The following is a 230686-nucleotide window of genomic DNA, read 5'->3' on the forward strand; positions in this document are numbered from 1 at the left end:
GTTGTCCACGCCGAAACGATTGAATACCGCCCACGCTCCGTCGTTGCGTCCATTGCGCCGGCGGGCGACCGCGTGATCGATCTCCACGTCTGTGCCGTTGTTGCCGGCCATCAGCACCGGGTCGAATGGCATCGCTCCCCGGGCACGTGGGGCGCCCGGCGAAGCAACCGGAGTGTCGCTCGACCCGCGACCGCCCCATGGCGTCGCGGACTGCTCAGATGGATTGCGGGGGGAGGCCTTCGAGATGTCGGCTCCGTCGGTAGCCACTCGATTGCCGATGACGGACGGCGGCGGATCACCATTCGTGATGGGGTGATGCTTCAGCGGGGCGTCTCGACTCGGCGTGGCATCCTCAGCGCGTAGTGGCTTGTCGATGATCGCGTGTACGAGCTCGCTATCGTCAGGAAGCGGGCCCGCCCCTTCCAAGATCGCGAGCAGCCTTTTGCAAGCTACGCCATCGTGGAGCTCTCCCGGCACGAAAGGTGAACGCCTGCCGTTCATTTGCCGATATCGATCCCGGGCATACTCGAGATTCGCCAGGATCACCGGGGGAACCGTCCTGCCCAGCTGAGCGAGCCCACCCTTCAACAGCCGGTACTGCATGCTGCCGGCCCTAATCGTCTCCGTCCAGTCTGCCGCGGAACCGTAGAGGTCCTCGTCGAAGTCCGGTATGGCGCTGGGTGGTACCCCGGCCTTTTCCAGCGCCCAATAGAGCAGAACTCTGGTCAACCGGCCGTGAAAATCGCCACGCTCGCTTTCGGTGAGCGGCCGCGACAGCACACCCCAGTGCTTGTTCTTCGCGATGTGGAATTTTCCGGTGTCGTCCGGTTGAATCCGCGACCCGAGTCTGCGATGCAACTCCAGAATGAAGTCCACAGTCAACTCGTCATCGAGATGTTTCTGTGCGTACTTCCTGGCATCCAGCCAGCTCAACCACTCTGTCTGCCCGAATAGCAGTTCGGGCCGAACCTGTTCCGCCGCAATAGCGGTGCGCCAGAAGATGCCCTCCTGATACAGCGCGATCTCCAGCATGCGCTCGGCATCGGTTTCAATGCCGAGCGCATGCTCGAGATCGCGTATCTCATTATCGATTGCCGTGACAGGGTCGGCAGGTTCGGGCGCGATCAGCTCCGGATTCGGTTGCGCCGGCGTGGGCGGCACACTCGTTGCCGCGCGCCTGCGACCCATCGGCGGCCTGAGCAGCGCGGCCTGATCCCCGGGTAGCACCTCGGAGATCGTCTGCAGGGCACGCGACTGCAGGGCTTTCGTTGCCCCGATGGTCCTGCCCAATGTCTCGGCTGTTGCTTCGGCCGAAAGCCCTTGTACGAATCGGTAATACAGTGTTGCCCGCTGTGTTTCCGGGAGGGTCCCGATACTGTCGGCCATCGCATTCTGATTGTCTCGGACCGCCTTCCGGATCGGCGCGAGCAGCCAGTCGGCGTTCGCCAGGGCATCAACGATTTCGGCTGTTTTCTCCACGGGTAGAGCGGTTCCAGGATTGTTGTCACGTCGCCTTCGGCGACGCTTTACGGCCTGCTCGGCGTGGCGCTCACCGAACGGTGTGGCGGCCGGAAGTGTTGGCCGGGGTCCGGGCTTTCGGGAGCTCGTCGGCGAACCATCCGGTTCATGTTCCGGCACAATTGGATTCGCAGTGTTTGAGGCGGGTGGGGGCGTGGACAGTCCGCGGTCGGGTGCGGGCAAGTCTTCGGTTGCTGCGGAATTGGTTTCGAATGGCGTCGGCGTTGGCTCGGGCGGTGATGGTGGGGAGGCTGCGTCGGAACCGGAATCGTCGTTGTCCGGAGCGGCGCTCGGGATGCCGAGGTCTGATGGGCCACCGTGCGGCTGATGCAGTTCGAACCAGGTGGATTTGCCGGTGCCGTTGTCCTGCACGATGGTTCCGTGGTCGGCCGACAGCATGTCTACTAACGGGCCGCCGCGGCCGCATTCGGCGTCCCAGTCGGGCATGTCGGTGCTTTCCGGGACGACTGAGCTCTTGTCGGTGACCGTGAACCGGACCTGACGGACGTCGTCGGTATCCGTCACGGTGAGAATGACCGCGACCTCGTGCTTGGTCCACCGCAGCGAATTCGCCACCGTCTCCGAGACCAGCAGTTCCGCGGTGTCGACCAGATCCTCGGTGAGCCAGGGGAACTTCTGCGGCAGCGACCGCACCCATGCGCGGGCACGTCCGGCGGGGCGGACTCGCGGTCCTTCCTCACCTACGACCCCGGTATCTTCGCCGTCTTGGCGGACGATGAACAGTTCGCGGATAGGTGGCGTAGACGAGCTGCTGCGCTTACGAGGTTTCGGTGCAGCGGCGGGTGTCGGCGGCCCGGATGTGGGCGTTGGCGGCGGTTCGGCCGCGGGTTGCGGCGGTGGCTGTCCTTTGCCGGGACGCTTTTTGGGCTTCGGCTGTGGCGGCGTTGTCGGTACCGGCGCAGGTGATTCCGGTGGCGTCTCCTGTTTGCGTTTGCGTTTTTTGGGGTCGTTGGCCGAAGCCGAGGCCATCGGGACCGGGCGCGCCGGGACCACTGGTTGCGGCAATGGCCCGGCGAGGGTGGTGGCGGGGGTGCCGCCGCGGGTGGGTTGGACGGTGGGGTCGGGGATGTACTGGGTGCTGTCGTGGTTTTGGGGGGTGGCGGTGGGATCGGTTGGGGCGCCGGGGGTTTGGGGGTTGGGTGTGGTGGCGTAGTGGGAGGGGGGATTGAGTTCGGTGGGGCGGTCGGCGGGTGTGGCGGGTAGGTGTGGTGCGGGTGTGTTGTTGTGGCGGGGCAGCGGTGGTTCGGAGTCGTGGACGCGGGGTTTTTGCTCGTCCTGGTCGTTTTCGGCGGGTGCGCCGGGGACGGCGGTGTCGGGGATCGGGACCTGTGGGCGGTCGGTCAGTGGTATGGCGGGTCCGGTGTCGGGAAGAGCCGGGGTGGTGGGGTGCAGGACGATCGGGATTGCGTTGGGGGGTGGGCCGTCCGGTGGGTCGGGTTGGCCGGGGATTTTGTAGGTGGTGCCTGGTGGTTTGGTGTATTCGTCGACTTCTTTGTTCGGAAACTCGTCCACCTGTGGTTGGGCGGGGACGTAGCTGGGCATCGGGGGTGTGACGATGGTGCCGATGCGGTCGGGGAATTCCTCGGGATCGCTGGTGGTTTGGTCGTTGTCGGTGGGCTGCCCACCGGACATCGCCGGCGGGGGTGCCGACAGTCCTGTGACGGAATCGGGATTCGATGGCCCATGCCCGCTCAGTGCCGCTGCGCCAGCCAATGGTGCCAATGGGATCGCTTGGGATGCAGAGTTGTTCGCAGCCGCGCCTGGGGACGGTGTGGCGGCCTGTGGCTGTTGTGGCGAGTTGGCCTGTGCGCCTTGTGGTGTGGCGTGGGGTTGCGGTGGATTGGCTTGCGCGGCCTGCGGTTGGGGTGCGTTGGGTTGCGCGGCCTGTGGGTTGGCGTGGGGTTGTTGGGGTGGGTTGGCTTGTGGTGCGGCCTGCGATGCGTTGGCCGCAGGTGTGGGAGCGGGTGTTGCTGGTGTGCCGCCGGGACCAGCCGACGCGCCCACCGGTGTGGTTGGGCTCTTCGTCTCCGCCGAGCTGGCCGACGGCGTCGAACCGGGCCCGCTGCCCGGCACCGGTTCGACCGGTGTGGCGCTAGCGACGTGCGGCGTCGCCGCAGGGGAGGTACCGGCCGGTGTGGCGGGCTCGTTGGCAACCGGCTCGTAGTCGAAGTCGAGGTGGAGGATGCTGGCTTCGTCGGGGCTGGGCGGCAGTTCGCCGGGCCCGTGTCCCGCTGTGTTCGAGTGTGGACCCGGTCCGCCGCCAGTCGGTGAACCCCCATGTGCGACAGGTGGTCCCGCCGTAACTCCAGGTCCGTTGCCGGTGCCGCCCAAATCTTTAGCGGTGCCGAAGTGGGTGTTGTTCTCGGCATGGGTGTTGGCACTCATCGTCATCGTCATCACCGATCCCGGCGTGGCGCTGGGCTGGCCTTCGGCGGCGACGATATTTCCGGCGAGACCCATCTGGGGAGAATCGGGTCGGCTGCTCTGGAATTGGGCGGTGCCGAGACCGGTCGGCGACGAGCTTCCCGGTGTGGCCATGGGATCGGCCGGAGCGGCTTCGAAGCCTCCCTCGTTGAGGAGTTTCAGGGCGTCGTCCCAGGGGCTCCAGCCGTGGCCGGGTGCGGGTGACGTTCCGGGGGACGTCGGCGACGCGGGCGGGGCCTGCGGCGTGCCCGGCGACTGTGGGGGATCCGAAGGCGGCGGGGCGCCGCCCTCATCGAGTTTGCGAAAGGCCTCGGCGTATGACTCGTCGAACTTGTCGATCTCGTCCTTGTTGATCTCGTCGATGGTGTCCTTGGGCGGTCGGTGTGTGTGACCGTCACGGATGGTGTGCTGGTCGCCCTCTTCGGGTGCCGTTCGGCTCGGGAGTCCGTCGCGCGAGCTGTCGTCGCGCGGCCCGTCGATCTCGGGGCTGGTTTTCTCGTGTGATCGGGGTGTGTCGGCATTGCTGTGGGGCCAGGCCCAGTCGGGCGCTTCTCGGACCGGGAGGCCGTCCGGCGAGGCATCAGAGCGGGACCGGCCGGTCTCGGTAAAGGTTTCCTCGCGTGGCCGGATCGGTGCCCCCATGGCTCGGGTGGCACGCATCGCCGCTCCGAAACCGCCGACAGCGCCACTGGAGGCACCCATCATTATCATCTGGGCAAGATTGAGTTTGGCGTGGGTGATCGCGGACATGGTCACCGCACCGGCGGCCCCGCCCGCTGCGCCGCCGGTAGCGCTGGCGAGCACGACTGCCACGGCGCGTCCCGTCGAGCGTCCCGCTTGTGTCGCGGCGTTGGCCCCGATGCGGGTGAGTGCGGGCAGCACCGCACGGGTAGCCAGGGAGCCGACCAGGCCACCGGCGCCACCGGCGGCCGCGGCCACCCATACCTGGCCCCAATCAATGCTGGTGCGGCGTCCGGGTTTGCCATGGCCCTGGATGATTTGGGCGTATTGCGCACCGGCCACGACACCGCCCATGGAGACCGAGCCCATGATGGTCGCGCGAATGGCGAGCGCCATGTGGGGGAATCGCTCCATGAAGGCAGCCGCGCGTTGGAATAGGAACGCGAGGGTATCGCGACGGGCGGTGGTGGCGGCGACCTCGGCGGCGACGCGGTCGCTGGCGGCCTTCATCGGTACGGTGGTGTCGATGAGCAGGTTGGCGAGTAGGACTGCGCCGATCCCGATGACGATGTACTGCTCGAGTTCGATCGAATTAGCGGAGTCGTAGAGCAGGGTGGCCATGCCGTCGGCGAATTCGATTTGATTGCGCGTGTTGGCGATCTCGGTCTTCAGCTGTTTCTGGATCGCGTCGGCGGCCTCGCCCTGGATTGCCGCGGATACGTCGTCGGCGAGTCGTTCGAGGTGCTGCAGTGTGACTTTGAGACGTTCGGCCGAGCGTGCCCAGGCGTCGGCCGCGGCGCGGATATCTTTGGGACTACCGACCGGAAAGTGGCCGATTACCCAGCGTGTCAGCCAGTCCGGGAAGTGGGGTGGGATAGTGACACTCACCGGGGCGTCGACCGCCCTCTCGCGCCCTCCACCAACAACCGGTACAGCACCCGCGCGGGACCGCACGCGTCATCGTCACGCAACTCCACCTCGGCGAATGCCGCGATCAACGCCGCGCGCGGCTGGAACCGACCGTCGACGATGCTGTTGCCGCCCAATTGGTCCCGCCACCGCCGGTAGCCGCCGATGATGCGGGCCAGCGTGTCCCTGGCGTCCCACCGGCCGTTGATGCGCCGATATTCGGTGATCAGGGACCGCTGTGCCAGCCGCCGGACGGACGGACCCGCCTGATTCTCCATGATCCGGCCGAGGTCGCCGACGATCGTCGAGTACATCGGTCGCTCCTCGGATCCGGCTACAGAGTTCCCGGATTGTATTGCCGCATAGACCTTTTCGCTGAACTGCGCCGGATTCGCCACCAGGGCGCGGTCGAGCAGGATGAGCGACCCGGTGCTCGCTGATTCCGACCCATCATCGCCTCGATCCCGGCTCACCTCGGAGATCCGGTCGCCGAGTTCGGTGATCTCGATCCCGCCGAGATCGATGAACGGGTATTTGCCGAGAATGTCGTCGATGGCCGCGGCCAGTTGGGCGACCATCTCCTGTCCGATGCCCGAGGTATCGAAGCCGACGATCCGCAGTTCGTACCGATCGGCGAGCTCCTGGGCCGCGGCCAGTGCCGCCGCATCGGTCGGCACTCGAACGAGCTCCGTGCGACCGGCTGCGGGCGCCGGGGCGGAAATACCTGTCCGGGCGGGAGGGCGCTCGACCCGTTCTTCGGCGGCGGAGTATTGAGCGGATTTCGAGCCCACGGCGTACCGGGCTTCGACCACGGTGTGTCCGCGGTCTTGTTCGCCGCGGTCCACAGACGGTCGGGTTTGCCGGACCAGGGCGTGGCAGCAGCCGCGGGTGGGGACGAATTTCCGGCGATCGGCGGCGGGACGGAGTCAGGCACGTCCTGTGGTAGTTGCGGATCGCGCAGCCCGGGGCTGTCCAGCCGATCCAGATCGGCGTATTCCGGTTGATCGGGCGCATGGAGATAACCATTCGGCTGGTCGGCCGGATATTGCGCTTGATAAGGGAAATTGGGAGTCCCGGTCGGATCGGGTGGCGTTGGGCCGATGTCCTGCGGCACGGCTCCTCGGGCCAGTGCGGACGGAATCGGCTCGGGTTGTTGCGATTCCGGTTGTTTCCCAGGTTGGCCGACCGGCTGATCGCCACCGAAAACGACCTGCCCCGGGCTATCGAACCGCGTCAGGTCCGCGTCGGGGAGCGAACGGCCGAGATCCTGATCCTGGACATCGAATACGTCGGCGGTGCCGCCGACATTTTGTCCCAACCTGTGCATCCGGTCGACCAGGCGCTCGAATCCGGCGACTCCCTCGGTCGCTTCCGGCTCGTAACTGTCACCGAAGATCCGCCCGGGCTCGTCATTGCCCCAGCACTCGCCTTTGTCGGCCAGCGTGGACTTCAGCTGTTTCAGCCGATCCCGCGCGGCGTCGGCGATGGACAGCAGGTCCGGAGCCAGTGCCCGCATCCGGTCCAGATCGACGTGCAACGACTGCCCCATAGCAGGCAATCCCCCTCATCATCGGCCGAGAGTGTCAGAATTCTTGTGGACAGAACGGTGAAGTGCTAATTTTCGGCTATCTGTCTCCCAAGGCATTCGCGGCAAGAACCGAGCCAGTGTCCGATGCGTACCTCGGGCGGCACAACCGCAGCGTCATCTCCTGCCCGATTCCGATAGTCGCCGACACGGAAGCGTAGGTTTCGTATCGAGGCCGCCGCCACACGAACGAGAAGGGCCCCGCATCTCGACGGTGCGGAGCCTCTGCAAGTCACGTTGAATCAGATAGCGCGGACGTCCTGGGCCTGCGGACCCTTCTGACCCCGGCCTACCTCGAACTCCACGCGCTGGCCCAGCAGGCGAGTACTCCTGCATCGGCGACAGGCGGACCTCGATGCATTCGGCCCGCGCGCTACGGACGCGCATGGCCTCGGTGGGGAAGCCCTACGACGAAGCCGTCGAGTGCCTCGAGGGCGATCGGGGTCTCCCCTGGTGCTGGAACCTATCCCTCGACCGTTGCTGTCGTGCTGTGCCACAGCGACTTACGGTTTGGGCACCCGAATCTTGCGGTTGCGGGCACGAGAACCCCCGGCGTCAAACGCTCCCCCTGGCGATCGGTACAGACTGCTGAGCGTCGTCGGAAGCCTGTCTGGGAGATGCTCTACGACGGAGTCATTAATTCAGCTGCCCACCTCTGGGGAGTCCGATTCGCATCTGTGCTCGGATCCGGCGGCCCCGAGCGCGCTGCCCAGACCGGCAGCACCACCTGCTAGGCCACCATCCACTTGGCGCTGATTAGCCGCCGGAACAACTGCGCGGCCGAGGTTTACGTTGAAAATTTCCAGTAGTCGCTGCCGTACATTCGAATACCGGGTCACTCGGGCGAGCCCGTGCGCGGTCGACCTCGCGCCGTCCGAGATCGGGATGACCAAACCGTTCTTCGACTGCCTGCTGCTGGCGGTCGGGGTGCAGCTCGGCGATCGGGTAATCACTGCCGCAGCGGTGGAAATCGTCAAAAGCATTGTGGCGCAAACCGGTTCGGCCTACATCGTGATCGATGGGTTCGCACACTGGGCCGAGGTCACCGAACAGCTCGGGTCGGCACCGGAATTCGACGTGCTGGCCGGACTCGCCGACGCGCTGGACGTGTTGGCGGAGCTGACCGAACGGCTGGAGGAACGCGGCGAGTTGGTCCATCTGATGCCGTTCGGCTGGAACAACGTCCAGCGCGTCGAGTTGTTCGATGGGCAGTGGCCCAGGCAGATCACCGATATCCAGCTCGACAGTTCCCCGGCCTGGTCGTCGTTGCGTCGGCCGGACCGGCGCCTCACGCCACGGGTGCGAATGCCATGCGGGCGCAACTGACGGTTGACGTGTCGGTGGGTGTTCGGTCAGTCTGCGACGGCGTCGGCGGGCTCGGTGGCCGTGGAACCGGTACCGCGCGTTGCGGATTCGAACAGCAGGGCCTCGACGATACCCGTAACCGTACATTCAGGCGCGCAAACCGTAAGTCTCAACCGCACGGCACGACGGGGTAGCCGAGGCGGGGATAACATGTTGTCAGGCCAGAGCCTGGAGGCAATCGAGTTGACGTCGGGTTTCCGTATAGGTGGGCCGACCAGATGCGTCTGCACGGCAGTGACCTCCGTCGGGTGTGGTGTTTACGACGACGTCCGGGAGTTGCTGGAGTCGGCGACATTCCGCCGGTCGGCAACAGCGGAGTTCAGGGTTCGTCGGACAGTCTTGCGCATGCCGCCAGGACTCCACACCGGGATGCGGTTTTGGCGATGGCCAACTCGCTCGCCCCGGTCACGCGCCGAACGAACTGCTGTTCAGCGGGGCAGTCATCACCGTTTGATCCAGGATGAGGGTGTCACATGAGATACGACCGGTTGGTCGTCAACGATGCGCAGGAATGGGCCGAACTCACCAACGGCTTTGTGCCGATGGGGCATCGGATACAGCACCTCGGCGAGTGGACCTCCACCCTGACCGTGCAGCAGAGTACGGTGTACAGCCTGCTGCGCTGGGACGAACCCGACGGGCGGGTTGGCTATCGCACCCCAGGTCATGTCCGGCGTGAAGCTGCTGACGGGTTCTACTGGCTGGTGCTCCCCCAGCACACCTCCTTCGTCGTGGGCCGAGAAGAGGGCGTCATCACAGCACCCCGGGGTCACGCCATGTTGTTTGGTCTCGACCAGGTGTGCTGGATGCGGCCCGGTCCCCGCGCGCTGGCCCTGCAGCTACCGCGCACCGAGATCGACCACGCAATCTCGGTGGACGGCTCGCGGTGCACCCCATTGGATATGGATTCCGGTCTGGGCCGGGTCACCCGGACCTTGATCCACAACGTGCATGCCGAGCAGGCGGACTTCAGCGACCGTGAGTTCAATGCGGTGTGTGATCGAATCAGCGAGCTGCTGTGCATGCTCGCACTGGGCGACACGAGCCCACAGCGCGGGCATCTCGACGAGACGGTGGAGGCCGTGCGACGGTACGTGCGCGACTCCGTTGGGGTCGCGGATGTGCGGCTACCCGCGGTCGCACACGCACTCGGCTGGTCACCGCGGCAACTACGGGTCGCTCTGCACCAGGCGGGCACCACCTATCGCGATGTGCGCCGAGACGAAGCACTGCGCGTGGCCCGGGACTTGCTGGAAAGTGAAGGGGCCCAGGGCATGACGATCACCGAAATCGCCGAACGCACTGGTTTCACGCCGAACTGGTTCTCTGCGGCATTCAAGGCCCGCTACGGCGAGGCACCGCGCGAGTTCCGGCAGCGGCGTCTTGCCGGGTCGTCCGACGACCCGCCACGGCTGCGGTCAGGTGCCGCAGATGAGGTTGCGCTCGACGCGACGGGGTAGTCGTCGCAGTCGGTCTGCCTGCTCCCGTCGCTTCGCGAACGCGAAAACGTAAATCGCCACCGTGAGCTGGAACGGCGGGGCTCCGGCAGGCGAGGTCGGCGCTGCCAGCGTCTTTCATGGACCGAGGCTGTATCCCCCGGAGATGATGAGTTTCCTTGCGCCGCTGCCGCTGCCGCTGCCGCTGCCGCTGCCGCTGCCGCTGCCGCTGCCGGTGTCGTTGTACGGTCCGACAGATCTCCGACGGACGGCGAGTGCGGGCGCTCGAACGAATTGTGACGGACGTAGCGGATCCGGGTCACCAGCCACCTTGGAAGAGAACGACCTCTCGGCGCCGTGCCGGAGAGATCGACATACGAGTGAAATGGGAATCTCCTTGAGCGCACAAGAACCCTTGTCTCATGCACCGGCCTGCCCGGTGGCTCACGGTTCACCGCTGAACTCGGAGGGGCCGCCAGTGCCGTTGCACTCACCGGAATTCGCTGTCGATCCGCATCGGGCATACCGTGAGATGCGCCAGCGGTTCGGTTCGCTGGTGGCGGTGGAACTGGCGCCGGGGGTGCCTGCCACGTTGGTGATCGGCTACCGGGCCGCATTGCGCATTCTCAACGATCCCGATCATTTTCGGGCCGACCCGCGACACTGGCAGCGAAATGTTCCCGCTGACTGCCCGGTATTGCCGATCATGGAGTGGCGGCCCACCGGAAGCCGCAGTGCGGGAATGGATTTCGCGCGATATCGGCAAGCCACCACCGCGAGTATCGACGGCATCGACCTGTACGGTCTACACGCCGTCGTGCAGCAGATCGCGGTCACGCTGATCGACGGCTTCCAACCCGACGGGACAGCAGATCTGTTGAGCCAGTACGCATTTCCGCTGACATTCCAGGTCTGCTGCGCCCTGGTCGGCTGCCCGGACGAGATCGGGCAGCGGGTTGCCGCGGGCATGGCCGCGATGTTCGAGGGCACTGACGCCGACAAGGGCAACCAGATGGTGTACGACGCTATGCGCGAACTCGTGGCACTGAAGCGGTCCGAGCCGGGCAATGACATCGCATCACTGCTGCTGCAACACCCTGCCGACCTCGATGAGGAGGAACTGGTCCACCAACTGGTTACCTTCTACGGTGCGGGAATCGAGTTGCAGCTCAACTTGATCGTCAACACGTTGCTGCTGATCATCACCGACGATCGATTCGGCGACAGCGTGCTCGGCGGCAGCCTGTCGACGCGCGACGCACTCGACGAGGTGCTGTTCAACGACCCACCCCTGGCGAATTACTGCATCACTTACCCCAGACAGCCGATCCTGATCGACGACTTCTGGCTACCCGCCCACCAGCCCGTCGTGATCAGCATGGCCGCGTGCAACAACGACCCCTCGATCCGAACCGAAGACCGCACAGGAAACCGTTCACATCTGGCATTCGGGATCGGCCAGCACGCCTGCCCCGCCCGATCACTGGCATATATGGTCGCCCAGGACGCCATCGATCAACTCCTTGACAGGCTGCCGAACATTCGTCCGGCACTCCCCGGCGTCGAACCCGCCTGGCGCCCAGGGCCGTTCCACCGGGCATTGGCCACGCTGCCGGTGACGTTCCGCGACGCGGGCGCCCCAGCATGAGCTTCGGGGAGAGAGTTCAGCAATCCGCCCAGGGACGTGCGTCGCCTCGCGTTCCGCATGCGCGAACACGGTGTCAAGCCCGAGCTCGAGATCTGTGACACCGGCCATCTCGACGCTTGCCTGCGGTTGCGTGATGAGGGGCAGGTGTTGTTCGCCGTCGGAGAGGTGGAATGCGACGAAGCTGCAGTTGTGGGTCGCCGCGTGCATCTACTGGGGTTGGCCCACCGACCGTGCAGCGTTCGCCGAGTACTGGGACACCGGGCTCGCCAAGGCCGACATCGACCCCACCATCCGCACCTACTTCGATGCCCTGATCGATCTGCGGACGATGCCGCTACCCGTGCGCTGACATTCGCTCGCCCGCACCGCTTCTTCGTCGCTGGCGCACTGCCACGCCCCTGCGAGGTCAAATGCAGATGCCCTGGATCGCGCGTGATCGACGCCGATACGACCTTGTCCTACGCCTGCTGGGTTTCGCACTGTCACAGTCGCCCAAACAGATTCGCATGTTCCCCTCAATCTCTATATCTGGGACCTACGCCGCCGGATGCGCAGCGGAACACCACTGTTGTAGATTCCACGCTCTGATTCGGGTCTTCACCGATGGCGGCCGGAACGAGTTGGGTGTGGCTCTCCTGCCGAGGCCGCCCGACGCCAGGGACGCATCGATCCCGTCGCCCGCCACCAGTTGACCAGCAGAAAACCACAGGTCGCCCCCGTTCCCATGTTCGACACGCGCCGCCGAGGGCACGAACCTACGGCAAAACGGACCAGAATCGTTACGCCACCGCTATTTGCCGATGACCAGCAGTTTTCGGTGTTGCAGCAGGTTGGCGTACTGGTCGATACCCCCTCCTTATGCCCCAAAAACCGGGTCCGGGCATCGCCTGGAAACTCTGTCCTGGCCGTACATCGCCACCTGCGGGTTTGCTCCGTTCGGCGGTGGTCGATATGACCGATGACACATTATCTCCGCTGATCCCTTCCTTCTCCTCCATCGGGCTCGTCGGCGGAGATGCCTCCGGAATCGGTGCCGTTCTGCCGATGGCGACCGTGAAGCAACCACCAGCGCACACCGCGGTGTACAGCGTGCGGCCGGTCGACACCAACGGGCGCGTGGTCGACAAAGCCGTTCTGCGAGCGCTGGATTGGCACCCTGGTGACCTGCTGTCCTGGCGGATCGCTGTGGGGCTGATACCGAACGGCCGCAAGGGCAGAGGATGCCTGAGCAGAGTTGAAAGCGTTCAGTTGCCGCACTGGACAAGGTCACAACTCTTGACCTCGGATGGGTGATCATCGATGTCGCCATCAACTCAGTTGGCGTGGCGATTGGCTACTGGACTGGAGGTCGGGCTCGCCAGACGACACAGCCAGCGCGCGGCCGAGAATCCATTTCCGCGGTGTGCCTACCGCCATCCGTTGGGTTCCATGCGCATAACCGGCTGGGCATCGAGCATTCGGCGCAGCGCAGCATCGAGGGGCCAAGGAAACAGCAGGTCGTGGCCGAGCCGATTGTCCACCGCAGACACCGCTCCCCGCAGCATTGACGTGGTACCGACCCGGTCGACGATCGATTCGAACAACGGGGGCGGCGTCGCCAGGTAATACAGTGGCCGCAGCATTGTCCCCGCCGCTACTCGGCGAGTGGCCCCTCGCCGCAACGGCGCGCTCAATCCGGCGGCATAGAGCAGACCGTCGGGTGTTATCAGCAAACGCTCCGAGGTAACAGCGACGTTGCCGGTGGATTCGCCGCTGCCCCATTCCATCGCCGCAAGTCGGCCGTGCATCACACGCCATCGGGCGTCGTCGGACAGCACCCTTTCGACGTCGTCTCGACACAACCACGGATACGGCCCGGCGCCGGAATCGAAGCATTGCCGCAGAGCCTCGTCGATGAAATCGAACAGTCGCTGGTTCATCACATGCTCCTCGATCGCGCGACATCCGGACAAGCTGCGTGTCGTCCGGCATAACTTCGTACTAGAACATCGCCTCGGCGGAGTGGTCGAGATCCATCATCGCGGCCTCGATATCGAGACTGGTTGGTGGTCGAACGACGGTTCCGCCGCACTCCGGTCCACTGCACCGTGAACCCCTGCGGCTCGGGGCGCGGGGCGCGATTCTTCCTTCTTCGGCCAGATCAGCGGGACCCACGTGGTACGTCCGGATAGCTTCGGCTTCTCCGTCGACGCTCGTCACTTCGAACGCGAAGATGGCAACGCGTTCTCTCTTGGCCGGACGCCCGAACGGCCAGGGATTGTCGTACTGTTCCCCCGACGGATTCCCGATCGTCTTCGCGATTATCGTTGTCGGCTCACCCATGATTCTCGTTCCTCACTTTCTGCGGCTTCCGAAGCGTGGGGCCCGTCGCGGATCGAAAAAAGCTGGTCAGCTCGACCATGACCGCATAGTCCACCCTATCGCCGGGGCGCTGGGCTGCCGCCCTTCCGGTGGAGATCTGTGTAATCCGTCAGTCCGAAGCGTGCAACGAGTTCACCGTTGTCGGCATCGAGGGTGATGGTGGCACCGTCGTCGATGTCGCCGGACAACAGCGCCCGCCCAATGCGTGTCTCGACTTCGTGAGAGATGAAGCGCCGCAACAGCCGCGCGTCGTACACCGGGTCGTATCCCTCCTTTTGGGAGTCCGCATCCCTCGCGCTTCGCGCCGGGATCGCAAATACCACCAGGCCAATCCAGGAGCCGTCTGTGGTTTGCCCCCGCGCATAGACCAGGCCGGACACCACCTGTGCAGTCGAGTCCGGACGATTTGACGCGCATCGTCACCGCATCACGACGGAATGCACCCTGCGGCGGGATCGCGATGCCCAAATTCACGTTCACCGGCATTGGCGGGTCGATGACGCGCTTCAGCGGCGGGGTGAAATCATCGTCCCACGATTCGAACACATGTGCGACAATCTCATACCGGTCGTTTGCTTGGGAAAGGCTGGACATGGTGAGTATCGGGGATCATGTGTTGCTGGTGGCGGGCGGCGTCTCGGTGTTCACGGTGATCGAGATCGATGGCGACCACGCGATCGTCGAGTCGACCCAAGTCGACTCACCAGGCCGCTACCTGTTCCGCGTACCGGTGGCTGAACTCGTTGCGGCCGTTAGCGACTCGGGTGGTGGTGACTAGTGGCCCGATTCCGCCTGGAAGAAGACCTCCCGATCCCCGGGCACGCCGTCCTGTCCACCCGGCTGGGCTCGGAGGATCTGGACGAACTCATCGAAACTGCGCGGCTGTGGGCGTTGCGGGCCACCAGTTCCAAACAACTGCGACTCTATGACCGGTCCGTCGAGCTGCTGGCGGTCGAGGGCTGCGGGGTAGCACTGGTCAACGCGGTCGACGAGTGGGTATCGACCGGCAGCCGTTGTGCGAGTGCGGGGAGATGCTGCACGCCACACAGATCGCGGGACGGCCCAGCTGGTACTGCGTGAGCTGCAACTTCCGGGCACAAGCTGCCTGAACCGAAATATCCGGTGGCCAAACGGATGCGAACTCGTGGGTCACTTATCGTCGGAGCGGGGTGTCGGCCACGGCGGGGGAACGTCGAAGTTGAACTTCGGCGACGACGAAGGCGCTGCGGGGATAGAGCGGCCCGGGGATGGTGTCAGTTCGACCGAGGCTTGTGGCTCGGCGGGCTCGCATGCCGGGGCGCCGACGCGGGCGAGTTCGTCGTCATCGGGATCGGTATCCCAGAGGCGGCCGACGGTGCGGCGTACGATCCAGGTCGGTGACCTGCTGAACTCGCGGCGACGTTGCACCGCGGCGCGGGTCTGCTCGGCCGCGGGCCGGTTCGGGTGCAGCGACACATGCAGTATGGCACCGGACTCGTCGGCGACCGTCAGCACATACGATCTGCCCGGTGACCCCGGCAGCGCGAGCGGTGTTGATTGCATTCGTGACCATCGAGGCGGCGCCTTTGCCGGACCCGGTTTTCCCGACGCGCAACCGCATCCCGGCTACGATTGGGGCGGCGAGGTCGGCGCAGATCGTGGTGACCAACGGTGAAAGCCCTTTGCGGAGAACCTGTTTGCCCGCGATCTTCGTATGACCATAGGCCGCGCCTTGTTTCTGGTGACCATAGACCGGGCGCAACAACGAGTCGATATCGACGAAGCACCGCACATCCGCGCCGGGCAGCAGATCCACACGCCCCGCCAGGGCGCACAGGTGTTCGCTCAGTACACCGACACGAGGCTATCGTCATCGAACATCGCCGAACCCTCGGCGAACCTGTGGAACAATCGCACTGAAAGTATCTTCCCGAACTGGTCTTGATTGTTGCCTGAAGAACACCAATCATCCCAGTTCAGACGACATTTTCTCCATTTCAACAGACCCTTATCCGCCGATTACGTCGGTAGGGTCGAGGACTGGGGCGGTTCCCTCCGGTGACGGTAGGTTGTGAAGCCGTGCTGGCCGCCGGTTTCCCGGTCGGTCGTTCTTCTTCCCGTCCGTGGTCACCAGCGTGACCCGTGTCCAGTCCCCGCCCATCGAACCGTGCGTGCGGTTCTCCCTAGATGTCGTTGCCGGGTGCGCGACCTGTTCGATCCATCAGTCTTGGGTGGCAGCAGGTGCGCGTTGCGCTGCATGTGTACGTGCTGCCGACAACCGAATTCGTGGCCGCGCGACAAATCCAGCTGGGCCCCATCGGCTTATGTACCGTGTTGCTATTCCTTGCGGTGCACGAAGTTCCGGACAACGGAACTTTCACCGGGGGACCTGATCAGCGAGCATCCGCTCGTATAGGCGCGTGCAGCGGGCTAAGGCAGCGGCTGCGCGCGCCGAGAAGTCGACGCGCCGGGTCAGATATTCGTGCCGGGGATGACGCAGCGTCCATCCTGGCCGATAGTCCCGACGACCATGCCGTCGGTCAGCGTGCAGAAGCTGCCGATGGCGACGCAGTCTGGGTGGGTGTTGATGACCATGTTGGGGCCGCACGGTGTACCGGGCGCATCGAGGTCACCGGCGGCGGCCTCTGCGACCGATGCGCCGCATTAGCGCGCTGCCGAATGCGGCTGCGCCTGCCGGGTCGATTCTCGTGGCCGGTTTCGTCCCGCCAGGCCGATACGCAGGCGGGTGGACCAGTGGCAGCGTGTAGGACAGACCGGTGAGACCACACGGAGCGAAACAGGTCGAAAAGGACGCTCGCCGACCAGCGGACCTCCGAGCGGACCCGGCTACGCCCCCGGCGGCTACTGCCGGCCGTTGAGTATTTGGTGACGATCGGAACTCATGTGTCGAGTGGAAAATTCCGGGGGCGCCTGTCGCGCGTACTTCGCATTGCTGTCCTCTCCGCGGCGGTGATCGCACCGCTGGTCGCGTGCAGTTCGGGGTCGAATCCAGCGGGTTCGAATACCACGACACCCGCTCCGCGGGTCACGATTCACGGGGACGCCAACGACCCCGTCAACAAGATCGTCATTCAGGCTATTGCCGATCTGCAGCGGTATTGGTCGCAGCAGTTTCCGAAGCTGTACGGGTCCCCCTACACCCCGGTCACCGGGGGCTTCTATGCGGTGGCCCCATCGTCGGGCGAATTGCCGCCCTGTGCCGAAACGGTGGCGGACATCACGGGCAACGCATTCTATTGTGGCGCACAGGATGTGGTGGCCTGGGATGTCGAAGGGCTGCTGCCGACCCTGCGAAAGAAGTTCGGCGACTTCGTCATACCGATCGTGCTTGCCCACGAATGGGGCCACGCGATCCAAACGCGGGCGAACTTCCAGGGCCTCACGGTCACCAAGGAAATCCAAGCGGACTGCTTCGCCGGGGCATGGGCCGCCGATATCGGCGCGGGCCACAGCTCGTTCAAGGCCGGGACCAACGATCTCGACGCCGCCCTTGCTGGATTCCTGACGCTGCGCGACGAGCCCGGCACGGACAAGACCAATCCCGCCGCGCACGGCAGCGGTTTCGACCGGGTCAACTCCTTCCAAACCGGATTCGACGGTGGCCCCGAAACCTGCCGCGACTACAAAGACGGTTCCCCGCCGGTGATCGAACTGCCCTTCCGATCGCTGCAAGAGCTGGCAACAGGCGGCAACGTGCCCTACGACCAGGTCCTCAACCTGGTGCCCGCGGACCTGGAAGACTTTTGGGCGCAGACATTTCCGGCGCTGACCCACAAGCCGTGGACACCGGTGGACGTCGTCGGTTTCGACCCGGGGGAACCACCGACCTGCGGCGGCTCCCCGCCCAGTGATTACGTCCTGTTCTATTGCGCCCCAGAGGATTACATCGGCTACGACGCCGCAAACCTCCCGCGTTTCTACTACCAGGGTGGCGACTTCGGCGTGGCGACACTCTTTGCCAACGAGTACGGCCAGGCCGTGAACGCCCGAGACGGTGACCACTCCGACGACAAAACCGCAGCACTGCGCGGCGACTGTTTCGCCGGCGCATGGAGCGCAAGCGTCCTCCTGGAAAACCGGCCGACCAGCAAAATCCGCATGTCCCCTGGAGATCTCGATAAAGCCGTCGCCGCGCTATTGGTCTTCCGCGGCTTCGGTGACAAGAACCCTGACGCGCCGGGCTTCACGCGCGTCGATGCCTACCGAGCCGGACTGCTCAACGGCCCCGACGCCTGCACGAAACCCATGCCGGCCAAATAGGCTTCCGAATTCCTAGCGGATGGTCGATCGATGACCTCGGCTTCGCAACGATGATCCGCCGTCCCGGCTACGGCGACCACCTCGCCGCCACCACCGACCCAGGCATCCACGAGCGCCGATCGGCCGTCCTCGCTCCCCCGGTTTCGCCGACGCCATCGCCTGGCCGGCCCCAACCCAGGAGCCCGAAGGTGCCCCACTGGCACGTCACCTTCACCGTCGTCGATTGCGACGAAATAGCCACTGCCGCAACGAGACCCAGCGCGGCAGTGGTGTCGGTGGGTTGCTTGCCGAGTGCATGGGCTACGGCTTCGTCCATCCCATCGCTCGGCCGCGCCGGGAGGCCATATCGAACCCGGTGTGCCCCCAAGTCAGCGCGCGCCGACCGATCACATTCGTCGTGATAGTGCGATGAGCCCGGGACGAAACTCGCAACGCTACCCACGAACCGTGATAGTTCCGCCGCGGCTCCCATCAGAACGGCCGCGCGCTCGGCGTCACAGGCCCGCAGTGCCGAGCCGCAGCCCCACCGGAGGGTTGCAGGTCGGCCCCGATCCCACTGCTCGACGGCGTGGTCGAACGCCGCGACAACACCGTCGCGATCCATAGCTGATCGCCTATCGCCCCTGTTCCGGCAGGACAAATCGGTTTCCGTTTTTCGCCTTGTCGGACCGTTTCATGCCCTTGGCGCGGTCGGCAGGATTGGCGGTGTCGAATATCCGGCGGCCGGCCGGTCGCGCCGATCCGAAGGAATTGATATGGCCACTGCTGTAGGAATCGATCTGGGAACTACGAATTCTGTCATCGCGAGCTGGCAGAGCGGGGAGCCGGTGGTGATCGCCAATGCCGAGGGCGCGCGCACCACACCATCGGTGGTTGCCTTCACCGAAAGCGGTGAGCGACTTGTCGGTCAGCTTGCCCGCAGACAGTCGATTTTGAATCCGAAGGGCACGATCTATTCGGCGAAGCGATTCATCGGCCGCCACTTCGACGAAATATCGGAGGAAGCCAAGGCGGTGAGCTTCGACGTCGTCGAGGGCGAGGGCGGCGTTGCCCGATTCGATGTGCGAGGCAAGAAGTATGCGCCCGAGGAGATCAGCGCGCTGGTGCTGCGCAAGCTGGTCGATGACGCGAGCAAATATCTCGGGGAGCGGGTCAAAGAAGCGGTGATCACCGTGCCCGCCTACTTCAACGACGCACAGCGCAATGCCACCAAGGACGCGGGCCGGATCGCGGGACTCGACGTCCTGCGCATCATCAACGAGCCGACCGCCGCCGCATTGGCGTACGGATTGGACAAGCAGACCCACGAGACGGTGCTCGTATTCGATCTCGGCGGTGGCACTTTCGATGTCAGTCTGCTCGACGTCGGTGACGGTGTGGTCGAGGTCCGCTCCACCGCGGGCGATTCCCATTTGGGCGGCGACGACTTCGACCGGCGCATCGTCGACTATCTCGCCGACGAATTCCAGCGCGAAGAGCACATCGACCTACGTGCCGATCCGCAAGCGCTGCAACGACTTTTCGAGGCGGCAGAGAAGGCCAAGGTCGAGCTGTCCTCGGTGACACAGACACAGGTGAATCTGCCCTTCGTCACCGCCGACGCGAACGGACCCAAGCACCTCACCACAACGATCATGCGCTCGAAGTTCGAGGACCTGACCGCGGATCTGGTGCAGCGCTGCCTCGGCCCGGTGGAGCAGGCCATGAAGGACGCCAAGGTCACCGCCAATGACATCGACGAGGTGATCCTGGTCGGCGGTTCCACCCGCATCCCGGCGGTACAGGCGCTGGTGCGCAGGCTGACCGGCGGCAAGGATCCGAACATGAGCGTCAACCCGGACGAGGTCGTCGCGCTCGGCGCGGCCGTCCAGGCCGGCGTGCTCAAGGGCGAGGTCTCCGATGTGCTGCTGCTCGACGTAACGCCGCTGTCGCTCGGTGTGGAGACCCAGGGCGGCGTGATGACGAAGATCATCGAGCGCAATACCACCATCCCGGCCCGGCGCAGCGAGGTGTTCTCCACCGCGGAGGACAACCAGCCCGCGGTCGATGTGGTGGTGCTCCAGGGCGAACGCGAGCGCGCCTCCGACAACCGCGTGCTCGGCCGGTTCCGACTGGAGGACATCCGGCCGGCACCACGCGGCCAGGCGCACGTCGAGGTCACCTTCGACATCGACGCCAACGGCATCCTCAATGTCACCGCACGCGACAAGGACACCGGTAAAGAGCAGAGCATCACGATCAGCGAGCAGTCCAATTTGGACCAGAGCGAGGTCGACCGGATGCTCGCCGAGGCCGAGCAGCACCGCCGCGAAGACGAGGAACTGCGCAAGGCCGTCGATGCCCGCAACGCTCTGGATTCGGCCGCGTACCAGGTGGAACGGCGCCTGGCCGAACTCGGTGACAGCGCGCCGCCACACGAGAGGGCACGCGCCGAGATGCTGATCGCCGACGCCAGACAGGCCGTCAAAGAAGAAGCGCCGCTGGATCGGGTGCAGTCGCTCACTTCGGAACTGCAGCAATTGCAGTACGGGTTGCAGCCCGCGCAATCCGGCAGCGGCGACGGACCGTCAAGCTACGCGGGCGCGGGTGCAGGCGCGGGCTCACCCGGTGACGACGACGTGATCGATGCCGAGTTCGACCGGAGCTGAGGATTTCCGATGGATACCTCCGCAGACCAGTCGACCACCGACACCCCCGATCCGGACGCGGCGCCCGAAGAACCCGCAGCCCAGATCGCCCAGTTGGAAGACCGCTGGCGCCGCGCCGCCGCCGATCTGGACAACCTACGCAAGCGCTACGCCAGGGATCTCGATCGAGAGCGCGCGGCCGAACGATCGAAGGTGGCGGGCGCCTGGCTACCGATGCTGGACAACTTGGAACTGGCGCTGGCGCACGCGAACGGCGATGCGGACCCACTGGTCGCGGGCGTTCGCGCGATCCGGGACCAGGCGGTGCAGGTACTCGAACAGCTCGGTTACCCGAGGCATTCGGAGGTGGGGGTGCCGTTCTCCCCGGAAATGCACGAGGTGGTCAGCGTGGTCGACCGGTCCGATTTCCCGCCGGGAACCGTGGTCGAGGTGCTGCGCCCCGGATACGGCGAGAACGGACGGCAGCTGCGTCCGGCGGCCGTGATCGTCAGCAGACGCGAGGAGTGAGCGTCGATGGCGCGCGATTACTACGAGGTCCTCGGGGTTCCCCGCGATGCCGACAAGGACCAGATTCAGCAGGCATATCGCAAGTTGGCGCGGCGATATCACCCGGATGTGAATTCCGATCCGGCGGCGGAGGATCGGTTCAAGGAGGTCAGCGAGGCGTACGAGGTCCTGTCCGATCCGTCGACGAGGAGTCGCTACGACCGCTTCGGTGAGGACTTCCGGCGAGTGCCGGAGGACTACGACGAACGGGTCGGCGCGGCCACCGGTGGTTTCGGTGGCGGCAGCGGTGGTTTCGGTGGCGGGACCCGCGTGCACTTCGGTCGCGGTTTCGACGGCAACGTCGACTTCGGCGACATATTCGGCGATATCTTCGGTGGCCGTGGCGGCGGATACGGACCGATTCCGGGTGCCGATCAGGAGGCGGTCCTGGAGCTGACCGTCGAGGAGGCCTACCGCGGCGGCAAGCGCAAGCTCGGGCTCGACGGGCGCAGCTACGACGTTGATATCCCGGCCGGGGTGATCGACGGCCAGCGGATCCGGCTGGCCGGGCAGGGCGGCAGGGGCAGTGGCGACGCGCCTGCCGGGGATCTCTACCTGGTCGTGCACATCAAGGCGCATCCGCGCTTCCGGTTGGTCGGCCGCGACATCTACGTCGACCTGCCCGTGTCCCCGTGGGAGGCGGTGCTCGGCGCCACCGTCGCGGTCCCGACTCCGAGCGGCGAGGCGAAAGTCAAAGTGGTGCCGGGCTCCTCGACCGGGCGCAAGCTGCGATTGCGTGGCGCGGGCATGCCCAATGCCCGCGGCGCCAACGGCAACCTGTACGCCGAGGTCAAGGTCATAGTGCCGTCGAAACCGACCGCGCGGGAACGGGAGCTGTTCGAGCAGTTGGCCGCCGAATCGACCTTCGATCCGAGGAGACAGCAATGAGCGCGCCCACACCGCAATACGTGATCGTGCGGCAACCGGGGCTGCGGCTCGACGATTTCGCACAGCGGTCCGGTCTGCATCCGGACATGGTGCGCAAATTGGTCGCGCTCGGAGTGCTCGACGGTGCCCGCGAAGGTACCGAACTTCGCTTCGAACCGTCCGCGGTGGCCGTTGTCGCCCGAATCCAGCGCTTGCGGTCCGGGCTCGGATTGAACTATGCGGCAATCGGGTTGGTGCTCGATCTGCTGGACCGAATCGAAGAACTCGAAGCCGATCCTCGTCGAAGGAGGACGTCCCGATGGACACCAGCAAGTTGACGGAGAAGTCTCGGGAAGCCTTGAGCGAAGCGCAGAACGCGGCGACGCGATTGGGCCACAGCGAGGTCGACGGCGAACATCTGCTGCTCGCCTTGATCGACCAGCAGGACGGGCTGGTGCCCCGGCTGCTCGACCAGGCGAGCGCGGACCTCGACGCGTTGCGCGCCGACCTGAATCGCGAGTTGGCCCGCCGGCCGAAGGTCAGCGGGCCGGGCGCCGCGCCGGGGCAGGTGATGGTCACCCGGCGATTGGCGGCGCTGCTCGAATCGGCCGAACGAGAAGCCAAGCGGCTCAAGGACTCCTATGTTTCGGTGGAGCACCTGGTCATGGCGCTGACCGACGAGGGATCGGGTACTGTGGCGGGCCGGATCCTCGCGGGTCAGGGCATCACCCGAGAGTCGTTCCTGCAGGCACTCACCGCGGTTCGTGGTAATCAGCGGGTGACCTCGGCGACCCCGGAGGGCGCTTACGAGGCACTGGAGAAATACGGCCGCGACCTCGTCGCCGAAGCCAGCGCGGGCAAGCTGGACCCGGTCATCGGCCGGGACGCCGAGATCCGCAGGGTGACACAGATTTTGAGCAGGAAGACCAAGAACAATCCGGTATTGATCGGTGATCCCGGCGTCGGCAAGACCGCGATCGTGGAGGGCCTGGCCCAGCGCATCGTCCGTGGCGATGTGCCAGAAGGCCTGCGCGACAAGACGATCTTCTCCCTCGATATGGGTTCGCTGGTGGCGGGGGCGAAATATCGAGGCGAGTTCGAGGAGCGTCTGCAAGCCGTGCTGTCGGAGGTGAAGGCGGCCGAGGGCCGCATACTGCTCTTCGTCGACGAGCTACATACCGTGGTCGGCGCGGGATCGGTCGGCGGTGAAGGATCCCTCGACGCGGGCAATATGCTCAAGCCGATGCTCGCCCGCGGCGAGCTGCACATGATCGGCGCCACCACCCTGGACGAGTACCGCAAGCACGTCGAATCCGATGCGGCACTGGAACGTCGGTTCCAGACTGTGCTGGTGGACGAGCCCAGCATGGAGGACGCGGTGTCCATCCTGCGCGGCCTGCGCGAACGCCTCGAGGTCTTCCACGGCGTGAAGATCCAGGACGGCGCGCTGGTGGCGGCCGTGACCCTGTCGCATCGCTACATCACCGACCGCTTCCTGCCGGACAAAGCCATCGACCTGGTCGACGAGGCGTGTGCTCGGCTGCGCACCGAAATCGACTCGATGCCAGCGGAACTCGATGAACTCACCAGGAAGGTGACCCGGCTGGAGATCGAAGAGGCGGCACTGTCCAAGGAGACGGACGCAGCAAGCAAGGCTCGTCTCGAGGAGCTCCGAAAGGAACTTGCCGATCTGCGGGCCGAGGCCGACTCGAGGCACGCCCAATGGGAGGCCGAACGGCAGGCGATCCGGCGGGTGCAGGAATTGCGTGGACAACTCGAGCAGCTGCGCCACGAAGCCGAAGAGGCCGAACGCAATTACGACCTCAATCGCGCGGCCGAGTTGCGCTACGGCGAGATCACCAAGCTGGAACGCAATCTGCAAGCGGCAGAGGAACAATTGCGAACCAAGCAGGGCAAGCAGCCGCTGCTGCAAGAGGTCGTCACCGAGGACGAGATCGCCGAAATCGTCGCCGCGTGGACCGGAATCCCGGTAGCCCGGCTAAAAGAGGGCGAGCGGGAGAAGTTGCTACGGCTCGATGAAATCCTGCACGAGCGGGTGGTCGGGCAGGAGGAGGCGGTGCAACTTGTCGCGGACGCGGTGATCCGGGCCCGGTCGGGAATCCGCGATCCACGCAGGCCGATCGGATCGTTCATCTTCCTCGGACCCACCGGCGTCGGCAAGACGGAACTCGCGAAGACCTTGGCCGCGGCGCTTTTCGACAGCGAAGACAATATGGTGCGCCTGGACATGAGCGAGTACCAGGAGCGGCATACGGTCAGCAGGTTGATCGGTGCGCCTCCCGGCTACGTCGGTTATGACGAGGGCGGACAGCTCACCGAGGCGGTGCGCCGCAAGCCGTACTCGGTGGTGCTGTTCGACGAGATCGAGAAGGCGCACGCCGACGTGTTCAATACTCTGTTGCAGGTGCTCGACGACGGTCGGATCACCGATTCGCAAGGCCGACAGGTCGATTTCCGCAACACCGTGATCATCATGACCTCGAATATCGGCTCCCACCATCTACTCGATGGTGTCACCGCCCACGGCGAAATCAAGCCGGACGCACGGGATCGCGTGCTCGCCGAGCTGCGGGGACACTTCCGCCCCGAGTTTCTCAACCGCGTCGACGACATCGTGCTGTTCACGCCGCTGACGCTGCCGCAGATCGAGCACATCGTCGAGCTGCAACTCGAAGAACTCCGACATCGCCTGGCGGAACGGCAGATCAGGCTCGATATCACCCCGGAGGCGCGCAGGCTCATCGCCCAGCACGGATTCGATCCGGTCTACGGTGCGCGGCCGTTGCGTCGCTACATCGCGCACGAAGTCGAGACGAAGATCGGCCGGGCGCTCATGCGCGGCGATATCGGTCAGGGCGGCGCCGTCACTGTCACCGTGGACGGTGCCGATCTCGCGGTCGCGTACACCGCGCCCGCGATCGCGGCATGAAAACGAGGTACGACCATGGAAACCGCGAAGATCAAATGCCCCAACTGTGGGAGGTTCAACCGGGTTCCGGCCGCGGCGGAGGGCACACCGCGCTGCGGTAACTGCCACAAACCGCTGCCATGGATCGTCGCGGCGGGGGACGACGACTTCACCGAGGTGACCGAAAAGTCCTCGGTGCCAGTCCTTGTCGACCTGTGGGCAACCTGGTGTCGGCCCTGTCTGATGGTCAGCCCGGCGCTCGAACAGCTCGCGACCGAACGTGCCGGTCGGCTGAAGCTGGTCAAGGTCGACGTCGATGCCGCACCCCGCACCGCCGAGCGGTTCGTCGTGCGGGCCGTGCCAACCTTGCTCGTGCTCGACCACGGCGAGGTGCTGGCCCGGCAGGCGGGCGCCGCTCCGGTACCGGAACTGCGGAGGTGGCTGGACCAGGGCCTCTCCGATCGAGCGGATAAGGGGGTGACCGCATGACCTCCATCTATACCGATCCCCACGTCGCGGCGATCCAGCCGGTGGCGCCGCGGACACCGCAGGGCTGCGAAGAGTGTCTTCAGCTCGGCACGCCATGGCTGCATCTGCGGCTGTGCCTGACCTGCGGGCACGTCGGCTGCTGTGACTCGTCCCCGATGCGGCACGCGCGAGGGCACGCTACCGGGACCGGCCACCCCATCGTCGAATCGATGGAACCCGGCGAGAATTGGCGCTGGTGCTACGTCCACCAGAACTTCGTCTGATGAACGTCGAAACCCCGGACGATGTCGGCGCGTTTCCGCGATTGTCGGACGCGCAGGTGGCGACGCTCGCCGTCGGCGGCGCCCGGCGAGCGGTGCGCGCCGGTGAGACGTTGGTTCGCGCCGGCGCGCCGAGCGACGAGTTCTTCGTGATCCTGTCCGGCACCGTCGCGATCGTCGACGACGACGCGGGGGAACGCCGGGTGCTGCGCATCCACGGGCCCGGCCGATTCCTCGGCGAGCTGGGCCTGCTGGAAGGTCAGGTCGCGTTCTACACCGCGGAGATGATCGAAGACGGCGAGGTGCTGGTCGTCCCGGTCCAGCGGATACGCGCGCTGGTCGAACACGATCCGGTGCTCAGCGACCTCATTCTGCGCGCGTATCTGATCCGCCGCTGCCGGCTGCTCGGTATCGTCTCCGGATTCCGAATCATCGGTTCCTGCTACTCGCCCGACACCCGGCGGCTACGCGAGTTCGCGATGCGAAACCGATTGCCGCACACCTGGATCGACCTCGAGCGCGACAGTCGAGCCGAACAACTCCTGCGTGATCTCGGGGTCGCACCCGAGGACACTCCGGTCGTCATCTGGCGTGGCGAGCGGGTGCTGCGCAATCCGACGAATGCCGAATTGGGGCGCCTCATCGGCCTACCGGTTCCGGACACGCTGCGCGAGGTGTGCGACCTCATCGTGGTGGGTGCTGGCCCGGCCGGCCTGGCCGCCTCGGTGTACGGCGCCTCGGACGGGCTCGACACCTCGATGCTGGAGGCGATTGCGGCGGGTGGGCAGGCGGGCACCTCTTCGCGCATCGAGAACTACCTGGGCTTTCCCGCGGGCATCTCCGGCACCGAGCTGGCCGAGCGAGCGGTCATCCAGGCCGGAAAGTTCGGTGCTCGATTGCTGGTGTCCGCGGAGGTAGTCGGGCTGGAAGCCGAGGATGGACACCATCTGCTGCGGCTGGCCGGTGGCGGCGCGCTGCTCGGCCGCACCGTCGTCCTGGCCACCGGCGCCCGCTATCGCAGACTCGCCGTGACCGGAATCGAGCGCTTCGAAGGCACCGGCGTGTACTACGCCGCGACCCATCAGGAGGCGTCGATGTGCGGTGTGAACCCGGTGGCGATCGTCGGCGGCGGTAACTCCGCAGGGCAGGCAACGGTGTTTCTCGCCGGTCACGTCGAGCACGTGCACCTGCTCATCCGGGATGGCGATCTCGGCAAGAGTATGTCCCGGTATCTGGTCGAGCAGATCGAGCAGCACCCGAGTGTAACGGTGCACCGCGACACCGAGGTGCGCGAGGTAGCCGGTGTCAGCGAACTCGAAGCAATCGTGGTCGAGAACAATCGCACCGGGGAGAGGGAGAAGCTCGCGGTGGGCGCCCTGTTCGTTTTCATCGGGGCCGTACCGTGCACCGTCTGGTTGGCGGACACCGTCGCGCTAGACGCGCACGGCTTCGTCCGGACCGGCCCGGACGCGGTGTACCCAGCCGAGGATCAGCGCGATTCCGGCCGTCGACCGCTACCGCTCGAAACAAGCAGGCCCGGCGTCTTCGCGGTGGGCGATGTCCGTAGTGGCTCGGTCAAACGAGTCGCGTCCGCCGTCGGTGAAGGCGCGATGGCGGTGCGCCATATTCACGAGTACTTCGAGAGGAGCTGACCGAAATGCCGGTAATGGGCGTTGTTAAATTTCAGCGTTTCTTCCGTGCCGCGGCGGGGCTGCAGGTGGACCGCAATGATCTCAAGCGCTACACCGAATTCATCGACGACAAGATCTATGACCTGTTCGTCGTTGCCAAGGCGTCGGCGAAGGCGAACTCGCGCGATGTGATCGAATCGTGGGACCTGCCGATCACCGCGGGACTGCAGCAGAGCATCCATCGGTTCGAGAAGCTGGATGAGGAGGTCGAGCTGCAACCGCTGCTCGACCAACTCGCCGCGCGCCCGCCGCTCGACCTCGCCCTCTCGGACGACACCGAGCGTCGGCTGCCGCTGATTGCCGGTGGTCTGAGCGTGGCGCTCGCGCAGACGTTCGTCGCCATCGCACCGAAGGTCAAGAATCCGGGAACCGCCGAATGGTCCGTGGTATTCGAGATATTTCATCTGCTGCTTTGACCCAGCAACGGCATATTCGTCATAGGCTGCAAACGCCGGATTGATCGGTGTACCGTCAATGATCAACGCCCGCAGAATTAATCCGCACCTGGATGTTGTCATTCGAAGTGGATCGGTGTGCGTGGCGGCGAGTGGATCGGCCGAAAATTTCGGGGTGGGCGCGGCCGAGCACGCCGCAGCAGCGCCGGGCCCGACCTCGAAACCTGCTGCCACGGGCCAGACCCCCGCCATGAATCAGCAATTGTTGAGTTATCCAATCGCCGACGGCCCGGCGCGCGCACAACTGGCGTCGCTGCACGGGCTGTGCGCGCTGTCGGCGGCGCTGTCGAGCAAGCACGAAGAAGTCGAAATACTTCGAATGGCCGGTGCGGCTGTCCCGTCCCTCGGCTCGTGTCGCACGCGGGCGAGCTATCACCGGGTGGACGGCGAATTCGTGCCGTACCCGCAGACGCGACCCGCACAGCCCGGCCTGGACGCGCAGGTCAGTGACCAGGGCGGCGAGGGCAGCGTGAACCTGGCCGACGAGAAGTGGGGGTGGGCGTTCGTCCTGCGAAGTTCGTCCGGAGCGGTTGGTTCACTCATTGTCGGTTCCGACCGCGCACCGCGGCCAGACGAGATATTCCTGCTGGAAGTGCTGGCGCAGCTCACCGGTGCGGCGCTGGCCAATGCGACCACGCACGAACGTGCTTCCGCCCACGCGATCGAGCTCACCCAGATCAACGAGCGCTTGGCCGCCACGGTGCGACGCCTCGAACGGCAGACGCGGGTGCACGAGGTGCTCGCCGGAGCCGCCGCGTACGGACAGGGCGAACAGGGTATCGCCGACGCCCTCGCTCAGCTGACCGATTTGCCCGTCGCGGTCGAGGACCCCTTCGGCAATCTGCGGGCCTGGTCTGGACCCGGCCGACCGGAACCCTATCCCAAAGCCGCACCGGAGCAGCGTGATCAACTGCTGCATCGTCTCGCGACCCACAATGCGCCGCTGCGGGTCCAAGATCGGGTGATCATGCTGGTGAAACCACGTACCGAGGTCCTCGGCACGCTCGCACTGATCGACCCGGACCATCGCGTGGTCGAGGCTCAGCTGTTCGCACTGGTGTACGGCAGCACCATGCTCGCCCTCGAACTCGCACATCAACGCAATCTCGCCGAGATCGAACTGCGGCTACGTCGCGAGCTCGTCGACGATCTCGCCTCCGGCACCGACAATGACAGCGCCTACGCCCGCGCAGAAGCATTGGGACACGACCTGCGCGGACCGCACTACGTCGTCCTGGTGCACAGCGCGGGCCGCGCCGACGATACGATCGCAGAGGCCGCGAGCCACGCCGCGTCGGCCCTGAGTCTGCAATACATCCTGGGCCGCCACGGCGGCACGGTCGTGCTGATCACCGACCGCAGACCGGATCCGGGCGCCTTCCACCACGCAATCCGCGAACGCGTCGACGCGACGCCGATAACCATCGGGATCAGCGGCCGGTGCGAGCAGCCGAGCGATTTCGCGCGATCGTTCGCCGACGCACTCCGTGCCGTCCATATCCGGCTGCGGTCGCGGATACCGGATGGCGCGACGGCATTCGAAGAACTCGGCTTCTATCGTCTGGTCGACGCGGCGCACGCCGACGGTCAGGTCGACGGCTTCATGCGCGAATGGCTCGGTGCCCTCCTGGATTACGACGCCACCCGGAACTCGGACCTCGTGTACACCCTGGCCCAGTATCTCGAATGCGGCGGCAACTATAACGATTCCGCCGCCGTGTTACACATCCATCGCAGCACCCTGCGCTATCGCCTCGGCCGCATCCGCGAACTCACCGGCTTCGACTTACGTGATGTGAATATCCGATTCAATCTCCAAGCAGCAACGCGCGCGTGGCAATTCCTGTCCGCCGTCCCTGATCCGTGACGTTGTTGCGAACGCCAGCCCGTGCGAGGTTGTCAGCAGTTCGGCCTGCTCCCCCGAAGCCGAGATACGTATCGACTGATGGACACTGTGGGCCCGGGGAACGATTTCCCGGCGAACTCGACACCAAGTGTGCTGAGAACACTCGATTACCGAATCTGCTGCGGCTGACCGTGAAACAGGCATGTGCCCGCGACGGCTGCGGAGCGACGCTGTCCGCACCGTCCAATGCCTGGCCCAAGGTCCGCACGAGATCGTCGATGGCGGCTGGATTCAGTTGCCGCATTGGATGCGGCGTGATCGCTGGCGGAAATAGTTCCGCTCCGACGCGGGTTAGTTTCCATGGAAACCAAATTGTGGGTCGGTGATCAGGCCGGCACCGATCTTGGAGAGGGCACCTCATGAGCACCATCGACTTGACTCCCACCGTCGACATCCGCCGCGCCGAGGACCGGTTCAAGTCCGACTTCGGCTGGCTGGATTCCAAGCACTCGTTCTCGTTCGGCCACCATCTCGACCAGGCCAACACTCATCATGGGCTGCTGCTGGTCAACAACGACGACATCGTCGATCCCGGTACGGGGTTCGACACCCATCCACACCGCGACATGGAGATCGTCACGTGGGTGCTGGAGGGCTCGCTGGTCCACCAGGACTCCACCGGCCACAACGGCGTGATCTACCCCGGCCTGGCGCAGCGCATGAGCGCCGGCACCGGCATCCTGCACTCGGAGAAGAACGACTCGTGGCGGCTCAGCGGCGACGTCCACCAGGACCCGGTGCACTTCGTGCAGATGTGGGTGGTGCCCGACGAGGCCGGTATCACCCCCGGTTATGAGCAGCTGGAGATCGAGGCGGAACTGCTGTCCGGTGGTCTGCTGCCGGTCGCATCGGGTATGCGCAAACATGACGGCCACGCCGCGATCCGGATCCGGAACTCGCATGCGGCCCTGTACGTCGCGCGGCTCGCCCCGGGACAGTCGGTGCCCCTGCCCGACGCGCCGTTCCTGCACCTGTTCGTGGCCCGCGGCGCGGTGACACTGGAGGGTGCCGGCCCGTTGCATACCGGCGACGCGGTGCGCTTCACCGCTACCGGCGGCCAGCAGGTCACCGCGAGCGAGCCCGCCGAGATCCTGGTCTGGGAAATGCACGCCAGCGTCCAGTTCTGACCTTCGGTGCCCATCCACCGTCAGGCGCGGGGATGTGACTTTCTCGGAGTCAACATCCGCCGCTACCACGGCCGGGTCCCGCTGATCAAACCCAGCGAAGACGACCGCTGCCGCCGAGCGGGCTCGTTGCGCGCGTTGGATCGGCACGCGCAGCCACTGCTGCCCCGACGATCCCCGCAGTGTTCTGCAACGCGGCGGCCACCACCGGCGTGCGGTTCTTCAGCAACGGAATCCATTTGTCGCCCTTGCGGCTGACCCCGCCACCGGCGATGAACAGGTCGGGCGAGATCGCGTTTTCGATGGCGACCAGCACCTTCGTCACCTCCGGGGCCCACCGTTTGTAGCTCCAGGCGTGCCTTTCCTTGACCGACGCGGCGCCCCGACGCTCGGCCTCCATTCCGCCGACCTCGATGTGACCGAATTCAGTGTTGGGCAACAGCACCCCGTTGTGGATTACCGCCGAACCGATGCCGGTGCCGAACGTCAGCAGCACAATGACGCCGTCCTTGTCCTTGCCGGCACCGAACTGGACTTCGGCCAATCCCGCCGCGTCGGCGTCATTGAGCAGGGTCACCGGCTGTCCGCCGAGTTCGGCGCTGATCACCTCTTGGGCGTTCACTCCGATCCACGACTTGTCGAGGTGCGCGGCGGTACGGGCGACGCCGCCGCTGACCACACCCGGATAGGTGACGCCAAGCGGCGCGTCCCACTGGAAATGCTTCACCACCTCGTGGATCGTGTCGGCGAGAGCCTCCGGAGTGGCCGGCCGCGGGGTCGGGAGTTTGAAGCGGTCGCCGATCAGCTGCCCGGTGCCGAGATCGACGACGCCGCCCTTCACGCCGCTACCGCCCACGTCGATGCCGAAGCCCCAGCAATGCGGCCTGGCCTGGCTCGGCTTTTCGGTGACCGAAGCGGTGGTATCGGTCATGGACACTCCCGAGTACGTGGCGGCGGCCCGAGGTCGGCTCGCTCCACAGATTCCGGGCGGATCGTTGCCATGGGATTCATCGAGTCCCCCTGGTCACGAATCGGATATCGAGGCAGAGATTTCGGGAGGCTGCCCGTTATTCCAACAAAAAGGGCGCAAAGGGTTCATCCACAACGGCACTGCCCGCTTCGGGCACCCCGCTGAACGGACACGGCGCATGTCAGGGACATACCCCAATATTGATGTTGCACATAACATCAGGCATCTATTCTCTCCCCCGCACCGGTATTCCCGCTACCTGCAAAAGCGACCGGTCCCCTGGCAGTTCGGCAGCGCATGTCAACACTGCAATACCCACGGAACTGCGGGTGAAGCGTTCGCGGTTACAGGACGCAGGTGCCACGAGCGCCAGCGCCGACATGTGAGCCCACATCTCGCCAGCCGACAGCGAGAACATCAAGTTCTACCGAGCCCATCGAGGTCGACATCAACTCCGAACTGCCATCAGATGTGTCGACGGTTCAGTTCCTCACAGGACGCGGCTTACCTCACCGGAACGACCGTCGATATCAACGGAGACAGCCACATGCATTGACCGGCGGATTTCGAAATCTACCGGCTGCCAGCCCGACCCGTCCCGATCCCCGACTACGCCGATCTCCGGCCGGCCCGCCAGCAACGCAACATCATTCTCACCGACGCCGAAAGACTGGCTCGGCACTTGCCGCGGATCGAACATGGCAAAGCCCGCGACGCCGAACACACGCACGGTACAGATCGCGCTGATGAAAGGCGGTCACGCCGCTATTGCGGACGCTTTCCGCCAGCACAACGAGCGCGAACAGGCGTGAGCCAACGCTCTCACCAAACCCGAACAGACGATCTTCATCGGCTTGCTCGAGAAGCTCATGCACGGCATGACCGAGGTCGCGGACAAACGCCACAGCTGACGTGCCTCCCGAACGCCCACATGGCTTGCCTCACTCCACCTTTCGGAGTGCCAACACACTGCCCTCGGCATCGGCGGACAGGTAGAGGGTGCCGTCCGGACCGGCCGCGATTCCGGCGAAGGGGCCTTCCGGCCCGAAGAACGGCGGTATCCCCCGCAGGGGTTTCGGGATGACGCCGGGCGGGGCGCCGACCGGCAGCTCACGGGCGATGACATCGCGGGCCTCAGTGGCGAGATCGATGGTGATCAGTACCTTGGCCCCGACGTCGACAACATAGAGCTGTCCGTCGCGGATCAGGATGCCCTGCGGCTTGTCGAGGCCCTCCACCACCGTGTCGACACCGGAGTCGGTGATCGAGACAACCCGTCCGGCACCCGATTCGGAGGCGTAGCAGATTCCGTCCTGACCGAATGCCACTCCGACCGGTTCCCGCAGGCCCGAGGCCAGCACCTCGACGTGGCCGGACCGGACCGAAAGCACTCTGCCCGTGCCGAATTCGGCGGTCGCGATGAGCCCGCCCGGTGCGAGCGCCACGCCGTAGAGTTGGTCGAAGCCCTGCGCCATGATTTCGCTGTAGCCATTCGCGGGGCGGTACCGAGCGACCGCGCCATTGGCGGTGGTAACGATGAATTCGCCGCCGCCGACGGCACTCACACCGCGCAGGTGGCCAGGAAAGCCGGGCAGGGAGAGCATCCCCTGTATGCGCGGCTCGCCCCCCGGGCGGAGGGCGTAGAAGTAGGTCCAGTCGGCGATATAGAGGTCGCCGTTCTCGTCCACGGCCAGGTCCAGCGGCCAGTTCAAACCACCGGGCAAGGTCGTTCTGGTCTGTCCGCCGTCGAGGATCTCGGTGATCTCCCCGGTGAAACTCGAAACGAACAGCCGGTCGCCCACGAAAGTACAGTTGTCGAGGCCCGGTGGCAGAGCGGCCAATACGGTGCGCGCACCGGTGCGGGGATCGATCCGCAATACCTCGCCGGAGTACACCTGGGTGGAGACGATGAAGCCCTGGGAATCGAACTTCACGGAATCCGGAACGCCCAGGTCACCCGCGACCCGCTCCGGCTCGCCGCCCTCGGGATCAATCCGCCAGATGTCGTTGGTTCCCATGACCGGGTAATACAGCAGACCGTCTGGGCCGACCTCCATAGCGTTGGGCATGCCGAGGTTGTCGAGCAGCACGCGCGGCGCGCCGCCGGACAGATCGAGTTCCATCAGGCGGCCGCCGATACGACATTCGTTCACGAACAGGCGCCCCCGGTGCACGGTGATGCCGTTCACGGCGGGGAGATCGTCGCGCAATATCCGGGTGCGGCCGTCGGAGCCACGCGCGCTCACACGGCCTTCCATCGGCTCGGTGGCGAAGAGGTCACCCCGCGGGCCGAAGGCGACATCATCGGGCCCGATGATGTCGCCGCCCATGGCGCTGATGGTCTCGAGCCCGCCGGTCTCGATATCGAGGGCGCTGATCTGGCTGCCGGTCACCTGCGCCACATAGATGCGGCCGTCCGGTCCGGTGCGCAGACCGTTCGCACCGAACAGTCGGCTCGGTGGCGTCAGCCGTTCCAGCCGCCAGCCGTCGGCGAGGCTCGGTGTCGCGGTGCCGGTGTAGCGCGTTTCGTGAAACACGTTGGGCTCCCACTACTTCAACATGCTCCCGGCATCAACTGTCATGGGAAGACCGGTCACATAGCGGGCTTCGTCCGAGGCCAGGAACAGCACCGCATTGCTGATATCCAGGGGTTCGACCCAGCCCACCGGGAGTATGTGCATCTGCTGGGCGACCGGGGCGAGATCGTCGGGGCCGGGGTTCTCCAGGTCTGGCCGGAACAGTCGCAGCGTGCCCTCGTTCATGAACATGGGGGTGTTGACATTGGTCGGGTGCACCGTGTTGACGCGGATGGAATACTTCCCCAACTCGACGGCGAATGTCCGCATCAAGCCGACCACGCCGTGTTTGGCGGCGACATAGTGGCCGATGTTCTGGTGTGCCTTGAGCCCGCCGACCGAGCTGGTCAGGATTATCGACCCACCGCGTCCGCCCGACAACAGATGGGGCACACCGGCTTTCACCGTCTTCCAGACTCCGGACAGGTTGATGTCGATCACCGCGTCCCAGTCCGGCTCCGCAGTCTCGTGCAATGTCGCGCCACCGATGCCGATACCCGCGTTGGCCACGATGACATCCAGCCGACCGAGCTGCTCCACGCCGCTGTCCACAACGGCCCGCAGCGCGTCGAAATCCCGGACGTCGACCTCCGCCGTAATGATGCGGCGGCCAAGACCTTTCACCAGATCCGCGGTCTCGGCCAGGTCATCCGGGGTGGACGCCGGAATGCCAGTGCTCCCTCCGACCGGTTTGCATACGTCGATCGCGATGATATCGGCGCCCTCCTGCGCCAACCGCACCGCATGACTGCGTCCCTGCCCGCGCGCCGCACCAGTGATGAAGGCGACCTTGCCTTCTACCCGCCCGATCATGAAAAACCTCGTTCGTCGCAGATCCATCGGCCGGCAGTTTGCCAACCGAATTTCGAGAGTTTCACTCCCGATGACGAGAGTATCATTCTACGTTATACGAGAGTTGCATTCTCCAATGACTGCTGCCCCTTCTCTTGCCACGAAAGGCTGACCAGCACATGACCGACTTGGCGTCCGTCGACTACTTCTCCGATCCGGCCATCGCCCAGGACCCGTACGAGTACCTGGACCATCTGCGCAGTCGGAATCCGGTATTCCGGGAACCCCACCACGGGGTCGTCGTCGTCACCGGACATCAGGAGGCCATCGAGGTCTTCCGCAACTCGGATGACTTCTCGGCCTGCGTCTCTGTCAGCGGGCCGTTCCCGCCGCTGCCGTTCCACCCCGAGGGCGACGACATCAGCGCCCAGATCGAGGCACATCGGCCACGGTTCCGGATCTCCGAGCACATGGTGACCATGGACCCGCCCGCTCACACGCGCACGCGAGCGCTATTGGCCCGGCTCCTGACGCCCAAAAGGCTGAAGGAGAACGAGGATTTCATGTGGGAACAGGCCGACCGGCAGCTCGACGAATTCCTCGCCAACGGGCGCTGCGAATTCCTGGGCGAGTACGCCAAGCCGTTCGCCACGTTGGTCATCGCCGACCTGCTCGGGGTACCTGACGGGGACCGTGATCAGTTCCGAGCCAGGCTGGCGGGTCAGACAACTCCGGGCAGTATCGAGGGCTCGATGTATCAGGAATCATCGGGCACCAATCCGCTGGAGTGGCTGGACGACACCTTCGGCGCGTACATCACCGATCGCCGTGCGAACCCTCGCAACGACATCCTCAGCATCCTGGCATCGACACCGTATCCGGACGGTTCCGAACCGTCGGTGATCGAACTCGTCCGGCCGGCGACATTCCTGTTCGCGGCCGGGCAGGAGACGGTCACCAAACTGCTCAGCGCGGCAGTGAAGGTACTCGCCGAGCAGCCGGAGTACCAGCGGATGCTGCGCGAGGACCGTAGCCTGATTGCCGGATTCGTGGAGGAATCACTGCGCACCGAGAGCCCGACCAAGGTCGACTTCCGGCTCACCCGCCAAAACGCCACCGTCGGCGGCGTCGATATCCCCGCCGGGACGGTGGTGATGCTGTGCATCGGCGCGGCCAATCGTGATCCCCGCAAGTTCGACGATCCGGACCAGTTCCAGCTCGATCGTCGAAATGCCCGCGAGCACATAGCGTTCGGCCGCGGTATCCACACCTGCGCGGGCGCGCCCCTGGCCCGGATGGAAGGGCAGGTCACGTTGAACCGACTCCTGGACCGGGTCACCGATATCGCGATCGACGAGACCGCCCACGGGCCCGCCGGCAATCGCGACTACCGCTACGAACCGACCTTCCTGCTACGCGGGCTGCGAGAACTCAATGTCACCTTCGCCGCCTAGACTCACCCTTCCCAAAACGAGAGTCTCGTTCTACTCTAATCGAGAATTCAATTCCACCACTAGCGAGAATAGTGTTCCGCAATCGGCCATACAGGAGGTGATCAGTGGACTCCGAAGCGTTCACCGGCGTGCGGGTTGTCGAGCTGGCGCAGTGGGTGTTCGTGCCTGTGGCGGGTGCGCTGCTGGCCGACTGGGGTGCGGACGTCATCCGGGTCGAACGTCCCGACGGCGATCCGTACCGCCAGTTGGCCACACAGGGCATAGGCAGCGATAGCGCGGGGGTGAATCTCTCTGTGGCCCTCGCCAATCGGGGCAAGCGATCGATCTCGATCGACCTACGCTCCGAGCGCGGCCGCGAGCTGCTCAACGAGATACTGGCCACGGCGGACGTCTTCCTGACCAACTTCCGGCCCGGCGCGCTGCGCCGGCTCGGGCTCGACCCCGACACGCTGACTCGACGCCATCCCCGGCTCGTCTACGCCCGGGGCCATGGCTTCGGCAGCCGCGGTCCCGGCGCGGACAAGGCCGGTTACGACTCCTCGGCCTTCTGGGCCCACGGCGGCGTGGCTCATATGCTGACCCCACCGGAGCGGGACTACCCGATCAGCCAGCGCGGCGCGATGGGCGACCGAAACGGGGCCATGGCCTTGGCCTTCGGCGTCGCGGCGGCACTGTTGCGGCAGCAGCGGACCGGCTCGGGTACGGTCGTCGACGTTTCATTGCTGGCCACCGCCATGTGGATGCTGTCCTCCGATGTGCTCTCCGCGCTGGCCGGAAATCCGCCGCAGGCAGTATCCGGCCGCGGCGGTTCGGTCAACCCCCTGGTGGGTGCCTACCGAACCAAGGACGGTCGGCACATTCAACTGGTCTTCCTGGAGTCGGACCGGTACTGGGCACGACTCTGCCGCCTGATCGGACGCGACGACCTCGCGGGCGATCCCCGCTTCGTGGATCTGGCAGCCCGCGCCAACCATCGCGACGCGTGTGTGGCCGAACTCGAAACGGAGTTCGCCCGCCGAACTTTCGACGAATGGAAGCAGTTGCTGTCGGGACTGGACGCGCCGTGGGCGCCGGTGCAGGCCGTGACGGAACTGCTCGACGACCCACAGGTGCTGGCCAATGGCTACCTCGGCGAGGTCGACCTGGACAACGGGCAGTCCTATCCACTGCCCACCGGCCCGGTGCAATTCGACGAACGTCCGCCCACCCTGCGGCGAGCACCCGAGCACGGCGAGCACACCGAGCAGTTCCTGGTCGAATTGGGTTACTCGTGGGATCGGATCACCCGCCTCAAGGAGGCAGGGGTTATCCCGTGACGGCCGCGCGCCCGGTGCCGGTCCCCGACGCCCTCACCGCCGACTACTGGTCGGCGGCCGCGCGGCACGTGCTCGCCCTGGCCCGATGCACCCGGTGTGATCGGTTCGCGCTGCCGCCCGGGGAAACCTGCCGTCGGTGTGGCACCTCCACACCAGAGTTCCGGTACGAACCGGTGAGCGGACGCGGCACTGTCCGATCGTGGACGGTGATCCGAAAAGCGTCGCTACTCGGATTCGCCGACCAGGTGCCATATCTGCTCGTCGATGTCGAACTCGTCGAGGAGCGCGGACTCCGCATGATCGGACGCCTGCTGAACGGTCCGAAAACAGTTGTGCGCATAGGTGATCCAGTACAGGTCGCCTTCGAGGACCTCCCCGACGACCTGGCTGTCCCGGCGTTCGAGCTGTCCTGCGACGAGCCGCGCACAGCCACTGAGCATGTTGGCGCGGTGGCGCCCCGTCATCCCAGCGCACCTGTGACCGGGATCCATACAAGCAGTGCGCCAGCGCATGTGGTGGATTCCGGCCGAAAGCACGCCGAAATGACGAGTAGCGAGCGTCATCGCGCCTCGAATCTCGGTAGCGCGGGAACCACCGAGGTGGTCCCGTGACCAGGCGATTCCCCGCGGGCGGCCACATCGCCGTGGTCGGGTTCGCGCACAGTATGGTGCAGCGTCGATTCGACCGCCCGCTCGGCGCGGTAGCCGTCGATGTCGCACGGACGGCGATCGCCGACGCCGGACTCACACCGGAGGCGATCGACGGATTCGTCACCTCCGCCATGTTTCCGACCGCGGGCGCACACGCTGTGCGTGACGGAACCAGTACCGTGACCGCCAACTGGCTGGCCGACCGGATCGGCACCGACCCGCGATACGTGGCGAGCTTCCAGGGCGTCGGCCAGATACCGGGTTCAGTTGCGTTGGCTGTCAATGCCATAGCCGCCGGTGCCGCGGATTATGTTGTGCTGCACCGGGCCCTGCACAATCCGGCCGGGGGCTATCACGACAATCCTTTGTCAGTGGTCACCGGGCCGCAGCAGTGGACCGTGCCGCAGGGCTACGGCGGACCCTTGCCGATGATCGCGTTGCCCTACAACGAATATCTGCGACGATACGACGCGGATCCGGACGCGATGGCGGCCGTAGTGGTCGAGGCACGCAAGAACGGGGCCGCGATTCCGTGGTCGTATTGGCACGGCCGACCGCTGACCACTGCGGACTATCTGGCGGCACCGATGGTCAGCGACCCGATGCGCCGCCTGGACTGCGATATCCCCGTCGACGGCGTGGCCGCCTTTGTCCTCACCTCCGCCGAGCGCGCCCGCGACCTGCCACACCGCCCGGTCTATATCGCCGGATACGCGAGCAGCGGTGTGAACCCGCCACGGTTGCCGTCGCACTGGCCACTCGACGACATCATGGCTGGTGGTGCCGACACCGTACGGCGACTGTGGGCGGCCGCCGGTGTGGGACCCGGCGAGGTGGACCTGCCGCAGTTGTACGACGGGTTCTCCCCATTCGTCTACTTCTGGCTGGAGGCCCTGGGTTTGTGCCCCGTCGGCGAGGCGCACCGCTTCGTCGCCGACGGCGGCATCGACAGCGACTCCCCGGCCGGTCTTCCGGTGCTCTCCGGCGGCGGTGCTCTCGGCAACGGCCGCATGCATGGCATTCCGCAGATGCTCGAGTGCTATCTGCAGCTGTCCGGGCGCGCAGGCCCCCGCCAGCGCGCCGCCACAGTCGCTCTCGCCTGTCATTCCGCACCGCACTACGGCGGCGCCGTGGTTTACGCCAGCGAGCCGTTATGACCTGTACCGCAAGGGAAATGGAGATCAGTACATGGCGTTGATCCTCGCCGAACGGCGCTCGTACGTCGCCGGCTCCTGGGTGACCGGTGACGATATTGTCGCCGTGGAGAACCCCGCCGACGAAACACTCGTCACCGAGATCGCCGCCACTCCACCGACCGAGATCGAACGCGCGATCCTCGAGGGCCGCCGGAGTTTCGACAGCGGAGTCTGGGCCGATGCCCCAGCGACCGACCGCGCACGGCGGCTGCATGCGTTTCTCGGTCATGTCGAGAAGGCTCGGGCGGAGCTGGTGGCGACCATGGTGGCCGAGGCGGGCCAACCCCTCGCTTTCGCCGAGCAGTCGCAGTTCCTTTCCGGAATTGCCTTGGCCCGTAATACGATCGACCTGTACCTGTCGATGCGGCACGAGCAACCCAGCCCGGTCCCGGTCGACGAGCTCACGCAGCACCGGGTGGCGTTGAGCATCCTCTGCCACGAGCCGGTCGGTGTGGTCACCGCGATCACGCCCTACAACGCGGCATTCGTCCTGGCGCTCCAGAAGATCATGCCCGCCCTGATATCCGGCAATTCGGTGATCCTGCGGCCGAGCCCGTTGACACCGATCTCGTCGCTCATATTCGGATCCGCCGCCGAGGCGGCGGGCCTGCCGCCTGGCGTATTCAGTGTCGTCGTGGAATCCGGATGGGCCGGTGCGCAATTGCTGACCACCCATCCGGCGGTCGATATGGTCTCGTTCACCGGGTCGACCGCGGTCGGGGCCCGGATCAGTGCACAGGCCGCGCCGACCATCAAGCGGGTGGCATTGGAACTCGGCGGCAAATCGGCACAGATCTATCTCCCCGACGCGATCTCGAAGGCCGCCGCGGGCGCTACAGCGGTGGTCGCCAGGATGGCGGGCCAGGCTTGTGTCGCCGCCACCCGAATGCTGGTGCCGCGCGACCACAAGGACGAAGTGCTCGAGGCTGTTTCGCGCGCCTACGTGAACGTGACGGTCGGAGCGCCGACCGACCCGGCCACCGCAATGGGCCCGCTCATCAGCGCCGCGCAGCGGGAACGCTGTGAGCGGCTGATCGAACAGGCCGTGGGCGCGGGCGCCACCGTCGGTTACGGCGGCGGACGGCCCGCGGGACTCGACCGCGGCTACTACGTCGAACCGACCGTGCTCGACGTACCGGACAACACCAATCCCGCCGCGCGGGAAGAGATCTTCGGCCCAGTACTGGCGGTGCTGGGTTACCGCGATCTCGACCACGCCGTCGAGATCGCCAATGACACCGACTACGGCCTGTCCGGGCAGGTCTACAGCGCCGATGCCGCCGCCGCGACCGCGATCGCGCGGCGGCTGCGCACGGGAGCGGTGAACGTCAACACGGCGCTGTTCAGCGCCTACGCCCCCAGCGGGGGCTACAGGCACAGCGGCCTCGGCCGTGAACGCGGTCCGGACGGCATCCGGGCATTTCAAGAGGTCAAACACCTGGTCATCGGAGAACTCCGGTGACTGAATCCCGACCCGAAGGAGTAATCGTGTCCTCCAACCTGAATCTCGATTGGCTGATCTCGGTCGATGATCACATCCTCGAGCCACACAATCTGTGGCTGGAGCGGGTGCCGCGCGCAGATCGCGAACGCGCACCACACATAGAGGTCGGTGCCGACGGCATGGATTGCTGGGTATACGACGGCAAACGTTTCCCCAGCTCCGGACTGAGCGCTGTCGCCGGAAAGTCGAAGGAGGAGTTCAGTCCGAAACCGCTGACCTACAGCGAGATGCGGCCCGGTTGCTACGATGCGAAGGCCCGTATCGAGGATATGGACCGCGCGGGAATTCTTGCCTCCCTGTGCTTCCCGACGGTAACCCGATTCTGCGGCCAGCTCTTCTCTGAAGCCAGCGATCGCGAGTTCGGCTTCGTCTGCCTGCAGGCATACAACGACTGGATGATCGAGGAATGGTGCGCCGCCGCACCGGGCCGGTACATCCCGCTGGTGCTCATTCCGCTGTGGGATCCGAGACTTGCCGCCCGCGAACTGGAACGCTGCGCCGCCAAGGGCGCGACCACCTTCGCCTTCTCGGAAAACCCGGCACCACTGGGCCTTCCGACGATCCACGACGCCGGCGGGTACTGGGATCCGGTGATGGCGGCGGCCAATGATCTGGAGATGGTGGTGTCCATGCATGTCGGCTCGTCGTCGACCGTGCCTCAGATCTCCCCCGACGCACCGTTTCTCGCGAATCTCGCCTGGGGTGCAACCCGCACCTCGGGGGCCATGCTGTCGTGGCTGTTCAGCGGCATGTTCCAGCGTTATCCGAAACTCAAGATCGCGCTTTCGGAAGGTGAGATCGGCTGGATGCCGTACTTCCTCGAACGCGCCGAACAAGTCCTCGACAAGCAGCGACACTGGGTCAAGAAGGGCATGCGGTTCGGCGATCACGCGGCGAGCGGCAATATCGATCTCGATACCCTCGATATCCGCGGCACTTTCCGCGACCATATCTTCGGCTGCTTCATCGAGGACAGCCACGGAATCGCGAGCATCGATGTGCTCGGGGAGGACAACATCATGTGCGAAACCGATTACCCGCACTCCGATTCTACCTGGCCCAACTGCATTCAGACCGTGAAGGGCCTCATCGGTCACTTGCCGCCGGAAGCCCAGTACAAGATTCTGCGCGGCAATGCCGAACGGCTGTACCGCTTCACTCCGGCCGAACCACCGGTTCCGGCGGCAGTCTGATCCGACGGTCTGGATTCGGGCCGGTCGGCGATCGGCACCAGCCTGACCGGGGCACCGAGCACAGGCCCGGTCGCCGGTCGGGCCGACGCCGATTGCGGGATGTCACAACCAGTTTGCGGGCTTGCGGGCCGACAACGGGTGTCAGGCACGAGTCCACCGCGGTTTACCGTCGTCGTATTCGCCCCCCGATGCGAGAGGACAACTGCTGTGCCCACACAGAATCCCCCTGCCCCCGATTCCCCCGACGCCCCGGTCGCGCCGCTCTGGGCCGACCGGGCGGCGGATCGCTCGCGCTCGGTGCAGCGGTCCAAGGCCCGCAGCCGGGAGCAAGCGCAGTCGATCGTCGCTGCCGCCCGCCGATTGTTGCAGACCGAGGGCGCCACGCTGACGACACAGGAGCTGTCCAAGGAAGCGGGCATCGCCTTACAAACCTTCTACCGGCATTTCACCGGTAAGGATCAGCTGCTGCTGGCCGTATTCGAAGATGTCGTCAGCGAACGGGCGGTCGAGGTGGAGGCCGCCGCGCGGGAGCTGCCCGACCCCGTGGCACGGTTGCGCTTCTATCTCTTCGAGATACTGCGCTCGCTGCGTGGCGATGGCGGCGGCCTTGTCGGGGCGCGCTTCATCACCGCCGAGCATTGGCGGCTGTACCAGCTCTTTCCAGTGGAGATAGCCCAGGCCAACCGGCCCTTCGTCGATCTCGTGGAGCACGAACTGCGGGCCGCCGCATCGGCCGGTCTGCTGCGTCCCGCCGATCCGTCCACCGATGCCTGGCTGGCGCTGCAACTGGTCACGGCCGTGTTCCACCACTATGCGTTCGCATCGGCCCCCACCAGCGTCGACGATATCGCCGAACAGGTGTGGGCCTTCTGCCTGACCGCTTTCGGCGGTCCCCCTATCGAAAGGTAACCGGACAGCAATGGAGCATGCGCCCCTGTTTTCCAAAGGCCGCGATCTGGACGCTACGGTCGCCGCCCTGCGGCCCTGGCTGGCCGATCGGCTCGGCATCGCCTCGGTCGATATCGATCAGCCCGATTACCCTCGCGGCGCGGGCTTTTCGAACGAGACACTGCTGGTCACGGCCCACACCGGACAGGGCGTCGAAGAACTTGTCGTGCGAATCGCACCGGCCCTCGAACATCAGGTGTTCTTCGAACCGAAATTCCACATGCAGTACGACCTGCTCAGGGCCCTGGACGGGCATCCCGAAGTGCGGGTGCCTCGGGCACTGTGGTTCGAGGGCGACACCGCCATCCTCGGGCGGCCGTTCTATGTCATGCGGCGCATGCACGGCCGAGTACCGGTGAGCATGCCGCCGTACAACTCCTCCGGCTGGCTCGCCGAGGCAACCCCAGCTCAGCGAAGGACGTTATGGGAGAGCGCGATGCGCCAGCTGACCGCGATCCACCGGCTGCCCGTGGCGACCGTATCGTTCTTCGACCGGCCCGAGCACGGTGTGGCCGGTATCGCACAGCACCTGTCGTATTGGAACAGCTACGCGGACTGGGCCTTCGGCGACGAGATTCCAGAGGTCGTGCGAACGCTGATGAATTGGCTGGGCGAGCATCGGCCCCCACTGTCCCGGCCCGGAGTGTCCTGGGGTGATGCCCGCATTGGAAATATGATGTTCGACAACGATTTCCAAGTCGTCGGGGTGATGGATTGGGAGCAGGCGTCGCTGGCCGGTCCGGTGGTCGACCTTGCGTGGTGGCTGCTGTTCGACGAATCGCTGTCGGTCGGGCAGGGAGTGCCTCGGCTCGACGGGCTCGGTACCCGCGCGGAGACCATCGCGCTGTGGCAGGAGCAGACCGGCCACTCGATCGACCACCTGCACTGGCACGAGGTTTTCGCTCGGGTCAAGGCCGGACTGCTCAGCCTGCGCAGCCGCCGCACCATGCGACTGCCGACCGACTCGGGCGCTCGCCACTTCGGTTATCTGCACCAGGCGTGCGACCTCGCGGGAATCACTGTCGCGCAGGATGTTCGATGACTACGATGAACAATCCCGCACCCGCCGACGAAGCGGTCGTGTTGTCGCCCGAATGGCTCACCGCGACACTGGGTCGACGCCATTCGAGCGCCGTCGCGACGCGCGCGCAGGTCGTCGAACGACTCGAGACCGTCGCTACCAAACTCCGGTTCCGCGTCGAGTATGCACAGCACACCGACGCGCCTGCCGCCTTGTGCGCAAAGGGCTATTTCAACCCGGCGCGCCGACGCACGACCCGCGCCGAGGGCGATTTCTATCGCCTTGCCGCACAGGATCTTCCGGTCCGCACACCGCCGTGCGTATATGCTGCGGTCGACGATGACACCGGCCACGCGCTGATTCTCATGCACGATCTCGTCGCCGCAGGGGCCCAGTTCCTCGATCCGACCACCACCTACGGCGCCGATCGCGCCGCCGACACACTCGATCAGCTCGCTGCGCTGCACGCGGCCACCTGGGAAGGGAAGCGTCCTGCGCTGCAAGAGCTCTTCCCCCCTCGTCTGCTTCGACTGTCGGGTCATCTGAGCCCCGATCAGCTCCAGGGTTTGCTCGACGACGGTCGGGCGCAGGGGATCTCAGAGCCGGTCCGCCGCGCCGACCGCCTCATCGCGGCCATGGCGGCCATGGACCGGCTCCGCGCCGCCGCGCCCACCTGCCTGGTGCACGGCGACCTGCACACCGGCAATATCTACGAGCAGGCCGACGGCCGACCGGGTCTCATCGACTGGCAGGTGGTCCAACACGGGGTGTGGGCCCTCGATGTCGCCTATCATCTGGCGACGGTGCTGGACCCCGACGAACTCGCCCGCCATGAACGCGCGCTGCTCGACCACTATCTCGACCGACTGGCCACCCATGGCGTCACCCCGCCGGATCGGGACCAGGCTTGGTCACTGTATCGGTCGTATCTGCCGTACGGGTTGTTCATGTGGGCGATCACCCGTGCGGTCGACCGGCCGGTCATCGAACACCTCACCGAGCGACTGGGCCACGCGGTCGAACGGCACCGCAGCCTCGATTTGCTCGCTACCTGAGAACGTCGAGACATATTCTCCGACAACCTTTTCCGATACTCAATGCTGGTGGGTGCCGCCGTACGGCGGCACCCACCAGTCGTATGTCGATTACCCCGTGGAGTTCACACCACCGGTGGCCGGCTTCCGGCCGTGTCGCATGAGCACCGCGATGACCAAGGCGATCACAGTGGTCACGAGGACGAACCAGAAGCTCTGGGTATAGCCGTTGTCGGCGAACACCTGCGGTACCGCCCCTGTCGACGAATCGCCTGCGACGTCGATATGCGCGACCACTGGACTGTTGTTCAGCGCCGCCGTGCTGATCGCCATGGCGACGCCGGTACCCAGGGCCAAGGTGACGCCGAGCATCCCGGAGCTGATGCCCTGCTGTTCCGGCGGGACGGCCTCCACGATGAGATTGGGCAGCGCTGCCCAGAGGAATCCGAAAGCGACCCCCGCCACCACGTAGAGCACCAGGTAGGTCACCCAACTGTAGTCCGCGACAACGAATCCGAGGCCGGACATCGACAGCAGAGCGAGGGCGATGATCGCCGGGATACGGGCACCCACCCGCCGGGTCAGCAGCCCTGCGAATGGGCCTACGAACATACCGATCAGGCTGGCCCAGATGCCGATGTGGAGTGCGTACTCCAGCAGGCTGAAGCCGTTCCCGTAGCTGTAGCCCGGATCGAAGGTGATATCGATCGCCGCCGCGGACAGATTCGCACCGCTCGCCTGGGCCTGCCCGACCACACCGTCGACCATGGTCTGGCGCAGGCCGTCCTCATTCGGGGATTGGGTCATGTACCCGAGTGCCATCGGCTGCACGGCGGTGATGCCGATGCTGAAGATCGCCATCAGCAATACGAGTCCGAGCTTCGGATCGAGGATCAGCTTCATATCGATAATCGGTCGCTTGACACGTGATTCGACGATGAAGAAGAGCATCAGCAGAACGAGGCCGGCAATCAGCCAGGCCACGCCGGTCGGCGAAACCCAGCCCCAATCCTGACCGTTGTCCAGGTAGAGCAAGGTCAGCACCGCGCCAGCGGCCAGCAGTATCACACCATAAGGATCGACCCTTTCCGGCCACCGGACCGGGGATTCCGGAACCACGACCAGCAGTAGCGGCGTCAGCACGAGCACGAACACCGCCATGAACCAGAACAGGGCCCGCCAGCCGAAACTGTCGGCGAGGAGGCCACCCACCAGTGGACCCACGACGCCGGTGAAACCTACACCGGTGCCGATCAGGGCGAGACCGATGGGAACATACTTGCGCGGCAACAGGTCTCGCACCAATCCGAAGGCAATGACCTGGGTGGCGAGCGCGAACGCCGACAGCCCCCGCCCGATCAGGAAGACGGTCCAATTGCTGGTGAGCGCGCAGATCACGCTGCCGATGAGGAACAGCGTTCCGCACAGCAGCATGATCTTCTTCTTGCCCCAGATATCACTGGCCTTGCCCAGCAATGGATTCGCGGCGACGCCGACCAACCCGAGAATAATGAGCGCCCAGGTGATATTCCCGCCGACGGTGTCGAAGGTCGTGGTCATCGGCTGCAAGGCCGCGACCACCATGGTGTACTGCAGCGGACCGACCTCGGTGTACAGGATGATGACAGCCAGCACGGCGGCGATCCGCAGCCGGGATGCGCCGTCCATCCGGCCGGTTTCGGATTTGCCGGTCTCGTCCGGCGCGGGTGTGGATTCGATGGTGGACATGAGACTCCAGGAGATGAGTGACTGTAATGTGGGCTGAATCGGCGAATTCACGAGTCCCGCAGGCGCTGGCGCACGAGGAACTTCCGTACCTTGCCGCTGGCGGTGCGAGGGAAGTCGGCGACGATGTGGATCTGCTCCGGCCATTTCTGTTTGGCCAATCCCGCCTCGGCGAAGTGAGCGCGCAGGTCCTCGAGAGTCGGGGCGACCGCGCCGGAACGCAGTCGAAGCACGGCGGCGACCTGTTCGCCGAGCCGATCGTCGGGGGCGGCCACAGCGGCGGCCTCGGCGACGCCGGGCATGGTGATGAGGATGTCCTCGACCTCGAGGGCGCTAATGTTCTCGCCGCCGCGAATGATCAGGTCGGCGGTTCGGTCGGTAATGGTGAGGTAGCCTTCGGCGTCGAGCGTGCCGACGTCGCCGGTGTGGTACCAGCCGTCGGCGTCGAATTTGGCCGACGTCAGGTCGTCGTCGGTGTAACCGAGGCACAGATCCGGTCCGCGACTGAGGATTTCACCGTCATCGGTGATGCGGATCTCCACGCCCGGCTCCGCATCGCCATCGGTGTACAGCCGCTTGCTCTCCGGAACGAAATACTCGGACGCGGTCATGGACGGGTGCTCCGTACTACCGTAAGAACGCGCGACCTTGATATCGAGCGCGGCGAGCCGCTCGGCGACGGCAGCCGGCACGGGTGCGCCGCCCAGACCGGCGTACCTCAGCAGCCGCAAGTGTGCGGGCGTGAACTTCTCGTGGTCGATCAGGCTGGTCATGTAGTAGGGGACGCCCCCGGTGACACTGATGCCGCGGGTTGCCATCAGGTCGAGGATCAGGTCGGGATTCCACACATCCACCAAATCGACCGGCTTGCCGTCCAACACCGGAACGAGAAAAGCATTGAGCATGCCGATGAAATGACCGACCGGGGCGACCGTCACCTGCGGGTAGAAGTCGGCCGGACGACGCGCCGCGAGCTGGCGGGCTTCGCAGCCGAGGGTCTGGTGGCTGTGCACGACACCTTTGGGCGCGCTGGTGGTGCCCGAGGTGAACGCGATCAACGCAGGACCTGCCGGATCCACCGCCGCGACCCCCGCGAGCGGGTTGTCGGCGAGTAACGCGTCGAAATCGGTGCCCGGATCGTGCCCGTCCACCACGCCGACGATCGGAACCTCCGCGACCACCGCGGGGTCGTACTCGAGCTGGCCGAATCGCTGGGCTGTGATGAACACCTGGGGCCGCACATGGTCGAGGATGTAGCCGACTTCCTTGCGGCCGTAGATGTGCACGATGGGAACCACCACCGCGCCGAGAAACTCCGCGGCCCAGAACGCGGCCGCCGCCTCCATCCAGTTGGGTAGTTGGAAAACGACCATGTCGCGGGGGCCGACCCCACGGGCGCGCAACCCGGCCGCCAACCGCCGAGCGATCAATTCGACCTCGCCGAAAGTTCCCGACCACGGCCGAACCTGCGAATACACCTCGAATCGGGTGTCCGGCGCGGCAGTCAGTCCGCCGGCCAGTAGTTCCCCGATGCCGTGGCGGGTCCACCATCCCGCCCGTTCGTATCGTTCGACCAGATCGGGAGGGACCGTACGCATAGTGAAGCTCCAATTGCCCAAGACGTGGAATCGACGGATTCGCTCCGCCGCACCGTCGGGACATTCGGGATCGCCAGGCCCGGTGCCGGGCCCCACCCGACGGCGAGAGTCTGACTCTCCCACAGAGTAGAACCTCATTCTCGTCTTTGAATGCTGAATTCACGGATTGCTGCGGACTTATTCGACTCAGCGTCATACGGATGCGGGGATTTTGACGTCGCGGCCGCGCGCGCCATGTACCTGCTCGGCGAAGCCGCCGGGCCGGAATCCGGCGAGCAGTTCGCCGCCGACGGAGAGGACTCGTTCGTTCGTGCCGATCAGGCCGAAGCCGGATCGCCCGGCTGTTCAGGGTCGGCGTTTCTGCGCGAAGCGCCTCCGCCACTTACCCACCGCCTGGGCCGTGATACCCAAGTCGGCTGCCGCATCCTGATTGGATTTTCCTGCTGCACAACCCAATACGATCTGGCAGTTCACACCTCGGTCAAGAATTATCTTGACTGCTCTCCTCCACTACCCAGGCTGCGATCTGAGCGCGCGAGGTGAATCCGAGTTTGGCCAGGATGTGTTCGACGTGGCCTTCGGCGGTGCGTTGGGAGACCACCAATTTGGCGGCGATCTGTTTGTTGCTCAGTCCCTGGGCAATGAGCTCGGCGACCTGCCGTTCACGCTTGGTCAATCTCTCACCTGGGCCCACGGCGGACGCCGTCTCGGTGAGTTGCTTCCCGAGCGCGTAGGCTATTGCAGCATCCATACTCATCGACTGGCCTTGCCGGAAGGCCGCGTCGAACCCACGAGCGCCCAGGGCGTGGCGCGTCATCCGCTCACAGGCGTCGTGCAAGCGCAACATGTTCGGGAAATCAGTCTTCACCCCGCTTCCCGGCGGCGGCAGCGCCTGCGCGGCTCCCAGCAGAACCGCCGCGCGCTCGGCCTCATTGTGGGCGCCGACAATCCAGGCCAGCGCATCGAGACTCGTAGCGGTGGCGAGTGGGCTGTTCAGCTGCCAGCTGAGTCGTAGTGCTTCTTCGAGCAGTTCTTGTGCACGGCCGCGATCGCCTTGGCGCCACACGGCAACGCCAATTCCCCGCAGCGCAACCGAACGATTGAGTAGTTCGCCGCACGCTTCGGTGATGGAGAGTACCTGTTGGTAATACTCGATTCCCTCTGTTGGGTCGCCGTACGCTTCGTGCGCCAAACCAAGCAAGATCAGCGCACTGATGTATGAAGGTCCTTTCCTATTCGAGCTCAGTAGCTCGACGGCACGTTTGCCGACGGAGGATACGCGCGCAGGTTCACCGCGGAGAAGCGCGAGCATACTGTCGGCGTGGGCGATCCGCGCCTGGACCGCGGGAGTGGTTGACTGTTCGGCAAGCGCTCGTCCCTGCTCGAGGAGGTCGGTCGCCGACTGGAAATCGCCCTGGGCCGCGGCCAGCTGGCTGGCGGCACCGAGCGCCTTGACGCGGTCGGGTATCGATCGGGCGCTGGGACGGGCCAGGACGCGATCGAGCCAGGACCGACCCTCGCCGAGCATGCCGCGGAAGAACCAGAACTCGAATAGTGCCGCAGCAGTGCGTAGCCCCGCATCTGCAGCTTCCGCGGTGTCCTCGGACAGACAGGATTCGAGTGCCTCTCGTAGGTTGGGTAGCTCACGCGCGAGCCGGGCGATCCATTCGCGCTGCCGGTGGCTGATCCATTCGGCTTCCGCGCGCAGCACTAGTTGCTGATACCAGTCACGGTGACGTCGGCGCAGGTTCTGGTGTTCGCCGGATTCCTGCAGCTTTTCACGGCCGTAGCCGCGTAATGTTTCGAGCATCCGGAAACGCACAACCGTATGCGATTCCTCCCGGATCACGATCGATTTGTCCACCAATGCCGACAACACATCGAGCGGACCAGGCGGCGCCAGATCGGGGCCGCATACCTGCTCGGCCGCCTCGAGCTCGAAGCTGCCGGCGAACACCGACAGCCGTGCCCACAACTGCTGTTCGGCGGGCGTACACAACTGGTAGCTCCAGTCGATGCACCACCGCAGTGCTTGCTGCCGAGTCGGCGCGGTGCGACTGCCGTGGGTGAGCAGCGAATACCGGTCATCGAGCCGCTGCAGGATCTGCTGCGGTGACATCGTGCGCATCCTGGCCGCAGCGAGTTCGATTGCCAGCGGCAAACCATCCAATTGGACGCAGATCCGGGCTACGGCGGTCTTGTTGTCCTCATCGAGCTCGAAGCCCGGCACCGCCGCGGCGGCGCGGTCGGCAAACAACGCCACAGCATCGAAACGGGGCATCCCACGTAAGGCGGGTTCACGGTCCGGGTCCGGGACCGTCAGCGGCGCCACCCGCAGCACCGCCTCCCCGCCGATATCCAGCGGTTCGCGGCTGGTGGCCAGGATGCGCAATTCAGGGCAGGTCCGCAGCAACGTCTCCGTTAGTTCGGCCACGGCTGTGATCACCTGCTCACAGTTGTCCAAGACCAGCAGCGTTTTGCGTGAGCTCAGAAATTCGATCAGAACATCGACCAACGGGCGGGCCGACCCGTCTCGCACACCCACGGTCGCAGCCACCACATCGACCAGTAGTGAAGCGTCGGACACGTCGGCCAGCTCCACAAGCCACACCCCGCCCTCGAAATCGTGTCGCATCTGTGTCACAACTCGCAACCCCAGCCGCGTCTTGCCAACGCCCCCGACACCAGTCAACGTGACCAGCCGCGCCGCCGACAACAGATTCTTCACCTCCGACACCTCGCTGCGCCGGTCGAAGAATCTGGTCAGCTCGAGCAGCAAATTGCCGCTCCCCGCACCAACCGCCGCCGACGAACGTGGTCCCCGCCCCACAGGGGTCTGGTCTCGATGCTCGAGAACCGGCGCGGCCTGCAGCGCCATCTCGTCAACCGCAATTCCAAGGCGTTGCTGCGCCTGCCGAATAGTCTCGCCCAGAGCCGCCGCCGAGGGGCGCTGGCCGGGAGCCCGGCTCATCACCGTTTCCACCACCGCCGACACGTCATCGGGGATGCCACTGTCCCGCAAGTCCGGCACCGTCTGGCTAGTGACCCGTAAGAACTGTGCCACCACGTTCTCACCACTACGACGTTCGAATGCGGCATGCCCAGTCAGCGCACAGAACAGGGTGGCGCCGAGTCCATAGACATCCGCGGCCGGTAAGGGCGTTTCTCCTTCGAGCACTTCCGGTGCGGCGAACGCCGGCGACCCGGTCAACGTGCCTGCGGAGGTCTGGAACCCGCCGGCGATGTGAGCGATACCAAAATCGGACAACGCCGGCTCTCCATAGTCGGTGAGCAGGATATTGCCCGGCTTCACGTCCCGATGCACGATACCCAGCCGATGTGCCCTGGCCAGGGCACCGGCGATCTTCACCCCGATCCTCAACACATCCTCCACCGGAAGCGGACCATGCCTGCTGATCCACGCATCCAGGGAACCAAGCGGATAGTAAGGCATCACCAGATAGGGGCGCCCACTGGCAGTGGCACCGGCCTGCAGCACGGTGACAATGTTCGGATGTCCGGTCAACCGGCCCATCGCCCGCTGCTCCCGAAGGAATCGTGCCTGATTGTCTTCGTCCAGTTCCGCGGTCAACACCTTCACCGCCACCGTCCGGTCCAAGCCCGGTTGCCAGCAGCGATACACCACCCCGAAACCACCGTGGCCGATCTCGACGGCGTCCTCGAAACCGGCCGCCGCCAACTCCGCTGTGACAGGCGTAACCACCTCACGACGCGTGCGCAGTGGATCCTCGGTCATCGCGCGCGTACACGCCGACTACGATGTCTCCGGACACCAGGCAACATGGCATACCTTTCGCCTACCTTCAGCGTATCGCCGCAGAAGCACGGCGGAATATCGAATCGTATGCAAGGCATCGAAATGCGCTTCAGCGCGAGCTATTTTGGCGCATGCCGGACAGGCGCCACGGCAGGTCATGCGGCGACTCGGTGACTACTGTTCCGGCAACAGCAGATCAGCGAGCTCGATGAGCAGCGCCTTTGCCCGCGCGGCGGTTGCCGGGGCCCCAAGGGCAGCCACCAAGGTGTCGTCCATCAGCGGCGTGGTCCGGCGAGCGATCGCCTTGAACAGGACGTCGGTCGGATAGACGAGGGTGCGCCGTCGGGGCCCTCGGCACCGTCGCGGGTCAGCTGCTGGTCACCGCCCCGGTCGAGATCGGTGCCGCGATCTAGGTCTGCGAGCCGTTCCTCGTCCGCGCCGGCAGCGTTACCTCGCTCTCGAGCGGCGACCCGACGGGCGCCCGCTCGACCCGGGCGCCGCTTCCATCTGGGCAACTGGGCCACCACTTGGCGGCGAACACTGCTCCGGAGGGCTGGCGGCAGCCCTATGGCGCGATGGTCAACTACCGCTACCAGCCGGAGACGCTGGAGCGTCAGCATGAGGACTTCGTCCGACTCCGCACCGTGGCGCTCGGGAGGCCACTGCGGGATGTCCTGGCGGCGTCCAGCATTCGTGACACGTCCACATTTACGAAACCGGATCTCTCACAATCCCTTTGAGCGCAACCGCGCTGGTATTCGTGCTGGGCATCGGCCTGGTCCGCACCGCGCCCGAAACCCGACGCGTGACACTGCCCGACTGAGATGGAGCAACCTGTGGTCGGCCTCCTCTCCGGTGATCGTCACGACGTGGTAGATGTGTGCGAGAATTTAATTCTCGAATTAGAGAGCATCGTATGTCAATGTGGGCATACGATCGGGAGCGCAGCCAATCCAGTTGTGCAGTGAGTGAGGTTTCAATGGCATCGACCACCTATCGAGTCGTCCAGTGGACGACGGGCAATATCGGCAAGAGTTCCGTGCGGGCCCTGACCGCACATCCGAACCTCGAGCTCGTCGGCTGCTTCGCCTGGTCCCCGGACAAGGCGGGCCACGACGTCGGCGAACTATCGGGAGGACAGCCGCTGGGCGTGCGGGCAACCGGCGACGTCGACGCACTACTCGCACTGAAGCCCGACTGCGTGGTCTACAACCCCATGTGGCCCAACATCGACGAACTGGCGCGGATCCTGTCCTCCGGCGCGAACGTCGTCTCCTCGGCAGCCTTCATCACCGGGCACAACCTGCCGGATGCCGACCGCGAACGCATCGAGCAGGCGTGCCGGCTCGGCGGTTCGACCATGTTCGGCTCGGGCGTGAGCCCCGGTTACGCCGAGCTGCTGGCGATTGTCGCGGCCAACGCCTGCGACCGGGTCGATCGGATCACCATCGCCGAATCCTCCGACACAACCTTCTACGACTCACCCGACACCGAGAAGCCGGTCGGCTTCGGCAGGCCGATCGATGATCCCGACCTGCCCCGAGCCACTGAGCAGGGCACTGCGGTTTTCGCCGAAGCCGTCCGACTCGTCGCCGACGCACTCGGTGTCGAGCTCGACGAGATCCGATGCGTCTGCGACTACGCTCAGACAACCGAAGATCTCGATCTCGGCTCCTGGACCATCGAAAAAGGTTGCGTCGCAGGTGTGTACATCAGCTGGCAGGGCCGTGTCGGCGATGCGACGGTCGTCGAACTCACCTTCCGCTGGCGCAAAGGGCAAACCCTCGAACCGGACTGGAAGCTCGATGGCGAAGGCTGGAAGATCACCATCGACGGCCGCCCCACAGTGAACATGACCGTCGGATTCGCCCCGCCCCTCGATTTCGGGGCCACCACCATCGCCGACTACATGGTTCTCGGGCACATCATGACCGCGATGCCACCCATCCACGCCATCCCCGCCGTTGTCAGCGCACCACCAGGCATTACTACCTACAACGATCTCGCCTTGACACTCCCGCGCGGCATCCTGCGGAGGAATTGAGCCGTGGGAGCGCTCTTCCGGCGGCTGTCGGAGATCTTCTGCGCGGCATCCGAGGCGCTGGGCGACCTCGATGTCCTAATGCATCCCGCTGGCCTTTGACACCCGGGCGTTCCCGAGCAAATCGGTTCCGACGATCTTCGGCTAGCGATGGATGCGAACTTCACGTCGAACCGAGCGGAACACCGCGCGATGCATGAAACCGGCAGGCGCATCACCGATTTCGGTTCAATCGAGGTGGGACATCTGGACCTGGGCCACGGCATACGCCCTCGGGCAACAGCCCACCGAAACGACACATGCGTCCGGCCCATCTGCGAAATTGACCAAGCGGGAATGCCAGGTCGCCGACCTCGTCGCCCAAGGACTCAGCAACAAGCAGATCGCCGCCAAACTCGTGATCTCGCAACGCACCGCCCAAGGCCACGTCGAACACATCCTCACCAAACTCGGATTCACCTCCCGTGCCCAGATCGCAGCCTGGACAGTCGAAGAGACCAAACACGCGAGTCCGTGAAGCGTGGGAGCAAAGTGATCCAAATCCCCCAACGGAGTGTCCGCTGATTGATCGACCTTCCGCGCCTTGTTACCGGTCAGCTCCAATACCTGCGCGGACGGTCCGATGAAGTGATGTCCTCGGCGGCACAGGCCGTGGCCAAGTCCGGATTCTCGGAAAGAAACCCGTACCCCCGGGTAGACCGCGTCGGCCCCGGCGCTCTTGGCAGCGTTGATGATCTCCACGATCGACAGGTACGCGCGCACCGGATGCCCGGGCGTCCCGATCTGGTAGGCCTCGTCGGACTTCAACCGATGCACCGAGTTGCGGTCTTCGTACGGGAAGACGGCAACCGTGCCGATGCCGAGTTCGTAGGCGGCGCGGAAGGCGCGAATGGCGATCTCGCCGCGGTTGGCGACCAAGACTTTGGAGAACATGTAAGCGCTGTGATTCCTCGCGAAGTGGATGGCGAAATACCTTCGGGTGCTACCCCGCAGTGGGTGCGTCGACCCGCAGTAGTCGTGTCCGGAGAATCTCCGCGATCCGCGCCGGCTCTTCGACAGCCGAGAAATGCCCGCAGCCTTCGATGGTGATCAACTCCGCGTCGGGAATCGCCTCCGCGAGTTCGACACTGTGCTCGAGCGGCGTCACGCCATCGGCCGTACCGCAGACCACCACCGTCGGAGTATCGATCCACGACAGTTCTGGCCGACGGTCGTGCCGGTCCAGAGCGGCGCGCTGTTGGTCGCGGAACGCGGCGGCCCCGAGATCACCAGCCATGGCGGCGGCGAGCGCGACCACATCGTCTCGCCCCGGCGGCGCCACAGCGCCCGCCAATCGTTCGACCGCGATGTCGTAACGACCGGCCTCCGCCAACTCGATCATGTCCTCCCCGCTGGCCCGCCGTTCGGGCGAGGCCGCGCGTGCCGAGGTGTTGACCAGCGCCAGCCCCGCGAGGCGACCGGTCCGCCGCAGCGCGATGTCGAGGGCGACATAGCCGCCCATGGACAGTCCCGCCAGATAGAACCGATCCGGTGCCTGCGCGAGCACATTGTCGGCGATCGACTCGACGGAGTCTCCGGCATGCGCCACCACGGTCGACTCGACAATATCCCCGAGCCGCTCGACGACCGGTTCCCACAACCGGGAATCCGCGCCGAGCGCGGGCAGCAGGACCAACGGGTACGGGAGCATTCTTAAATCCCTTCTCGCGACGTCGCTCGCCTCGCGGCGGCAACTGGTGAAATCAGGACGCGGCGCCGTCGACGCTCAGCACGGAACCCGAGGTGAACCCGGCATCCTCGGAAACCAAATACCCGACAGCTGCGGCGATTTCGTCCGTCGTGCCGGTGCGCCCGACCGGAATCGCCGCCTCGGTGGCGGCTCGGGCCTCGGCGGGCAACGCGTCGAACGTCGCCCGGACCCGGCCTTCCTCGGGCAGGATCAGCCCCGGGGAAATCGCGTTCACGGTGATGCCGCTACCGCCGAGGTCTTTGGCGAGCTGCTTGGTGAAGCCATTGACGGCGGCCTTCGAGGCGGCGTACGGCAGGAGCGCACCCACCGTCCCCGATGGACCCGCGAGGCCGTTCGCCACGGCCGAGGAGAAGTTGACGATGCGGCCGAAGCCCTTGCGCCGCATGATCGGAACGGCGTACTTAGCGCACAGGAACGCGCTCGTCAGATTATTGCCGATGACGGTGTTCCAGACATCCGGCGGCAAGTCCTCGATCTCGCGCACCGCGACGGTTCCGCTGCCTCCCGCAGTATTCACCAGCACATCGATCCTGCCGAACTCGGAGTCGATCTCCTGGAACACTCGCTCGACGTCCTCCGGCCGGGACAGATCGACGGCGGCGGCGAAAACGCGGGCTTCACGGAACCGGGTCTCGATACTCTTCTTCGCGCGCTGTAGGGCGTCCTCCTGCATGTCCAGGAGCGCGACCGCGAACCGGTCCCGGGCGAGGTGCGATGCGATGGCTGCGCCCAAACCCTGGGCTCCCCCGGTGACGACCGCGGTTCTTTCGTTCACAATACTGTCGGTCATCCCAGTGGCCCCCAGAAGGTTTCGCCCGCATAGGTATCGGGCAACGCGGGCAGGGTCTCGGGCCAGACACCGGGCTCAACCCGGCGGCGCTGATCCGCTGGCCTGGGCTTGCCGTCCCAACCGATCTGTTCCATGTAGTAGTACAGCTGCATCACGTGCCCCTCGGGGTCGACCGCGTGAATGACGTAATCGATACCGGGGTGAATCTCGGGCGGCAGGTCCAGCAAGGTAACGCCGCGCTCGAGCAGGTAGGTCCGCGCCGCGCGCAACTGTTCGTAGGAGCCGATCTGCACGCCGAAGGAGAGCAGCGTGGTGTTCTCGCTGAGACCCAGGGCCGCACGGAGTTCCAGTGGGAACAGGCCGATGCTGTGATGTTCGGTGTTCGCTCGCAGAAAGACGACGCGATGGCCGAGGACGGTGGTCTCCTCACTCGGCACGAGGCCGAGTGTTTCGGTGTAGTAGCGCTCGGTCGCCTCGACGTCCTCGACGAAGATGCTGACCGGTCCGATGCGAACGGCCTTGAACGGCCGCGACAGCAGCACCCCACCCACATCATGGGTCTTCGGGAGCTCGTCGACCCACCGGTGACCGGAGTTCAAGTCGATGCCCTTGACCGCGGCCACCGCCATCTCGGTGCTCTCGGAACTGGTCGGCAGCGGTGGGTGCCCATTCCCCCAGGGCCACATCGCTTCTGGTTTGCTCAACCCGTCCCAGCCCACCTGCTCGATGCCGTACTCGAGCTCGTTGATGTGCCCGGTGGGCTCGGGAAAGTAGGTGTGCCAATTGGATCCGGGGTCGCGGCCGTACCGGCTGATCTTGGTTCCGGTCGACTCGAGCCACACTCGGGCGTCGACCACCTCCCGCAGACTGCCGACCTGCCAGGTGATCTGGTTGATGGTGATGTCGGAACGCGGCGTGGACGCGGTCTGGTCGATCCACGGACGCGGCATCAACACGAAGGTGTGATGGTCGCTGTTGTGGCGAAGGAAATAGATGTTCGTGTCCGGAACACCGTCCATCCACTCCCCTGGCTCGACGATTTTCAGGTCGATCTTGTCGGAGACGGAGAATCCGAGCACATCTCGATAGAAGGCGAGCGCGCGGCCGGTGTCATCCACGCTGATGCCGAAATGATTGAGTCGGCGGATCTTGAACGGGCGATCGTAGAGAACCCCGCCGACCGGGAATTGCCCTGTTGCCATGACTTCCTTCATTCGGTGGGCGCGACGATCTTGTTGCGGATGGATCCGATAAGGCTGGAGGAGATCTCCACGACGTCACCCGGCTTCACGAAGAGCGTGTCCGGGAGCGTTCCATCGGGCAGTTGCTTGCTGGAATCGACGGCCGTGCCCTTCGGAGTACCGCTACTGATCAGATCGCCGGGCCACAAAGTCGTGTCGGCGGACAGGTATTCGCCCAATGCGGCGAAGCTGTGCACCATGGAGCTGGTGTTGCCGTACTGTCTGACCTCGCCGTTGACACGGCATTCGAGCGGGATGTTCTGCGGGTCGATGTCCTCGTCCACGACGATCCAGGGCCCGACGGTCGCCGAGGTGTCGAAGTTCTTCGAATACAGGAAGTCCGGGCCGAAGGAGACGTTGTCGCGCACGGACCAGTCGTTGTGCAAGGTGTAACCCCAGATGTATGAACGGAATTCACCGCCGGGGATGTCACGGCCACGTTTGCCGATCACGGCCGCTACTTCGGCCTCGTAGTCCAGCCGCTGGGTTCGCCTCGGATAGCGTAGGGGCTGCCCGTCGGCGGACACCGCCCGCGAGTCCTTCAGGAAGAACTTCGGACCGCCCGACGTGAGCCGCTGGAGCGTCTCGGCCTGATCCTCGGAGCTGGAATTCTGTGCGGCGCTGTCCATGTGGTCGGCGAAGTTGGCCAGCGCGGCGAAGATCCGCGACCTGCCCTCCACTGGTGCGTGCAGGATGACTTCATCCGTCTCGTAGCGAAGTCGCTCTCCCGCCACCCCGCGATCGTCGTACGCCTTGGAGAACAGATGCTCCAGAGCGTTTCTCGCGCCGTCGAGAGCCCGGTCGCCTTCCTCGATGAAGTCGTTCAGCGAAGCCGGGACCTCCGCCGCGGCACGGGCATGTGGCCGCGCGGTATCGGACGACTCGGCCAAATACTTTGCGTACGCACCGTTGATATCGACGATGGATCCTTCATGGACGACACCGACCCTGCGAGCAGGTCCAAAGACTGCAATCTTCATTATTCTCCTCACGAATTCTCTTCAGCAGCGTCGAAGAACTTCGGGTTTACCGGATTGAGGCTGTAGATCGCGAGGCGATGAATTTTTCCCTCGCGAACCGTGAAGAAGTCGCCGAGCTTCATAGGCTTCCCGTCGGCGTTCAGATCGATCTCGACGGCGACCCGTTCGCCGTCGACCACCAGGGGTCCGGGGCTGGGGTTCATGGCGCCGGGCCGGAGACCGCCCTCGTACATCCTCGTAATCGCTTCCGCGCCCCGAAGCGTGCCCGCCGCATTGTGCAATTCCGCGTCCGGCGCGAAAAGCGCTCCGACGGCACTCGGGTCACCGGCCGCGACGGCGTCGAAATAGGCACGCACCACGGCAACGGGATCACTCATATTCATATCCTTTCCGGCATTCACACTGATCAGGCCGACAGGTATTTCTTCGATGCGTATACAGCCTTGTATTCGAGGTACGCGTCGATTCCCTCCGGCCCGAGCTCACGGCCGACGCCCGAGGACTTCATGCCGCCGAACGGCGCGCCCAGGTCGAGCTCGTAATAATTGAGGCCGATCGTGCCGGTGCGCACCCGCCCGGCGATTTCGAGCGCGCGATCCTCCTCCGCGCTCCACACCGAACCCGCGAGCCCATAGTCGCTGTCGTTGGCGATCCGCACCGCCTCCTCATCGGTGTCGAACGGCAGGAGTGCGATCACCGGACCGAAAACCTCGTCACGAGCTAGCAAATCGTTGTTGTCCACATCGGCGAATACGGTCGGCTCGACGAACCAGCCCCGATCGAGACCGGTCGGACGGCCACCGCCCGTGACCAGCCGGGCATCCGATTTCTTCGCGATGTCGATGTAGCCCAGAACCCGGTCCAACTGTGCGCTGGTCGCCATCGGCCCCAAGGTCACAGCCGGATCGAGCGGATTTCCGATGTTCATGGCGGACGCATAACCGGCCACCGCGTCGATGACCGCGTCGTACCTCGAACGGGCCACGAGAATCCGCGACTGCGTCGTGCACGTCTGGCTGTTGTTGAGGAACGAAGCGCCACCGAGACCCGCGAGCAAGGTGTCGATGTCCCCATCGTCGAGGAAGATCGCCGCGGACTTCCCGCCCAGTTCCAGGGTGTGGCGCCGGAGCAACCGCCCGCACTCGGCACCAATGATCCTTCCGGCCGCGGTGGAGCCCGTGAACGCGATCTTGTCGACCAGGGGATGCGAGACGAGCGCCGCTCCCGAATCACGGTCACCGGCAACGATATTCAGCACCCCCGCGGGCAGCCCGGCCTCGAGCCCCGCTTCCGCCAGTACATACGCATCCAGCGCCGTCTCCGGCGACGGCTTCAACACCACCGTGCACCCCGCGGCAAGCGCGGGCGCCACCTTGAACATCGCCAACGCCTGCGGAAAATTCCACGGCGTAATCGCCCCCACCACACCAACCGGCTCCCGCCGCAGGATCGTCGACCCCTTCGGACTCGGCCGCACCTCCTCCAGTGGAAGCTTCTCGACCACCTCCGCATAGATCCGCAGCAGCACGGCCGGCAGGCCACCGTTCACCTGCTGCGAGAACTGAATGGGCATACCGTTCTCACGCGTCACCAAGGTGGAGGTGTGATCGGCGCGCCGCTCCAGCGCAGCGGCGAACCGCCGCATCGCCGTCGCACGCTCGGCCGCCGACGTGCGGCCCCAGGGCCCGTGATCGAGAGCGGTGCGAGCAGCCCGGACCGCGGCGTCGATATCGTCCTCGCCACCCAGCGCGGCGATACCGAGCCCCTCCCCGGTCGCCGCCTCGACCACGCGGTAGGTGCGGCTGCTCCGAGGCTCGGCCCACTCCCCGTCGATGAAGAACCGCGTGCGGTCGAGGTCGGTGTGTCGCTCGACAATGAGGGACATGTGGTCCTCCTGGATTTGTCATCAGAGGCGATGTGGTGAATTTGCGTGGCGCGGCGAATTCCGTCGTAGCAAGCATGCGTATCGCATCAATGACACGTAAAGGCCAGGAATTTCAGTCAGACCATGCATCGCATGCATGATCTGCCATTTCATGACGACAGCCGAGGCCGAGTGCGCAAGCGCGGCGGGATAAAGGAATTCAGGCACCGAGCACGCTTCTTATGCGGTCAGCGCATCGTCGACCTGAACTTCTTGACCTTTACACGCCCCATGGCGAATCCGCATTCTGACTTCCACCCACTGCATGATCTCGATCACGGCATCGTGGGTCGGCAACACCCAAATGAGCGGACCCGGATGTGACCTCATGATCTACGAGCACACCGAACTCCGTGTCCGGCCCGGCGACGGGCCACGGCTCACAACGGATTTCGCCAGAGTCCAGCACCTGCTGCAGTCGCCGGGATGCATTTCCGCCGAACTGATCGGCAATGTCGATCACCCCGATACCTACCTGCTTCAGGTCGGCTGGGAACGACTCGAGGACCACACCGAGACATTCCCCGCCACACCCCAATCGGACGTGATCGCGAACGCGATTGCGGCCCATTGCGCACCGCCTCGGATCGTTCATTACGCGAGCCCGGACCAAAATCGACAGGAGAAACTCAATGAGTCGGATTGTTATCAGCGGAGCCTCGGGCGACCTGGGGCGGAGGGTCACCGCTCTGCTCTCGAACGCGAACCCACGCCACGAGTTGACGCTCGTGACCCGCACCCCGGACAAGCTCGTACAGCGCGAGACGGAAGGGATCCACGTCCGACGCGGCGACTACCAGGAACCTGATTTACTGGACGCCGCCTACCGCGGCGGAGACGTCCTGTTCTTGATCAGTGGGCTCAACCTCGGACGGCGAGTTCCCGAGCATCTCAATGCCATCAACGCGGCACAGCGGGCGGGCATCCGCCACATTGTGTACACCTCGGTGGGCGGCGTGCACCCCACCAATCCGGCGCTGTCGGCGAAGGACCACTGTCAAACCGAGATCGACCTCCGCGACTCCGGCATCGCACACACCATTCTGCGCAGTTCCCTCTACTCCGAAATCGTCAGCCAAATACTGGTCGCGCCCGCCGCGCAAGCCGGAGTGATGGCCCAGGCCACCGGAGATGGATACCTGGCGCCGGTGGCGAAAAGCGATGTGGCCACCTGCGCTGCCGCATGCCTAGTGGAACCCCGCCGGCATGCGGGAGCCGTGTATGAAATCACCGGACCGGAGCTGTTCAATTTCGAGAATATCGCGCGACTCGGCTCGGAGGTCTTCGGCGTTCCGATCAAATACGAGCGAGTGACGTCCGACGAGCGTCTGGCGTTCTTCGACTCCGTCGGCATTCCCCGTACCTATGACCCGAGCATGCCGCCCAGCCCCGACGGGCACATGTGGGCCAGCGACGAACTGGTTTCCGCCGAAGTCGCGGTGGCCGAGGGATACCAGGCCTTGCTGTCGCACCACGTGAAGCTGATCACCGGCCGTGAGGCCGAATCGCTGCGCACCGTGATGGAGCGCGTGAAGACCCGGCGCTACGACGAGATCGGCGCGGTCTCGTAGCGAGCACGCGCAGTCACGCAAACCGAGCTTGTCGGCCGACCAGGAGAGTTCCATTGCACAAGATCATCTTTCACCACGTCGGAGGCGATACCGACATCGTCGAGACCCAGGCCGGTGTCAGCGTGATGCACGCGGCCGTACGCAACGGCGTCACCGGCATAGTCGGTGAGTGTGGCGGGCAGGCGATGTGCGCGACCTGCCATGTCCTCGTGCGCGAGCCCTACGTGGACAGACTGCCGCCCATCGGCGAGGACGAGGAGGAGATGCTCCAGTGCACCGCCAGCCCGCGCGATGGTCAGCGCAGCCGCCTGGGGTGCCAACTGCTGCTCGGCACCGATCTCGAGGAGGTGGAGGTCGATGTCCCGGAATCCCAGGTCTGATCCTGCCGTTCAGCGTGTGGTCGTCATCGGCGCCGGACACGCCGGAGTCGAGGTCGCCGACGCGCTGCGAGCGGGTGGCCACACCGGACCTTTGACAGTTGTGGGCGACGAGCCTGGGCACCCCTACCATCGCCCACCGCTGTCGAAGGAATTCCTCTCACCCTCGGAGGGACCAACGGCGATGCCGTTGCGGACGCCGAAATACTTCGCCGCCCGCCGGATCGATGTGCGCACCGGTGTCACCGCGACCGAACTGGACCGCCTATCGCGGACCGTGCGGCTCTCTGCTGGCGGTGAATTACCTTACGACACAGTCGTTCTCGCCACAAGGGCTGCCAATCGCACGATCACCGTCCCCGGAGCGAACCTGGCCGGTATTCACGCGCTGCGTACGCTCACCGAAGCCGAGATACTGCACTCCGCACTGAGCCGGGGCCGGTCGATCCTGATCGTCGGCGCCGGATTCATCGGCCTAGAGGTCGCGGCGGCAGCCCGCAAGCACGGGCTCGCGGTCACCGTACTCGAATCCGGGGACCGCCCGATGCGACGAGCGTTGTCCCCGGCAATGGCGAACCACCTCGCTGCCGCACACCGCGAGGCCGGCGTCGATATCCGGCTCGGCGAGGCGGTCGCGCGATTCATCGGCACCGACGATCACGTGGTCGGCGCGGTCGGTACCACCGGTGAGCGGTACCACGCCGATATCGTCCTGGTCGGCATCGGAGTCGTGCCCCGGGACGAACTCGCGGCCGACGCCGCCCTTCCCGTGTCTGACGGGATCGTCGTCGACGAGAACCTGCGCACCGCCGATTCCGCGATCTACGCCATCGGAGACTGCGCCAACCATCCGAATGTCTACGCCGGTGTCCGAATGCGGGTGGAGTCAATCCAAAATGCCACCGATCAAGCCCGCCACGTGGCCTCGGCGATACTCGGCGACACCGATGGCTACACCGAGCTGCCCTGGTTCTGGAGCCACCAGGGTGAGCTGAAGTTGCAGATCGCCGGGGTGCGCCGGCCCGACGACGCACACGTCGTCATCGGCGATCCCGGCACCGGCCGGTTCTCGGTCTGCGGCTACCGGCAAGGCCGTCTCGCCGCGGTCGAATCACTCAATCGCCCCGCCGACCACGTCGCGCGCGCCGCCTGCTCGCGGCCGGCCGCTGGGTGTTCCGCGGGCTCACCGCGCTGCCGGTGGCCTGGAACTGACATTGCCGCGGCCCGCTGGTTCGCCCGACCGGAGAAATCCATGACGACCGGTTTGGCGCTGGAGCACAATGGCCGGGGTGAGCAAGCAAGTATCTCGGGCTCGAGCACTGGCGCCACCACCGGCCGAATTGTTCGGGCGCCAGCGCGAGCTGGCGAGCGCACGTGAATTGTTTTCCGCTACCCGCCTCGTGACACTCACCGGACCCGGTGGCGTGGGCAAGACCACGTTGTCCGCGGCGTTGTCCGCCACACTCGACCGGGCATTCCGGGACGGCACCTGGTTCGTCGAGCTTGGCGCGCAACGCAGTTCGGACACCATCGCCGAGGCCGTGGTGACCCAGCTCGGGCTCAGCGCCCTGGCCACCATGGATGCCGAAGAACAGCTCTGCCGGCACGTAGCCGATCGCTCGATGCTGTTGATACTGGACAATTGCGAGCATGTCCTGCCCGGATGCCGGCGACTGCTGTCCGCGCTCCTCGCCGCGTCCGCCGAGCTACGGGTATTGACAACCAGCCGAGAGCCACTGGGAATCAGGGGCGAACGTGTGATCGCCGTCCGCCCGCTGGCGATCCCCCCGAGCCATCGCGACGTTACCGCGGACGAACTACGCGAGTATCCGGCCGCGGCCATGCTGGAAGCCCGAGCCAAGGCCGTCAACGATCAATTCGAGATCACCGAGCGCACCACGGCGGCGGTCGCGAGGCTGTGCGCCACTCTGGACGGAATGCCGCTGGCCATCGAACTCGCCGCCGTGCGGCTGCGGTCGCTGTCGGTGCAGGAGCTGCTGGCCCACATCGACGACCGATTCGCGCTGCTGACCTCCGGCGACCCCACCGCGGCACCGCACCACCGGTCCCTGGACGCGCTGGTGCGGTGGAGCTATGACCTGTGCTCCCCGACCGAACAGCTGCTCTGGGAGAGAATGGCCGTGTTCAGCGGCAGCGCCGATCTCCCCGCGATCCAGGCGGTGTGCGGACTCCCGCCACTGGAAGGAACCAAACTTCTCGACGCGCTCGACGGCTTGGTGTCCAAGTCGATCGTCCTCACCGAGACGGCACAGGGTGGTATGCGTTACCGGTTCCTGGAAACGCTGCGCGAGTTCGCTCGGGAGCAAGCCCGGGACAGCGAAGACTGCGGCCGCGCCCGCCGTGCCCACACGGAGTACTACCGAACCTGGGCGACCCGAGCCGCCGAGAACTTCTTCGGCCCGGGCCAACCCGAAATCGTCCGGCGGTGGGAGTCCGATATCACCAACCTCGAGCTGGCCTTCGATGATCTCCTGCGGGCGGCCCCGGGCTCCCATGGCGCGCTGGAGCTCGCCGCGGACCTCCGCTTCTCGTGGATGAGCGGCCATCTCCGCGCAGGTCGACGCTGGTTGGAGCGAGCCCTCGCAGCCGACACGACCGCCTGCGCCGAGCGCGGCAACGCGCTGTGGGCAGCGGGGTGGTTCGAGGCACTGCACGGCGAAACGCGCACTGCCCGAGACTTTCTCGACGAGGCCGACACGATCGCCCGGGAGATCGGCGATCCGCGCATGGCCGCACGTGCCGCCACGTGGACCGGCCTGACCGCCATGATCGCCGGGGATTTCGAGGCCTGCCGCTCAGCTCTCGAGGCGGCCTACATCGGGCACCGGGAGCATGCGGATGCCGAGGGTCTGCTGATGACCTTGTTCCTGCTCGGATTGATCAGGAGCATGTCCGGCGATCATGAGGGAGCCACAGCCGCCGGCCGGGAAGCCGTAGAGCGAAGCGAACGCCTGGGCGATACGTGGGGCCGCTCCTACTCACTGTGGATGCTGGGATTCGACGCGTGGACGCGTCAGGACCTCGATGTCGCGGAGGAGTACGCCAAGCGGAGCCTCACCCTGCGATGGGACTACCACGACAATTTCGGCAGTGCGGTCGTCCTCTATCTGATGGCCGGAATCGCGCTGGACAACGGCGATCCCAAGAAGGCAGCGAAGCTGTTGGGCGTCGTCGCGGAACTGCTCGCCATTGTCGATACCGAGGTTCCGGGCATGCTGGGCTCGCGCTACCAGGAGGTCAAATCCGCCACTCGGGATCGGCTCGGGGAGGACCTGTTCGCCCGCCATCACGACACCGGGCGGCGACTGGACCGCGGCCAGCGGATCCGACTTGCGCTGGGGTCGACTGCCACCGTCCCACCGGATCAGGAGGATGCGGTAGCCCCTGCCGACCTGCTGACGCCGCGCGAAAAGGAGGTGGCGACGCTGCTGGCGGAGGGTCTCAGCAACCGTGCCATTGCCGCCAAGCTGGTGCTCTCCCCGCGCACGGTGGAGGCCCACGTCGAGCACATTCTGACCAAGCTCAGCGTCAACTCGCGCACTGAAGCCGCTCTGTGGGCGGCCACCGCCCTCGGCGGAAAGGCGTGACGCACATCCACGATCCGGTGGCCCACATCACAGGCCACGTAGCTCCCCAGATACGTAGCGCATAGGTGTTCCTCCGCATGTGACGGAGCGCACTCGCGGGGGAATGTGGAGTTCCCATCCCGAGGATCCAGGTGCGAGGGATGGCTCCAACGATCGACTGGGACTCCAGCGCTGGAACCGGATAGGTGCGCCAGTGTCGGCGTCCCTTCCCGAGGGAGGTTGACCATGCAATTGCGCGAGCTCCAGTGGTTCACAACGCTGGCCGAGACCGAACACATCACGGAGGCCTCGATCCGGCTGAACATCAGCCAGCCGACACTGTCCCGGGCGTTGGCACGGCTCGAACGCAAGCTCGGAGTGCAGCTTTTCGATCGCCACCAGAACCGGCTGCGGCTGAACAAATACGGCGAGCTCTTCCAAGCCCACGCGTTACGAGCACTGAACGAGATCGACCGTGGGGAACAGCGGATCGCCGCTTTGGTCGATCCGGATCGAGGCTCGGTGTCGCTCGGGTTCGCGCATTCCTTCGGCGGCTGGCTGATACCCGACCTGCTCAATCGGTACCGCGGGGTCGCGTCCAGCACGTCCTTCGAATTGCACGGCGGCGCTTGCGATTCCGTGGTCGACAGCGTGCGGCAGGGACGAATCGACATCGGCTTCGTGGCTCCCGAGCCGGCTGCGGACGATCTCGAGTGGGTACCGCTCGGGCGTGAGGCGCTGTGTCTGGGGGTTCCCGCGGGCCATGTGTTCGAAGGCCGCGATCACGTCGCGATGGCCGATGTGGCGGACGAGCCGATGATCGCACTGAAGGCCGGGTACGGCCTGCGGCAGGTCACCGACCGGCTGTGCCGGGAGGCGGGGTTCAGCCCCCGGATCGAAATCGAGGTCACCGAACTCTCCACACTGCACGCCCTGGTCGCGGCCGGAATGGGCGTCGCCGTCGTGCCTGCCGCCCACTCGGGACACGCGGCCGCGATCGGTACCGTCGCGCTCAGCGACCCGACCGCCTTCCGATGTTATGGAGCGGTCGTCCGCCGGAATGGTCCGAGCGGCCAGGCCGCACGGCGCTTCCTGAAATTCGTCGCCGGTGTGTCGCCGTTGCCGGCCCGATCCAATCGCTCGCCGTCCGAAGGCGATCCGAAACGTGTGCTGCGGACCGCGATACCTGCCGCCTGGCCGGTGTCGGCGTAGTACCGACGAACAGCACGATCACACCGTACGGGCCGCAATCCGATGCACTACGCGCATCACCTACCCCCTATTGTGGACGCTCACGGTCGGCGATGGCGTACGTCGACGCACTTCCCGCCGACCCACGGGTCTCGGTAGTGGCGGGCGACCGCGACCAGCGGTTGAATCTCGATGACCTCCTCCACGAGCCGCGTACCGACACCGCGATCTTCTGCTGCGGCCCGGAGCGACTGCTCGAAGCGGTCGAAGAAGCCGGCCGGCACTGGCCGCCCGGAGCGCTGCACACGGAACGATTCAAGGCACGTGTCGTGGATCAGCCTGCCCGCGAATTCGACGTGGTCCTGCAAAGGTCGGGTATGGAGTTGCACGTACCGGCCGAGGAAAGCCTGCTCGACATCGTCGAAAAGGCCGGTATCCCAGTACCGTCCTCGTGCCGGACCGGCACCTGCGGCACGTGTGAAACACCAGTCCTGGACGGACAGCCGGAACATCGCGACGTGGTGCTGTCCCCCGAAGAGCAGGCTGTCGGAGACTGCATGATGGTGTGCGTTTCGCGCGCCCGCACCGATCGGCTCGTGCTGGACCTGTAAAGGGCCCGCAAGCGACCGTCAGCCCTGGCCACGACGTGGCCAGGGCTGACGGTCGCGAGTGCGGCCAGGGCGAAAACTCAGTGGATGCCCTTCCAAGCATTGTGGAGGAGTTCGATCAATTCCTCCCGCGTGAACGATCGGGGGTTCGAGTACGGGTTACTCACGACCTCGTCAGCGACGCGAGTCAGGTCACTCTCGTTCACACCCAGCTCGAGGAGAGTTCGCGGTGCTCCGAGGTCGGCGGTCAATGCCAGGAGGCCGGTAACCGCGTTGTCGGTGCGTAGTGCGCGGGCGAGGGCAGCGGCGGCCGTGCGAGCCGACGGGAGGTTGAATGCCGTGACGTACGGGAGCATTACCGCATGGGTTTCGGCGTGTGGAAGATCCAGCAATCCGCCGAGGACATGGCACAGCTTGTGGTGCAGGCCCATGGTCGTCGCCCCGAGGCAGGCTCCGGACAGCCACGCGCCCTGCAATGCTGTCGCCCGTGCCCGCGGGTCGTTCGGGGCAGCCGATAACGCCGGTAGCGCGTCGGCGAGGTCGCGGATGCCCTGTTCGGCCATGGCGGCGATCACCGGCGAGCCGTCGGGGGCGTAGAGCGCCTCGACCGCGTGGGCAATCGCGTTGATTCCGCTTGTACCGGACACCGGAACGGGCAGTGTCATCGTCAGATCGGGGTCGTAGATGACGCTGCTCGGAAGGACTTTGCGGTCGCGACCGGTTGTCTTCTTGTCGCCCTTCGTGATTCCCCAGATGGGGGTCATCTCCGAGCCCGCGTAGGTCGTGGGTACCGCCACGATGCCGAGGTCGCTGCCGAGCGCGAGCGCCTTGGCCAAACCGATCGTCGATCCGCCTCCGACCGCGACACAGCCGTCGATCGCGAGTTCGGACGCCACCGACTCCGCCGCCTCGACCGTCTCGACCGGGACGTGCATCCGTGCCGAATCGAACACTCCCACAGCGGATTTCCCGATCAGGCCGGCGGCTCTGTCGGCGAGGTCGCGCTGCTGCGGGGTCGACAGGACGAGCACGCGCCGCAACCCTAATCGGTCCGTTTCGGCCGCGAGCTGCTCGATGCTCCCGGACCCGAATACCACCCGCATGGGCAGCGCGTCATACGTGAAGGTGCCTGTCATTGCGGTCCGCCCTCTCGGCCAAGTCGAATATCGAAGTGCGCATGGCGGAAAGGTCCGGTCATGCCGTAGTGCTCGAACCCCGCGGTATCGTCGATTTCGGTGAAATCGACAATGAGGCTGTTCTTCACCGCGAACACCGCATCACTGTCGATATACGCGCTGTCCGCGACGAACAGGTGTGTCGTCACCGGCCGGTAGCCCGCCGCTTCGGCGAGTACATGAATGTGCGCGGGACGGAATGGATGGCGTCCGGACGCACCGAGCAGATCGCCCACCGGGCCGTCCGTGGGAATCGGATAGTGACTGGGCACTACCGTTCGGAACCAGAAGCGCCCCTGCTCATCGGTCGTGAACAGACCGCGCCCGTTGCCCGGCGGCTGCTTCTCGGGCTCTTGCACGTCGTAGAAGCCGTCCACGCTGCATTGCCAGATGTCGATGGTGGTGCCCGCCAATGGCCGGCCGGCGTCGTCCACTACCGCCCCGGTAACCAAGCAGGGCGTCGAACCGCCCATCAAGTCGATCGAGTCGCCGAGTTCGCGACGTGGCGACTCGGTCATGTGAAAGGGGCCGAGAACGGTGCCCTCGGTGCCGTGCTCGTCACCATTGATCGTCTCGACCAACATCGATACGCCGAACACATCGGAGAGGAGAACGAATTCCTGCCTGGTGTCATCGCAGGTGTGACCGACAGCCGTGAGAAAGTCGATGGCCTGCTGCCACTCGGTCTGCGTCGGCCGTAACTCACGAACCAGGGCATGGAGGTGACGCGTCGTCACCTGCAATATCTCTTTCAGCCTCAGGTCGGACGTACCCTCGAAGCTTGCAACGACGGCATCCAACGCGGTCGTCTCATTGAAATCCACAGCGGTTTTCCTTTCGCGGTCGCCTCTTCAACGCACATCTCGCAAGATCGCCCGCGCCCGCGCGGCGACAGGCGCGTCGACCATCTGCCCCTCGATTCGGACCGCCTTGCCTCCGGCCTCGGACTCGACCACCCGCCGAGCCCAGCGGACTGCCGCCGCGTCGGGCCGAAACGCCGCATGGGTGCCCACCACCTGACGGGGATGCACCAGCAGCTTTCCCGTCATGCCGAGCTCCTTCGCACACCTGAGATCCTCGTCCAGGGCCGCGGCATCGTCCAGAGCGGCGGTCACACCGTCGATCGGTCCCGGAAGCCGCGCGGCCCGCGATGCGAGCACGAGCGCGGACCGGGGGTGGAGCATGGCCGTCCGGCCGGTGTCGCACCCCAGGTCGAGCGCATAGTCCAAGTGCCCGAACGCAATTCGCGAAACCCCAGGGGCGGTGGCTAGAGACGGTGCACGGACCATCCCCAGCGCCGACTCGACCAACGCGATCACGGGTACCCCGACCCGCTCGGCGACGGCCGACAGTTCATCGGGGCTTTCGGCTTTGGGGACCATCACGGCGATCAGGCCGGGCAGGCCCTTCAGTGCCGCCACCTCGTCCCAAAAGTGTTGACCCGCTGGGGAAGCCACTCGCACACATGCCGGTGCACCGCGGGACAGCCAGTCGACTACCGCACTTCGGGCGCTGTCCTTGTGCTCGTCCGCGACAGCGTCCTCCAGATCGAGCACGACGACGTCGGTCCCGGACCGAATCGCCTTGTCGAAACGCTCCGGACGATCACCGGGTACGAAGAGAAACGATCTGGCGACCCGAATGGTTTCCTCCCGATTCATGGGTTCTCCGCCTTTCTCGGTTCGGTGGCCGGTGCTCAGTTCGGTAATTCGGCTGCCGCTGAGGCGATTCCGAACTCGGCGAGTACGGCTTCAGTGTGCTCACCGACCCCTGGCACGGGGCCCATCACCGGCTTCGTTCCGACAAATGTCGCCGGTGGAACGAGTGCCCGCAGCGAACCGACGGGTGACTCGTAGTCGAACCACCGTCCCCTCGCCTCGAGTTGCGGGTGCTCCGCCAGGTCGTGCATATCCCGCAGGATCGCGTTCGCGATGCCTGCCGCCTCGAGCCGCTTCGCGACCGTTTCGGCGCTCCATGCCGAGAATGCGCGCTCGATCTCCTCTTGCAACTCTCGACTGTGGCTCACCCGCAACGAGTTTCGAAGGAACCGGGGATCCGCCGCTATGGCGGGGTCGTCCAGGATCTCCGCGCAGAACGTCGCCCATTCGCGCTCGTTCTGCAGTCCGAGGAACACCTGATTTCCGTCTCCGCACCGGAACGGCCCATACGGCGCGATCGACGCGTGCCGCGCGCCCGTCCGCTGCGGCGCCGTACCGCCATACATCGCGTAGTTCAGCGGATAGCCCATCCACTCCGATAGCGCCTCGAGCATCGAGATCTCGATGGTGGCGCCCTCACCCGTGCGATCACGCTGGATCAGCGCCGTGAGAACGCCGGAGTAGGCGAACATTCCGGAGGCGATGTCGGCGATGGATATCCCGACCTTCGCCGGCTCGTCCGGGGTACCGGTAATGGAAACCAGGCCCGCCTCGCACTGCACGAGCAGGTCGTAGGCCTTCTTCGCCGAATACGGTCCGCCGGGACCATAGCCGGAGATCGAGACATGAATGAGTTCCGGCTTGACCCTTCGCAATTCGTCGCTGCCCAGCCCGAGTCGTTCCGCCGCGCCGGGAGCGAGGTTCTGGACGAACACGTCCGCGTTGCGAACCAGGGATTGGATGCTGTCCCTGCCGTACTCGGACTTCAGATCGAGGCAGACCGATTCCTTCGAGCGGTTGAGCCAGACGAAATGGCTGGCCATGCCGCGCACCGTCTCGTCGTAGCCGCGGGCGAAGTCGCCGACGTCGGGACGCTCGACCTTGATCACCCGCGCGCCGAGATCCGCCAGCTGGCGGGTGGCGAACGGGGCGGCCACGGCCTGCTCGAGCGATACGACGGTGAGTCCGTCGAGAGGGTTCATAGGAATTCCTTCGTTCGATACGAAACCAGCCACACTCAGTGCGCGATCAGGGAGGGTGTTTCCAGGGTTTTCGTGAAGTAGAGGCGTTCCGCGGCGAACTCTCGGTCGCGGGACATCTTCCGGAACACGTCCAGGTCACGATCGAGTTGGGCCGGATCGGTGGAATGGAACAGCAGCCGCTTGTTGGCGCTGGCACGTGGACTCGCGACATCGACGAACGCGTGGCGGCGTTCGTCGGAGTAGACGTTGAGGATGCCGTCGTCGGCGCGGCCGGAGACGACCGCGCCCAGGGCTTCGTTCAACAGGTACGCGTCGAACAGGCCCATGGTCAGCCCGAGCCCGCCGGTGGGATTGGTCGCATGTGCTGCGTCACCGGCGAGCAGTACCCTGCCCGCACGGTAGGCCACCGCGCTGCGCTGATGCATCCGGTACGGCGAGATCGCCTCGAGTTCGGCTGCGGCAGCGATCTTTTCGCCGAACACTGTGGTGAGGAACTCGGGCAGGCGCTCGGCCGCCGACTCGGCGGGCAGGGCGTCGTCCTCCATGTAGGTGTAGCGCCAGAGGCCGTGCGCACCGGACTCGTCGATCTTGGCGATAATCGCGCCGAAGACGTCGTCGACATAGAACGTCGACTGCGCCCAGCCCGAAAGATCCTCGGCGAAGCGCACATTGGTGGCGACGAACCGCTCCGGCCAGGTCATCCCCTCGAAGCCGAGATCCAGCTCGCTCCGAATCCTGGAGCCCGCGCCGTCGGCGCCGATGAGCCAGGACGCACGGAGTTCCTCTTCGCAGCGCTCGGACCGAACGGTGACCCGGACTTCGGCGTCATCCTGGGTGATCGCGGTGACCTCGTGGTTCCAGCGCACGCGTGCGTTGTCGAAGGTCTCCAGGCGCCGCAGAATCACGCGCGCCAGAGCACCCTGCCCCAGGTGCAGGTTGTAGGGACGTTCCACCTTTCCCTCGAGCGCCTGCAATCCGTACTCGATGATTTCGCCGGTCTTGTGCACTCGATAGGCGTAGTCCTGCTTCAGAAATCCGGCCCCAACGGCGTCGTCGAGGAGATCCAAGCGGGCCAGGCCATCCAGCGCTGCCCAGTGATAGACGATCGCCCGCGGCGCGGCCGAGAGAGTCGACGCTCGCTCGAGCACAGTGACGACGACACCCTGCTGCGCCAAACCCAGCGCATTCAAGAGTCCCACGGGACCTGCGCCTACGACTATCACTTGCTGTTCTTCTCGCATCAATCCTCCACGGTGAAGATCCCGAATGCCCGTCCGTTACCGGCCGAGCCCGGGAAAACTCAGCCGATGCGCACTTCTTCGTGATCCGGCACATCGGGAACGACTTGGCGCAGTGAGGGATTCTCTCGCCTCAGTGCCGCACGAATTTTGACGAACTCGGACCGCCGCTCGAAGGCCAGCACGCCGGTCACCGCCTGGCCGCGCCGGTACAGGAAGAGCGAGCCGTCGGAATTGCGGTTCTCCAGCAATTCTTCGTCGCCCGTCAGATATCCGGCGAATTGAATGCGAATGCCATGCTGGTCGGACCAGAAATACGGCACGTTCGCGCAGACCGCGCCATCGAGTTCCCGAATATAATTCACGGCGTTCATGGCGGCGATACGCCCTTGCTCCGCCGCATTGGTCCAGTGCTCGACACGCATGATCGCGTCGAATCGTGGATTAGGCCACCGGACGGCATCGCCGGCGGCGAAAACACCCTCCGATGCCCGCAGCTGGGAATCGCACAGAATCCCGTTGTCGAGGGCCAGACCCGAGCCCTCCAGCCATCGCGTGGAGGGACGCACCCCGGCACCGACGAGAATGACGTCCGCGCGAACTCGGGTGCCGTCGTCGAGAACCAATTCCCGGCCCTCCGCGATGTGGGCTACATCGGTAACCGCCCTGCCGAGGAACAGCTCGACACCGGCGTCTCGATGCAACGCCGCGTAGGTGTCGGCTACCGGAGCTCCGAACCTGCCGAGGGGCTTCGGGGCCATATCGACGAGCGAGACCGCACGACCCTCCTTGACGAGCGTCGACGCGAATTCACCACCGATGAACCCGGCGCCCACGATCGCCACCGACTTCGAGGTATCGGCGACCGCCGCACGCAGGGCGCGGGCATCCTCGAAACTACGCAGCGGATAAACCTCCGGAAGCCCGGCGAACACAGGCGGTATCACCGGCTCGCAGCCGGTCGCGATGACGAGCGCTCGATACCCCAGTTCGCCCTCGGCGACGCGGACCCGTCGCGCGGCGAGATCGAGACCCAGGGCCGGGGTTTCGAGCAGGAAGTCGACTCCGTGCCGACCGAGCTCGCCGACCGACTGGTAGACCAGGTCGTCCAGTTCGAGCGGATCGCGCAACGCAACTTTGGACAGGGGCGGGCGCTCGTAGGGCAGGTGAGGTTCATCGCTTACGACCGTCACGCTCAGCTCAGGCGCAAGCCGGACGACGGTTTCCGCCGCCCGCAACCCCGCGATGGAACCACCCACTATGACCACATCGGATACCGCTGTCATGCTCTCAGAGCTCCGCCAGCGTGCTCACAGCGCAGACGGCACCGGCGGCACTGCGAGCCTCGGCCCCGTGGATCAACCCTTCAGGGCCGGGCACGACCGTGAAGGTCTGCGGTTTCGTCATGGGTGACACGAACCGGTATCCGAATGTCTTGCCGCGCAGCTCGATTCCCTCGCGCCGCATATGCTCACCCATCATGAGCGCGAGCAAGGGCCCGTGGATGAGCAGCCCGTCGTAACCCTCTTGCGCTGTCCACCCGAGGTCGTAGTGGATCCGGTGCGCGTTGTATGTCAATGCGGAGAACCGGAACAGCGTTCGCTCGTCCACGGCCAGCTCCAGCGTCGGCCCGCTCGGCGGCGCGGGAGCAGCCGGCGCGGGCGGCAGCGTGCCGGATCCGGGCGCGCGGTAGACGATGTCCTGCTCCTCGCGAATCACCAGCTCGCCGCCCTGGAAGATCTCCTGGAGGACCGTGACCAAGGTCAACGGGCCGGTTCGGCCGTCCTTGTCGAGCGAGCTCTTGACCGAGGTCACTTTGGTAGCGGGCTCGCCGATCACCAAGTGGCCGAAGGTCGTCATGCGTCCACCCCCGAACATCCGTCGGCGGTCGGGCCCGGGAGGGGCCGGTATCCCGGTGACCGGATGACCGTCCGGACCGAGCTCACGTTGTGGACCGCGCTCCAGCAGATACGCCCAATGCCACAGCGGCGGCACCGGATCACCGGCGGCACAGGGTATCTCGATGTCGAGCATGGCGGCGAGCGACTCGGTCGGCTCGGCCGCGATCATTTCCGTTCGCTCGATCGTCTCTGACTTCTGATCAGTCACCAAGGCAGTTGTCTCGTCTTTCTGCTCGGAGTGCACTCAGCAGTTCTGAAAGATCGGTAGCGTCTTCCAGGTTCTCGACCGCGTGCACGAGTCGGCGGGGAATTTCGGGGTCGATCGGCGCCAGCAGTGCTTCTGCCTTCGCGACGACCTCCTCGTGGGACATCGGGTTCAGCGCCGAGCCCTTGGCGGTAGTCGGGTTTCCGGCGAACAGGGTGATCGTTTCGCCACTGGTGAACTCCACGTCCAGACGTGGTCCGTCCTCCAGTTCGATGCCGGAGTCGACGTGCATCGAGATCTTCGCGAAGGTCTCCGCCACCAGCGGGTCGTTCATGCGGGGCGGCTCGAACTGGTCCAGTCCGACACTGCCGTTGCACAGTGCGACACTCATCGCGTAGGCGAGGCTGAACTGGGCATCGAAGACGGTCTCTATCGGGTCGACCGACAGCATGTTCACCGCGGTCTCCGAGGCTTTGATCGAAATATGGTGTATATCAGCGGGTTTCACGTCGCTTGTGCGAATCATCGCCAGAACCGTGTCGATCGTGGAGTGGCACCCCCGGCAGCAGGCGTAGGGCTTGATGTACGCGGTGGCCACGTTGTAATCCACGCCCAGGTCGGCGAGCGCCTGCTCGGGGAACCCCTGTCCGTTGTTGTAGGTGGCATACAGGCCACCCCATTCGGCTTCGAAAACCCTACGGGGACCGGTAATTCCGGCCTGGGCGAGGAGCGCCGCGTCGACGCCGGTCTCCCCCGCTTTGCCGGGATGGATGCGTTTGGTCATGGCGCCGTCGTCTTTGAACGCCCACACACCACCGGTGAACGAGCCGGCGATTCCGAGCGCGTCGGCGAAGCGTTCCGTATCCAGGCCAAGGGTTTTCGCCGCGGCCGCGGCCGCGGCGAAACTGCCCATGGTGCCGCTCGAGTGCCAGCCTCGGCCGGTATGCGCGGCGAAACCTCCGATCGCCTGCAACGCTCGGTAGCCGATGTCGTATCCGGCGATCGTCGCCGCGATGAGCGTCCGCCCGTCGCCGCCCGCCGCCTCCGTCACGGCCAGCGCCGCGGGTAGCACCGTCGACCCGGCGTGGCCCGGCCCACCCCCGTCGTCGAAGTCGCGCGCGTGGGCCGCGGTGCCGTTCGCGAGCGCGGCATGAGGCGGCGAAACCCGAAAGGGGGTGCCCCACACCAGGCTTCCGGACTCGGCGCGCACGCCGGTGAGTGCGGTCCGCACCCGCCGGGCCTCATCGGTGTGGGCACCGGCCATCGCCACGGCCAGGGTGTCCAGAATATTCTTCTTGACACCAGCGACGACTTCACCCGGAATATCGTCGAATTGAATTTTCGCCCAATTGGATGCCAGGCGCTCCGTCAAAGACTCGGCATTCATCACCATATTCCCCTTACACCGGATTCAAGTTCACGGTGAGCGCCTTGACGAGCCAGCGGCCGCCACTCTGTCCGATTTCGGTGCCGTCGTCGACCACCAGCGCATCGGGGTGCTGGTCGGCCAGATACCTGACCACTTCTTCCATTTCCACCCTGGCCAAGCTTTGACCGAGGCAGCCGTGACTGCCGGTGCTGAATGTCAGCGGGGAATTGGATTCCCGGTCGAGGCGGAATTCGGTGGGGCGTTCGAAGCGCGCCTGATCGCGGTTCGCGGACCAAACCGCCACATGCACATCAGAGCCTTCCGGAATGATGGTTCCGTTCAGCTCGATATCTTCGGTCGCCACCTTGCTCACGATTCCGGGCCGCGGATACAACCTGATGGCCTCGACCACGGCGGCAGGAATCAGTTCGGGATTCTCGACGAGTCGCCGCCAGGTCTCTCGATCACGCAGCAGTGTCCACACGACCAGGCCGGTTTGATGCGAGGTATTGACCGAGCTCGCCTCGAGCATGGCGGCGGCCTCATTGAGCAGTTCATCCTCCGACAGCTTGCCCGCTTCCTGCTGGCCGATGAGGAAGGACAGCATGTCGTCGCCGAGGGCCTGTTCCCGCTTTCGCGCGATGAGAGCACGCAGATAGGCGAACAGTTCGGCGTAGGCGTTCACGATCACCGGGGTGAGGGACCGGTCCCGATGCAGCAGTGAGAGCGTCCGCTCCGACAGGCTGGCGACCAAGGACTCGTCCGCCGCGGGTGCGCCGGCGAGATAGCAATAGATCCGCGCGGGAATGCGCTGGTCGATCCCGGTGTGGAAATCGACGGGAGCGCTCGTGTCGAGATCCGCGACAATGCCCTCGACGATCTCGCGAACAATTCCGCGGATTTCCTGCACAGTGTGCGGACCCATGAACCGCGCCATCGGCGCGCGCAGTCGAAAGTGACGCGCACCCTCCGCCATGATGACGCTATTGGCACGGAATTCGTGAGCCAGTCCGTCGGTGATTCCGAACTGTTCCATCAGTTCGAGCGCGGCGTTCTTGAAGCGCGTATTGCGCAGGACCGTGGTCGCGAGATCGTAGGTCAGCACTGTGTAACCGGATGGACCGACCGCCAGTGGGCCGTCCGGCAGGGCTCCGCCCTCGTGCGCCTGGGCCTGCGGAGCGAACGGATCGAAGCGGGGCAGTAGTGTTTCCGTCATCGAGAGATCGCTCCCATCGGGCAGCACAGCACGACCTCGTCGAACTCCTCCTGCCGACCGTCCTCGATCCGCGTCTTCAATTGTGCGAGCGAGCCGTCCGCGCCGATCTCGAATACATCGGGCATCAGTGCGGCGCAGGTGCCGTTGGCATCGCAACGGCCGAAATCTACTTTGACATTGATCATCTCGGGGTCCTTCATCTGAGATGCGGCGCAATGCCGAATAATTCGGCTAGCTCCGCTGGGATTTGTCCGAGCCGTCGCTCAAGTCGACGAACCCACCGCGCAGAAAGATCAGCGGCGGTTCGCTGGCACGCAGTTCCAGCGTCTCGACCCGGCCGACTACTTGGTAATGGTCACCGATCAGGTCCACCTTGAATCGCGTGCACTCCAGGGCGACGATTGCCTCGTCGAGCAATGGCACGCCGTTGACCGACTCACTCCAGCCCACGTCGTGGAAGCGGTCGTCACTCGGTCGCGAGAACGTCCGGCACACCTCGCTCTGGTTGTGCCCGAGGATATTGACGCCGAAGCGACTCGCGCCGTACAGGCGAGGCCAGCTCCTGGAGGAGCGGTCGATGAAGAAGGCGATCAGCGGCGGATCCAGCGAGACCGAGGTGAATGAGCCGATCGTCATACCGACAGGCCCGGACCTGGTGGCCGCAGTGACCACGGCCACGCTCGTCGGGACATGGCCGAGAGCGCGCCGGTAGTCGATGGGAGCTGCGGCCGGTTCGGTGTCGACGGCTTTCACGGAAGTATCCATGGCCGTCCCTACAGAACCGTCGTGGGCTCTTCGTTGCCCAGCAGCACCCGACCGTAGGCTTCCCTGCCGATGTCGGCGCTGACGTAGGCATGCCGGGCAGCGATCGAGGAGTCCCGCCAAATTCGGCTCAGCACATTGACTTCGGCGAACGAACCCGAGCCATTGGCGTTCACCAGCTCGTCGATCGCTCGCGTGGCCAGCTCGGCGACCACGCCGGTGTCGTTCCGGATGCGCGCCCGGGTTTCCAGGTCGAGTCGCCGGCGTTCGGCGGCCGCCTGATCGATGTCGAGGCAAATCCGATTCAAGGTCATTTCCGCGAGATGCAAATTCGTAGCTGCCTTAGCCACGGCGATCTGATGGGTGGCCGACAGCTTCGCATGCGGGAAATTCGTGTAGGCCACGGGCTTTTCCGGCAATTTGGCTCGGGTGATTTCCAGCGCGTGCCGAACCATACCGATCTGTGCCGCGACGAGAATGGCCGAGGCGACAGCGGTGAAGCCGATCGATGCCATGTGCTCGTCTTTGTGCGGAGTGAGGTATCGGCCTTCGGCCATTTCTTGGAAGCGCTGTACCCGATGCTCCGGCACGAAATGGTCCTCCACCACAATGGTGTCGCTACCCGAGCCCCGCATTCCGGTGACGAACCAGGTCGGTTCGATGGTGAAGGCCTCGGCGGGAATCAACGCCAGGCCCACCTCCTTGCCACCGTCGAGGGGAATACCCACGGTCGCCCAGTCGGCCGCGAAGGAACCGGATGCGTACGGCCAGCGGCCATTGATGTGATAACCGCCCTCGACCGGCTCCGCCTTACCCGGTGAGAAAATGCCACACGACGTCGCCTTCGGATTCGACCCGAACATGTCCTCCCGGGCCTTTTCGGAGAAGGTCGACGCGAATCCGGTGGCGGAGGCGAGCAATGCGGTAATCCACGCGGTGGAACCGTCGCCTCGCGCGACCTCGGCGACCGCCTCAACGGTCGTCCGCATGCTGGCCCCGTGCCCGCCGAGCCGCCGATCCACGAGCAGATGGAACAGGCCGGCCTCGGTCATCGCCTTGACCACCTCCGGGGCGATTCGCCGAGCCTCGGAGCCCTGCGCGGCGTATTCGCGGATCAATGGGACCAGATTGGTTGCGCGGCCAACCAACTCCGCGTCCGGAGCGCCGATGTCGGACCTGACGGCGGTCAACGACGACTGTGTCATGGTGCCTCTTTCCTGGTGATCATGCGAGAAACTGTCGTGATCGACATCACGGACCAGCTATTTCAGAATGCGGAATCGGCTGGATGGAGTACAAGACCAGGAACTTCGCACACACTATGCGTCCGGCGCATAGTCACATTCGGGCAGCTACCGACCCAAAAAATCGACTCTCGGCCGCAACGTTTTTCGACGTATCATCCCCGGCATGCAATTGCGTGAACTCGAATGGTTCATCACTTTGACAGAAACCGGAAATATGACAACTACGGCCGAACAACTGAACATCAGTCAGCCGACGCTCTCACGGGCTTTGGCCCGGCTCGAACGCAAGCTCGGCGTGAAACTCTTCGACCGTAACCAGAATCGGCTGCGGCTCAATAAGTACGGCGAGATTTTTCGCGCGCACGCGGTCCGCGCTATCAATGAGATCAACCAGGGAGAAGAGAGAATCGCCACCCTCGTCGACCCCGACCGCGGAGTGGTCTCACTCGGGTTCCTGCATTCATTCGGCGGATGGTTGATACCGCGGCTTCTGGATCGCTATCGTGCCCTCGCGCCACGCACATCCTTCGAGCTCTGCGGCGGTGCATCCGACGCCGTGGTCGATGATGTCCGCCATGGGCGAATCGATATCGGCTTCGTCGCTCCCCAACCCACCGCGGACGATCTGCATTGGCTGCCGCTCGGCCACGAGCAACTGGGCCTCGGCGTCCCGCCGGGCCACGCGTTCGAGGGTCGCGGCGATATCGCGGTCGCCGACCTGATGGACGAGCCCATGGTAGCGCTCAAAGTCGGGTACGGCCTGCGTCAGGTGACCGACCGCCTCTGCCGCGAGGCGGGATTCAGCCCCAGAATCGAAACCGAGGTGACCGAGCTGTCCACCCTCCGGGCACTCGTGGCGGCGGGAATGGGCGTAGCCATCATCCCGGCCGCACAGCCGGGGCACCCGCCCACGACTCCTACCATCCCGTTTCGCGACCACGCTGCCTTCCGGCAGTACGGTGCGGTGACCCGCACACATGGTCCGAGTGGGCGCGCCGCCCGGCGGTTCCTGGAGTTCGTCGCGGAGCAATCCAGACGTCAGCAGCCCCCGACGAGTCGATGAATCACCGCAACCGCTCGGACGAGGTGGGGCTCCTCGCGGTCGGCGCGATGGGCGACCGCGAGTTCCACCTTGATGGCGGCCAGCCAGCGGCCGATAGGCGACGCCCTCGAGGGCCAGCGCGGTCACCGCCTCGGGAACTATCGCGGCGCCGAGTCCACCGGCGACCGAGGTGACCAGGGTCGAGGTCTCACCGACCCGAACGGCCGTGCTGGACACCAGCGGCGCGGATCACGGTGCGCCGCATGCCTTCACAGGCGGTCACAGCGCGGGCGCACCGCGGCGGCGACCGCGCCGCCCACCTGGAATGGGATGCGATCGCCGGCGCACGGCTGCAACGTCCGCTACGGACGACGCCCGAGAAGCGGTAATCACAGCTGGCTGGTAACGAGCAGACCGAACTGGACATCCGCATTGAAACGCCGGTGAGCCGTACTGGTTCGCGGTGGACGCGTTCGGCGAAGGCGGAGTGACACCAGTCCCGGTCGTCTCGTAACTCGCTTACGCGGGATTGCGGCCGATGAAGAATTCCCGGAACGGATCCGTGCTCGGTTCCAGACCGGAATCGATCAGGCCCTTGCGCAGCGCGTTCATCTGGTGGTCGTGGATGCGCAGGGTGGGCATACGCAGTGGGCCGCCGTTGTAGCCCTGCAGCCAGCCCTGGAATTTCCACGCCTGACGGTTCAGGATGGATCCGCCGTGCAGTCCGTTGAACAGCGCGGCCTTGGCTTTGCGCGCCGGGTGCAACTGCCAGTAGATCTCAGTGGCGTCGTCGTACTTGCCGTCCCGCAACAGCTGCATGACACGCGGGATCATCGGACCGAAGTACTCGTGGTCGCTGGTGGCCGACAGCTGAATGGGCATGACTTGCGAGAGCGGTATCAGTTCACCCTCGATCGGGTTCGAGATAACGACTTCCTTGCCGAACAGCCGCGTGCATTCGATGACGCTCTGGATGCTCGGGAATCCGCCCTCGGCTTTGATCACCGCGACGTTGGGAATCTCGTCGATCATGCGGCGGATGAGGCGGGTGGGAATATCGGACGGGTGGATCCGGCTGCTGAAGCCCCAGGACACCATCGGGAACAGAATGATGGCGAGGTTCGTCGCATCGGCCACCGCCTTGGTGTAGTCGAAGATCTCCTGCTCGGACTCGGGATAGAAGTTCGGTGGGTAGGACAGCAGCACCAGGTCGGCGCCGACTTCCTCCGCTCGCTTCACCGCCTCGATGTTCTGTTCTAGGTCGTTCCAGCTCGCGTGGTGGACGATGTAGAAGTCGTTACCGCCCTCATCCTTGGCGATCCGCAGGAAATTCACGTATTCCGGCAGCGTGATGCTGACTTCGGAAATACCCAGGCTGCCGATGAAGCCGTGCTCCTTCGCCAGCCGGATGTCGTGGCGAATGCCCTTCTCGTTGATGTCGCGCAGGTCGTTGGTGAACGACGGAATGGTGCAATTGATCGCACCGACAAGCTTTTCCCGAGCCCAGTCCCGGACTTCAGAAAGGTTGTACTCGGCCATGCGGGCCTCCTTGTCGCTGTTTCGATGGATGGAAGGTGATGAAGTGGGTGAGTTCTCGAACGGCCGCGATCAGAGCGCTCCGCTGCCCGCCCATGCCAGGTACTTCATCTCCAGGTATTCGTCGATGCCGTAGATCGATCCCTCCCGGCCGAGGCCGGACTGCTTGATGCCGCCGAAGGGGGCGGTCTCGTTGGAGATCAGGCCGGAGTTGATGCCGACCATGCCGGCCTCGAGGGCCGCCGCCACGCGCCAGATCAGCTCCGCATCGCGACTGAAAAGGTAAGCGGCCAAACCGAATTCGGTGTCGTTCGCCTGCCGTATCACATCGGCCTCGTCGGTGAACGGAATCAGCGGAGTGATCGGGCCGAAGGTCTCCTCGCGGGTGATCTTCATACCGGCGGCGACATCGGCCAGCACGGTCGGCTGATAGAACAGGTCGCCGCGCTCGTGCCTCGCGCCGCCGCACACGACCCGCGCACCGTGCTCGACGGCGTCGGAGACGTGTTCCTCGACCTTGGCGATCGCCGCACGATCGATCATGGGGCCTTGCGCGACACCGGGTTCGAAGCCGTCGCCGACCGTCAGCTCGGCGACTCGCTCGGCCAGCCGCGCGGTGAAACGCTCGTAGATACCCGACTGCACATACACGCGGTTCGCACTGATGCACGCCTGGCCGGTGTTGCGGTACTTCGCCGCGAGCACGCCCGCGACGGCGACCTCGAGGTCTGCGTCGTCGAAGACGACCGCCGGCGCGTTACCGCCCAGCTCCATCGACGCCTTCTTGACAGTCACCGCGCACTGCTCGAGCAGCAGTCGCCCGACCTCCGTCGAACCGGTAAAACTCACCTTTCGGACCAGCGGATTGCCGGTGAGTTCCGGGCCGATCTCGCGCGCATTCCCCAGCACCACGTTGAACACACCGGCGGGCACCCCGGCACGCCGGGCCAGCTCCGCGAGAGCCAGTGCCGTCAGTGGTGTCTGCTCGGCTGGCTTGACCACCATCGTGCAGCCCGCGGCCAGCGACGGCGCCGCCTTGCGGGTGATCATGGCGGCGGGAAAGTTCCACGGCGTGATCGCGACACAGACACCCACGGGTTCTTTGAGCACCAGAACTCGGTTCGCGGGATCCGGCGCCGGGAAGATGTCACCGCGCACCCGCTTGGCCTCTTCGGCGAACCACTCGATGAACGACGCGGCATAGGCGACCTCGCCCCGTGCCTCGGACACCGGCTTGCCTTCTTCGACGACGATCAGCCAGGCCAGGTCCTCGGCATGCTGGGTCACGAGGTCGAACCACCGCCGCAGAATCTGGGCGCGTTCCTTCGCGGACCGGGCCCGCCATCCGGGCAGCGCCCGGTGCGCGGCATCGATGGCACCGGCCACCTGCGCGCGGCTCAGGGACGGAAGCTCGGCCAATTGTTCGCCCGTCGAAGGGTTTTCGACGACAAAGCTGCCGGAGTCGCCCTGTTCGACCCACTCGCCGTCGATATAGGCCGCGCTGCGTGACAGCAGGGCGTCGGCGAGCATCGGCTTATCAGTGAGAGGAATTCCCATGGTGCGTCCCTACTTTCGAACGGGCTGAATCCGGATCGGAAGTTCCGACCCGAGCCCTGCTTTGCGAGCGGCATCCGCGCACATGGCGGCGACGGCCAGGTCCTGCACCGCGGAGCCCACGGACTTGTACACAACGATCTGCTCCGCGGTCGTACGGCCGGGGTGCCGTCCGGACACCAGGTCCGACAGGGCGGCGATCCGGTCGGTCACGTCGATTCCCGCTGCTGCCGCGGCGATGAGGTCGCCGCTGTCGTGCAGCACTTCCTCGAGTACGTCGGCAATGACGACATCGGCGCGCGCGATCACCTCCGGATCGACTTCGCGCTGTTCCCGCACGGTGGAGCCGATGGAGACGACGGTCGTGCCCGGCTTGAGCCACTCACCGAGCAGGATCGGCGACTCGTCATAGGAGCGCGCTGCGCAGATCACCAGATTCGCGCCCGCCACGGCGGCTTGCGGCGACTCGGCCGGAACGATCGAGGTGTCCAGATCCGCCAATTCCTCGGCGAAGCGCGCGCGGCTCTCCGCGCGCGGGCTGAACACGCGTACGGCATCGAACTCGCGTACCGCGGCGAGTGCGCGAACGTGCTTTTTCGCCTCGAAGCCCGAACCTATGACGCCTACGGTCACCGGTCCGGGCACGGCCAGCAGGTCAGCCGCCAGCGCGGATGTGGCCGCGGTGCGGAAGCCGGTGATCGAGTTCCCGTCGAGCAGCGCCACCAGTTCCGCGGACTGCTGATCGAACAGGGAGATGAGATAGGAGAACTGGCGCACGCCGATCGCGCCGGCGATGGTCTTCAAGCCCATCAGCTCGCCGCTGCCCGGCACGCCGCTCATCGTCCGCAGCATCGAGGTGCCGCCGCGTGCGATCGTCCGCTCCGGGAAGCGCGATTCTTCGGATGCCGCCGCGTATGCCTCACGCAGCGCGGCGATCGCCGGTTTCCAGTCGAAGACCGATTGCACCGTGGTGTCATCCAGCAGGAGCGTCAATCGTCTCCCCTTCCTCTCCAAACGGTAGCGATACTAAACGGATCGTATCGGATGCGGATATGATGCACCATAGCGTTGGACATTGGATATTGGATCTGCTGGACAGCCACGAGCCGGCGACAGCACAGGAAGTGGTGAATATGGATTCGATCCATCGACGGGTCGCGGACAAAGTCTGCGATCGACTGCGTGAACGGATCGTCGGTGGCGAACTGGCTCCCGGAGACCGCATCGACCCGACCGAGGTCGCCGAATCCCTCGGCGTCAGCCGCACCCCGGTGCGCGAGGCACTCCTGCAACTAGAGGCGCAAGGGCTGATCGAGCGACTCCCCTACCGGGGCGTGGTGGTGACCGGCATCGATCTGGCCGAGGCGGAGGACATCGCCGCGCTGCGCATCCATCTGGAGACGTTCGCCACCCGCATCGCGGTCCCTCGTCTGCGCCCGGAGAACCTGGACCGCATGCGGGAGGCCAATGAGGAACTGACCCGGGCCATGGCCGGCCCGACTGCCGCGCAGACCTCCTTCGGACGGTTCAACTGCGCGTTTCATCAGGCGCTGTACCAAGCGAGCGGCTCAAAGACGCTGTCGCGCATGACGAGCGACCTGTCCGCGCAGGCCGAGCGCATCCGAATGCACTTCGACCTCCGGCGCGGCAATGCCGTGGCCGAGCACGAACGCATACTCGGCGCGTGTGCGGCAGGCGAAGTCGAGGAGGCGGTGGCGGCCACCCGTGATCACCTGCTCGCGGTCCACCTGCGGGTGATGCCGGACGACTACCGGATTCCGCCGGGTTCGGCCATCGAAGTCGCCCTGCTCGAAACCGGTTGGGAACCAACGGTATCGGCATGACCCGCACGGCTACAGAGTGAGTGCGGCCCACATGCCGATCGCCGCAGCCCTATCGGAGTACTCACGTGGTCCATTGTAAAACGAAACGGTTCGTATAGGATGAGTCATGTGCAAGGCAGCCCGCCAAAGGGATAGGTCGTACTGTCCGTCCGGCCAGGTCCGCGATCGGATCGCCCGGAGCTAGCCTCGCTGCCTAACCATGCGCGTGAACGCATCGATCAATCATCGGAGGAACCGCCAGTTATGACGCAGCAGGTCCGTGGAGTCATCGCCCGTAAGCCGGGCGCACCGGTCGAGTTGACCGACATCATCGTCCCCGATCCTGGGCCGGGCGAGGTTGTAGTCGCCGTCGCCGCGTGCGGCGTGTGCCATACCGACCTCACCTACCGAGAGGGCGGTATCAACGACGAGTTCCCCTTCCTGCTCGGCCACGAAGCGGCGGGCACGGTCGAAAGCGTCGGCGCGGGAGTCGATTCCGTCGAGGTCGGCGATTTTGTCATTCTGAATTGGCGGGCCGTGTGCGGCAGCTGCCGGGCCTGCCGGCGGGGCCGCCCGCAGTACTGTTTCGACACCTTCAACGCCACGCAGAAGATGACGCTGACCGACGGAACCGAACTCACCCCAGCACTCGGTATCGGCGCGTTCGCCGAGAAGACCCTCGTCCATGCCGGCCAGTGCACCAAGGTCGACCCCGCCGCCGATCCGGCGGTCGCGGGCTTGATCGGCTGCGGCGTCATGGCCGGGCTCGGTGCCGCGGTCAACACCGGGAACGTCGGCCGCGGCGACTCGGTGGCGGTGATCGGCTGTGGCGGCGTCGGGGACGCCGCCATCGTCGGTGCCCGGCTGGCCGGAGCGTCCACGATCATCGCCGTCGACCGTGATGAGCGAAAACTAGCGTGGGCCACCGACCTCGGTGCCACTCACACCATCAATGCCGCCACCACCGATACGGTGGCCGCCGTCCAGGAGCTCACCGGCGGGTTCGGCGCCGACGTCGTGATCGATGCCGTGGGCCGTCCCGAAACCTGGCGGCAGGCGTTCTACGCCCGCGATCTCGCCGGCACCGTGGTGCTGGTGGGCGTCCCCACCCCGGATATGCGGCTGGAGATGCCGATGATCGACTTCTTCTCCCGCGGAGGAGCGCTCAAATCCTCCTGGTATGGCGACTGTCTGCCCGACCGGGACTTCCCGATGCTGATCGACCTGTACCGGCAGGGACGCCTGCCCTTGGACAAGTTCGTCACCGAACGCATCACCCTCGACGAGGTGGAGCAGGCATTCCACACCATGCACGAGGGCAAGGTGCTGCGGTCGGTGGTCGTGCTGTGAGTGGCCGGCTCCGCATCGAGCAGGTGGTGACTTCCGGCGTCTTCGAACTCGATGGCGGTTCCTGGGATGTCGACAACAATGTCTGGGTGGTGGGCGATGACGACCAAGTGATCGTCATCGACGCGGCCCATGACGCCAAACCAGTCATGGAGGCCATCGGCGACCGCGATGTCGTCGCCGTCGCATGCACCCACGGGCACAACGACCACGTCACCTTCGCCCCGCAACTCGCCGAAGATGTCTATGCGCCCGTTCTGGTGCACCCCGGAGACGACTCGCTCTGGCAGCTGACACACCCAGGTGAGTCATACTGGCCGCTCACCGACGGACAGCGCATTGCCATAGCGGGGACGGAGCTGCACGTCATCCACGCGCCCGGCCACTCACCGGGGTCGGTGTGCCTGTACATCCCCGAGGCCGACACCCTGTTCTCGGGCGACACCTTGTTCGCGGGCGGACCGGGGGCCACCGGCCGGTCGTTCTCGGATTTCCCCACCATTATCGGTTCCATCCGCGACCGCCTGCTCACGCTCCCGGAGCACACCCGTGTCTACACCGGCCACGGTGACGGCACGACCATCGGCACCGAAGCACCCCACCTGGCGGAGTGGATCGCCCGCGGGTTCTGATCTGCCCAGCGCCCCTTCGCATTTCGAAAGAGAGTGATTCCCCGCCATGCACCGCAACGCGCCGACACGGGACGTCGACGAGTCCGAGCTCTCCGTCACCGCCCCGAAAACCCAGGCGGCGGGCGTGACAGCGGTGACGGTGGCCTTGGACCGTGCAGTCGCGGAGATGGGCGTGCTCCGCACGGCGCGTACCCTGACCCGCGTCAATCAGCGGCACGGCTTCGACTGCCCGGGCTGCGCGTGGCCCGAGCCTGCCGGGCATCGCCGACCGGCCGAGTTCTGCGAGAACGGAGCGAAGGCTGTCGCTGAAGAAGCGACGCTGCGCACCGTCGGACCGGAATTCTTCGCCCGGCATTCGGTGCGGGAGCTTTCGGAGAAGACCGGGTACTGGCTCGGCCAGCAGGGACGTCTGACCCATCCAATGGTCTTGCGGCCCGGCGACACTCACTACTCCCCCATCGACTGGGCGGACGCCTACCGATTGATCGCGGCCAAGTTGCGCGACCTCACCTCTCCTGACGATGCTCTGTTCTACACCTCCGGCCGCACCGCCAACGAGACCGCGTTCCTCTATCAACTGCTCGTGCGTAGCTTCGGCACCAACAACCTGCCGGACTGCTCGAACATGTGCCACGAATCCTCCGGCACCGCGCTGACCGGCTCCATCGGCATCGGCAAGGGTTCGGTGTCGATAGACGACTTCGAAAAAGCCGACCTGATCGTGGTGGCTGGACAGAATCCCGGCACCAACCACCCGCGCATGCTGTCGGCGTTGCAGAAGGCCAAGGCGGCGGGGGCGAAGATCATCGCGATCAATCCCCTGCCCGAGACCGGACTAGTCGGCTTCCGAGATCCACAGACGGTCAAGGGCCTCGCCACCGGCGTCACCATTGCCGATGAATTCCTGCAAATCCGCCTCGGCGGCGATATGGCGCTGTTCCAAGGGCTGGGCAGGTTGCTGTTCGAGGCCGATGACCGCGCGCCTGGCACCGTGGTCGACCGGGAGTTCGTCGACACTCGGACCGCAGGCTTCGCCTCATACGAAAAGCACATGCGCGCAGTCGATCTCGCTCTCGTCGAGGAAGCGACCGGCTTGACTCACCAACAGCTGGAACAGGCTGCCGCACTGTTGGCCGGTTCGAAGGCGACCATTCTGTGCTGGGCCATGGGCCTCACCCAACAGCGTCACGGGGTCGCCACCATCGAGGAGGGCACGAACCTGCTGCTGCTACGCGGCATGATCGGCAAACCGGGCGCGGGTGTGTGCCCGGTCCGCGGGCATTCGAACGTGCAGGGCGACCGCACCATGGGCATCTGGGAGAAGATGCCCGAAACCTTCCTCGCCGCACTGGATTCCGAATTCGGCATCACCAGCCCGCGCCGCCACGGCTATGACGCCGTCGACGCCATTCGCGCCATGCGGGACGGGCGTGCCACGGTGTTCTTCGGCATGGGCGGCAATTTCGTCTCCGCCGCCCCCGACACCGACGCCACCGAGTCCGCGCTGCGCAACTGCGCGCTTACCGTCCACGTCTCGACGAAACTAAATCGCAGCCACGTTGTCCACGGCAGCACCGCACTCATCCTGCCCACCCTCGGCCGCAGCGACCTCGACCTCTCCCCTGCCGGAGTCAAACAGCAAGTGTCGGTGGAGGATTCGATGTCGATGGTGCACCTGTCCACCGGACGGCTGCGGCCGGTCGGCGATCAGCTGCGCAGCGAGGTCGCCATCGTCTGCGAGCTGGCCGAGGAACTGTTCGGCCCGGACCACTCCGTCCCCTGGGCGGAATTCCGGCGCGATTACGACGCCATCCGAGACGCCATCGCCCGCGTAGTGCCCGGCTGCGCCGATTACAACAAGCGGGTGCGCCGCCGCGACGGCTTCCAGTTGCCGCACCCTCCCCGCGACACTCGCGAGTTCCACACACCCACCGGCAAGGCCAATTTCGCGGTCAACGACCTGCACTGGCTGCCCGTCCCCGAAGGCCGCCTTATCCTGCAGACCCTGCGCAGCCACGACCAGTACAACACCACCATCTACGGACTCGACGATCGTTACCGTGGAATCCACAACGGGCGCAGGGTCGTTCTGGTGCATCCCGACGATATCGCCGCCCTCGGTTTCGCCGAAGACGACCTGGTGGATCTGGTATCGGAGTGGACCGACGGCATCGAACGCAGGGTCACCGGCTTCCGGCTGGTCCCCTATTCCACTCCCCGGGGCAATGCCGCCGCCTACTACCCCGAAACCAATCCGCTGGTCCCGCTCGGCCACGTCGCCGAACGGTCCAATACGCCGGTCTCCAAGGCCGTCACGATCCGCCTGGAAGCCAGCGACCAGGTACAGCGATGAGCCGAATCACGACCCGTCGCAAGACGATTCGGATAACGCCCGCCGGGGAAGTCCGTCGCCCCGACACCCTCGCCGTCGAAGAACCCCTCGAACTGCGCATCGGCGGCGAACCGTTGACCGTCACCATGCGCACCCCGGGCAGCGATATCGATCTGGCGTACGGATTCCTGTTCAGCGAGAACATCATCGACTCGGTCGACGATATCGTCTCCGCCCGCTACTGCGCCGGAACCGACGCCTATGACCACAACACCTACAACGTTCTCGATATCCGGCTGCGCACGCCCACACCGCTGCCGAGTCGACGCTTCATCACCAACAGCGCCTGCGGCCTCTGCGGTAAGACCACACTCGACGAGGTCCGGACCCGCACCCGATTCCGGCCGCCCTACGGCGATTTCACGATCGATTCGACAGTCCTGTCCGCCCTACCCGATGAGCTCCGGTTACATCAGACGGCCTTCGCCGTCACCGGCGGGCTGCACGCGGCCGGCCTGTTCACGCGGGACGGCACTGCCCTCGTGGTCCGCGAGGATGTCGGTCGGCACAATGCCGTCGACAAGGTGATCGGCTGGGCTGTGCGCGAAAACCGTATTCCCGCAGCGGATCTCGCCCTCATCGTGAGCAGCAGGGCCTCGTTCGAGCTGGTGCAGAAGGCCGTGATGGCGGGTATTCCCGTGCTGGGCGCGGTCTCGGCCCCCAGCTCTCTGGCGGTGGACCTAGCCGCCGATGCCGGGCTCACCCTCGTCGGCTTCCTGCGCGGCGAGACCATGAACATCTATACCGATGCACAGCGTATCGGCATCGACGAGGCCGTCGCGGCCGTGTGACACCGGGCTCGCGGGGTCAGCGGGCTAGTACCGGGCCGGTGCGCAACACTTCCGGAGCCATCTCCGCGAAAGCTCGCGCACGCCGCGTCATCCGGGCACTGGAATTCATGACCAGCAGAACGTCGACCGGCGCTCCCATCCCTTCGAGATCGACTGAGGCAACCGCACTGCCGTCATAGCTACGCTCGGTCCCGGGCCGGTGCAGCAGCACCGCCCAGCCCATGCCGCGACCCACGAAGGTGCGCACTGTCTCGACGCTTCTGGTCCGGAAACGGATATCCGGCGCATAGCCGGCCTCCGCTATGCGTCCGGTGAAAAACTCCAAGCTGGGAGGCATGTCGATCATCACCATCGGCTCGTCGATCAGCTCGGACAGCGCGACGGTGCGCCGCGTGGCGAATCGATGTCCTGCGGGCAGCACAGCGTAGGGCGGGCAGGAGTACAGCGGCAGCGTCGTGACATCGCTGCCCAAACCGATGTCGTACATGATCGCCAGATCGCACAGGCCGTCCGCCAGCCGCCGCTGCAGACCTTCGACGGTGTCCTCGACGAGATCGATCTCCAATTCCGGATATCGGATGGGCACCTCTTCGAGAATCCTGCCCATCACGAACGGGGTGATCGTCGGGAAGCAGCCGATGGAGAGCTGTCCCGAAATGTCCTGTCCGATGGTGCGCACGGCGCTTTCGAGCTCACCCACATGTCCTAGCACCTGCCGGGCATCGCCGAGCAACTGCCGCCCCGCAGCCGTCAGCGCGGGCGCTTTGGCGGGTCGGCGCACCAGAACCTGGACGCCGAGCGCCTTCTCCAGCTGGCTGATGGCCAGCGACACCGCGGTCTGCGAAACATGGAACTCGGCGGCCGCCGCGCTCAATGTTCCCCGTTCGACGGTGGCCACGAAGTATTCGAGCTGGCGCAACGTGACGTCTAGCGACTTCATAAGGATAACTTAGATCAGACGCCCGATATATGTGCTTTTCATGGGAGATGGCTTGGATCACACTCATGAGGTGCAACACCCTCGATGAGGAGGAATTCGGTGCCGACACCGCAAATCGATCTCGACCTCGACGCCATGATGGTCGACCCCTTTCCCACCTTCGCCACCCTGCGCGAGTCCGAACGCTGGACCTGGTCCGAAACCATGAAAATGTGGCTGGTCAGCCGTTTCGAGGACGTGGTCTTCGTGGACTCGCATCCGGAGATCTTCTCCACCGAGATTCCGGGCGCGCTGCTCACTCGCACCCTCGGGCAGACCATGATCCGCAGTGAAGGAGACCTTCACCGACGCCTCCGTGGCTCCGGTGACGAGCCGCTCAAGCGCCGCTCGATCCAGCGCGCCTGGCCCGAGGTCATCGACGACCTCGCCCGGCAGTACCTCGAGCCACTTCGCGTTCGCGGCCAGGCCGATCTGGCGGCTGATTTCGCCAATGGCTTCACCGGGGCCTGCCTGCGGGAGGTGCTCGGTCTCCTCGACGCCACATCCGAGGACATCCATCGCTGGTCCGACGCCTACATCGGCGGATTCATCAATAACAGCGATGACCCTGAGGTGTGGAAGGTAGTCGAGAACGCGCGAGCCGAGAACACCGAAGCAGTCCGGCTCGCCATCGAACGGGTGCGTCGCGAGCCCGACGCCACGGTGGTCTCGGCCATGGCCCATGCCAGCCCGGAGGACCCGCTGTCCCTCGAGGAGATCGCGGCCAATGTCCAGCTCATGATCGCCGGAGGTTTCAATGACGCCCGCGACGCGATCGCGACCCTGCCATGGCTGCTGATGACCCACCCCGAGACTCGGAAGCGGGTCCGCGAGGACAGTGCGGCATTCGAGCGCGCCATCGACGAATCCGTGCGGTGGCTGACACCGGTAGGCAGTTACCCGCGCCGACTGATCCAAGACTTCTCCAGTTCCGCAGCGGATTTGAAAGCTGGCGATACCGTTCTCGTGCTGGCGATGTCGGCCGACTACGACGAGCGGAAGTTCACCGATCCGGAGACGTTCGATATCGACCGCCCAGCCCTGGAAGATCACCTCGGTTTCTCCGTCGGTGCGCATTTCTGCCTCGGCAGTCACCTGGTGCGCGCGATGATGCGCGCCGCCGTGCCCCGGATCCTCGATCTGCCCGGCATCCGACCCGCCGACGAACCGCAGTTCGTCGGCTGGCAGTTCCGCGGACCGGCATCGGTGCCGGTGCTGTTCGACCAGACGGAGAAGTAATGAGCGACACCATGATTCGAATCAAACTGTGCGACCGCTCGGACGTTCCCGCGAACGGCATCATCCGCGTCACCGATGTGCCGGGGATCGACATCCCCCTCGCGGTAGCCGACTCGGATGGCGAGATCTTCTGTATCGCCGATACCTGCAGCCATCAGACCGCCTCGCTGTCCGACGGCTGGGTCGAGGACGGCTGCGTCGAGTGTCCGCTGCACGAATCACGTTTCGATCTGGCGACCGGGTCGCCCGATGTCCCCCCGGCCCGTACACCGATCGCCACGTTCCCCGTGGTGGTCGAGAATGGCCAAGTCTTCCTCGTGGAGGCGCGATCGTGACCCACATCGCCGTGGTCGGCGCATCGCTGGCGGGCCTGCGGGCCGCCGAAACCCTGCGCGCGGAGGGATTCGACGGTGAGTTGACCATCATCGGGGACGAGCCCCACCTGCCTTACGATCGCCCACCCCTGTCCAAGGACTTCCTGCTCGGCAAGGTCGAGATCGCCGATATCGCGTTGGCGGACAGCGCCTCTCACGAATCCCTCGACGCACGCTGGGTATTGGGACCGGGGGCGACCCGCCTGCGGACGGGGCAGGTGACCATCGGTGACGGGGAAACCTTGGCCACCGATGGAATTGTCATCGCCACCGGAGCCCGTGCCCGGCGAATTCCCAAGGGCGACAGGCTAACCGGAATTCGCGTCCTGCGCACTCTCGACGATGCCATCGCGCTTCGGCAGTCACTCGAGTCCGCGCAGCGGGTTGTGATCGTGGGCGCCGGTTTCATCGGCGCCGAAGTCGCCTCCACGGCGGCCGCTCTCGGCAAACAGGTGACCATTGTGGAAGCCGAGGGACAGCCGTTTCAGGCGCACCTGGGCCGAGTGGCTTCCGATCTGCTCCGTCGGACGATGAACGACCACAACGTCGAGCTTCGCACCCGCCACACAGTCTCCGAATTCGATGGCGCTCAGCGGGTCTCGGCCGTCGTGCTGGATGATGGCACGCGACTATCGGCCGACCTGGTCCTCGTCGGCATCGGCGCGATTCCCAATACGGAGTGGCTCGAGGGATCCGGCGTGCTCTGCGACAACGGCGTGCTGACCGATGCCTGGGGCCGGACGAATGTGGCGGGCATCGTGGCCGCTGGCGACGTGGCGCGATTCCAGCGCGGCGACCGGCAGATTCGAGTGGAGCATTGGACGTCGGCGTCCGGCATGGCGGCCACCGCGGCGCGAGCGTTGCTAGCTCACCTCACGGGTGTAGCGCCGGGTGCCCCACATCTCGACGCACCGTACTTCTGGTCCGAGCAGTTCGGCCACCGGATCCAAATGGTCGGCCGAATCCAGCCGGACCTTCCGGTTGACATCGTCGAGGGGGCGGTCGACAACGGGAGATTCGTGGCAGTGCAACGCAGCGCCGACGCCGTCACCGCGGTGCTGGGCTGGAGCATGCCGCGCGAGTTCACACAGTGGCGACGCCGGAACACTGATTCGCTCCGGGAAGCCGCTCACTGACGACAGTGATATCGAAGTCCGGTACATCCGTGCCGGACTTCGATACCAATACTCACTGTTTGTGGTCCGGCCCAGCGCCCCGTCGAGCGCCCGGGTGCGGATGGATGTTCGACCGGGAGCCGGTCAGATCAGCCGGTCGTCACAGTGACCGGCAGAGATGCCAAGCCGCGCAACACATTGTTGTAGTGACGAACCGGAGCGGCGGCGTGGATGTGGCTGACCTTGTGCAGCAACGCGTTCAGGACCGCCTCGCCCTCAATCGCCGCCAGCGCCTGGCCCGCGCAGCCGTGCAGCCCGTAGCCGAAGCCGAGATGGTCGGTGTTCGCACGGGTGATATCGAATCGATCGGCATCGGCCCATTTGCGCTCGTCCCGATTGGCCGAGCCGTACAGGACCGCCAGGCGCGACCCTGCCGACAGGTCGACGCCCTCGAGGGTCACATCCGTTCGCGCGGTGCGCCCGAATAGTTGCGCCGGAGATTCACAGCGCAACACCTCGCGCAGCGCCTGCGGAACCAGCGTCGGATCGGCGCGCAGCGCCTGCCACTGGTCGGGGTTCTCGGCGAACAACCACACGGCATGGCCGAGCGCGTGCACCGTCGTATCCATACCCGCGGCGACATAGGCCAATACAAGGAAGGGCGCGGCTTCACGTGGGATCCGTCCGGCGTCGGCTGCCTCGTAGACCGCGCGGCCCATACTGCCCTCGGCCAGCGCGTCGCGGGTCACGGTAACCGTCACATATTCGGTCAACGCGTCCAGAGCAGGGAGCGACGCACGGGTGCGGTCGTTATCGGGGCCGAAGGTATTGAAGTTCGCGTCGAGTAGCGGCAGCAGATCCGCACGCCCCTCCCGTGGTAGCCCGATGAGATCACCGACGATGTCGACGGGGAAGCGGTGGGCGAGCTCGGCAACCGCGTCGAATGAGCCCTGATCGACCAGTCGATCGACGAGTTCCTCGCTGATCGACCAGTCGATCGACGAGTTCCTCAGCACGGCGCGCGATTTCGGGTCGCAGGGCGCGCACGGCGCGCGGCGCCAGCCGCTCGGCCAGCACTCCGCGCATCTGATCGTGCCAGGGCGGATCGGCGCGAATGACGCCGCGATCGCTGATGAACTCCTTGGCGGCCTCGTTGAACGCGACATCGGATGAGGAGAACGACTTCCAGTCCCCTAGTACTTCGCGAGCCTGCTCGTATCGAGGTATCGCGTACGCGTCGATCCGGTTCAGATACACAATCGGACCCGCATCGCGCAGCTCGCGGTAGACCTCGTAGGGAGCGGCCATCACCTTATCGGAAAACAGGTCGATATCGGACCGCGGAACAAGAACGGACGTGGGAACGGGCATGTGGAGATCCTTTGGTACGGGCCGACTTCGGCTATGCCTCGAGGTGCAGGGCGGCGACCGGGCACAGCCGTGCCGCGGACTCGGCTTTGCGGACGAACTCCGGCGGTACGACCGCCCGGGTGACGACCACGACGGCGTCGTCGTCCAGGTCGAACACCTCGGGCGCCGCGTCCACACAGAGTCCGTGGCCTTCGCAACGAGCGAGGTCTGCGCTGATCCTCATGTTCTCCTCCTGATCACGGATGCATTAACAGAAACGATCCGTTTCGTTGCATAAGATACGTGGAGCAGATGGAAGAAATGGGCGAATCGCGGAAATTTCCTCCCGTCCACCTGATCAGGGGAAGAGGGCCCCGGCCGAGAACCGTCATCTACAGTGAGTAATGGTGTACTAGACGTACCGTTTCGTACGCGCGATTCCGCCAATCGGGGATCCAGGAAAGGTAGATTCACCCATGACCGTTCGACTGCGCCAATCGGTGTTCGTCCCCCCGCCGCTGTATGTCGTAGCCGACCAACGCGGCTTCCTCGCCGAAGCGGGAGTCGAGGTCGAGACCACGCTCACCCGATCCTCGGACCAGCAGCGCGCCCAACTCGTCGCCGGAGACTGCGACCTGGCCGTGACGGCCATCGACAACCTGATCGTCTGGAATGCCACCGGAGCCTCGATCCGGCTGCTCGCGCAGGTGGAGCGAACCACCCCGCTACATCTGTTGGGGCGCAAGGGTTTCGACACGATCACGGCTCTGCGCGGGGCCGAGCTGGGGGTGGACGCGGTCGACAACGGGTTCGCCATCGTCCTGCGGCACCTACTGCGCTCGCACGGACTCACCTCCGACGACTACACCCTGACCCCGGTGGGTGGGGTGCGCGAGCGCTACGACGCCTTGCTCGCCGGCGAGATCGCGGCAACCCTGCTCGGACCACCTCTGGACGAACTGGCCCGCAGGGAGGGCTTGCCGGTACTACTCGCCATCGGCGACGAACTGCCCGACTATCCAGGGCAAGGACTGGTGGCCGGACCGGCCGGGCTGGCATCCGCCGAGGCGATCAGCGCCTACCTGTCCTGCCTGGACCGGGCTCGGCATTGGCTCGCCACGGCCGAGTCCGCGCATGCGGTCGACATGCTGATCCGGGGCGGGTACACCGAACTTTCGGCCCGCGCGAGCCTGCGGTCCGCACCGGACTCGCTCACACCGGCGGCCGCCGGGCTACGCCGCCTTTACGCGATTCGCGCCGAGTTGGCGATGATGCCCCCCGGCGCACCCGCGGTCGACGAGCTTTTCGAGCCCGCTCCCCTGGCCTCGGCGGTATCCCCGTGACTACGGCCGTCGACGAGGCCGACGAGGGCCGTGTCGTCGACGCGGTGCGCGAACTCCTGGCCACCGACCAAGTATCGCGAACGCTGGGGATCGAGATGGTATCCGCAGGCCAGGGTCGCGCATCGGCACGCATGCCGGTTCGGCCAAACATGGTCAACGGCCACAAGATCCTGCACGGCGGACTGGTTTTCACCCTGGCTGATACCACATTCGCTTGTGCCGCAAATAGTTTCGGTTCCGCCGCGGTGACGGCTGCCGCTGATATCCAGTTCCTTCGCCCGGCATACCTCGGTGACGTCTTGACCGCCGAGGCGATCGTCCGCTCCCGCTCCGGACGGACGATGGTTTGCGATGTGACCGTCCGATGTGCCGACGAAGTGATCGCCGAATTCCGAGCACGCGGCAGCCTGCTCGGCGAACGCCGTCCGGAGTAGCAACCCGAGGACCCGCACGAAATCTCGTCGACCAGAGGGGATTGTGATCCACGCCGCACCGACGTACAGTCGATTCGATACGATACGTTTAGTACACAAGGGAGTGATGGTGTCGTACGACTACGAAGTAGCTGTCATCGGTTGCGGACCGGTAGGGGCAACCGCTCTCGCCCTGCTGGGACGCGCGGGAATCTCCGCGATCGGAATCGAACGCGAGGCCGCCACCTGGCCGCATGCCCGTGCCGTGCATTTCGACGGCGAAACACTGCGAACACTGCAGGCATTGGGCATCGGCGAGCGGGCGTCCGCGATCTGCGAGCCGATGACCGAATTCCGCATGGAGAACGAAGAGGGTGAGATCCTCTTCGAGCTGCCCACCGGTCAATTCGGTACTCAGGCATGGCATGACGATTTGATGTTCCATCAGCCGGATATGGAGGCGCTGCTGCGCGAGGAACTCGAACGGCACCCGAATGTACGACTGGGTTCGGGGCGCACGCTCCTCGATTTCACGCAGGACTCCGACGGTGTGCGATGCCGGGTCGAGAATGCCGACGGTGCGACGGAATTCATTACCGCCCGCTGGATGATCGCGTGTGACGGCGCCCATTCGCCGGTGCGGCGACAACTCGGCGTCGAGACCGAGAAGCTCGGTTCCGACGACCCGTGGCTGGTCGTCGACGGTCTGCTGCACGGCGGCCCGGGCCTCCTCGGCACGATGGCATTCCTCGGACACCATTCCCGGCCCGGACTGTGGGTCCGGTTGCCCGGCGACCGCGTACGAATGGAATTCAAGGTCATGCCCGGCGACGACCCCGCCGAGATCGTGACCCGTTCGGCGATCGAGCGCATCAGCCGGGGCGTTCTGTCGGTCACCAACTTCGAACCCGACCGGATCGCCATCTACACATTCCGGGCTCGCGTCGCGGAGCAGTGGCGCGTCGGGAACGTCTTCCTCGCGGGCGACGCCGCGCACCAGGCGCCGCCGCTGTTCGGTCAAGGTCTCTGCGCCGGTATGCGCGATGTCGCCAATCTGGTGTGGAAGCTGAAAGCGGTAGCCCGCGGCACCGCCGCGCCGGCCCTGCTCGATACCTACCAGAGCGAACGGCTACCGCATGCCCGCTACTGGGTGGAGAAGGCGGCCACCATGGCCCATCTCGTCCAGACGACCGATCCGGCAACGGCCGCGGGTCGCGACGCGCACATCCGCAGCCACCCTCAGGACGTGTATCCGCCCCTCCCGGCGCTCGGACCGGGATTGCATGCGGGTCCTGACGATCCGAACGCAGGACAGCTCTCGAGGCAGCCCATGCTGGCGGACGGGACTCGCCTCGACGACATCGTTGGTGCGCGCTTCCTGCTGGCGACCACTGCCGATCTATTCGCTGGGCTCCCCGAGGACCGGCGAATCGAGGTGGAGGCCAATCCCGAGATTGTCATTCTGACCAATCCTGAACAGGTCCGCGAGCTTCTCACCGCGGTCGACTCGCACGCCGTCGTGGTGAGGCCGGACCGGTATGTGCTCGGCGCCGCCGACACCGCGACGCGACTGGCGGAGTTGCTCACCATGATCCCCGCGCTCACCGCCGCACCGCCGACGCCCGCCGCGCCCGTCGTGGCGTAGAAGCCGGCACCGGCAGATTGAATTTCGAAGGAGGAAGAATGTCGTTCAGTCCGATCACCCATCTGCGCCACGTCGACATCGCCGTGCCCGACTACGACAAACAAGTCGAGTTCTATGCCAAGCACTGGGGTTTGGCCACCACGGGTGACGAGCGCGACGTGAGCTACTTCGCCGCGGAAGGCTCACCCGAGCAGTACATCGTGCGCGTCCGCAAAGCCGCGGAGAAGCGGCTCGACCTGATCTCGCTCGGTGCGGCCGACCGCGCGGCCGTCGATGGGCTCGCCGCCAAACTCGGCAGCGAGGGCGTGCGGCTGATCAACGAGCCCGATGTCCTCCAAACCCCAGGCGGCGGTTACGGTTTCCGCTTCTTCGACCTCGAGGGCCGCACCGTCGAGGTGTCCTCGGACGTGGAGACCCGCAAGCACCGCAAGATCGAGGAGAAGGAAGACATCCCGGTGCGCCTGTCGCACGTGGTGTTCAATTCGCCCGAGCCGGAGAAGATGACGGCCTGGTATGAGAAGCACCTGAACTTCCGGCTGTCCGATACGAACACGCATCCGCGAATGGGCGGGCTGTTCTGGTTCCTGCGCTGTAGCGACCAGCACCACAGCATCGCGATCTCCCGCGGCCCGCATACCGCGCTGAACCATGTCTCGTTCGAATTGCGCGGCTTGGACGAATACCTCTATGGCAGTGGGCGTCTCATGCGCGCCGGAGTCCCCAAGATCTGGGGCCCCGGCCGGCATCGCGCCGGAGACAACACCTTCACGTATTTCCATGACCCCCATGGCAACACCATGGAGTACACCACCGAGCTCGCCACCATCGACGAGGACACCTGGCATCCCAGCATCTTCGATGTCTCCGACCCGGCGACCTCCGATGTGTGGGGAATCGCTGAGACCGCGGACGAGTGGATCAGCAAGCAGATGTTCAACGACCCGGACAAGGGCGTATTCGTTCCACCGCCTATGTGACCGGAGCCCGAACAGGGGCGGGGGCACACGAGTTATCTCGTGTGCCCCCGCCCCTTTCGCATCCCATTCAAGAGCGGCTGCCGCGTCTGGGTCCTCACCTGCATCTGACAAATGTCTCCAAGGCGGGCCCGCCGAGATGTGGTCGATGATCTACCCCGCCGCGTCCCGCGCCTTCGGGCACAGCGATCAGGGCCGCCGACTTCTCTAGCCCGCGACATGCCGAAGCCCCGAGCTCGTATATGCGCGAAACGCATCGAGATCGGGGCCTGAGTGCCGCCGGGGGCCGGGCACTGGTCGATCCCGGCGGCACCAGTCGAAGGGCCCGACCGCAGTTGTACAGCGGTCGGGCCCTTCGCGCGCTCGCCTGCGATCAGCCCTGGGCGCGGGGCTATCGGCAGACGGTGCGCTGCTTTCCGAGGCCGGTGATCTCGGCCTCCATCACGTCACCCGCACGCAGGAACCTGCCATGGTGTGAGCCGTTGCCCGCGGGCGAGCCGGTGATGAGCATGTCGCCCGGTTCGAGCGTGGCGTAGCGGGAGATGTAGGAGATCAGCTGTGCGGGACCGAACAGCATGTCGCTGGTCGAGCCCTTCTGCATCAGGTCACCGTTGAGGTGCAGGGTGATCTCCAGATCGAGGGGGTCCGCGACGAATTTCGCCGGGGTGAGATACGGTCCGGTCGGGTAGAAGGTGGGCGCGTTCTTCGCCCGCATCCAGTCGGTACCCATCATCGGAATATCGGTGCGGGGCACCAGACTTCGCGTGGTCAGGTCATTGCAGATGGTGTACCCGGCGATCGCGTCGACGGCCTCCGCCACACCGACATCGCGAGTCCGACGGCCGATGATGACGCCGAGTTCCAGTTCCCAGTCGTGGTTTTCGCCCACGGCCGGCAGGATCACATCGTCGTAGGCACCGCTGATCGATGACGGCACGCCGACCCATACATAGGGGTCGCCATTGGCGGCCCGCTCATCGGTCTCCCGGGCAGCTTGCTCACGCAGTTCGGCCTCGGTCGCGCCGGGAGTTCCGATGCGGTGGGCAACCGTGATCTGGATGATGTGCTCGCGGTAGTTCGCGCCCGCCGCGAAGATCTGTCCCGGCTGCTGCACCGGCGGGAGCGCACGCAACTCCTCGACCGGTCGACCGTCGCCGGTCACCGCATTCGCGAAGTCCTGCAAGGACCGCAGGGCAGGCTCCCAGTCGCCCAGCAGCGCGGCCGTCGTCGGGTATGGCAGGACAGTGCGCGTGTCGTACACGCGACCGGCCACCACAATGCCCGGATAGGGCGGCTGTTCTCCGTTGGCGAACGTACCGATCTGAAAGCTGACCTCATTGCTCATGCTGTCCTCACAGAGTGTCGTTGGTGTGCGAAGTCCTCGTATTCCCGGAGCAGGCCACTGTCGTCCACGGCACCGAGGTCGACCACATCGGTCAGAGCCGCGCCCTGCAGCATGCGCTTGACGGGAACCTCGAGCTTCTTTCCGGTCCGGGTATGCGGGATGGCGCGCATGAAGACGATGTCGTCCGGGACATGGCGCGGGGACAGCAGCCAACGCAGTGCTTCGCCGATCCGGCTCCGCAGCGCCTCATTGTTCGTGCCGTCGATCGCCGCCACGAACAGCACCATGTCGTAGCCGTCGGCGCCGAGTTCGGCTCCCACGACGAGGGATTCGCGCACCTCGGGGAATTCCTCGACGACCCGGTAGATCTCGGCCGAACCGATTCGGATGCCGCCGCGATTCAACGTAGAGTCCGAACGCCCGTGAATCACCGAACTGCCGTCGACATCGAATTCGATGAAGTCGCCGTGCCGCCAGATTCCGGGGAACATGTCGAAATAGCTTGCGCGGTAACGATGATCGTCTGGATCGTTCCAGAATCGCAGCGGCATGGACGGCATCGGCTTGGTGACCACCAACTCGCCCTGTTCCCCGATGACGGGTCGACCGTCGGCGTCCCACGCCGCGACCGCGACACCGAGTGCCGGGGCCTGCAGCCGAGGCCTTCGGACCGGCAGTTCGGGGACGCCGCCGACGAAGATGGATGCTATGTCGGTGCCACCGCTCATCGACGACAGCCACATATCGTCGAAATGCTCGCCGACCCAGTCGAATCCGGCCTCTGACAGCGGCGATCCGGTCACCTGTAGGGTGCGCAGCCGGGTCTGCGATGGTACGACGTCCGCCTTCAGGCAGGCGTGGATGTAGCCGGCGCTGAGTCCCATGACGTCAACGCGGTGTTCGGCCGCGACCTGCCAGACGCGGCCCAGTTCGGGCTTGACCGGGCTGCCGTCGAGCAGCACCACCGTCGCACCGGCACCGAGACCGGAGACCAGCATGTTCCAGACCACCCACGCTGTGCTGGCGACGTTCATATAGCGATCGCCCGCCCGTACATCGCTGTGGATGCGCAGCATCTTCAAATGCTCCAACAGCACACCGCCGTGACCGTGCACGATGCCCTTGGGGATTCCTGTTGTGCCGGAAGAGAACAGTACCCACAGCGGGTGTTCGAACGGCAGGTCGGTGAATTCGAGTTCGGTGTGCCCGGTGGTGACCAAATCCCAGCTGTGCACCGGGACTTCGAAGTCCGGACGCGTCCCGGGACGGAGATGGTCTACCCAGATGACCCTCTCGAGACCCGGCAGCCGGTTGGTCACCTCGGCCATTTCGACGATCCGCGCGTGTTCGCGCCCACCGTGCCGATAGCCATCGGATGCGATGAGCACCCGCGGTGCCAGCTGGGCGAAGCGGGAGACGATCGCATCGGTGCCGAACTCCGGCGAACACACCGACCAGATCGCCCCGACCGTCGCACAGGCGAGCAGTCCGACTACCGCTTCGGAACGGTTGGGCAATACCGCGGCCACCCGGTCGCCGGGTACAACACCCATGGAACGCAGCGCCGCGGCCAGGGCCGCGACCTGGTTGCGAAGCTCAGAGCTGGATATTGCATGAGACCGGTTGTCGTCGTCCACGACGATCAGCGCGGTCTCCGGTGCCTTGCGCAGCATGTGCTCGGCATAGTTGACGGTGCGGCCGGGAAACCAAGCGCCACCGATCATTTCGTCCGGCGCAACCGGACCGGCGGGCGCGCCACCCAGCCGGACATCCTCGAAATCGGCTATGGCCGACCAGAACCGATCCGGATGTTCGACCGACCAGCGCCACAGATCCAGATACTCGGCATCACGGAGCTCCGGGTGCAGACCGGCGCGGAAACGGGTCACTTCCGCGGCAGCCACACGTTCCGACGAAGGCGACCACACCACATCGCCGGTCACGGCTGCGCCTCGTCGAACAGCGGCAGCGAGCCGAGCAGAATGAACGCCATCCGGCACGGCTTGTCGCTGCGGTTGGACCACGAATGGCTGGTGCCACGCTGGACGACGACATCCCCGGCCTTCATCAGGCACTCGCCCTCGTCGGTCATCAGCCAGATCTCGCCGTCGAGCACGATGCCGTAGTCGAGGGAATCGGTGCGGTGGAACCAGAAGTGCCGGGCGTCCTCCTCAGCCGCGGCGCGGGCGTGCTCCCCGCCGAACTCACTGAACAGCGTCGTCGACGCCTGGTCGCTGTAGGCGGCGTCCGGCGGGAAGGTGGCGATCCGGAAGATGCTGCCGCCGGCCTTGGGGTACATGGGCACCTGCGTGTCGGCGGCGGCCGTGTCCTCATTGCCAGCATTGGAGATGTCGCCGGGTTCGGTCATCCAGGCGACGCTCGCACCGAAGCCCGGAACATCCTCGGAGGCAAAGACATTCGGACAGGCGTCGTCGCTGACGATAATCGATCGGCCGTTCTCATCGTGACCGGTCACGATGCGGCGAACGGGCGAAATCACGGTGTTCTCATTCATTGGGGGTTCCTTCTCAGGCTGTGGTCGCGCCGAAGGGGTACTGACGCGGTTCGGGCCACCACGGCGCGGTCACGGGTTCGGCGCTCAGCCGGTTACGTAGCACCCCGACACCGCTGATCTCGAGTTCGACGACATCGCCGGGTCGCAACTTTTTGTCGATTTCGAGGCCGGAGCCATTGGGCAGCGTGCCCGAACCGATGAGATCGCCCGGCTGCAGGTTGTCGCCGATGGAGACGTAAGCCAGCAGTTCGGCGGGGGTGTAGATCATGCCCTCGGCCTTGGTGCTGGACCACTCCTCACCATTGACGCGGACGGACCCGGTGATGGCGTCGAAGTCACCGATCTCGTCCATGGTGGTGATCCACGGGCCGATGCCGTAGGCGAAGTCCTTGCACTTCTGCGGGCCCATGCCCATCCCCATCTCAGGTCCCTGCACATCGCGCGCGCTGAAGTCGTTGAAGATGGTGAGGCCGAACAGGTTGGCCTGCGCCTCGTCGGGCGTGAGGTTGCTGCCGTAGCCGCCGACGATCAACCCGATTTCGAGCTCGTAGTCGACGAATTCGGAGTAACCCGGGTAAGGCACTTCCTGGTCGTGGCCGTATACGACGCCGGTGGACCCCTTGAAGTAGCCCGGAGTCTTGAACAACTGCGGGTTCGGCAGTCCGCCACCGACCTTCTCGTGGAACTGCTGCATATGCAGCGGGAAGGTCAGGCCGTCGCGGATCACCGGCGGGTCGACCGCAGACTGCCAGTCGACCTCACCGATGGGCAGCGACGCGTCATCGGCGGCCTGCTCCACCGCCCAGTGCGCGGCATCGAGAAACGCCGGACCCGCCGCGATCGCGGCGGACATGCTCGACGGAAAGTACGCCGCCGCGAGCCGCAGTGCCGCCGCCGTGGAGGCCGAGCCGCGCTGACGAGCGATGCGGTACGCCTGGGCCAGATCCACCACGCGATCCCGGTCGGGTTCGACCGCTACGAGCCTGGTTTGGTCGCCGTCCGGCGTCGAACGAGAGATTCGGCCGAGCTTCATTGCTAACCACCCTTCATATCATCCGAAACGTTTCGTATCGTATCGAGATCATAGAACCATGTCTATGTCGTGTTTGACAATGGATTCGCGATAACATCCCTTTTGTGGCTGTACGAAGCGAATCGAGTCGACAGGCGATCCTGGACGCGACGATGGATCTCTTGGTCCGGGATAAGAGACGGGCGACGACCGTCCAGAAGCTGACCATCGAGATGATCGCCAAGCGGGCGAAGGTCAGTAAGGCGACCATCTACCGGTGGTGGCCCAACAAAGCCGCCGTGGTGATAGACGCCTTCATGGAGGATCATCTGCCGCAGGTCCGTATTCCGGAGAATCTGCCGGTGCGCCAGGCGCTCGAAACACATGTGAAATCACTGGTTTCGCGGTACGCCGGACCGCAGGGGCGGTTGATCGCCCAGATCGTCGCCGAGGGGCAATACGACCCGGCTACCCTCGCCGATTTCAAGACCCGGTTCTGGAACGACCGATACGCCGCAGTGGACAAGTTGATACGACGCGGGGTCGACGAAGGTCTGTTCCGTGCCGATCTCGAACCGGGCGATGCGGCCGAGATGATCTACGCGCCGATCTACTTCCACCTTCTGTTCGGCACCGGCCCGCTCGACGATTCCCTCGCCGAGCGGCTCGTCGACCAAGCCATCCGCGGACTCGCGGCGACTGGTACCCCGGACTGACTCGCGGTGCGCGCCGCTCGGGCCATTCGCTAGGACCGCGCCGCTTCCGGCGGTTGGATACGGGCGGTGACCTCACCGAGACTGATCGGCGAACCGGACGGGCCGGTCGCGGATCCACTCAGTGTCACGAGATCGCCGTCTTCCAGGAAGGTACGGGTGCGGCCGTCGGGCAGATGCAAAGGCTCGGTGCCATTCCAGGTGAGCTCGATGAGCGAGCCGCGCTGATTCGCCTCCGGCCCGGACACCGTGCCCGAGGCGAACAGATCACCGGTGCGCAGGCTCGCACCGTTGACCGTCATATGCGAAAGCATCTGTGCCGGAGACCAATACATCTGCGCGTACGGTGGCCGGGATACGGTGTGTCCGTTCAGTACGAACTCGAGTCGCAGATCCAAACCCCAGGGCTCGGGCTCCTCGAGGTACGGCAGCGGTGCCGGATCCTGCTGCGGCGTCGGCACTCGCGCAGCGGCCAGCGCGTCCAGTGGGACGATCCACGGCGAGATCGAGGTGGCGAACGACTTGCCCAGGAACGGCCCCAGCGGCACGTACTCCCAGGCCTGGATATCGCGAGCCGACCAGTCGTTGACCAGGCATACACCGAATACATGGTCGGTGAATTCCTTGGTGGACACCGGTTTTCCGAGCTCGCTCGGGGTGCCGACGACATAGCCGACCTCGACCTCGATATCGAGCCGCGCCGAAGGGCCGAAGACCGGCGAGGGGTCCGCCGGTGCCTTGCGCTGCCCGGACGGGCGGGTCACCGGGGTGCCGGAAGCGATGATCGTGCCTGCCCGGCCGTGGTAGCCGACCGGCAGGTGCTTCCAATTCGGCAGCAGCGCAGCCGAATCCGGGCGGAACATGGTGCCGAGATTGGTGGCATGGTGCTCGCTGGCATAGAAGTCGACGTAATCGGCGACCTCGATCGGCAAGTGCAGGGTGACCTGATCCAGCGGATGCAGAATCTCGGCAGCGCGGACTCGTTGCGTCGGATCGGTGAGTAGGTCGATGATCCGGCGGCGGGTCGCTGTCCAGTAGTCCCGCCCCCTCGCCATGAAGTCGTTCAGCGAGGCCCTCTCGAAAACCTGATCACCCAGAGCCGCCCGGAGATCGAGCACATGATCGCCGATCCGGACTCCGACGCGGGAACCTACATCGGATGGTGAGAAGATCCCGTAGGGCAGGTTGTCGATTCCGAAGCCGGAGCCCTCGGGCACCGGCGCCCAGGTGTTGGTCACTGTGAAATCCCTTCCGTATCAATGAGTCCGAAGGCCTGCGCCTCGGCCACCGGTATGGTTGTGCTGCACGATCCGTAGCTGGTGAGTAGGGCGCGGGTGGCGGCGACGTCTGAAGTGTCCAGGGCGGTGGCCGCTCGGACCAGCGACAGGGCGTCGTCGGTCAGCAGGACGACCTCGACCGCTTCCGCGTCCGCTCCCCCGGTGGCGGCCGCCGCCGCGAGCACCAGATTCAAGAATCCGTGGTGGGTGAATCCGGTCCCCTCATCGGTGTAGCGCACCGCGTGATGCAGGCCGGCGGTGGCTTTCACCGGAACACCCGCTTCGGCGGCGGCGATCAGCGCGTTTGCCAGCGTCTGCGCTGACGGGAACAATTCCGGCCGAATGCCGCCGCACCGGAGCTTCAGTCCAACGCCGAGCCGTGCGAGTTCAGGGGTACAGGCCGCGATGTCGGAGTACGACGCGGGCTCGACGAAAGCCGGTACGCCGGGCGGGAATTCGGCCACCACGCGCCCGAGCGGCACGGTCGCCGCATCCAGTGGGAACTCGATCAGCGCCACGTCGAGCGCGGGGTCGGCCGCTAAGTCCGTCAGCGCTGCGGCCAGCCCAGGCACGCCCGTATCCGCGATGAGGCCGACGCGGATACGTTCGCCGCGCTCGAGCTGAGCGCGGAGTTCGCCGATACGACTCGCCGGGCACAGAAATCGGTGCGTGAGTATCGGATTGGCCGCGCGCCTGTCGGCCCGATGTCGCACAATGGCTTCAGGCATGCTCAACGCGGTCGGCGGGAACAGCCCGGCGTCGTCGACCAGTCCATCCAGCAGCCCGGTCATGATGTCGCCCTCGTCCAACTGCCGGCGTAGACGCCGTCATCGGAGGCCACGCCGCCCTCACCGAGCTGCAAGGGCCGGAAGGTGTCGACCATGACGGCGAGTTCGTCGAAGAACTCCTTGCCGAGGCTGCGCTCGACCGCACCGGGCTGCGGTCCGTGCGCGTGCCCGCCCGGGTGCAGTGATATCGATCCCTGCCCGATTCCGGTGCCCTTGCGCGCCTCGTAGTCGCCGCCGCAGTAGAACATCACCTCATCGGAGTCGACATTGGAGTGGTAGTAGGGCACCGGTACCGACAGCGGGTGGTAGTCAACCTTGCGCGGCACGAAGTTGCAGATGACGAAGTTGTTTCCCTCGAACACCTGGTGCACCGGCGGGGGCTGGTGCACGCGGCCGGTGATCGGCTCGAAGTCGGAGATATTGAAGGTGTACGGGTAAAGGCAACCGTCCCAGCCGACAACGTCGAACGGGTGGTGCGGAACCAGATATCGCGTACCCGCGATCCCATTGGGTCCCCGGTGTTTGACAAGGACTTCGACGTCGGTCTCCTCCGACAGGAGCGGCCCGGCGGGGCCGTGCAGATCTCGTTCGCAGTACGGAGCGTGTTCGAGCAGTTGACCGAAGCGCGACAGATATTGCTTGGGCGGAGCGATATGACCGTTCGCCTCGATTACGTAGGAGCGCAAGGGTTTTCCGGGTTCCGGCAGCCACCGATGCGTGGTCGCCCGGGGCAGGATCACGTAGTCGCCCTTCCGCACTGGCATCGCCCCGAACGCCGTCTCCACTATGCCGGTGCCCGATTCGATGTACACGCACTCGTCGCCGATGGCGTTGCGGTACAACGGCGATACCTGCCCGGCGACGACGTAGGAGATGCGGACGTCGTCATTGCCCAGCACCAACCGACGACCGGTGACCACGTCGACCGAGTTCCACTCGGCACCCGGAAACAACGCAGGCAACAGTAGATGCCGCGGTACGAGTGGGTGATTGGGAGTCAACGAGAGGTCACCAGGTTCCCAGACGGTCGCTTCCCGGATCGCCGAGGGGATGCGCCGGTGGTACAGCAGCGACGAGTCGCTGGAGAAGCCCTCCTCTCCCATCAACTCCTCGTAGTACAGCGCACCATTGGCGGTGCGGAACTGGGTGTGTCGTTTGGGCGGAATCTGCCCCACCTGGCGGTAGTACGCCATGTCGAAACTCCTCGATTTTAGTCAAATTATTGACTATTTTGGCGGCTTCAGGCCACCACGGTGATCTCGGCCGTCGAACCATCGGCCCGCCGAATCGCCCCCGCCAGTTCCTCGACACTCGGGTCGAGCAGTGCCGCGGCAATGTACGCGTCGGGCCGCAACAGCCAGACTTCGCCGGGTTCGGATCGCAATGCGGCAGTGAGTGTCCCGTCACCATCGATGGCCGCGATCTCCAGCACCCGAATCGGTGCGGGGGTGGCGGCCGTCGCGCACCGCGCCAGGGTCTGCACATCCACATCCGGTCCAGCCAATAGCAGCAACCCGTCGCGAGCGAGTTCCCGCAGCCGCCCACGCCCGCCGTCGGGCAGTGCGACCGGCGCGTCGGGCACGATAATGCCCGGAGCGGGCGGCGGCACCGTGCCACGCGGCGGCCGACCGCGGAAGGGCCGGCCTGGATCCGGGGTGGTCAGCGGCGAAGCGACGTACCAGAACGGTTCGGACAGCCGACCTGAATCGACCGCCGCGCAGGCCGTCGAATCCATCGCCGCGCGTTCGAGGGTGTCGCGACGTACCCGACGCCGGCGATCATCACGCGGCACCAGAAAGTTCATGGTGTCGGTAGTGACCTCGATGTTCTCCAGTGCCGCCGCATGCCTTTCGACGTGGTAGCTCTCCAGCAGTTCCGCCGGTGCCCAGCCGTTGAGTACGAAAGCCAGTTTCCACGCGGCGTTCTCGGCATCGGCGACACCGGAGTTGAGCCCGCGCGCACCGAACGGCGACACAAGGTGAGCGCAGTCGCCGGCCAGCAGCACTCGACCCACCCGCATGCGGTCAACGACACGAGAGTGGAAGCGGTACACCGATTTCCATACGACCTCGTAGTCCGCGTCGCCGATGATCCGGCGAATTCGCGCGTTCAACGCGCCACTGGCTTGCTCAGCGTCGATGTCGTAGTCGCCGGGCACCTGCCAGTCGACACGGAACGTCGAGTCGGGGCAGGGATGAATGAGTACCTGCCGCCCCGGGTTCCATTCCGGGTCGAAGTAGAAGCGGCGTTCGGTGGCCCAGTCCGGCAGATCGACCCGGATATCGCAGATCAGGAATCGGTCCTCGAAAGATTCACCACCGAAGGAGACGCCGAGCCCGGCGCGAATATCGTCGCTGCGCGGACCGGCGCAGGCGACGGTGTATGCCGCTTCGACGGTCGCGTCGCCGGTCGCGGTCGAGCAGCGGAGGCGGACGCCGGTCTCGTCCTGCTCTATCTCGGTGACGGTATGACCCCAACGCACCTTGATCAGATCGGACGCCGCGATGGCTTCGTCAAGGATCTGCTCGGTACGGGTCTGCGAAATATTGACGAACGCGGGGAAAGCCGACTTGCCGGAATCCGGCAGGTCATAGGAGAACAGTTCGCGATCATGGTAGAAGGTCCGGGCTGTGGTCCAGGTGACGCCCTCTTCCGCGATTCGGCGTCCGGCGCCGATGGATTCCCACACATCGAGCACGTCGCGCTGCTGGCAGATCGCCTTGGAGCCGATCTCGTCGCGCTGCGGCCGGGCGTCCAGCACGATCACGGGGATGCCCCAGCGGGCCAGCAGCAGGGCGGCCGTCTGACCTACCGGCCCATTGCCGATGACGGCGACCGTCTTATCGGTTGTCACGTCGAATTCCTCAGTTCTGCAGCTGGTTCCAGACTTCACGGTCACGTTCGGCGGTCCAGATGACCGGCCGTTCGATGCCGGACAGCTCGTCCCACACGCGGGAGACGTCGAACGGCAGGCAGTGTTCGAAAATCGGCCAATGCCCATAACGGTCGAACAGTGCGGCGTGGGTGGCTTCGAACGCCTCCTTCATGGTGCCGCCACGCTGGTGCACCGTGCCCACCTCGGTCAGCATGACGTGCAGGAAGTGCCGGGTCTGCTCGATCGCGGCATCGCACGCTTCACGTCCCCGCGCGGTCGCGCCGCGGCCACCGATGAGCTGCTCCGCGCCCAGTGCTTTGACGGCGTCGAGGGTGTCGGTGGCCCATTCACGGTGGAAGGCGTCGCCGGTGTACAGCGCAGCTTCGGCCTCGACCAGGTCACCGGCGAACAGGATCTTGTGCTGGGGCAGCCAGGCCACGATGTCGCCCTCGGTGTGCCCGCGGCCCAGGAACTTCAGCTGTAGTTCGCCGCGGTCGCCGCCGAGGTCGATGGTGACCGATTCGGAGAAGGTCTGGGTGGGCCAGGCCAGTCCGGGAATGGTGTCGGGCTCCTTGAAAAGCCGCGGCATGCGTCCGTATTCGGAATCCCAATCCTGTTGTCCGCGTTCGGCGATGAGCTTGCGTGTGTTGTCATGCGCAATGACCACTTGCGCGTCGTAGGCGCTGGCGCCGAGCGTTCGCACCGCGTGATAGTGCGACAGGATCAGATATTTGACCGGCTTGTCGGTGTGCTCACGCAGCTTGGCCAGCCAATGGCGCGCCGCGACCGGCGTGGCCAGAGCCTCGAAGCAGACGACGAAATCCTCCCCCTCGATCGCGCCGATATTGGGGTCACCCTCGGCGGTCAGCGCGTACACACCGTCGGCGAGCACCTCGAGCGTCTGCACCTTCTCGCCGAGATCCGCCGACGAGGCGAAAGCCTTCGTGGTCATCAGCCCTCCATTAGTCAATGGTTTGATTAATTTGAGTCGAGTGTAGCCCGAACCACACCGATGGCAAGACCTGCTCCCCGTCACACCGCGCACCAGGCAGACGTCATTACCCTGTGCTCATGACCACCGCTCCGGAATCCCCCAGCGACCTCGACTACCTGACCTTCGTCGACTACGCGGTGGACAAGGCCAATCGGGAACTCCCCCAGGTCGACCCGACGGCGATGCGGATGGTGCTGACGCTGCACCGGGTGACCAGCGCGCTGGTCTACGACCTGGAATCCTCGGTGCACCGGCCGCGCGGCTGGAGCTGGCCCGGCTTCCGCATCCTCTTCGTGCTGTGGCTGGCCGGTCCCACCGAGGCCAAGCGCGTGGCCGAACTTTCCGGCAACAGCCGGGCCACGGTGTCGGCACTGGTCAACACCCTGGAACGCGATGGCCTGGTGACCCGGGAAAAGGCCGAGCACGATCGGCGGGCGGTGCAGATCACACTGACCGATCGCGGCCTCGACGCCATCACCGACGCCTTCCGTGAGCACAATCGGCGCGAAAGCGCCTGGGCCGGAACCCTGACCAAACCGGAGCAGACGATCTTCATCGGCCTATTGGAGAAGCTCATGCACGGCATGACCGAGGTGGCCGAGAAGCGCCGCAGCTGAATCGGAGCCACCCTGAATGGTCGGCCGGCTTGCCAGTGCGGATTGCGCGCGACTATTTCCGCCGCCGCACCAGCGCGACTCGGGCCTCATTCATCTGTTCCTCGGTCAGCGCCGGTGTGGTCAGCGGCAGTTCGGGTTCGGTCGCAGTCCGTATTCCGTTGAGCAGGAAGATCAGATATCGCCGCCAGTTGTCCGGATCGACCGGGCCGGTCCACGCCGCGATGGCGTGGACCATCCCGATGACGGCGAGGACGTCGGCCAACTCCACCTCTGGCCGTACCGATCCGGCCGCTTTGCCTCGCCGCAGCAGTGCCTCCACGGCCGGTAGCAGCCTCTCCCGATGCTCCTCGAAAAGGATTGCGCCGTCCTGCAATTCGGTCATAACCGTGGCGAAACCGCGGTTCCCCGCCACCATTTCACAGGTCAGTTCCACGAATCGCGTCAATCCGTACCACGGATTCGGATCGAGGACCGCCGCCTCGGCCGTATCGACGATCTCGTCGAGCTGCGCCACGAACAGTTCGATGACCAACGCACGCTTGTTCGGGTAGCGCCGGTAGACCGTTCCCACCCCGATATCCGCCGCGGCGGCGATGTCGTCGAGAGTGACCTCGAGACCACGTTCGGCGAGCAACTGCGCGGCGGCGTCCAGAATTCTTCGATGATTTCGTACGGCGTCGGCCCGCATGGCCGAGAGCCTACTCGCCGCCATCTACAATATGTCCGACTCCACCGGTGAGGGGTGCCTCCGGCACGAAGCCCTGCCCGACGGCCCGCAGCGACCGGACCAGAACCGTCACACCACAGCTATCCGCCGATGAACAGCAGTTTTCGATGTTGCAGGAGGTTGGCGTACTGGTCGATACCCCCTCCGGACACCAGTGCTAACCCCACAGGGGGTCGCATCAACGATTGCGAGTTGTTGTTGGTGTTGGTGCGCAGCGTCGAAAGCCCTTGTGGCGGAAGCGACTGAGCGGTCCGTAGCGGGAGCGAAGCCTGCCGTGTCGTTAGATATTGAGGGAGAGCCGAGCCGGGCGGTTCACGGTGAAGGCCATGGAAGCGGTGGAGAGCCTGGAGGCGCAGCCGTGAAGGACTCCTCCGCTGCATGAGAGCGCGGAACGTTCAGAAGGTGGCGGCGGGAACTGGGGGAGGCTCTCCCGGGCCGAAACGCACTGCGAATTGTGCGTGGAAAGGCTGATGAACGCGTACTTCGCGGTCACCGGAACCTCTTCGCGAAGAAGGCCGCCGGTCGAGTCCCCTCGGGGAACCGCCCCCTGGGGTGCTGGAAGCACTTGGGCGGACGCCGATTTCGACTCATCGCCCGTTATGTCCAGACCCGCTGAGTTGTCGCCACGTCCGTACCAGTTGGCTGAACTCCTTGACCTGAACGAGCACGTGGTCGCGGGCGGCGTTCTCGGCGTTCTCGGCGTCGCCTGCGGCGATGGCGTCCGCGATCTCACGATGCTCGGCCAAGGAACGTCGCATGCGATCCGGCACCCGCAGCTGCAACCGCCGGTACGGCTGCAGGGCTCGTTTGAGCGAATAGGCCTGCTGCCGTAGATACTCGTTGCCGCAGGAGTCGTAGACGATGCCGTGGAATGCGGCATTGGCGTAGTAGTAGCTGTCGGCGTCGCCGGTCGTCGCATGGTCCTCGCATTCCCGCAAGGTGCGTTCGAGCTCGTCCAGCGACTCTTTCTCGATGCGGCCGGCGGACAGCCGTGCGGCCATACCCTCGAGTTCGGCCATGACTTCGAAGCGTTCGGCCAGCTCGGAGATGCTCAGCTCGGTGACGTACGTGCCCTGCTTGGGGCGGATTTGTACCAGTCCGGAGCGTTCCAGGGCTTGGAGAGCTTCACGGACCGGTGTGCGGGAGCAACCGAACTCCCGCTCGAGCCGTGCCGGGTCCAGGCGTTCACCGGGCCGATAGTGCCCGTCGACGACGGCGTTCTCGAGCGCATCTCGTACGCGCTGGGATTCGGGGACTTGAGCCATGTGCACCTCCGAGTGCAGATTATCCGACGATCCAGGGGTGGCGCGCGTCACTTATATACTCTATCGTCCCTGTTATATACATCATGGCCTCTGATGCATATAAACATGTGGAGGCGTGGGGAAGGAGCCCGAGATGGGACGACGAGACGGCTGGTTGTTGACCGACCTGTTCCGGGCGCTAGGGGGTCGGCAAGGCGGCGGACCGGCGGCTGGAGAGCCGCACGCGTCCCCGCTCGACCGGCTGCTCACCGCCTGCCAAGTCCTGATGAGCGACGTGGGCGAGGCGTCGATGCGCGCGGTCGCGACTTACGCTTTGGCCGCGTACAACGAGCTCGACGATGTCGGCAAGCTTGCCTTCTTCACCCATGTCACCACGACCTACGATGTCGATGCCGCTCAGGTCCGCGCTGCCTTCCGGCGGTGGGATACAGCCAGGAACGCAGGGTCCCAGGGAGCACAGGAGCTGGTTCGGCTCTTCGACGTGGTCGAGCCGGCCCGGCAGCAGTTACTCCGCCGGATGAACCACGCACCTGACGCCACTCTCGCCCTGGTCGAGATGCGCGCGGACCTGCGTCGGCTGATCCGCCGTCACCCGGAGTTGCGGCCCCTCGACCACGACTTCCACCATCTGCTCACCTCGTGGTTCAACCGGGGTTTCCTTCGCATGGCCGAGGTCACCTGGGATTCGCCTGAGGAGCTGCACCGGCATCTGCTGCGCTACGAGAAGGTCCACCCGATGGCGAGCCGGGCCGAGCTCGGCCGTCGACTGCGGCCCGAGGACCGCCGTGTCTACGCCTTCTTTCACCCGGCCACCGGGAATGTGCCGCTCATCTTCGTGGAGGTCGCCCTGGTGCGTGGCATGCCCGAGACCATCGCCCCGCTGCTGGAGCCCGGCCCGGCATTGCGCCCTGCGGAAGCGGACACCGCAGCGCTCTATTCGATCAACAACGCGCTGGACGGGCTGGCCGGGGTCTCCTTCGGCAGTTTCCTCATCAAACAGGTCATCGAGCAGGTCGGCGAGCACTTGCCCCACCTCACCCAGTTCGTCACGCTCTCGCCCATCCCGGGATTCCGGCACTGGCTCGGCGAGCAGGCCGAGCAGGATGCCGAGCTGTCGCTGCTCGCCCGGGAATTGGCGGCGGCAGGGGTGGCGGACTTCGGTTCGGCGGATGTCGAGCGGATCCGTCCCCGGCTCTTCCACGCGCTGGCCCGGTACCTCGCGGTCGAGCGGCGTGCCGACGGTCGCCCGCTCGACCCGGTAGCACGCTTCCATCTGGGCAACGGCGCCACCGTCTGGCGGCTGAACTGGCCGGCGAACACCGCACCGGAGGCTTGGCGGCAGTCCTATGGCGTGATGGTCAACTACCGCTACCAGCCGGAGACGCTGGAGCGTCAGCACGAGGACTTCGTCCGACGCCGCACCGTGGCGCTCGGCGGGCCGCTGCGGGCCGCCTTTCCGGTGACGTCCCACCTTCGAGATACGTCGACCATCTCGGACGACGAGAGAGGAACACATCCGATGGAGCCCTTCACGGGTATCTACCAGTCCTTTGCCGAGCGGGTGGAGCGGCAGCCGGACAACACGCTGTTCGAGCTGCTCGACGGGCACCGGATCACCTACGGCGAGACCGCGGAGACCGCGAGCCGGATCGCCGCCCGTCTCGTCGCCGACGGGGTCACCCCCGGTGACCGGGTTGCGATGCAGGTCGGGAAATCTCCGGAGGCCATCGCACTGTATCTGGCGACGTTGCAGATCGGCGGCGTCTTCCTTCCGCTCAATACCGCCTACACCGATGCGGAGATGGACTATTTCATCGGCGACGCCCAGCCGCGCGTGCTCGTCTGCTCACCTGATCGCCGGGCCGACCACGCACACCGCGAACGGGAAGGTTTCGTTGTCGAGACCCTCGGAGTGTCGGGCAACGGCACCGTCCTCGACGGCGACGCCCGCCATGAGGAGGTCTACGCTGCCTCGGTCGAAGATCCGGCGGCGATCCTCTATACCTCAGGCACCACCGGGCGATCCAAGGGCGCGGTGCTCACCCACGGCAACCTTGCCGCCAACTGCCGCGCGCTGCTCGAAGCTTGGCAGTACTCCGCGCAGGACCGGCTGATCCACGCCCTGCCGATCTTCCACATCCACGGGCTCTTCGTCGCGGTGAACATGACCCTGACGGCCGGTGCCTCCATGTACTACCTGCCCAAGTTCGACGCCGAGACGATTGTCGATCTGCTACCCCAGGCCACTGTCCTCATGGGCGTGCCCACCTTCTACACCCGCCTGTTGAAGAACGCCCGGCTCACTCCGAGCGCCTGCGCGTCGATGCGGCTGTTCGTCTCCGGTTCGGCTCCGCTGCTCGCCATCGACCACGAAGCATTCGAAGCCCGTACCGGTCACGCCATCCTGGAGCGTTACGGGATGACGGAGACGGGCATGAACACCACCAACCCCTACGATGGTGGACAGCGCAAGCCCGGCACCGTGGGTAAGCCGTTGCCCGGCACCGAGATTCGGGTAGTGGACCGGGAGACCGGTCGCGCACTGCCCGACGGCGAGGTGGGCATCGTCGAAGTCCGCGGCCCCAATGTCTTCGTCGGCTATTGGCGGATGCCCGAGAAGACTGCCGCCGAATTTCGTGCGGATGGCTACTTCATCACCGGCGATCTGGGCCGCATCGATGCGGACGGCTACCTGTCCATCGTCGGCCGGGACAAGGACCTCGTCATTTCCGGGGGCTACAACATCTATCCCAAGGAAATCGAGGAGCTGCTCGACGCCCACCCCGCGGTGCTCGAGTCCGCCGTGATCGGGGTCCCGCATCCGGACCTCGGCGAGACAGTGGTGGCCGTTGTCGTCGCCGCACCGGGACAGCACCCGCAAGCCGGGGAGCTGCTGGACTTCATCGCCAGCGACCTCGCCCGGTTCAAACAGCCACGTGCGGTGCGCATCGTCGAGGCGCTGCCCCGCAACGCCATGGGGAAGGTGCAGAAAGCCGAACTACGCAAGCGCTACGCCGACCTGTTCGCCGGGGTGGGTGCATGATGCGCGCGGCCGAACGGGCGATCCGCAACGTGCTCGCCCCGCTCCGCGACGACTTGCGTGAGCAGCCCACCGCCCCCGCCACCGATTATGACGCGATGCGCTATCGGCTGGGCGAGATTCTGGTCCGGATCGACACCGCGAGCTGATCCGGCAGCTTACCGAATGTCCCTGCGCCCCAGGGCTATCTCCAGTTCCACCTGCGAATCGAGAACACAGTGCAGATCAACGACGATCCCATACAGACGACCACCACCACCGCCGACGACCCTGTCCGGCTCACCTCCACCCAGCGCCGCGCCTTCTGGGGCTCTTTCGGCGGCTGGGCCATGGACGGATTCAACTGGACTGTCTTCGGACTCGTCCTAGCCCCGACCATGACCGCCCTGCTGCCACGCGCCGGCATCGAGCCCACGGCCGCCAATATCGGCTGGTACGGCCAGATCAGCGCCGCCCTGTTCCTGCTCGGCTGGGGTTGCTCGGCAATCTGGGGCCCGATTGCCGACCGCTTCGGCCGCAAACCCGCGATGACGCTGTCCATCCTGATGTACGGCGTATTCACCGCACTGGCAGGCCTGGCCACCAACTTGTGGGAATGGAACGCCTTCCGCTTCCTGGCCGCCATCGGCGTCGGCGGCGAATGGGCCATGGCCGGAACTCTGCTGGCCGAGGTACTCCCGGAACGCGTGCGAGCTCGCTTCGGCGGCGCCATGCATTCGGCCGCCTATGTCGGTGTGCTCGCGGTGTCAGCGCTGTACCTGGTAGCCGGGCCGGAGCTCGGCTGGCGCGGCATGTTCCTCATCGGCGGGCTACCTGCGCTGGCGGTATTCCTTATCCGCAAAACGACCCCGGAACCTGAACGCTGGCAACAGGAATCGACCGAGAACACCCGCCGATCGTTCTGGCAGCCGGTCATCGAGGTCCTCACTCCCCCGTATCGGGCGCGCACCCTCGGCAACCTGTCTCTGCTGGTGGTCTGTGTCATCGGCCTGTGGGCCGGATCCACCTACGTGCCCACCGCCGTAACCGAGCTCGCCCAGCACGCCGGATGGACCAAAGAGGCGACCGTCCGCCTCGCCGGCGTGTCCTCCATGACCGTCGCCGCGTTCACCATTCTCGGCTGCTTCCTCGTCCCCGGCATCGCCAATCGGTACGGCCGCCGGGCCACCCTGGCCGGACTGTACGTCCTGATGATCATCGGCGCTGTCGGTGCGTATGCCGTCGCCTACCCGCTGCACTCGATCCCACTGATCTTCGTGTTCCTGCCGATCCTCGGCCTGGGCGGAGCGAGCTTCGCGGTCTTCACCATCTGGCTGCCCGAGCAATACCCCACTCGGATGCGCGCCACCGCATTCGCCTTCACCACCACATTCTCCCGCTGGTTCGCCGCCGCCGGCACGTTCCTCATCGGCTATGGCATCCACGAAACCGGATCTCTCACAATCCCTTTGAGCGCAACCGCGCTGGTATTCGTGCTGGGCATCGGCCTGGTCCGCGCCGCACCCGAAACCCGCGGCACAACACTGCCCGACTGAGATGGAGCACCACCATGGCAGCGCGAAACCGACCCGAACCCTGCGGATCGACTCGCGTGCCACCGATATCGCCGATACCACCGGAGACTTTTGGGTCGGCGAGGAACAGGTCATCCTCGCCGTCCTGCACGATCCGCAATCGCGCCACCCTCGAGCTCGTACGCGACTTCTGCATCGACCATGTCGCCGAGGTGCGCTGCGCGGTTGTGTACCAGAAGCCGCATTCCGAGGTCGACTGCGAGTATGTCTGGCGGCGCGCCGACCGCTGGATCAACTTCCACTGTTTCACCGAACCCCGGTCGTCGATCGGCAGGCCCGAGCGCCTGAGGCACCCCACTCGGCAGCGCCCGCTCGTACGGGCGCTGCCGTGCGAGGGTGACTACCGTGACGGCCTCGATCATCTGCCGGGCCTGCGGTTGCAATGCACGTCCGGCTTCGGTGGCACGCAACTCGACGGCGCGGCGATCGTTGGTGCTGCGGACGCTCTCGACCAGACCATGTGCCCGCAGTCGCTGGACGAGCGGCGAAACCGTGCCGTAGTCCAGCTGCGATTGGCGATTGTGTCCCGGAGTGCACCCTCTAAATCTCACGGCGAGAGCGTCTTTCAATCGTATGTGCTATGTGACGAGTGCGAGCGGCGCACCCGTGCCATGCTCGGCACCCGAACATACGACGCGGCTCACCGTGCGGGCAGGGCCATGAGTTTCGGAGCCGCGATTGCCTTCGCCTTAGGCGAGCGCCCTCCGACCGTCGCACCAACCGACGACGTTTCGGCACAGCTGACCAAACGTGAGCGCCAGGTCGCCGACTCATCTCCGAGGGGATGTCGAACAAGGAAATCGCCGCCCGTCTAGTGATCTCGACGTGCACGGCGGCAACCATGTGGAACACATCCTGGCTCGGGTTCACCTCGCGGGCCCAGATCGCGGCCTGGGTAGTCGAGCACAGCCGCCACGCGCCATCTGACCGAACTGTCAGCCGCCGCGCAAATTTCCACCAGCATCGGCGACAGCCATACCGGTACCAGCGCACGAGAACACTTGCGATCAGATGGTGCTGCCACCGTCGGCCAGTAGCGTGCTGCCCGTCATAAAGGCCGACAGGTCGGACGCGCAGAACAGCACGACTCGGGCGATGTCGTCGGGAACACCGATACGGCCGATCGGGCCGTTGAGCATCAAGGGTGTCGGCGGGGTACCGCTGTCCGCGGCCGGAGCAGTCGTCGCGGTGGCTGCGGCCATCTTCATGTTGCCCTCCGTGGGAACGAAACTCGGCGCGACTCCGAGCACCCGGATGCCCAGTGACGCGAGTTCGAGTGCCAGCTCACGGGTGAGGCCGCGCGCAGCGTGCTTCGAGGCTACATAGGCGGCCAGACCCGGTGCGCTGCCACGGAATCCGGCGGTCGAGACGATGTTCACGATGACTCCGCCCGTACCCGCGTCGGATATGCGCTGCGCTGCCTCGCGTGCGCCGAGGAAGACGCCGCGTGCGTTCACGGCGAATACCTTCTCCCAGTCCTGCTCGCCCATCTCGAGCAGCGGGATGCTCGGGAAGACCCCCGCGTTGTTCACCCAGATCTCCAGGCCGCCCAGCTCCGCGACCGCACGGTCCGCCGCCGCCACCACGGAGGCCGTGTCGGTTACGTCCATGGCGGCGCCGATCACGTGCACGCCGTGCGCTCGAGCCAGCTGCTCGGCGGTGGCTACGGCCAGCTCTTCCTCGATGTCGCCGATCAGGACGTCGGCCCCGGCCTCCGCCAAGCGCAGCGCGATCGCCCTGCCCAGCCCACGAGCACCTCCGGTCACAACCGCCCGCCTGCCCCGCAACGAAACGAGGTCGGCGAGAGATTTGCTCGATACGTCCGCGATGGACATACATGGCCTCCTGTTGCTGTACCGAGTCGACACCTTCGCAGTAAAAGTAACCATGGTGGTTACTTTTTGCAATACTAGACTACGGCGATCGAGATACTCTGCCCCGAGAACCGACCGAAGGACGCTGGTGACCCCATCCGCGCAGGCCGATAACCCCGCCGAACAGACTGGTCCGGGGCGACGCCGCCGCGGCCCGAACGCGTCCACTCCGGCGCGGCGCGCGCAGATCGTTCGCGCCGCGCTGGAGAGCTTCGCCCAGCACGGTTACGAGCGCGCCTCCCTGCGCGACATCGCCGCGCGAGCGCAGGTGACGCATGCGGCGCTGCTGCGGCACTTCTCCGGCAAGGACGAGCTTCTCGTCGCCGCTTTGAACCAGCGGGACGAGGACGAGGAAAAACTGGCGGCACAGATCCTCGAGGCCGGCACGGCCGGGGAGAGCGTGCTGGGCGAAGTCCTCCGCGCCGAGTTCGACGACCCCGGCTACCAGCGCAACTGGATGTCGCTCGCTGTCGCGGCGACCGACCCCGCGCATCCGGCGCACGAGTTCTTCACAGGTCGCCGTGAACGGCTGCGCGCACACCTGGCCAACAGCCCGCTACCCACCGCCCACGACAGCGAATACCTTTCGGCCGACGAGAAGGTCACCCTGGTGCTGGCGATGATCGATGGCCTGCGCATCCAATCCCTGCTCGACCCGTCCCGCGAAACCCGCGGTCTTCTGGAGGTTTTCATGAAACTGGTGATCACGCCCCGGGACGACCGGCCCGGGGCGTGAGCACACCGAGTTCTACAGCCCTCGCACTCGGATCGAACCGGCGATTGCGATCCGGGCGGCGAGCATGCCCGGCGTCATGCCGGTCAGGACCGACGGCGATACCGCTGGCATGGAACCGGTCGATGTTCCCGCAATCAGCTACTCGTCACCGACCGGCTCTCGTGTTGGTGGTGCGAGGGCCACAGCCGACTCGCGCGGCGGCAACGGTGTGCCGAAACGTCGCAGGTAGCGTTCGACGAACGCACGCAATTCGGCATGGCCCTGCTCGACCCCCACCGCACTTTCGTTACCGAGAATGCGCGCCGCCCCGGTGAGCAGCATCGACATCACCACCGGCGGAAACTCGTCCAGGTCCATGCCGTACGCGCGCAGGACCAGGGTGACGGCGGCGGTCTCGATGTCACGCACCCGTTCCGCATATGCCTTGAGCTCGGCGCCGATCACCTTGCGATGGTTGGCCAATGCCATGAATTCGGTATTCAGCTGGATGAATCGGGAGTCGGCGTTGATCGACCACAATGCCCGCAACGGATCCTCGTCGGTAAGCACTCGACGCACCCGAGCCAGCTCGCGCTCGGCTCCGGCACGCAGCACGTCGAGGAACAGGTCGTCCATCGTGGGGAAGTAGTAGTACAACAACGCGGGCTTCACCCCGGCCTTGGCCGCAACCCTGCGCGATGTCGCCGCGGCGTACCCCTCTTCGCGCATAATTTGAGCGGTCGCCTCCATCAGTCGGCTACGCGCTCCCGCATCCTTGCCGCTGGCCGCACGCTTGTTGGGCATCAGAGAGACCTCTTGAGAAGAACACCAAGACAACGCATTTCAGGGATATTTACGTCCCTTGACCGTTCGCTTCGAGCCGTGGTAAGCATGCATCATCCTAACAGTTTGATCGATCGCTCAGTCTTCTGTCGACTGATCGAGCGCTCCCCCCGCCACGAAAGGCCGGCGAGAAAATGACCGATCTGGCCACAGTCGACTACTTCTCCGACCCTGCCGTCACCCAGAACCCCTACCCCTACCTGGAATACCTGCGTAGTCGGAACCCGGTGTTTCGCGAACCCCGCTACGGCGTCATCGCCGTCACCGGATACCAGGAAGTAATCGAGGTCTTCCGCGACACGGATACCTACTCCGCCGCCGTCTCCATCGGCGGTCCCTTCCCGCCCTTGCCCTTCGAACCCGAAGGCGACGACATCAGCGCCCAAATCGAAGAACACCGGCACCAGTTCCCGATCAACGAGTTCATGGTGACGATGGATCCGCCGAACCACACTCGGACCCGGGCGCTGCTGAGCCGACTGATCACCCCAAAACGGCTGAAAGAGAACGAGGACTACATGTGGCAGCTGGTGGATCGCCAGCTCGACGAGTTCCTCGCCAACGGGCGGTGCGAATTCCTGGCCGAGTACGCCAAACCCTTCGCCACCCTCGTCATCGCCGACCTGCTCGGCGTCCCCGACGACGACCGCGACGAATTCCGCGCCACGCTGGCCGGGCACAAGACTCCAGGAAGCCGAGTGGGTGCGCTCGACGGCGAACCGGTGGGCACCAACCCGCTGCAGTGGCTGGACGACCAGTTCAGCGCCTACATCACCGACCGGCAGCGCACTCCGCGCGGGGACATCCTCAGCGTGTTGGCATCGACCACCTACCCCGACGGGACCAACCCCTCGGTCATCGAACTCGTCCGCCCCGCCACTTTCCTGTTCGCCGCCGGGCAGGAAACCGTCACCAAACTGCTCAGCTCCGCCGTTCGGGTGCTGGGCGAACGGCCCGACCTGCAACAGCGGGTTCGTGACGATCGCAGCCTGATCGGCGGCTTCATCGAGGAGTCGCTGCGCATGGAAAGCCCGACGAAAGTCGACTTCCGGCTCGTGAAAAAGACCACCACACTCGGCGGCGTCGACATCCCCGCGGGCGCCGTGGTGATGCTGTGCCTGGGCGCCGCCAACCGCGACCCCCGCAAATTCGAGAATCCGGATCAATTCCACATCGACCGCCGCAACGCCCGTGAGCACATCGCCTTCGGCCGCGGTATCCACACTTGCGCCGGCGCACCACTGGCCCGAGTCGAAGGCCAGGTCACCCTCAACCGCCTCCTCGACCGTGCCTACGACATCAGCATCGACGACACCGCACACGGTCCCACCGGCGAGCGCACCTACGAATACGAACCCACCTTCCTGCTGCGCGGACTCCGCGAACTGCACATCACCTTCACACCCAGCGCGTAGCGAACGTTTCCGAAGGAGCGGCCGTGGTCAAACGTTCGAGATTCGCCGATTACAAGGACCGCTACGCCAACTACCGCTTCGAGCTGAGCGACGATGGCGTACTGCTCATGCAGTGCCACACCAATGGTGGTCCGTTGGTGTGGGACTGGCGCGCGCATGACGACATGGCCGACGCCTTCGCCGACGTGGCCGGTGACCGGGAAATCAAGGTGCTCATCCACACCGGCACGGGCACGAACTACAACGCCGACTGGGGCTTGCTCCCCGACGGCACCTCGCCCGCAGAGCCGGTATACCAGGCTATGCCGGGCCGGGACGGGGCTACGGAAACTCGATGAAAAGGCTTGGTACGGCCAGAATCTGGTGTTCAACGTACTCGACGTCGACGTTCCGATGATCAGCGCGGTGAACGGACCCTGCAACCTCCATTCCGAGGTACCCCTACTGGGTGACATAGTGCTGGCGTCGGAAGACGCCTGGTTCCAAGACGTTCCGCACTTTCCGCGCGGCATGGTGCCGGGCGACGGCCAGCACGTGATCTGGAACTTCCTGGTCGGGCACAACCGTGGCCGATACCTCCTGCTGACCGGTAAGAAGCTGACCGCCCTGGAGGCCATGGAGTGGGGCGCGGTCGCGGAGGTGCATCCGAAACACGAACTCCTCGACCGCGCCTGGGAGCTGGCACATGAACTGGCCAAGCGGCCACCGCTGACCCTGCGATACACCCGCCGCTTGTTCACTCATCAGCTCAAGCAGGCATTCCTGGCTCAGATGAACCAAGGCACCGCGCTGGAAACCTACGCACAGCGCGAATTCTTTCCGTTCGGCGGCGGCATGGAACCGCTCGACCGCGCCTGGAATGACCGGCCCTGGACGCGCCGCCAATAGCTGACTGCACCACTCACCAACCCGCGCCGACCGCGCAGGGCGAGGTGCCTACGCCGGGCGAAGCATGATTCCGAGGTAGGCCGCCAGTCACGCCCCATTGCCCGAATGCGCTGCCGCGGTATTACTTTCGAAACGGTCGTGATTTGCAGGTGCCTGCATCCACTGATCGAGCCGTCCGGGCCTGCTGCACGTCCTTCGCCGAGTCTCGCTCGGCACTGTCGCTATACGCGTCGCTACCGCGACGGCTGCAGCAGAGGCAGGGCGCCGAAAGTGTATTGCTGCCAGAGCCGCCGGGATGCCTCCTCTGGATACGGGGCTACGGTCGGCTTCGCATCGAGGAGCTGAACCAGCCGCCGGCCCGGCTCGTAAGCGGGCCAGCCCGGATCGCCCGTCGCGGCGAAGCGACCCCACGTGGCGCGCATCCGGGCCGACAGCTCCAGCGCCTCGGCTGGGGGCTCGGGACCCAGCAGCAGTGGCCCGAGATGCGTTTCGTACGTACCGAACAGCAGCGTTTCGTCGAGTGCGTGGCATGCGCCGAAAACCCCGCGCCGGTTGGGCGCCGCCCACGTGAGCTCATACATGTGGACGCGTCCGCCGGCGCCGGCCTGCGCATCCGCGAGATGTAGTGCGGGCATGCGGTATTGGTTGTCGGACTGCACCAGTTCGCACAACTGCGCCGCGGTGGCGTCCGGGAATGCCGTACGATAGGCCCGCTCGCTGCCGGGCCCCGGGCCGTAGAGCCGTAGGTCGAATTCGGCGCGCTCGTCGTCGATCGCTTCCAGTTCTCCGGTCAGCACCAGAAAGAGCTGGCATTCGTGCTGGTTGTGTCCGATGATGAGGTCGATGTCCCGACCGGCACCGTCCGCGATCGCCTGCCACGGTGTCGTCGGCAGGACCTCACCGTCCACTACGGGAGCGAAGGGCGCGAGCAGGTACGCGGCCGAGCCCCAGGTTTCGGCGTACTCACGCATTGCGGCGCCCACGGCCGCACCGGCATTCGGCAGTCGCCGCGGGTCGACCCCGGCCAGGTCCGCGACCGTCGGGCGGCGGCCCGCGGCCTTCGCGATGGCCTCGGCGATGTCGGCGGCCAATTCGTCGGAGAAGTACTTGCCGGGCATGCTCTGCATGACCGCCCGCTGGAAAAGCCCTGCGGCACTGGGCATCGCCAACAATGCCGCCACCGATCCGGCTCCGGCGGACTCACCGCACACGGTGACCCGATCGGCGTCGCCACCGAATGCGGCGATGTTCTCCCGCACCCACCGCAGAGCGGCGACTTGGTCGAGCAGGCCACGATTCGCCGGGGTTCCGGATATCCGGGCGAACCCCTCCACACCGACCCGGTAGTTGAACGTCACGACGACGACGTCTGCCTCGCGGGCGATCCGGTATGCGTCGTAACCGGGGCTACCGGAAAAACCGAGTTTGTATGCCCCGCCGTAGATCCACACGATAACCGGCCGACGTTCGGCCGAATCCGGTTGCGGTGTCCAGACATTCACCGTCAGCCAGTCGTCGCCCTCCGGGATCTTCGACATACCTGTCAGCCCGGCGATTCCCGCTTCCTGCGGTGGCGGCGGACCGAACTCGAACGCGTCGCGGACGCCCGGCCAAGGGGTGGCCGGGCGCGGCGGCGCAAACCGGGCATCGCCCACTGGTGGCTGCGCGAACGGAATCCCACGGAAGACGGCTACCCCGTGCTCGATTCGGCCACGTACCGCGCCACCACTGGTGCGGACAACAGGTTCGACCGGCTCTTGGAGCGACGCTTCGGACATAGTCAACCTCGCATTCTGCGCCGTATGACCGGCGCGCGAAATCGCCTCGGGCCCAACTACACGAGGCGAGCAGAGCCGACATGCGGCGCCCGGTAGGCGCCGCATTCTCGGCGATCAGACCTCGAACCCGCCGGTCGCCGGCTTGTCGAACTGGCGCATGGCCACCACGGCGAGCACCAGCGCCACCGCAGCCGCGATGGCGAACATATAGAAGGCGTCGATGTAGGCCGACTCGCTCGGCAACTGCGCCATCGGCCCGGTGTCGAGCTTGCGGGCTTCGACGTGCCCCGGCGCGTTGATATGCAGGATGAGCGGATGTGCCGAGAAGATCGCCGCCGTGGCCGCGGCGGCCGCGGCGGTACCGAAACTGTTGAACGCCCCGTACATTCCGGCGCTGATACCCTGCTGTTCCTGCGGTACCGATTCCACCACCATGTTCGGCAGCGTGCCAAGGAAGGCGCCCGCGCCGATACCGGCGATCATCGCAATCAAGGCCAGCTGCAACGGATTCTCGTGATACAGCGCGAACAGCACCGACGCAAGAGCGAACATGACCGGCGAGATGATGTAGGGACGCCGTAGCCCGAAGCGGGTGGACAACCAGCCGCACAGGGGTGACACGATCACGTACACCACCGTCATCGCCAGCAGGGCCCGCACTGTGAACTGCAGCAGCGTCAGGTTGAGCCCCGGCAGCTCTCCCTCGACCGAGAAGTACTGCATCATCATCGATGGGGGGATGTTCATTTGCGTCTGCTGCGACGCCTGCGCCGCCGCTTGCTGGGCAGCACCCTCGACGACCTGCCGCTTGATCGCCTCACCGGCGGCGCCGCCGGGCGTCTCGGCAAGGTAGCTCATCAGATAGCCGAGGCCCTGCATGATGCCCACCGATAGGAATGCCGCCGCCATGATGGTGACGAACCGGGGCGTGCGCAGCAATTTCGGGTCCATGATCGGTTCGGGCGTGACCAGTTCCCAGCCGTAGAAGACAATCAGTAGGACAACACCACCGATCAACCAGGCCAGCGCAGAGAGGCTGGCCCATCCCCACACGACTCCTTGGCTGAGGTATATCAGCACGCCGCCGATTCCGGCGCCCAGCAGGACCGCGCCCACCCAGTCGATGCGGCTTTTCACCCGCAACTTCGTCTCGGGCACGAGGATCGCCAGCGGGATGATCGTCACCACGGTCCAGCCGACGCAGAACCAGAACAGCGACCGCCAACTGAAGTGATCGGTCAACAAACCACCGGCTACCGGGCCGAGCACGGCGCCGACCCCGGTACCGCCACCGGCGAGGGCGATGGCCATATTGATGTGCCGTCGCGGCATCAGATCGCGAATCAAGCCGTAGGAGACGAATATCGCCGGGAACGCCACCGCCTGCAAACCGCGGCCCAGCAACATCAGTGGCCACGTCGACGTGACCGCGACCAAGACACTTCCGATCAGAGATGTTCCCAGACAGGCCAGGATGATCTTCTTCTTGCCGAGGCGATCGGACAGTTTGCCGGCCACCGGGACCAACACCCCGCCGACGATCGCATACAGGGTCGACATCCAGGTCAGTTGACCCGCGCTTTGTTGTGGGAAGTCGGCACCAATGTAGGGCGTGGCCATCGAGACGAAGGTGAAGTAGTACGTCCCGACCTCGGTGGCCAAGACGATCGCCAGAATTATCAGGATCACCCGCAGTCGCGAGGCGCCTTCGAGTCGTCCGGTGCCGGCCTCGTCAGGACGAGCGACATCCACAGACGGTGTTGCCATGGGCTTGCTTTCTCCCTTCGTCCGCATCCAGCGCGGACTGCTGTGTTCCCCCTCCAGAACTACGGATCATCATTATCCAAAAAGGAGAATCACATTTACGTGGAATGTGCACATCACATATCTCGATGCAGGTTCAGCATCCACGCCAGCCCGCGCCACCACATATAGGGCGGTTGGACAAATTAACGAACGCCTGGGTCCACATCAGGCCCTTCATCACTACCCCGCATCTCACCAGCTCTCTCCCGCTATTGACTTGACGCCCATCCAGTGCTATCCATAGCCGAACCCGATAGTTTGGGCAGTCGTCTAGCATCCTGGTCGAACCCGAACAACTTCGGAACCGAATCAGAGGGCGCTCCGAATTGTCATGGACATCAAGCAGTTGACCGCCTTCGTAACGGTCGCCGAGTTGGGCAGTGTGACCAGGGCGGCCGACTCGTTGCATTCGACCCAGTCCTCGGTCACCCGGCAGATCCAGGCCCTGGAGCAGGAACTCGGCGTCATGCTGTTCGAGCGGAACCGCTACGGCATGACGCCGACCATCGCCGGGCGGGTGATGGCCGAGCGTAGCCGAGCCGCCCTGCTCGAACTCGGCCGCGCACGGGCGGAAATAACGCCGATGCCGACCGCCACCGGCACAGTAACCGTGGGACTGCTCGAGAGCATCGCCGAGACGATCGGCCTACCACTGGCCACCACCGTTCTGCACGAATATCCCGGGCTGGACCTGCGTGTGGTCGTCGGCGATTCCGGCCACCTTCAGCGCAGGATGGACGCGGGCGAGCTGGACGTCTGCCTCACCGCGGAGCGCCCTGGCATCACGGCACTGTCGCCGACCCCGTTGGCGACCGAGCAGTTGTGGGCGATCGCCCCGGCGGATGCGCTATTGCGTGCCGATGCGCCGGTCGCGCTGCGCGACGTCGCCGAACACCCGATGGTGCTGCCGCCCGTCGGCAGCGCGTTGCGAGATTTGCTCGACAGCATGGATGTGCGTTTCCGGGTTATGGTCACCGCTTCGCTGCGGATACAGAAGCAGTTGGTTGCCGGAGGGCGGGGGTGGGCAGTCCTGCCACCGATCGCTTTCGCGGAAGAGCTTGTGGCGCACTCGATCAGCGCTGCGCCACTGCACGGTCCGCAACTGCGGCGCCGGATCGTCCTGACCATCGCCCCAACCGCTCCTTGCACCCCGGCGGCGGAAGATGTGGCCCGGCTACTTGCGCGGCTGGTGCGCTCCGAGATCCGCGACGGCCGCTGGCCGTCGGCCCGGCTGATCGGCTATCGCGGGGACGACAGCCGGCTCTGCCGTTGACTGGCGCCGGTATGCGCCGACCTCGGCCGAACCACCGCGGAAACCGAAAACCGACGCCCGGCAACTTCATTCGTGATCACGGAATGGTGCGGCCAGCATCGATCAGGAAACGGCGGTTGGTGGCGAGAAGCTCGAACGGATCGGCCTCCGTGATGTCGATCTCGGTGATGTGCCAACAGCCATCGGGGGCCGCACTTATGGCAGCGAGCACGTCGACGACCCCGGCACCGATCGAAACCTGAGGCTTGGGCCGCATCGGGTCGTCCAGCCCACCTGGGCCGTCCTTCAGATGCAAGGCTGCCACTCGCGCACCGAGCCGGGCCAGAATCTCGACGGGGTCCTGCCTGGCCGATACCGCCCAATAGACGTCGACCTCGGCCACGACAATGGGGTCGAGCAATTCCCACAACACGTCGAAACCGAGTTCACCGCCACCCAATTCGGCCCATTCGAATTGATGGTTGTGATAGCCGAGCCGGATACCACGATCAGCGAGCAGGTGCGCGACCCCGTTCATGCGCCCTGCGAACCTCTCCAGTGCCTCCCGGTTCCCGAACACCGCACCGCCGAATCCCTCGACAAGCAGCGGAATCGCCACGATGACGGTGTCCGTCTCCAGGATGCGGCACACTTCGGCAACGGCATCCTGGCTGCCCGCGGGAATGGCTGCGTGCACGGTGCTCACGGCGAGCCCGGCAGCGTCGAGGTCCGCCCGCAAGACGCGGGCGTTGGCGAGCAGTTGCTCGGTCGGCGTATTCCAGAAGCCGAGCGCAAATGGCTCGACGTACCGGTAACCGATCTGCGCCAGCCGGGCAAGGGTTCCGGAACGATCGACCGCGAGCGCATCGCGGACGCTGTAGAGCTGCACACTGAGCGTGCCGGACATGGCGGTACTCCTTACTTATCGTGGCCCTCTGCGCCGACCGCGTATCAACTTGCCCGACAACGACTTAGACTCCCCTGAACACCAACGCGGGCGGCGAACAGCGGATGGCCCGGATGTGGCCGCGGCCGGCTCACGGTCCGCCGAGTAGCGAATCGGCGACGTGCTGGAGGGCTGGCATCTATTCAGCAGCAGCCCCTTCCAGGCTACGATCAGGCAGCCGGGGCCGCTGACAGTCGGGGAAGAACCCGTTTACTCACCGCTTGATCGGGGGCGGCGCATATGCCGTGGCCGACGCTCGGAGTGGTGGTATCGGCGTAGATCACGGCGTGGATGGTGGCGGCGCGCCTCGAAGGCCGCTATGTACTCGCGGTGAGCGGCGCGGTTCCGGCGCGCAGGTGCGCCGCTCGAGGCTCCTCGGATCGCGGGCCGATCATGCTAGCGACGCTGTAATAGTAGGAAGATCGACCGCGGTGCGGATGCCGGGCGGGGCTGCGCAGACGAATGGAATCGCGTTGACCGGCCGATTGGCGGTATAGGCCGGTGAGATCTCGTTCATCTGCGTCAGCGGGAACGGAAAGCGCATATCGATGTCCAACGGCGCGTCACCGTCGACCCGCACGCGCCACCCGGTAGGGCGAAGATCCCAGGCGGCGTCGATGTCCGTGGTGCAGTACCAGTTGGCGCGAAACTGCAGCAGCACCGTCCCCTTGTGTCGCCCGGAAATCGTGATTCGTTGCGCTGCAACCGTTCCCGCCTCCAGTGTGCCCGCGACGATCTCCGTCCCACGGCGGGCGAGTGCGACCTCGGCGATGGCGTCGACGGTATCCAACGGCCTGCCGATGGCATCGGCGACCAGCTGCAGCGACGGGCCGAAGGCGTGCCGCAGATTATCCGCCCGCCGGGTGTCGAACTGCGCGGGCGGACGGCCGAACCCCATGATCTCGAATGGGATCGCCGGTGAATCCCGTTGCGACATATCGGCGTATTCCTCGATCGTGAGGCCACGCAATTCTCGCTGAATCGAGGACAGCACAAGCGGAACCGCTTCGGTGATGAAGCCGGGACTGCTTCCGGTGCTGTGGATCGAGGTGTTCCCGGCCCGGCAGGCGGACTCGACGCGCGCGCGGACGGCCGGATCCATACTCGCAGGACGGTGGAATTCGCCGCAGGTGGTGACGATATTGGCCCCCGATTCCAGCAACCGGCACACGGCATCGATATCACAGCGCAGCGGCATGTAGAGCACACAATCGGCGCCGAGGGCGAGGATCTGATCGAGACTGCCGGTAGCCGTGACACCGATGGCGCCCAGCCCACACAACTCCCCCGCGTCGCGCCCGACCTTGTCAGCCGAGTAGGCGTAGACACCGGCCAGGGCTAGGTTCGGATGCTCGATCACCGCCCGCAGAGCCCGTGCTCCGACATCGCCGGTAGCCCATTGGACCACCCGATAGGAAGAAGTGGTGGGCGAGTCGACGACAGTGTGGGACAACGAAACCGATTTCATGCCTGCCTCGTTCGGTCGGTCTTCCTCGACGAGCTGGGGCGGCGGGTTCCGCATGAAGCAGCGTGGTTCGCGTGCACCCGACGAGAATGACAATCTCATATTTTGGTAATAGTATTACCACAGGTCAGCAACTAGGCGGCCGAATTTCCGCGTCGCCGAGGCTCGACGGGTTCAGGTCACGGCCGACTCCGATCAAAGCCCCAGCGCTACCAGCTCTCATGCGCAGCCTCGTATCCCGATGTCAGCCAGTACACCGCGCGGTCGACGGCGGGCACGATCGCGGTTACATCGATCTCGCCGCACGCAAAGCGCCCCAGGAGGCCGTAGACCAGGCTCGACAGGATCGTCTCGAGATCTCGCACGAAATCGGCGTCGACGTCGGCCAGCACCGCCATGGCGGCGGGAACGACGGCGTCGAATCCACGCCGGATCAACTTCTCGCCACCGGGCGTGGAGCGGGCCCGGAAATAGGCGGCAAGCAGGGCGGGGTGACGCTCCCACGGTTCGAATATGCTGCGCAACACCCGCATCAGACCGACGTAGAGGCTCTCGTCGGCACCGGAGACTTGCGCGTCCAGTCCGGCGTACCGGTTCTCCGCCATCCACAAGTCCAGCGCCGCCAGGATCAGTTCATCGCGGGTGCCATACAGCTTGTAGATCTTGGTCAGCGATACCCGGGCCCGCCGCGCGACCTCGCGCAACAGCAACGCTTCGTAGCCCTCGGTCTCGAGCAGTTCCACGACCGCCCGCCGGATCCGGTCGCTCGCCTGCTCCGGCACCTCGCCCGACTCCACACCCGCCGCCCTCGCGATCAAATCCGATTCCTTCCCGCACGCCGAAGAGCGTGCTACTCTCCAATTCTGGTAATTAGATTACCGCAGTACAGTGCATACTTTTGCGCTTCATGATAACCGTGTTCTCGCCCGACTCGGCCGGGGCGGCACGGATCCGCTCGGCATTGAAGTGAGGATCAAATGGGTTCGTTAGATGGCAAAGTCGCCTTCATCACCGGTGTAGCGCGTGGGCAGGGCCGAAGCCACGCCGTGCGATTGGCTACCGAAGGTGCCGACATCATCGGTGTGGACATCTGTGCCGACATCCCCTCCAACCCGTACCCTTTGGCCACGCGCGAGGAGCTCGACGAGACCGTCGCACTCGTGGAGGCCAAGGGCCGCCGCATGCTCGGCTCGGTCGCCGACGTACGTGACTTTCATCAGATACGCGCCGCCTTGGACTCCGGTGTCGCCGAATTGGGCCGCCTCGACATCGTTTGCGCCAACGCCGGGATCGCCCCGACATCGTTCGACGAGGTTCCGATCGAGACCGAGCTCGAAATGTGGAACGCCGTGATCGGAGTCAATCTCTCCGGTGTTTTCCATGTGACCCGCGCCGCGATCCCGCACCTGATCGCCGGCCAGCGCGGGGGCGTCATCACCTTGACCAGTTCCACCGCCGGTCTGGTCGGCCTCGGCGGCATGGAGGGTGGTGGCCTCGGCTACGCGGCAGCCAAGTCCGGCCTCGTCGGCATCATGCGAGTGCTGGCGAATGTTCTTGCACCGCATAGCATTCGGGTCAACACCGTGCACCCGACCGCGGTCAACACCATGATGGCCATCAATCCGGCGATGATGGAGTGGGTGCAGAACCATCCCGAATCCGGGGGTCCGCACCTGATGAACCCCATGCCGGTCGCGATGCTCGAACCCGAGGACATCAGCGCGGCGATCGCCTTCCTGGCCTCCGACGAGGCCAAGTACATCACCGGTGTGGCACTGCCCGTCGACGCCGGCTTCTGCAACAAGTTGTGAGCAGGGCCGAGATGACCGAAAATACGCAACGTATCGGACGCGTAGCCGGCAAGCGAGTGCTCATCACCGGCGCTGCCCGCGGTATGGGTCGCAGCCATGCGGTCCGGCTGGCAGAAGAGGGCGCCGACCTGATCCTGATAGATGTCTGCGGACCGCTGCCGGAGATCGAGTACCCACTGTCCACGCCAGCGGATCTGGCGGAGACGGCTCGCCTGGTCGATAAGCACAACCGTCGCGCGATCACCAAAACGGTAGACATCCGGGACGCTGCGGCACTGGCGGCTGCCGTCGCCGACGGCGTGGCACAGCTGGGCGGCCTCGACGCCGTCGTGGCCAATGCCGGTGTACTGACCGCGGGCACTTGGGATACGACGACACCCGAGCAGTGGCGGACCGTGGTGGATGTCAACCTCATCGGTACGTGGAACACCTGCGCTGCAGCGCTTCCGCATCTCGTCGAGCGCGGCGGCAGCATCGTCAACATCAGCTCGGCGGCCGCTCTCAAGGGCACGCCGCTGCACATCCCCTACACCGCCTCGAAGCTCGGCGTTGTGGGAATGAGCAAGGCACTCGCCAATGAACTTGCGGCACAGAGTGTTCGCGTCAATACGGTGCATCCGACTGGAGTCCCGACCGGAATGATCCCGGAGTCACTGTTCAAGCTGCTCACCGAAGCGCGGCCGGACCTGGCGCCGCTGTTCGGCAACGCACTCCCGGTCCCGATGGTCGAGGCCCTCGACATCAGTAATGCCGTGCTGTACCTGGTCTCTGACGAGGCGCGCTACGTCACCGGCATGGAGTTCAAGGTCGACGCCGGCGTCACCCTCAAGTAGCACTCCGCTCCCGCACGCGAGACCCGATCGCCGCAGCGACCGGAGCACGACACAGAAGGCACACAATTCATGACAACAAACACGGTGGGTACCCCGGACCTGGCCCGCTCGGAACGCGGCAAGCGCGAGTTCGCCGAGGTGATGACGTTCCCGGCCCCGGACGATTCGAGCCCGACCATCGCCAATGGCCTGGTCGACTTCGTGTTCGCCGAGATCTGGACCCGACCCGGCCTGACCCGGCGGGAACGGCGCTTCATCACGCTGTCCTGCGTCGCCGACGCCGACGCCGAGCAGCCGATCCTCGACCACGTCTACGCGGCGCTGAACAGCGGTGACATCACCATCACCGAAATGCGCGAGGCGGTCCTACATTTCGCGGTATACGCCGGCTGGCCCAAGGCCTCCCGATTCAACATGATCGTCGATCAGCAGTGGGAACGCATCAATCGCGAACGCGGGCAGGAGGTTCCGCCGCAGGAACCGCTGCTGCCGCTGGTCACTCCCAGCGCCCCAGAAGCCCGGCTGGCCCGCGGCGAACAATCCTTCATGGACGTCAACTGCCTGCCCTACTTTCCCGACCGCAACAACCCGTACCAGGGCGCGGGAATTCTCAACTTCGTCTTCGGCGAGATGTGGCTGCGGCCGGGGCTGGGGATGAAGGAGCGGCGCCTGATCACGGTCGCTTGTGTGGCATTCCAGGACGCGCCGTACCCGATCATGTCACACGTGTATGCCGCGCTGAAGAGCAAGGATCTGTCCTTCGCTGAAATGGACGAATTCGCATTGCATTTCGCCGCCTATTCCGGTTGGCCGAAGGCGTCCCAGCTCAACCAAATGATCGCCGAGCAGAAGCCGCGGGTGCTGGAGGAATGGCACGCCGAAGATGGAAAGACACCGTAGGAGCACTCATGTCTACGACAATGGAAACTCTGCAACCGCCCGAACCTCCATTGCGGGGTGGATTGGTCATCGGCGGTGACCGGCTCGAACGGACCTCCGGCGGCAGCCAGGAGCACATCTACCCCGCCACCGGACGGCCCAACGCGACGCTCCATCTGGCAGGCCCCGCGGAGATGGACCAGGCGGTCGATTCCGGGCGGGAGGCGCACCGGGAATGGATGTCGTTCACCGCCGACCGCCGCCGAGATCTGCTCATCGATCTGGCGGACGCGGTCGGGCAGGGCATGGCCGACTTCTCGCGGCTCAACGTGCAGGATTACGCGGTACCGGTGTCGCTGGCCATCAATACCGTGCTGCTCGAACGTTTCCTGCGCCACTTCGCCGGATATGTCGACAAACCGCACGGCCTCAGCACACCGGTGGCCGGCTCCCTCGACCTCAACTTGATCGAGCGCGAACCCTACGGTGTGGTCGGTGTAATCGCGCCGTGGAACGGCGCCATGGTCGTGGCCGCGTCGTGCGTAGCGCCGGCGCTGGCCGCGGGCAATGCCGTGGTGTTGAAGCCGTCGGTGCTGGCGCCCTTCGCCGCACTGCGTTTCGGAGAGCTGTGCACGGAGGTCGGGCTGCCGACCGGGCTGGTCAACGTGGTGCCCGCGCGGGCCGAGGGCGGTGACGCCCTCGTGCGGCACCCCGGCATTCGCAAGATCCATTTCACCGGTGGCGGCGACACCGCGCGCAAGGTCCTGGCGAGTGCGGCGGTCAATCTGACGCCAGTGGTGGCCGAATTGGGCGGCAAGTCGGCCAACCTTGTCTTCGAGGACGCGAACCTGGATGCGGCGGCGCAGCTGGCGGCGTACCAGGGTCCGATCGTGCAGTCGGGGCAAAGTTGTGCCTGCGCGAGCCGCATCCTGGTGCACGAGTCCGTCTACGACGGCTTCCTCGAGAAGTTCGTCGCAGTTGTCGAGGCCGCGAAGATCGGCGATCCGTTCGATCCGACCGTCACGTTCGGACCCGTGATCAGTGCGGGGGACGCCGAACGAATCCTCGGTGTGATCGACCAAGCGGTTACCGACAAGTCCGGAGAGCTGATCACGGGCGGCAAACGCATCGGCGGCGATCTGGCCGAGGGCTACTACATCCAGCCCACGGTATTCGGCAACGTCGACAACTCCTCGGCGCTGGCGCAAGTCGAGACCTTCGGGCCGGTCGTGTCGGTGATCAAGTTCGCCGACGAGGCGGAAGCGATCCGGATCGCCAATGATTCTCCGTACGGGTTGAACGCGTTCGTCCAGACCACCAACCTGACCCGGGCACACCGGGTGGCGCGGCAACTGGAGGCGGGTTCGGTCTGGATCAACCAGATCAGCGACATCTCGCCACAGGGACCTTACGGCGGCTACAAGCAGAGCGGCTATGGCCGCACCGGCGGCCTCGATGGCCTGTACGAATTCCTACAGGTCAAAAACATCCGGATCGGGATGACCTGAGACATCGACCACGACATCAGCGGGCGTACCGACGATGCGGGCCCGGTGACCGAAACGGCCGCTGGACCCGCGCCTCGCCCGTCGATATGCCCGGAGTCGAGCCGCATCCAGACGTTTGACAAATCCGTAGCTACGAGTACGTTCGATTCCGAACTATCTAGTTCGTTACATTTCGGTTCGATGGCTGATCGCCCGAACGGAACGCGGTGATCGTCCCCCAATGCGGTCGGAGCATCGAAGACAAGCAGCGCCCGGAATGGCCGAAACTTCCACCGAGCATGCGCCGCGGCGGACACCACTGCCGAGTAAGGAGTCGACATGACTGACCAAACCGTTCTGATCACCGGTTCTACCGATGGTCTCGGGCGGCATCTGGCCGCACGTTTGGCGCGGACCGGAGCGCGGATCCTCGTGCACGGACGCGACAAGGAGCGGGCGGAGCAGGTACGCGAGGAGATCCTGGCGGTCGGCGGGCGGGAACCGGAGATCCTGCTCGCGGATCTGGCCTCGCTACGACAAGTGGACCAGTTGGCCGAGCAGGTTCGGCGGCGGACCGACCGCCTCGACGTACTGATCAACAACGCCGGCGTAGGATTCGGCGCACCGGATGCGCCTCGACAGATCAGCGTCGACGGCGTCGAATTGCGCTTCGCGGTCAATTATCTGGCGGTATATCGCCTCACTCGGCAGCTGCGGCCGTTGCTCATCGCCTCGGCGCCGTCGCGAGTGGTCAATGTCGCCTCGATCGGGCAGCAGGCACTCGACCTCGCCGACCTCAATTTCGAACATGACTACGACGGGGGTGCGGCCTATCGGCGTGCCAAGCTCGCCGAGATAATGTTCACCTTCGATTTGGCCGAGGAACTTCGCTCGTCCCGCGTTACGGTCACGGCCGTGCATCCGGCCACCTACATGGACACGTCGATGGTGGCCGAGTTCGGCGGATCACCGCTGAGCACCGTCGAAGAGGGCGGCGACGCCGTGATGCACCTGGTCGACGACGAAGTTCCCACCGGCACATACTTCAACGGCAAAGCCGAATCCCGTGCCGACGACCAGGCCTACGATCCCGCTGTCCGTGCAGCGCTGCGCCAGCGCACAGACGAGCTGATCGCCGCCGCCATCGGTTAGGTTAGTACTGCAACTGCACTCGTGTGGTTCATGCCTGGCAGACCTGTCGAGTGGTGTTGGATCATACTGTGGCCGAGCTGGATTCGTTGATGTCCAGGATCGGGGACAGGTCACCCGCGCTGAGCCGCGGGGCGGGCGGGTGAGTATGTGTCAGGGCTGGTCGCGCGCCGGTGTCTCGTCGGTACCGTCTGCGGTAGCGGACGCACCGAAGGTGTTGTGGGCGTTGGATTTCCAGTTCGACTCCACTGTCGATGGCAAGGCGATCAAGATCGTGTCGATGGTCGATGAGCACACGCGTGAGTCGCTGCTGCACCTGGCTGAACGTTCGATCATCGCTGAGCGGCTGATCGTCGAACTCGAGAAAGTGTTCACCACCCTCGGCGGGCCACCGAAAGTGTTGCGCATGGACAACGGACCGGAGATGGTTTCTCGAGCCCTGCAACAGTTCTGCGGCAACCGGGTCGGGTCGGCCTACGTTTTGCCCGGCACACCCTGAAACAACGGTTACATCGAATCGTTCAACTCCCGGCTACGCAAGGAATGCCTCAACCGCAACCACTGGACCAGCCTGCCCGAGGCCCGCGTGGTGATCGGCGACTTCAAACACAACCGCGGCGATGCTTCGGAGGGCACGGTGGTCATAGTCAACCTCGTGGTCGGCGCCGTTCGCGGCGCGTGGACGACAGTGTTCGGGTTTGCCCATCGGCGGTGAGCGGTCCGGGCTCGGGATTTGTTTGGACGCAACGCCCGGGGCCGCTCAGGGTCTCAGCCCGCCGGCTGCCGGCCGGTTGAACTGCCGCATCAACAGCGCCAGGACGAATGCGCGGTGTATGCAGCAGCTTCGGATCCATGATCGGCTCCGAGGCGACTCGCTCCCTGCCGTAGAAGAGCATCAGCAGCGCGACTCCGCCGATCAGCCAGAGCAGCGACGTTGTGGAGGTCCCTCCCCATGAGCCGCCCTGACTGAGGTCGATCAGCACACGCCGACTCGAGCGCCGAGCGGCATCGCACCGACGATATCGCTGCTGTTCTTCACCCGCAGCTTGGTCTCCGGCACGCACAGCGCGAACGGGATGATCGTTACCACGCTCCACACGAAAGCGACCGCCAGCTGTAGTGATCGGTGAGCACTCCGCCCGCGACGGGGCCCAGCACCACGCCGATTCCGGTGCCACCACCGGCTAGGGCGATCGCCGCTAGCGCGGACTGCTGTGCTCCTCAGAATTCTCATCCAAAGGGGTAACATCATGTATACCCTTTACTCGGCTCGGCCGTAGGCGCTTCCGCGCGCACGATGAACAAAGGATTTCTTTCATGCCACTTTCTCCGACCGTCGAGCACCTGCGAACCTCGGGGCTCGCATTTCCGCTGGCCGTGGACACGCCGCCCGAGTTCTCCTGGCGGACCGCGGGCGCGGATCCCGACACTCGAATCGAGTCGGGGACAATCGCACTCACCCGCGCTGCAGAGCCGCGTGAGCCGGTCTGGATAAGGAATTGGACACCGCCAGCAATCCCGGCCGTGCTCTATGACGGTCCACCGCTGGAGCCCCGCACCCGATATTTCTGGCGTGTTGGCATACAGCTCAGCGGTCGCGATGAAAAGGTGTGGAGCGAGCCTGCCTTCTTCGAGACCGGCATCGGAAACGACCTTCCGCGACTGGCACGATGGATCGGCCTCGAGGTCACAGAACCGCCGAATCAACCGACGCGGGTCCAATATCTGCGTAAACGCTTCTCCGTGCCCGGCTCGGTCATACGAGCTCGCGCCTACGCGACCGCGCTGGGCTGGTACGGACTTTCTGTCAACGACGCGGACGTGACCGGGAACAGCATCGCTCCCCGGTTTGCGGCGTTCGACCGTCGCGTCGAGTACCGCGCCTACGACATCACCGACGCGGTCACCGTCGGCGAGAACTCTGTCGAATTACGCCTGGCTGAAGGACGCTACCGCGGCCGCAACAGCGCCGAGGGAACCCGCGCCGTCTACGGTAATCAACTGGCCTCAATGGCGCTGCTGGAAATCGAATGCGCCAACGGCACGATCGTGACGGTGGGCACCGATGCAGACTGGCGCGGCAGTGACGGGCCCCTGGTGACGGCCGATCCGCAGGAGGGGACGCGCATCGATGCCCGTGTGACCATGGGAGAAGCCGCGCATCCCACATCCGAATCCGGCCGTCAGCTGATCGTCCTCACCCCGCAGGTCAGCGTCGTGGCCGCCGTCAGCGAACCGGTGCGTTTGCTGGAGGAACGACCGCCGCTCAGCATCACAGAGCTCGACGGCCGCATCGTCGTAGATTTCGGGCAGAACCTCGTCGGCGTCACTCGGCTCGTCGTATCCGGCGACCGCGGCCAGGAGATCACCGTCACGCATAGTGAAGTCCTGAATCCGGACGGGCATCTGGACATCGACTACCTCGACATGAGCGGCGGCATGCTCCCACGCATCGACCCGATCGACCACTACACTCTCGGCGGCGCTCCCGAGGAAGTGTTCGAGCCCCGCTTCACCCTGCACGGCTTCCGGTACGCCGAACTCGACGGCGTGACGGTCGACCAGATCCACCACATCACGGCGCTCGTCATCGGCGCCGACCTCGACTACTACAGCGAATTCCACAGTTCCCACGCCGGGTTGGAGCGCCTGCACGAGAACATCCGGTGGAGCATGCGCGGAAACTTCACCGACGCCCCGACCGACGACCCCACCCGCGAGCGCTCGGGATGGACCGGCGACGCGCAGGTTTTCGCCCCCGCCGCGGTCCTGCTCGCCGACGTACGGCTGTTCTTGGAAGACTGGCTGCGCGACGTCGCCCTCCAACAGGACCCCGATGGCGCCGTCCTCGATCGCATCCCCCGTGACACACTCATCAGGCCCGAGGCCGAAAGCTTGTATCCAGGCAAGGGTGCGGCCGGCTGGGGGGATGCGATCATTCTGATCCCCTGGACGCTTTACCAGCACTACGGGCGCACCGCCGTCCTCGACGAGAACTGGGACGCCATGGTCGCCTGGGTCGAATTCTGCCGCCGCCGCGCGGCGAACAATCGTCACCCCGACCGCGCGGGCAGCGCCCTCGCTCACGAGATATTCATCATCGACACCGGTTTCCACTGGGGCGAATGGCTCGAGCCGGGGACTGAACCTGGCGGCGAAGGCCCCTCGGTGGAAACCTTTTTGAAAAACTCGAGCCACCCCGACGCCGAAGTGGCAACCGCCTACTTCGCCTACTCCGCGCACCTGCTCGCACAGATCGCTCGCATCCTCGGCAAGGACACCCATGCCAAAGCGCTAGAAGAACTCTGGCTCAATGTCCGCGACGCCTACCGTGCCGAATTCCTCGACAGCGCGGGACTACCATGCGTTATCTCCCAGGCCAAACTCGTCCGCCCGCTGATGTTCGACCTTCTGCCGACCGATGCCCGAGACCACGCGGCCCGCCGCCTCGCCGAACTGATCCGGGCCAACGGCAGCAGACTCGCTACCGGCTTCCTGTCGACCGGCTTGCTCCTGACCTGCCTGTCAGACTCGGGCCACGACGAGATCGCGGTGGATCTGCTCCTTCAGGAGGAGCATCCATCCTGGCTCGGCCAGCTCAAGACCGGGGCGACGACCATGCTCGAAACCTGGCAGGGCAGGCACAACGGGAAGGCCAACGGCTCGCAGAACCACTACGCACTCGGCGCCGTCGCGCGCTGGATGTACGAGCACCTCGCCGGACTGCGACGCATTGCCCCTGGCTGGACCGACGTACACATCCGCCCCGTGCTCGACGCACGCCTCGATCACGTCGCCGCATCCACCATGACTCCGTTCGGACGCCTCGGCAGCGCGTGGCGGCGCCAGGGCGAGGGCTGGATCATCACGGTCCACGTGCCCGCCGGCATCCGGGCGAGGCTCGCGGACCGCGAGCTCACCCCGGGCGTCTCGACGTGGATGCAGTCGGCGACCGGGACGGTGACGCCTATGAATGAGTAGCCTGGCGCGATGCAGACCCCCGCCGACCCGCGCAAGTATTGGGATATTTTTCGTGACCAGCAGCGGGCCGAGGTCGCTGAGGCCACCATTGCGCTGGTCGCGGAGACGGACGCTCCGGTCACGATCGCCGAGATCGCGGACCGGGCAGGCATGAGCAGGCGCACCTTCTATAAGCATTTCCCGACTCTGGGCGCCGCCATGGTGCACACCCATAGTGTCGTCGTCGGTCGGCTTCGCGCACACGCCGAGCGTGGGCAGTCCGACCACATCAACGGCTTGGACCGCCTGATCGCGGGCTGCCGATCACTCTTCGACGCCAGTAAGGAGCATCCAGAACTCATTCGCTTTCTCAGCTACTTCGACTTCGCTTTCCGCCGCCATGGACTCACCCCCGAGCAACGTGCCGAATTCAGCAAGTTGTATACCGGCGAACTGCTACTGCCGATGGATCTTCTGCACGAAGGTCGGCGCGACGGATCGATCCAGGCGGATATTGATGCCCGGACTACTGCCATCGCGCTCGGCAACGCCACGATAGGCATTCTGCAACGCCTCCAGATCATGGACGAGTACACCAATGGCCGCGACGAAGCCGCGCAACGCCTATTCGACCTCGAGCTCGAAGCGTGGCGGACCTACCTGAGACGCGAAGCAGGCCGATAGCACCGAACGTGCTGCGCGCCGCTCAGGTAGCTGCGCGGGATGCGAGGGCCGTCGAGAGGATCGGCGCGGTCGACATCGTGGGCTCAAATCTCATAGGCGCCAGCTGGATCGGGTCCGGTATTGATCCACCTCTTGCCGGCGGTGACCGCATCCGCGCGGTTTCGCCGACGCCGAACGGCACGGCCACTCGTCCGTGTTGCGCTGACAACACCGCGAATTTGTCGCGAAACTCTCGGCTGTCGGTGCTCCGGTACTCATCACCGGAGACGAGGAAAGTCAGCCCGCCAGCTGTCAACGAAGCGCAGCTGGCGAATTAGGTCCCTTCGCGCGTAGCTCCACCGACAGACCTCCGACGTCCGTGCGCGACGAGGGTGCGATCATCGATCCGGCAGCAGCACGTCAGCGAGCTCGGCAAGCAGTTCCTTCGCCCGGCGAGCCGCGACCGGATCGCCCAGTGCGGCAACCAAGGCATCGTCTATGCGCGGCGCGGTTCGTCGTGCGATGGCCTTGAACAGGACATCGGTTGGATAGACGAGGGTGCGCCGCCGGTCGGCCGGGTCGATGTCGGTGGCCAAGAGCGCATCGTCGACCAGCCGCGCGACACAGTCGGATACATGGCCCTGAGAGAAGGCGACCCGCTCGGTAATCTCGCCGACCGAACTGCCCGGATTGTCGATCACATCGGCGAGTACGGCAATCTCCCCCTCCGGGGGAAGTTCGTCAGCGGATTCGAGACCGGCCTGGCGCGCGAGCTCGATCAGATATCTACCCAGCCGGTGCAGCCGTCTCCCGTCCATTGGACAAGCATACGACATCATGTATCCATTGGTGCCGATACATTATCATGAATGTATCGGTGCCGATACTATTTCGGAATCGCATCCACACCTCGGGCATCCGCATTACGGTGTTCCGATAACAGCGTTACCAAAGTAGGTAGCGAGCATTACTGTAGGTAGGTGCACATGGGCGATGTGACTCACGTTCGTTCGGCTGGGCGGATCCGGCACTGGTGGCGCATCGCCGTCGTGGTGCTGTCGGTGTCGGCAAGTCTGTCCTGGCAGCCGGCGTGGGCGGAACCACCGGCAAGCGTGGTGACCGCGGACCCATCCGATCAACTGCGCATCAAGGCCGACGTCAGCGAGTTACCGGTACCGCCTACGGCACCGTCCACCGACGCGGGCTCGTGCACAGAGGCGGTCAACCCGCACAACACCGGCTGCGTCAGCCCTGCCTGGGGCGCGCTGGGCGCGGCGGGTACGTACTACCCCTCGAGTGATTACGCGCTGGTGGGCGCGGTCCTCGCCGGCGCACCGGCGTCGGGGCCCGCCAGCAGTTTCAACGGCCCGCAGGTGCTGCTGGTACACACCGACCGCAACACGTTCCCCAACGGCGATGGCTGGAAGTGCCTGACCTGCGGTGTGTCGTACCCGGCGAGTTGGAGCGACAACAACAATTTCACGTATGCGCTCAACAGTTTCCATGACGGTAAACGGGCCCTGGCAGGCTCGGCCATCATCGACTGCGGCCAGTACCGGTTCGCCGACGAGGAATGCACACCGGCGCAACTGCACGCCTATCCGCTGTACTGGGACGATGGCTCCGGTAAACCCGGCACGCTGCGAGAACCACGCCTGAATCCGGACGACAAGCACATCGGATTCAGCTACATACCGCCGTCGAAGGAAGTCCTCGCAGAGTATGCCTTCGCGGGCACACTGAGATTCGATCAGGCGAACAGCCGCTACGACATCGACAACGTGCGGACCATGTACAACCCGGATCCCGAGTTCCAGCCGTACACGGTCGACGGCAACCAGCTGAAGTTCAACATGGCCGGGATGATCGGCGAGTTCCGCGGCTGGAGCGCCGACGGCACGTCCGCTCTCGGCATCCAGAGCTACGAGTCCGGCGGCATCGACCTGTGGGCAACCGACAACGCCACCGGAAAGTCGCGGCCACTCACCCGGCACGCGATGTACACCGACCCGAACTCCGCCTCGCCCGACGGGAGATACCTGCTGTCGGAGCAGGTGATCGGTTCCGGCAGGCTGGACTTCATCTCCGGTCTGCGGGGTATTCCGCCGATCACCGACCAGATGCCGACCACCGCACACATCTCCGGCATACGCAATAACGGGCAACGCCGGTTCTTTTTGCCGTATCTGGTCGACGCCGACTCCGGACGCGGCGAGCAGATCGACACCCCGGGCGAACCGAATTGGAACGCCGCCGCGGACCCCGCCTGGCTGGCCGACAGTACCGCAGCGATATGGGCGGAGAACCTTGTGACAACACCGGCTTGCGGTGGCAGCAACCCGCTGCCCTGCCCGAGGTCCGACGAGCCGGGCGGCCGCCACAGCCGGGTGATGATCGCCCGTTTCGATGGCCTCCGGCCGACCCCACCGCTGACCGTGGCGCCGATGCCGGAGGTGGCGTGGGGTCTGCCGTACCACCCCGGCGACACACTGCCCGCATTCCCACACCTGCCGGGCGGGACCTACGCGCTCGAGGGTGCGAAGGGCGGCCGGGCGAACGTGGTGATCACCGAGGACTCGTCGAAGGCACTGATCTCGAAGATCGAAGTCACCTACACCGATTTCCAGAACGACCCCGACGCCACGATCAACGGCACCGAGAGCGTGGAACGCGCGTCCGACGCCCAGATCTCCGCGATCACCTGGCACGAAAATCTGAAGGTGACCGGCAAACATCAGGGAACCAAGGTCACCAGTGAGCCTGGTGGATTCACCCTGTCACCGGCAGTGCTGGAAAACAACTTCCAAGCCACGGGCACCATGACAACCACCATCGATGGGACGACCTACACGCAGCCGGCCAACGGGGCCTAGCCGAAGTCCGACCGCATCGCCCGAAGGCGATATCGACCCGGGCGAATTAGAGCCGACGATTGCGATTCGCAATCGTCGATTAGTTGTGCAATTCGAAAAGCGTCACACGATCTGCGCTATGAGACTCCGTGACAAAAGCTTCGCTGAGGCCTTGCCGCCGTCGGCAAATATCCTTACGGTGTCGTTGTAGCGATCGAACGTAGAGTCCCGATATCCAATGGCACGCTCTTCGGTAGCCTGTTCGATGAATTCGAACGGAGGCCACGAATTCGAATGCCCGCCGAATTCAGTATTGCCCTGCTGCCAACCGAATACGTGTAAGCGGACATCGCACTACCCGATCGGCTACGGAGCAATGTCGTCTCCGAAGACCGTCGACGAAACGGTGCGGGATGACGCCGCTCTCGAGTCGGCGCGGCACAGGGCCGTGACGATCACCGCTTTGCTCGACGAGATGGAAACACCGATGGCTGCTCGACCCGTTGATCTCACCTCCCACAAAGTCAGGCGAGTGCACCCGCTCGCCCGTGCGGCAGCAGAGGCCCGCAACCATCGTCAGCGATATCAGCTGGTAGTGGTCGCGCCGGGAATTGCCGAGGTCGTCCGATACGCCGGCGGCTGGCTCTTCGATCGGGTCATGGCCGGATGGGATGTCACGGCGATGATCGCAGATCACACGGATACCCGCCCGCTCGACATTCTCGGTGTGCAGGTGGTCGGCCTCGACGAGGCATTGAGCTCACGGGTGCGAAGCCCACTGCCGCAGACCATCGCCATCGATGCCGGGCTATATGCCGCGGATGCCCGGGTGCGGGACGGGATGCTCGATGTCTTCGATCACATGCTGATCGATCAAGTGATCCTCTGGGGTGATGAGTGTCCCACCGAGATCGACCGTCGGGTCGACTCGGTACAGCACCGGCTCAGCGTGGCCGCGCGGGCGTTCAAGCTGCGTGCCCTCTCGGCCATCGTCGCCGCGGTAGATACGGCCGAGCCGACCGAGCGATTTCGCGGCTGCGCCCTCTATCCGGGAGGTGGCGGTTTCGGAGATCTCGTTCCGGCCGTACGGTAGCCGGACTGCTGGAACCAGCCGCCGGGTGCCGAGAAGGACGCACCATGCGGTGGCGAATCCGATATCGCTCAGCGGAACTCGCCCATCAGGGCAAGCGTGGTCTCGGCCGCCGTGAGCACCGGGCCCTTCGGCGCATCGGCTCGCACGGCGAGATCGGTTACCAGGCCGACGTCCTTGCGCAACAGGTCGGCGGCATAGATTGCCAGTTGCTGAAGGCTTCCCCCCAGCGGCGCGATTGTGCTCAGCGCAACGCTGTTTCCGCTGCCATGGGCGATGACCTCACCGAGTCGCATGGTGTCGACACCGAGTTCGCGTCCGAGGTCGAACGTCGTGGCGGCGGTCGCGAGGTTCGCCGTGAACAACAGGTTGTTGAGCAGCTTGGCGACCTGTCCGGCGCCCAGTTCACCAAGATGGACGACATGCCCAGCGTAGGTGTCGAACACCGGCCGGCACCGCTCGACCACCTCGGTCTCGCCGCCGGCCATTACCAGCAATCTGCGCTCGGCGGCGGCCTGTCCGCCGCCACTCACGGGTGCATCTACCACCGAAACTCCCTGGGCTGCAGCCTTTTTCGCCAACTCGCGACAAGTGTCGGGATGCACTGTGCTGTGTACCGCGAGTACGCCGCCACTCGCCAGTCCGGCCAGGACCCCATCCGCGCCGTCGACCACCTCGACGACATCAGCGTCGCCGACCACACACACGCACACCAGATCGCTGGCCGCGGCGAGCGCGGCGGGAGAAGCCGCCACCGTCGCGCCGGTGTCCGCGAACGCCGCCAACGTCTCTGGTCTGCGCGCCCACAGTGTGGTCTGGTAGCCCGCCTCGATGATGCGGCGTGCCATGGGTCCGCCCTGGCTGCCCAGTCCGATAAAGCCTATGCGCATAGTCAGTCCTTCAGGTGAATTCGAGATACTCACGTCGATGGCCTCCGGTAGATCCACGCGCCAGCGGGGTGGCAACGCACCGTCGAGCCGGATACCCCGGCCGTTGACGAACGGGTTGCGGACGATCGTCTCGACCAGCAGCGCGAATTCCGTTGGTCTTCGGCTTACTTCAGCAGCATGCCGGCGTCGACCGGCAGGGCGACACCGGTAATGAACCTGGCCTCGTCGGAGACCAGGAACAGTGCCGCGTTGGCGATGTCTTCGGCATCGACCCAGGGTGTGGGCAGCACGTGCATGGTCTGCGATGCCGGAGCGAAGTCCTCCTTGGTCGGGTTCTCCAGGTCGGGCCGAAACATCCGGAAAGTCTCGTCATTGAGCAGCAGCGGTGTGCTGACCTGGGTCGGGCAGATCGCATTGACGCGAATACTCTTGTCACCCAGCTCTATTGCCAGCGTTCGCATCACGCCGATGACGCCATGCTTGGCGGCAATGTAATGTCCGATGTTCGGGTGCGCGCGCAGACCACCGCTGGAGCTGGTGATCACGATGGAACCGCCGCGACCCCCCGCGACGAGATGCGGGATGCCTGCCTTTGCAGTGAGCCAGACCCCGGTCAGGTTGACGTCGATCATGTCGCGCCAGACCTTCTCGCTCATGCGGTCGAGCCGCTTGCCTTCGCTGCCCAGGCCGGCGTTCGCCACCACGATATCGAGCCGTCCGAACCGCGCGACGCCCTCGTCGACAACCGCTTTCATCGCGTCGTAGTCGCGCACATCCACCTCGGCGGCGATGATTCGTCGGCCGAGCGCCTGCACCTGGTCGACCGTCTCGGCCAGATCCGCCGGCGTCGACATCGGAATGATGACGCCATCGAGCTGCTTGCAGACATCGACGCAGATGATGTCGGCGCCCTCTTGGGCGAGGCGCACGGCGTGGGCACGACCCTGCCCACGAGCGGCACCGGTAATGAAGGCGACCTTGCCCTCAACTCTTCCAGCCATCTGTCTCACCTTTCACGGTGGCGTCGCCGAAGCAACAGCACAATGTTCAGCACCAGCAGCAATGCCACCGCCGGCGGACCGAAACGCTTCAAGCGGCCCATGCCGGCTGCTTCGAGCAGGTCGATGGGTTCGGCCGCTACGCGCGGCGCGGTAGCCGACGCCGTCACCCTGGTGCCGAACGCATTGCCGTCGTCTTCCGAATTCGACTTCAGTGCAACGACTTCCGGCGAATCCCGGTCCTTGGTGGCGGTGATCTCCTCGGCCAGGTTCGCGGCGAACCGGCCGATGAGCGTGCCGGCCACCTCGGCCAGGGTGCCGCGACCGAACTGCGCGGGCTTGCCGGTGATAGCAAGGTTGGTCTCCACGACAACGTCGGTAGCACCATCGGATTCCGCGAGTCGACAGGTGATGACAGCGTGCGCGGTGCCATTGCCACGAGCTTCTCGTCCGCCGCCCTCGAGCACGGCGACCTTGGTTGTCTCGTCGGTCGACCGGAATTTGATAACGCCGGTATAGGTCAAACCGACGGGACCGAGTTTGACTTTGATCTTGCCGGTGTAGCCGCCGTCGTCCTTCCCCGTGAGCGTGGCCCCGGGCACACAGGGCGCGATCCGCTCGATGTCGAGCAGCACGTTCCACGCGTCCGACACCGGGACGGGAATACTGAAGGTGTTCTCGAGCTTCATGCGGGGTCCTTCACAATGCTGCTCTTTTCCGCCGCCGCCCGGACGGCCTTGACGATCCCCTGGTATCCCGTGCAGCGGCACAGGTTTCCGGATATGGCCGCGCGAATCTCCTGGTCCGTGGGATGCGGATTGTCGCGCAGAAATGCGGTCGCGGTGACGACGAAACCCGGTGTGCAGAAACCACATTGCAGGCCATGGTGCTCCCGTAACGCGGCTTGTACGGGCGACAGCTCACCGTCGGCCGCGGCCATCCCCTCCACGGTTGTGATCTCGGCGCCGTCGGCCTGTACAGCGAAAACCAGGCAGGCCCGCACCGCGTCCCCATCCAGCAGTACCGTGCAGGCCCCGCAAACCCCATGCTCGCAGCCGAGATGGGTGCCGGTCAGCCCGCAGTCGATCCGCAGGAAATCGGCGAGGGTACGCCGGGGTGGCACGACCTTACGCCGCGCAATCCCATTGACCCGCACTTGAATTTCGACATCAGTCATCACTAGCCTCCTGCACCGCACGTCGCCACGCCCGCGCCACCATGGCCGCACCGACGCGGCGGCGATAGTCAGCTGATCCATGCAGATCGGATGGCACCGAAGTCAGCCCCGACACTGCGGTATGTCCTACATCCCTGGGGTCCACCTCGCTTGTGGCACGACCGATCAGCTCGACTTCGGCTGTACTCGCTCGTACCGCCGTCGGTCCGAGTCCGAACAATCCGATGGCGCACCGGTCGATGCGCGAATCCGCATCCAGGCGCACCGCGACCGTGGCGCCCGCGATAGCGAAATCGCCGCTGCGACGGGCGAATTCCTCGATCGCAAAGCCGCACCGCCCCTGCCGCACCGGAAACACGATGCCGGTCAGCAGTTCGTCTTCGGCGAGCTCGGTGCTCCACATCCCAGTGAAGAATTCGGCTACGGCGATTGTCCGCCGTCCGCGCGGTGACAGCACTTCGAGCTCCGCATCGAGTGTCAGCGCCACCGCCGGATATTCGGCCGCCGCATCGGCATGGGCGATTGATCCACCGATGGTGCCACGGTTGCGGATCTGGAAATGGCCGATCAGCGGGGTAGCGCGCGACAATAGTGGGACGGATCCGCGGACTTCCGGGGACTTGCCGACTGCGGAATGCGTTGTCCCGGCACCGATCCACACTGAGTCATCGCGACTGTCGATGCCGCGCAATCCCTCCAGGCGGCGCAAGTCGACGAGGTGGTCGAAGACCGCGAGGCGAAGGATGAGCATCGGCATCAGGCTCTGCCCACCGGCGATCGCCTTGGCTCCGTCGCCGAGTTCGGCCAAGAGTTCGACCGCCTCCTGCGCAGTGGCCGGGGCGTGGTACTCGAATGCTGCCGGCTTCACGCTGTCACCGCCCGGGCATCGGCCGCGTCGATCAGCGCGAGGATCGCAGCGGGAGTCAGCGGCAGCCGGGAGATTTCCACGCCGAACGGGGCCAGCGCATCGGCGACTGCGTTGACCACGGCCGGCGAGGAACCGATCGCGCCGCCCTCCCCGACCCCCTTGTAGCCGCCGGGCCCCGGTCCCGGTGTTTCGATGTGACCGAGCTCGATGACGGGCACCTCCGTGGCCGTCGGAATCAAGTAATCCATGAAAGTGGTGGCGACAGGGTTTCCACTCTCGTCGTAGGCGAGATTCTCGTAGAGCGCGCCACCGATGCCCTGCACCGTGCCGCCGTAGATCTGGCCCTCCACCACGCTGGGGTTGATCATGGGGCCGCAGTCTTCGCTGACGATGTAGCGCAACAGTGTGACCTCGCCGGTCTCGATGTCGACCTCGCATGTGCACAGGTGGGTCGCGTTGGCCCAGATCATCGGGCTCTGTGCGCGATAGCGCCCGCTACATTCCAATCCCGCAGGAACGCCCGGCGGCAGCGCCTCCGGCTGAAAGTAGGCAATTGCGGAGATCTCGGGCAACGACAATTCGGCATCGGGCGCCCCGCGCCCCGTGGCCCGCCCGTGCGTGAACTCCACCTCGTCGACCGCCACACCCAAGCGATGGGCTGCGATGGCCAGAATTCGTTCCCGCAGTACCGATGCTGTCTCGGCGATCGCCCCTGCCACCATCGAACCGGAACGGCTGCCGCCGGTGCCGGCGCCGAACGGTGTCACAGCCGTATCGCCCTGGATGGTGTGGACATCGGCGATGTCCACACCGAGCGCGTCGGCGGTCAGCTGAATCGCGGTGGTCTCCAGGCTGTTTCCCGAGGATCCACCGGCGAGATATACGTTGACCTTGCCCGAGGGCTCGATGCGGATCGTCGCGCCTTCGGTGCCGTGGTACGGGGTCGACGCTGCGGTCGGCTCCAGATATGTACAGGTGCCGACGCCGAGGAAGCGGCCCTGCGCGCGAGCCAGTTCCTGCTCACGGCGGAAGGCCGGATAATCGAGCATCCCGAGCGCCTGCTCGAACGTCTCCAGCGGCGTGACATCGCTGTACCGCATGCCGCTCGGGTTGAGTAGCGGCAAGTCCTCGCGGCGCAACATGTTTCGGCGGCGCAACTCGGCCGGGTCGATGCCCAGTCGCCGTGCAGCGGTGTCGAGCAACACCTCCCGCGCCATCGATTCGAACTGCCACGGTCCGCGATACGCCACTCGCCCGACAGTATTGGAGTACAGCATCTTCATTGTGAATGTCGCCGCGGGCACCCGATACGGCCCGGGGAACAGCATCCCGACAACTGCTGCGGCCGTCATCGGCGACGGCACCGGATACGCCCCGACGTTCTGCACGTAGTCGAGAGAGGCGGCCAGAATCGTGCCGTCCCGGTCGAAGGCCACGCGGGCCTCGCCATGGTCCTGGCGTGCCAGCCCCGCTGAGATCAGGTGTTCCTGCCGGTCCTCGATCCACTTCAGCGCGACCGGTACCTTCGTCGCCGCCAGCATGACACAGATGTCCTCGCGCTGGACCACCACCTTCTGCCCGAAGCCACCTCCGGTGTCGCGCACTATGACTCGCACCCGATGCTCGTCGACACCGAGCAGCCGGGCGCAGAAGCCGCGCACCTCGTGCGGCGCCTGGGTCGAGGTCCAGATCGTCATCTCACCGGCCGATGCCGACCACTCCGCGACCACGCCGCGGGTCTCCATCGGCACTGGTGTATAGGCCTGCTGAAAGATGGTTTGCCGCACCACATTCGGTGCGGCATCGAACAGCGGCGCCACCTCTTCGGCCGGCCGACCGGCCAGCTGTCCCGCGATGTTCCGCGGAAAACGGGCGTGCACGAGGGCCTGCGAACCTTCCGCCGTCGTGTAATCGACCACGGCAGGCAGTGGCTCGTAGTCGACCACGACCAACTCCGCCGCGTCTTCGGCTAGATATCGGTCGGCGGCGACAACCAGTGCGACCGGATCCCCGACGAACCGGACCTCGTCCTCGGCCAGCGGCGGCCAATTCGACGCAGGCAGGTGCGGCCCATCGATCCGGTACGACTGATCGTGCACGCCGAGATTGAGGTCCGCGGCCAGAAAGACAGCGTAAACCCCGTCGAGCGCAACAGCTTCCGTGGTATCGATTCCGGTGATCCGGGCGCGGGGCAGCGGACTGCGCACAAAGCAGGCATGCAGCATCCCCGGCCGCGACACATCATCGACGAATGATCCGGCGCCCGTGAGCAGCCTCAAATCCTCGATCCGGCGGACGCGTGTACCGGCATAGGTATCGGCCCTCGTTTGTGCGGTACTCACCGCTCCCCCTTTTCCTCGGTATGCCGTGCGATCGACCAACGCCTAGGTGCTCGCCTACCCCGGTACTTCGGTTCGTGCATGTGGCCTCCATGTACACCGGATGGCATCGCGCGACATCGGCGCATACCGCTTTTCCTCAGCTCTAGCCCCGCCTCCAGATGGACGGCGTTGCGCTGCTCGATCGAATCGAGCGACCCGGATCCGTCATCCGCGACGGTCCTGTCGGCGCGGCTCCCGAGATCGATATCGTGCTGTCCAACTGTCTAGCATCGGACTCGAAGGCCTGTCAATAGAGGTGTATGTCGGATATGAGAATGATATTCTCGCCCTGGTACGGCTCGAGAGGATGATCATGCGCGAATTGTCGGCACAGCTGCTGCGATGGCATGCGCAGCGCGCCTCGTATGCCGTAGCCACGGTTGTCGACGTAACCGGAAGCGCGCCACGGCTGCCCGGCGCGACTATAGCCGTGAACGACGCCGGCGCCGTCATCGGCAGCATCTCGGGCGGCTGCGTGGAAGCGGCCGTCTACGACCTCTGCCGTCAGGTACTGCGGTCGGGTACGCCGGCGTGGGAGACGTTCGGCTACAGCGATTCCGACGCCTTCGCGGTCGGGCTCACCTGTGGTGGCGAGGTCGCGGTCCTCGTCCATCGAGTCACCGCCCAGGAGTATCCGGCCATCGAAGCTGTCGTGCGAGCCGAGCATCCGATATCTCTGGTTCGCGATCTGAGAACGGGCGAGATCAGCGCCGTCGGACTACGAGAAACTGCCGGCACGAAGTTCGAACCGACGGTGGTGCAGCAGGCTTTGGGCATGCTCGACGCCGACTCATCCGGCGTCCGGGTAATCGGATGCGAGGATGCCCAACGCGCGGTATTCATCGAGTCCTTTGGCTCGCAACCACGCCTGATCGTTTGCGGGGCAACCGATTTCAGCGCCGCACTGTGCCGAGTCGGGCGATTGCTTGGTTACCGGGTCACCATTTGCGATGCGCGATCGGTGTTCACTACGCAGGCGCGGTTCCCCGACGCCGACGAGGTGGTCGTGGACTGGCCGCATCGGTATCTAGGCCGCACCCCGGTTGATTCGCGCACAGCGGTGTGCGTGCTGACACACGATCCGAAGTTCGATATTCCGGTCCTACAGCTGGCATTGCGGCTACCGATCGGATACGTCGGTGCGATGGGCTCACGTCGCGCCGATGCAGATCGTCGGTCACGTTTGCGGGCAGCAGGTCTCACCGAGTCCGAGCTGCGTCGTCTGCACTCACCGATCGGCTTGGAACTGGGCGGACGGACTCCCGAGGAGATCGCGGTGGCGATCGCCGCAGAGATCGTCGCCGTGCGGCGCGGTGGGTCGACCCGGCCGTTGTCCGCGACGAACCGGCCTATTCACGCCGTGTCGGATGCGCAGCCGTCGTCGGCCTAATCGGAAGCGTCAATCTGATCCGCGGCGACTGCCGGTGGCTCCAAGATGTCAAGGTAGTGTTCGACCAGAGCGAACATCTCGTCATGGCCCATGCTGAAACCGAAGTTGGCTTCCGTCGCCATCAGTCGCGGCAGGCCCGAGAGCAGCATCGACAGCGTCACTGGGGTGATCTGCTCGGGGGCGATCCGCCGCTCCCGCAGGATGAATGTGAAAGCGGTGACCTGAATTTCCCGGTACCGCCGAGCATAAGCCATCAGCTCGGTACGAATCGCCTTGCGATGGTTGGCCAGCGCGATGAACTCCTGCATCAGCGCGTTGCCGCGCGGATCCCGGGACAGCTCCCACAGGGCATGCAGCGGCCGGTCCGAGGTCAGCGCTTGCATTTGGCGTTCGAAGTTGGCCTCGGTTCCTCCACTGAAGACCGCGAGGAACAAATCCTCCATGGTCGGGAAGTAGTAGTGCACCAACGCCGGCTTGACACCCGCCTCGGCGGCCACCCGACGGGTCGTCGCGGCCGCGTAACCCTCCTCGGTCATGACCCGGGCAGTAGCGTCCAGAAGAGTGCGCCGCGTCGCCGAGTCCTTCGCGCCTCGCCTGCGGGTGGACATGACCGCGAGGCTATCACTGGGCAGTCGGACAGCAGCGGGTGGATCACGCGGTCAGCGCGCCGCTCGCACCTGATCGGTCATCCCCGGCGGCAAAATGATCGGTGAGGACGCGGGCCGCCTCGGCGATGGCTGGGCGCAGGCGATCCGCCGGGTAGTCAGGCCCGAACAGCATGCGCCGCAACTGTGGCAGAGCCAGACTCCAGTCGACCATGGCGAGAATCAGAAAGACCAGCGTCCGGGGATCACGTTCCTCTGAACCCATCGCAACCTGGGCGGCCCGGACCTTGTCCGCATAGTGTTCGGTGCGCGCCGGTTCGTCGGGAACGAGACCATCCCCTATTTCGAGCGCCTCCCACATCACCAAACGCAGTGCACGCGGGTGCGCCTGGTGGTAGTCGAACAACCGGGCAGCGTAGTTGCCCAGGTCAGACTCATCGAGCGGTACCGCTCGAGCCAGTTCCACCATCGACCGTTCCAGGACTACCGCGAACAATGCCTTCTTGTCGCCGAAGTAGTCGTAGATCGCACGCTTGTTGGCCTTGGAATTGGCCGCGATGCGATCCACTCGCGCGCCGGCGATGCCATATTCGGCGAACTCTGTCGTCGCCGCAGCGAGAATCCTTTCCTTGGTCGCCGCAGAGTCATATGCCACACAACCATCGTAACGAAACAGTTCGTTCATAGCGTCGGCCCACGCAGGCTCGATTGCTGGCAGGCGCGTTCGCACCATTCGGCGGCGGCCACGTCGAGCTGGCGTGCGGCGGGTACGCCCGCCGCGATCACATTCCGGCCCTGCCTACCCGATGGGTCCACTCAGGGAACTCACTGCAACACGACGCTGGGATTGCCGTCGGTCCAGGTGTTCGACAACAGCCGCGACGCGATCCGCCAGCCGGACTCCGTGCGACGCAGCAGATCCCGGTAGCGACCGGCCGCGAGGAAACGTTCACCGCCGCGCATGTGCTGGGCCAGGTAGTAGCAGCTGTGGGCGGCCTCGTCTCCGGCGATCGTCACGACGTGGTTGGTGACGAAATGTTGTGTCGCATCGAGCCTTTCGATCCCCGGCCGAACCCGTGCGAGGATCTCGGCGGGGCCGGTGCACCGCTGGTCGGCCGCCGAATAATCCCAGACGGCGTCTGGCGTGAACAGGCTCTCGAACAGCGGCCAGTCGCGATTGTCGAGGGCGGTGGAATAGGCGGTCACTGTGTCGACGACCGCAATCCGGTCGGCGAGCAGGTCTGTCGCGGTGGTCATCTGTGTGCCTCATCAGTAATGGGGATAGGGATGTCGCGACCTCGACTCAGCTCGCTTCGATCGCATGTTCAGGGCAGGCCTGTACAGCGGATTCGACCGCCTCGCTGAACTCGTCCGGTATGTCGGACATCTGGACCTGGGCATAGCCGTCGTCGTTGAGGACGAACACCTGCGGGCAAAGACCGACGCAGACGCCGTGACCACGGCAACGATCCGAGTCGACGAAGACCTTCATCTGGCACTTCCCTTCACTAGATCGAACAACTCAACTCAACTCGGCCGTGCCAGGGCGAAGGTCGGCACGCCGCGTCGTCGCTCCCATATGCGCTGCGGCTCTCAATGTCTGCGGGCTTCGCCGTCCACACAGGACGGCCACTTCCGAAATCTGAGAGAATGCTACTCTCGGTAGTAGAATACGATATTCTCGCATGAGAAGAACGTCAACCGGGATAGCTGTCGTCGCTCCGAGTCCTCCTCAGAAAGACCATCCACTGTGACCGTCGATCCGGCCTACGAGCGGGCGCCGTTCCACTCGACCCCACCCGTGATTTCCTCCGCCGCACCATGCCGAGCGATGTGCCTCGCGAAACCAGCGACACCGCAACCGGATCCGACCGTGAGCGGTGGCGTCGCCGGGCGGAGCTGGGCCGGCCGGACATGCTGGTCCCCGAAACCCTCGGTGGCGGCTCGGTTTCGGGTCGACCGCTAACAGAATTGGCGCTGGTCGCCGAGGAATTCGGCCGCGCCTGCGCACCCGGGCCGCCCGCACCGAGGATGGCCCGGTGCAGCTGCTCATGCCGGCAGACGCGACGGGCGTGACGAGAACACCACCGACCTACTGACTGGGAGCGCCGCATGACCACCGAACTCGAATCCGTCGACAGCTTCCGAGACCGCGCCCGCCGCTGGTTGAAGGAGTACCTGCCGCGCACCACGGACTCCTCGCTCGGCCTCTTCGACGAAGCGGTGTGGGCCCGTCACCGCACCCTGCAGCGAATTCTCTTCGACGGCGACTTCGCAGGCATTTGCTTCCCGAAAGAGTTTGGCGGGCAGGGTCTCACACGCGCCCATCAGCAGGCGTTCACCGAGGAGTCGCTGGGCTACGAGATGCCGCTGGCGCTGAATGTTCCGACCCTGGCCATCTGCGCGGCGACCCTGCTGGAGCTGGGCACGGAGGTGCAGAAACGCACCCACATTCCGGCGGTGCTGCGCGGAGAAGAACTCCTCGTGCAGTTCCTGTCCGAACCTCGGGGCGGATCCGATCTTGCTGGTTTGACCACACGGGCCGACCGCGACGGTGAAGAGTGGATTCTCAACGGCACCAAGATCTGGAGCTCGGGTGCCTACGCCGCCGACTACGGACTGTGCCTGGCACGCACGAATTGGGAGGTACCCAAGCACAACGGGCTCACGCTGTTCCTTGTGCCCACCACAGCTCCTGGTCTGACGATCCGGCGGATCAAGCAGGTCACCGGATCGACCGAGTTCTGCGAAGAATTCTTCGACGATGTCCGACTGCCCGCCGACGCGGTAATCGGCGAAGTCGGCGCAGGCTGGGCAGCCACTTCCCGACTGCTACAGCACGAACGTGCGGCGGTGGGCGGCACCTCCCCCTACATCAGTGGTGAACAGCCCCACCTCGGGGGCGAAGCCAACGCACTCATCGACCTGGCCCGCACCACCGGATGCCTCGACGACGTCCGCGTGCGGGAGGACATCGGCGCGGCGCGAACGATGAGCCTCGTCCGCAATCAACTGATCGCACACATCTCCACTGCGGTCGCTGCGGGCACGCTGCCCCCGGCCGCGGGCTCGATCGTCCGCCTGTTCAGCGCCGAAACCACTTGGCTGCAAACAGATTCCGCGTTGCGGATCGCAGGCTCTGCGGGGGTGATCGGCGAGCCGGACGCTCCCGGCAACGGGCAGACAGGCTTACATTATCTGTTTCGCAACGCCGCGAGCCTGGGCGGCGGCAGCACCGAAATGGCCCGCAACATCATCAGTGAACGCGTACTGGGCATGCCCCGCGAATACGCCGCCGACCGAGACATCCCGTTCAATCAGGTCCCCCGTGGCCACTGAGATTTACGCGATCAACCTCTTCGCAGCTTGGCTTGCCGAGTGTCTTTCGGTGGGCCCGCGTTGACGACAGCGCGTCGGTGGTAGGTGCGTCCGATGCAGCCGACGATCGCCAAGCGCAGATCTTTGCGGGTGGGCCAGCGACGGCGGTCGAGCACGTTGCGTTGCATGGATAATTCAGTCGCTCAGCAGGATTCGTTGCGGACAAGACCAGGTTTTGCTCGTCCGAACATTTGGCGTTTGATCATCTTGAAAGTCACGTGGAACCTGCCTGGGCGATGATGTCGAGCAGGTTTTGGGGCACGCTTTCGGTGAAGGATTCTATCTCGCCGTATCCGAGGTTGGTGGCCCGACAGGGAAACGGCCGGTCGGCTGTGATTTTCGCGCTGACCGGCCGTTTTCATGCAATATCGTCGCCGGTTTCGCCGGTCCCAGCCTGCGGATGCAGTATGTGGCGGTTGCGCGTACTGCATCCGCAGTACGCGCAACAGCCTCCACTCGCACGATGCCGATTACAGAGCCGTCGAACGACCATGGCGACATGGCGAAATTCCTGTACCGGCTCGGTCGGTTCGCGTTCGAGAAGCGGCGACTGGTTGTGCTGCTCTGGCTGGGAGTTATGGCGGCGTTGGTGGCCGGGGCAGCCAATGCGCCGACGGCCCCGACAGATACGTTCTCGATCCCGGGCACTGAATCCCAGCAGGCGTTCGACTTGCTCGGCGAACGCTTCCCCGGCACCAAATCCGATGGCGCACAAGCACGAATCGTGTTCGTAGCACCCGACGGCCAGCAAATCAGTTCCGAACAGAACAAGGCGGCGGTCGAGCAGATCGTCGCGGACGTCGCGCGCGGTGCGCAGGTGAAGGGCGTACTCGACCCGTTCCAGACCGGTGCGGTCAGTAAGAACGGCACCACCGCCTACGCGACCGTGAGCTACGGCGTGACCAGCGACAGCCTCACCGACGCCAGCAAGACCGCGCTCACCGACGCGGTCGATACCGGAAAGGCCGCCGGGGTCACCGTGGAGATCGGCGGGTCCGCGCTGCAGGCCAAGCCGGAAATGGGTGGCGCCACCGAGGCCATCGGCATCGCCATCGCGGCCGTGGTACTGATGGTCACCTTCGGTGCGTTCGCGGCCGCCGGTCTGCCATTGCTGACCGCGCTGGTCGGGATCGGCGTCGGTATCGCCGCGATCGTGGCGATCGGCATGTCGACCACGACAACGACTCTCGCGATGATGCTCGGGCTCGCGGTCGGTATCGATTACGCGCTGTTCATCGTGTCCCGGTACCGGACCGAACGCGCCGAGGGGTACAGCGCCGAGGAAGCGGCGGGCCGGGCCGTCGGCACGGCGGGATCCGCAGTGGTTTTCGCGGGACTCACTGTGGTCATCGCGCTGGCCGGACTGGCCGTCGTCGGTATCCCCGTCCTCACCAAGATGGGTCTGGCCGCTGCGGGCACCGTCGCCGTCGCCGTGACGATCGCGCTGACGCTGCTGCCCGCGCTACTCGGATTCTTCCAGCGGGCGGTTATGCCGCGAGCGTTCCGCAAGGCACAGGGCAATGATGCGCAGCCATCGGTTGACGGAAATGCACTGGTGCCCAACCCGATTCAAGCGACGAAACCCAATATGGGTACTCGCTGGGCCACATTCGTCGTGCGCCGCCCGGTGGCAGTACTGCTGATCGGCCTCGTCGGTTTGGGTGTACTGGCCTTGCCGGTGCGGAGCCTCGAACTGGGTATGCCCGGCGACGAATCGCAGTCGACCTCGACAACTCAGCGCCGCGCCTACGACGCGCTGGCCGAGGGGTTCGGGCCCGGCTTCAACGGGCCGCTCACCGTGGCCGTGGATGTCAAGGGCGTCAGTGACCCGAAGGCCGCGGTGGAGCAGGCGAGCAGGACTCTGGCGGCGACCGAGGGCGTCGTCTCGGTAGCGCCCGCGATGTTCAACCAAGCAGGTGACGCTGCCATACTCACCGTGGTGCCCGCTACTGGTCCGTCGTCCACCGAGACCAAAGATCTCGTGCACGCACTGCGTGGTGAGGCAGGCGAGCTCGAAGCAGCCACCGGTGCGACCATGCTGGTCACCGGCGCGACCGCGATGAATATCGACGTCTCGCAGAAGTTGGCCGACGCACTGTTGCCCTATCTCGCGGTGGTGGTCGGGCTGGCGATCCTGTTGCTGATGGTCGTGTTCCGTTCGATCGCGGTCCCGATCAAGGCAGCACTCGGCTTCCTGCTCTCGGTGGGTGCGGCCTTCGGTGTGATCGTCGCGGTGTTCCAGTGGGGCTGGCTCGCCGATCTCATCGGAGTCCAGCAGACCGGACCCGTGATGAGCATGATGCCGATCTTCCTGATCGGCGTGGTGTTCGGACTCGCGATGGACTACGAGGTCTTCCTCGTCACCCGGATGCGTGAGGCCTTCGCCCACGGGGAGAGCGCGCTCGACGCTATTGTCACCGGATTCCGGCACAGCGGCCGGGTGGTGGTGGCCGCCGCGGCCATCATGATCGCGGTGTTCGCCGGGTTCATCGGCGGCGGCGAACCGATGATCAAGATGATGGGCCTCGGCCTGGCGGCGGCGGTCTTCTTCGACGCCTTCATCGTCCGGATGACCCTGGTCCCGGCCGTGCTCGCACTGCTCGGCGACAAGGCCTGGTGGCTACCACAGTGGCTGGCGAAGATCCTGCCGAACGTGGACGTGGAGGGCGAGAGCCTCAACCGTATCGAGGCCGTCGAACCGGTCCGGGAACTCGAATCCGCCCGCGCCTGAATGGAAACGCACTGGTAGGCCGTCCCGAGTGGGCGGCCTACCGGTCACTTCGGGACCTGCCGATTAGGGTTCTCGACAAGGAGGAACGCACATGACCGCCGAATGGTCGCAATGGCCGCGTCGGCACCGCCGCGCCGTCGATGTGGTCATCGCGATTCTGCTGTGCGCTCTTGCCACATACGCGAGCCGGTTGGCCGATACAGGCCACGAAGGTCCGGTTGTGGTCCGTCCGGCGTCGCTCGCGGTGTTCGGATTGTCGGCGATGGCCTCGTTCACGCTGCTGTGGCGGCGGCGGTTTCCGTGTGCGGTGCTGGTCGTCACCACCGCCTGCGGTATCGCGATCGGCGCCTTGGGTTTCGAGGTCTCGATCTTCAGTGCGGGTGCGGCCTTCGTCGCGGCGTACTCGCTCGGGCTGTGGTCCCCGTATCTGCGCACAGCCAAGATCACCCCGCTGATCTCGGGCGCCGCGTTGTTGATCACCTCCCTCGTCCACAATTTCACGCCGGTGCTGACCGGCGGGCGCATCTCGCTGATCGCCGGGGTCCTGGTGGCGGGCGCGTTCGCCGAAGCCGGACGCAACAGACGCAACTACCTAGCGGCCCTGCATGCGCGGGCGGAACTGGCCGAACGCACCCGCGAGGAGGAGGCTCGCCAGCGAGTCGGCGAGGAGCGGCTCCGGATCGCGCGTGAACTGCACGATATCGTCGCCCACCACATGGCCTTGGCACACGCCCAAGCCTCCACCGCCGCATACCTTTTGCGCAGCCAACCCGACCAGGCGCAAGAGATGCTCGACCAACTGGCCGGAACCACCTCCGCGGCACTGCGGGAACTCAAAGCCACCGTGGGACTGCTGCGCGAAGACGATTCCGACGCCCCACTGGAACCCACCCCCGGCCTGGCTCAACTGTCCGAACTGCTCACCTCTTTCGAGCGAACCGGCCTCACCCTGTCACTGTCGATCACCGGAGTGCCGCGTCCGCTCTCACCCGGCGCGGACCTGACCGCGTACCGGATCATCCAGGAGGCGCTCACCAATGTCACCAAGCACGCGGGCACCGCGGCGGCGACGGTGCGGCTCGTCTACTCCCAGTTGCTACTGACGATCAGTGTGGCCGACGACGGCGGCAGGGTATCCGGACATGCTCGCGGCGAACAGGGTTCGGCGAGCCAAGGCTACGGCCTGATCGGCATGAACGAACGAGCCGTCTCCGTCGGCGGCCACCTGCACGCCGGGCGCAGGCCGGACGGCGGCTTCGAAGTCACCACCGAACTTCCGCTCGAGCGACCGGAAGCCCCTGACCACGAGGACAAGACATCATGACCATCCAGGTACTGCTGGCCGACGATCAAGCCCTGCTGGCCGGTACCTTCCAGCTCCTGATCGATTCGGCCGAGGACATGGAGGTAGTCGGCATCGCTGGAAACGGCCGTGAGGCAGTCGAACTGGCCCGAGCGGCCAAACCCGACGTGGTGGTCATGGACATCCGCATGCCCGGCGTCGACGGCCTGACCGCGACCCAGGAGATCTGTGCCGACCCTGCCCTGCGCGAGACCCGCGTACTGATCCTCACCACCTTCGAACTCGACGAGTATGTGGCCCAAGCCCTTCGCGCCGGAGCCAGCGGATTCCTCGGCAAAGACGTAGGTCCCGAAGAACTCCTGCGATCCATCCGGGCCGTCGCCGCGGGTGACGCCCTGCTCTCCCCAACCGCGACCCGCACCCTGATCGCCCGCTACCTCGCCCGCCCCGAAAGCCACATCAGCGCAGCCGAATCCCTCGAGGTCCTCACCGCTCGTGAACGCGAAGTCGTCACCATGGTCGCCCAAGGCCTGTCCAATGAGGAGATCGCCGAGAAGATGTATGTCAGCCCACTGACTGTCCGCACCCACGTCCAGCGCGCCATGTCGAAACTGGGCGTCCAGAACCGCGCCCAACTCGTGGTAATCGCCTTCCAGTCGGGGCTGGTACGCGTCGATCCGCCACAGCACGACGGCACCCGCCACCTGGGATCGACCCAGTAACCCAGTGCACGCATCTGATCGACGAATAGACAGAGTCGCTGCAAGGCAAGCACTTGACGGGGGATGTACTCCGCGATCGTGAAACCCACCATAACTGCGGCGCCGCTGATGGCACCGACCAGCTGGCGTGCCGTCCACTTCCGCGTACCGAATGCTCAATCTGCTTGTCGCCGAGGGATTCCTGGTCCGTGTCCCTGATCTGTCCGGCTTCGCATTGGGCCGTAGAACCGCCGAATTGTCCTGGGCGGCCGCGGCCGCCGACCCGACCGAAGACACTTCACAAGATCGTCGTAGCGCTGCGGGCCGCCCAGGTTCGGCTCGGACTGTACGTCGCCTCCTTCGCCGGCGCCGGGCTGCGATTCGTCGATCAGGATCCTGACCACGAGATCGTCGGTGACCCCAAGCCATCCAGTGCGGCGCCACCGCCGACTGGGGCGAAGCGTCGCGACAGGCTTCGAGCATGCTGGCTGACCTCGGTCGTGCCTAGGTTTGAGTGCTTGCATTCGCGATTTCCCAGGCGGTGGGGGTTTGCGCAGCGTAGCGGCGTGCTTCGTTCATGAGAGCGCGCGCGGGTGGTGTGAGGCGGCTTTGCCAGCCATTGTGGCGTGCCTCCACGGTGGTCAACTGGCCGTCCAACCGGCCGGGACCGTTCCACGCTTCGAAGATTTCGGTCGTTGTCATATCCACTTTCCAGTCATCGGCACGAGCGGTCGGGCCGCGGGGCGGTCAGCGTCGCAGCGCGCCGCTGGCGTCGAATTGGGCTGTCCGGCCTTGCATCTGGGCGCGATACCAGTTCTCGCGATGCCACAGCATGAGCTTTTCGTGCACCCCCGCGAACGGTGGGACCAGGCGTCGGGTCCGTAGTCCGGCTTCGGCGATGGAGTTTCGGAGATAGGTATGCCGGACACCGGTCAGCTCGCTCTGCTCGGCGCGCAGTCGAGGACCTGTCCTGCATCTAGGATGTTCATGTAGGTCGGGCTGGCAAATTGTTTGTGCTTCAGGCTGATTGAGAGTTGTGCGCCGAGGACGCGCCCTCACCGTGGGTGCTGCGCATCGTGCGGCGCGCGAGGGTGGAGCGCCCGGGACGAGCGATGCAGCTGTCTCGTATGGAAAGGGGTGCCGTGGAACCCCACGAAGATGAGACGTTGCGCGGGTTGACCGAGGTGGTGCTGGGCGAACTGGCTGCGGGCAGGGTGCGGCGTGGCGGGCCGTTGCCTGCTGGTGGTCCGGCGGCGGTGAAGGTTTGTGTGACCGGTCGGGTCGGTTCGGTGCTGCCGCAGGTTGGGATCGGCGCGGAGGTCGCGCTGCGGGAGCTGACGCGTGCGTTGGTGCTCGGGTCGGCAGACTCGGCCGAGGCGTGGTGTGTCGGGCACTTGCATTGCGCAGCGTTGCCGGTGGCTGTCGCGGCCGATCTTGCCGCGTCCGCGCTGAACCCTTCGATGGATTCGTGGGACCAGGCTCCGGCGGCGTCGGTGATCGAGGCCGAGGTGGTGGCGGCGTTGGCCGCGCTGATCTACCCCGAGGCGGTGGCACCGGATGCGGTGATCACCAGCGGGGCAACGGAATCCAATCTGGTGGCGGTCCTGCTGGCCCGGGAGACTGCGCGCGCATCCGGGGGGTCCGCGGTGCAAGTGGTGTGCGGTGACAACGCGCATCACAGCGTGGCGCGGGCGGCCTGGCTGCTGGGCTTGCCCAAGCCGATCACGGTCGATTGTCCGACGGGGGTGCTGGCACCCGCCGAGGTGGGGCGGGCCCTCCGCGGGCATCGGCGGTGGCCGGTGTTGGTGGTGGCGACCGCCGGTTCCACCGATGCGGGATTGATCGACCCGCTGTCCGAACTGGCGGATGTGGTTGCCGCGCACGGTGCTTGGCTACACGTGGATGCCGCCTACGGTGGACCGCTGTTGTTCAGCGACGAACTGCGGTCGCGGCTGGCCGGTGTCGGCGCGGCGGATTCGGTGGCTTTTGATCTGCACAAGTTTGGTTGGCAGCCGGTGGCCGCGGGTGTGCTCGCCGTCCGCGATGCCGCTGTGTTGGCCGGGCTGGCGCATCACACCGAGTATCTCAACGCCGACGATGACCTCGCGGCGGGGCTGCCCGACCTGCTGGGCCGATCCATCCGTACCTCCCGGCGTCCCGACGCATTCAAGATCGCGGTGACCATGCGGGCGTTGGGCAAGGCGGGCCTGGCTGGATTGGTCGAGCATTGCGTGTGTGCGGCGGAGAAGTTCGCGCAGATCGTCGACACGCATCCGCGGATGCGGCGCCGCCCGGGCGCGGTGGGCATCAGCACTGTCCTGTTCCGGCCGGTCGCCGCCGACGAGTTGGGCTTCGAGGAGGGTGACGCGCTCGTTTCGCGGGTACGCCGGGAACTGCTTGCCGAGGGGCGCGCGGTGCTCGGTCGCGCCCGCGTCGCCGACAGCGACGGCCGTATCAAGCTGTGGCTCAAGGCAACTTTGCTGCATCCACAAACCAGCGGCGACGATCTCGCACCGCTGTTGGACCTCGTCGCCGACCTCGCCGGTTGAGGGGCGGATATGCTGACCCCCGGCAACGACCGCACGGCACTGTGGACCTCCGCCGAGCGTTACCTCGGTGCCGGCACCCGCAACTACAGCCGCTACAGCGCCGAGATGCCGGTGTCGGCCGACTACCACCCCCAGGGCAGCGCCCCCGGATTTCAACTCCCGACATTCTGGGTCGACTCCGAACACGGTGAATACCGCCGCACCTCGGCCTCGTCACCGCTGCATGACATCTACTCCCGCAACGACCGCTTGCTGCTCCCGGTCCATCCCGACACATTGGCGTTACCGCACCTGCCGGGCCGTGACCAACTCCTCACCATGGCTGCTGGACCGGTACTCGACGTGATGCCGCTGGCGAACGCCCGCACCGTCCTCGTGCTCGGCGCCGACGGCGTCCCCACCGCACCGCATTTTCTGAAACTGCACTTCCCACAACGGATCTCCCGCTTCCACCGGACCATGAACGCACCCGACCTCGGCCACGAGCTGTGGACCACGACGCAGCTGCACACTGCGGGCCTGCCCGTTCTCCGCGACCTCGGCGGCGGCCTGTTCGGCAGAGACCCCGACACTGCCTGGGGCTACCTCGTCCGGGATTCACTCGTCCGCGACGGGCACGATTTCGACTACACAGTGCCGCTATTCGCCTTGTACGGCAACGATATTCGGTCACCCGACCGCCAGCCGTTGCTGCACCGTTTGGTGACTCGGGCCGGTGTCGAACCCGCGGCATTCCTGGCCGAGCACATCATCGAGCCGATGATCGCGTTCTGGGTACGGGCCGTGTTCTCCACCGGCTGCCTGCCCGAATTGCACGGCCAGAACACGCTACTCAGCTTCACCCGCGACGGTCGCCACAGCCGAATCGCCTACCGCGACGGAGGGATCTACACCCTCGCCCCGCTACGCCACAGGTTCGGGCATTCCGCCGACCTGCCCCCGATGGACGTCGTGCCACGCGATGTCGCGGTCGACTGCGCCCACCTGATGAGCCTGGTCTACGACAGCTTCATGGGCCACCACGCCCTCACACGCTTGAACACATTGGCCACCGACCTGTTCGGCTTCGATCCCGACCGGCTGCCATCGCTCGCACGCAAAACATTCGCAGACAACGACGGAACCCAACTCGCCCTTCCCCGCACCGTGTACTACTACGACGGCACCTGCCCACCCGACCAAGGCTGGCGCCTCGCCGACACCGGACAAACACCGACCTGGCGATAACACTCGGCACACACCCGCTCCCCGGCGCGACCTAATCCGCTATTCGGCATAAAAAGACGTTTAGTGCGTCGGTTTCCTGGACGTGGGGAACGTCCTCCTGATGCGCTTGTCGGGCTTGGTGTCCTATCGCAAAGAGCAGGAGGACGTTGCATGAGTAACGGTAGCGGTGTGTCCCGGGGTGATCGCAACCGCAACATGCGTATGAGCGGGCTGCGGGCGTTGGTGCCGCCCGAGAACGCGATCGTCGGGATTGATCTGGCCGACCGCAAACAGATGGTCGTGGTCTGTGACCATGACTCGAAAGTGCTGGCCCGCAAGACGTTCCGTTGCCGTGCCTGGGATATGGGTGCTGCTTTGGACTGGGCCGGCGCCCGTGCCGGGGCCGCGGGATTCACCGGGGCGACGGTGGCGTGTGAGCCGACCGGACATCGGTGGCGAGTGCTGGGACAGCTGGCCGCCGACCGGAACATGTTGTTCGTGTGTGTGCAGCCAGCGATGACCGCTTGGTCGCGTCGTGCTGAGGATCTCACCACCGACAAAACCGACGACAAAGACGCGGTGCTGATCGCGCGGTTGACCGCGCAATTGCGCTGCTATGCACCTGAGCCGGTCGATGAAACCTGGGGTCGGCTGCGGCATCTGGGTGCCCGTCGCGAACGACTGCTGGTCGAGCTGGTAGCGCAAGTCCAGCAGATCCGGGCCCTGCTCGAATGCGTGTGGCCGACCGCGCTCGAAGCCGCCCAGCAGCCGTTCAAATCCCGGACCTGGATGGCAGCACTGCGAGTGATCTGCGGCCGCGACGGCGCCGACTTCGCCCGCACCCGCCGGTTGGGCCGAGACCGGCTCGAACGCCTCGTCCGCGGCGAGGTCACCCGCGCGGGCGCGAAGCGACCGTGCTTTCGGATCACCAGCAAACTCTTTGCGGCACTGGATGATCCGGCCGGAGTGCTCGCCCACCGGCGCGGTGCGCTGGAACGAGTGCACCTGCTGCTCGAAGACTGGGCAGACACTAAGCGACGCCTGACCGACACCGAAACCCGCATGGTTAGCGTGCTCGACGAGCTCCGGCTCACCGAGCTGGTCACCTCGATCGTCGGACTGTCCGCAGTGGGGGCCGCAGCGATCCTGGCCGAAACCGGCGACCCCGCACGGTTTCGGACCGCGCGAGCGGTAGTCAAACACGCCGGTCTTGCACCCCGGGAGAAGAAATCCGGGAGCTTCACCGGCCGCGCCCGGCTCACCGGAGCCGGGCGCCCAGGACTGCGGCTGGCTGCCTGGCGAGGCGTGTGGGGCACCCAACGCGCCAACCCCGTCTATGCCGCCCGCTACCGGCATCTGACCACCCGAGAGACGAACCCGCTCACTCCCACCCAGGCTCAGGCCGTGATCGCCGCGGCGATCCTGCGCCAACTCCACGCCGTGGTCACCACCAGACAACCCTGGAACCCGCACATCGCCACCCACGGCACCACCACAACCGAGGCCGCCATGATCTCGACCGCCGCCTGAACAGGCGGATCGTCGAGCGGTCGGTCGGGGCGAGCCCCACGCGGCATCGAGACACCTGGTGATCTCGCCGGAAATCATGGGCAGCCCCGACCTGTCGTCACACAACCCGATTACACGCTGCCGGGATCAACCCCATTACCGCTATGCCGGGACGACGACAGACCACAGGGCACCGACCGGACCGCTTGACACAAAACGACTTACGCTGATTTCAGTGCATTGTGGGAGGCTGAACCGTTGGCCAGCGTTGTTCGCGAGCCGCAGCCGCAAGACGCAATATTGTGGTTCGCGCGAGCCACCGCTCGAGGTCGGCGGTCCCCGGAGCCGTGCTGGACCCTGGGCCGGTGGTGGCTGCCGTTCCGCACGCAACCGCGGCGGCGAGGCATTTCGCCGGCGGCCAGCCGGCGAGCAGACCATGAACGAAACCGACGTTGAAGCAGTCACCGGCTCCGGTGGTATCCAGAGCCGAAACCTCTGGTGCGGCAACGTCATAACGTTCTCCGTCGTGTGCCGCGGTGGCTCCGGCGCTGCCGAGTTTGATCACCACGGTCGGCACAAGTTCGTTCAGCCGCGATATCGCATCGTCCATGGTCGGCGCCCTGGTCAGCCGCAGTGCTTCCTCGGCGTTGGGCGCGAAGATATCGGTGGAAGCCAGCGCGGCTCGCACTCCGCGGGTGTCGACATCGACGGCGACGTCTTGGCAGTCCATCACTACGGTGGTGCCGAGGTGGCGGGCGAGCTCCAGCGCGTGCACGGTGTCGGCGTCGTAGCGTAGTTGCGGCACCATCAGGACACGTGGTCGGTATTGCCGCAGCAGCGACGATAGCGGTTGCGGGGAGCTCGGGTCCTGGAAACTGACCATCGCACGGTCCTCGGGCGTGGACAGGGCTACGGTCAGGCTGCGCAGCGGGGTCGGCTGATGTCGGAAGGCGCTCTCGTCCACTCCTTCTGCGCGTGCCGCGTGCAGGACATGGGTGCTGAAGGGATCGGTGCCGAAGTCGGTCGCCCACACAACATCGTGCCCGAGCCGATGCGCGGCCATAGCCAGGGTGTAGGCGCCATCGGGCATCATTGTGAACCCATCGGCGAAGACCTCTCGGCCAGGTCGGACGGGCGCGGGTAGCCCGTGGAAGATCAGATCCACAAAATAGGCGCCCACCACGAGAATTTCCCGCCCACCCGGCTCGTCTGTGCCCATCCGATGAGCGTACCGGGGGTGAAGTGGCATATGTGGGAGGTCGAGACGGTCACGGCGGCACAGGGATTCACGCTGCGGGTGTTAGCTTTGGATTGGTGATGAGGATCCTGGTCACCGACTTGGACGGTACGTTGCTGGGCGGGGAGATCGCCGACCAGCGTCGGCTGTACGCGGTGTTGGCCCGCCATCCCGAGGTGACGGTGGTTTTCGCCACCGGCCGCGGCGTGGCGTCGGTCGCCGAGGTGCTGTGTGATCCGCTGGTGCCGAGACCACGCTGGATCATCGCCGATGTCGGTGCCACCGTGGTCGACGGCACCGACCTGCGGCCGGTCGGCGATATTCAGGCCCATCTTCGTACCGGATGGCCTGGGACACAACAAGTTCGGCAAGCGTTGAGCCGCTTCGGGCAACTGACATACCAACGGGTGGCGCAGGACGGGCGCTGCTCGTACCACCTGGCACCGGGCCAGCTGACCGATGAACTCACCACCGCTGTCCAGGCGCTCGGATGCCGGTGGCTGTACTCCGCGGACCGCTACTTCGACGTCATGCCGCCCAACGCATCCAAGGGCAACGCCCTGGCGGCGCTGGCCGAAAAGCTCGGTTGGCCAATGGATTCCGTCCTGGTGGCCGGTGATTCGCTCAACGATGCATCGCTGTTCGAACTGGGCACACACGGCGTGATAGTCGGCGCCGCCGAGCCCGCCCTATACCGGGCGGTTCCCCTCGCAGCGCGTATCCATCGCCCCGAACGTCCGGGCGCGGGCGGGATTCTCACAGCACTGCACGCGCTGGGGTGGGTCTCACCGGACAACTGCACCGAGGACCGGCACTGCCTGATAGTCGGCTATCACCGACCACCGGTCCCCCGAAGTGAGCAACGATCACCGTCCAGCCCCAACGGGATTCTCCCCAGCCTGACCGCCCTGTTCGCCCAAGGGTTACCGGGCATCTGGGTCGCCGCTCAGGTCGGCGAGGACGGTGTCGACGCACGCGAGCACGAGGCCCCGTTGTCACTACTGCCGGTAACCCCCGACGAATGGAGCGGCTACTTCCATCGCGCATGCAAGGACACACTGTGGCCGATCCTCATGTCCGAGCCGCACCGCATGCGCTTCGACACCGCGGCCTGGACCCACTATCGCGTGATCAACCAGCGATACGCCGAGCGTATCGGCGATCGAGCAGCGCACGGCGCGACCGTCTGGCTACACGACTACAACCTATGGCTCGTCCCCGGCCTGCTTCGCCGAGTCCGCCCCGATCTGCGCATCGGACTGTTCCACCACACTCCGTTCCCGCCGCCGGCGGTGTTCGCCGCCCTGCCCACCGCAGACGAAATTCGTTCCTCGCTCATACAGTTGAACTGGGCTGGATTTCACACCAATGCCTTCGCCGACAACTTTCGACAAACCCTGACCGGCCAGCCCACACTGCCGACCTTGGGTGTCCATCCGCTGGGTATCGACCGTCCAGCCATCGAAACACTCGCCCGCAGCCGCGCCTCGCGCACACGGCCCAGCCGACACCCATTGGTGCTCTCCGTCGAACGTCTCGATTACACCAAAGCCCCCGTACACAAGGTCGAGGCCATAGCGGCGTTGCTGGAGCAACGGCCGGACCTGCACGGCCGATTGGTGTTCCGGCTCGTCTGCTCACCACCAGAACCAGGCATCTCCGCCTACGACACCACTCGCAGCGCTCTCGAGCGACGCACCACCGAGATCAACGACGCCTGGCGTGTCGGCAGTTGGCAACCGATCGACTACATCCCGCACAACCTGCCGCTCTCCGAGGTGATGGACCACTACCTGGCCGCGGACGTGTTCTGGGTGACCTCCCTGCAGGACGGCATGAACCTGACCGCAAAGGAATTCGTCGCCGCCCAGTCGGCAGTGGCCGGACCCGGCTCCCGGCCCGGGGTGCTGGTGCTGTCCCGCTACGCCGGCGCCGCAACAGAACTCGGCGACGCCGCCCTACTCACCGACCCGCATTCGCCCGAAGACCTCACCGCCACACTCGCCCGCGCACTGTCCCTCGACCACACCGAGCGCCGCACTCGCGCGAAACGTCTGGCCCACCTCTTAGGCCACGACCGCCCCATCGACTGGGCGACCCGCATCATCGACGCCATCCGTGTCCGCACCCCCGACCCGGCCGCAGCGCCGATCACCTACCAGCCGTCCTGATCGCGCAACTCGGCAGATTCGTACATCGCGAAACACGCGGAAATCGGCTACTTTTCGAGCGTTCCGACGTGTCCGAACCCGCAGGCCAGCTGATACGAGATGCTCCTAGCATGCCGGACGGTGCAAGCAAACCGGTTGAGCCAAACCTTGCCTACCAGCAGCGACGACGAACCGAGGGCACTTGCCTGCGAAACGTCTCCGCAGTTCAGCGGGTTTTCTTTTACCTGCACATCGCTTTCGGATTGCCAACAGAACGAAAAGCGCAGGTCAATCGGTTGCCCGTGCGAATCTCCCAGGGAACACAAAACATGGGCAACTGGTCCGACAACTCGCCGGCGCGGCGGGAGAACCTGGGAGGTGGTCCGGCCGTACGAAACTCGAAAGCTCCAGCGCCGTTCCTCCGCAGGGCGGTCGCAGCATGACGATCTCGGTGGCAGTGCCGGCCATGCCGATCACCGTGTCCAGGAACTCGCCTTCGACGGCAATCTCTGATCGGCCGAAGAGGATGGCCCACCATGACAGCGGGTATTCATGTGTGATCCCTTCGGAGTGGAGACGATCAGTCCGACACCCGGTGTACCGCCACGGCGAGTGGTCTCAGGTGACCGACCGCGTCTCCTCGGCCCAGCTGGCGAGTAACCGCAAAGCGGTGTGTGAGGGTGAGCCTTCCTCGACAGTGTGCGCGATCAGTGCTTGGTCCGGATCGTCGGGGAGGCGCAGGGTTTCGAAGCCGAGGTCCAGTTCGCCGACCACCGGGTGCCGGTAGACGTACCGGCCGTGGGTCTTGTCCTTCAGGTGGTGCTCTGCCCACGCTGTCCGGAATTCCGCGCTGGCCGCCGACAGTTCGTCGAGCAGGGCCGCCGTTTCCGGGTCGTCCGGGTGCCGCCCGGCGTCGAGCCGGAGGTAGGCGGCCACGTCGCGGGTCTTTTGCGGCCAGTCGGCGTAGAGGCTGCGCATGCCCTCGTCCAGGAAGACCAGGCGGGCCAGGTTTCGCTGCGTGGGTGGCAGTGCGCCGAAGTCGGTGATCAGCGCGGCGGCGAGACGGTTCCAGGCCAGCACATCGGTGTTGCGGCCGACGATGTACGCGGGCACGTCGGCGGCAGAGTCCAGCAGCCGCCGCAGCCCCGGCCGGACCTGCTGCGACCCATCCGCGTGGTCCCCTTCCGACCAAGGTCGCGCGAGCCGGTAGAAGTGTTGCCGCTCAACATCGTTCAGGCGCAGTGCTCGGGCGACCGCATCCAGCACGGCTTCGGAGAAGTGCAGGGTGCGCCCCTGTTCCAGACGCACATAGTGGTCGACGCTGACTCCGGCGAGCTGCGCGAGCTCCTCCCGGCGCAGCCCAGGTACCCGGCGCCGACCGCCGTAGTCAGGCAGTCCGAGCTCCTCGGGCCGCAGGCGAGCCCGCCGGGACCGCAGGAATTCGCCGAGTTCGGCCCGTCTGTCCAGTGGCATAGGGCCAGTATCCCCGCGCCGGGTGGGCGCGAGCCTGGTCATGTGGTGCCTAGGCTGCGGCCGGCACTGGGTAACCCGAGATACGGCGATCAAGGTTGGAGACACCGGAAACAACACAGCGAAGAAATGAGCACTGCGCAATGACCAACCTGACCGCCATCCCGCTCGGCACCACCGGCATGGACATCACCCGACTCGGCTTCGGTTCGTGGGCCGTATCAGGCTCGGGCTGGACCTTCAGCTGGGGCGCCACGGACGACGCCGAATCGATTGCTGCCATCCGCCACGCGCTCGACGCGGGCGTCAACTGGATCGACACCGCCGCGGTGTACGGCCTGGGCCATTCGGAGGAACTGGTCGGCAAGGCCATCGCCGGCCTGCCGAACGCCGACCGCCCTTATCTTTTCACCAAGGTCGGCCTGGTCTGGGATCCGGAGAATCCGTCGGCCGCCCCTCGACGGATCATGAAGCCCGCCAGCGTGCGCCGCGAGGTCGAAGACTCCTTGCGGCGGCTGGGCGTCGACCACATCGACCTGTATCAGGTCCACTATCCCGACACCGGCGAATCGCTGGAGTACGCCGGTGGCGGGTTCGGCGCGGTATCGCCCAACGCCACCCCGCTGGAGGAGTACTGGCAGGTCATGGCCGACCTGAAGGCCGAAGGCAAGGTCCGGGCCATCGGATTGTCCAATCACACGCCCGACCTGCTCGAGGCCGCCGAGCAGATCGCTCATGTCGATGTCATCCAGCCGCCGTTCTCGGCGATCAACCGGTCCTCCGCCGCCGAGATCGCCTGGGCACGCGCACATGAGACCGGCGTGATCGTCTACTCGCCACTGCAGTCCGGCCTGCTCACCGGGGCCTTTTCCGCCGAGCGTGTGGCCGGTCTGCCCGCTGAGGACTGGCGGAGAGCCCATCACGACTTCAGCACCGGCCTCACCGCCAACCTCCGGTTGGCAGACGCGCTGCGCCCCATCGCCGCACGACACGACGCCACCGTCGCCGAGGTGGCCATCGCCTGGGTGCTGGCCTGGCCGGGTATCACCGGAGCCATCGTCGGTGCACGCAGATCAGACCAGGTCGACGGCTGGATCGGCGCGAACTCGGTGACGCTGACACCGTCGGACCTGGCCGAGATCGCCGCCGCGATCACCGCATCCGGCGCGGGCGCCGGCCCCGCTCAGCCGTGAAAACCCCTACCGCACAGGAGATCACCATGTCATTGACCGTCATCGCCGAGTGCCTGGCCGCGCCCGGGCAGGAGGACCGGCTTCGCACCGCGCTGGAGGCGATGATCGAGCCTTCGCTGGAGGAGCCCGGCTGCCTGGCCTACCGGCCCTACCTCGACCCCAACCACGCAGGCCGGATGGTGATCGTCGAGCAGTGGACCGGCGCGCAGGCACTCGCCGAACACTTCACGTCCGCGCACTTCCGACACGTGCAGCAGGTGCTCGAATTCGTGCTCGCCGAGCCGATGACCATCCGCGAACTCGTCACCGCCCCCACCGGGTGAACCGTCGAGAACCCGGCAGCGGAACACCGAGCGGCTGTTCCCCGGGTGATGAGTTCGGGTTCCTGGCGTTCTTCATGGCATCCGAAGTCCCATCGCGAGCGCATCGCAAAAGTATCAACCTGGCCGACAATGCTGACCGCATGTCCGACCACATCCTCGAGTTGCCGCTGATCGAGCCGGAGACGACGGCCGACGCCACCCGCACTCTCTTCGACACCGCCCAAACCATGTTCGGGATCACGCCCAATCTCGCAAAGGTGCTGGCGCACAGTCCGGCCGCGATGCGCGGGTATCTCGCTCTTGCCGGCTCACTGCGCGGTGACAGCGCGCTGGAGGCGGCGACCCGGACGCGCGTGGGCCTGCTGCTGGCACAGGAGCACCGATGCGATTACGTACTATCGGCCCACAGCTTTCTCGCCTCGCGCGTGGCCGGACTGAGCGAGGACGCAGTGGCCGACGCACGATTCGGCACAGCGTCGGATCCGAAGCAGGCCGCGATCCTGGCCTGGGCGATGGCACTGGTCCGCCGCGGCGGGGCGGTCACCGACCAGGAGCTGGCCGCGGCCCGAGCCATGCTGTCGGTGGCAGAACTCGTCGATGTGGTGGCCGAGATTGCGCTCGGGGTGTTCGACTCCTATTTGTCGCTCGCTGGGCGGGTGCCGATCGACTGGCCGCGGGTGCGCCATACCGATCCGGCTGGCGAGCAGCGATGATGCCGGGTTCGGGCGCTGGTGTTCCCACCCGGCCCGTCGTTGTCGGCGGTACGTCGGTCGGCATGAGGAGCAGTGTCGGGTGATGGGTCCATGCCTTCCTGCCATCGACGACGTTGCGGCGGCCGCCGATCGCATCAAAGGGATCCTCCGACCGCTGACAGTGATCGACGCAGATGCGGATCTCGTCCCGGACGCCGAGATCGTTCTGGCCCTGGAATTCCTGCAGCACACCGGTTCCTTCAAGGCCCGGGGTGCGGCGAACCTGGTGGTTGCTCTGGTGCAGGCGCGACGAATGCCGGCCGCCGGCATCGTCTCGGCCACTGGCGGCAACGCAGACATCGGATTCGCCTGGGCGGCCCAGCGGCTCGGTATTCCCGCGACGGTGTTCCTCGATCGTTCGACTCCCTCGGCCAGGGTCGAACGGCTGCGCAGCCTCGGCGCCGAGGTGCACGTGGCGGGTACGACCAAAGCGGATACGTTGCAGGTCGCCCGGCGATTCCAGGAGCAAACCGGGGCCATCGACGCCTACACCCACGACGACACCCTCACCTGTGCAGGCGCAGGCACCATCCTGCTCGAACTCGCTGCCGCCCGCCCGATGCTGGACACTGTCGTCTGCGCAGTCGGCGCCGGCGGCATGTTCTCCGGCATCGCCGCCGTCGCCGACACCTTGGGTATCCGGCTGGTCGGAGCCGAACCAGAGGGCAGCCAGGCGCTGCACGCTGCGCTGGCCGCAGACGCCGTCTTGGAGGTGGATATCGATTCCATCGCCGCGGAATCCCTGGGCGCGCCCCGAGTGTCACCCGCCGCCCTGGCGTGGGCCAAGACCACCGACGCCCGATCGGTTGTCGTGGACGACGGCGCAATCGTTCACGCGCGCCTGCAGTTGTGGCAGCGCCACCGCATCGCCGTCGAATACGGTTCGGCGGTGGGCCTGGCGGCCGTGCTCACCGGCGCCTACCGGCCCCGGCCCGCGGAGCGGATCGGAATCGTCTTGTGCGGGGCCAATACCGATCCCGCCGACCTGATCGACAACTGACCGAAGGTCGGTGACGATCCCTGCCAGCTCGGTGACCGGATCTGCCGCCGTCCTCGCGCTCGGCCGCCTTCTGCCGTTCAATTTCGGTCATCACAGTGTGTCCCTGACCTGCAGGGACTTCAGGAGAGGCGAAGCAGTGACCGAATTTGTGGAGTTGACCGGTGGCCGGATCGCCTACGACACGCTCGGGGACGGGCCGCTCGTGCTATTGGCACACGGCATGGGCGACCATCGCCAGGTGTACCGGGCCGTCGTACCGCGGCTGGCCGCGGCAGGCTACCGGGTTGTCAATATGGACATTCGCGGGCATGGCCAGTCGTCTATGGACTGGGTGTCGCAGACCGGGCGGGCAGTCATCAGCCGGACCGATGTAGCGCGGGATATGGTCGGGGTGATCGAGCACTTCGGCGGTCCGGCGGTGATCATCGGGCATTCGATTTCCGGGGGCGCGGCGACGATCGCTGCCGCCACCGCACCGGAGCTGGTCGCGGGCATCGTGCAGATAAACCCTTTCACCCTGGCCCAAAAGTTCAGCGTGCCGGGTTTCTGCAGGGTTCGCCGGTATCGGCAGGGGATGCTGCGGCTCGGCATGACCGCAACGGGAAGCCTGCGATGGTGGCTGCGCTACCTCGACGTGGCCTACCCGACCAAGCCGGCCGACCACGCAGAGTACACGGCGGCATTGGCTGCCACGCTGCGCGAGCCAGGGCGGATGGCGGAATTCATGAAGGTCGAGTCCCAGCCGACCGACGCGCACGCGCAGCTGCCCAATGTCGCCTGCCCAGCGCTGGTGATCATGGGCACCTCGGACCCGGATTTCGTCGATCCGACGGCCGAGGGCGAAGCGGTCCTCTCCGCGATGCCGCCGGGTATCGGGCAGCTCGCGACCATCGCCGGCGGCCACTACCTTCATGCTGAAAAGCCCGACGCCACAGCAGAACTCATTGTCGACTTTCTCGCGACCCGGGTGGCGGAAAACCGAGTCGGCTGACGACATGTCCCCCTCGGGCTGCCGGCTCGCATACCCGGCACACCCCCCGCCAAGCGGATACCCGCCCTGCACTTCGGCGTCGGAAAGTTCGGAGGGCCGTCATAATGTCGGCGTGCTTACTCGGACGGTCGTGTTTGTCGTCTACGACGGTTTCCAGCTGCTCGACCTGGCGGGTCCGCTGGATGTGTTCGCTACGGCCAACCATGCAGTGGGCGGTCCGGCCTATCGACTGATCACGGCGTCACCGGGCGGCCGGACGATCGAACTCGCGGGCGGGGTGAGCTTCGCTGTCGACCGAGCACTGGAGGAGGTTGCTGCGACCACCGAGGTGATCGACACCCTGCTCGTGGTCGGGGGGTTCGGGGCATTCGTGCCGGAGACGTCGTCGGAGGTGGCACAGCAACTGCCCGCACTCGCGCGGAGGTCCCAGCGAATCACCTCGGTGTGCGCGGGCGCGTTGGTGCTGGCCGCAGCAGGGCTGCTGAACGGGTACCGAGCCACCACGCACTGGGGGGCGGGTGATCATCTGGCCCGCGCATTTCCGCTGGTAAGAGTGGAGGTGGACCGGATTTGCGTCCACGACCGCAATCGGTGGACGTCGGCCGGGGTCAGTGCGGGAATCGATATGGCGCTGGCTTTGGTGGACGCCGATCTCGGCGCCGAGATCGCGCAGCTGATCGCCCGCCAACTGGTCATTTACGTCCATCGGGCGGGCGGGCAGGAACAGTTCAGCGCGCAGCTGCGCAGCCAGCCCGCCCGGACACCATCGATCCGGGCAGTACAGCAATGGCTGCCCGACCACCTGACCGGGGATCTGACAATCGCAGCGCTGGCCACCCGAGCGGGGATGAGCGAACGCACCTTTGCGCGGTCCTTCCGCGCCGAGACCGGTACCACTCCAGCACATTTCATCGAGACCCTGCGGCTGGAGGCCGCTCGCCGATTGCTCGAGAGCACCGACCTCACCGTCGACGCGATTGCCCGCACGGTCGGCTACAAGCACGGCAAGACACTGCACCGGTTGATCGCCCGGCGGCTGTCCACCACCCCCGACGCTTACCGACAGCAGATTGCCTCCACCACTGCCACGCATCCCCAGCTCAACCCTGCGTGAGCAGAATTATCTAGCCGACGGGACCCTCATGTGTCCCGATTGCGACCTGTACCAAGGGTTTTCGGAGCGTACGAGTCGCAATCGGGGAGCATGAGTTACTGCTTGACAAGCGCATCGCTCGCGTCGGCTCGGAATCTCCCAGACGATATCCGCCGACGCTGCGGCGTTCGTGTCAGCGGCCATCGCGTTGCCGCCAGCAAATGTTGCCGAGTGTGTTGTGGGCGCGTGCTTCCTCGAAGCGATCCCCGCTCGTCCGGGCCGCGGTCAATGCCTGCTCCGAATACCGTGTTGCGTCCGGGTATTCGCCCTGCCTCCAGCAAGTCCAGCCGAGGTCGGTCAGCGCCCGCGCCTCACCGGAGCCATCGGCGAGCCTGCGGTTGGCCGCCAGTGCGACCGCGTGCAGCCGGACCGCGTCGGCATGGGCCGCTACGATCGCGGCCGCATAGGCGCGCAGCAGATCATGCAACAGATAACGCCCGGGTTCCTGCTGTGCGGTGAGGCGGTGAGCGACATGGACGGCCAGCGCGGTCTTGCCGACCCCGGCCATACCGTCGACAGCGACGACACCGCCCGAGCCGCAGGGGGCGGCGCCGAGCCGATTCAGTTCGGCTTCCCGGCCCGCGAAATCGGGAATGTCGTAGGGCAGGAAGTTCGTTCGGCGCGGCGGAGGATTCGGCGACGGCGGCGGGGTGGGAGACGACGTGGCCGGTCGATGAGACTCGACAGGTTCCGCGTCGGTGTGGTTCGCGGGCAACCGCAACCTGGGATCGTCGCGCAGGATCGCCTGTTCCAGCTCGGAAAATGACGATCCCGGGTCCAGCCCGTGCCGTTCGACGAGTGTGTTTCTCAGTGAGCGGGCCGTGGCCAGCGCGTCGCTCTGCCGTCCGGACCGATACAGCGCAAGCATCAACTGGCCGGCGAGCCGTTCCCGCAACGGGTTCTCGGCCAGCGCTGCGATCAGTTCATCCAGCAGGAGTTCGTGACTGCCCAGCGACAACTCCAGGTCCATCAGTCGCTCGAACGCGCTGAGCCGCTGCTCGTGCAACCGGGCGCGGGCACCGGCCACATAATCGGCAGTCAGATCGGCCAGAGCGTCCCCTCGCCACAGCGCCAGTCCCGTGCGCAATTTCGCGGCAGCGGCGTGAGTATCCGCCTCGCGTGTGGCGGCGGCGACGTGACCGGTGAACTCGGCGAGGTCGAACTGATCCGGCGTCGGATGCGCAACGTACCCGGCGGCCCGGGTTTCGATGACCGACGCGGCGTCGGTGTTGCGCAGGACCCGTCGGATCGCGGTGAGAGCGGCGTGGATCTGTGCGCGGGCGGTGACGGGCGCATCGAGTCCCCAGACGGCGTCGATGAGCCGATCGATGGTGCAGACTCTGCCGTCGTTGAGGAGCAGGTAGGTGAGCACTCCGCGGTGGCGAGGAGCCAAAGCCGTGGCTTGCCCGTCGACAGTGATCTCGACGGGCCCGAGAATCGAGAAATGTACCTGCATGGGTTGCGATGAGATCAATGCGCTGTGTCCGTTCCGGAAGGGCGATGGGCCGGGACGCAGGGCGCGTTCTGGGAACAGTTCGCTCGCGACGCCGGGCACCGGATCCGATGGAACGGCGACCGGTACCCCGACGGCCAGTTGTTCGTCGATCTGCAGGCATACGCGGCCGATGGCGCCGCGCTCGCTCCGGCCGCCGCACTGGAAATATTGTTGCGCCAGATCGGAATTCCGCCCAATCGCATCCCGGCCGACGAGAGCGATCGGGGCGCGCTGTGGCGCACCGAGCTGATCGGTCGCCGAATCGTCACCGTGCTCGACAACGCCGCAGACACCAACCATATTCGTCCGCTGCTGCCTGCCGCCACCGACAGCCTGATACTGATCACCAGCCGCAGACGGCTGGTCGATCTCGATGGCGCACAGGCTGTTTCAATGCAGGTACTGCCACCCCGCGATGCCGTGGCACTGTTCGAGCAGATCGTCGGTGAACGAGCCGCTGCGCAGCCGGTGGCGGCTCTCGATGTGCTGCAGCTGTGCGGATTTCTGCCACTGGCGGTACGGATCGCGGCAGCCCGACTGCTGCACCGCCCGCAATGGACCGTGTCTTACCTGGCGGAACGGCTACGCGACGAGCGCCGGCGCCTCGCCGAGTTGTCAACCTCCGAACGCGGCGTCGCCGCGGCCTTCGCGCTGTCCTACAGTCAACTCACCTCCGGCCAGCAGCGCATGTTCCGGCTGCTCGGCCTGCTCCCCGGCCGCGACGTCGACCCGGCCGCGGCGGCCGCCCTGGCCGGCCTGCCCTGCTCCGACGACGCCGAACTGGTGCTCGAGGGTCTGTTGGATGTGCATGCCGCCAGTGTGAGTATCCGTCCAGATAGGGCCGCAGCGTTGCGGCCATATCGCGTGCATAGGCCGGCCGATCGTGATCTGCGGCATGGAGGGTGGCTGCGATGAGATTGTCGCGTTCGGCATGCAACCACGCTGCCGCGGCGTCCGGGTCCTCGAAAGCAGTGATCGTGACGGTGGCGGGCGGCAATGGACTGCGGTCGGCGGCGCTGTGGCGGAACCGCAGATCCACCGCGGCCCGGGCGGTATGCAGATAATGGTCGAGCAGCTGGGACAGCGAATCGTCGCGCGCAATGTCGGACTCGTCGGCACCTTGCCGAGGCGTACGGCCATTTCCAGACCGCGCTCCGGCTCACCCGCGAGATCGGTAATCGCAGCGGCGAAGCCCATGTCCTCGGCAGTCTCGCGCTGGTTCTCGACGAGAGCCAGTATCCCCAGGCCCGCGACCATCTCGATCGGGCGCTGCTGCTGCACCGCCAGGCGGACAACCAGCTGGGAGAAGCCTTGGTGCTCGACAAGCTCGGCACACTGTGCCGCCGACACGGAATGCTCGACGAGGCCCACCGCTATCACCGCCAGGCGGTCGAGCTGTTCGGCTCGCTCGGCAATCGCAGCGACATGGCGGCCGCGCTGAACGGGCTGGGCGAGACCGTCCGCGCCTGCGACGATGCCGCACAGGCGATCCGCGATCACTCCGCCGCGCTCGAACTCGCGACGGAGACGGGCAACACGCCCGCGCTCGCCGGCGCCCATGATGGGCTGGCGCGAGCCCATCACCTTCGCGGCCAGTTGGACCTGGCTCGCAGGCAGGCCGCGCTCGCATTGAATCTGTTCGAGACACTCGGCCTACCGGAGGCCGGCGACGTGGCGGACTTTCTGGCCGGACTGCCGTAGCCATCCCCGAGCGACTCATCGACGATGCAGGCGCGTCGCCGGTCCCATCGCGGCCACATCGCAGAAGTATCAACCCGGCGGCCGACGCTGTCCTGGTGCATTTACGCAACAGGAGTAAACATCAATGACCATCGCCTCGAAACTTTCTTCTCGCGCACTGCAATTGGCGAAATGGGTGCCCGCAGCCGCCGTGCTGACCGAGACCGCGGTCGGTTCCTACTGGGACCTGGCCCGCACCCCCTACGTCCGTGAGGTGTTCAGCGAACTCGGGTATCCGATGTATTTCGCGACCATCCTCGGCGCGGCCAAGGTCGCGGTGCTGGTCGCGCTCCTCACGCCCGGCCACCCGCGCACGAAAGAATGGGCCTACGCCGGATTGTTTTTCGTTTACGGCGGGGCCGCAGCCTCACACCTGGCCGTCGGCGACAGCCCGGACAAGTGGGGCGGGCCACTGCTGTTCGCCGCCTTCACCGTCGCCACCCGCGCGGCGCTGCCCACCGGCGTCGCCATCACACGGTCCGCATCGCTGAACAAACTCGGTGCTCTCCAGCACCGACCGCAGCATGCCTGAGCCACACCGAACCTGATATCAGGAGAAAGGAAATCATCATGTCAACCAATGCGAACACCACACAGGAGCTGACCGGCTCGCGGCTGCCCAACCCACAACAACTCGTTCCGGAAATGGGCGACGTCGCCAAGGCACTGTTCAAGGCCACCGGCAACGGCTCGGTCCCGCGGACCACGATCGGCCTGATCCAGTTGCGCGCCGGACAGATCGTCGGAAGCACCTATTTGGTGCTGCAGCAGGCAGGCGGCCTGCGTAAGGCAGGTGAGTCCGAAGAACGCATCGCGGCCGTGGTGACCTGGCAGGACGCCCCCTACTTCACCGACGCCGAACGCGCCGCGCTCGCCCTGGTCGAGGCTGTCCTGCAACCGTCGCCCGAGGGCACGCGGGTGTCCGACGAGCTGTACACGCAGGCCAGTGCCCACTACGACGACAAGGCATTGGCCACCCTGGCGATGGCAATTGGGCAGGTGAACTTCTTCGTCCCGGTGGCCGTCATCGGCAAGCCGATCCCCGGCGTATCGCCCGTAGCACAGTGGACACCTGTTGCGGGACAGTAAATCCCGCGCCCGACGGGACGCGGTCGCAATGCCGATGGGCACGGCGACCGCGCTTTCCCGGCTTACGCTGGGCATCTCGCGCCCTGTGCACCAGAGCCGAAGGTGCGACAGAGCCGTTAACTGGACAGACCCCGAGTTGCCGGTTGAGGTTCCCCCGCTTGGCCGGAGAGCGAATTATCTGGTTCCGGCTGGAACCTGTTGAAAATAGCTGGACAAGATCTCTGGAAAATCCCTGGCGTACACCAGATCTGCGCAGTCGGCACCACCTAGATCGCCGTCATCGCCAACAATCAGATGGTCCTGCTCGACAGGAGCACCGGCAAGCAACTCGAGTACACCACCCGCCCATCTTCCTGCGACAACGTAGCGGGCGGCTATACATTCAACGAGGAGGGAAAAGTCTACAAACTCGTCGACTACTCGGTGCGGCATGCTCGGCTCCGTCGCAGTCTGGAGCGAGGAAGCACGCTACACGTCCGAACATCCGCTATCCGCAGACCGTTAGTCGGTGGGGCGGTCCCGAGGCCCTCGATGGTGACCTCGACGGTTTCCCCGTTCTGGATGTAGACCGGGTGCTTCCGGGCGTGACCGACACCGCCGGGAGTTCCGGTGCAGATGACGTCACCCGGTTGCAGGGTGACGATGTGGGAGATGATGACGGCGAGTTCACCGTCCCAATCACATTGCGCCGCGGCATAGGTCGGGACGATGACGTTGTCGTACGGCCCGGTCAGCGCTTCCCGGAACTTGGCGAACAAGGTCGGATATGCGGGTAGTTCCCGCCCCATCTAACCGAACCACGCCGAGACCACAACTGGCTTGTGTGGCAACGATTGTCGGCTCGGAAGTCCTCGCGGTTTCGAGCGAGCCGCTCGAACGGATCGCGCGAATCTCGCACTCCGATCGGCGATTCCGGGTTCAGCTCGCTACGTCCGGAGGCTGGCCATCGTGATCGCGTCCAGGTCGTAGGGAATCGCCAGGGGCGCATACGCATTCAAGTGCCGCCCCTGGCGTGGCAGCCGAATCCACTGCGTGCCAGCGATTTTCGTAGAATCCCCATCATCGGGAATATGCGAAGGGCAACGGTGACCCCGGCATCGGGTTTACTTGCAGGATCCAGCCCTCGCTGCAATGGAGCGTCTACGTGGGGTCAGATTCGTCGGCAGCCGCCCACCCCGGTGGCATCGTCCCGCCGGGTTTCCTCGACCTCAGGTCGGGTGCCGGCGAATTCCTTGTGGTGGCAGTCGATTTCGACCTCACCAGCCGCGGTGAAGCAGGGTTCCGTGACCTCGCGGCGCTGCTGCCCGAGCCGGTGGCGGTCTGGCTGACCGCCCAGCCACCCGCGAGCGTCGCCGACACCGCGTCGGGCGAGGCCTACACCGCGTGGTGGTGGGAACGGCTTGCCGCCTCCGGAGCGGAGATCGACGCGATACTCGGATATTGCGCGGGCAGCGTGTTCGCCTCCGCCCTCGCCGATGAGGTGGCGCGACAGCAAGGCCGCCGACCTGCCACCATTGTTTTCAATCCCGGTCGGCCCACCAGGGATTCGGTATTCCGCGACATTCGCACCACCCTCACTGCACTATCCCCGCTGTCGGCGGCCGAACGCGACGACCTCATCGGCGAAGCGAGCGCCCTGCTTTTGGAGTGGCCGCGGGATGTTCCCGGCATCCTGGATCGGCTCCTGGCGCTCTACCGCGATGCCGCGCGCGACGCCTTCGAACGAGTCGGTGTCGCACCGGACGTCGGTGCCGAGCTGATCGATGTATTCGCCTCCTACACAGCATATTTGAGGGCGGCGTCGACCATGGCGCCGCACCCTCGGTGGTCATCGGCGACCGCCGTGATCTCTGCCGAAGACGACGGGGAACTGGGTTTCACCGCGCACCGCATCCCCACCGCGATCGGCCGCCGCGACCTGTTGCGGACACCCCAGGTCGCACGCCTGGTCCTGAACGCGATGCAGCCGGAAGGTAGGAGATGACATGGCGACCGGCACATCCACTGTCGCAGAACTGTTCCGCGAACAGGTGCACCGGAGCGGCCATGCCACGGCTGTCGTGCACCCGCACGGGCGACTGAGCTACCGCCAGCTCGACGACGCGTCCACACATCAGGCCCGAGCGTTGCACCGCCACGGAGTGCGCCGCGGCCATCTCGTCGCGGTGTACCTCGACAACTCCGTCGATCTCGTCATTGCGTTGCTCGCGATTGTCAAGAGCGGGGCGGGTTATCTGCCGCTGGCCGTGACCGATCCGCCGCGGCGTACCGAGGCGCTGCTGCGGGCAGCCGAACCGCAGCTCGTGCTGGTCGACCAGCACAGCCCACAGTGGATGTCCGGACTCGCTTCCATCGTCCCGATGGGCGTGGAGACCGGCGACGACGATTCTCCCGGCAATCCGCTACTCGGCCCGGCGCCACACGATGCCGCCTACGTCATCCACACGTCCGGTTCCACCGGCCGACCCAAGGGCGTCATCATCGAACACGGTGCCCTCGCAACGTATCTCCGTTGGGCCGTGACGTCGTATCCGGGCCTGGCCGGCCTGGTGCGCGTGCATTCCTCGCCAGCGTTCGACATGGCGGTGACAAGTCTGTTCGGCCCGCTGGTCGCGGGCGGAACGCTCGATGTCGCGTCCCTGGACGACGGCAGGGGGACCTGCGATACGCCGACATTTCTCAAGGTGACTCCCGCGCACCTGTCGCTGCTGCGCTCCACATTCGCGCACTGCGCGCCCACCTCGGATCTCATAGTGGGTGGCGAAGCGCTCACCGGTGCGGTGCTCACCGACTGGCGACGTGAGAATCCGGCGGTCACCGTCGTCAACGAGTACGGGCCCACCGAGGCCACGGTGGGCTGTTGTGTCCACCGGGTGGGGCCGGGCGATGCACTCGCACCCGGGCCCGTCCCCATCGGCCTGGCCACCCCGGGGACCCGGCTGTACCTGCTCGACTCCCGACTCCTTCCCGTCGACGAGGGTGAGTTGTACATCGCCGGGTCACAACTCGCGCGCGGCTACCTGCGTAGCCCCGGGCTCACGGCCGCCGCCTTCGTCGCGGACCCGCTCGGGCCGCCCGGCACTCGGATGTACCGCAGCGGCGACCGCGTCCGCCGCCGAGACGATGACCTGCTCGAGTTCGCGGGCCGGGTCGACGACCAGCTGTCCATCAACGGATTCCGGGTCGAGCCAGGCGAAATCGCCGACATGCTCACCCGGGCCGCCGACGTGGATCGAGCTGCGGTGGTCGCTCGCGATGACGGATCCGCGGACACAGGGCTCGTCGCGTACGCCACACCGGCGCCCGGCGCCACCCCGACCGCAGCCGCTCTGCGGCAGTACCTGGCCGACCGACTTCCGGGACACCTTGTGCCGACGACCATCGTGCTGCTCGAAGCGTTCCCCCTGACCCCGAATGGCAAGCTCGACTACGCCGCACTGCCGGAACCCGCTGAAAGCGCTGGGAGGCAGGGGGATTCGTCCGCGACACCGCAGACGCCCACAGAACAGCTCGTGTGTGAGCTGATGGCCGAACTGCTCGAACTCGACGAGGTCGGCGTCGATGACGACTTCTTCGCCCTCGGCGGAACCAGTCTGGCCGCCGCGCGTCTGGTGACCCGGGCCCGCCGCAGCGGCGTGGATTTCACCCTCACCGATGTGCTGAGCCACCGCACGGTGCGCAGGTTGCTCGGTCCCCCCTTCCGCCCGGCATGGCACTGAGGAGACGACATGGCACCAACGCTGCCCGCCGAACTCGCCCGCCTCGGTCCCGTCGCAGGCCTGCTCGAAACCAACGGGATCACCTCCGCTGCGGTCTATCCGGTCCCGGACGACCTCTTCGACATCCCCGCATGGGCGCGGCAGCACCGCGCGGAAATCCGGGCCCTGCTGGCCCGATTCGGGGTGGTCCTACTGCGCAATGTAACCGCGGAACTCGACCTCTTCGGACGAATCGTCGCCGCCATCGGCGGCGATCCGCTGCCCTACCGCGACCGGTCCACGCCCCGGTCGCACGTCGACGGCAACATCTACACCTCCACGGAATACCCGGCAGACCAACGGATTCCACTGCACAACGAAAACTCTTACGCCGACGCCTGGCCCACGGTGCTGTTCTTCTTCTGCGAAGCACCCGCCCAACACGGCGGAGCGACGCCGGTCGCCGATAGTCGCGCGGTGTTCGACCGGATCGACGCCGACATCCGCACGCGGTTCGCCGACGGCATTGTCTACACCAGGACCTACCGTGACGATTTGGGGTTGGGTTGGCAGGAAGCGTTCCAGACCGATTCGCGGTCCCGAGTCGAGGAGTATTGCGCCCGGCACGGCCAGCGATGCGAGTGGGACGGCCCGGTCCTGCGAACCCGGTTCCACCGGCCGAGTTGGCGTACCGAGCCGTCTTCCGGCAGCACGGTGTGGTTCAACCAAGCTCACTTGTTCCACGTGTCGGCGTTGGACGAGGAGATCCGCGAGGCACTGCTGCTGAGCTACCCCGACAGCGATCTCCCCCGCAACGCCTATCACGGCGACGGCAGTCCGCTGGCCGCGGGTGATCTCGGACGCATCGACGAGGTCTACCGGGAGTGTGCCCTCACGATCCCGTGGCGGCGCGGCGATCTGATGATGGTCGACAATATGGTTGCCGCGCACGGCCGCATGCCGTATCGCGGTGCACGCCGTGTGCTGGTGGCAATGACATGAGCGGCGACATCACCGAACAGGGAGTGGCCGTCTACGCGGCGTCTTTCGGCCAGCGTCGGCTGTGGTACGCAGAGCGCCTGGAGCCCACGAGCCCGATCGCCAACGTGCCCTTGGCGATCCGCCTGCGTGGGCCCTTCGATCCCGCGACATGGCAGCGAGCAGTCGATGTGGTGGTGCAGCGGCACGATACGCTGCGCACCTTTCTCGCTGATCGCGGCGGGGCACCGGAACAGGTGGTCCTCGACGCCTGCCGGGTGCGCGTCGAAGTCGAAGAGATCCCCGAGTCGGACGCCCCGGACTTCCTGGACCGCGTTGCGACCACGCCCTTCGATCCGACGATCGCGCCACTGCTGCGCATCGCCCTCGCCCGCTTCGCCGACGAAGATCACCTGCTGGCGATCACCATGCATCATGCCGTCACCGACGGCTGGTCGTTTGGCGTGCTGCTACGCGAGCTTTCCGACAACTACGCCGCGATGCGCGCGGGCGCGACCACGGATCTGCCGGAATTGGCTGTGCAGTACGGCGATTACGCCGAGTGGCAGCAGGATGCTGTCGCAGCGGGCCGGTGGGCGGATCAGGCCGACTTCTGGCACGCCGAACTCGCGGACGTGCCGCTCCTGCTGGATTTGCCGACCGACCGCCAACGGCCATCGGTGCGATCATCGGCAGGCGAAGCAATTGCGTTCATGGTGCCCGCGCCGACCGTCGCGGGCATTCGGGAGGCGGCGCGTCGACTCGGCGGTACCGTGCATATGGCGCTGATGGCCGCGTTCCAGGCGCTGCTCGCCGACATCGCCGGCCAGGACCGGTTCGTCGTCGGCACGGCGGTGTCCGGCCGCAGTCCCGCGTCGGTGGAGAACCTGATCGGGTTCTTTGTCAATACCCTTCCCGTCAAGGCGGATTGTTCGGGCAGGCCAACGTTCCAGGAGCTGTTCGGCCGGGTTCGGGAACAGCTGCTGCGTGCCTACGCCCATCAGGACCTGCCGCTGGAGCACATCGTGGATGCCGTGCGCCCGCCACGGGATCCGGCGCGCACTCCGCTGTTCCAGGCCATTCTCACTTACGGCCCGCACCCGCTTGCCGAACTGCGCCTGCCCGATGTCGAGCCGGAGTACGTCTCCGTCGCCCCCTCCGGCGGCTGCCACTCCGACCTCGACCTCATCGTCTACGACGATGGAAAACACTTGCAGGGCTACCTGATTCGACCCGCCCGGCTCATCGACCACGAACGTGCTTCCGAATGGGTGGCGGAACTGCTGGGACTGCTGGCTGATATCGCGGCCGGGGTGAACCGTGTGCTCTGCACGGACGCCCGTCCAACGCCGACGATCCAATCCCGAGAAGCCACTCCCTCCGACGCGGCGACCGCCAACGGTCCGCGAACCGACCTGCAGCGGTTTGTCGCCGACATCTGGGCGCAGTTGCTGGGCCTGGACTACGTCGGTGTGCACGACGACCTGTTCGCCTGCGGCGGCGACTCGCTGCAGGCCATTCGGCTGCTGAGCCGGGTCGAAACCGGGACCGGACGCAGTATCGGGCTGGCCGATTTCCTCCGCACGCCAACCGTCGCCGGACTCGCCGCGCTGCTGGCCACGAATACCGCTGCGGCCGAACCGACTTCAGTGCCGTTGGGCCTATCCGAGCGCAATCCCGCACGTGTGTCCTATGGTCAGCACCGCCTCTGGTTCATGCAGCGGCTGGAGCCTGACAGCACCGTCTACACCGTGCCGGTGGCCGCCAGAGTGCGGGGCGCATTGGATCTCGCGGCGCTGCGACGGGCAGTCGAGGTGATCGTGGCGAGGCACGATGTCCTCCGGACGCGCTTTGCCGACACCGGGAGCATCCCCGAACAGATCGTGGAAGCCGACTCCCGGGTATCGCTCGAGGTCGAAGATGTGGCCGAGGCTGCCGCAGCGGATTTCGTCGGCAGAGTCACCGACACCCCATTCGACCTGACAACGCTCCCATTGCTCCGCATCGCCGTCGCGAGATTCGACGCCGCCAATCATCTGCTGGTCATCGCAATGCACCATGCCATCACCGACGGCTGGTCCATCGACCTCCTGTTCCGCGAATTGTCGCTCTGCTACGACGCTTTCCAGGCAGGGACCATGCCCGTACTGCCGGACATCCCGATCCGGTACGGCGATTACGCGGAATGGCAGCGCGCCATGGTCGAGGCGCGACAGTGGGATGCCCAGGCGTCGTTCTGGCGGACCGAACTCGCCGACTGGCCGCTGACACTGGACCTGCCGACCGACCGACCGCGACCGGCCATACGGACCGCACAGGGACAATCCCTGCATTTCCTGGTCCCCGCGGCCACCACCGCCGGGATACGCGCGGCTGCCAGACGATGCGGCGGCACCGTGCACATGGTGCTGATGGCCGCGTTCCAGGCAGTGCTCGCCGAACTCAGCGGACAGGATCGATTCGTCGTCGGCACCGCGGTGTCGGGACGTGGCCCTGCCGCGGTCGACAATGTCGTCGGATTCTTCGTCAACACCATCCCGGTCAAGGCGGACTGTTCGGGCGCACCCGACCGGCCGCAGCTGTTCAACCGGGTCCGGCGCAACCTGTTGCGCGCCTATGCGAATCAGGATCTTCCCCTGGAGCACATCGTCGACGCCGTACGTCCGCGCCGCGACCTCGGCCGCACTCCGCTCTTCCAGGCCGTCCTGACCTTCGCAACCGACCCTTGCGCCGAATTGCGTCTCGGCGCAACGCAGGTCGAATCGCGTCCGGTGCTGCAAGACGCCGCGCGCACCGATCTCACGGTGGAGATCCACGACACCACACCAACTTTGGACGGCGTAGTGGAGTTCAGCACCGACCTATTCGACTCCGTGACCGTCGCCTCGTTCATCGACCAACTGCTCGAGGAGCTCGCCCAGTGGAACCGCTGACCGATACGACCTGCGCCGGAATTACCGCATATCTCACCCGAATGTGGTGCACGATCCTCGATCTCGACGCGGTCGACCCCGATGACAACTTCTTCGACCTGGGCGGGACGTCCTTCCAACTGCTCATGGTGAAGGACCGCCTCGACACCGAGTTGGGCATCACCACCGAGCTGATGAGTTTCTTCCGTCATCCCACGGTGGCGGAGCTGGCCGACTACCTCTACGGGAGGACACGATGACGGCGGACGACGCAATCGCGGTGGTGGGTATGGCGGGCCGTTTTCCGGGCGCCGCCGACGTGGCCGAGTTGTGGCGAAACCTGGTGGCGGGCAAGGAATCTCTGATCCGCCCGGCAACCGGCACACCGGGAGACGCCTACGGTGTACTGGCGGATATCGACCTGTTCGACGCCGAGTTCTTCAAGGTCGCACCGGCCGAGGCCGAACTCCTCGATCCACAGCACCGGCTGTTCCTCGAATGCGCGTGGCATGCCTTGGAGCACGCCGGCTGCCCTCCGGACCGCTATGGCGCGCAGACCGGAGTCTTCGCCTCCGCCAGCCCGAGCACATACCTGCTCCGGACCCTGCTCACCCGATTCCAACACGCGAATCCCACCGAGCAGCACCGCATCCTGCTGGCCACCGACAAGGACTACCTCGCGACCCGCACCTCCTACAAGCTCGACCTACAGGGCCCCAGCATCGGCGTACAGACGGCGTGCTCGTCGTCGCTGGTCGCGGTGCACCTGGCGGCCCGCGCGCTGGCCGCGGGCGACTGCGGGGTCGCGGTGGTGGGCGCCGCCACCGTATTCCTTCCGCAAGTGACCCTGCAAGAGCATGTGGACGGCGCCATCATCTCCGCCGATGGGCACTGCCGCCCGTTCGACGCCGCCGCTACCGGCGCGGTCGGCGGCAACGGAGTGGCCGCGGTGGTGCTGCGCCGCGTCGCCGACGCCGTCCGCGACGGCAATCCGATTCGTGCGGTGATCCTTGGTTCCGCGGTCGAGAACGACGGGCGGCGCAAGGTCGGCTACGCCGCGCCCGGCTGGGAAGGCCAAGTTCGGACCGTATCCCGCGCGCTCGAGCGCGCGGGCGTCGCGAGTACCGATATCGGATATGTTGAGGCCCACGGCACCGGCACGCCGATCGGCGATCCGCTGGAAGTATCGGCGCTGGCCGAGGCGTTCGGGCGGCGCCGCGACGGTGCGGCGGCACCCGGCGACTGTCTGCTCGGTTCGGTCAAGTCGAACATCGGACATCTGGACGCCACCGCGGGCGTGACCGGCCTCATCAAGGCGGTGCTCGCGCTGGAGCACGGAATCATCCCGGGCACAGTGCATTTCCGGGAGCCGAACCCGAACTTCGAGTGGGATCGGTCCCCGTTCGCCGTCAACGCGTCGGCGGTGGAGTGGACGCAATCCCGCGGGGACCGCCACTGCGGCGTAAGCAGTCTCGGAATCGGCGGCACCAATGCCCATGTGGTGCTGGCGGGTTGGGCCGAATCCGCACGCATGCGCGTCGAACGTTCGTGTCATGTGCTGACGTTCTCGGCGCACTCCGCTGCCGCCCTGGCAGCCCGGACCCGGGACCTGCGCGCACGCCTGGAGGCCGACCATGACGCCGATCCGGCCAATATCGCTCGCACCATCCAGGTCGGCCGCAGTGCACTGCCGCACCGTCGTTTCGTGATCGCGCACAATCGCTCCGAACTGGTTACGGCGCTCACCGATACGGCGGCGGTCGGCACGCGTGCGGCGTCGAAGGCAAAGGTAGCGTTCCTTTTTCCCGGACACGGCGGACAGTATCCCGATGTCGGTGCCCGGCTGTGGCCTGACTTCGAGGTTTTCCGTACCGCGCACCAGGAGTGCCTGGACCTGTTGGACGCCGCTTCCGATCGATCACTGAAAACATTGCTCTCCGAAGCGGATCGCGTGGACGACACGCTGGTCGCGCAACCCGCACTCTTCGCGGTCGAATACGCACTCGCCCGCACCTGGCTGCATCTCGGTGTGCGTCCGGCGAGCATGATCGGCCACAGCCTCGGCGAATATGTAGCGGCGGTGATCGCGGACGTGATGACCGCCGAGGACGCGGCGCGGCTGGTGGTGGCCCGTGCGGAGCTGATGCAGAAGCTCGCGCCGGGGGCCATGCTTGCCGCCGCCATCAGCGAGGAAGACGCCGCTCGGTTCGTTGCCGCGGGGGCGGATGTGGCGGCCGTCAACGCCGCGAAATCATGTGTGCTTTCGGGTTCCGTCCAGGTCGTCGACGCGATCTCCGAGGACCTGGCCAGTGCGGGCATACCCTTCCGACGCCTGGCGGTGTCGCGGGCCTTCCACAGTCGGATGACCGACACCTGCCTCGATGGCCTGCGTGCGCAGGTGTCCCGAATCGTCTTGCAGCCGCCGAAGATTCCCTTCGCGTCGAATGTCACCGGCACCTGGATCACCGACGAGCAGGCGACGAGTCCGGACTACTGGGTCGAACAAACGCGGCGCACCGTGCGGTTCGCCGAAGGTTTGGCCACGGTATTCGCGTCGGGTCCGAATGCGGTGGTGGAATTGGGGCCCGGTCGTGCACTGAGCAGGCTGGCACAGCGCGATCCGGCGCGGCCGGAAGGACTTCAGGTCCTCGCGTCCCTGCCCGCGCCCAGCGACAAAGAGTCCGAATCCGAGTGCCTGTCAAGGGCGTTGGCAGCGGCGTGGACTGCGGGTGCTCCCGTCGACTGGTCGGCGCTCTGGGAGCACGAACGGCCGTGGACCGCGGTCGACCTGCCTGCCTACCCGTTCCAACGCACCCGCCATTGGCCCTCCGACGCGCCCGAGGAATCCAGCGCCGCACCGGCCGCGCAACCAGTGACCGGCCCGCAACGGTCCCGCTCGGACACCGGGGAGCTGCTCGTGGCAGTTCGCTGCACCTACACGGATACGATCGGACGTCCGCTCGACGACACCGCGAACTTCTTCGACGCGGGCGGAGATTCGTTGGTGGCAGTCCAGGCGGTATTGGCGTTGCGCGCCAGCCTGGGCCGGGAGCTGTCGTTGCGCGAATTCGTCGACAACCCCACTATCGAGCAGCTGACAGCCCTGCTGACCGACCGTGAAACCCCCGTCCCCACATCCCGACCAGCCGTGACGGCACCTTCCACCGATCCGGCGGCCCAGACCTGTCCGGCGACACCGACGGTATCCGTGCGCGACAGTGCCTCCGCAGCACCCGGACCGCGGTCGGGCCCGGAGTTCAGCGTGTTCTTCTTCTCAGCCGACTCCGTCGAGGGTGACCGCTACGGGCTGATCCTCGACTCCGCGCAGCGCGCCGACGAACTCGGCTACACCGCGATCTGGACGCCGGAACGTCACTTCCACCAATTCGGCGACCTGTTTCCGAACCCCTCGGTGCTGGCGGCGGGAATCGCGACCCGTACCAACAGGATTCACCTGCGTGCGGGCAGTGTTGTTGCGCCACTGCATCATCCGGCACGAGTCGCCGAGGAGTGGGCGATCGTGGACAACCTCTCGGGCGGCCGGGTCGGACTCGGATTCGCGCCGGGATTCGTGCCGCTGGACTTCGTCTTCAGCCAGGCCTCCTACGAGCGCAAGCAACACATCATGCTGGACCGCGTCGAGAAGGTACGCAAGCTATGGCGCGGCGAATCGATCGAGGACGTCAACGGTTTGGGTGAGCGGGTGCGTCTGCGCACCTTCCCCCGGCCGGTCCAGCCCGAGCTACCGGTGTGGCTTACCGCGGCCACCAACCCGGCGACCTTCGCCGCGGCGGGGCGGTCGGGCTACAACGTGCTCACCGCGCTGATCAACCTGGACGTCAACGAATTGGAACAGCGGATCGTCGCCTATCGCGCCGGACGCGCGGAGAGCGGCCTCGACCCGGCCGCGGGCATTGTTACCGTCATGGTGCACGCTTACCTGGGCGCGGGTGACGACGACGAGGTACGGGCGGTGGTGGAGCGCCCCTTCCGCGAATACCTCTGGGCGAACTCGGAAATCATCAAGTCCGCGGCCAGGGCGGTGCTCGGTGACCTCGACCTGGATCAGCTCACGGCCGCTGACCGGGAAACCCTGATGGACTTCGCTTTCGCGCGGTACTGGGGATCGAGCGCGCTGCTCGGCGGCGCGGACACCTTCCGCATCCGGGCACAGCGACTAGCGGATATGGGTGTCGACGAGATTGCCTGCCTGGTGGACTTCGGCCTCGACCGTGACACCGTAGTCGCCGGCTTGGAACGCATCGCCGAAACGATGGCGCTGCGGGCCGTGCCCCAGGTATGACGCCGCGCCCACCTGCGCGCGCATGGCCGGGCCAGGTGCGGATTTTTCTCGGCGGCCAAGCGGTGTCGCTACTGGGCGACGGACTCGCCCTGTTGGTGGTCCCGCTGTTGGCCCTCGAAATGAGCAGCAGCCCAGTGGTTTCCGGAATATCTGCGGCCACGGTCACCATCGGCTACCTCTGTGTCGGCGTACCCGCCGGAGTCGTCGTCGACCGGTTCGGTCCGTGGCGGGTGCTCGTCGCCATGGACGCGCTGCGTGCCGTGCTGTTCACCGCGCTCTACGCGCTGGCCGTAACCGATCTCCTGACCGTGCCACTGCTGCTCACACTGGGTCTCATAGCAGGCGCGAGTCATGTGTTCTTCGAGACCGCGGTCACCGTGGCGGTGAAGGATCTGTGCGCCGATCGCGATCTGCTCCGAGCCAACTCGGTGCTCGAAGTGAGCAGTCAGCTCGCCCTGGTACTCGGTCCGGCCACCGTCGGCGCGCTGGCCGCCACGGTCGGTCTGGATGCCGCCTTGCTCGCCAACGCCATAACCTTCCTGGCGTCGCTGGCGAGCCTGCTCGCCGTGTGGTCGCTCCGGTCTCCCGTGCCGCCGCTGGTGTCCCCGCTGCGAATTGGTGCCATCTGGCGGGAATTCCGCGACGGATTGCGGTATCTGCTGTCGATCCGAATTCTCGTGGTGTTGACCGCTCTGCAGATGGTGGTGAATTTCGGTCTGGCCGTGGAGAAGCTGCTCTTCTTCTACGCCAAGGACACACTCGGGCTGGCCACCTCGCTGGTGAGTGTGGTGGTGGCCGCCGGTGGCGTGGGCGGGCTCGTCGGCGCGCTGATAGCGCCATGGCTCGGACATCGGCTCGGACATCTGCGGGTGTTCGCCGGTGGCGTGGTGCTCGCCGGAATCGCCACGGCCGCAATGAGTCTGGCGCACACGTGGCCGGTGCTGGCGGCGGCGAACGCGGTCTACCTCTGGGCATTGGTCACCGCGAGCCTGGTGAATCGCACCCAGCGGCAACTGATGGTGCGTGCCGACATGCTCGGGCGGGTGACCAGCACCGTGAAACTGCTGTTCCTGGCGGTAGATCCACTAGGCGTATTGGTCGCGGGAAGTCTCACGCTCGCGCTCGGCGGCGATCCCAGGTTCGTATTTCTCGGCGCGGGGACGCTCGTGGCGGGCGCGGCGATCGCGGCATGGTATTCCGGACTGCGGGCCTATCGCCGCGCCGCGATCAGCAATCTGCGGTAGTCGCGCAATGTCGGCGTCATGGTCCGTGCCTCCGAAACCAATACTTGCGCGGCCTCGGCCCCCAGCTGCGCGACCAAATCCGGTTCGGCGTCGATGATCCGGTCGTACACCGCGGTCTGCCGCTCATACCAGCCAGCGGGTTCCCGACAGGTGAGCACCTCCCATCCCGCCGCCGTCAGCAGCGTCGCATAGGACAGATAGCTCGGCTCCCACGTCGACAACACCCAGCGCGCCCCCGGCTCGAGCAACCGCGCCACTTCCTGCATGGCGGCGGCTTTGTCGAGCACCATCCACAGCGAGTCGATGCTCACGGCGCCCTGGAACGAGCCGGCGGGCAGCCCCGTGTCGAGGAAATCCCCGACCACGAAGGTCGCCGCCCCGCCCGGATATAGCGTCGAAGCCCGCTTTTGCGCCGCGGCGACGGCTTCCGGGAGCAAATCCACCCCGACCAGATCGACCCCGGCGTGCCGGGCGATCCACAGGCCCGGTCCGCCGCGCCCACAGCCCACATCGACGATGCGATCGCCCGGGCCCACGTCCAGCCAGCGCCATAACGCCCCGAGTTCCCCGGCGGAACTGAAGCCCAGTGGCTCCAGCCCGTCCGGGAGGTCCGCGCCATAGCATTCCTGCCAGATCGCCGTGAGTGTCGGGCTCCAGTCCCCCGCGGCGTACACCGGCCGGTACCGGGCTTCGTCCGCCAACGGCACCTGCTCGGCCGCACGGTCGGGCTTCGAGGCCGCGGATTCCCTTGTCACAGTGCGGCCTTGGTCAACGGAGCCTCGAGATCGGCGGCCGCACGCACCCGTGTGGTGCACGCCTCGGACAGCGGCACATAGTCGTCGGTGGAATAGCTGCCCGAGCCGTGCACCACCATCTCCGCACCCGCGGGCACCAAACCGCGTTCGACGGCATTCATTACGCCGGTCAAAGCCATCACCAGCGACCACTCCCGCAGTGCGGCGGCGTCAGCGGGCAGCGCGATGTCTACCGCGGCCAAGCGGGCCCGCAGCTCGTCGTACCGGGCCAGGCATTCCCGCCGCGACACCACGATGCCGTCGCCACCATGCCGTTCGATGATCGCGTTCATGGTCGGCGACGTGGCCGGTTGGCGCGTGTAGAAGGTGCTGTCCAAATCCTCGGTGGGGCTGTCGGTGACTGCTGGGAAGTGCGGATCATCGTGCTGTGCGAACACTTCGGCGGATTCGTCCCGCACATAGCGCGGCGGGATATCGCCACCTGACCTCGCGCGAAGCAGGCTCGTCACCATATCCGGCGTGCGCAAGTGCTGCACCAGCAGGAATTGCGGATGGTCCGGGTCGGTCTCGGGGTGGCGTACCCGCCTGCCGAGGTGGTAACCGAGCAGCCCGAACGCGCTCGATACGGCATGCGCGTGCAGTCGGCCCTGCGGCGGTGCCACAGCCGACACGTCCGCCTCGAAGAAGGCCCGCGCGGTATCGGCGACGATGTAATTGGCCAAATCCATGGTGTACCAAAGCCGAACTCCCCGATCTCGCTCGAAGGAGTCCGCGGCCGCACGCACGAACTCGTCGGCCAACGCCTTGACCCCGTCCGATCGCTCCCCGTCATAGAGCAGGATCGGGTTGCGCCGCAACAACTCCGAGTCCTCGGACAGATCGGAAGCCCACAACTTGGGTAGCGACCCCGCAGGAACGACCACGGCGATGCTCAACTGCGCGGCCGACACCAGACCGAGTCGGATCGCACGCAGCACCGCATCGCGCAATGCGGTGCCCTTGTTCGCCGATGTCGGCGTCACGATCATCACCCGCTCGCCGGTTCGCTGGATATGCGCCACCGCCCTGGCCACGATTAGCACCGAGGCGAACGTCTTCGTGGTTCGCGTGGACGCGGTGCCGCGCAAGTCCAGCAGCCGCAACTCCCGGCCCGCGTGGGAACCCAGTCCGACCATCCGCATTCGAGCGGTCCCCAGCAACTGCGCCAGCGGCTCGGTCAGCTCGGGAAGCTCCGGATCCATGGGCAAACCCGGCGTCTTCGGAGCTCCGTTCTCGGACCGGTAGAGCCGGGCCGCGGTGCGCAGGTCCGCGTAGTAGCGGACCAGCACACTGTCGCCGTCGATATCCACCGGAAGTGCGGTCTGTGCGATCACCATCGGTTCTCCAATGCGGGCGACAACGCTGTAATGCAGCCTCCCGGAAAGGATATCGACGCAAATCGCCGCGGCGCCGCAGTGAGTTCCCCGCAGTGGAAAACTCAAAAGGTATTGCGCCGCAATCTAGTTGGTCACCTTGGCCAATGCTGCCCGAGCAGCGGCGAGTACCGCGTGCGGTAGTCCCTGAGCCTGCGCCGCCGCCAGAGCTCGTTCGGTCGGCCCACCAGGCGAGGCCACCGCTCGACGCAGCGCGAGCGTGTCGTGCTCGAATTCGGCCAAGAGGGCGGCCGTGCCGTGCAGTGTTTCGGTCGCCAGCGACCTCGCCAGACTCGCCGGAAGCCCGGCGTGGATGGCCGCATCCGCTTGTGCCTGTGCGAACATCGCGACCAGTGCGGGACCCACGCCGGCCAATGGAATCAGCGCGTCCACTTGATGTTCCGGGATTCGGACGACCGTACCCACCCTGCCGAACAGTGCGGCCACGGCGGACTCCACCTCGGCGTCCACGCTCTGGCCGGTCGGCAGCGATACGATCCCCGCGCGGACCCGGACCGGGAGATTGACCGTCACTCGCATCGCCCGCGACCGGCGGTACACCGCGTTCAGCTGTGCGGATGTCACGCCGGATAGCACCGAGACCACCACGGCCTGCGTCCCGTCGAGTTCCCGGCCCACCGCGGCGAGCTGTCCCGGCTTGTGACACAACACGATCACGTCCGCGCGGGCGCCCAGTTCGGCATTGGTCGCCACGGCCACGCCGCCGGTGTCCGCGGCCAGCTCAGCGGCGCGCCCCGAGCCGTTGTCGGTGCACAGGATCGGAGTTGCCCACCCGGTTGCCAAGGCACGCGCCATATTTCCCGCACCGACCATACCGATCGTCGTGAAGGTCCGCGCACCGCCGAGCGCGGCGTTCCGGTTGTCGGTCATCGTACGTTCCCGTCCTCGACGAGTTCAGTCAGCAGCTCTCGCACCCGTGCCGCAATGCGATCGGCCGCTTCCGAATCGTGGCCGCGCAGATGCACCCGGCCGGTCAGACCACCCGCCTGTTCGGTCACCTCCAACAGCCGCACAGTGTGACCGCCGAGGATCGGCAGTTCGACCGGAGTCGCCTCGACGCCGTCGAGCAGCAGCGGTTCCGCGGCAGCCGGATGCACGAGGACGTGATTGGTCAGCATCGACGAGGACAAACCCAGCTCTCCGCACAGGAACTCGACGGGGATCTCCGCGAACGCGGCGGCATCGTGGAGTCGGTCGGTCTCCATCCGCAGCAGCCGCCGCAGCGAATGCCCGGCGGCGACATCGACAACTGCGGGCTCGGATCGGGCGAAGGGGCCTATCACCGGCTCCCACTCCGGCGCCGGGCGACGCAATACCGTGGCACACACCGCAATCCGGTCCCGGTCGGGTTCATCGGCCGCGAGCGCGGTCGCGAAAACGGTACGCAACACCGCAGGCAGGTCCATGCCCAGTGACCGTGCCTCGGCCCGCAGCGGGCGAACCACGGCCGCTGGCAGCGATAGCCGTACCGACGACACCGTGCCCGCCGCGTCCGCGGGCAGATCGACCTCGCCCAGTCTGGACTGCCAGTACCGCAATGCTTTTCCGGCGTCCGCTACGGGGTCCTGCGCACGGGCGAACTCCGGATAGTCGGCCGCGGGCTCCGCGAGGCCCGCTGTGCTTCGCGCCCCCGAGTACAGCTCGCCGAGCTCACGTACGAGGATGTCCAGGGAAGGCTCATCGGCGACGAGACGGTGACAGCGCACCAGCAACGTGCACGCCGCTTCTGATACGGCCGCCGACCGCGTCGGGTGTTCGTACAGGGTCACATCGATAACCTGCCCACGCGTAACGTCCATGACGGTGGCACACGCCAGCGCGAGCTCCGAGGCCATGTTGTCGGCAGACTCCGTCGCGGTCCTGACCGCAATGCTCGCCCGGTGCCGCACGGTCTGGCCCGGCGGCTGTCCCGTCGGCGCATCGAATGCGCAGCGCAGCACCGCATGTCTGCGCAGCAACGTGGCCACCGCACCGGCGAGCCGATCCCGGTCCGGCCGAACGTTGAGCCGGAAGGCGCGCGCCACCACCGGTGGCCGCGCCTCGGGCGACGCCAGATTCCACAGACCCCGCTGCACCGCGGACAGCGGATACCGGGTTCCGGTCCGGCGTATCAACTCATCCGTCGGCCGCGCGGCGGCCGCCCGTCCCGGCAGGTTCGCGGCGAGCAGAGCGACAGTGGGATTGCCCAGGATGCGCTCCGTGGTGAAGTCACGTCCCAGATCCGAGGTCAGACGGTTCGCGATTCGCGCCGCCAGCAGCGAATGCCCGCCGAGATCGAAGAAGTTGTCGTCGCGACCGATCCCCGGAACCTTCAGCACTTCCGACCAGACCTCGGCAATGGCTCGTTGCACCGCTGTGCTCGGGGCGAAATCCTGCGCTACACCGTCCTCGGGGTTCGCCCGGCGCCCGCCGAACGCGGGCTCCGGCAACGCGGACCGGTCCACCTTTCCCGTAGCCCCCAACGGCAGCCGGTCCAGGAACACGTACGCCGCCGGAATCATGTGGGCCGGAAGCAGCGCTGCCAGGTATGCCCGCAACCCACCGCTGTCGAGCGCCGCACCAGCCGTGCTCTTTTCCCGCACGACGTAGCCGACCAGGACGATCCCGTGCGTCGGGCGGCGATGACCGACGACGACCGCGGCGCGGACGGCCGGGTGACGCGTCAGCGCCAACTCGACCTCCGCGGGCTCGACACGGTGGCCCCGCAAGTTGATCTGCCGGTCGCGCCGACCAAGGTACTCCAGCGTCTCGTCCACGAGCAGGCGTCCCAAATCGCCGGTGCGATAAAGCCTCGCCCCACCAACACCCGATGCCGACACGAACGGATCGGCGATGAACCGTGTAGCCGTCCGGCCGACCGCTCCCAGGTACCCTCTGCTCACTCCTGTTCCCCCGATGTAGATTTCGCCCACCTCGCCCCGTCCGACCGGCTGCAGCGCGCTGTCGAGCAGGTGCACCGAGACCCCCGGCAGCGGCGTGCCGATCACGTCGGCGGTGCCGACCGCCACCGAGGTGCTCGCGTGCTGGGTGGCGATGAGTGTGGTCTCGGTGAGCCCGAAATGATTGACTACCCGCCCGAATCGGGCCAGGGCCGCCGCATGCGCGCGCAGCGGCAGGAAACTCTCACCGCTGACCAACGTGGTCTCCAGTCGAGGCGGTTCGGCGGCAAACATCGTCGACGTGATCAGGCCGGTGAGCAAAGCCGGTGTGGCACTCAACAAGTGGGTCACCCCGTGCGCCCGCGCCGCGGCCAGGAGCTGCTCCGGATTGCGGCGCACCGACTTCGAGGTGACCACCACCCTGGCTCCCGCGGCGAGCGGCATCAGCGCATCCCGCAGCCACGGATCGAAGGTGAACGCCGCCACCTGCAGTACCACGTGGCGTTGTCCGAGAGCGACGTACGACGACAGCGCAGTGTGGTAGGCGGTAAGGCTATGATGTTCTACGGCAACACCTTTCGGCCTGCCTGTGGAGCCGGAAGTGAACATGACGTACGCGAGGTTCCGAGAATGGGCGGGTCCGGGGAACCGCGTGTCACCCGCGAGGGCAGGTTCCGACGCGTCGACGATCACCACGTCGACCCCGTCGAGTCCGGACAGTCGTGCCTGCTGTTCCGGTTCGGTAAGCAATAGGCGCACACCGGATCCGGCCATCCACTGCCGCAACGTATCGTCGGGAAAGTCCGCGTCCAGCGGCAGATACGCGCCACCGACGGCCCACACCGCCAGCACCGACACGATCGCAACGGCCGGCTGCCGGACACAGATCGCCGTCACCGTCTCGGGTTCGACTCCGTTGCGCCGCAACCGATCCGCCATGGCGTCGACTCGATGGCCGAGCTCCCGATACGTCAGCGCGCGCCCGTCGTCGACAAGAGCGACGGCGTCGGCGAAGTTCTCGATCCCGCACCGGATCCGGTGGTACAGACTGTCCATTCTCCGAGCGTCGCCCATGACCACGCCGCCGCTATTCCCCTAGTTGGCAAGATGCGTGAAATAGCCGGAGTAATAACATCATTGGACTCACTCACCGCGGAGGGCAGGCGGATAACATGCACCGTGACGGCGTGTACGGCGACGATGCGTCCAATACCGTGGTGCACCGCAGGGTGCTTCAATGGTCCACTCGCACACCAGATTCGGTGGCACTAGAGTTCGGCGATCGCCGCTTCGTTTACGCGGATCTCGCCACCGCTGCCTGCCGCATTGCGGCGGGCCTGCGCCGTCAGGGTGTCGGACCCGATGTCCCGGTCGGCGTTCACCTTCCGCGTAGCGAAAGGCTCGTCATAGCGCACCTGGCCGTCCTGGCCGCAGGCGGTGCCTACCTGACCTTGGATCCCGCGCAACCCGATAAGGCGCTCGCCGATCAGATCGCGATCGCCTCGGTGCCCGTCGTGATCACCGACCGTGCCAGCCGCGACCGGCTGCCCAGCACTGTCCGAACACTGCTATTCGACGACCTTGTCGACCATCCCGCCGAGCCGCTGCCCGACTCCGTCGGTCCAGATCACTTCGCGTGCATCATGTTCACCTCCGGATCCACCGGAAAACCCAAGGCGGTCGCGATTCCGCACCGAGCAGTGGTCAATCTCGTCACCGCCCAGAACTACATGACAGTGGGACCGGAACAGTGCTACCTGCTGCACACCGCGCCCACCTTCGATCCGTCGATATTCGAGACTTGGGGCGCCTTGCTCAACGGCGGCAGGCTCGCGATCGCGCCGCCTGGAGCACCTTCGGTGGGCGAATTGGCCCGCCTGGTTCGTGAACACGGCGCGACCGCGACGTTCCTCACGCCCACCATGTTCCGGCTGATCCTGGAGGAACAGCCGCATGCGTTGCATCCCCTGCGCGATCTGCTGCTCGGCGGCGAGGCCATCTTCCCCGCCCACCTCGAGCTGGCTGCGCAACACCTTCCCGACACCTCGATAATCGTGGGCTACGGCCCCACCGAATCGACCGTCCTCGTCACCGCGCACGTCCAGACGAGTGCCGATCCGCTACCTCCGGTCGTCGTCATCGGCCACGACATCACCGGCGTGCGCACCTATATCCTCGACGAGGACCTGAACCCGGTCCCCGACGGCGAACCGGGCGAATTGTGTATCGCCGGAGCGGGACTGGCCTGTGGATACCTCGGCGCACCCGATCTCACCGCAGAACGGTTCGCGCCGGACCCGCACGCATCCCGACCTGGCGACCGGCTGTACCGAACCGGCGACCGGGTGCGAGCGATCGGCTATGGCGGGATGGAGTTCCTGGGTCGCCTCGACAACCAACTCAAGATCCGCGGCCGCCGCATCGAGCCGGGCGAAGTCGAGCAGGCGCTGGTGCACCACGCGGATGTGCTCACCGCCTACGTGACCGCGGAACAGAACGACCGCCGCGGCAAATACCTTGCCGCGTATGTGACTCTGCGCACCGGGTCCACCTCCGACGAATCGGACCTCCGCAGCCACATGGCATCCGCTGTCGCCGACCACCTTCGGCCCGATGTCTATGTGCTGCGCACCGAAGCGTCCGTCACCGCCAACGGCAAACTCGACAGACGCCGCCTGATCGACGGCGCGGCGGCGCCCACGAAACCGAGCGCCGGTCCAACCCTGCGCACAGTCGTGGTCAACGATGATGACCAGTACGCGATCTGGCCCGCGCACCGACCCGCACCCACCGGCTGGACGTCAGTCGACCTACCCGGCACCGTCGACGAGTGCAAGACTCTTGTCCGCCGACTCTGGTCCGATATCCGCCCCGCCCGCAGACGACACGCCGTTCAGACCTCGTAGGCGCGGCATTCGATCAGTGTGCCTACCGGCGCGCGCATGATGCCGTGCTGACCTTCGACCTCGAGCCCGGTGGCGGTGTTTCGCGGGAGCGGCTATTCGACGGTCATCTCCCCCATCTCGGACCAGTCGGTGGCATCGATGGTTTGGCTGATGATGCGCGGGGTCTGTGCGAGGGCTGCGGGAAGTTCGGTCATCGCGGCCTTGAAGTGGGGGCTACCGACGTGTGCCCCGCCGGCGGCCTGGTCTCGGAATGCCTCCACCAGGACGAATTCGGTGGGGTCGTCGACACTGCGAGACCAGTCGAACCAGAGGTTGCCCTCCTCGGCTCGGGTGGCCGCGGTGAACGGGGCAACGAGGTCGAGCCAGCGGTCGGTCCATTCGGGCTTGGTCTTGAACTTGACGACGATAAAGATCATCACGCACCTCCTGCGATGGGTCGGGCTGCCGCGACACAGCCCGACTCCCGCTGTGCCGGGCGGTGATTGTTGCGAACATCCCATTGTCGGACGGTCAGTAAATATTGGAGGGCCGAACCAGGCCGTCAGCCAGATCACCGAATCCCGGCGCGATGATCGCGCCCGGATTCACCATGCGTGTTTGCCCGGATTGCGCCGCATAGCCGAGAGCCTGTTCGCCGTTCAATTCGTTCCGCAGAACTTGTCTCGTCGGTGTCCGATGAGTTCTCCGCGTCCGGGAGGTCTACTAAGTCATGAGGAAACTGATCTATTCGTTCGGCGTGTCCCTGGACGGCTACGTCAACGACCGCGATGGCAGCATCGACTGGACGAACCCGGACGAGGAGCTGCACCAGTTCCACAACGACCGCTACCGCGAGATCGAAGTCTCGCTGCACGGTCGTCGCCTCTACGAGCTGATGGCCGAGTACTGGCCGCACGTGCCTGAGGACGCGCCGCGCATCGAGCGCGAGTTCGGTCGGCTCTGGACCGACAAGCCCAAGGTCGTCTTCTCCAGGACGCTCACCGAGGTCCACTGGAACAGCACCCTGATCAGCGAGAACGCGGTCGAGGAGGTCCGCAGGCTGAAGGCCGGGGGCGACGGCGTCATGGAGGTCGGTGGCGCGAGCCTCGCGGCCTCCCTGCTGCCCCACGGGCTCATCGACGAGTACTGGCTGTTCTTCTATCCGGTGGTCGTCGGCGGCGGCACGCCACTGTTTCCGTTGCTGGACAAGCGAATCCAGCTCCGGCTGGCCGAGACGAAACACTTCGACAAGGTCGTGATGCTGCGCTACGTGGCCGACTAACGCCCCTTCAACCGCAGCAGCCACGTTGTTCAAATGCGACCGTCACCGCCGCGCGGACCAGATGTCCGCTGGATCGATCGCCGCCAACCCGACGGGCGATCGATGGCGAGAACGCACGACCGGCGATCGGTGGGTGGGCCACCGATCGCCGGTCGTAGGTATGGATTTGTCATCGCGAGAGCGAGTTGCGCAGATCGGTGATGGTGGCGCGGCGCTCGTAGGCGATCCAGGCGAAGATCGCGGCGAGCACCAGTGGGAAAATCCCCATCAACGGCTTGTCGGCGATGAAAGCCTGCGTCCCGGCGGCGAGCACCGTGAGAACGGACAGACCTGCGGCAGCCAGGGCACTGAGCCTGGGCACCATCAGGCCGATACCGCCCGCGACCTCCACAACTCCGATGAAGATGAGCAGCCCGAGGGGGATGGTCAGATTCTCGGGGGCGTTGTCCATCAGGGCGTTCGGCATAACGAGCTTCGGCCCGCCGGAGGCGATGATGAAGAACAGGCCGAGCAGGATCTGCAGGGTCCACAGGACGCGGTTGCGGATCTTGCCGGGACGGTCGGTGACGTCGCTGGAGAAGGTGGCGGAGGGGTCGGCGGCGGTCATTTGTAGTCCTTATGGTCGGTCGCGCCGGGTTGGTAGCGCGTTCAACAGATAGGACGGAGCACCGTCGCAGGACTCATCGCTGTCAGCGAAGATTTTTCGAAACCGCTGCTGAACCACCGGTTGGTTGTACCGCCGAATACGGCCCTGGTCTGCGGGTGGTCTGTTGCGCGGAACCGACCACCACGACGGTCGACCCTCTGCTCGATCGGCCAGGGCATGGTCGTGGTGGAGGGAGAAAGGTTGTGCCGGTTCGGTATCCGGCGGTGGCTGGGCAGAGCTTCCGCGCAATCGGCGTGGTGTCTGCCCAGTCGTTCGACTGATGTCACTACATGGGCATCTGCGGGAACATCATGTTCCAGAGGTTCCGCGCCATGTCTACGATCTGCATCAGCATCGGTGACATCATCACTTTCATCACCTCCAAACCCATTGCTGGGCATTGTCTTTCTACCTCCTGGGCACGGGGAACATGCCCGGTTCGGATTGGGTGGCGCTCGTGGCCACGGGGTGACGGTTGGCATCAGGGTGCGATTCCGGTGAGGGAGAGGAATTCTTGCCTGGAACGGGCGTCCTCGCGCAGGGTGCCCAGCAGGGTCGAGGTGACGGTGGTCGTACCGGTGGCCTGGACGCCGCGCAAGGTCATGCAGGTGTGCTCGGCTTCGATGACCACACCGACGCCTTGGGGTTGCAGGTGTTCGGCGAGCCAATCGGCGACCTGTTTGGTCAGCCGTTCCTGGACTTGGGGGCGACGGGAGAAATGCTCGACGATACGGGCGAGTTTGGACAGTCCGAGGATTCGGTCACCGGGCAGGTATCCGACGTGGGCGACGCCGACGAACGGCAGCAGGTGGTGTTCGCATACCGACCGCAGCGGGATACGGCGGGCGAGGACGAGTTCGTCATAGCCCTCGTCGTTGGGGAAGGTCGTCAGGTCGAACGGACGTGGGGTGAACAGTTCGGCATAGGCGCGAGCCATCCGGCCAGGGGTGGCGTGCAGATGTTCGTCGTCGAGGCCGACGCCGAGCGCGGTGAGGAACTCACCCGCGGCGCGTTCGGCGGCGGCCAGGTCGACGGTGTTGACCGGTTCGTGGACGACACGCAGAGCAGGACGTAGCACGGGCTAGCTCCCGCCGATGCCGAGCGCGGTCAGCAACACCAGCACGACGGTGACCACGGCGAATACACCGTGCCCGCCGACGACCGCGACAGGGAAGTGCCGTTCGGCCGGCTGATCCGGTGCCGTGGTGGTGCGGTCGCGATAGACCGGTAGCCACCGTGCCAGCATGGTGAATCCGAGTGCTGCGACCGGCACCAGCAGCGCGAACGCGATCCAGGCCAGCGCGTCGGAGTCGACGACCAGATACACGATCCAGACGACGAGCCCGGCTACAGCGAGCAGGAAATGACCGAACACCACCGGCGGCGGCAAGTGGGTCGTCGTAGGTTGGCGGGCTCCGCCTTTGGCGATCCACGTGCCGAGCAGGACGAACCCGCCGACGGCGGTCAACAACCAGGTGATCAGTGCCGCGATGCCCATCATGCGCTCCTTATGAAGTTCAGATCGAAGGGTGTTCAGTGCCGGAATCCGGCGGCCTGGGTGGTTTCGTCGGCCACCCGGACGCCGTAGTGGTAGGCCAGTTTTCCGCCGAGATAGCCGGAAACGGCCAGCACGGCCACACTCGCCACCGACAGCGCCAATGGACCTGCCGGTACCGGGCTGTGTAGGTCGTCAATGGATCTGCGCCACAGGAAATCGGCGGCGAAGGCCACGGTCACGGCCAGGTTCAGGCTCATGTGGACCAGACCGGTGCGGAAAGCAGGGGTCCCGGTCGGGATCCCCAGCAGATCCAGGAATCCGACCGCCGCGGCGGCCAGCGCGCCCAGCACACCGATCGCGATCAGCCACTGCGCGCCCTGCAGCAGAGACGCTGGGTCCTCGACCACGTGGGAGGCGAGGTCGAACACCAGGCTCGCGATCCACGCGCCGATCGGGACCGTCACCAGGATCGGATGGAACGGGTGCCCGTACGGCCCGGCCAGCAGCGCACTCACCGGCTGCTTGGCCTGCTGTCGATCGCTGCTCACCACGAACCTCCGTGCCGACTGTAATAACGCCAAAAATTATTGGCGAAATTGAGGGGAAGGTCAACCTCCCCCTTGTCAGGCGGATACCCATCGGGCTACACCTGACACAATCAGCGTTATCGTGGTCCGGTGGCCAACGAATCGGCGATCAGTGCAGTCGCAACGCTCGATGACGAGTTGCGGCGTGGGATGTACCGGTTCATCCGACAGGCGCGTCGGCCGGTCACCCGGGACGAGGCTGCCGCCGAGGTGGGAATCTCCCGCAAGCTGGCCGCGTTCCATCTGGACAAGCTGGTCGACGCGGGACTGCTGCGCGCCCGGTACGAGGCGCCCGGTATGCGCCGTGTCGGGCGCGCCCCGAAGGTGTACGAGCCCACCGACGCCGATGTCCGGGTCAGCATCCCCGAACGCCGCTACGAGGTGCTCGCCGAAATCCTGATGGGCGCGGTACTCGGCGAACGCGAAGGCGAAACAGCCCGCGAAGCGGCGATCCGCGTCGCGCAGCGCCGCGGCGAGGAACTCGGAGACGCCGAGCGGAAACGGGTCAGACCCGGCCGACTGGGCGCCGAACGCGCCCTGACCCTGGTGCAGGGCATGCTCGCCGCACACGGCTTCGAACCCAGCCGCGAAGCGCCGACCTCCGTCCGGTTGCGCAACTGCCCCTTCCACCCGCTGGCGGCCACCGCCCCCGATCTGGTGTGCGGGCTCAACCATGCCTTCTGCTCCGGCATACTCACCGGCCTCGGCACCGACAGCGTGCAAGCGGTACTCGCACCACAGGTCGGCGAATGTTGCGTCGAAATGCGCGCGACACCCTGATTCACATGTGGCGCACAAAAGTATCGCGGGCACGGGAGTGCGCCCGCGTTGAGGACAGGGTGCCGCAGATGTATTCGCGGAAGATGCGTTACACCCACTGGCACGGCCACCCGGACGACTGCCGGGCCGAGCGTGCCGCCGAAACTCATCGGTCGCGCGACGGGCGGTCCGGATGTTGCGACCACGGCGTGGCCTTGGGTGGCTGGTCCGAGAACGGCGTCGAGCTTGCGAATGGCTCGGGTATCCGAAACCCGCCCTCGGCGACCTCGGCGCGCAGGAGCGCGAGCTTCTCGGCGTTCGCCGTCCATATCTCGTCGACGCCCAGCCCGAGCACCGCACGCATCCGACCGGAACCGGTGACGCCCCACACGGCGAGGCGCATGCTTGCCTCGCGGGCCGGCCGCACGAAGTCTTCGGACAGCAGCGGGGCAGGGACGGCGAGACCGGTAGCACCGGTGCGGCGCGCCGCCTCGAAGAGGGTGTCCATACCCGCTCCATCGGATCGCACCGCCCGAGCCACCCAACCGAGGGCGCCGCGAACACCCGAGGTGGCCGTCGTCAGGGAGTTGATCAACATCACGCGCTGGCAGTCCGGGGCCAGCTCCGCAGCCGCCGTCAGTACCCGCTGATCGAATGCGTGCAGCTCCCCCCGTATACCGTGACGCGCGAACGTGGCGACAACCTCGGCCGCTTTCGTCCGGACCTCCTCGTCGGACCAGCGCGGACCGGCATTCACTTGCACCGCCAGCGTCGCATCCGCGAACGCTGCCGACCGGCACACGGCACCGAGGGCAGCCACATCCTCAGCGCCCCGGCCGACCCGCACGACGATCGCGTTCACGCCCAGCGCGAGCGCGTCCGTGCACGCCGACCCGGAATCCGCGAGCCCGTCTGCCCCGAGTTGCACGGCGATCCTCGGCCCTGCCGTTGGGGAAGGCCGCGCTGCTGCGACGTCCGGCTCAGTAGGACGCGATCGTCCTGCACCAACCGGATCGGCCACCGCCTTCTCCGCAGGATCCTGGAGTGACCGGTGATCGCCGAGTCCTGCGAGTGCCGCATCCAATTGGGGCGCGCGGCGATTCCGGACAGGTGTGACCACCCGCGCCCGAATGCGGTGCAGCACGGTCGGGTTGTCGACCGTAGGCCGGTGCGGTTCTCTGGGCAGCTCACCACCCCGGCCGGTAAGACACCACGCTGCGGACCGCAACGACTCCGACGGCTGCGCCGCGAAGCCCAACGCGTAGTCCAGGTACTCACCACGGCCGTCGTAGGGAGCCGACAAGTGTGGGAAACCGGGTTCCGTACGCATGCGCGTCGCAGTGGTGTCGGTTGCCGGATCGTTCCCGAGGCCGAGTGGCCCGTCACTGAGCGACCGCCCCCACATGCCGGGTGCGTCCGCGCCGAACCCGGTATCCGGGTTGTCGGATAGTGCCAACACCCAGCTGTGCCGGCAACTGGCATCCACGATGCTGTCGAACCGCCTGCCGCGATGGGGAGAACCTGCCAGCACCCGGTGCTCGAATACGCCATCCAGTCGCCCGCCCACGGCGGCGTCGCATACGGTCGAGGTTCCGTAGCCGGAGGCGAGCACCGAAAACTTCGCCGTGCTCACCGCGCGGAGGGCCAGGACGTCGCGCGCAAACAGTCTCCCACCGGCCTCCGCCAGTTCGGGCCTGGCAGCCCAGGCTTCTTTGTTGTCGCCAGGTGCCTCGTAGCCCATCCAGCACACCACGGCCACCTTGCGGGAGCGGTCCGCGCGCACCAACTCCTCGTAGAGATTCCGCGCTTTTTCCACCCGACTGGGCGCCGACTGCAGCCGCGTGTTCACACCGTCCACATACCAGACCACATGCTCCGCATCCTCGAGCCGGCAGTTGCCGAGGACGAACGTGCCGGATCCGTTGCCGCCGAACGTCTCCGGGGCCAACGCCACCGTGGACACGATCGGTGCAGGAATATCGCGGTGCACCGTCACCGACCGAGTAAGTGCCTCATCGACGGCGTAGAGATTTCTGAAGACCCGGCGTTCGGACCGGCTGGCATTCTTGCTGCCTCTGGCATGAATAGCGGAAGAAGTGGCGAATCGCCAATGGTCGTTGGCGTAGTCCGCCACCTCGGACGGAATACCCGGGGCGTTGCCCAGGATCTCGGGGTGGACCGCCACCACGGCGCCCCGTTCGTCGGACGATAGTCGGTGCCACCACCGCCGATTGTCGGCGGCAAGTCGAGCGGCTCTCGTGAAGTCGTCCGGTAGACCTCGGTGCCACAAATCACTTGGCTCGGTTGCGTGGTCGCCGCGCTTGTCGATCGCGGTCCTCGCGAGCACGTGATCCGCGGCGGTTACACCCAAGGCCGGCTTACCCGAGTTCGGATCACGCGGCAGCACGTCATCGTAGGCAGACTCGGTCCGCTCGCGGCGTATGTAGTCGGCAAAGCGGACCGGCTCGTTGTTCGAATCATCGTAGGTCACCAGCCGGTCCGAACGACCGGCCAGGATGCGGCCCATATTGTCCAACGAATCCGTCGATGCCTTGATCCGGTCGTCGACATACAGCAGGAATTCGTCATCGATGGTCTTGCCGGCTGCGAATGGCGCACCCTCAACCCGCTGCCCGACTGCACGGGCCTGCGCCAACAACGCCACGGTATGGCCCGCACCCCCGGAAGGAAACCGGCACGAGAATTGCACACCGGGCAACTCCATCGACCTGGCGGGACTATTCGTCCGCGCAGCAACCCCGAAGTAGACGTCCACGGATGTGGCGACATCGCGCAGCACGTCGCCCATCGTCTCGATATTCGATTCGCCGCAGACCACTACGGTGCCGACGGCGCGCGTGACCGATTCGTGGGTCAGCGCCTTCTTCGCCGCCCGGCCGCCCTCCCCGTGCACGACCAACTGCCGTTCCGGACGGAGCCGGGCGCCCGTAACCACATCGCCGCACAGTGCCGCCATATCCCCGGCCAAGCGGTGACCATCAGTCCCGGACCACACCAGCACCCTGACCGGTCGTTCCGGGTTCTCCCGTACGGCCACCTCATAGTGGTTGTACGCCAACTGCATTCGCTGATCCAGGCGTCGCAGGTCGCGGTCGGAGCCGTCCACATGCCATGCCTCCGCGACCGGGTCGGCGCTGCCGAACGAGATGATGATCGACCCGCCGCTCGGGTCGTCGGCATCGAACGACTCGAGCAGTACGGTCGGTGCCGGCACACCGGGCGTCTGAACTGCCGCGGCCGAATGACCCGCCCGGATCAACAGGTCCTCGACATGCAGCAGATACTCCCGCAACCGCCGCTCGCGCCCGGTGGGCGTGGTTGTCGCCGCCGCGTCCTCGAGTACGGCCCTCGCCTTCGCAAACGCCCTGCGGTTGGCCTGATCGCGCACATCGCGCGGGAATCCGCCTGCCTTGCCGACGAACTCCGGCCACACCCGCACCAGCGCCTCCAGGTCGTCCACGCCCAGCGTCCGCGCGATACGTTCGTTCCCGGCGGCGTGAGCCGCGCATTCCTCGGCGGCGACCGCGTGTTTCGCGGCAGATCGCCGCTGCCACCGGTACACCAGATCCGCCGGCTTCGCCTCGGGTCCCCAATGCTCACGCAACACCCGCTCGGCTCGCTGTCGATTGCCGATATCTCGATCGCCGTTGCCGTCGGCGTATCGCCCGTGCTCGGAGTCGATGGGTCGCGCGACCACCCCGCCGCCAGCTCGACGTCGATCCACCGAAGCGACGGTGTCGCCGCGTCCTGCGGTGATTTGCGCGACGTTGGCCAGTGCTTCGGTGGGCAGCCCGGTCGCCGGGTCGTAGTGCAGATAGCCCTGATGCGTGGCCTCGACGCCGGCGAAGTTCGGCGAGTCGGGGAACTCGGCGGGAATTCGTTTGCCGCCGAATGCCTCGGTGGCGGGATCGATGCCGAGGCCGAGCCAAGCGTTGAGGCGGCTCCACGCGCCGGGTTCGTCCGCTCCGAACATGGTCACCAGATCGCGCCACGATGCGGCGATATAGACATTGTCGGCGCCGATGCCTAGCTCTGCGGCATGGCGAACCGAGGCCGCTCCCGGCGAGCCCGCGGCGATTGCCGAGCGGACCAAGCCGGCGAACCTGCCGTACCTGCCCGCATAGAACATCGTGACCGAACCGTAGCTGTGCCCGTAGACCCGGATGGCAAGCTGGTCGGGGGCGGCGGTTCCGGCGAGACTTCTGGTGGCGTGGAATGCCGCGATGTCGCACAGCAACCGGTCCCCGCCGACGCGTGCGCGGCGTCGGAAGGCGGCCTTCGCATAACCGGTGTTCACCGGCCCGGCCGGCGCGTCGTATCCGATCCAGATGATCGACGCCAGCTCGAGCGACGGATCTACCCGCAGCGTCTCCTCATACAGGTTGCGCAGCGGCTTGAACTGGTAGGCCAGCGAGGAGGACGTCGTATTCGTACCCGGCACATGCCAGTTCACCGTGTGCGCGGTGTCCACATTGCCGAGCGCGACGACTGCCTTCCCTTTGCCGTTGAAGGCGGTCGAGTCGTAGGACAGGACGTGCACCGGCGGACTGCCCGGTACCTCCGTGGCCTGTCGGTCCAACTCTCGCAAGTGATTTCGGGTACGGATGAGGTTTCCGAACTGCTTCCTCTCGGCGTCGCTGATGTCGGTCCGCAACCAGTTGAGGAGCCTCTGGTCCGCTGGCTTGCGGGCTAGGAACTCGCCTAGATCGCGGCTGATCGACAGCCGGTTGGCGTGGTCGCGGATCGTGGCGGGAAGGCCGTCGGCGTTACCGATCCGGTGTGGGTAGACCTGGATGAGTGCCTGTTGCGAAGCGCTCAACGCACCTGGTTCGGCGGGGTCGCGCAGCGAGTTCCACCATTTGCCGTTCTCGGTCGCACGGCGTTGTGCGGACCGCGCCGGCAGGCGATACCCCCAACGCTGCAACCTATCCGCATTGTCGAAGCCGCCCGCACGTAGCGCCTCGTCGGCCAGCCGCCGCTGTTCGTCATCGATACCGTGATCCACAGGTAACGAGCGCCAGGAGCCGGGCACGATGCCGGTGCCGTTGTTGTCCTCCGGATGCGCTGGCTTCTCGGACGAGGCGGTCGCTGAATGGGTGCCGCCGGGGGCGATGGGGCCGCCTCCACCTGGCTCGTCAGCAGGCGGCCCGTTCTGGTTCGATCGGCCGTCGGGTCGATCCGTAGTCGCCGACGAGGAACCTCGACGGCTGGCCCTGGACCGTTCGCCCGACTCCGGTGGATCCTGCCGGTCCATCCAGTCCAAGACCGCGTCCAGACATTCGTCCGCCGTGTACGTTTCGTATTCCACGACATGGTGTACGCGCTGGAATCCGCTCTCGTCGATACCGTTTTCGTCTACGGCCGAAGTTCCCGCACGGGTCGCGATCCACCCCGCGACGTGCCGGACGATGTCGACCGCACGCAAGGCGCGCACGGAACCGTCGGGTTCGAAGGTGGCAGGCGACATCGCCGGTGCGAACCGGTTGACCAGGAGTTGGCGTTCGGCGGCGGTGAGTTGGTCGAGCGCTGTGTCCAAGTCAGCGGGACTCGCCTCGGCCAGCGCTGTGGCCGACAGCGCCATGGACCGGTGGTGTTCGGCCGCAACGGTGCTCACCCATCGCTGAGCCGCGATGAGCGCCATACTGCGGATCATTGGTGTACCCGCTCCCACTCGCAGCTGGTGTAGCGCCCCTCGATGAGTCGAACTGAGCCCCTGGACAGCGGATTCCATCTGCTCTGGGCTTGCCTCGGCCAGCAGTTGTCGCGGATCCGGCTGGTCGGCACTCAGCAAGGCGGCGTACATGGCCGCTCGGAAACGGTCGAACTCCGATGTCGTGGACGGCGGGTTGCCAAGTTGGCTCGCCGCAACATGCCGTGCCTGCTCATTTCTGATCTTGCGGCGGAGACTGGTCAGGTTCGCCCGCACATCGAGCACGGAAATATCCAGTGCCGCCGCTACCTCCTCGTGCGTCATACCCTGTTGCACCCGAGCGAGAACTTTGGTCTCGCGGAGGGTGAGCTGGAACGTGCTCGGCGAATTGTCGGCGGGCCGCTCGGGGATGGGTGACGGATATGCGCGGTGTTGGTGGGCTGGGTGTGGTTCGTCGATTCCCTCCCGCGACCAGGGCGTCGTCCGTCCGGGTGTGGGTTGCCGTGGGGTCTCGTCGTGTTCGTGTGGCCTGCTGCCGATCAGTCCACTCGAACCATCCGAATCCGGCTCTACATGTGCGGGCAGATCGACCTCGAGATCCGGCGTGACCCGCGGCGGACGCCCCGTGGTCACGTACTCGTGGATCGCCCACTGCGGCGACCCGACCGCCGCGCCATGAATGTCCGCCTCCGCGAACCCGACAGCGAGCGCTTCCACGTCGTTGAATACGGTCTTGGCTTCGTTACCGAAGGCGTACTCCGGCAGTCGAGCGAACCAGGTCCACCAGTGCTCGTCGATCAGGCCGAGACTCGACAGCTGTGAATGGGTCTGCGAGAGCACTTGTTGCAGATTTTTCGACAGCCCCTCCATGGCGTCGATCGCGTGCACGAACTCGTGCACGGCGTCGTGATGAAATGGCCTGTCGCCGACCGGATTCAAGCCGAACTCGAGCAACCGGATTCCGCGTTTGACAGCCTCTGTCGGCCTGGCCGCATCGCGCAGGCTGAACTGCATGCTCCGACCCGCCGTCGCGGGGTCCGCATCGTAGGACGTTCTGGCGCTGGTGCCCTCGGAGTCGGTGTAGTCGATGCGCAGTTCGCGAATGTTGGTCCGGCCCGGGAACCTGGTGAGCATCTCATCCAACCCACCGAGAATCTCCTCGACAACATGAGCAGGCACATCCGGATGATCGAATCCGGCCACCGCCACATGCGGATACATCAGGGTGAATGCCTCGACCAACCGAGCCTTGGCCCGCGCCTCTTTATCGAGCCCCGCGCGATGCATTATCTCGCCCCGGGTAAGCCCGGCATGCCGCTCAACCTGCGCCAACGCCGCCATATACCTACGATGGATATCGAATAGCACCTCTCGATGTTCCTTGGGCATCGGAAATTTCGAGATCCACTCTTCGAGGTAGGACACCGCCTCCCGAATGGCCGCGACATCCCACGTCGGCATAGCGTGGTCCAGCCACACCTCACGGCCGTCGACCCGCCACACGAACGACGACGCGAACACACCGGCGGGCGTCGCGTCGACGTCGGATCGGGCACGTCCGCCCATCACCTGGTTGTCGGCCACACTCCACTCGCGCGCCGTCCGGTGAGTCCTGGTCACCGCATCGAATAGGCCGAGCATCGTGGCCGAGGACGAGCCGAGAACCTCCGGGTCCACACCCTCGACACTGTCCCCCGGCCGCCCCGGGGTGAGCTCCCGATAAATGCGGTCATCTTCCAGGTTCAGCATCGCGTGGGCGACCGGAGCACCCATGATGGCGGCGACCTCGGTCTGCAACACCTGCACAAGAGCGTCTATCGGATCGGCATAGGTTTCCATGAACACCCGCAGGCCATTGTCGAACGTCACCTCCTCGACCCGAATCCCTGGCGCCCCCTCTGCCGCAAAGCGTTCGGCCATACCGGAATTCAGTCCGGCCAGCACCAGCTCCTCGAAACCGGGACCTGCGAATGCGCGCTCCCCAGGCGAATCCTCGAACGGCCTGCTACCGATCAGCCCGCGCGGACCGCCATCATCCGCCGCCGGTCGGTTGCCGACGCGGCCGCCCGGTTTCGGGCTGCCTTCGCCCGGCTCCGCATCGCCGCTTCGCGCGGGTGGTTGATCCGGCTCGGCTCGCGTGGTCCACGGTGTCCGCGGTGCCGGGCTCTGTTCACTCGCCATCACATCCGCGGATCCTCGCCAAAGGTCCGACCGCCCGCCCGGACCGTCGTCGCCCGCCTCGGGATCACTGCTCCGTACCGGCAGCTGATCCTGCTCCGCCACCTCGGCCCCCGGGGTGAGTGCAGCCGGACTCTGCTCGCTCGCGGTCACCTCGCCCGGTCTGTCTGAGCCGAACGCATTGCGCAGTCGCGCAACAGAATCGGCGAGAACCTCGGCCGCGTCCGTGGCCTGCAACCCCAGTCGCTCGGCAGCACCGGCCAAGGGCTCGCCCTCCACCAGATGCAGTGTCACCAACCGCTCCGCGGTGCCAGGGTCGGGCATATCGGCCAACGCAGCACGAACTGTTGCCGCGAAATCGGTATCGGAAAATCCCGTAAGAGCAGCCGGATCGGCCAATTCCCGATGCACGGTGGGCCGAGTCAGAATTTCCCGTGCCAACACGACATCGGCCATCTTCAAGCGCGTCGCACGCGCAATCTCCGTGTCATCGAGTGCCTCACCCGCGGAAATCATTCTCCTGATCTGCGCTCTTACCGTGATGACTTTCCGCAGGGTACGACTGTCGAGATCCGGCAACCCGCGCGCGACGAGATATCGGAGCATTGCTTCGCTACCACTGGCCCAGGCATGGGCGGCGAACGACGTGTAGGGGACATGGGTGTCGATCGCGCTCAGAATTCCCATCCACGCGGCCTGCACGGCCTCATCGCGGATCTCCGGAGCTTGACGACGCGCCAACGCATTCGGAACCCACGCAAATCTGGCGCAGATCTCGTCACGGATCTCCCGTTCCTCCGGTGAACCCACCCGGCTGACGACATATCGATTGAACAGATCTTCTTCGTCTCGATCACCGGACCGCCCGAAACGACCCATATCGTAGAATCGCTCGACAGCCTCCAGCAACACGTCACCACCGACACTCAACGCCCCACAGAGCTGCCGAAACTTCCTCAGCCGCAGACGAAACCGTTGGTTTTCGATTTGGTAAATGGAGTTCTGAGGCATCCGCGTTCGGCGCGCAAGCTCGGCCCCCGACATACCCGCGTGATTGCGCAGAGCCGCGATCCAGCTTCCGGGCAGCCCAGGGTCGTGCGCGGCGGGTTCGATATCGAGATTGATATCCGAATAGAAATGACGGGCGGCGGCGTGCAGCGGTTCGTCACCGACCCCAAGCGCGTCGCAGATCCGCCGGAATACCGCGAATCTTGGCCTGTTCCTTCCGGATTCGATCCTGGAGAGATGACCCGAGCCGGAACCGATCGCCTTCGCGACCTCGCTCCGGTTCATGCCCCGGTGGTGCCGCAGCGCCATGAACCAACTACCGGGCGACGCGGGATCGTGCGCGGCGGGGTCGGGATCGAGATTGATATCCGAATAGAAATGGCGAGCGGCGGCGGCGAGTACTTCCGGCGCAACTCCCAGTGCCTGGCAGATCCGCCAGAAGACGAACGAATTCGGAGTGTGTCCGCCCTCGATTCGGCTGACAAGTGTTTCGGGCATGCCTGCGGTCCGTTCCAACTCGGGCTGAGACACGTCCCGGTCATAGCGCAGAGCCGCAATCCAGTTTCCGGGCAACCGAGGGTCGTGCGCGGCGGGGTCGAGGTCGAGGTCGAGACCCCCGTAGAAATGGTCAGCCGCCTCGGCGAGCGCTTGCTGCTCCACACCTAGAACTCGCGTAATCCGCAAGAACAGACCAGGCCGCGGAGCCTCCCTGTTGTTCTCGTAGACCCGGATTCGCACCGGGTCCACACCGACCGCGTGTGCGAGGTCCGACTGTGTCATGCCCTTGCTGTTACGAACAGCGCGCAACCAGTTACCCAGCGAATCATGGGCAGCCGCACCGGTGTCCAGCACGACATCCGAATAGAACCGTCGGACGGCGTCGGTCAGTGCCTCGCCCTCGAGCCCGAGTGCTCGGCAGATCCGTTGAAAGGCGCCGATCCGCGGCTTCCGCTGCCCGCTCTCGATAGTAGACAGTGCGCTGTTCGCCAGGCCCGCCGCTTGCGTGAGCTGTTTCCGCGTCATCCCCCGCTCGAGCCGCAACGCCTTGATCCACGCACCCCGCGCGGCAGCCGAGTGCGGATCGTCCTCATGTGGTCTGCTCCCGATCAGATCACTCGGACCTCCACCTTCACCCCCGGTCCGTCGGCTGTCGGTGCCATCGGGTTCGGCATCGCTGCCGCGTATTGTCGGCTGATCCGGCTCAGCCTTCATCTGGTTCCCCGGTGTCGGATCCTGTTCGCTCGCGGTCACCTCGGCGGAGCCATGCGGATCGAACACATAACGCAGCCGTGCGACACACTCGGCGAGAACCTCACCCGCCGACGCGACCGTCAACCCCAACCGCGCGGCCACGTCGGCCAACGGCTCACCCTCCACCAGATGCAGCATCACCAACCGCGCAGCGGTATCAGGTTCAGCCAAATCCGCCAGCGCAGCGCGAACTGTCGTCACGAAATCGGTATCGGAAAACCCTGTAGTAGCGGCCGGATCGGCTACGTCTCGACTCAGCTCTCCATCTTTGCCCTGGACCGGCGCATTCAATTGCGCGGCGGGCCGAGCCAGAATCTCCCGCGCCAACACGACATCGGCCACCGGGTAACTCACCGCGCGCGCAATCGCCGCATCGTCGTGAACCTCGCCCGCGGCAACCATCCGGTCGATCTGCGCTCTGACTGTGCTGACTTTCTTCAGGGTGGGATTGTCGAGATCCGGGAACGCGCGCGCGAGATGGTATCGGAGAATTGCTCTCCTACCGCCGCCCCAGGCATGGGCGGCGAACGACGCGGAGGGGACGTGGCTGTCGATCGCGCTCAGAATCCCCATCCACGCGGCCTGCACCGCCTCATCGCGGATATCTGGAGATTCACGACGCGCCAACGCATCCGGAACCCACGCAACCGTGGCGCAAATCTCGTCCCGGATCGTCTTCTCCTCAGACGAACCCACCCGGCTGACCACATATCGATTGAAAAGAGCTACTTCCTCCCGGTCACCGGAGCGCTCATAGCGACCCGCATAGAATTGCTCGACCGCCTCCAGCAACGCATCGCCACCCACACCCAACGCCCCACAGAGCTGCCGCAATCTCCGCACCGGCGGAAAACGCGTTCCGAGTTCGACGGCGGAAATGTAGGGTTGGGACATTCGCGCCCGACGCGCAAGCTCTTTCTGCGTCATCCCGCGTTCGAGTCGCAACTCCTTGATCCAACCACCCAGCAATGTGTGCGGAGGGGGATTGATATCGAGGGGATAGAAGTGGCGGGTGGCGGCCCGTAGGAGTTCGTCACCGACCCCCAGCACGTCGCAGATCCGCCGGAACAGCGCGAATTCCGGCCTGTTCCTTCCAGATTCGATATGAGACAAATCCGAGCCCAACCCGATCGCCTTCGCAACCTCGCTTCCGGACATGCCCTGATCGTGTCGCAGCGCCATGAACCAGCTACCGGGTAACGCTGGATCGTGCGCGGCGGGATCGATATTGGGATTGACACCTCGATAGAAATGGCGAACGGCGGCGGCGAGTACTTCCGGCGCAACTTCCAGCGCCCGGCAGATCTGACGGAAGACCATGAGTTTCGGAGTGTGTCCACGCTCGATTCGACCGACAGATTGTTTCGGTACTCCCGCGGTCCGGGCCAGCTCGGCCTGAGACATGTCCCGGTCATAGCGCCACGCCGCAATCCAACTTCCGGGCAACCGCGGGTTGTGCGCGGCGGGGTCGAGACCGAACTCGATATCCCGATAGAACTCGCGAGCCGCCTCCGCAAGCGCTTGCTGCCCTACCTCCAGAACTCGCGCAATCCGCAAGAACAGACCAGGCAGCGGGTACACGCCATTCTCTATTTCCGTGATGCTCGTCGGCGCTATATCGACTGCGCGTGCGAGATCCGCCCTGGTCATACCCTTGCTGTTACGAAGAGCCGCCACCCAGCCACCCAGCGAATCATGGGCGGCCACAGCGGTTCCCACCTCGACGTCCCGATAGAATCTCCGGATAGCGTCGGTCACCGCCTCGCCATCGAGCCCGAGTGCCCGGCAGATCTGCTGAAAGTTGCCGAGCCGTGGCTTCGATTTCCCGCTCTCGATAGTGGATAGCGCGCTATTCGTCAGGCCCACGGCTTGCGCGAGCTGTTTCTGCGTCATCCCCCGCTCGAGTCGCAACGCCTTGATCCACGCACCCCGCGCGGCATCCGAGTGCGAATCGTCCTCATATGGCCTGCTGCCTATCAGCCCACTCGGGCCGGCCGAATCCGGATGATCCTCATGCGGCGGTAGATCGACCTCGAGATCCGGCGTGACCCGCGGCAGCCGACCAGTGGTCACGTACTCATGAATCGCCCATTGCGGCGAACCGACCGCCGCGCCGTGAATGTCCGCCTCAGCGAACCCGACAGCGAGCGCCTCCGCATCGTTGAGTACCGTCTTGGCTTCGTTGACGAAGGCGTACCTCGGCAGTCGCGTGAGCCAGGTCCACCAGGACTCCCCGATCAGGCCATCTCGCGACAGCTGTTGCCAGATCTGCGACAGCATCCACTGCAGGTTCTTCGACAGCCCCTCCACGGCATCGATCGCATGTACGAACCCGTGCACCGCGTTGTGATGAAACGGCCGGTCACCGACCGGATTCAAGCCGAACTCGAGAAACCGGATTCCGCGTTTTACAGTCTGTGCCGGGTTGGCCGCATCGCGCAGGCTGAACCGCATACTCAGGGTCCGGCCCGCCGCTGCGGGGTCCGCATAGTTATGCGTTCTGGGGCTGGTGGCCTCCCAGTCGGTGTAATCGATCCGCAGTTCGCGGATATTGGTCCGGCCCGGGAATCTGGTGAACATCTCATCCAGCCCACCCAGGATCTCCTCGACGACATCGGCGGGCACGTCCGGATGGTCGAACCCCACCACCGTGACGTGCGGATAGTTCAGAGTGAACACCTCGACCAACCGCGCGTTGGCCTGCGCTTGCGCATCGAGCCCGGCGCGATGCACTCGCTCGCCGAAGGTATGCACGGCGTGCCGCTCGACCTGCGCCAGCGCTGCCAGGTACTCACCGTGGATATCGAGCAGCGCCGCTCGATATTTCTCGGGCATCGGAAAATTAGAGATCCAGGTATCGAGGTGCGAGACCTGCTCCCGAATGGCCGCGACCTCCCCCGTCGGCATGGCGTGGTCCAACCACACCGGACGACCGTCGATACGCCGCACGAACAACGACGCGAACACACCGGCATGGGTGGCGTCGACGTCGGATCCGGAACGTCCGCCCATCACCTCGTTATCGGCCACACTCCACTCTCGCGCCGTCCGATGCGTCCCGGTCACCGCATCGAACAAGCCGAGCCGCAGGGCCGAGTCCGAGCCCAGAACCTCCGGGTCCACCACCTTGACGCTGTCCCCAGGTCGCCCTCGTGTGATTTCCCGATAAACGCGGTCGTCTTCCAGATTCAGCATCGCATGGGCAACCGGAGCACCCATCGTGATGGCGAGTTTGGTCTGCAATACCTGCACCAGCGCGTCCATCGGTTCGGCATACGTCTCCTTGAACACCCGCACGCCGTTGTCGAACGTCAATTCCTCGACCCGCACCCCCCGCGCATCCTCAACCACGAACCGTTCCGCAATACCGGATTCCAGCCCCGCCAGCACCAACTCCTCGAACTCCGGACCAGCAAACGCACGCTCACCAGGCGAATCCTCGAACGGCCTGCTGCCGATCAGTCCACCGGGACTACCGTTCCGGCCGGTCGCCGGTCGGTTGTCGAATCGCTCGTCGTCCCCGGCGCGGGACCATGCGCCGCTGTCATCGGCAAATGCTGTGCCGGTCATCAGCGGGTCCCGGGACGGTGCGAACTCGATGCGGGTACCACCGATAACGGCCTCCCGCACCGCGGGATCGGATTCCATCGCGAGCTCGATTTCACTATGGGTCAGCCAGCGGGCATCCGTGATGTGCCTCGCGTCGACACCCGCAATGAACCGCTCGGACGCATCGACCGCCACCATGCCGGTTTCCGCGATCCGCGACGGACCCACGGCATGCACATCCAACTCCACCGCCTCGAGTGCGGACGGCAGCCGCCACACGCCCCGCCTGCCGTCGCGGAAGACCTCCTTGACCATCAGGAACCGCTCGACTCCGGTGGCATCGACATGCCTGGCCAGCACGTCGGCGGCCGGTGACCGGACACCGGGAAAACGTTTACCGAGAAGCTCGATGATGTCCTCGCCGGAGGGACCGTCCGGAATAAGGGAGTCGGGAGGCGTGCCGAAGACCTGGGCCAGTTCGTTGTCCAGTTGTTCGGTGAGGGCAGCGAGCCTGGTTTCGTGGTGGTGAGCCTGGTCGGTGACGCGGGCGACCATGGTGAGTTCGCCGAATGCCGTCGCCCATCTCCTGGTGTTCCCGTCAGAGAATTGCCGATAGTCGTCCAGTTCCTGCCGACTCAGCTGCGCCGGGTCGCGGCCGACGGCGGCACCGAGTTCTGCCGTCGCCACATCGAGCAGGCTGTCGAGCCGGGTTCGGCTGGTCGAGCCAGGACGAAGGTCGAACCACACCAGTCCGTGAAAGTTGCAGGCTTTCTGGAGACCAGCGGTGTCGATCGCGTCGAGAGCATCCTCATGGACCTCCAGCTCCGCAGTCAGCGACTCCAGGCGGTCGGCCAACGCCCCCCGAACCCTGGCCGCGTCGTCGGCCGGTTCATCGCGTCCCAGCGCTGCGCTGCGCTGCTCATCGGCACGAAGCTGCCCCGCCAGCTCGTCGAAGCAACCGAGACGCCAGGCCAGCAACGCGATACGGTCGGCGCTCTCCAGGACCCCGCGGCTCACCACGAACCGTTCTGCGGCCGAATGCACCACGCCGGGTGGGTGGCGGTGCGCGTCGCCGACGCTCGTCCACCCCATCAGCTCATCGACGTACAGGTCGCGCTCGGTCGGATTCCGCAGCATGCGGCGCTGATTGAGCTGTGCCCACACCCGCCGCCGACGCGAGTCGGCGGCAAGCTCGTCGGGACGCAGCCGCAGCAACTCGGCCAGCCGATGCCGATCGACGACCTGCCGAGTCGCCCAGTCCAGCAGCACCGAAGAACCCGGCTGCAGGGCCGTCGACAACGGCGCCCCGAACACAGCACTCAGCCAGTTCCCCGCGACGCTGTGGTACTGCCCGGTGCGATGCCGGTAGCGCTCATAAGCCGATCCCGACACCCCTTCCGTCGGCCGCGCTCCGATCAGGCCGTCCGGGAAATCCTCGCCACGCACACCTGTCGATTCGCCATCGACCAGCGCGCGCTCCGGACCTTCGGGTCCGAGGCCGATCCCGAATCCCTTGTCCCACTTGCCCATCCAGCCGGACGGGTCGAACGGCGGCCAGTCGCGGGTGAGGGCGGCTCGTGCCGCGGCACCCGGCTCGACGCTGTGTGGATTGACCTGGTTCAGGTCGATCTGGACAAGACGGTCGTCGCCATCGTTGCGGACCAGCACCAGATCCACACCGCCGCCGTGGTCACGCGCCGAGTTCTCGACGGCCAGCAGGGCGAACGCACCCGGACTGTGTGCCAGATGCGTCGCCACGTCTTCGGGCCTATCGAACACCGCCGACCAGTCGGCGCCCACCCTGGCCGCGAATTCTTCGCCGGGCGCACCGACAGGGAAATCAGGACCCGCCATTGCCTCGACGAAGTGCACCGGATGGTCCGGTATCAGATATTTGACCAGCCACAGCATTTCGGACACGGTGTCGTGGCGTTCGCCTTCCAGAAGACGTACCAGAGCATTCCCATCCGCGGCGGAATCGACCACCTTGTCGTGGTAGAACGCCCGCGTGGCGGTGATATCGGCCAGGTCTCTCAGCCTTCGATGCTCGGCGTCGGAGTCGGTTTCGCCGGACACGAAGATCACGACGGCCCGACGGTGCCACGGTCCGAACTGCCGGTCCGATGTGAAGTCTTCGACAACCCGAGCAACGTCGGCGCCCAGCAGATCGGCGGTGCCCGAATCGACAATGTGCTGATCGGTGATGTCGTCGACGTCCGGCACCAGATCCGGGTCTCCCACAGTGAGCACCAGGTATCCGCTGTCCGGGTCGAATGCCCACAGATACACCTCTGGTTGCCCTGACATCCGGTCGGCGCGCTCGTCGGTACGGGTCAGTACAGCGCCGATGGTCTCCAGGTAGGCCAGTCGCCGCCGTCCGTCCTCGTCCACGTTCTCCCAGCTGTCGCGCAGCCGCGCCACCTCGTGGTCGAGCCGGTAGCGGCACGCCCGGTTGCGCCACCGCGCTGGGATTCCCGGCAGCTGTGCGGTCAGGTCGTGCCGTTGTCGCACGAGTGCCGCCCGTTGTGGCCAATCCGTGCGGAGATATGCCGCGGACGAGATGTCACGGTCTGCCCCGTCGGTGATTACCGATCTGAACCGGCTGCGGACCTGCTCGTCCCTGCGACGCCGCGCCAGGTCCTGATCGTCGGGAATTCGGCGCTTCACGTTGACGTGGACGGTTCCCAGATTCTCCGACCGTACCCGGAAGTTGCCTGAATCATCCTGTTCGACAACGGGTTTCAGTTGATGGATATCGTATCCGGTGCCGCGGAGCTCGCTGCGCAGCTCGAGGTTGTGCAGCAACATGTCGGTCACCGCGTCGTCGTGCCAGCCGTCCTCGGCTATTACGACGACAGTGTGTCCGGGCAGCAGGACGGTGTTCGGTGTCACCTGCCACGCGCCAGGATTGCGGCGCACCACGTCGGCGACGACCGCGGCGATGGCGGAGTGGTCGCGTGCATCCTGTTCGGCCCACCATTGCGGGACCCACGTGGCCAACCGCTCGATCTTCGCGATCTGTATCTCGACCTGCGCGCGCCTGCTCGACCAGTCCGCAGGATTCTCGGTGGTGCTCGGACGGGACATCTGGCGGTCTATCTCCGCGCTTTCCAGCGCAGCCTCATCGCGCAAGTAAGCGATCTCGGACGACCAGCCCGCTCGATCCAACATCTCCGGAAGGCTGATCCCCATCAGGCGTGCCCCGAGGCGGCAGCGCATCTCCCACAGGCGGCTCGGCCGTACGAACGTCAACACGACTTGCTCGTAGTAGCCGGGGTCGCCAACCGCGTGGTCGATGAGGACCTCGGTAAATCCTCTGCGGCACGCCATCTTTCCGGTGAACGTGGCGCGCGCCGCGTCCTCGGGTGACAGTTTTTCCCGGATGCCCGCATTGAACGTGGCGAGATTGTCGGCGATCATCTTGTTGTTCTGGACCCAGAAACCCTCGATTCCGTGGACGATGTCGCCGACCTCGTCCCACCCTTCGGCAAACATCACCCCGCCACGCGGCGTGCCTTGCGCGGCCACGATGGTGTTGCGCATGATTCCGGCGCGGTTGACCTCGCTCGATACGCCGACGTAGACCCCTCTGTCGTTGACGCTGTCGACAACCTCGTAGGAGTTCCGATACTCGTCGACCGGCGCGTAGTCGACCAGCCATTCCATCAGCTGGTACATGGTGCGCGCGTGCCAGATTCCGAAGCCCTCGTTCTCGAACTCGGCGCCGAGTTCGACGAACCGACGCCACAAGGGCAGGAGTTCGGCGAACGGCTCGTCGCCGACAAGGCGGAGCGCGACCTCGCCGACCGTCGAGAAGTGCCTGGCAAGCGGACCGAGCTGGGATGCCAACCAGCGGAAATCGGGGCTATTGCCTTGCGCTGCCCACTGCCTCGGATCGGCGGTGAGCAGCTGCGGGATCGCCGCTGCGAACTCGCGCCACGACCCCTGGCGTTCTCCCGGCACATCCGCCATAGGCCTGGTGCCGATGGACCCTGCGGTGCTTTCGTGTGGGCGGCCGCCGACCTGATCATCCGGTGCCCGTGTATCACCCGTATCGGTGTCGTGTGGGCGGCTGCCGATGCGGGCGGGTTCGGCCGACGGGGAAATGTCCGACTTGTGGGGCGTGTCCGCGTCGGTCCGCGACGGCAGATCAGGTGTGCCGTCGTCATTTACCGGCCGGCCCGGCTGTATCGAGTTGATTTCCTGCACCAGTTCTGCACTGACCTCGAGGTCCTGAGACGGGGGCAGGGTTTCGGCGGCGGCGGCTGCGGTGCGGTGCGACCTGGCGACAAGGTGACCGTCGGCGTCGAAGTCGATGGTCTCGAATCTGCGTTGGTCCGGGGACAGTCTGTCGATGAACTTTTGCTGTTCGTCTCGCCAGTTGTCGAACGGGACGGCCTTATTCAGCAGCGTGCGGCGGCTCTGGAGGTCTTTCGGGTCGTAGTCGGTGTTGTTTCGGCCGTCTCGGGAGGCCGCCAGGTCGACGACGACCAGTTTCGGAGGCTCACCCGGCTTGCTGTCGTTGACCAACAGCACCATGTGGTTGTCGGCGGCGGTGCTGCCTTTATCCTGGGTGTCCTTCCATTTGTAGACCAGGACTGCGATGCCTCCCGGCCGGGCTTTCAGCGATTCGGCCACCTTCTCCAGTGATCCGGCGTTCTCGAGTGGGGCGCCGAACACCTCCTCGACAACGTCACGGCCGTGGCCGGCCAGTTCGTTGGACAGCGGCTCGAAGCGGCGTGCGGTCAACACCCGCATACCGGTCACGGCATTGTTGACGCAGTTGTTGGGGCTGCGGCGGTGGATCCACACGACCAGGTCGAGCAGGGCCGCGGTGGCCAGATAGTGCGATGCTGCGGCGATAACCTCCTCCCCCACGGGGTTTTCGGCTACCGGGTCCCCGGTCGCTGGGTCGTCGACGACGGCAGCGGTCTCCGAGTCGCCCGGTGTCGCCGGGCGCTCGGCTACTCGATTCACCGATTCGGAGTGCATTGGCGGGGAGGCGGCGGCAGGGGCGACCGGTTGGAGGGTGGTCTCGGTGGACCGGTGGTGCTCGACTGCGTCGCCCAGGACGTCGCGGGCTACGGCGGGGGTGATGTCGGAGACGGGGTAACCCAGCGCTTTCGCCAGGTTGGCGCCGGCTTCGGTCAGCGCGGGGTCGATCATGCGCATGCCTTCGGCGCCGTCGATGTCCGCGGTGTCCCAGCCGAGTTCGGCGGCCAGCCGGTCCCGTTGCGGAATCAGCAGGTCCAGTGCCCGCTCATCGGTGAGCTGCGGGTACCGGGCAGCCGTCGCAGGTTCGGTTGCCTCGACCTGTTGGCGCAATGCCTCCACCGCGGCGGGCGGCAGACCGGCCTGGACCAGCAACCGGCCCAGCGGATCGCCTGCGCCGTCGTGGTCGAACGCAGCAGCGGCGTCGGCAACGGTCGACGTCGGAATCCCCAGCAGCCCGGCCAGGCGCGCAGCCTGGTCCGGCTGCTCGAGGTCCGTGCGGTCTGGGAAGTAGCTCGCCTCGGCGGCGGCGAGAGCGGCGGCCGGGTTATCGGTGATGTATGCGTGGTGGCGGATGAAGTCGGCGGTGGCGTGGCGGAGCGCACGCTCTTGCAGTTCGGGCACCAGCGAGCGGAGATTGTGGCCGGCCTCGACCAGGTTGTTGTGATTTTCGGGGGTGGGGTCGGTGCGGTGGGCTTCGGCAACTTGTTCGTAGCGGACCGCCGCCGCGCGTACCCCGTTCAGGTGCATGGCCTTCCGGATCAGCGCGTCCTGCGGCGATATCAGCGCCTGCGCGGCCCCGCGGTCTCCGTTGCGTGCGGTGCGGTTCTTGGCCTGCTCATGGATGTAGGACTGCTCGGGGACTTCGGTCATCCACACGAACATGCCGCCCTTGGCCTGCACCGCCTCCGACACCGAGATATCGACACCACGCTGTCCCTGCCGGTTGATCACCAGGATCTTGCCCTGCTCACCGGCGGCATCGAAGATCTTCTGCAACTGGGTTTCCCACCCCGCGCCCCACCCGGCGATCCGGTCGGCGTCGACCGCCTCGATCGCCTCCCTGGGCACCCCCTGGCGCACCAACGCCTGCACCTGCCTGTCGACCAGGTCGTTGCGATGACACAAGATTTCCTGGGACCTGCCCTGGCCCCCCTGCCACACTCTGTGCGCGCCCTCGGCGATAGTGGTCAGCTTGGCGCGGGTGTTCGCCACCACCTCGGGGGCGCCCTCCATCAACCGTTGCTCCCGAGACCGGTCGACGTGGTGCACTTCTTCCAGACCGTAGATCTTCTCCAGCACGGGGTTGAGGTCCGCCAGCGTGCCCGAGGCACCGGTGACCTCATCGAAGAACCGGTCCTCCGGGCGTCCCCCGGTGCGATAGATTTCTACCGCGTTGATGCTCTTGGCCGAGTCGGCGTCGGCGCGCACTACGATCTGATGCTGCTCGGCGCTCATCCCGATGGCTTCGGCCGACCGGATCTCCTTGGCCTCGACGGCCTGAGCCAGGCTCGCCTTGCCCCGCTCGGCGCTCCACCGTGATTCGCTCGAGGTCTTCGGGTTGCGTTGCAAACCGTGTTCGCCCTGATCGATGATGACGATCTTGCCCGCGTCCATCACGTAGTGGGTGCTCTTGCGGCAGGTGAACTCGGCGGCAGCGGCCGTCTCGAGCCGCGACAACCCCACCCCTTCCAACCACTGTTTCCCGCCCGGAAGTGCCTCGACCTTCTCCCGTCCCCCCGGCGTCAACTCCGCCCGGCCGTCGTACCAGAACTCGACCTCTGGGGTTCCGTCGGGGTACAGGCCGACTTCTTCGATGATCCGGGTGAGACCGAAATCCTCGTGCGACAACGCCCCCTTCTCCAGCGCGTCGGCGAGGAAATCGTGGGCGGCGAACACCTCGCGTGCCGTCGCCTCGGGCGCGGCCTGCTCCACCCCTTCCGACCGAAGAAACTGCCTCTCACCACGGTCGATGATGCCGTCCATCTCAT

General features: G+C 65.7%; 188 protein-coding genes and 8 pseudogenes (2 of these 196 running past the window's edge). 107 read left to right on the forward strand and 89 right to left on the reverse strand.

From position 1 onward, the window contains the following. A protein-coding gene (locus tag OIE68_RS09280) for a sigma factor-like helix-turn-helix DNA-binding protein (RefSeq protein ID WP_327098961.1) crosses the window boundary here: on the reverse strand, window positions 1-3051 show its 5' end (the start). The gene continues 4539 nt to the left of window position 1, outside the view; the window shows 3051 of its 7590 coding nt (coding positions 1-3051); its start codon is at window positions 3049-3051; the stop codon falls past the left edge of the window. Window positions 3052-3514: 463 nt separating this feature from the next. Between OIE68_RS09280 and OIE68_RS09285 the strand changes: the two genes are divergently transcribed. Then, a complete protein-coding gene (locus OIE68_RS09285) occupies window positions 3515-3703 on the forward strand; it encodes a hypothetical protein (RefSeq protein WP_327098962.1) in 189 nt (62 codons plus the stop codon). A 981-nt stretch (window positions 3704-4684) separates the two neighbouring features. Then, window positions 4685-5251: a hypothetical protein gene (locus OIE68_RS09290; RefSeq protein ID WP_327098963.1), complete on the forward strand. Its 567-nt coding sequence runs from the start codon at window positions 4685-4687 to the stop codon at window positions 5249-5251. A 277-nt stretch (window positions 5252-5528) separates the two neighbouring features. Here the strand turns inward: OIE68_RS09290 and OIE68_RS09295 are convergent, their stop codons facing one another. Beyond that, window positions 5529-6230: a hypothetical protein gene (locus tag OIE68_RS09295; RefSeq protein WP_327098964.1), complete on the reverse strand. Its 702-nt coding sequence runs from the start codon at window positions 6228-6230 to the stop codon at window positions 5529-5531. A 500-nt stretch (window positions 6231-6730) separates the two neighbouring features. On the opposite strand from OIE68_RS09295, the gene OIE68_RS09300 reads away from it, so the two are divergent. After that, window positions 6731-7171, forward strand: coding sequence for a hypothetical protein (locus OIE68_RS09300; protein WP_327098965.1), 441 nt, complete (start codon window positions 6731-6733; stop codon window positions 7169-7171). 209 nt (window positions 7172-7380) lie between these two features. Here the strand turns inward: OIE68_RS09300 and OIE68_RS09305 are convergent. Continuing rightward, window positions 7381-7449, reverse strand: a pseudogene (locus tag OIE68_RS09305) (cold-shock protein); the annotation flags it as partial. 574 nt (window positions 7450-8023) lie between these two features. Between OIE68_RS09305 and OIE68_RS09310 the strand changes: the two are divergent. The 6 genes and pseudogenes from OIE68_RS09310 (at window position 8024) to OIE68_RS09335 (ending at window position 12880) form a co-directional block, all read left to right on the forward strand. Continuing rightward, entirely contained in the window at window positions 8024-8464 is a 441-nt protein-coding gene (locus OIE68_RS09310) for a hypothetical protein (protein ID WP_327098966.1), read from the forward strand. 512 nt (window positions 8465-8976) lie between these two features. Then, window positions 8977-9963, forward strand: a complete 987-nt coding sequence (locus tag OIE68_RS09315) for an AraC family transcriptional regulator (protein ID WP_327098967.1) — start codon at window positions 8977-8979, stop codon at window positions 9961-9963. A 361-nt stretch (window positions 9964-10324) separates the two neighbouring features. Continuing rightward, window positions 10325-11587 carry a cytochrome P450 gene (locus tag OIE68_RS09320; protein ID WP_327098968.1) on the forward strand — a complete coding sequence of 421 codons (1263 nt, stop codon included), beginning with the start codon at window positions 10325-10327 and terminating at the stop codon, window positions 11585-11587. Beyond that, window positions 11581-11716, forward strand: a pseudogene (locus tag OIE68_RS09325) (3-keto-5-aminohexanoate cleavage protein); the annotation flags it as partial. The gene OIE68_RS09320 and the pseudogene OIE68_RS09325, both read left to right, overlap by 7 nt. 4 nt (window positions 11717-11720) lie before the next feature. After that, window positions 11721-11936 (forward strand): oxygenase MpaB family protein, encoded by a 216-nt coding sequence (locus OIE68_RS09330; RefSeq protein WP_327098969.1) that lies wholly within the window; start codon window positions 11721-11723, stop codon window positions 11934-11936. Between the two features lie 602 nt (window positions 11937-12538). Then, entirely contained in the window at window positions 12539-12880 is a 342-nt protein-coding gene (locus OIE68_RS09335; RefSeq protein ID WP_327098970.1) for a hypothetical protein, read from the forward strand. A 113-nt stretch (window positions 12881-12993) separates the two neighbouring features. Here the strand turns inward: OIE68_RS09335 and OIE68_RS09340 are convergent, their stop codons facing one another. The 3 genes from OIE68_RS09340 to OIE68_RS09350 all read right to left on the reverse strand — a co-directional run bounded on the left by OIE68_RS09340 (window position 12994) and on the right by OIE68_RS09350 (window position 14331). Then, on the reverse strand, window positions 12994-13506 hold the full coding sequence (locus OIE68_RS09340; RefSeq protein WP_327098971.1) for a hypothetical protein: 513 nt from the start codon (window positions 13504-13506) through the stop codon (window positions 12994-12996). Window positions 13507-13567: 61 nt separating this feature from the next. Then, window positions 13568-13909: a hypothetical protein gene (locus OIE68_RS09345; RefSeq protein WP_327098972.1), complete on the reverse strand. Its 342-nt coding sequence runs from the start codon at window positions 13907-13909 to the stop codon at window positions 13568-13570. 95 nt (window positions 13910-14004) lie between these two features. Beyond that, window positions 14005-14331: a hypothetical protein gene (locus OIE68_RS09350; RefSeq protein ID WP_327098973.1), complete on the reverse strand. Its 327-nt coding sequence runs from the start codon at window positions 14329-14331 to the stop codon at window positions 14005-14007. A 77-nt stretch (window positions 14332-14408) separates the two neighbouring features. Between OIE68_RS09350 and OIE68_RS09355 the strand changes: the two genes are divergently transcribed. Continuing rightward, window positions 14409-14726, forward strand: coding sequence for a hypothetical protein (locus tag OIE68_RS09355; RefSeq protein WP_327098974.1), 318 nt, complete (start codon window positions 14409-14411; stop codon window positions 14724-14726). After that, window positions 14726-15028, forward strand: a complete 303-nt coding sequence (locus OIE68_RS09360) for a hypothetical protein (RefSeq protein ID WP_327098975.1) — start codon at window positions 14726-14728, stop codon at window positions 15026-15028. Before OIE68_RS09355 ends, OIE68_RS09360 begins: the two co-directional genes overlap by 1 nt. A 69-nt stretch (window positions 15029-15097) precedes the next feature. On the opposite strand, the gene OIE68_RS09365 is transcribed toward OIE68_RS09360, so the two are convergent. The 3 genes and pseudogenes from OIE68_RS09365 to OIE68_RS09375 form a co-directional block, all read right to left on the reverse strand. Then, the gene (locus OIE68_RS09365; protein ID WP_327098976.1) at window positions 15098-15490 is read right to left on the reverse strand and encodes a hypothetical protein; all 393 of its coding nucleotides are present in this window, start codon (window positions 15488-15490) and stop codon (window positions 15098-15100) included. Beyond that, window positions 15444-15779: pseudogene (locus OIE68_RS09370) on the reverse strand (IS1380 family transposase); the annotation flags it as partial. The gene OIE68_RS09365 and the pseudogene OIE68_RS09370, both read right to left, overlap by 47 nt. 620 nt (window positions 15780-16399) lie before the next feature. Continuing rightward, window positions 16400-16522 carry a hypothetical protein gene (locus OIE68_RS09375; protein ID WP_327098977.1) on the reverse strand — a complete coding sequence of 41 codons (123 nt, stop codon included), beginning with the start codon at window positions 16520-16522 and terminating at the stop codon, window positions 16400-16402. A 291-nt stretch (window positions 16523-16813) separates the two neighbouring features. On the opposite strand from OIE68_RS09375, the gene OIE68_RS09380 reads away from it, so the two are divergent. The 12 genes from OIE68_RS09380 to OIE68_RS09435 all read left to right on the forward strand — a co-directional run bounded on the left by OIE68_RS09380 (window position 16814) and on the right by OIE68_RS09435 (window position 31126). Then, window positions 16814-18208 carry a neutral zinc metallopeptidase gene (locus tag OIE68_RS09380; RefSeq protein WP_327098978.1) on the forward strand — a complete coding sequence of 465 codons (1395 nt, stop codon included), beginning with the start codon at window positions 16814-16816 and terminating at the stop codon, window positions 18206-18208. 755 nt (window positions 18209-18963) lie between these two features. Next, window positions 18964-20856, forward strand: coding sequence for a molecular chaperone DnaK (gene dnaK, locus OIE68_RS09385; protein ID WP_327098979.1), 1893 nt, complete (start codon window positions 18964-18966; stop codon window positions 20854-20856). A gap of 9 nt (window positions 20857-20865) precedes the next feature. Beyond that, on the forward strand, window positions 20866-21363 hold the full coding sequence (locus OIE68_RS09390; protein WP_327098980.1) for a nucleotide exchange factor GrpE: 498 nt from the start codon (window positions 20866-20868) through the stop codon (window positions 21361-21363). 6 nt (window positions 21364-21369) lie between these two features. Beyond that, window positions 21370-22290 carry a J domain-containing protein gene (locus OIE68_RS09395; protein WP_327098981.1) on the forward strand — a complete coding sequence of 307 codons (921 nt, stop codon included), beginning with the start codon at window positions 21370-21372 and terminating at the stop codon, window positions 22288-22290. Further along, window positions 22287-22607 (forward strand): chaperone modulator CbpM, encoded by a 321-nt coding sequence (locus tag OIE68_RS09400; protein ID WP_327098982.1) that lies wholly within the window; start codon window positions 22287-22289, stop codon window positions 22605-22607. Before OIE68_RS09395 ends, OIE68_RS09400 begins: the two co-directional genes overlap by 4 nt. Beyond that, window positions 22589-25219, forward strand: a complete 2631-nt coding sequence (clpB, locus tag OIE68_RS09405; RefSeq protein ID WP_327098983.1) for an ATP-dependent chaperone ClpB — start codon at window positions 22589-22591, stop codon at window positions 25217-25219. The genes OIE68_RS09400 and clpB overlap by 19 nt, the downstream gene beginning before the upstream one ends. A 15-nt stretch (window positions 25220-25234) precedes the next feature. After that, window positions 25235-25687 (forward strand): thioredoxin family protein, encoded by a 453-nt coding sequence (locus tag OIE68_RS09410; protein ID WP_327098984.1) that lies wholly within the window; start codon window positions 25235-25237, stop codon window positions 25685-25687. Beyond that, window positions 25684-25950, forward strand: a complete 267-nt coding sequence (locus OIE68_RS09415; protein ID WP_327098985.1) for a UBP-type zinc finger domain-containing protein — start codon at window positions 25684-25686, stop codon at window positions 25948-25950. Before OIE68_RS09410 ends, OIE68_RS09415 begins: the two co-directional genes overlap by 4 nt. Further along, the gene (locus OIE68_RS09420; RefSeq protein ID WP_327098986.1) at window positions 25950-27599 is read left to right on the forward strand and encodes an FAD-dependent oxidoreductase; all 1650 of its coding nucleotides are present in this window, start codon (window positions 25950-25952) and stop codon (window positions 27597-27599) included. The genes OIE68_RS09415 and OIE68_RS09420 overlap by 1 nt, the downstream gene beginning before the upstream one ends. Window positions 27600-27613: 14 nt before the next feature. Next, window positions 27614-28054: a DUF1931 family protein gene (locus tag OIE68_RS09425; protein ID WP_327098987.1), complete on the forward strand. Its 441-nt coding sequence runs from the start codon at window positions 27614-27616 to the stop codon at window positions 28052-28054. Window positions 28055-28283: 229 nt separating this feature from the next. Next, window positions 28284-29960, forward strand: a complete 1677-nt coding sequence (locus OIE68_RS09430; protein WP_327098988.1) for a helix-turn-helix domain-containing protein — start codon at window positions 28284-28286, stop codon at window positions 29958-29960. Window positions 29961-30358: 398 nt separating this feature from the next. Further along, window positions 30359-31126, forward strand: coding sequence for a pirin family protein (locus OIE68_RS09435; protein WP_327098989.1), 768 nt, complete (start codon window positions 30359-30361; stop codon window positions 31124-31126). Between the two features lie 85 nt (window positions 31127-31211). On the opposite strand, the gene ppgK is transcribed toward OIE68_RS09435, so the two are convergent. The 4 genes from ppgK to OIE68_RS09455 all read right to left on the reverse strand — a co-directional run bounded on the left by ppgK (window position 31212) and on the right by OIE68_RS09455 (window position 35482). Next, on the reverse strand, window positions 31212-32054 hold the full coding sequence (ppgK, locus tag OIE68_RS09440; RefSeq protein WP_327098990.1) for a polyphosphate--glucose phosphotransferase: 843 nt from the start codon (window positions 32052-32054) through the stop codon (window positions 31212-31214). A gap of 529 nt (window positions 32055-32583) precedes the next feature. Further along, entirely contained in the window at window positions 32584-32823 is a 240-nt protein-coding gene (locus OIE68_RS09445) for a hypothetical protein (RefSeq protein ID WP_327102067.1), read from the reverse strand. 211 nt (window positions 32824-33034) lie between these two features. Beyond that, window positions 33035-34630 carry an SMP-30/gluconolactonase/LRE family protein gene (locus tag OIE68_RS09450; RefSeq protein WP_327098991.1) on the reverse strand — a complete coding sequence of 532 codons (1596 nt, stop codon included), beginning with the start codon at window positions 34628-34630 and terminating at the stop codon, window positions 33035-33037. Window positions 34631-34642: 12 nt separating this feature from the next. Further along, the gene (locus tag OIE68_RS09455) at window positions 34643-35482 is read right to left on the reverse strand and encodes a mycofactocin-coupled SDR family oxidoreductase (RefSeq protein ID WP_327098992.1); all 840 of its coding nucleotides are present in this window, start codon (window positions 35480-35482) and stop codon (window positions 34643-34645) included. A gap of 158 nt (window positions 35483-35640) precedes the next feature. Between OIE68_RS09455 and OIE68_RS09460 the strand changes: the two genes are divergently transcribed. The 9 genes from OIE68_RS09460 (at window position 35641) to OIE68_RS09500 (ending at window position 45798) form a co-directional block, all read left to right on the forward strand. Further along, window positions 35641-36915 (forward strand): cytochrome P450, encoded by a 1275-nt coding sequence (locus OIE68_RS09460; protein ID WP_327098993.1) that lies wholly within the window; start codon window positions 35641-35643, stop codon window positions 36913-36915. Window positions 36916-37019: 104 nt separating this feature from the next. Beyond that, entirely contained in the window at window positions 37020-38231 is a 1212-nt protein-coding gene (locus OIE68_RS09465) for a CoA transferase (RefSeq protein ID WP_327098994.1), read from the forward strand. Next, window positions 38228-38842, forward strand: coding sequence for a Zn-ribbon domain-containing OB-fold protein (locus OIE68_RS09470; protein ID WP_327098995.1), 615 nt, complete (start codon window positions 38228-38230; stop codon window positions 38840-38842). Before OIE68_RS09465 ends, OIE68_RS09470 begins: the two co-directional genes overlap by 4 nt. Further along, the gene (locus OIE68_RS09475) at window positions 38839-40038 is read left to right on the forward strand and encodes a thiolase family protein (RefSeq protein WP_327098996.1); all 1200 of its coding nucleotides are present in this window, start codon (window positions 38839-38841) and stop codon (window positions 40036-40038) included. The genes OIE68_RS09470 and OIE68_RS09475 overlap by 4 nt, the downstream gene beginning before the upstream one ends. Window positions 40039-40069: 31 nt before the next feature. Further along, complete coding sequence (locus tag OIE68_RS09480) at window positions 40070-41539, forward strand: aldehyde dehydrogenase family protein (RefSeq protein ID WP_327098997.1); 1470 nt, start codon at window positions 40070-40072, stop codon at window positions 41537-41539. A 26-nt stretch (window positions 41540-41565) separates the two neighbouring features. Beyond that, the gene (locus OIE68_RS09485) at window positions 41566-42774 is read left to right on the forward strand and encodes an amidohydrolase family protein (protein ID WP_327098998.1); all 1209 of its coding nucleotides are present in this window, start codon (window positions 41566-41568) and stop codon (window positions 42772-42774) included. A 207-nt stretch (window positions 42775-42981) separates the two neighbouring features. Further along, window positions 42982-43683 carry a TetR/AcrR family transcriptional regulator gene (locus tag OIE68_RS09490; RefSeq protein ID WP_327098999.1) on the forward strand — a complete coding sequence of 234 codons (702 nt, stop codon included), beginning with the start codon at window positions 42982-42984 and terminating at the stop codon, window positions 43681-43683. A gap of 10 nt (window positions 43684-43693) precedes the next feature. Continuing rightward, complete coding sequence (locus OIE68_RS09495; protein ID WP_327099000.1) at window positions 43694-44764, forward strand: phosphotransferase family protein; 1071 nt, start codon at window positions 43694-43696, stop codon at window positions 44762-44764. Continuing rightward, entirely contained in the window at window positions 44761-45798 is a 1038-nt protein-coding gene (locus OIE68_RS09500; RefSeq protein ID WP_327099001.1) for a phosphotransferase family protein, read from the forward strand. Before OIE68_RS09495 ends, OIE68_RS09500 begins: the two co-directional genes overlap by 4 nt. Window positions 45799-45888: 90 nt before the next feature. On the opposite strand, the gene OIE68_RS09505 is transcribed toward OIE68_RS09500, so the two are convergent. The 4 genes from OIE68_RS09505 to OIE68_RS09515 form a co-directional block, all read right to left on the reverse strand. Then, window positions 45889-47505, reverse strand: coding sequence for an MFS transporter (locus tag OIE68_RS09505; protein ID WP_327099002.1), 1617 nt, complete (start codon window positions 47503-47505; stop codon window positions 45889-45891). A gap of 47 nt (window positions 47506-47552) precedes the next feature. Next, window positions 47553-49100: an AMP-binding protein gene (locus tag OIE68_RS09510; RefSeq protein ID WP_327099003.1), complete on the reverse strand. Its 1548-nt coding sequence runs from the start codon at window positions 49098-49100 to the stop codon at window positions 47553-47555. A 345-nt stretch (window positions 49101-49445) separates the two neighbouring features. Continuing rightward, window positions 49446-49574 (reverse strand): helix-turn-helix domain-containing protein, encoded by a 129-nt coding sequence (locus tag OIE68_RS47030; RefSeq protein ID WP_419150692.1) that lies wholly within the window; start codon window positions 49572-49574, stop codon window positions 49446-49448. A gap of 7 nt (window positions 49575-49581) precedes the next feature. Then, on the reverse strand, window positions 49582-52857 hold the full coding sequence (locus tag OIE68_RS09515; RefSeq protein WP_327099004.1) for a protein kinase domain-containing protein: 3276 nt from the start codon (window positions 52855-52857) through the stop codon (window positions 49582-49584). 1000 nt (window positions 52858-53857) lie between these two features. Between OIE68_RS09515 and OIE68_RS09520 the strand changes: the two genes are divergently transcribed. Continuing rightward, window positions 53858-54922, forward strand: coding sequence for a dihydrodipicolinate reductase (locus tag OIE68_RS09520; RefSeq protein WP_327101624.1), 1065 nt, complete (start codon window positions 53858-53860; stop codon window positions 54920-54922). Window positions 54923-55175: 253 nt separating this feature from the next. Beyond that, window positions 55176-55436 (forward strand): annotated as a pseudogene (locus tag OIE68_RS09525) (response regulator transcription factor); the annotation flags it as partial. Window positions 55437-55579: 143 nt separating this feature from the next. On the opposite strand, the pseudogene OIE68_RS09530 reads toward OIE68_RS09525, so the two are convergent. The 7 genes and pseudogenes from OIE68_RS09530 to OIE68_RS09560 form a co-directional block, all read right to left on the reverse strand. After that, window positions 55580-55852: pseudogene (locus tag OIE68_RS09530) on the reverse strand (biotin carboxylase N-terminal domain-containing protein); the annotation flags it as partial. A 49-nt stretch (window positions 55853-55901) separates the two neighbouring features. Beyond that, on the reverse strand, window positions 55902-56609 hold the full coding sequence (locus tag OIE68_RS09535; protein ID WP_327099005.1) for an alpha/beta hydrolase: 708 nt from the start codon (window positions 56607-56609) through the stop codon (window positions 55902-55904). A gap of 52 nt (window positions 56610-56661) precedes the next feature. Then, window positions 56662-57459 carry an SDR family NAD(P)-dependent oxidoreductase gene (locus OIE68_RS09540; protein WP_327099006.1) on the reverse strand — a complete coding sequence of 266 codons (798 nt, stop codon included), beginning with the start codon at window positions 57457-57459 and terminating at the stop codon, window positions 56662-56664. Continuing rightward, entirely contained in the window at window positions 57456-58661 is a 1206-nt protein-coding gene (locus tag OIE68_RS09545; protein ID WP_327099007.1) for a VOC family protein, read from the reverse strand. Before OIE68_RS09545 ends, OIE68_RS09540 begins: the two co-directional genes overlap by 4 nt. Window positions 58662-58669: 8 nt before the next feature. After that, the gene (locus OIE68_RS09550; RefSeq protein ID WP_327099008.1) at window positions 58670-59680 is read right to left on the reverse strand and encodes a fumarylacetoacetate hydrolase family protein; all 1011 of its coding nucleotides are present in this window, start codon (window positions 59678-59680) and stop codon (window positions 58670-58672) included. A gap of 8 nt (window positions 59681-59688) precedes the next feature. Further along, window positions 59689-60057 carry a nuclear transport factor 2 family protein gene (locus OIE68_RS09555; protein ID WP_327099009.1) on the reverse strand — a complete coding sequence of 123 codons (369 nt, stop codon included), beginning with the start codon at window positions 60055-60057 and terminating at the stop codon, window positions 59689-59691. A gap of 29 nt (window positions 60058-60086) precedes the next feature. Beyond that, window positions 60087-61565, reverse strand: coding sequence for an aldehyde dehydrogenase (locus tag OIE68_RS09560; RefSeq protein WP_327099010.1), 1479 nt, complete (start codon window positions 61563-61565; stop codon window positions 60087-60089). 367 nt (window positions 61566-61932) lie between these two features. On the opposite strand from OIE68_RS09560, the pseudogene OIE68_RS47035 reads away from it, so the two are divergent. The 7 genes and pseudogenes from OIE68_RS47035 to OIE68_RS09590 form a co-directional block, all read left to right on the forward strand. Then, window positions 61933-62103, forward strand: a pseudogene (locus OIE68_RS47035) (antibiotic biosynthesis monooxygenase family protein); the annotation flags it as partial. Between the two features lie 133 nt (window positions 62104-62236). Continuing rightward, the gene (locus OIE68_RS09565; RefSeq protein ID WP_327099011.1) at window positions 62237-63175 is read left to right on the forward strand and encodes an NAD(P)H-binding protein; all 939 of its coding nucleotides are present in this window, start codon (window positions 62237-62239) and stop codon (window positions 63173-63175) included. Between the two features lie 53 nt (window positions 63176-63228). Beyond that, entirely contained in the window at window positions 63229-63555 is a 327-nt protein-coding gene (locus OIE68_RS09570) for a 2Fe-2S iron-sulfur cluster-binding protein (protein ID WP_327099012.1), read from the forward strand. Further along, window positions 63533-64930 (forward strand): NAD(P)/FAD-dependent oxidoreductase, encoded by a 1398-nt coding sequence (locus OIE68_RS09575; protein WP_327099013.1) that lies wholly within the window; start codon window positions 63533-63535, stop codon window positions 64928-64930. The genes OIE68_RS09570 and OIE68_RS09575 overlap by 23 nt, the downstream gene beginning before the upstream one ends. Further along, entirely contained in the window at window positions 64842-67160 is a 2319-nt protein-coding gene (locus OIE68_RS09580; RefSeq protein WP_327099014.1) for an ATP-binding protein, read from the forward strand. The genes OIE68_RS09575 and OIE68_RS09580 overlap by 89 nt, the downstream gene beginning before the upstream one ends. Before the next feature lie 225 nt (window positions 67161-67385). Continuing rightward, window positions 67386-68351 carry a LysR family transcriptional regulator gene (locus OIE68_RS09585; protein WP_327099015.1) on the forward strand — a complete coding sequence of 322 codons (966 nt, stop codon included), beginning with the start codon at window positions 67386-67388 and terminating at the stop codon, window positions 68349-68351. A 92-nt stretch (window positions 68352-68443) separates the two neighbouring features. Then, window positions 68444-68941, forward strand: a complete 498-nt coding sequence (locus OIE68_RS09590) for an iron-sulfur cluster-binding domain-containing protein (protein WP_327099016.1) — start codon at window positions 68444-68446, stop codon at window positions 68939-68941. Between the two features lie 77 nt (window positions 68942-69018). Here the strand turns inward: OIE68_RS09590 and OIE68_RS09595 are convergent, their stop codons facing one another. Genes OIE68_RS09595 through OIE68_RS09650 form a run of 12 tightly spaced genes read right to left on the reverse strand, consistent with a single transcriptional unit; the run spans window position 69019 to window position 80869 of the window. Then, window positions 69019-70074: a maleylacetate reductase gene (locus OIE68_RS09595; protein ID WP_327099017.1), complete on the reverse strand. Its 1056-nt coding sequence runs from the start codon at window positions 70072-70074 to the stop codon at window positions 69019-69021. Further along, window positions 70071-70937 carry a dioxygenase gene (locus OIE68_RS09600; protein WP_327099018.1) on the reverse strand — a complete coding sequence of 289 codons (867 nt, stop codon included), beginning with the start codon at window positions 70935-70937 and terminating at the stop codon, window positions 70071-70073. The genes OIE68_RS09595 and OIE68_RS09600 overlap by 4 nt, the downstream gene beginning before the upstream one ends. A gap of 27 nt (window positions 70938-70964) precedes the next feature. Next, window positions 70965-71774: a CoA ester lyase gene (locus tag OIE68_RS09605; protein WP_327099019.1), complete on the reverse strand. Its 810-nt coding sequence runs from the start codon at window positions 71772-71774 to the stop codon at window positions 70965-70967. 35 nt (window positions 71775-71809) lie between these two features. Continuing rightward, window positions 71810-72973, reverse strand: coding sequence for a CaiB/BaiF CoA-transferase family protein (locus tag OIE68_RS09610; protein WP_327099020.1), 1164 nt, complete (start codon window positions 72971-72973; stop codon window positions 71810-71812). A gap of 35 nt (window positions 72974-73008) precedes the next feature. Next, entirely contained in the window at window positions 73009-74214 is a 1206-nt protein-coding gene (locus OIE68_RS09615; protein ID WP_327099021.1) for an NAD(P)/FAD-dependent oxidoreductase, read from the reverse strand. Between the two features lie 59 nt (window positions 74215-74273). Next, window positions 74274-75497: an FAD/NAD(P)-binding oxidoreductase gene (locus tag OIE68_RS09620; protein ID WP_327099022.1), complete on the reverse strand. Its 1224-nt coding sequence runs from the start codon at window positions 75495-75497 to the stop codon at window positions 74274-74276. 4 nt (window positions 75498-75501) lie between these two features. Next, window positions 75502-76320 (reverse strand): mesaconyl-C4 CoA hydratase, encoded by an 819-nt coding sequence (locus OIE68_RS09625; RefSeq protein ID WP_327099023.1) that lies wholly within the window; start codon window positions 76318-76320, stop codon window positions 75502-75504. Beyond that, window positions 76313-77704 (reverse strand): MmgE/PrpD family protein, encoded by a 1392-nt coding sequence (locus tag OIE68_RS09630; protein ID WP_327099024.1) that lies wholly within the window; start codon window positions 77702-77704, stop codon window positions 76313-76315. The genes OIE68_RS09625 and OIE68_RS09630 overlap by 8 nt, the downstream gene beginning before the upstream one ends. A gap of 13 nt (window positions 77705-77717) precedes the next feature. Beyond that, window positions 77718-78902, reverse strand: coding sequence for a cytochrome P450 (locus OIE68_RS09635; RefSeq protein ID WP_327099025.1), 1185 nt, complete (start codon window positions 78900-78902; stop codon window positions 77718-77720). Next, window positions 78899-79087 (reverse strand): ferredoxin, encoded by a 189-nt coding sequence (locus OIE68_RS09640; RefSeq protein WP_327099026.1) that lies wholly within the window; start codon window positions 79085-79087, stop codon window positions 78899-78901. The genes OIE68_RS09635 and OIE68_RS09640 overlap by 4 nt, the downstream gene beginning before the upstream one ends. Window positions 79088-79133: 46 nt before the next feature. Next, complete coding sequence (locus tag OIE68_RS09645; RefSeq protein ID WP_327099027.1) at window positions 79134-79667, reverse strand: flavin reductase family protein; 534 nt, start codon at window positions 79665-79667, stop codon at window positions 79134-79136. Between the two features lie 8 nt (window positions 79668-79675). After that, window positions 79676-80869: an acyl-CoA dehydrogenase family protein gene (locus OIE68_RS09650; protein ID WP_327099028.1), complete on the reverse strand. Its 1194-nt coding sequence runs from the start codon at window positions 80867-80869 to the stop codon at window positions 79676-79678. Window positions 80870-81074: 205 nt separating this feature from the next. On the opposite strand from OIE68_RS09650, the gene OIE68_RS09655 reads away from it, so the two are divergent. Beyond that, a complete protein-coding gene (locus OIE68_RS09655) occupies window positions 81075-81974 on the forward strand; it encodes a LysR family transcriptional regulator (protein WP_327099029.1) in 900 nt (299 codons plus the stop codon). A 242-nt stretch (window positions 81975-82216) separates the two neighbouring features. Then, complete coding sequence (locus OIE68_RS09660; protein WP_327099030.1) at window positions 82217-82342, forward strand: hypothetical protein; 126 nt, start codon at window positions 82217-82219, stop codon at window positions 82340-82342. 130 nt (window positions 82343-82472) lie between these two features. Here the strand turns inward: OIE68_RS09660 and OIE68_RS09665 are convergent, their stop codons facing one another. From OIE68_RS09665 to OIE68_RS09675, 3 genes are all read right to left on the reverse strand, one after another. Further along, on the reverse strand, window positions 82473-83492 hold the full coding sequence (locus tag OIE68_RS09665) for a dihydrodipicolinate synthase family protein (RefSeq protein WP_327099032.1): 1020 nt from the start codon (window positions 83490-83492) through the stop codon (window positions 82473-82475). Between the two features lie 69 nt (window positions 83493-83561). Continuing rightward, on the reverse strand, window positions 83562-85046 hold the full coding sequence (locus OIE68_RS09670) for an NAD-dependent succinate-semialdehyde dehydrogenase (RefSeq protein WP_327099033.1): 1485 nt from the start codon (window positions 85044-85046) through the stop codon (window positions 83562-83564). 9 nt (window positions 85047-85055) lie between these two features. Beyond that, window positions 85056-86036: an ornithine cyclodeaminase family protein gene (locus OIE68_RS09675; RefSeq protein ID WP_327099034.1), complete on the reverse strand. Its 981-nt coding sequence runs from the start codon at window positions 86034-86036 to the stop codon at window positions 85056-85058. A gap of 59 nt (window positions 86037-86095) precedes the next feature. On the opposite strand from OIE68_RS09675, the gene OIE68_RS09680 reads away from it, so the two are divergent. From OIE68_RS09680 to fdhD, 5 genes are all read left to right on the forward strand, one after another. Then, window positions 86096-86887 (forward strand): GntR family transcriptional regulator, encoded by a 792-nt coding sequence (locus tag OIE68_RS09680; protein ID WP_327099035.1) that lies wholly within the window; start codon window positions 86096-86098, stop codon window positions 86885-86887. Between the two features lie 243 nt (window positions 86888-87130). Further along, window positions 87131-88216, forward strand: a complete 1086-nt coding sequence (locus OIE68_RS09685) for an S-(hydroxymethyl)mycothiol dehydrogenase (protein ID WP_327099036.1) — start codon at window positions 87131-87133, stop codon at window positions 88214-88216. Continuing rightward, window positions 88213-88845, forward strand: a complete 633-nt coding sequence (locus tag OIE68_RS09690) for an MBL fold metallo-hydrolase (RefSeq protein ID WP_327099037.1) — start codon at window positions 88213-88215, stop codon at window positions 88843-88845. The genes OIE68_RS09685 and OIE68_RS09690 overlap by 4 nt, the downstream gene beginning before the upstream one ends. Window positions 88846-88891: 46 nt before the next feature. Continuing rightward, window positions 88892-91198, forward strand: coding sequence for an FdhF/YdeP family oxidoreductase (locus OIE68_RS09695; RefSeq protein ID WP_327099038.1), 2307 nt, complete (start codon window positions 88892-88894; stop codon window positions 91196-91198). Further along, the gene (gene fdhD / locus OIE68_RS09700) at window positions 91195-92028 is read left to right on the forward strand and encodes a formate dehydrogenase accessory sulfurtransferase FdhD (RefSeq protein WP_327099039.1); all 834 of its coding nucleotides are present in this window, start codon (window positions 91195-91197) and stop codon (window positions 92026-92028) included. Before OIE68_RS09695 ends, fdhD begins: the two co-directional genes overlap by 4 nt. 16 nt (window positions 92029-92044) lie before the next feature. Here fdhD and OIE68_RS09705 read toward each other — a convergent pair whose 3' ends face one another. After that, window positions 92045-92968, reverse strand: a complete 924-nt coding sequence (locus tag OIE68_RS09705) for a LysR family transcriptional regulator (protein ID WP_327099040.1) — start codon at window positions 92966-92968, stop codon at window positions 92045-92047. Between the two features lie 99 nt (window positions 92969-93067). Between OIE68_RS09705 and OIE68_RS09710 the strand changes: the two genes are divergently transcribed. The 3 genes from OIE68_RS09710 to OIE68_RS09720 are packed head-to-tail and all read left to right on the forward strand — an operon-like array spanning window position 93068 to window position 95756. Continuing rightward, entirely contained in the window at window positions 93068-94246 is a 1179-nt protein-coding gene (locus OIE68_RS09710; protein ID WP_327099041.1) for a cytochrome P450, read from the forward strand. Next, window positions 94246-94581, forward strand: coding sequence for a non-heme iron oxygenase ferredoxin subunit (locus OIE68_RS09715; protein WP_327099042.1), 336 nt, complete (start codon window positions 94246-94248; stop codon window positions 94579-94581). The genes OIE68_RS09710 and OIE68_RS09715 overlap by 1 nt, the downstream gene beginning before the upstream one ends. Further along, entirely contained in the window at window positions 94578-95756 is a 1179-nt protein-coding gene (locus tag OIE68_RS09720) for an NAD(P)/FAD-dependent oxidoreductase (RefSeq protein WP_327099043.1), read from the forward strand. Before OIE68_RS09715 ends, OIE68_RS09720 begins: the two co-directional genes overlap by 4 nt. 128 nt (window positions 95757-95884) lie before the next feature. Here the strand turns inward: OIE68_RS09720 and OIE68_RS09725 are convergent, their stop codons facing one another. From OIE68_RS09725 to OIE68_RS09735, 3 genes are all read right to left on the reverse strand, one after another. Continuing rightward, window positions 95885-96454 carry a cytochrome P450 gene (locus tag OIE68_RS09725; RefSeq protein WP_327101626.1) on the reverse strand — a complete coding sequence of 190 codons (570 nt, stop codon included), beginning with the start codon at window positions 96452-96454 and terminating at the stop codon, window positions 95885-95887. Window positions 96455-96626: 172 nt separating this feature from the next. Continuing rightward, window positions 96627-97106 (reverse strand): hypothetical protein, encoded by a 480-nt coding sequence (locus OIE68_RS09730; RefSeq protein WP_327099044.1) that lies wholly within the window; start codon window positions 97104-97106, stop codon window positions 96627-96629. A gap of 31 nt (window positions 97107-97137) precedes the next feature. Then, complete coding sequence (locus tag OIE68_RS09735; protein WP_327099045.1) at window positions 97138-97329, reverse strand: ferredoxin; 192 nt, start codon at window positions 97327-97329, stop codon at window positions 97138-97140. A gap of 232 nt (window positions 97330-97561) precedes the next feature. On the opposite strand from OIE68_RS09735, the gene OIE68_RS09740 reads away from it, so the two are divergent. The 4 genes from OIE68_RS09740 to OIE68_RS09755 all read left to right on the forward strand — a co-directional run bounded on the left by OIE68_RS09740 (window position 97562) and on the right by OIE68_RS09755 (window position 101463). After that, complete coding sequence (locus OIE68_RS09740) at window positions 97562-98428, forward strand: ABC transporter substrate-binding protein (protein ID WP_327099046.1); 867 nt, start codon at window positions 97562-97564, stop codon at window positions 98426-98428. Then, window positions 98425-98862: a hotdog fold thioesterase gene (locus tag OIE68_RS09745; protein WP_327099047.1), complete on the forward strand. Its 438-nt coding sequence runs from the start codon at window positions 98425-98427 to the stop codon at window positions 98860-98862. Before OIE68_RS09740 ends, OIE68_RS09745 begins: the two co-directional genes overlap by 4 nt. A 109-nt stretch (window positions 98863-98971) precedes the next feature. Next, window positions 98972-100486: a bifunctional 3-(3-hydroxy-phenyl)propionate/3-hydroxycinnamic acid hydroxylase gene (locus OIE68_RS09750; protein ID WP_327099048.1), complete on the forward strand. Its 1515-nt coding sequence runs from the start codon at window positions 98972-98974 to the stop codon at window positions 100484-100486. A 38-nt stretch (window positions 100487-100524) separates the two neighbouring features. Then, entirely contained in the window at window positions 100525-101463 is a 939-nt protein-coding gene (locus OIE68_RS09755; protein ID WP_327099049.1) for a VOC family protein, read from the forward strand. A 388-nt stretch (window positions 101464-101851) separates the two neighbouring features. Here OIE68_RS09755 and OIE68_RS09760 read toward each other — a convergent pair whose 3' ends face one another. Genes OIE68_RS09760 through OIE68_RS09775 form a run of 4 tightly spaced genes read right to left on the reverse strand, consistent with a single transcriptional unit; the run spans window position 101852 to window position 106353 of the window. Beyond that, window positions 101852-102805 carry a fumarylacetoacetate hydrolase family protein gene (locus OIE68_RS09760; protein WP_327099050.1) on the reverse strand — a complete coding sequence of 318 codons (954 nt, stop codon included), beginning with the start codon at window positions 102803-102805 and terminating at the stop codon, window positions 101852-101854. After that, window positions 102802-104748, reverse strand: coding sequence for an acetoacetate--CoA ligase (locus OIE68_RS09765; RefSeq protein WP_327099051.1), 1947 nt, complete (start codon window positions 104746-104748; stop codon window positions 102802-102804). The genes OIE68_RS09760 and OIE68_RS09765 overlap by 4 nt, the downstream gene beginning before the upstream one ends. Further along, window positions 104745-105320 (reverse strand): cupin domain-containing protein, encoded by a 576-nt coding sequence (locus tag OIE68_RS09770; RefSeq protein ID WP_327099052.1) that lies wholly within the window; start codon window positions 105318-105320, stop codon window positions 104745-104747. The genes OIE68_RS09765 and OIE68_RS09770 overlap by 4 nt, the downstream gene beginning before the upstream one ends. A 13-nt stretch (window positions 105321-105333) precedes the next feature. Then, window positions 105334-106353, reverse strand: coding sequence for a fumarylacetoacetate hydrolase family protein (locus OIE68_RS09775; RefSeq protein ID WP_327099053.1), 1020 nt, complete (start codon window positions 106351-106353; stop codon window positions 105334-105336). A 104-nt stretch (window positions 106354-106457) separates the two neighbouring features. Between OIE68_RS09775 and OIE68_RS09780 the strand changes: the two genes are divergently transcribed. After that, entirely contained in the window at window positions 106458-107048 is a 591-nt protein-coding gene (locus tag OIE68_RS09780; RefSeq protein ID WP_327099054.1) for a TetR/AcrR family transcriptional regulator, read from the forward strand. 29 nt (window positions 107049-107077) lie between these two features. On the opposite strand, the gene fahA is transcribed toward OIE68_RS09780, so the two are convergent. Genes fahA through OIE68_RS09805 form a run of 5 tightly spaced genes read right to left on the reverse strand, consistent with a single transcriptional unit; the run spans window position 107078 to window position 112937 of the window. Next, on the reverse strand, window positions 107078-108283 hold the full coding sequence (fahA, locus tag OIE68_RS09785; RefSeq protein WP_327099055.1) for a fumarylacetoacetase: 1206 nt from the start codon (window positions 108281-108283) through the stop codon (window positions 107078-107080). Continuing rightward, window positions 108280-109113 carry a hypothetical protein gene (locus OIE68_RS09790; RefSeq protein ID WP_327099056.1) on the reverse strand — a complete coding sequence of 278 codons (834 nt, stop codon included), beginning with the start codon at window positions 109111-109113 and terminating at the stop codon, window positions 108280-108282. The genes fahA and OIE68_RS09790 overlap by 4 nt, the downstream gene beginning before the upstream one ends. Then, window positions 109110-110303 (reverse strand): homogentisate 1,2-dioxygenase, encoded by a 1194-nt coding sequence (locus OIE68_RS09795; RefSeq protein WP_327099057.1) that lies wholly within the window; start codon window positions 110301-110303, stop codon window positions 109110-109112. Before OIE68_RS09795 ends, OIE68_RS09790 begins: the two co-directional genes overlap by 4 nt. 47 nt (window positions 110304-110350) lie before the next feature. Next, window positions 110351-111964: an FAD-dependent monooxygenase gene (locus OIE68_RS09800; protein ID WP_327099058.1), complete on the reverse strand. Its 1614-nt coding sequence runs from the start codon at window positions 111962-111964 to the stop codon at window positions 110351-110353. A 10-nt stretch (window positions 111965-111974) separates the two neighbouring features. Beyond that, window positions 111975-112937 carry an MBL fold metallo-hydrolase gene (locus tag OIE68_RS09805; RefSeq protein WP_327099059.1) on the reverse strand — a complete coding sequence of 321 codons (963 nt, stop codon included), beginning with the start codon at window positions 112935-112937 and terminating at the stop codon, window positions 111975-111977. Between the two features lie 119 nt (window positions 112938-113056). Here OIE68_RS09805 and OIE68_RS09810 point away from each other — a divergent pair, with 119 nt between their 5' ends. Next, complete coding sequence (locus OIE68_RS09810) at window positions 113057-113596, forward strand: MarR family winged helix-turn-helix transcriptional regulator (protein WP_327099060.1); 540 nt, start codon at window positions 113057-113059, stop codon at window positions 113594-113596. Window positions 113597-113648: 52 nt separating this feature from the next. Here OIE68_RS09810 and OIE68_RS09815 read toward each other — a convergent pair whose 3' ends face one another. Together OIE68_RS09815 and OIE68_RS09820 are read right to left on the reverse strand one after the other, a co-directional pair. Further along, entirely contained in the window at window positions 113649-114284 is a 636-nt protein-coding gene (locus OIE68_RS09815) for a TetR/AcrR family transcriptional regulator (protein ID WP_327099061.1), read from the reverse strand. Window positions 114285-114910: 626 nt separating this feature from the next. Further along, on the reverse strand, window positions 114911-115588 hold the full coding sequence (locus tag OIE68_RS09820; protein ID WP_327099062.1) for a GntR family transcriptional regulator: 678 nt from the start codon (window positions 115586-115588) through the stop codon (window positions 114911-114913). A gap of 133 nt (window positions 115589-115721) precedes the next feature. Between OIE68_RS09820 and OIE68_RS09825 the strand changes: the two genes are divergently transcribed. The 3 genes from OIE68_RS09825 (at window position 115722) to OIE68_RS09835 (ending at window position 120163) form a co-directional block, all read left to right on the forward strand. After that, window positions 115722-118631 carry an AMP-binding protein gene (locus OIE68_RS09825; RefSeq protein ID WP_327099063.1) on the forward strand — a complete coding sequence of 970 codons (2910 nt, stop codon included), beginning with the start codon at window positions 115722-115724 and terminating at the stop codon, window positions 118629-118631. Then, entirely contained in the window at window positions 118628-118777 is a 150-nt protein-coding gene (locus tag OIE68_RS09830; RefSeq protein ID WP_327099064.1) for a hypothetical protein, read from the forward strand. The genes OIE68_RS09825 and OIE68_RS09830 overlap by 4 nt, the downstream gene beginning before the upstream one ends. Window positions 118778-118846: 69 nt before the next feature. Next, the gene (locus OIE68_RS09835; RefSeq protein ID WP_327099065.1) at window positions 118847-120163 is read left to right on the forward strand and encodes an MFS transporter; all 1317 of its coding nucleotides are present in this window, start codon (window positions 118847-118849) and stop codon (window positions 120161-120163) included. A gap of 110 nt (window positions 120164-120273) precedes the next feature. Here the strand turns inward: OIE68_RS09835 and OIE68_RS47040 are convergent, their stop codons facing one another. Next, entirely contained in the window at window positions 120274-120753 is a 480-nt protein-coding gene (locus OIE68_RS47040; protein ID WP_419150693.1) for a MarR family winged helix-turn-helix transcriptional regulator, read from the reverse strand. A gap of 456 nt (window positions 120754-121209) precedes the next feature. Continuing rightward, window positions 121210-122037, reverse strand: coding sequence for an SDR family NAD(P)-dependent oxidoreductase (locus tag OIE68_RS09845; protein ID WP_327099066.1), 828 nt, complete (start codon window positions 122035-122037; stop codon window positions 121210-121212). A gap of 127 nt (window positions 122038-122164) precedes the next feature. Between OIE68_RS09845 and OIE68_RS09850 the strand changes: the two genes are divergently transcribed. Continuing rightward, the gene (locus tag OIE68_RS09850; RefSeq protein ID WP_327099067.1) at window positions 122165-122812 is read left to right on the forward strand and encodes a TetR/AcrR family transcriptional regulator; all 648 of its coding nucleotides are present in this window, start codon (window positions 122165-122167) and stop codon (window positions 122810-122812) included. Between the two features lie 138 nt (window positions 122813-122950). On the opposite strand, the gene OIE68_RS09855 is transcribed toward OIE68_RS09850, so the two are convergent. Beyond that, window positions 122951-123595, reverse strand: a complete 645-nt coding sequence (locus OIE68_RS09855; protein ID WP_327099068.1) for a helix-turn-helix domain-containing protein — start codon at window positions 123593-123595, stop codon at window positions 122951-122953. A 173-nt stretch (window positions 123596-123768) separates the two neighbouring features. Here OIE68_RS09855 and OIE68_RS09860 point away from each other — a divergent pair, with 173 nt between their 5' ends. Genes OIE68_RS09860 through OIE68_RS09870 form a run of 3 tightly spaced genes read left to right on the forward strand, consistent with a single transcriptional unit; the run spans window position 123769 to window position 125937 of the window. Then, window positions 123769-125049, forward strand: a complete 1281-nt coding sequence (locus OIE68_RS09860) for a cytochrome P450 (RefSeq protein WP_327099069.1) — start codon at window positions 123769-123771, stop codon at window positions 125047-125049. Window positions 125050-125072: 23 nt separating this feature from the next. Further along, window positions 125073-125387 carry a hypothetical protein gene (locus OIE68_RS09865; protein WP_327099070.1) on the forward strand — a complete coding sequence of 105 codons (315 nt, stop codon included), beginning with the start codon at window positions 125073-125075 and terminating at the stop codon, window positions 125385-125387. A 25-nt stretch (window positions 125388-125412) separates the two neighbouring features. Then, window positions 125413-125937: an enoyl-CoA hydratase/isomerase family protein gene (locus tag OIE68_RS09870; protein WP_327099071.1), complete on the forward strand. Its 525-nt coding sequence runs from the start codon at window positions 125413-125415 to the stop codon at window positions 125935-125937. Between the two features lie 233 nt (window positions 125938-126170). Here OIE68_RS09870 and OIE68_RS09875 read toward each other — a convergent pair whose 3' ends face one another. After that, complete coding sequence (locus OIE68_RS09875; RefSeq protein ID WP_327099072.1) at window positions 126171-127715, reverse strand: carboxylesterase/lipase family protein; 1545 nt, start codon at window positions 127713-127715, stop codon at window positions 126171-126173. Between the two features lie 114 nt (window positions 127716-127829). Next, window positions 127830-129482 (reverse strand): MFS transporter, encoded by a 1653-nt coding sequence (locus tag OIE68_RS09880; RefSeq protein WP_327099073.1) that lies wholly within the window; start codon window positions 129480-129482, stop codon window positions 127830-127832. A gap of 370 nt (window positions 129483-129852) precedes the next feature. On the opposite strand from OIE68_RS09880, the gene OIE68_RS09885 reads away from it, so the two are divergent. Then, a complete protein-coding gene (locus OIE68_RS09885; RefSeq protein WP_327099074.1) occupies window positions 129853-130794 on the forward strand; it encodes a LysR family transcriptional regulator in 942 nt (313 codons plus the stop codon). Window positions 130795-130870: 76 nt separating this feature from the next. On the opposite strand, the gene OIE68_RS09890 is transcribed toward OIE68_RS09885, so the two are convergent. The 3 genes from OIE68_RS09890 to OIE68_RS09900 form a co-directional block, all read right to left on the reverse strand. Beyond that, on the reverse strand, window positions 130871-131680 hold the full coding sequence (locus tag OIE68_RS09890) for a sugar phosphate isomerase/epimerase (protein ID WP_327099075.1): 810 nt from the start codon (window positions 131678-131680) through the stop codon (window positions 130871-130873). Between the two features lie 430 nt (window positions 131681-132110). After that, the gene (locus OIE68_RS09895) at window positions 132111-133187 is read right to left on the reverse strand and encodes a dihydrodipicolinate reductase (RefSeq protein ID WP_327099076.1); all 1077 of its coding nucleotides are present in this window, start codon (window positions 133185-133187) and stop codon (window positions 132111-132113) included. A 206-nt stretch (window positions 133188-133393) separates the two neighbouring features. Then, the gene (locus OIE68_RS09900) at window positions 133394-134002 is read right to left on the reverse strand and encodes a TetR family transcriptional regulator (protein WP_327099077.1); all 609 of its coding nucleotides are present in this window, start codon (window positions 134000-134002) and stop codon (window positions 133394-133396) included. Window positions 134003-134161: 159 nt separating this feature from the next. Between OIE68_RS09900 and OIE68_RS09905 the strand changes: the two genes are divergently transcribed. The 9 genes from OIE68_RS09905 (at window position 134162) to OIE68_RS09940 (ending at window position 143987) form a co-directional block, all read left to right on the forward strand. After that, entirely contained in the window at window positions 134162-134995 is an 834-nt protein-coding gene (locus OIE68_RS09905) for a mycofactocin-coupled SDR family oxidoreductase (protein WP_327099078.1), read from the forward strand. 11 nt (window positions 134996-135006) lie between these two features. Then, window positions 135007-135828, forward strand: a complete 822-nt coding sequence (locus OIE68_RS09910; protein WP_327099079.1) for a mycofactocin-coupled SDR family oxidoreductase — start codon at window positions 135007-135009, stop codon at window positions 135826-135828. A 69-nt stretch (window positions 135829-135897) separates the two neighbouring features. Next, entirely contained in the window at window positions 135898-136728 is an 831-nt protein-coding gene (locus OIE68_RS09915; RefSeq protein ID WP_327099080.1) for a carboxymuconolactone decarboxylase family protein, read from the forward strand. Between the two features lie 8 nt (window positions 136729-136736). Further along, a complete protein-coding gene (locus OIE68_RS09920) occupies window positions 136737-138215 on the forward strand; it encodes an aldehyde dehydrogenase family protein (RefSeq protein ID WP_327099081.1) in 1479 nt (492 codons plus the stop codon). Between the two features lie 318 nt (window positions 138216-138533). After that, window positions 138534-139346 (forward strand): SDR family NAD(P)-dependent oxidoreductase, encoded by an 813-nt coding sequence (locus OIE68_RS09925; protein ID WP_327099082.1) that lies wholly within the window; start codon window positions 138534-138536, stop codon window positions 139344-139346. Window positions 139347-139491: 145 nt separating this feature from the next. Continuing rightward, window positions 139492-139842, forward strand: coding sequence for a transposase family protein (locus tag OIE68_RS09930; RefSeq protein ID WP_327101627.1), 351 nt, complete (start codon window positions 139492-139494; stop codon window positions 139840-139842). A 12-nt stretch (window positions 139843-139854) separates the two neighbouring features. Continuing rightward, window positions 139855-140058, forward strand: a complete 204-nt coding sequence (locus OIE68_RS47045; RefSeq protein WP_397084737.1) for an integrase core domain-containing protein — start codon at window positions 139855-139857, stop codon at window positions 140056-140058. A 602-nt stretch (window positions 140059-140660) separates the two neighbouring features. Beyond that, complete coding sequence (locus OIE68_RS09935; RefSeq protein ID WP_327099083.1) at window positions 140661-143324, forward strand: family 78 glycoside hydrolase catalytic domain; 2664 nt, start codon at window positions 140661-140663, stop codon at window positions 143322-143324. 9 nt (window positions 143325-143333) lie between these two features. Continuing rightward, window positions 143334-143987, forward strand: coding sequence for a TetR/AcrR family transcriptional regulator (locus OIE68_RS09940; RefSeq protein WP_327099084.1), 654 nt, complete (start codon window positions 143334-143336; stop codon window positions 143985-143987). Window positions 143988-144364: 377 nt separating this feature from the next. On the opposite strand, the gene OIE68_RS09945 is transcribed toward OIE68_RS09940, so the two are convergent. Next, window positions 144365-144784: a winged helix DNA-binding protein gene (locus OIE68_RS09945; RefSeq protein ID WP_327099085.1), complete on the reverse strand. Its 420-nt coding sequence runs from the start codon at window positions 144782-144784 to the stop codon at window positions 144365-144367. A 168-nt stretch (window positions 144785-144952) separates the two neighbouring features. Between OIE68_RS09945 and OIE68_RS09950 the strand changes: the two genes are divergently transcribed. Beyond that, entirely contained in the window at window positions 144953-146839 is a 1887-nt protein-coding gene (locus OIE68_RS09950) for a hypothetical protein (protein WP_327099086.1), read from the forward strand. A 355-nt stretch (window positions 146840-147194) separates the two neighbouring features. Continuing rightward, the gene (locus OIE68_RS09955) at window positions 147195-147911 is read left to right on the forward strand and encodes a hypothetical protein (RefSeq protein ID WP_327099087.1); all 717 of its coding nucleotides are present in this window, start codon (window positions 147195-147197) and stop codon (window positions 147909-147911) included. Window positions 147912-147979: 68 nt separating this feature from the next. Here OIE68_RS09955 and OIE68_RS09960 read toward each other — a convergent pair whose 3' ends face one another. From OIE68_RS09960 to OIE68_RS09985, 6 genes are all read right to left on the reverse strand, one after another. Continuing rightward, on the reverse strand, window positions 147980-148798 hold the full coding sequence (locus OIE68_RS09960; RefSeq protein WP_327099088.1) for an NAD(P)-dependent oxidoreductase: 819 nt from the start codon (window positions 148796-148798) through the stop codon (window positions 147980-147982). A 164-nt stretch (window positions 148799-148962) separates the two neighbouring features. Next, complete coding sequence (locus OIE68_RS09965) at window positions 148963-149799, reverse strand: mycofactocin-coupled SDR family oxidoreductase (protein ID WP_327099089.1); 837 nt, start codon at window positions 149797-149799, stop codon at window positions 148963-148965. A 5-nt stretch (window positions 149800-149804) separates the two neighbouring features. Beyond that, window positions 149805-150485: an SRPBCC family protein gene (locus tag OIE68_RS09970; protein WP_327099090.1), complete on the reverse strand. Its 681-nt coding sequence runs from the start codon at window positions 150483-150485 to the stop codon at window positions 149805-149807. Next, the gene (locus OIE68_RS09975; protein ID WP_327099091.1) at window positions 150482-150973 is read right to left on the reverse strand and encodes a (2Fe-2S)-binding protein; all 492 of its coding nucleotides are present in this window, start codon (window positions 150971-150973) and stop codon (window positions 150482-150484) included. The genes OIE68_RS09970 and OIE68_RS09975 overlap by 4 nt, the downstream gene beginning before the upstream one ends. Then, entirely contained in the window at window positions 150966-151841 is an 876-nt protein-coding gene (locus OIE68_RS09980) for a xanthine dehydrogenase family protein subunit M (RefSeq protein WP_327099092.1), read from the reverse strand. The genes OIE68_RS09975 and OIE68_RS09980 overlap by 8 nt, the downstream gene beginning before the upstream one ends. Continuing rightward, window positions 151838-154183: a xanthine dehydrogenase family protein molybdopterin-binding subunit gene (locus OIE68_RS09985; protein ID WP_327099093.1), complete on the reverse strand. Its 2346-nt coding sequence runs from the start codon at window positions 154181-154183 to the stop codon at window positions 151838-151840. Before OIE68_RS09985 ends, OIE68_RS09980 begins: the two co-directional genes overlap by 4 nt. Before the next feature lie 352 nt (window positions 154184-154535). On the opposite strand from OIE68_RS09985, the gene OIE68_RS09990 reads away from it, so the two are divergent. Beyond that, the gene (locus OIE68_RS09990) at window positions 154536-155612 is read left to right on the forward strand and encodes an XdhC family protein (protein WP_327099094.1); all 1077 of its coding nucleotides are present in this window, start codon (window positions 154536-154538) and stop codon (window positions 155610-155612) included. Here the strand turns inward: OIE68_RS09990 and OIE68_RS09995 are convergent. The 4 genes from OIE68_RS09995 to OIE68_RS10010 all read right to left on the reverse strand — a co-directional run bounded on the left by OIE68_RS09995 (window position 155609) and on the right by OIE68_RS10010 (window position 157709). Continuing rightward, on the reverse strand, window positions 155609-156220 hold the full coding sequence (locus tag OIE68_RS09995; protein ID WP_327099095.1) for a TetR/AcrR family transcriptional regulator: 612 nt from the start codon (window positions 156218-156220) through the stop codon (window positions 155609-155611). The two genes, OIE68_RS09990 and OIE68_RS09995, sit on opposite strands and share 4 nt — an antisense overlap. Before the next feature lie 43 nt (window positions 156221-156263). Next, window positions 156264-156872, reverse strand: a complete 609-nt coding sequence (locus tag OIE68_RS10000; RefSeq protein WP_327099096.1) for a TetR family transcriptional regulator — start codon at window positions 156870-156872, stop codon at window positions 156264-156266. 170 nt (window positions 156873-157042) lie between these two features. Then, window positions 157043-157474: a nuclear transport factor 2 family protein gene (locus OIE68_RS10005; RefSeq protein ID WP_040699592.1), complete on the reverse strand. Its 432-nt coding sequence runs from the start codon at window positions 157472-157474 to the stop codon at window positions 157043-157045. A gap of 46 nt (window positions 157475-157520) precedes the next feature. Further along, complete coding sequence (locus tag OIE68_RS10010) at window positions 157521-157709, reverse strand: ferredoxin (RefSeq protein WP_327099097.1); 189 nt, start codon at window positions 157707-157709, stop codon at window positions 157521-157523. Window positions 157710-157960: 251 nt separating this feature from the next. Between OIE68_RS10010 and OIE68_RS10015 the strand changes: the two genes are divergently transcribed. From OIE68_RS10015 to OIE68_RS10040, 6 genes and pseudogenes are all read left to right on the forward strand, one after another. Beyond that, window positions 157961-158293 carry an acyl-CoA dehydrogenase family protein gene (locus OIE68_RS10015; protein WP_327101628.1) on the forward strand — a complete coding sequence of 111 codons (333 nt, stop codon included), beginning with the start codon at window positions 157961-157963 and terminating at the stop codon, window positions 158291-158293. Window positions 158294-158329: 36 nt separating this feature from the next. Then, complete coding sequence (locus OIE68_RS10020; protein WP_327099098.1) at window positions 158330-159556, forward strand: acyl-CoA dehydrogenase family protein; 1227 nt, start codon at window positions 158330-158332, stop codon at window positions 159554-159556. Window positions 159557-160094: 538 nt separating this feature from the next. Further along, window positions 160095-162326 (forward strand): MMPL family transporter, encoded by a 2232-nt coding sequence (locus OIE68_RS10025; protein ID WP_419150760.1) that lies wholly within the window; start codon window positions 160095-160097, stop codon window positions 162324-162326. A gap of 91 nt (window positions 162327-162417) precedes the next feature. Then, on the forward strand, window positions 162418-163650 hold the full coding sequence (locus OIE68_RS10030) for a sensor histidine kinase (protein WP_327099100.1): 1233 nt from the start codon (window positions 162418-162420) through the stop codon (window positions 163648-163650). Continuing rightward, window positions 163647-164351, forward strand: coding sequence for a response regulator transcription factor (locus OIE68_RS10035; RefSeq protein ID WP_327099101.1), 705 nt, complete (start codon window positions 163647-163649; stop codon window positions 164349-164351). Before OIE68_RS10030 ends, OIE68_RS10035 begins: the two co-directional genes overlap by 4 nt. Window positions 164352-164472: 121 nt before the next feature. Further along, window positions 164473-164743: pseudogene (locus OIE68_RS10040) on the forward strand (IclR family transcriptional regulator); the annotation flags it as partial. Between the two features lie 91 nt (window positions 164744-164834). Here OIE68_RS10040 and OIE68_RS10045 read toward each other — a convergent pair. Continuing rightward, window positions 164835-165032, reverse strand: a complete 198-nt coding sequence (locus OIE68_RS10045) for a hypothetical protein (RefSeq protein ID WP_327099102.1) — start codon at window positions 165030-165032, stop codon at window positions 164835-164837. A gap of 440 nt (window positions 165033-165472) precedes the next feature. Here OIE68_RS10045 and OIE68_RS10050 point away from each other — a divergent pair, with 440 nt between their 5' ends. The 3 genes from OIE68_RS10050 to OIE68_RS10060 all read left to right on the forward strand — a co-directional run bounded on the left by OIE68_RS10050 (window position 165473) and on the right by OIE68_RS10060 (window position 169615). Further along, window positions 165473-166879: a pyridoxal phosphate-dependent decarboxylase family protein gene (locus tag OIE68_RS10050; RefSeq protein ID WP_327099103.1), complete on the forward strand. Its 1407-nt coding sequence runs from the start codon at window positions 165473-165475 to the stop codon at window positions 166877-166879. A gap of 9 nt (window positions 166880-166888) precedes the next feature. After that, window positions 166889-168106, forward strand: coding sequence for a hypothetical protein (locus OIE68_RS10055; RefSeq protein WP_327099104.1), 1218 nt, complete (start codon window positions 166889-166891; stop codon window positions 168104-168106). Between the two features lie 150 nt (window positions 168107-168256). Beyond that, entirely contained in the window at window positions 168257-169615 is a 1359-nt protein-coding gene (locus OIE68_RS10060; RefSeq protein WP_327099105.1) for an IS110 family transposase, read from the forward strand. A 211-nt stretch (window positions 169616-169826) separates the two neighbouring features. Here the strand turns inward: OIE68_RS10060 and OIE68_RS10065 are convergent, their stop codons facing one another. Beyond that, entirely contained in the window at window positions 169827-170813 is a 987-nt protein-coding gene (locus tag OIE68_RS10065) for a carbohydrate kinase family protein (RefSeq protein ID WP_327099106.1), read from the reverse strand. 98 nt (window positions 170814-170911) lie between these two features. Here OIE68_RS10065 and OIE68_RS10070 point away from each other — a divergent pair, with 98 nt between their 5' ends. Further along, window positions 170912-173002 (forward strand): trehalose-6-phosphate synthase, encoded by a 2091-nt coding sequence (locus tag OIE68_RS10070; protein ID WP_327099107.1) that lies wholly within the window; start codon window positions 170912-170914, stop codon window positions 173000-173002. 597 nt (window positions 173003-173599) lie between these two features. Here OIE68_RS10070 and OIE68_RS10080 read toward each other — a convergent pair. After that, window positions 173600-174454, reverse strand: a complete 855-nt coding sequence (locus tag OIE68_RS10080) for a helix-turn-helix transcriptional regulator (protein WP_327099108.1) — start codon at window positions 174452-174454, stop codon at window positions 173600-173602. A gap of 140 nt (window positions 174455-174594) precedes the next feature. Here OIE68_RS10080 and OIE68_RS10085 point away from each other — a divergent pair, with 140 nt between their 5' ends. The 6 genes from OIE68_RS10085 (at window position 174595) to OIE68_RS10110 (ending at window position 179824) form a co-directional block, all read left to right on the forward strand. After that, window positions 174595-175644, forward strand: a complete 1050-nt coding sequence (locus tag OIE68_RS10085) for an aldo/keto reductase (RefSeq protein ID WP_327099109.1) — start codon at window positions 174595-174597, stop codon at window positions 175642-175644. A gap of 26 nt (window positions 175645-175670) precedes the next feature. Further along, window positions 175671-175967, forward strand: coding sequence for a putative quinol monooxygenase (locus OIE68_RS10090; protein WP_327099110.1), 297 nt, complete (start codon window positions 175671-175673; stop codon window positions 175965-175967). 140 nt (window positions 175968-176107) lie between these two features. Next, window positions 176108-176680: a carboxymuconolactone decarboxylase family protein gene (locus OIE68_RS10095; protein ID WP_327099111.1), complete on the forward strand. Its 573-nt coding sequence runs from the start codon at window positions 176108-176110 to the stop codon at window positions 176678-176680. A gap of 82 nt (window positions 176681-176762) precedes the next feature. Continuing rightward, complete coding sequence (locus OIE68_RS10100) at window positions 176763-177719, forward strand: pyridoxal-phosphate dependent enzyme (protein ID WP_327101629.1); 957 nt, start codon at window positions 176763-176765, stop codon at window positions 177717-177719. Between the two features lie 10 nt (window positions 177720-177729). Continuing rightward, window positions 177730-178710, forward strand: a complete 981-nt coding sequence (locus OIE68_RS10105; RefSeq protein ID WP_327099112.1) for an alpha/beta hydrolase — start codon at window positions 177730-177732, stop codon at window positions 178708-178710. 112 nt (window positions 178711-178822) lie between these two features. Beyond that, entirely contained in the window at window positions 178823-179824 is a 1002-nt protein-coding gene (locus tag OIE68_RS10110) for a GlxA family transcriptional regulator (RefSeq protein WP_327099113.1), read from the forward strand. Window positions 179825-179996: 172 nt separating this feature from the next. On the opposite strand, the gene OIE68_RS10115 is transcribed toward OIE68_RS10110, so the two are convergent. Continuing rightward, window positions 179997-181319, reverse strand: coding sequence for an AfsR/SARP family transcriptional regulator (locus OIE68_RS10115; RefSeq protein ID WP_327099114.1), 1323 nt, complete (start codon window positions 181317-181319; stop codon window positions 179997-179999). Between the two features lie 24 nt (window positions 181320-181343). Here OIE68_RS10115 and OIE68_RS10120 point away from each other — a divergent pair, with 24 nt between their 5' ends. The 4 genes from OIE68_RS10120 to OIE68_RS10135 all read left to right on the forward strand — a co-directional run bounded on the left by OIE68_RS10120 (window position 181344) and on the right by OIE68_RS10135 (window position 184187). After that, window positions 181344-182273 (forward strand): hypothetical protein, encoded by a 930-nt coding sequence (locus tag OIE68_RS10120; protein WP_327099115.1) that lies wholly within the window; start codon window positions 181344-181346, stop codon window positions 182271-182273. A gap of 81 nt (window positions 182274-182354) precedes the next feature. After that, entirely contained in the window at window positions 182355-183059 is a 705-nt protein-coding gene (locus OIE68_RS10125; RefSeq protein WP_327099116.1) for a tetratricopeptide repeat protein, read from the forward strand. Window positions 183060-183183: 124 nt separating this feature from the next. Continuing rightward, window positions 183184-183630: a DoxX family protein gene (locus OIE68_RS10130; RefSeq protein WP_327099118.1), complete on the forward strand. Its 447-nt coding sequence runs from the start codon at window positions 183184-183186 to the stop codon at window positions 183628-183630. 38 nt (window positions 183631-183668) lie between these two features. After that, window positions 183669-184187, forward strand: coding sequence for a carboxymuconolactone decarboxylase family protein (locus OIE68_RS10135; protein ID WP_327099119.1), 519 nt, complete (start codon window positions 183669-183671; stop codon window positions 184185-184187). 416 nt (window positions 184188-184603) lie between these two features. On the opposite strand, the pseudogene OIE68_RS10140 reads toward OIE68_RS10135, so the two are convergent. Next, window positions 184604-184975 (reverse strand): annotated as a pseudogene (locus tag OIE68_RS10140) (fumarylacetoacetate hydrolase family protein); the annotation flags it as partial. 356 nt (window positions 184976-185331) lie between these two features. Here OIE68_RS10140 and OIE68_RS10145 point away from each other — a divergent pair. From OIE68_RS10145 to OIE68_RS10175, 7 genes are read left to right on the forward strand one after another with little or no spacing between them, the layout of a single operon-like run. Continuing rightward, a complete protein-coding gene (locus OIE68_RS10145; RefSeq protein WP_327099120.1) occupies window positions 185332-186171 on the forward strand; it encodes a hypothetical protein in 840 nt (279 codons plus the stop codon). 1 nt (window position 186172) lies between these two features. Further along, window positions 186173-187906, forward strand: a complete 1734-nt coding sequence (locus tag OIE68_RS10150; protein WP_327099121.1) for a non-ribosomal peptide synthetase — start codon at window positions 186173-186175, stop codon at window positions 187904-187906. Between the two features lie 9 nt (window positions 187907-187915). Continuing rightward, window positions 187916-188887: a TauD/TfdA family dioxygenase gene (locus OIE68_RS10155; protein WP_327099122.1), complete on the forward strand. Its 972-nt coding sequence runs from the start codon at window positions 187916-187918 to the stop codon at window positions 188885-188887. After that, complete coding sequence (locus tag OIE68_RS10160) at window positions 188884-191796, forward strand: condensation domain-containing protein (RefSeq protein WP_327099123.1); 2913 nt, start codon at window positions 188884-188886, stop codon at window positions 191794-191796. Before OIE68_RS10155 ends, OIE68_RS10160 begins: the two co-directional genes overlap by 4 nt. Continuing rightward, window positions 191784-192035 (forward strand): acyl carrier protein, encoded by a 252-nt coding sequence (locus OIE68_RS10165; protein ID WP_327099124.1) that lies wholly within the window; start codon window positions 191784-191786, stop codon window positions 192033-192035. The genes OIE68_RS10160 and OIE68_RS10165 overlap by 13 nt, the downstream gene beginning before the upstream one ends. Continuing rightward, the gene (locus OIE68_RS10170) at window positions 192032-196078 is read left to right on the forward strand and encodes a MupA/Atu3671 family FMN-dependent luciferase-like monooxygenase (RefSeq protein WP_327099125.1); all 4047 of its coding nucleotides are present in this window, start codon (window positions 192032-192034) and stop codon (window positions 196076-196078) included. Before OIE68_RS10165 ends, OIE68_RS10170 begins: the two co-directional genes overlap by 4 nt. A 35-nt stretch (window positions 196079-196113) precedes the next feature. Beyond that, a complete protein-coding gene (locus OIE68_RS10175) occupies window positions 196114-197322 on the forward strand; it encodes an MFS transporter (protein ID WP_327099126.1) in 1209 nt (402 codons plus the stop codon). On the opposite strand, the gene OIE68_RS10180 is transcribed toward OIE68_RS10175, so the two are convergent. The 4 genes from OIE68_RS10180 to OIE68_RS10195 form a co-directional block, all read right to left on the reverse strand. After that, on the reverse strand, window positions 197289-198077 hold the full coding sequence (locus OIE68_RS10180) for a class I SAM-dependent methyltransferase (protein ID WP_327099127.1): 789 nt from the start codon (window positions 198075-198077) through the stop codon (window positions 197289-197291). The genes OIE68_RS10175 and OIE68_RS10180 overlap by 34 nt on opposite strands. Next, a complete protein-coding gene (locus OIE68_RS10185; RefSeq protein WP_327099128.1) occupies window positions 198074-199453 on the reverse strand; it encodes a DUF6002 family protein in 1380 nt (459 codons plus the stop codon). Before OIE68_RS10185 ends, OIE68_RS10180 begins: the two co-directional genes overlap by 4 nt. Before the next feature lie 123 nt (window positions 199454-199576). Next, window positions 199577-200380 carry a pyrroline-5-carboxylate reductase family protein gene (locus tag OIE68_RS10190; protein ID WP_327099129.1) on the reverse strand — a complete coding sequence of 268 codons (804 nt, stop codon included), beginning with the start codon at window positions 200378-200380 and terminating at the stop codon, window positions 199577-199579. Further along, complete coding sequence (locus OIE68_RS10195; protein ID WP_327099130.1) at window positions 200377-203445, reverse strand: amino acid adenylation domain-containing protein; 3069 nt, start codon at window positions 203443-203445, stop codon at window positions 200377-200379. Before OIE68_RS10195 ends, OIE68_RS10190 begins: the two co-directional genes overlap by 4 nt. 116 nt (window positions 203446-203561) lie before the next feature. On the opposite strand from OIE68_RS10195, the gene OIE68_RS10200 reads away from it, so the two are divergent. After that, window positions 203562-205295, forward strand: coding sequence for an amino acid adenylation domain-containing protein (locus tag OIE68_RS10200; RefSeq protein WP_327099131.1), 1734 nt, complete (start codon window positions 203562-203564; stop codon window positions 205293-205295). Window positions 205296-205387: 92 nt separating this feature from the next. Here OIE68_RS10200 and OIE68_RS10205 read toward each other — a convergent pair whose 3' ends face one another. Both OIE68_RS10205 and OIE68_RS10210 read right to left on the reverse strand, forming a co-directional pair. Beyond that, window positions 205388-205711, reverse strand: coding sequence for a putative quinol monooxygenase (locus OIE68_RS10205; RefSeq protein WP_327099132.1), 324 nt, complete (start codon window positions 205709-205711; stop codon window positions 205388-205390). 94 nt (window positions 205712-205805) lie between these two features. Further along, window positions 205806-205937 (reverse strand): hypothetical protein, encoded by a 132-nt coding sequence (locus OIE68_RS10210; protein ID WP_327099133.1) that lies wholly within the window; start codon window positions 205935-205937, stop codon window positions 205806-205808. Between the two features lie 67 nt (window positions 205938-206004). On the opposite strand from OIE68_RS10210, the gene OIE68_RS10215 reads away from it, so the two are divergent. Beyond that, the gene (locus OIE68_RS10215; RefSeq protein WP_327099134.1) at window positions 206005-206556 is read left to right on the forward strand and encodes a dihydrofolate reductase family protein; all 552 of its coding nucleotides are present in this window, start codon (window positions 206005-206007) and stop codon (window positions 206554-206556) included. A gap of 169 nt (window positions 206557-206725) precedes the next feature. On the opposite strand, the gene OIE68_RS10220 is transcribed toward OIE68_RS10215, so the two are convergent. The 4 genes from OIE68_RS10220 to OIE68_RS10235 all read right to left on the reverse strand — a co-directional run bounded on the left by OIE68_RS10220 (window position 206726) and on the right by OIE68_RS10235 (window position 209248). Further along, window positions 206726-207163, reverse strand: coding sequence for a DoxX family protein (locus OIE68_RS10220; protein WP_327099135.1), 438 nt, complete (start codon window positions 207161-207163; stop codon window positions 206726-206728). Between the two features lie 520 nt (window positions 207164-207683). Beyond that, window positions 207684-208280: a GTP cyclohydrolase I FolE gene (folE, locus tag OIE68_RS10225; RefSeq protein ID WP_327099136.1), complete on the reverse strand. Its 597-nt coding sequence runs from the start codon at window positions 208278-208280 to the stop codon at window positions 207684-207686. Between the two features lie 3 nt (window positions 208281-208283). Then, the gene (locus OIE68_RS10230; RefSeq protein WP_327099137.1) at window positions 208284-208700 is read right to left on the reverse strand and encodes a hypothetical protein; all 417 of its coding nucleotides are present in this window, start codon (window positions 208698-208700) and stop codon (window positions 208284-208286) included. Between the two features lie 35 nt (window positions 208701-208735). Next, the gene (locus OIE68_RS10235) at window positions 208736-209248 is read right to left on the reverse strand and encodes a DUF2231 domain-containing protein (RefSeq protein ID WP_327099138.1); all 513 of its coding nucleotides are present in this window, start codon (window positions 209246-209248) and stop codon (window positions 208736-208738) included. A gap of 129 nt (window positions 209249-209377) precedes the next feature. Between OIE68_RS10235 and OIE68_RS10240 the strand changes: the two genes are divergently transcribed. Then, complete coding sequence (locus OIE68_RS10240) at window positions 209378-210067, forward strand: helix-turn-helix transcriptional regulator (protein WP_327099139.1); 690 nt, start codon at window positions 209378-209380, stop codon at window positions 210065-210067. Window positions 210068-210212: 145 nt separating this feature from the next. Here the strand turns inward: OIE68_RS10240 and OIE68_RS10245 are convergent, their stop codons facing one another. Continuing rightward, window positions 210213-230686: the 3' portion of a helix-turn-helix domain-containing protein gene (locus tag OIE68_RS10245; protein WP_327099140.1), read on the reverse strand. Its footprint extends 2362 nt past the window's final position; the window shows 20474 of its 22836 coding nt (coding positions 2363-22836); its start codon lies off the right edge, out of view — the gene reads right to left on this strand; the stop codon is at window positions 210213-210215.

It is taken from the genome of Nocardia vinacea, assembly GCF_035920345.1.
Lineage (GTDB): Bacteria > Actinomycetota > Actinomycetes > Mycobacteriales > Mycobacteriaceae > Nocardia > Nocardia vinacea_A.

What these genes read in the sequence shown, in the direction of transcription:
- OIE68_RS09310 (WP_327098966.1), top strand. Translation starts at nt 8,024, where the DNA reads ATGACCAAACCGTTCTTCGACTGCCTGCTGCTGGCGGTCGGGGTGCAG.
- OIE68_RS09315 (WP_327098967.1), top strand. Translation starts at nt 8,977, where the DNA reads ATGAGATACGACCGGTTGGTCGTCAACGATGCGCAGGAATGGGCCGAA.
- OIE68_RS09320 (WP_327098968.1), top strand. Translation starts at nt 10,325, where the DNA reads ATGGGAATCTCCTTGAGCGCACAAGAACCCTTGTCTCATGCACCGGCC.
- OIE68_RS09330 (WP_327098969.1), top strand. Translation starts at nt 11,721, where the DNA reads ATGAGGGGCAGGTGTTGTTCGCCGTCGGAGAGGTGGAATGCGACGAAG.
- OIE68_RS09335 (WP_327098970.1), top strand. Translation starts at nt 12,539, where the DNA reads ATGACCGATGACACATTATCTCCGCTGATCCCTTCCTTCTCCTCCATC.
- OIE68_RS09340 (WP_327098971.1), bottom strand. Translation starts at nt 13,506, where the DNA reads ATGAACCAGCGACTGTTCGATTTCATCGACGAGGCTCTGCGGCAATGC.
- OIE68_RS09345 (WP_327098972.1), bottom strand. Translation starts at nt 13,909, where the DNA reads ATGGGTGAGCCGACAACGATAATCGCGAAGACGATCGGGAATCCGTCG.
- OIE68_RS09355 (WP_327098974.1), top strand. Translation starts at nt 14,409, where the DNA reads ATGCCCAAATTCACGTTCACCGGCATTGGCGGGTCGATGACGCGCTTC.
- OIE68_RS09365 (WP_327098976.1), bottom strand. Translation starts at nt 15,490, where the DNA reads ATGCAATCAACACCGCTCGCGCTGCCGGGGTCACCGGGCAGATCGTAT.
- OIE68_RS09375 (WP_327098977.1), bottom strand. Translation starts at nt 16,522, where the DNA reads ATGGTCATCAACACCCACCCAGACTGCGTCGCCATCGGCAGCTTCTGC.
- dnaK (WP_327098979.1), top strand. Translation starts at nt 18,964, where the DNA reads ATGGCCACTGCTGTAGGAATCGATCTGGGAACTACGAATTCTGTCATC.
- OIE68_RS09390 (WP_327098980.1), top strand. Translation starts at nt 20,866, where the DNA reads ATGGATACCTCCGCAGACCAGTCGACCACCGACACCCCCGATCCGGAC.
- OIE68_RS09395 (WP_327098981.1), top strand. Translation starts at nt 21,370, where the DNA reads ATGGCGCGCGATTACTACGAGGTCCTCGGGGTTCCCCGCGATGCCGAC.
- OIE68_RS09400 (WP_327098982.1), top strand. Translation starts at nt 22,287, where the DNA reads ATGAGCGCGCCCACACCGCAATACGTGATCGTGCGGCAACCGGGGCTG.
- clpB (WP_327098983.1), top strand. Translation starts at nt 22,589, where the DNA reads ATGGACACCAGCAAGTTGACGGAGAAGTCTCGGGAAGCCTTGAGCGAA.
- OIE68_RS09410 (WP_327098984.1), top strand. Translation starts at nt 25,235, where the DNA reads ATGGAAACCGCGAAGATCAAATGCCCCAACTGTGGGAGGTTCAACCGG.
- OIE68_RS09415 (WP_327098985.1), top strand. Translation starts at nt 25,684, where the DNA reads ATGACCTCCATCTATACCGATCCCCACGTCGCGGCGATCCAGCCGGTG.
- OIE68_RS09420 (WP_327098986.1), top strand. Translation starts at nt 25,950, where the DNA reads ATGAACGTCGAAACCCCGGACGATGTCGGCGCGTTTCCGCGATTGTCG.
- OIE68_RS09425 (WP_327098987.1), top strand. Translation starts at nt 27,614, where the DNA reads ATGGGCGTTGTTAAATTTCAGCGTTTCTTCCGTGCCGCGGCGGGGCTG.
- OIE68_RS09430 (WP_327098988.1), top strand. Translation starts at nt 28,284, where the DNA reads ATGAATCAGCAATTGTTGAGTTATCCAATCGCCGACGGCCCGGCGCGC.
- OIE68_RS09435 (WP_327098989.1), top strand. Translation starts at nt 30,359, where the DNA reads ATGAGCACCATCGACTTGACTCCCACCGTCGACATCCGCCGCGCCGAG.
- ppgK (WP_327098990.1), bottom strand. Translation starts at nt 32,054, where the DNA reads ATGACCGATACCACCGCTTCGGTCACCGAAAAGCCGAGCCAGGCCAGG.
- OIE68_RS09455 (WP_327098992.1), bottom strand. Translation starts at nt 35,482, where the DNA reads ATGATCGGGCGGGTAGAAGGCAAGGTCGCCTTCATCACTGGTGCGGCG.
- OIE68_RS09460 (WP_327098993.1), top strand. Translation starts at nt 35,641, where the DNA reads ATGACCGACTTGGCGTCCGTCGACTACTTCTCCGATCCGGCCATCGCC.
- OIE68_RS09480 (WP_327098997.1), top strand. Translation starts at nt 40,070, where the DNA reads ATGGCGTTGATCCTCGCCGAACGGCGCTCGTACGTCGCCGGCTCCTGG.
- OIE68_RS09495 (WP_327099000.1), top strand. Translation starts at nt 43,694, where the DNA reads ATGGAGCATGCGCCCCTGTTTTCCAAAGGCCGCGATCTGGACGCTACG.
- OIE68_RS09500 (WP_327099001.1), top strand. Translation starts at nt 44,761, where the DNA reads ATGACTACGATGAACAATCCCGCACCCGCCGACGAAGCGGTCGTGTTG.
- OIE68_RS09505 (WP_327099002.1), bottom strand. Translation starts at nt 47,505, where the DNA reads ATGTCCACCATCGAATCCACACCCGCGCCGGACGAGACCGGCAAATCC.
- OIE68_RS09510 (WP_327099003.1), bottom strand. Translation starts at nt 49,100, where the DNA reads ATGCGTACGGTCCCTCCCGATCTGGTCGAACGATACGAACGGGCGGGA.
- OIE68_RS09515 (WP_327099004.1), bottom strand. Translation starts at nt 52,857, where the DNA reads ATGACCGAGGATCCACTGCGCACGCGTCGTGAGGTGGTTACGCCTGTC.
- OIE68_RS09520 (WP_327101624.1), top strand. Translation starts at nt 53,858, where the DNA reads ATGGCATCGACCACCTATCGAGTCGTCCAGTGGACGACGGGCAATATC.
- OIE68_RS09535 (WP_327099005.1), bottom strand. Translation starts at nt 56,609, where the DNA reads ATGCTCCCGTACCCGTTGGTCCTGCTGCCCGCGCTCGGCGCGGATTCC.
- OIE68_RS09540 (WP_327099006.1), bottom strand. Translation starts at nt 57,459, where the DNA reads ATGACCGACAGTATTGTGAACGAAAGAACCGCGGTCGTCACCGGGGGA.
- OIE68_RS09545 (WP_327099007.1), bottom strand. Translation starts at nt 58,661, where the DNA reads ATGGCAACAGGGCAATTCCCGGTCGGCGGGGTTCTCTACGATCGCCCG.
- OIE68_RS09550 (WP_327099008.1), bottom strand. Translation starts at nt 59,680, where the DNA reads ATGAAGATTGCAGTCTTTGGACCTGCTCGCAGGGTCGGTGTCGTCCAT.
- OIE68_RS09555 (WP_327099009.1), bottom strand. Translation starts at nt 60,057, where the DNA reads ATGAGTGATCCCGTTGCCGTGGTGCGTGCCTATTTCGACGCCGTCGCG.
- OIE68_RS09560 (WP_327099010.1), bottom strand. Translation starts at nt 61,565, where the DNA reads ATGTCCCTCATTGTCGAGCGACACACCGACCTCGACCGCACGCGGTTC.
- OIE68_RS09565 (WP_327099011.1), top strand. Translation starts at nt 62,237, where the DNA reads ATGAGTCGGATTGTTATCAGCGGAGCCTCGGGCGACCTGGGGCGGAGG.
- OIE68_RS09575 (WP_327099013.1), top strand. Translation starts at nt 63,533, where the DNA reads ATGTCCCGGAATCCCAGGTCTGATCCTGCCGTTCAGCGTGTGGTCGTC.
- OIE68_RS09585 (WP_327099015.1), top strand. Translation starts at nt 67,386, where the DNA reads ATGCAATTGCGCGAGCTCCAGTGGTTCACAACGCTGGCCGAGACCGAA.
- OIE68_RS09590 (WP_327099016.1), top strand. Translation starts at nt 68,444, where the DNA reads ATGGCGTACGTCGACGCACTTCCCGCCGACCCACGGGTCTCGGTAGTG.
- OIE68_RS09595 (WP_327099017.1), bottom strand. Translation starts at nt 70,074, where the DNA reads ATGACAGGCACCTTCACGTATGACGCGCTGCCCATGCGGGTGGTATTC.
- OIE68_RS09605 (WP_327099019.1), bottom strand. Translation starts at nt 71,774, where the DNA reads ATGAATCGGGAGGAAACCATTCGGGTCGCCAGATCGTTTCTCTTCGTA.
- OIE68_RS09610 (WP_327099020.1), bottom strand. Translation starts at nt 72,973, where the DNA reads ATGAACCCTCTCGACGGACTCACCGTCGTATCGCTCGAGCAGGCCGTG.
- OIE68_RS09615 (WP_327099021.1), bottom strand. Translation starts at nt 74,214, where the DNA reads ATGCGAGAAGAACAGCAAGTGATAGTCGTAGGCGCAGGTCCCGTGGGA.
- OIE68_RS09620 (WP_327099022.1), bottom strand. Translation starts at nt 75,497, where the DNA reads ATGACAGCGGTATCCGATGTGGTCATAGTGGGTGGTTCCATCGCGGGG.
- OIE68_RS09630 (WP_327099024.1), bottom strand. Translation starts at nt 77,704, where the DNA reads ATGAATGCCGAGTCTTTGACGGAGCGCCTGGCATCCAATTGGGCGAAA.
- OIE68_RS09635 (WP_327099025.1), bottom strand. Translation starts at nt 78,902, where the DNA reads ATGACGGAAACACTACTGCCCCGCTTCGATCCGTTCGCTCCGCAGGCC.
- OIE68_RS09640 (WP_327099026.1), bottom strand. Translation starts at nt 79,087, where the DNA reads ATGATCAATGTCAAAGTAGATTTCGGCCGTTGCGATGCCAACGGCACC.
- OIE68_RS09645 (WP_327099027.1), bottom strand. Translation starts at nt 79,667, where the DNA reads ATGGATACTTCCGTGAAAGCCGTCGACACCGAACCGGCCGCAGCTCCC.
- OIE68_RS09650 (WP_327099028.1), bottom strand. Translation starts at nt 80,869, where the DNA reads ATGACACAGTCGTCGTTGACCGCCGTCAGGTCCGACATCGGCGCTCCG.
- OIE68_RS09655 (WP_327099029.1), top strand. Translation starts at nt 81,075, where the DNA reads ATGCAATTGCGTGAACTCGAATGGTTCATCACTTTGACAGAAACCGGA.
- OIE68_RS09660 (WP_327099030.1), top strand. Translation starts at nt 82,217, where the DNA reads ATGCCTTCACAGGCGGTCACAGCGCGGGCGCACCGCGGCGGCGACCGC.
- OIE68_RS09665 (WP_327099032.1), bottom strand. Translation starts at nt 83,492, where the DNA reads ATGGCCGAGTACAACCTTTCTGAAGTCCGGGACTGGGCTCGGGAAAAG.
- OIE68_RS09670 (WP_327099033.1), bottom strand. Translation starts at nt 85,046, where the DNA reads ATGGGAATTCCTCTCACTGATAAGCCGATGCTCGCCGACGCCCTGCTG.
- OIE68_RS09680 (WP_327099035.1), top strand. Translation starts at nt 86,096, where the DNA reads ATGATGCACCATAGCGTTGGACATTGGATATTGGATCTGCTGGACAGC.
- OIE68_RS09685 (WP_327099036.1), top strand. Translation starts at nt 87,131, where the DNA reads ATGACGCAGCAGGTCCGTGGAGTCATCGCCCGTAAGCCGGGCGCACCG.
- OIE68_RS09695 (WP_327099038.1), top strand. Translation starts at nt 88,892, where the DNA reads ATGCACCGCAACGCGCCGACACGGGACGTCGACGAGTCCGAGCTCTCC.
- fdhD (WP_327099039.1), top strand. Translation starts at nt 91,195, where the DNA reads ATGAGCCGAATCACGACCCGTCGCAAGACGATTCGGATAACGCCCGCC.
- OIE68_RS09705 (WP_327099040.1), bottom strand. Translation starts at nt 92,968, where the DNA reads ATGAAGTCGCTAGACGTCACGTTGCGCCAGCTCGAATACTTCGTGGCC.
- OIE68_RS09715 (WP_327099042.1), top strand. Translation starts at nt 94,246, where the DNA reads ATGAGCGACACCATGATTCGAATCAAACTGTGCGACCGCTCGGACGTT.
- OIE68_RS09725 (WP_327101626.1), bottom strand. Translation starts at nt 96,454, where the DNA reads ATGGGCCGCGCGGTCTACGAGGCAGCCGACGCCGGACGGATCCCACGT.
- OIE68_RS09730 (WP_327099044.1), bottom strand. Translation starts at nt 97,106, where the DNA reads ATGCCCGTTCCCACGTCCGTTCTTGTTCCGCGGTCCGATATCGACCTG.
- OIE68_RS09735 (WP_327099045.1), bottom strand. Translation starts at nt 97,329, where the DNA reads ATGAGGATCAGCGCAGACCTCGCTCGTTGCGAAGGCCACGGACTCTGT.
- OIE68_RS09740 (WP_327099046.1), top strand. Translation starts at nt 97,562, where the DNA reads ATGACCGTTCGACTGCGCCAATCGGTGTTCGTCCCCCCGCCGCTGTAT.
- OIE68_RS09755 (WP_327099049.1), top strand. Translation starts at nt 100,525, where the DNA reads ATGTCGTTCAGTCCGATCACCCATCTGCGCCACGTCGACATCGCCGTG.
- OIE68_RS09760 (WP_327099050.1), bottom strand. Translation starts at nt 102,805, where the DNA reads ATGAGCAATGAGGTCAGCTTTCAGATCGGTACGTTCGCCAACGGAGAA.
- OIE68_RS09770 (WP_327099052.1), bottom strand. Translation starts at nt 105,320, where the DNA reads ATGAATGAGAACACCGTGATTTCGCCCGTTCGCCGCATCGTGACCGGT.
- OIE68_RS09775 (WP_327099053.1), bottom strand. Translation starts at nt 106,353, where the DNA reads ATGAAGCTCGGCCGAATCTCTCGTTCGACGCCGGACGGCGACCAAACC.
- OIE68_RS09790 (WP_327099056.1), bottom strand. Translation starts at nt 109,113, where the DNA reads ATGACCGGGCTGCTGGATGGACTGGTCGACGACGCCGGGCTGTTCCCG.
- OIE68_RS09795 (WP_327099057.1), bottom strand. Translation starts at nt 110,303, where the DNA reads ATGGCGTACTACCGCCAGGTGGGGCAGATTCCGCCCAAACGACACACC.
- OIE68_RS09805 (WP_327099059.1), bottom strand. Translation starts at nt 112,937, where the DNA reads ATGACCACGAAGGCTTTCGCCTCGTCGGCGGATCTCGGCGAGAAGGTG.
- OIE68_RS09810 (WP_327099060.1), top strand. Translation starts at nt 113,057, where the DNA reads ATGACCACCGCTCCGGAATCCCCCAGCGACCTCGACTACCTGACCTTC.
- OIE68_RS09815 (WP_327099061.1), bottom strand. Translation starts at nt 114,284, where the DNA reads ATGCGGGCCGACGCCGTACGAAATCATCGAAGAATTCTGGACGCCGCC.
- OIE68_RS09820 (WP_327099062.1), bottom strand. Translation starts at nt 115,588, where the DNA reads ATGGCTCAAGTCCCCGAATCCCAGCGCGTACGAGATGCGCTCGAGAAC.
- OIE68_RS09825 (WP_327099063.1), top strand. Translation starts at nt 115,722, where the DNA reads ATGGGACGACGAGACGGCTGGTTGTTGACCGACCTGTTCCGGGCGCTA.
- OIE68_RS09830 (WP_327099064.1), top strand. Translation starts at nt 118,628, where the DNA reads ATGATGCGCGCGGCCGAACGGGCGATCCGCAACGTGCTCGCCCCGCTC.
- OIE68_RS09845 (WP_327099066.1), bottom strand. Translation starts at nt 122,037, where the DNA reads ATGTCCATCGCGGACGTATCGAGCAAATCTCTCGCCGACCTCGTTTCG.
- OIE68_RS09855 (WP_327099068.1), bottom strand. Translation starts at nt 123,595, where the DNA reads ATGCCCAACAAGCGTGCGGCCAGCGGCAAGGATGCGGGAGCGCGTAGC.
- OIE68_RS09860 (WP_327099069.1), top strand. Translation starts at nt 123,769, where the DNA reads ATGACCGATCTGGCCACAGTCGACTACTTCTCCGACCCTGCCGTCACC.
- OIE68_RS09875 (WP_327099072.1), bottom strand. Translation starts at nt 127,715, where the DNA reads ATGTCCGAAGCGTCGCTCCAAGAGCCGGTCGAACCTGTTGTCCGCACC.
- OIE68_RS09880 (WP_327099073.1), bottom strand. Translation starts at nt 129,482, where the DNA reads ATGGCAACACCGTCTGTGGATGTCGCTCGTCCTGACGAGGCCGGCACC.
- OIE68_RS09885 (WP_327099074.1), top strand. Translation starts at nt 129,853, where the DNA reads ATGGACATCAAGCAGTTGACCGCCTTCGTAACGGTCGCCGAGTTGGGC.
- OIE68_RS09890 (WP_327099075.1), bottom strand. Translation starts at nt 131,680, where the DNA reads ATGTCCGGCACGCTCAGTGTGCAGCTCTACAGCGTCCGCGATGCGCTC.
- OIE68_RS09895 (WP_327099076.1), bottom strand. Translation starts at nt 133,187, where the DNA reads ATGAAATCGGTTTCGTTGTCCCACACTGTCGTCGACTCGCCCACCACT.
- OIE68_RS09905 (WP_327099078.1), top strand. Translation starts at nt 134,162, where the DNA reads ATGGGTTCGTTAGATGGCAAAGTCGCCTTCATCACCGGTGTAGCGCGT.
- OIE68_RS09910 (WP_327099079.1), top strand. Translation starts at nt 135,007, where the DNA reads ATGACCGAAAATACGCAACGTATCGGACGCGTAGCCGGCAAGCGAGTG.
- OIE68_RS09915 (WP_327099080.1), top strand. Translation starts at nt 135,898, where the DNA reads ATGACAACAAACACGGTGGGTACCCCGGACCTGGCCCGCTCGGAACGC.
- OIE68_RS09920 (WP_327099081.1), top strand. Translation starts at nt 136,737, where the DNA reads ATGTCTACGACAATGGAAACTCTGCAACCGCCCGAACCTCCATTGCGG.
- OIE68_RS09925 (WP_327099082.1), top strand. Translation starts at nt 138,534, where the DNA reads ATGACTGACCAAACCGTTCTGATCACCGGTTCTACCGATGGTCTCGGG.
- OIE68_RS09930 (WP_327101627.1), top strand. Translation starts at nt 139,492, where the DNA reads ATGTGTCAGGGCTGGTCGCGCGCCGGTGTCTCGTCGGTACCGTCTGCG.
- OIE68_RS09935 (WP_327099083.1), top strand. Translation starts at nt 140,661, where the DNA reads ATGCCACTTTCTCCGACCGTCGAGCACCTGCGAACCTCGGGGCTCGCA.
- OIE68_RS09940 (WP_327099084.1), top strand. Translation starts at nt 143,334, where the DNA reads ATGCAGACCCCCGCCGACCCGCGCAAGTATTGGGATATTTTTCGTGAC.
- OIE68_RS09945 (WP_327099085.1), bottom strand. Translation starts at nt 144,784, where the DNA reads ATGGACGGGAGACGGCTGCACCGGCTGGGTAGATATCTGATCGAGCTC.
- OIE68_RS09950 (WP_327099086.1), top strand. Translation starts at nt 144,953, where the DNA reads ATGGGCGATGTGACTCACGTTCGTTCGGCTGGGCGGATCCGGCACTGG.
- OIE68_RS09955 (WP_327099087.1), top strand. Translation starts at nt 147,195, where the DNA reads ATGTCGTCTCCGAAGACCGTCGACGAAACGGTGCGGGATGACGCCGCT.
- OIE68_RS09960 (WP_327099088.1), bottom strand. Translation starts at nt 148,798, where the DNA reads ATGCGCATAGGCTTTATCGGACTGGGCAGCCAGGGCGGACCCATGGCA.
- OIE68_RS09965 (WP_327099089.1), bottom strand. Translation starts at nt 149,799, where the DNA reads ATGGCTGGAAGAGTTGAGGGCAAGGTCGCCTTCATTACCGGTGCCGCT.
- OIE68_RS09970 (WP_327099090.1), bottom strand. Translation starts at nt 150,485, where the DNA reads ATGAAGCTCGAGAACACCTTCAGTATTCCCGTCCCGGTGTCGGACGCG.
- OIE68_RS09975 (WP_327099091.1), bottom strand. Translation starts at nt 150,973, where the DNA reads ATGACTGATGTCGAAATTCAAGTGCGGGTCAATGGGATTGCGCGGCGT.
- OIE68_RS09990 (WP_327099094.1), top strand. Translation starts at nt 154,536, where the DNA reads ATGCGCGAATTGTCGGCACAGCTGCTGCGATGGCATGCGCAGCGCGCC.
- OIE68_RS09995 (WP_327099095.1), bottom strand. Translation starts at nt 156,220, where the DNA reads ATGTCCACCCGCAGGCGAGGCGCGAAGGACTCGGCGACGCGGCGCACT.
- OIE68_RS10005 (WP_040699592.1), bottom strand. Translation starts at nt 157,474, where the DNA reads ATGACCACCGCGACAGACCTGCTCGCCGACCGGATTGCGGTCGTCGAC.
- OIE68_RS10010 (WP_327099097.1), bottom strand. Translation starts at nt 157,709, where the DNA reads ATGAAGGTCTTCGTCGACTCGGATCGTTGCCGTGGTCACGGCGTCTGC.
- OIE68_RS10020 (WP_327099098.1), top strand. Translation starts at nt 158,330, where the DNA reads ATGACCACCGAACTCGAATCCGTCGACAGCTTCCGAGACCGCGCCCGC.
- OIE68_RS10025 (WP_419150760.1), top strand. Translation starts at nt 160,095, where the DNA reads ATGGCGAAATTCCTGTACCGGCTCGGTCGGTTCGCGTTCGAGAAGCGG.
- OIE68_RS10030 (WP_327099100.1), top strand. Translation starts at nt 162,418, where the DNA reads ATGACCGCCGAATGGTCGCAATGGCCGCGTCGGCACCGCCGCGCCGTC.
- OIE68_RS10035 (WP_327099101.1), top strand. Translation starts at nt 163,647, where the DNA reads ATGACCATCCAGGTACTGCTGGCCGACGATCAAGCCCTGCTGGCCGGT.
- OIE68_RS10045 (WP_327099102.1), bottom strand. Translation starts at nt 165,032, where the DNA reads ATGACAACGACCGAAATCTTCGAAGCGTGGAACGGTCCCGGCCGGTTG.
- OIE68_RS10055 (WP_327099104.1), top strand. Translation starts at nt 166,889, where the DNA reads ATGCTGACCCCCGGCAACGACCGCACGGCACTGTGGACCTCCGCCGAG.
- OIE68_RS10060 (WP_327099105.1), top strand. Translation starts at nt 168,257, where the DNA reads ATGAGTAACGGTAGCGGTGTGTCCCGGGGTGATCGCAACCGCAACATG.
- OIE68_RS10065 (WP_327099106.1), bottom strand. Translation starts at nt 170,813, where the DNA reads ATGGGCACAGACGAGCCGGGTGGGCGGGAAATTCTCGTGGTGGGCGCC.
- OIE68_RS10070 (WP_327099107.1), top strand. Translation starts at nt 170,912, where the DNA reads ATGAGGATCCTGGTCACCGACTTGGACGGTACGTTGCTGGGCGGGGAG.
- OIE68_RS10080 (WP_327099108.1), bottom strand. Translation starts at nt 174,454, where the DNA reads ATGCCACTGGACAGACGGGCCGAACTCGGCGAATTCCTGCGGTCCCGG.
- OIE68_RS10085 (WP_327099109.1), top strand. Translation starts at nt 174,595, where the DNA reads ATGACCAACCTGACCGCCATCCCGCTCGGCACCACCGGCATGGACATC.
- OIE68_RS10090 (WP_327099110.1), top strand. Translation starts at nt 175,671, where the DNA reads ATGTCATTGACCGTCATCGCCGAGTGCCTGGCCGCGCCCGGGCAGGAG.
- OIE68_RS10095 (WP_327099111.1), top strand. Translation starts at nt 176,108, where the DNA reads ATGTCCGACCACATCCTCGAGTTGCCGCTGATCGAGCCGGAGACGACG.
- OIE68_RS10100 (WP_327101629.1), top strand. Translation starts at nt 176,763, where the DNA reads ATGGGTCCATGCCTTCCTGCCATCGACGACGTTGCGGCGGCCGCCGAT.
- OIE68_RS10115 (WP_327099114.1), bottom strand. Translation starts at nt 181,319, where the DNA reads ATGCAGGTACATTTCTCGATTCTCGGGCCCGTCGAGATCACTGTCGAC.
- OIE68_RS10125 (WP_327099116.1), top strand. Translation starts at nt 182,355, where the DNA reads ATGGACTGCGGTCGGCGGCGCTGTGGCGGAACCGCAGATCCACCGCGG.
- OIE68_RS10130 (WP_327099118.1), top strand. Translation starts at nt 183,184, where the DNA reads ATGACCATCGCCTCGAAACTTTCTTCTCGCGCACTGCAATTGGCGAAA.
- OIE68_RS10135 (WP_327099119.1), top strand. Translation starts at nt 183,669, where the DNA reads ATGTCAACCAATGCGAACACCACACAGGAGCTGACCGGCTCGCGGCTG.
- OIE68_RS10150 (WP_327099121.1), top strand. Translation starts at nt 186,173, where the DNA reads ATGGCGACCGGCACATCCACTGTCGCAGAACTGTTCCGCGAACAGGTG.
- OIE68_RS10155 (WP_327099122.1), top strand. Translation starts at nt 187,916, where the DNA reads ATGGCACCAACGCTGCCCGCCGAACTCGCCCGCCTCGGTCCCGTCGCA.
- OIE68_RS10160 (WP_327099123.1), top strand. Translation starts at nt 188,884, where the DNA reads ATGAGCGGCGACATCACCGAACAGGGAGTGGCCGTCTACGCGGCGTCT.
- OIE68_RS10170 (WP_327099125.1), top strand. Translation starts at nt 192,032, where the DNA reads ATGACGGCGGACGACGCAATCGCGGTGGTGGGTATGGCGGGCCGTTTT.
- OIE68_RS10185 (WP_327099128.1), bottom strand. Translation starts at nt 199,453, where the DNA reads ATGGTGATCGCACAGACCGCACTTCCGGTGGATATCGACGGCGACAGT.
- OIE68_RS10190 (WP_327099129.1), bottom strand. Translation starts at nt 200,380, where the DNA reads ATGACCGACAACCGGAACGCCGCGCTCGGCGGTGCGCGGACCTTCACG.
- OIE68_RS10195 (WP_327099130.1), bottom strand. Translation starts at nt 203,445, where the DNA reads ATGGACAGTCTGTACCACCGGATCCGGTGCGGGATCGAGAACTTCGCC.
- OIE68_RS10200 (WP_327099131.1), top strand. Translation starts at nt 203,562, where the DNA reads ATGCACCGTGACGGCGTGTACGGCGACGATGCGTCCAATACCGTGGTG.
- OIE68_RS10205 (WP_327099132.1), bottom strand. Translation starts at nt 205,711, where the DNA reads ATGATCTTTATCGTCGTCAAGTTCAAGACCAAGCCCGAATGGACCGAC.
- OIE68_RS10215 (WP_327099134.1), top strand. Translation starts at nt 206,005, where the DNA reads ATGAGGAAACTGATCTATTCGTTCGGCGTGTCCCTGGACGGCTACGTC.
- OIE68_RS10220 (WP_327099135.1), bottom strand. Translation starts at nt 207,163, where the DNA reads ATGACCGCCGCCGACCCCTCCGCCACCTTCTCCAGCGACGTCACCGAC.
- OIE68_RS10230 (WP_327099137.1), bottom strand. Translation starts at nt 208,700, where the DNA reads ATGGGCATCGCGGCACTGATCACCTGGTTGTTGACCGCCGTCGGCGGG.